This is a genomic window from Roseovarius sp. ZX-A-9, from assembly GCF_028369135.1.
Lineage (GTDB): Bacteria > Pseudomonadota > Alphaproteobacteria > Rhodobacterales > Rhodobacteraceae > Roseovarius.
Window position 1 is genome coordinate 340,188 of sequence record NZ_JAPWHW010000001.1, and the last position, 187,740, is coordinate 527,927.

The 187,740-nt window shown below is 61.8% G+C and carries 180 protein-coding genes, 1 tRNA gene, 11 pseudogenes and 1 riboswitch (1 of these 193 cut by a window edge); of the genes and pseudogenes, 97 read left to right on the forward strand and 95 right to left on the reverse strand.

Annotated features, from left to right (window positions below):
- The 6 genes from O3306_RS01535 to O3306_RS01560 all read left to right on the forward strand — a co-directional run.
- Positions 1-298 carry the 3' portion of an alginate O-acetyltransferase AlgX-related protein gene (locus tag O3306_RS01535; RefSeq protein ID WP_272002318.1) on the forward strand. It extends 956 nt beyond the left edge of the window, so only the last 298 of its 1,254 coding nucleotides appear in the window; the start codon falls outside the window, past its left edge; its stop codon occupies positions 296-298.
- Between the two features lie 510 nt (positions 299-808).
- Positions 809-1,558, forward strand: a complete 750-nt coding sequence (locus tag O3306_RS01540; protein WP_272002320.1) for an ABC transporter ATP-binding protein — start codon at positions 809-811, stop codon at positions 1,556-1,558.
- Positions 1,551-2,270, forward strand: coding sequence for an ABC transporter ATP-binding protein (locus O3306_RS01545; RefSeq protein WP_272002323.1), 720 nt, complete (start codon positions 1,551-1,553; stop codon positions 2,268-2,270). The genes O3306_RS01540 and O3306_RS01545 overlap by 8 nt, the downstream gene beginning before the upstream one ends.
- 48 nt (positions 2,271-2,318) lie before the next feature.
- Positions 2,319-3,518: an ABC transporter substrate-binding protein gene (locus tag O3306_RS01550; RefSeq protein WP_272002326.1), complete on the forward strand. Its 1,200-nt coding sequence runs from the start codon at positions 2,319-2,321 to the stop codon at positions 3,516-3,518.
- A 69-nt stretch (positions 3,519-3,587) separates the two neighbouring features.
- Positions 3,588-4,478: a branched-chain amino acid ABC transporter permease gene (locus O3306_RS01555; RefSeq protein ID WP_272002328.1), complete on the forward strand. Its 891-nt coding sequence runs from the start codon at positions 3,588-3,590 to the stop codon at positions 4,476-4,478.
- Positions 4,475-5,455: a branched-chain amino acid ABC transporter permease gene (locus O3306_RS01560; protein WP_442969961.1), complete on the forward strand. Its 981-nt coding sequence runs from the start codon at positions 4,475-4,477 to the stop codon at positions 5,453-5,455. Before O3306_RS01555 ends, O3306_RS01560 begins: the two co-directional genes overlap by 4 nt.
- A gap of 71 nt (positions 5,456-5,526) precedes the next feature.
- Here the strand turns inward: O3306_RS01560 and O3306_RS01565 are convergent, their stop codons facing one another.
- The 6 genes from O3306_RS01565 to O3306_RS01590 all read right to left on the reverse strand — a co-directional run bounded on the left by O3306_RS01565 (position 5,527) and on the right by O3306_RS01590 (position 11,812).
- A complete protein-coding gene (locus tag O3306_RS01565; RefSeq protein ID WP_272002330.1) occupies positions 5,527-6,666 on the reverse strand; it encodes a patatin-like phospholipase family protein in 1,140 nt (379 codons plus the stop codon).
- 65 nt (positions 6,667-6,731) lie between these two features.
- Positions 6,732-8,804 (reverse strand): 3-hydroxyacyl-CoA dehydrogenase NAD-binding domain-containing protein, encoded by a 2,073-nt coding sequence (locus O3306_RS01570; protein ID WP_272002333.1) that lies wholly within the window; start codon positions 8,802-8,804, stop codon positions 6,732-6,734.
- A complete protein-coding gene (locus tag O3306_RS01575) occupies positions 8,804-10,087 on the reverse strand; it encodes an acetyl-CoA C-acetyltransferase (RefSeq protein WP_272002336.1) in 1,284 nt (427 codons plus the stop codon). The genes O3306_RS01570 and O3306_RS01575 overlap by 1 nt, the downstream gene beginning before the upstream one ends.
- On the reverse strand, positions 10,084-10,317 hold the full coding sequence (locus tag O3306_RS01580) for a hypothetical protein (RefSeq protein ID WP_272002338.1): 234 nt from the start codon (positions 10,315-10,317) through the stop codon (positions 10,084-10,086). The genes O3306_RS01575 and O3306_RS01580 overlap by 4 nt, the downstream gene beginning before the upstream one ends.
- A 263-nt stretch (positions 10,318-10,580) precedes the next feature.
- Entirely contained in the window at positions 10,581-10,919 is a 339-nt protein-coding gene (locus O3306_RS01585) for a YidH family protein (RefSeq protein WP_272002341.1), read from the reverse strand.
- 227 nt (positions 10,920-11,146) lie between these two features.
- Positions 11,147-11,812, reverse strand: coding sequence for an FAD-binding oxidoreductase (locus tag O3306_RS01590; protein WP_272002344.1), 666 nt, complete (start codon positions 11,810-11,812; stop codon positions 11,147-11,149).
- Positions 11,813-11,918: 106 nt separating this feature from the next.
- On the opposite strand from O3306_RS01590, the gene O3306_RS01595 reads away from it, so the two are divergent.
- From O3306_RS01595 to O3306_RS01605, 3 genes are all read left to right on the forward strand, one after another.
- Positions 11,919-12,356 carry an RrF2 family transcriptional regulator gene (locus O3306_RS01595; RefSeq protein WP_272002347.1) on the forward strand — a complete coding sequence of 146 codons (438 nt, stop codon included), beginning with the start codon at positions 11,919-11,921 and terminating at the stop codon, positions 12,354-12,356.
- 170 nt (positions 12,357-12,526) lie between these two features.
- Positions 12,527-12,937, forward strand: a complete 411-nt coding sequence (locus O3306_RS01600) for a YbaN family protein (RefSeq protein WP_272002350.1) — start codon at positions 12,527-12,529, stop codon at positions 12,935-12,937.
- A 14-nt stretch (positions 12,938-12,951) separates the two neighbouring features.
- Positions 12,952-13,968: an NAD(P)H-dependent flavin oxidoreductase gene (locus tag O3306_RS01605; protein ID WP_272002352.1), complete on the forward strand. Its 1,017-nt coding sequence runs from the start codon at positions 12,952-12,954 to the stop codon at positions 13,966-13,968.
- On the opposite strand, the gene O3306_RS01610 is transcribed toward O3306_RS01605, so the two are convergent.
- The 23 genes from O3306_RS01610 to O3306_RS01720 form a co-directional block, all read right to left on the reverse strand.
- Positions 13,965-14,633, reverse strand: coding sequence for an NnrU family protein (locus O3306_RS01610; protein WP_272002355.1), 669 nt, complete (start codon positions 14,631-14,633; stop codon positions 13,965-13,967). The two genes, O3306_RS01605 and O3306_RS01610, sit on opposite strands and share 4 nt — an antisense overlap.
- Positions 14,630-15,835, reverse strand: a complete 1,206-nt coding sequence (locus tag O3306_RS01615) for an NnrS family protein (protein WP_272002358.1) — start codon at positions 15,833-15,835, stop codon at positions 14,630-14,632. Before O3306_RS01615 ends, O3306_RS01610 begins: the two co-directional genes overlap by 4 nt.
- A gap of 63 nt (positions 15,836-15,898) precedes the next feature.
- Positions 15,899-16,132 (reverse strand): hexameric tyrosine-coordinated heme protein, encoded by a 234-nt coding sequence (locus tag O3306_RS01620; protein WP_272002360.1) that lies wholly within the window; start codon positions 16,130-16,132, stop codon positions 15,899-15,901.
- Positions 16,092-16,292 carry a cbb3-type cytochrome oxidase assembly protein CcoS gene (gene ccoS, locus O3306_RS01625; RefSeq protein WP_272002362.1) on the reverse strand — a complete coding sequence of 67 codons (201 nt, stop codon included), beginning with the start codon at positions 16,290-16,292 and terminating at the stop codon, positions 16,092-16,094. The genes O3306_RS01620 and ccoS overlap by 41 nt, the downstream gene beginning before the upstream one ends.
- Positions 16,289-17,086, reverse strand: coding sequence for a DUF2189 domain-containing protein (locus O3306_RS01630; protein ID WP_272002365.1), 798 nt, complete (start codon positions 17,084-17,086; stop codon positions 16,289-16,291). Before O3306_RS01630 ends, ccoS begins: the two co-directional genes overlap by 4 nt.
- A gap of 10 nt (positions 17,087-17,096) precedes the next feature.
- Positions 17,097-17,255, reverse strand: coding sequence for a hypothetical protein (locus tag O3306_RS01635; RefSeq protein WP_272002367.1), 159 nt, complete (start codon positions 17,253-17,255; stop codon positions 17,097-17,099).
- Positions 17,252-18,133: a cytochrome-c oxidase, cbb3-type subunit III gene (ccoP, locus tag O3306_RS01640; RefSeq protein WP_272002370.1), complete on the reverse strand. Its 882-nt coding sequence runs from the start codon at positions 18,131-18,133 to the stop codon at positions 17,252-17,254. Before ccoP ends, O3306_RS01635 begins: the two co-directional genes overlap by 4 nt.
- Positions 18,130-18,297 (reverse strand): cbb3-type cytochrome oxidase subunit 3, encoded by a 168-nt coding sequence (locus tag O3306_RS01645; RefSeq protein ID WP_272002373.1) that lies wholly within the window; start codon positions 18,295-18,297, stop codon positions 18,130-18,132. Before O3306_RS01645 ends, ccoP begins: the two co-directional genes overlap by 4 nt.
- Positions 18,294-19,022, reverse strand: a complete 729-nt coding sequence (gene ccoO / locus O3306_RS01650) for a cytochrome-c oxidase, cbb3-type subunit II (RefSeq protein ID WP_272002376.1) — start codon at positions 19,020-19,022, stop codon at positions 18,294-18,296. The genes O3306_RS01645 and ccoO overlap by 4 nt, the downstream gene beginning before the upstream one ends.
- A gap of 3 nt (positions 19,023-19,025) precedes the next feature.
- A complete protein-coding gene (ccoN, locus tag O3306_RS01655; RefSeq protein ID WP_272002379.1) occupies positions 19,026-20,663 on the reverse strand; it encodes a cytochrome-c oxidase, cbb3-type subunit I in 1,638 nt (545 codons plus the stop codon).
- 4 nt (positions 20,664-20,667) lie between these two features.
- The gene (locus O3306_RS01660; protein WP_272002381.1) at positions 20,668-21,090 is read right to left on the reverse strand and encodes an RrF2 family transcriptional regulator; all 423 of its coding nucleotides are present in this window, start codon (positions 21,088-21,090) and stop codon (positions 20,668-20,670) included.
- 323 nt (positions 21,091-21,413) lie between these two features.
- Positions 21,414-21,770, reverse strand: a complete 357-nt coding sequence (locus O3306_RS01665; protein ID WP_272002383.1) for a cupin domain-containing protein — start codon at positions 21,768-21,770, stop codon at positions 21,414-21,416.
- An 18-nt stretch (positions 21,771-21,788) separates the two neighbouring features.
- Positions 21,789-23,177, reverse strand: coding sequence for an NAD(P)/FAD-dependent oxidoreductase (locus O3306_RS01670; RefSeq protein WP_272002386.1), 1,389 nt, complete (start codon positions 23,175-23,177; stop codon positions 21,789-21,791).
- Positions 23,174-23,929 carry an NTP transferase domain-containing protein gene (locus O3306_RS01675; RefSeq protein WP_272002389.1) on the reverse strand — a complete coding sequence of 252 codons (756 nt, stop codon included), beginning with the start codon at positions 23,927-23,929 and terminating at the stop codon, positions 23,174-23,176. Before O3306_RS01675 ends, O3306_RS01670 begins: the two co-directional genes overlap by 4 nt.
- A gap of 27 nt (positions 23,930-23,956) precedes the next feature.
- Positions 23,957-25,462, reverse strand: coding sequence for an aldehyde dehydrogenase family protein (locus O3306_RS01680; RefSeq protein ID WP_272002391.1), 1,506 nt, complete (start codon positions 25,460-25,462; stop codon positions 23,957-23,959).
- The gene (locus tag O3306_RS01685; protein WP_272002394.1) at positions 25,459-26,511 is read right to left on the reverse strand and encodes an aminoglycoside phosphotransferase family protein; all 1,053 of its coding nucleotides are present in this window, start codon (positions 26,509-26,511) and stop codon (positions 25,459-25,461) included. Before O3306_RS01685 ends, O3306_RS01680 begins: the two co-directional genes overlap by 4 nt.
- Positions 26,508-26,837, reverse strand: a complete 330-nt coding sequence (locus O3306_RS01690; RefSeq protein WP_272002396.1) for a cupin domain-containing protein — start codon at positions 26,835-26,837, stop codon at positions 26,508-26,510. The genes O3306_RS01685 and O3306_RS01690 overlap by 4 nt, the downstream gene beginning before the upstream one ends.
- A 29-nt stretch (positions 26,838-26,866) precedes the next feature.
- The gene (locus tag O3306_RS01695) at positions 26,867-27,229 is read right to left on the reverse strand and encodes a cupin domain-containing protein (RefSeq protein WP_272002399.1); all 363 of its coding nucleotides are present in this window, start codon (positions 27,227-27,229) and stop codon (positions 26,867-26,869) included.
- Positions 27,226-28,512: a glycosyltransferase gene (locus O3306_RS01700; protein ID WP_272002402.1), complete on the reverse strand. Its 1,287-nt coding sequence runs from the start codon at positions 28,510-28,512 to the stop codon at positions 27,226-27,228. Before O3306_RS01700 ends, O3306_RS01695 begins: the two co-directional genes overlap by 4 nt.
- A 54-nt stretch (positions 28,513-28,566) precedes the next feature.
- On the reverse strand, positions 28,567-29,625 hold the full coding sequence (locus O3306_RS01705) for an ABC transporter ATP-binding protein (RefSeq protein ID WP_272002403.1): 1,059 nt from the start codon (positions 29,623-29,625) through the stop codon (positions 28,567-28,569).
- Positions 29,622-30,413: an ABC transporter permease gene (locus O3306_RS01710; protein ID WP_272002404.1), complete on the reverse strand. Its 792-nt coding sequence runs from the start codon at positions 30,411-30,413 to the stop codon at positions 29,622-29,624. Before O3306_RS01710 ends, O3306_RS01705 begins: the two co-directional genes overlap by 4 nt.
- A gap of 2 nt (positions 30,414-30,415) precedes the next feature.
- Positions 30,416-31,267, reverse strand: a complete 852-nt coding sequence (locus O3306_RS01715) for an ABC transporter permease (RefSeq protein WP_272002406.1) — start codon at positions 31,265-31,267, stop codon at positions 30,416-30,418.
- Positions 31,268-31,382: 115 nt separating this feature from the next.
- On the reverse strand, positions 31,383-32,432 hold the full coding sequence (locus O3306_RS01720; protein WP_272002408.1) for a polyamine ABC transporter substrate-binding protein: 1,050 nt from the start codon (positions 32,430-32,432) through the stop codon (positions 31,383-31,385).
- 76 nt (positions 32,433-32,508) lie between these two features.
- Between O3306_RS01720 and O3306_RS01725 the strand changes: the two genes are divergently transcribed.
- Together O3306_RS01725 and O3306_RS01730 are read left to right on the forward strand one after the other, a co-directional pair.
- Positions 32,509-33,558: a GntR family transcriptional regulator gene (locus O3306_RS01725; RefSeq protein ID WP_272002411.1), complete on the forward strand. Its 1,050-nt coding sequence runs from the start codon at positions 32,509-32,511 to the stop codon at positions 33,556-33,558.
- Positions 33,555-34,871: a glycosyltransferase gene (locus O3306_RS01730; RefSeq protein WP_272002413.1), complete on the forward strand. Its 1,317-nt coding sequence runs from the start codon at positions 33,555-33,557 to the stop codon at positions 34,869-34,871. The genes O3306_RS01725 and O3306_RS01730 overlap by 4 nt, the downstream gene beginning before the upstream one ends.
- A 70-nt stretch (positions 34,872-34,941) precedes the next feature.
- Here O3306_RS01730 and O3306_RS01735 read toward each other — a convergent pair whose 3' ends face one another.
- Positions 34,942-35,145, reverse strand: coding sequence for a hypothetical protein (locus O3306_RS01735; RefSeq protein ID WP_272002415.1), 204 nt, complete (start codon positions 35,143-35,145; stop codon positions 34,942-34,944).
- 119 nt (positions 35,146-35,264) lie between these two features.
- Here O3306_RS01735 and O3306_RS01740 point away from each other — a divergent pair, with 119 nt between their 5' ends.
- On the forward strand, positions 35,265-36,506 hold the full coding sequence (locus tag O3306_RS01740; RefSeq protein ID WP_272002417.1) for an NAD(P)/FAD-dependent oxidoreductase: 1,242 nt from the start codon (positions 35,265-35,267) through the stop codon (positions 36,504-36,506).
- Between the two features lie 54 nt (positions 36,507-36,560).
- Here the strand turns inward: O3306_RS01740 and O3306_RS01745 are convergent, their stop codons facing one another.
- The 3 genes from O3306_RS01745 to xseA form a co-directional block, all read right to left on the reverse strand.
- Positions 36,561-37,097, reverse strand: a complete 537-nt coding sequence (locus O3306_RS01745) for an NADPH-dependent FMN reductase (RefSeq protein WP_272002419.1) — start codon at positions 37,095-37,097, stop codon at positions 36,561-36,563.
- Between the two features lie 191 nt (positions 37,098-37,288).
- Positions 37,289-38,194, reverse strand: a complete 906-nt coding sequence (locus tag O3306_RS01750; RefSeq protein ID WP_272002421.1) for a LysR family transcriptional regulator — start codon at positions 38,192-38,194, stop codon at positions 37,289-37,291.
- Between the two features lie 339 nt (positions 38,195-38,533).
- A complete protein-coding gene (gene xseA, locus O3306_RS01755) occupies positions 38,534-40,096 on the reverse strand; it encodes an exodeoxyribonuclease VII large subunit (protein ID WP_272002423.1) in 1,563 nt (520 codons plus the stop codon).
- Between the two features lie 140 nt (positions 40,097-40,236).
- On the opposite strand from xseA, the gene purD reads away from it, so the two are divergent.
- Both purD and O3306_RS01765 read left to right on the forward strand, forming a co-directional pair.
- A complete protein-coding gene (gene purD, locus O3306_RS01760; protein ID WP_272002426.1) occupies positions 40,237-41,499 on the forward strand; it encodes a phosphoribosylamine--glycine ligase in 1,263 nt (420 codons plus the stop codon).
- A gap of 39 nt (positions 41,500-41,538) precedes the next feature.
- Positions 41,539-42,135, forward strand: coding sequence for a hypothetical protein (locus O3306_RS01765; protein ID WP_272002429.1), 597 nt, complete (start codon positions 41,539-41,541; stop codon positions 42,133-42,135).
- Between the two features lie 9 nt (positions 42,136-42,144).
- Here the strand turns inward: O3306_RS01765 and O3306_RS01770 are convergent, their stop codons facing one another.
- Together O3306_RS01770 and O3306_RS01775 are read right to left on the reverse strand one after the other, a co-directional pair.
- Positions 42,145-42,897, reverse strand: coding sequence for a VCBS repeat-containing protein (locus O3306_RS01770; RefSeq protein ID WP_272002432.1), 753 nt, complete (start codon positions 42,895-42,897; stop codon positions 42,145-42,147).
- 1 nt (position 42,898) lies between these two features.
- Positions 42,899-43,222, reverse strand: a complete 324-nt coding sequence (locus tag O3306_RS01775; protein WP_272002434.1) for a 2Fe-2S iron-sulfur cluster-binding protein — start codon at positions 43,220-43,222, stop codon at positions 42,899-42,901.
- Between the two features lie 224 nt (positions 43,223-43,446).
- Between O3306_RS01775 and O3306_RS01780 the strand changes: the two genes are divergently transcribed.
- Complete coding sequence (locus tag O3306_RS01780) at positions 43,447-43,977, forward strand: peptidoglycan-binding domain-containing protein (protein WP_272002436.1); 531 nt, start codon at positions 43,447-43,449, stop codon at positions 43,975-43,977.
- On the opposite strand, the gene O3306_RS01785 is transcribed toward O3306_RS01780, so the two are convergent.
- Both O3306_RS01785 and O3306_RS01790 read right to left on the reverse strand, forming a co-directional pair.
- On the reverse strand, positions 43,974-44,666 hold the full coding sequence (locus O3306_RS01785) for an SGNH/GDSL hydrolase family protein (RefSeq protein ID WP_272002439.1): 693 nt from the start codon (positions 44,664-44,666) through the stop codon (positions 43,974-43,976). The genes O3306_RS01780 and O3306_RS01785 overlap by 4 nt on opposite strands.
- A 111-nt stretch (positions 44,667-44,777) precedes the next feature.
- Positions 44,778-45,875: an Mrp/NBP35 family ATP-binding protein gene (locus tag O3306_RS01790; protein WP_272002444.1), complete on the reverse strand. Its 1,098-nt coding sequence runs from the start codon at positions 45,873-45,875 to the stop codon at positions 44,778-44,780.
- Here O3306_RS01790 and O3306_RS01795 point away from each other — a divergent pair.
- The 3 genes and pseudogenes from O3306_RS01795 to O3306_RS01805 all read left to right on the forward strand — a co-directional run.
- Positions 45,874-46,083 (forward strand): hypothetical protein, encoded by a 210-nt coding sequence (locus O3306_RS01795; RefSeq protein WP_272002446.1) that lies wholly within the window; start codon positions 45,874-45,876, stop codon positions 46,081-46,083. The genes O3306_RS01790 and O3306_RS01795 overlap by 2 nt on opposite strands.
- A 174-nt stretch (positions 46,084-46,257) precedes the next feature.
- Entirely contained in the window at positions 46,258-46,485 is a 228-nt protein-coding gene (locus O3306_RS01800; protein WP_272002449.1) for a DUF1127 domain-containing protein, read from the forward strand.
- A 246-nt stretch (positions 46,486-46,731) separates the two neighbouring features.
- Positions 46,732-46,851: pseudogene (locus O3306_RS01805) on the forward strand (IS5/IS1182 family transposase); the annotation flags it as partial.
- Positions 46,852-46,914: 63 nt separating this feature from the next.
- Here O3306_RS01805 and O3306_RS01810 read toward each other — a convergent pair.
- From O3306_RS01810 to O3306_RS01840, 7 genes are all read right to left on the reverse strand, one after another.
- Positions 46,915-47,346 carry a GlcG/HbpS family heme-binding protein gene (locus O3306_RS01810; RefSeq protein WP_272002452.1) on the reverse strand — a complete coding sequence of 144 codons (432 nt, stop codon included), beginning with the start codon at positions 47,344-47,346 and terminating at the stop codon, positions 46,915-46,917.
- Between the two features lie 51 nt (positions 47,347-47,397).
- Positions 47,398-48,603, reverse strand: coding sequence for a CaiB/BaiF CoA transferase family protein (locus tag O3306_RS01815; RefSeq protein WP_272002455.1), 1,206 nt, complete (start codon positions 48,601-48,603; stop codon positions 47,398-47,400).
- Positions 48,600-49,385: an enoyl-CoA hydratase gene (locus O3306_RS01820; protein WP_272002458.1), complete on the reverse strand. Its 786-nt coding sequence runs from the start codon at positions 49,383-49,385 to the stop codon at positions 48,600-48,602. Before O3306_RS01820 ends, O3306_RS01815 begins: the two co-directional genes overlap by 4 nt.
- A complete protein-coding gene (locus tag O3306_RS01825; protein ID WP_272002461.1) occupies positions 49,382-50,662 on the reverse strand; it encodes a TRAP transporter large permease in 1,281 nt (426 codons plus the stop codon). Before O3306_RS01825 ends, O3306_RS01820 begins: the two co-directional genes overlap by 4 nt.
- Positions 50,662-51,228 (reverse strand): TRAP transporter small permease, encoded by a 567-nt coding sequence (locus O3306_RS01830; protein ID WP_272002464.1) that lies wholly within the window; start codon positions 51,226-51,228, stop codon positions 50,662-50,664. The genes O3306_RS01825 and O3306_RS01830 overlap by 1 nt, the downstream gene beginning before the upstream one ends.
- Positions 51,229-51,353: 125 nt before the next feature.
- Positions 51,354-52,334 (reverse strand): TRAP transporter substrate-binding protein, encoded by a 981-nt coding sequence (locus O3306_RS01835; RefSeq protein ID WP_272002467.1) that lies wholly within the window; start codon positions 52,332-52,334, stop codon positions 51,354-51,356.
- 30 nt (positions 52,335-52,364) lie between these two features.
- Positions 52,365-53,558: a pyridoxal-phosphate-dependent aminotransferase family protein gene (locus O3306_RS01840; protein ID WP_272002470.1), complete on the reverse strand. Its 1,194-nt coding sequence runs from the start codon at positions 53,556-53,558 to the stop codon at positions 52,365-52,367.
- Positions 53,559-53,705: 147 nt separating this feature from the next.
- Here O3306_RS01840 and O3306_RS01845 point away from each other — a divergent pair, with 147 nt between their 5' ends.
- The 3 genes from O3306_RS01845 to O3306_RS01855 all read left to right on the forward strand — a co-directional run bounded on the left by O3306_RS01845 (position 53,706) and on the right by O3306_RS01855 (position 58,049).
- Positions 53,706-56,603, forward strand: coding sequence for an FAD-binding and (Fe-S)-binding domain-containing protein (locus O3306_RS01845; protein WP_272002473.1), 2,898 nt, complete (start codon positions 53,706-53,708; stop codon positions 56,601-56,603).
- Positions 56,600-57,307, forward strand: coding sequence for a GntR family transcriptional regulator (locus tag O3306_RS01850; protein WP_272002476.1), 708 nt, complete (start codon positions 56,600-56,602; stop codon positions 57,305-57,307). Before O3306_RS01845 ends, O3306_RS01850 begins: the two co-directional genes overlap by 4 nt.
- Positions 57,308-57,506: 199 nt before the next feature.
- The gene (locus O3306_RS01855; RefSeq protein ID WP_272002479.1) at positions 57,507-58,049 is read left to right on the forward strand and encodes a hypothetical protein; all 543 of its coding nucleotides are present in this window, start codon (positions 57,507-57,509) and stop codon (positions 58,047-58,049) included.
- Positions 58,050-58,078: 29 nt separating this feature from the next.
- Here O3306_RS01855 and O3306_RS01860 read toward each other — a convergent pair whose 3' ends face one another.
- A complete protein-coding gene (locus O3306_RS01860) occupies positions 58,079-59,038 on the reverse strand; it encodes a KpsF/GutQ family sugar-phosphate isomerase (protein WP_272002482.1) in 960 nt (319 codons plus the stop codon).
- Positions 59,039-59,176: 138 nt separating this feature from the next.
- Here O3306_RS01860 and O3306_RS01865 point away from each other — a divergent pair, with 138 nt between their 5' ends.
- Positions 59,177-60,400: an MFS transporter gene (locus O3306_RS01865; protein ID WP_272002484.1), complete on the forward strand. Its 1,224-nt coding sequence runs from the start codon at positions 59,177-59,179 to the stop codon at positions 60,398-60,400.
- Positions 60,401-60,425: 25 nt separating this feature from the next.
- Here the strand turns inward: O3306_RS01865 and trhO are convergent, their stop codons facing one another.
- Positions 60,426-61,340, reverse strand: a complete 915-nt coding sequence (trhO, locus tag O3306_RS01870; protein WP_272002488.1) for an oxygen-dependent tRNA uridine(34) hydroxylase TrhO — start codon at positions 61,338-61,340, stop codon at positions 60,426-60,428.
- Between the two features lie 101 nt (positions 61,341-61,441).
- Here trhO and pncA point away from each other — a divergent pair, with 101 nt between their 5' ends.
- Positions 61,442-62,041: a bifunctional nicotinamidase/pyrazinamidase gene (gene pncA / locus O3306_RS01875; protein ID WP_272002490.1), complete on the forward strand. Its 600-nt coding sequence runs from the start codon at positions 61,442-61,444 to the stop codon at positions 62,039-62,041.
- Here the strand turns inward: pncA and O3306_RS01880 are convergent.
- Positions 62,025-62,402, reverse strand: a complete 378-nt coding sequence (locus tag O3306_RS01880; protein ID WP_272002493.1) for a VanZ family protein — start codon at positions 62,400-62,402, stop codon at positions 62,025-62,027. The two genes, pncA and O3306_RS01880, sit on opposite strands and share 17 nt — an antisense overlap.
- A 181-nt stretch (positions 62,403-62,583) precedes the next feature.
- Between O3306_RS01880 and glmM the strand changes: the two genes are divergently transcribed.
- On the forward strand, positions 62,584-63,933 hold the full coding sequence (gene glmM / locus O3306_RS01885) for a phosphoglucosamine mutase (protein WP_272002496.1): 1,350 nt from the start codon (positions 62,584-62,586) through the stop codon (positions 63,931-63,933).
- A gap of 115 nt (positions 63,934-64,048) precedes the next feature.
- Here glmM and O3306_RS01890 read toward each other — a convergent pair whose 3' ends face one another.
- Positions 64,049-64,870 carry an ABC transporter permease gene (locus O3306_RS01890; RefSeq protein WP_272002499.1) on the reverse strand — a complete coding sequence of 274 codons (822 nt, stop codon included), beginning with the start codon at positions 64,868-64,870 and terminating at the stop codon, positions 64,049-64,051.
- Positions 64,871-65,004: 134 nt separating this feature from the next.
- Between O3306_RS01890 and cysQ the strand changes: the two genes are divergently transcribed.
- The 8 genes from cysQ to O3306_RS01930 all read left to right on the forward strand — a co-directional run bounded on the left by cysQ (position 65,005) and on the right by O3306_RS01930 (position 74,276).
- Positions 65,005-65,808, forward strand: a complete 804-nt coding sequence (cysQ, locus tag O3306_RS01895; RefSeq protein ID WP_272002502.1) for a 3'(2'),5'-bisphosphate nucleotidase CysQ — start codon at positions 65,005-65,007, stop codon at positions 65,806-65,808.
- A gap of 4 nt (positions 65,809-65,812) precedes the next feature.
- The gene (locus tag O3306_RS01900) at positions 65,813-66,613 is read left to right on the forward strand and encodes a 3-deoxy-manno-octulosonate cytidylyltransferase (RefSeq protein ID WP_272002505.1); all 801 of its coding nucleotides are present in this window, start codon (positions 65,813-65,815) and stop codon (positions 66,611-66,613) included.
- 196 nt (positions 66,614-66,809) lie between these two features.
- Positions 66,810-67,703, forward strand: a complete 894-nt coding sequence (gene galU / locus O3306_RS01905; protein ID WP_272002507.1) for a UTP--glucose-1-phosphate uridylyltransferase GalU — start codon at positions 66,810-66,812, stop codon at positions 67,701-67,703.
- A 25-nt stretch (positions 67,704-67,728) separates the two neighbouring features.
- Positions 67,729-68,712: a UDP-glucose 4-epimerase GalE gene (gene galE / locus O3306_RS01910; RefSeq protein ID WP_272002510.1), complete on the forward strand. Its 984-nt coding sequence runs from the start codon at positions 67,729-67,731 to the stop codon at positions 68,710-68,712.
- Between the two features lie 192 nt (positions 68,713-68,904).
- A complete protein-coding gene (locus tag O3306_RS01915) occupies positions 68,905-69,948 on the forward strand; it encodes a glycosyltransferase family 2 protein (RefSeq protein ID WP_272002512.1) in 1,044 nt (347 codons plus the stop codon).
- Positions 69,949-70,132: 184 nt separating this feature from the next.
- Positions 70,133-71,119 (forward strand): glycosyltransferase family 2 protein, encoded by a 987-nt coding sequence (locus tag O3306_RS01920; protein WP_272002821.1) that lies wholly within the window; start codon positions 70,133-70,135, stop codon positions 71,117-71,119.
- A gap of 22 nt (positions 71,120-71,141) precedes the next feature.
- Complete coding sequence (locus tag O3306_RS01925) at positions 71,142-72,842, forward strand: DUF5927 domain-containing protein (protein ID WP_272002514.1); 1,701 nt, start codon at positions 71,142-71,144, stop codon at positions 72,840-72,842.
- 6 nt (positions 72,843-72,848) lie between these two features.
- A complete protein-coding gene (locus tag O3306_RS01930; protein ID WP_272002518.1) occupies positions 72,849-74,276 on the forward strand; it encodes a sulfotransferase family 2 domain-containing protein in 1,428 nt (475 codons plus the stop codon).
- Positions 74,277-74,325: 49 nt separating this feature from the next.
- On the opposite strand, the gene O3306_RS01935 is transcribed toward O3306_RS01930, so the two are convergent.
- The 12 genes from O3306_RS01935 to O3306_RS01990 form a co-directional block, all read right to left on the reverse strand.
- A complete protein-coding gene (locus tag O3306_RS01935; protein ID WP_272002520.1) occupies positions 74,326-74,790 on the reverse strand; it encodes a PTS sugar transporter subunit IIA in 465 nt (154 codons plus the stop codon).
- Between the two features lie 46 nt (positions 74,791-74,836).
- On the reverse strand, positions 74,837-75,400 hold the full coding sequence (hpf, locus tag O3306_RS01940) for a ribosome hibernation-promoting factor, HPF/YfiA family (RefSeq protein ID WP_272002523.1): 564 nt from the start codon (positions 75,398-75,400) through the stop codon (positions 74,837-74,839).
- Between the two features lie 40 nt (positions 75,401-75,440).
- Complete coding sequence (locus O3306_RS01945; protein WP_272002526.1) at positions 75,441-75,566, reverse strand: hypothetical protein; 126 nt, start codon at positions 75,564-75,566, stop codon at positions 75,441-75,443.
- A 75-nt stretch (positions 75,567-75,641) separates the two neighbouring features.
- Positions 75,642-76,412: an LPS export ABC transporter ATP-binding protein gene (gene lptB, locus O3306_RS01950; RefSeq protein ID WP_272002529.1), complete on the reverse strand. Its 771-nt coding sequence runs from the start codon at positions 76,410-76,412 to the stop codon at positions 75,642-75,644.
- Positions 76,409-76,873, reverse strand: coding sequence for an LptA/OstA family protein (locus tag O3306_RS01955; RefSeq protein ID WP_442969965.1), 465 nt, complete (start codon positions 76,871-76,873; stop codon positions 76,409-76,411). Before O3306_RS01955 ends, lptB begins: the two co-directional genes overlap by 4 nt.
- 26 nt (positions 76,874-76,899) lie before the next feature.
- Positions 76,900-77,514, reverse strand: a complete 615-nt coding sequence (lptC, locus tag O3306_RS01960) for an LPS export ABC transporter periplasmic protein LptC (protein WP_272002532.1) — start codon at positions 77,512-77,514, stop codon at positions 76,900-76,902.
- Positions 77,514-78,125, reverse strand: a complete 612-nt coding sequence (locus tag O3306_RS01965) for a ribonuclease D (protein ID WP_272002534.1) — start codon at positions 78,123-78,125, stop codon at positions 77,514-77,516. Before O3306_RS01965 ends, lptC begins: the two co-directional genes overlap by 1 nt.
- A gap of 130 nt (positions 78,126-78,255) precedes the next feature.
- Positions 78,256-78,678 carry an alternative ribosome rescue aminoacyl-tRNA hydrolase ArfB gene (arfB, locus tag O3306_RS01970; RefSeq protein ID WP_272002537.1) on the reverse strand — a complete coding sequence of 141 codons (423 nt, stop codon included), beginning with the start codon at positions 78,676-78,678 and terminating at the stop codon, positions 78,256-78,258.
- A gap of 302 nt (positions 78,679-78,980) precedes the next feature.
- On the reverse strand, positions 78,981-79,607 hold the full coding sequence (locus tag O3306_RS01975; protein ID WP_272002540.1) for a queuosine precursor transporter: 627 nt from the start codon (positions 79,605-79,607) through the stop codon (positions 78,981-78,983).
- A 160-nt stretch (positions 79,608-79,767) separates the two neighbouring features.
- Positions 79,768-80,661, reverse strand: a complete 894-nt coding sequence (mepA, locus tag O3306_RS01980) for a penicillin-insensitive murein endopeptidase (protein WP_272002544.1) — start codon at positions 80,659-80,661, stop codon at positions 79,768-79,770.
- Positions 80,662-80,679: 18 nt separating this feature from the next.
- Positions 80,680-82,011, reverse strand: coding sequence for an MFS transporter (locus O3306_RS01985; RefSeq protein ID WP_272002546.1), 1,332 nt, complete (start codon positions 82,009-82,011; stop codon positions 80,680-80,682).
- 59 nt (positions 82,012-82,070) lie between these two features.
- Positions 82,071-82,622, reverse strand: coding sequence for an acyl-CoA thioesterase (locus tag O3306_RS01990; RefSeq protein WP_272002548.1), 552 nt, complete (start codon positions 82,620-82,622; stop codon positions 82,071-82,073).
- 127 nt (positions 82,623-82,749) lie between these two features.
- Here O3306_RS01990 and O3306_RS01995 point away from each other — a divergent pair, with 127 nt between their 5' ends.
- The 3 genes from O3306_RS01995 (at position 82,750) to yaaA (ending at position 86,045) form a co-directional block, all read left to right on the forward strand.
- Positions 82,750-83,037 carry a YggT family protein gene (locus O3306_RS01995; RefSeq protein WP_272002551.1) on the forward strand — a complete coding sequence of 96 codons (288 nt, stop codon included), beginning with the start codon at positions 82,750-82,752 and terminating at the stop codon, positions 83,035-83,037.
- A 161-nt stretch (positions 83,038-83,198) separates the two neighbouring features.
- Entirely contained in the window at positions 83,199-85,238 is a 2,040-nt protein-coding gene (gene recQ / locus O3306_RS02000) for a DNA helicase RecQ (RefSeq protein WP_272002554.1), read from the forward strand.
- A 33-nt stretch (positions 85,239-85,271) separates the two neighbouring features.
- Positions 85,272-86,045, forward strand: coding sequence for a peroxide stress protein YaaA (gene yaaA, locus O3306_RS02005; RefSeq protein ID WP_272002557.1), 774 nt, complete (start codon positions 85,272-85,274; stop codon positions 86,043-86,045).
- Positions 86,046-86,056: 11 nt separating this feature from the next.
- Here the strand turns inward: yaaA and O3306_RS02010 are convergent.
- A pseudogene (locus O3306_RS02010) lies at positions 86,057-88,301 on the reverse strand (response regulator).
- A 227-nt stretch (positions 88,302-88,528) separates the two neighbouring features.
- On the opposite strand from O3306_RS02010, the gene O3306_RS02015 reads away from it, so the two are divergent.
- From O3306_RS02015 to O3306_RS02070, 12 genes are all read left to right on the forward strand, one after another.
- The gene (locus tag O3306_RS02015; protein ID WP_272002559.1) at positions 88,529-93,943 is read left to right on the forward strand and encodes an alpha-2-macroglobulin family protein; all 5,415 of its coding nucleotides are present in this window, start codon (positions 88,529-88,531) and stop codon (positions 93,941-93,943) included.
- 62 nt (positions 93,944-94,005) lie between these two features.
- Positions 94,006-96,072 (forward strand): penicillin-binding protein 1C, encoded by a 2,067-nt coding sequence (pbpC, locus tag O3306_RS02020; RefSeq protein WP_272002562.1) that lies wholly within the window; start codon positions 94,006-94,008, stop codon positions 96,070-96,072.
- 325 nt (positions 96,073-96,397) lie between these two features.
- Positions 96,398-97,885, forward strand: coding sequence for an aldehyde dehydrogenase family protein (locus O3306_RS02025; RefSeq protein WP_272002565.1), 1,488 nt, complete (start codon positions 96,398-96,400; stop codon positions 97,883-97,885).
- A gap of 39 nt (positions 97,886-97,924) precedes the next feature.
- On the forward strand, positions 97,925-98,806 hold the full coding sequence (locus tag O3306_RS02030) for an NAD(P)-dependent oxidoreductase (protein ID WP_272002825.1): 882 nt from the start codon (positions 97,925-97,927) through the stop codon (positions 98,804-98,806).
- 102 nt (positions 98,807-98,908) lie between these two features.
- Positions 98,909-99,889, forward strand: coding sequence for a TRAP transporter substrate-binding protein (locus tag O3306_RS02035; RefSeq protein WP_272002568.1), 981 nt, complete (start codon positions 98,909-98,911; stop codon positions 99,887-99,889).
- A 54-nt stretch (positions 99,890-99,943) separates the two neighbouring features.
- Complete coding sequence (locus O3306_RS02040) at positions 99,944-100,471, forward strand: TRAP transporter small permease (protein ID WP_272002571.1); 528 nt, start codon at positions 99,944-99,946, stop codon at positions 100,469-100,471.
- Positions 100,464-101,747 (forward strand): TRAP transporter large permease, encoded by a 1,284-nt coding sequence (locus tag O3306_RS02045; RefSeq protein WP_272002574.1) that lies wholly within the window; start codon positions 100,464-100,466, stop codon positions 101,745-101,747. The genes O3306_RS02040 and O3306_RS02045 overlap by 8 nt, the downstream gene beginning before the upstream one ends.
- Before the next feature lie 239 nt (positions 101,748-101,986).
- Positions 101,987-102,838, forward strand: a complete 852-nt coding sequence (locus O3306_RS02050; RefSeq protein ID WP_272002827.1) for an FAD binding domain-containing protein — start codon at positions 101,987-101,989, stop codon at positions 102,836-102,838.
- The gene (locus tag O3306_RS02055) at positions 102,835-105,534 is read left to right on the forward strand and encodes a molybdopterin-dependent oxidoreductase (protein ID WP_272002576.1); all 2,700 of its coding nucleotides are present in this window, start codon (positions 102,835-102,837) and stop codon (positions 105,532-105,534) included. The genes O3306_RS02050 and O3306_RS02055 overlap by 4 nt, the downstream gene beginning before the upstream one ends.
- Before the next feature lie 41 nt (positions 105,535-105,575).
- Complete coding sequence (locus O3306_RS02060) at positions 105,576-106,976, forward strand: 6-hydroxynicotinate reductase (RefSeq protein WP_272002829.1); 1,401 nt, start codon at positions 105,576-105,578, stop codon at positions 106,974-106,976.
- The gene (locus O3306_RS02065) at positions 106,973-107,812 is read left to right on the forward strand and encodes a UPF0280 family protein (RefSeq protein ID WP_272002579.1); all 840 of its coding nucleotides are present in this window, start codon (positions 106,973-106,975) and stop codon (positions 107,810-107,812) included. Before O3306_RS02060 ends, O3306_RS02065 begins: the two co-directional genes overlap by 4 nt.
- Entirely contained in the window at positions 107,805-108,386 is a 582-nt protein-coding gene (locus O3306_RS02070; protein WP_272002581.1) for an amino acid synthesis family protein, read from the forward strand. Before O3306_RS02065 ends, O3306_RS02070 begins: the two co-directional genes overlap by 8 nt.
- Here O3306_RS02070 and O3306_RS02075 read toward each other — a convergent pair.
- The 3 genes from O3306_RS02075 to O3306_RS02085 form a co-directional block, all read right to left on the reverse strand.
- Positions 108,361-109,257: a DMT family transporter gene (locus O3306_RS02075; RefSeq protein WP_272002584.1), complete on the reverse strand. Its 897-nt coding sequence runs from the start codon at positions 109,255-109,257 to the stop codon at positions 108,361-108,363. The two genes, O3306_RS02070 and O3306_RS02075, sit on opposite strands and share 26 nt — an antisense overlap.
- Before the next feature lie 80 nt (positions 109,258-109,337).
- A complete protein-coding gene (locus O3306_RS02080; RefSeq protein WP_272002587.1) occupies positions 109,338-109,625 on the reverse strand; it encodes an HU family DNA-binding protein in 288 nt (95 codons plus the stop codon).
- A gap of 141 nt (positions 109,626-109,766) precedes the next feature.
- Entirely contained in the window at positions 109,767-111,230 is a 1,464-nt protein-coding gene (locus O3306_RS02085) for an AMP nucleosidase (protein WP_442969962.1), read from the reverse strand.
- 105 nt (positions 111,231-111,335) lie between these two features.
- Between O3306_RS02085 and O3306_RS02090 the strand changes: the two genes are divergently transcribed.
- Positions 111,336-111,755 carry a VOC family protein gene (locus O3306_RS02090; RefSeq protein WP_272002591.1) on the forward strand — a complete coding sequence of 140 codons (420 nt, stop codon included), beginning with the start codon at positions 111,336-111,338 and terminating at the stop codon, positions 111,753-111,755.
- Positions 111,756-111,831: 76 nt separating this feature from the next.
- Positions 111,832-112,686: an SDR family oxidoreductase gene (locus O3306_RS02095; protein WP_272002594.1), complete on the forward strand. Its 855-nt coding sequence runs from the start codon at positions 111,832-111,834 to the stop codon at positions 112,684-112,686.
- Here the strand turns inward: O3306_RS02095 and O3306_RS02100 are convergent.
- Positions 112,625-112,894 (reverse strand): hypothetical protein, encoded by a 270-nt coding sequence (locus O3306_RS02100; RefSeq protein WP_272002597.1) that lies wholly within the window; start codon positions 112,892-112,894, stop codon positions 112,625-112,627. The genes O3306_RS02095 and O3306_RS02100 overlap by 62 nt on opposite strands.
- Positions 112,895-112,997: 103 nt before the next feature.
- On the opposite strand from O3306_RS02100, the pseudogene O3306_RS02105 reads away from it, so the two are divergent.
- The 5 genes and pseudogenes from O3306_RS02105 (at position 112,998) to rfbA (ending at position 117,272) form a co-directional block, all read left to right on the forward strand.
- A pseudogene (locus tag O3306_RS02105) lies at positions 112,998-113,690 on the forward strand (IS6 family transposase).
- Positions 113,691-113,934: 244 nt separating this feature from the next.
- A complete protein-coding gene (rfbC, locus tag O3306_RS02110) occupies positions 113,935-114,498 on the forward strand; it encodes a dTDP-4-dehydrorhamnose 3,5-epimerase (protein WP_272002600.1) in 564 nt (187 codons plus the stop codon).
- Positions 114,488-115,540: a dTDP-glucose 4,6-dehydratase gene (gene rfbB, locus O3306_RS02115; protein WP_272002603.1), complete on the forward strand. Its 1,053-nt coding sequence runs from the start codon at positions 114,488-114,490 to the stop codon at positions 115,538-115,540. The genes rfbC and rfbB overlap by 11 nt, the downstream gene beginning before the upstream one ends.
- The gene (gene rfbD, locus O3306_RS02120; RefSeq protein ID WP_272002606.1) at positions 115,537-116,403 is read left to right on the forward strand and encodes a dTDP-4-dehydrorhamnose reductase; all 867 of its coding nucleotides are present in this window, start codon (positions 115,537-115,539) and stop codon (positions 116,401-116,403) included. The genes rfbB and rfbD overlap by 4 nt, the downstream gene beginning before the upstream one ends.
- On the forward strand, positions 116,400-117,272 hold the full coding sequence (gene rfbA, locus O3306_RS02125) for a glucose-1-phosphate thymidylyltransferase RfbA (RefSeq protein WP_272002609.1): 873 nt from the start codon (positions 116,400-116,402) through the stop codon (positions 117,270-117,272). Before rfbD ends, rfbA begins: the two co-directional genes overlap by 4 nt.
- 12 nt (positions 117,273-117,284) lie before the next feature.
- Here the strand turns inward: rfbA and O3306_RS02130 are convergent, their stop codons facing one another.
- Positions 117,285-119,348, reverse strand: a complete 2,064-nt coding sequence (locus O3306_RS02130) for an oxidoreductase (RefSeq protein WP_272002611.1) — start codon at positions 119,346-119,348, stop codon at positions 117,285-117,287.
- A gap of 131 nt (positions 119,349-119,479) precedes the next feature.
- Between O3306_RS02130 and pncB the strand changes: the two genes are divergently transcribed.
- Positions 119,480-120,772, forward strand: coding sequence for a nicotinate phosphoribosyltransferase (pncB, locus tag O3306_RS02135; protein WP_272002614.1), 1,293 nt, complete (start codon positions 119,480-119,482; stop codon positions 120,770-120,772).
- Between the two features lie 171 nt (positions 120,773-120,943).
- Here the strand turns inward: pncB and ykgO are convergent, their stop codons facing one another.
- Both ykgO and O3306_RS02145 read right to left on the reverse strand, forming a co-directional pair.
- Entirely contained in the window at positions 120,944-121,069 is a 126-nt protein-coding gene (gene ykgO / locus O3306_RS02140) for a type B 50S ribosomal protein L36 (protein ID WP_005850168.1), read from the reverse strand.
- Positions 121,070-121,151: 82 nt separating this feature from the next.
- Positions 121,152-121,226 (reverse strand) — tRNA-Val (locus O3306_RS02145).
- A 164-nt stretch (positions 121,227-121,390) separates the two neighbouring features.
- On the opposite strand from O3306_RS02145, the gene O3306_RS02150 reads away from it, so the two are divergent.
- Positions 121,391-122,254, forward strand: a complete 864-nt coding sequence (locus tag O3306_RS02150; protein WP_272002648.1) for an N-formylglutamate amidohydrolase — start codon at positions 121,391-121,393, stop codon at positions 122,252-122,254.
- Positions 122,255-122,296: 42 nt separating this feature from the next.
- Here the strand turns inward: O3306_RS02150 and O3306_RS02155 are convergent, their stop codons facing one another.
- The 3 genes from O3306_RS02155 to O3306_RS02165 all read right to left on the reverse strand — a co-directional run bounded on the left by O3306_RS02155 (position 122,297) and on the right by O3306_RS02165 (position 124,781).
- A complete protein-coding gene (locus O3306_RS02155; protein ID WP_272002651.1) occupies positions 122,297-123,553 on the reverse strand; it encodes a DNA polymerase IV in 1,257 nt (418 codons plus the stop codon).
- An 81-nt stretch (positions 123,554-123,634) separates the two neighbouring features.
- On the reverse strand, positions 123,635-124,330 hold the full coding sequence (gene pyrF / locus O3306_RS02160; RefSeq protein ID WP_272002653.1) for an orotidine-5'-phosphate decarboxylase: 696 nt from the start codon (positions 124,328-124,330) through the stop codon (positions 123,635-123,637).
- Between the two features lie 148 nt (positions 124,331-124,478).
- A complete protein-coding gene (locus O3306_RS02165) occupies positions 124,479-124,781 on the reverse strand; it encodes a hypothetical protein (RefSeq protein ID WP_272002655.1) in 303 nt (100 codons plus the stop codon).
- 256 nt (positions 124,782-125,037) lie between these two features.
- On the opposite strand from O3306_RS02165, the gene clpB reads away from it, so the two are divergent.
- A complete protein-coding gene (gene clpB, locus O3306_RS02170) occupies positions 125,038-127,656 on the forward strand; it encodes an ATP-dependent chaperone ClpB (protein ID WP_272002657.1) in 2,619 nt (872 codons plus the stop codon).
- Between the two features lie 181 nt (positions 127,657-127,837).
- On the opposite strand, the gene O3306_RS02175 is transcribed toward clpB, so the two are convergent.
- Positions 127,838-130,210 (reverse strand): 1-deoxy-D-xylulose-5-phosphate synthase N-terminal domain-containing protein, encoded by a 2,373-nt coding sequence (locus O3306_RS02175; protein ID WP_272002660.1) that lies wholly within the window; start codon positions 130,208-130,210, stop codon positions 127,838-127,840.
- A gap of 131 nt (positions 130,211-130,341) precedes the next feature.
- On the opposite strand from O3306_RS02175, the gene O3306_RS02180 reads away from it, so the two are divergent.
- The 7 genes from O3306_RS02180 (at position 130,342) to O3306_RS02210 (ending at position 137,271) form a co-directional block, all read left to right on the forward strand.
- Positions 130,342-130,800, forward strand: a complete 459-nt coding sequence (locus O3306_RS02180) for an Lrp/AsnC family transcriptional regulator (RefSeq protein ID WP_272002662.1) — start codon at positions 130,342-130,344, stop codon at positions 130,798-130,800.
- Positions 130,801-131,017: 217 nt separating this feature from the next.
- Positions 131,018-133,078: a glycosyltransferase family 2 protein gene (locus O3306_RS02185; RefSeq protein ID WP_272002665.1), complete on the forward strand. Its 2,061-nt coding sequence runs from the start codon at positions 131,018-131,020 to the stop codon at positions 133,076-133,078.
- Between the two features lie 5 nt (positions 133,079-133,083).
- Positions 133,084-134,016: a hypothetical protein gene (locus O3306_RS02190; protein WP_272002667.1), complete on the forward strand. Its 933-nt coding sequence runs from the start codon at positions 133,084-133,086 to the stop codon at positions 134,014-134,016.
- A gap of 216 nt (positions 134,017-134,232) precedes the next feature.
- Positions 134,233-135,087: a hypothetical protein gene (locus tag O3306_RS02195; RefSeq protein ID WP_272002670.1), complete on the forward strand. Its 855-nt coding sequence runs from the start codon at positions 134,233-134,235 to the stop codon at positions 135,085-135,087.
- A gap of 121 nt (positions 135,088-135,208) precedes the next feature.
- Positions 135,209-136,066 carry a hypothetical protein gene (locus tag O3306_RS02200; protein ID WP_272002673.1) on the forward strand — a complete coding sequence of 286 codons (858 nt, stop codon included), beginning with the start codon at positions 135,209-135,211 and terminating at the stop codon, positions 136,064-136,066.
- A 14-nt stretch (positions 136,067-136,080) separates the two neighbouring features.
- Positions 136,081-136,788, forward strand: coding sequence for a hypothetical protein (locus O3306_RS02205; protein ID WP_272002676.1), 708 nt, complete (start codon positions 136,081-136,083; stop codon positions 136,786-136,788).
- 21 nt (positions 136,789-136,809) lie between these two features.
- Positions 136,810-137,271 (forward strand): hypothetical protein, encoded by a 462-nt coding sequence (locus tag O3306_RS02210; RefSeq protein WP_272002678.1) that lies wholly within the window; start codon positions 136,810-136,812, stop codon positions 137,269-137,271.
- Between the two features lie 113 nt (positions 137,272-137,384).
- Here O3306_RS02210 and O3306_RS02215 read toward each other — a convergent pair whose 3' ends face one another.
- The gene (locus tag O3306_RS02215; protein WP_272002681.1) at positions 137,385-138,677 is read right to left on the reverse strand and encodes an ABC transporter substrate-binding protein; all 1,293 of its coding nucleotides are present in this window, start codon (positions 138,675-138,677) and stop codon (positions 137,385-137,387) included.
- Between the two features lie 88 nt (positions 138,678-138,765).
- Complete coding sequence (locus tag O3306_RS02220) at positions 138,766-140,154, reverse strand: hypothetical protein (RefSeq protein WP_272002684.1); 1,389 nt, start codon at positions 140,152-140,154, stop codon at positions 138,766-138,768.
- A 217-nt stretch (positions 140,155-140,371) separates the two neighbouring features.
- Here O3306_RS02220 and O3306_RS02225 point away from each other — a divergent pair, with 217 nt between their 5' ends.
- Positions 140,372-142,426: a hydantoinase/oxoprolinase family protein gene (locus O3306_RS02225; protein ID WP_272002687.1), complete on the forward strand. Its 2,055-nt coding sequence runs from the start codon at positions 140,372-140,374 to the stop codon at positions 142,424-142,426.
- Positions 142,423-144,162 (forward strand): hydantoinase B/oxoprolinase family protein, encoded by a 1,740-nt coding sequence (locus O3306_RS02230; RefSeq protein WP_272002689.1) that lies wholly within the window; start codon positions 142,423-142,425, stop codon positions 144,160-144,162. Before O3306_RS02225 ends, O3306_RS02230 begins: the two co-directional genes overlap by 4 nt.
- Before the next feature lie 61 nt (positions 144,163-144,223).
- Here O3306_RS02230 and O3306_RS02235 read toward each other — a convergent pair whose 3' ends face one another.
- The gene (locus O3306_RS02235; RefSeq protein WP_272002691.1) at positions 144,224-144,550 is read right to left on the reverse strand and encodes a DUF3775 domain-containing protein; all 327 of its coding nucleotides are present in this window, start codon (positions 144,548-144,550) and stop codon (positions 144,224-144,226) included.
- A gap of 353 nt (positions 144,551-144,903) precedes the next feature.
- Between O3306_RS02235 and O3306_RS02240 the strand changes: the two genes are divergently transcribed.
- The 3 genes from O3306_RS02240 (at position 144,904) to O3306_RS02250 (ending at position 148,242) form a co-directional block, all read left to right on the forward strand.
- On the forward strand, positions 144,904-145,458 hold the full coding sequence (locus O3306_RS02240) for a sigma-70 family RNA polymerase sigma factor (RefSeq protein WP_272002694.1): 555 nt from the start codon (positions 144,904-144,906) through the stop codon (positions 145,456-145,458).
- 10 nt (positions 145,459-145,468) lie between these two features.
- Entirely contained in the window at positions 145,469-146,113 is a 645-nt protein-coding gene (locus tag O3306_RS02245) for a ChrR family anti-sigma-E factor (protein ID WP_272002696.1), read from the forward strand.
- Between the two features lie 101 nt (positions 146,114-146,214).
- The gene (locus tag O3306_RS02250) at positions 146,215-148,242 is read left to right on the forward strand and encodes an NADPH-dependent 2,4-dienoyl-CoA reductase (protein ID WP_272002699.1); all 2,028 of its coding nucleotides are present in this window, start codon (positions 146,215-146,217) and stop codon (positions 148,240-148,242) included.
- A 218-nt stretch (positions 148,243-148,460) separates the two neighbouring features.
- Here O3306_RS02250 and O3306_RS02255 read toward each other — a convergent pair whose 3' ends face one another.
- Positions 148,461-148,859, reverse strand: coding sequence for a hypothetical protein (locus tag O3306_RS02255; protein ID WP_272002831.1), 399 nt, complete (start codon positions 148,857-148,859; stop codon positions 148,461-148,463).
- A 60-nt stretch (positions 148,860-148,919) separates the two neighbouring features.
- Positions 148,920-149,936, reverse strand: coding sequence for an alkane 1-monooxygenase (locus O3306_RS02260; protein WP_272002701.1), 1,017 nt, complete (start codon positions 149,934-149,936; stop codon positions 148,920-148,922).
- Between the two features lie 190 nt (positions 149,937-150,126).
- Between O3306_RS02260 and O3306_RS02265 the strand changes: the two genes are divergently transcribed.
- The 3 genes from O3306_RS02265 to ftsY all read left to right on the forward strand — a co-directional run bounded on the left by O3306_RS02265 (position 150,127) and on the right by ftsY (position 154,005).
- Positions 150,127-151,812, forward strand: a complete 1,686-nt coding sequence (locus tag O3306_RS02265) for an NAD(P)H-dependent oxidoreductase subunit E (protein ID WP_272002704.1) — start codon at positions 150,127-150,129, stop codon at positions 151,810-151,812.
- Positions 151,813-151,979: 167 nt separating this feature from the next.
- Entirely contained in the window at positions 151,980-152,546 is a 567-nt protein-coding gene (locus O3306_RS02270) for a GNAT family N-acetyltransferase (RefSeq protein ID WP_272002705.1), read from the forward strand.
- Positions 152,547-152,628: 82 nt separating this feature from the next.
- Positions 152,629-154,005: a signal recognition particle-docking protein FtsY gene (gene ftsY, locus O3306_RS02275; protein WP_272002707.1), complete on the forward strand. Its 1,377-nt coding sequence runs from the start codon at positions 152,629-152,631 to the stop codon at positions 154,003-154,005.
- An 80-nt stretch (positions 154,006-154,085) separates the two neighbouring features.
- On the opposite strand, the gene O3306_RS02280 is transcribed toward ftsY, so the two are convergent.
- A complete protein-coding gene (locus tag O3306_RS02280; protein ID WP_272002710.1) occupies positions 154,086-154,253 on the reverse strand; it encodes a hypothetical protein in 168 nt (55 codons plus the stop codon).
- On the opposite strand from O3306_RS02280, the gene O3306_RS02285 reads away from it, so the two are divergent.
- Both O3306_RS02285 and O3306_RS02290 read left to right on the forward strand, forming a co-directional pair.
- The gene (locus tag O3306_RS02285; RefSeq protein ID WP_272002713.1) at positions 154,254-155,156 is read left to right on the forward strand and encodes an EamA family transporter; all 903 of its coding nucleotides are present in this window, start codon (positions 154,254-154,256) and stop codon (positions 155,154-155,156) included.
- A gap of 22 nt (positions 155,157-155,178) precedes the next feature.
- Positions 155,179-155,802, forward strand: coding sequence for an inner membrane-spanning protein YciB (locus tag O3306_RS02290; protein ID WP_272002715.1), 624 nt, complete (start codon positions 155,179-155,181; stop codon positions 155,800-155,802).
- A gap of 153 nt (positions 155,803-155,955) precedes the next feature.
- On the opposite strand, the gene O3306_RS02295 is transcribed toward O3306_RS02290, so the two are convergent.
- Together O3306_RS02295 and O3306_RS02300 are read right to left on the reverse strand one after the other, a co-directional pair.
- The gene (locus O3306_RS02295; RefSeq protein ID WP_272002718.1) at positions 155,956-156,357 is read right to left on the reverse strand and encodes a DDE-type integrase/transposase/recombinase; all 402 of its coding nucleotides are present in this window, start codon (positions 156,355-156,357) and stop codon (positions 155,956-155,958) included.
- 128 nt (positions 156,358-156,485) lie between these two features.
- Positions 156,486-157,763, reverse strand: coding sequence for an alpha/beta hydrolase (locus O3306_RS02300; protein WP_272002721.1), 1,278 nt, complete (start codon positions 157,761-157,763; stop codon positions 156,486-156,488).
- Positions 157,764-158,124: 361 nt separating this feature from the next.
- Here O3306_RS02300 and O3306_RS02305 point away from each other — a divergent pair, with 361 nt between their 5' ends.
- From O3306_RS02305 to O3306_RS02320, 4 genes are all read left to right on the forward strand, one after another.
- Positions 158,125-158,724, forward strand: coding sequence for an RNA polymerase sigma factor (locus O3306_RS02305; protein ID WP_272002724.1), 600 nt, complete (start codon positions 158,125-158,127; stop codon positions 158,722-158,724).
- Between the two features lie 109 nt (positions 158,725-158,833).
- On the forward strand, positions 158,834-159,085 hold the full coding sequence (locus O3306_RS02310) for a zf-HC2 domain-containing protein (protein WP_272002727.1): 252 nt from the start codon (positions 158,834-158,836) through the stop codon (positions 159,083-159,085).
- A 24-nt stretch (positions 159,086-159,109) separates the two neighbouring features.
- The gene (locus O3306_RS02315; protein ID WP_272002730.1) at positions 159,110-159,547 is read left to right on the forward strand and encodes a DUF6789 family protein; all 438 of its coding nucleotides are present in this window, start codon (positions 159,110-159,112) and stop codon (positions 159,545-159,547) included.
- 143 nt (positions 159,548-159,690) lie between these two features.
- Entirely contained in the window at positions 159,691-160,755 is a 1,065-nt protein-coding gene (locus O3306_RS02320) for a patatin-like phospholipase family protein (protein WP_272002733.1), read from the forward strand.
- A gap of 19 nt (positions 160,756-160,774) precedes the next feature.
- On the opposite strand, the gene O3306_RS02325 is transcribed toward O3306_RS02320, so the two are convergent.
- Positions 160,775-161,449 (reverse strand): hypothetical protein, encoded by a 675-nt coding sequence (locus O3306_RS02325; protein ID WP_272002735.1) that lies wholly within the window; start codon positions 161,447-161,449, stop codon positions 160,775-160,777.
- A 598-nt stretch (positions 161,450-162,047) separates the two neighbouring features.
- Here O3306_RS02325 and O3306_RS02330 point away from each other — a divergent pair.
- Both O3306_RS02330 and O3306_RS02335 read left to right on the forward strand, forming a co-directional pair.
- Complete coding sequence (locus tag O3306_RS02330) at positions 162,048-163,037, forward strand: YeeE/YedE thiosulfate transporter family protein (RefSeq protein ID WP_272002738.1); 990 nt, start codon at positions 162,048-162,050, stop codon at positions 163,035-163,037.
- A 60-nt stretch (positions 163,038-163,097) separates the two neighbouring features.
- Positions 163,098-163,931: a lipo-like protein gene (locus O3306_RS02335; protein WP_272002742.1), complete on the forward strand. Its 834-nt coding sequence runs from the start codon at positions 163,098-163,100 to the stop codon at positions 163,929-163,931.
- Here the strand turns inward: O3306_RS02335 and O3306_RS02340 are convergent.
- From O3306_RS02340 to O3306_RS02350, 3 genes and pseudogenes are all read right to left on the reverse strand, one after another.
- Positions 163,920-164,291, reverse strand: a complete 372-nt coding sequence (locus O3306_RS02340) for a hypothetical protein (protein WP_272002745.1) — start codon at positions 164,289-164,291, stop codon at positions 163,920-163,922. The genes O3306_RS02335 and O3306_RS02340 overlap by 12 nt on opposite strands.
- Before the next feature lie 210 nt (positions 164,292-164,501).
- Positions 164,502-165,680: a plasmid recombination protein gene (locus tag O3306_RS02345; RefSeq protein WP_334312337.1), complete on the reverse strand. Its 1,179-nt coding sequence runs from the start codon at positions 165,678-165,680 to the stop codon at positions 164,502-164,504.
- Positions 165,681-165,921: 241 nt separating this feature from the next.
- A pseudogene (locus tag O3306_RS02350) lies at positions 165,922-166,107 on the reverse strand (IS3 family transposase); the annotation flags it as partial.
- 184 nt (positions 166,108-166,291) lie between these two features.
- On the opposite strand from O3306_RS02350, the pseudogene O3306_RS02355 reads away from it, so the two are divergent.
- A pseudogene (locus O3306_RS02355) lies at positions 166,292-166,993 on the forward strand (IS6 family transposase); the annotation flags it as partial.
- Positions 166,994-167,165: 172 nt separating this feature from the next.
- Here the strand turns inward: O3306_RS02355 and O3306_RS02360 are convergent.
- Together O3306_RS02360 and O3306_RS02365 are read right to left on the reverse strand one after the other, a co-directional pair.
- The gene (locus O3306_RS02360; protein WP_272002747.1) at positions 167,166-167,669 is read right to left on the reverse strand and encodes a type II toxin-antitoxin system death-on-curing family toxin; all 504 of its coding nucleotides are present in this window, start codon (positions 167,667-167,669) and stop codon (positions 167,166-167,168) included.
- Positions 167,666-167,893: a type II toxin-antitoxin system Phd/YefM family antitoxin gene (locus O3306_RS02365; RefSeq protein ID WP_272002750.1), complete on the reverse strand. Its 228-nt coding sequence runs from the start codon at positions 167,891-167,893 to the stop codon at positions 167,666-167,668. The genes O3306_RS02360 and O3306_RS02365 overlap by 4 nt, the downstream gene beginning before the upstream one ends.
- A gap of 107 nt (positions 167,894-168,000) precedes the next feature.
- On the opposite strand from O3306_RS02365, the pseudogene O3306_RS02370 reads away from it, so the two are divergent.
- Positions 168,001-168,219: pseudogene (locus O3306_RS02370) on the forward strand (integrase); the annotation flags it as partial.
- 3 nt (positions 168,220-168,222) lie between these two features.
- Here O3306_RS02370 and O3306_RS02375 read toward each other — a convergent pair.
- Both O3306_RS02375 and O3306_RS02380 read right to left on the reverse strand, forming a co-directional pair.
- Positions 168,223-168,531 (reverse strand): type II toxin-antitoxin system RelE/ParE family toxin, encoded by a 309-nt coding sequence (locus O3306_RS02375; protein WP_272002753.1) that lies wholly within the window; start codon positions 168,529-168,531, stop codon positions 168,223-168,225.
- Between the two features lie 103 nt (positions 168,532-168,634).
- A complete protein-coding gene (locus tag O3306_RS02380) occupies positions 168,635-168,763 on the reverse strand; it encodes a ribbon-helix-helix domain-containing protein (protein WP_272002756.1) in 129 nt (42 codons plus the stop codon).
- A 120-nt stretch (positions 168,764-168,883) separates the two neighbouring features.
- Here O3306_RS02380 and O3306_RS02385 point away from each other — a divergent pair.
- The 3 pseudogenes from O3306_RS02385 to O3306_RS02395 all read left to right on the forward strand — a co-directional run.
- A pseudogene (locus tag O3306_RS02385) lies at positions 168,884-169,126 on the forward strand (recombinase family protein); the annotation flags it as partial.
- Between the two features lie 45 nt (positions 169,127-169,171).
- Positions 169,172-169,852 (forward strand): annotated as a pseudogene (locus O3306_RS02390) (IS6 family transposase).
- Positions 169,853-169,925: 73 nt separating this feature from the next.
- Positions 169,926-170,364 (forward strand): annotated as a pseudogene (locus tag O3306_RS02395) (IS6 family transposase); the annotation flags it as partial.
- Positions 170,365-170,427: 63 nt separating this feature from the next.
- Here O3306_RS02395 and O3306_RS02400 read toward each other — a convergent pair.
- The gene (locus O3306_RS02400; RefSeq protein ID WP_272002757.1) at positions 170,428-171,132 is read right to left on the reverse strand and encodes a glutathione S-transferase N-terminal domain-containing protein; all 705 of its coding nucleotides are present in this window, start codon (positions 171,130-171,132) and stop codon (positions 170,428-170,430) included.
- 104 nt (positions 171,133-171,236) lie between these two features.
- Positions 171,237-171,313: riboswitch (SAM riboswitch) on the forward strand.
- 56 nt (positions 171,314-171,369) lie between these two features.
- Between O3306_RS02400 and metZ the strand changes: the two genes are divergently transcribed.
- From metZ to O3306_RS02415, 3 genes are all read left to right on the forward strand, one after another.
- A complete protein-coding gene (gene metZ, locus O3306_RS02405) occupies positions 171,370-172,551 on the forward strand; it encodes an O-succinylhomoserine sulfhydrylase (RefSeq protein WP_272002760.1) in 1,182 nt (393 codons plus the stop codon).
- A gap of 110 nt (positions 172,552-172,661) precedes the next feature.
- Complete coding sequence (locus tag O3306_RS02410; RefSeq protein WP_272002763.1) at positions 172,662-173,390, forward strand: MmgE/PrpD family protein; 729 nt, start codon at positions 172,662-172,664, stop codon at positions 173,388-173,390.
- On the forward strand, positions 173,387-174,361 hold the full coding sequence (locus O3306_RS02415) for a D-2-hydroxyacid dehydrogenase (protein ID WP_272002765.1): 975 nt from the start codon (positions 173,387-173,389) through the stop codon (positions 174,359-174,361). Before O3306_RS02410 ends, O3306_RS02415 begins: the two co-directional genes overlap by 4 nt.
- 57 nt (positions 174,362-174,418) lie before the next feature.
- On the opposite strand, the gene O3306_RS02420 is transcribed toward O3306_RS02415, so the two are convergent.
- From O3306_RS02420 to O3306_RS02430, 3 genes are all read right to left on the reverse strand, one after another.
- Positions 174,419-174,598 (reverse strand): hypothetical protein, encoded by a 180-nt coding sequence (locus O3306_RS02420; protein ID WP_272002766.1) that lies wholly within the window; start codon positions 174,596-174,598, stop codon positions 174,419-174,421.
- Between the two features lie 208 nt (positions 174,599-174,806).
- A complete protein-coding gene (folE2, locus tag O3306_RS02425) occupies positions 174,807-175,907 on the reverse strand; it encodes a GTP cyclohydrolase FolE2 (RefSeq protein WP_272002769.1) in 1,101 nt (366 codons plus the stop codon).
- A gap of 358 nt (positions 175,908-176,265) precedes the next feature.
- On the reverse strand, positions 176,266-176,607 hold the full coding sequence (locus tag O3306_RS02430; protein ID WP_272002772.1) for a DUF2853 family protein: 342 nt from the start codon (positions 176,605-176,607) through the stop codon (positions 176,266-176,268).
- Between the two features lie 203 nt (positions 176,608-176,810).
- On the opposite strand from O3306_RS02430, the gene O3306_RS02435 reads away from it, so the two are divergent.
- Positions 176,811-178,277, forward strand: coding sequence for a hypothetical protein (locus O3306_RS02435; protein WP_272002774.1), 1,467 nt, complete (start codon positions 176,811-176,813; stop codon positions 178,275-178,277).
- A 171-nt stretch (positions 178,278-178,448) separates the two neighbouring features.
- On the opposite strand, the gene ahcY is transcribed toward O3306_RS02435, so the two are convergent.
- The gene (ahcY, locus tag O3306_RS02440) at positions 178,449-179,840 is read right to left on the reverse strand and encodes an adenosylhomocysteinase (RefSeq protein WP_272002776.1); all 1,392 of its coding nucleotides are present in this window, start codon (positions 179,838-179,840) and stop codon (positions 178,449-178,451) included.
- Positions 179,841-179,998: 158 nt separating this feature from the next.
- Between ahcY and O3306_RS02445 the strand changes: the two genes are divergently transcribed.
- Both O3306_RS02445 and O3306_RS02450 read left to right on the forward strand, forming a co-directional pair.
- On the forward strand, positions 179,999-180,934 hold the full coding sequence (locus tag O3306_RS02445) for an FkbM family methyltransferase (protein ID WP_272002778.1): 936 nt from the start codon (positions 179,999-180,001) through the stop codon (positions 180,932-180,934).
- A 21-nt stretch (positions 180,935-180,955) separates the two neighbouring features.
- On the forward strand, positions 180,956-181,549 hold the full coding sequence (locus tag O3306_RS02450) for an HD family hydrolase (RefSeq protein WP_272002781.1): 594 nt from the start codon (positions 180,956-180,958) through the stop codon (positions 181,547-181,549).
- A gap of 95 nt (positions 181,550-181,644) precedes the next feature.
- Here the strand turns inward: O3306_RS02450 and O3306_RS02455 are convergent, their stop codons facing one another.
- Together O3306_RS02455 and O3306_RS02460 are read right to left on the reverse strand one after the other, a co-directional pair.
- On the reverse strand, positions 181,645-182,196 hold the full coding sequence (locus tag O3306_RS02455) for an ActR/PrrA/RegA family redox response regulator transcription factor (protein ID WP_272002783.1): 552 nt from the start codon (positions 182,194-182,196) through the stop codon (positions 181,645-181,647).
- A gap of 87 nt (positions 182,197-182,283) precedes the next feature.
- Positions 182,284-182,913, reverse strand: coding sequence for an SCO family protein (locus O3306_RS02460; RefSeq protein WP_272002786.1), 630 nt, complete (start codon positions 182,911-182,913; stop codon positions 182,284-182,286).
- 91 nt (positions 182,914-183,004) lie between these two features.
- Here O3306_RS02460 and regB point away from each other — a divergent pair, with 91 nt between their 5' ends.
- From regB to O3306_RS02490, 6 genes and pseudogenes are all read left to right on the forward strand, one after another.
- Complete coding sequence (gene regB, locus O3306_RS02465; RefSeq protein ID WP_272002788.1) at positions 183,005-184,402, forward strand: sensor histidine kinase RegB; 1,398 nt, start codon at positions 183,005-183,007, stop codon at positions 184,400-184,402.
- A 152-nt stretch (positions 184,403-184,554) separates the two neighbouring features.
- Positions 184,555-185,268, forward strand: a pseudogene (locus O3306_RS02470) (IS6 family transposase).
- A 48-nt stretch (positions 185,269-185,316) separates the two neighbouring features.
- Positions 185,317-185,559: pseudogene (locus O3306_RS02475) on the forward strand (DDE-type integrase/transposase/recombinase); the annotation flags it as partial.
- Between the two features lie 205 nt (positions 185,560-185,764).
- Positions 185,765-186,055, forward strand: coding sequence for a helix-turn-helix domain-containing protein (locus O3306_RS02480; protein WP_272002793.1), 291 nt, complete (start codon positions 185,765-185,767; stop codon positions 186,053-186,055).
- Positions 186,052-187,359: a HipA domain-containing protein gene (locus O3306_RS02485; protein WP_272002796.1), complete on the forward strand. Its 1,308-nt coding sequence runs from the start codon at positions 186,052-186,054 to the stop codon at positions 187,357-187,359. The genes O3306_RS02480 and O3306_RS02485 overlap by 4 nt, the downstream gene beginning before the upstream one ends.
- A gap of 49 nt (positions 187,360-187,408) precedes the next feature.
- A partial coding sequence (locus O3306_RS02490) for an IS6 family transposase (protein WP_272002836.1) occupies positions 187,409-187,740 on the forward strand: 332 nt, incomplete at its 3' end.

Consider the following 187,740-nt stretch of genomic DNA (forward strand, 5'->3'; position numbering starts at 1 on the left):
CGCAGATTACGCGCTGGTCCTTGTGCCAACCAAATACCGCGTGCTGGAGCAGCAATGCGCCTTTCCGCCCGGCAGCCCGATTGCCGATCCCACCGCCAACCTCTCGGCGCTGCCCGCCGAGCTAAGCCGGTTCGCCGAGGCGGAGTCTGTCAGGTTCATCGACCTGACACCGCCGCTGATAGCGGCGGCGCAGCAGGGCAAGCTGCCTTGGTTCTGGGGCGACACGCACTGGAACAGCACCGGCCACGCGGTGGCCGGGAAACGGATCGCGGACTGGCTGTCAGATTGGGACGGATAAGGCGATATTTGGCCATCACGGCGGCGCGCAACGCGGTCATGCCGAAATGTGCCAGGAGATCATGGACCGTTTCGATGCCGCCATGCCCCGCGCGCGGGAGCTGCTGAAAGCCGGGAAGCCCGCCGCATGAGCGAGCGGATCGCGCCCAAATCGCTACTGGCCGTTCCCGGCGGCACCTACGCCATGAGCAAACACCGCCGGGGCATTTTACCCTAGCGGAACGGACAAAGATTGCGCGCGGACTGTCGCAGCATTTGCCGCCAGCCACAGGCAACGGAATGATCAAAAATCGTTTCGGGATGTGAGTATTCTTGCCGCCGGGATTGAGTGACGCGGTTCAGCCTCAGACATAAGGTGAATATCTCTGCATAAAATGTTAACGCCCTAAATTAGCGGATAAATTATTGCATTTACTTCTTGGCCCTACCCATTAGATTATTGCTCGGACAGTGCGCCAAACCCGTGCACGCGGGTTTGAGACTCAGAAAATGATCATAGGATGGGGCCGACATGAGTATTGCGTTGGAGGCACGCGGACTCACCAAAGAGTTTAAAGGCTTCGTTGCCGTCAAGGACGTCAACTTGTCGGTGGAGCAAGGCACGATTCACGCCCTGATCGGCCCCAACGGCGCTGGCAAGACAACGTGTTTCAACCTGCTGACAAAGTTTCTGCAACCCACACGCGGCTCGATCGTTTACGACGGCCGCGACATTACCGGAATGTCGCCAGCCGGGATCGCTCGACTGGGCATGGTGCGCTCTTTCCAGATCTCAGCGGTGTTTCCCGATCTCAGCGTATTGCAGAACGTGCGCGTGGCGCTACAGCGCAGGCGCGGTGACAGCTATGATTTCTGGCGTTCGGAAAAGACCCTGCGCCGCTTTGATGAAGATGCGCGCGCGCATATCGACGAGGTCGGATTGTCGGAATTCGTCGATCATCGCGCCGCAGAACTGTCCTATGGCCGCAAACGCGCGCTGGAGATTGCGGCGACGCTGGCGCTTGACCCCAAGATGCTGTTGCTGGATGAGCCGATGGCGGGCATGGCTCAGGAAGACGTCGAGCGGATTTCGGCATTGATCCTGAAGGTGGCCAAGGGCCGGACAATCCTGATGGTGGAACACAACCTTTCCGTTGTTGCCAACCTTTCCGACCGGATCACGGTTCTGGCACGAGGGGAAATCCTGGCCGAGGGGGATTATGAAACAGTTTCGAAGGCCCCGGAGGTGATCGAGGCGTATATCGGAGCCACAGATGAGTGATGTCGATAACAACAAGGCGTTGCTGCGCGTCGCGGATTTGCACGGCTGGTATGGCGAGAGCCATGTCCTGCACGGTGTCAATTTCCATGTGAATGAGGGCGAGGTCGTCACCTTGCTGGGGCGCAATGGCGCTGGCAAGACATCGACGCTGCTGGCGATCATGGGAATGCTGCCCAAGCGCCGCGGCTCCATCATCTTCAACGGCACCGACGTCATCGCGATGCAGTCGCGCCACATCGCGCGCCTGGGGATTGCGATCTGCCCCGAGGAACGCGGCATTTTCGCGTCTCTTAACGTGGATGAAAACCTGATGTTGCCGCCACGCATCCAGAAGGGCGGCATGGAGGTCGAGCGGATCTACGATCTGTTCCCCAACCTCAAGGAACGGCGGCGCAGCCAGGGCACGAAACTGTCGGGCGGTGAGCAGCAGATGCTGGCGATTGCGCGGATCTTGCGCACAGGTGCCAAGTTCCTGCTGCTCGATGAACCGACCGAGGGTTTGGCCCCTGTCATCGTTCAGCAGATTGGCCGCACGATCGGCGAGCTGAAAAAGGAAGGCTTCACGATCATTCTGGTCGAGCAGAATTTCCGCTTCGCGGCCTCTGTGGCGGATCGTCACTACGTCGTCGAACAGGGTCGGGTGATCGACATGATCCCTAACGCCGACCTGCAAGACAACATGGATAAACTGCACGGCTATCTGGGCGTGTAATGATCGGTAACCGGCGCAAACTGTGCCAATTTGAAGAGGAGAAGCGAAATGATGAAGAAACTTTCCATGGCGACTGCGCTGTGTGCGCTGACCGCCGGGGCAGGCTTTGCCCAAGGGATCGACGTCAAACTGGGCGTTCTCAATGACCGTTCGGGCACCTATGCTGACCTGTCCGGCGAGGGGTCTGCCGTGGCCACGCGCATGGCAGTCGAGGATTTCGGCGCTGCCGAAAAGGGAATAAACGTCGAAGTGATCTCGGCTGACCACCAGAACAAGCCCGATGTCGGATCGAACATCGCGCGCCAGTGGTATGACGTGGACGGGGTGAATGCCATCATCGACGTGCCGACCTCTTCGGTGGCACTGGCCGTGGCCGACATCACCGCAGAAGCCAATGGTGTGCTGTTGGATTCGGGCGCCGGATCGACCAGCCTGACTCGCGACCAATGCCAGCCGACGACCGTACACTGGACCTATGACACCGCCGCACTCGCCAATGGCACCGGCGGCGCGGTAACCAAGGCCGGCGGCAAGAAATGGTTCTTTCTGACTGCGGATTACGCCTTTGGCCACTCGCTGGAAGAAAACACGATGGCCGTGGTCAAGGATAACGGCGGCGAAGTCGTGGGCAATGTGCGCCACCCGTTCCCATCGCAGGATTTCTCGTCCTACCTGCTGCAGGCACAGGGCAGTGGCGCTGACGTCATCGGTCTGGCCAATGCTGGCGGCGACACCGTCAACGCGATCAAGCAGGCATCCGAGTTCGGCATCACCCAAGCGGGGCAATCATTGGCCGCGCTCCTGATGTTCGTCACCGATGTGCACTCGCTGGGTGCCGAAACGGCGCAGGGGCTGAACCTGACCGAAGCCTTCTACTGGGATCAGAACGACGCCACGCGCGAATGGTCGGCCCGGTTCGAGGAACAGATGGGCGCAAAACCCACCATGGTGCATGCCGGTGCCTATTCGGCCACGATGGCCTACCTGGCCGCAGTCGAAGCGCTGGGTAGCGCCGAGGATGGCCGCGCCATCGTCGCCAAGATGAAAGAGATGGAATTCGATGATCCGCTCTTTGGCAAAGTCACGGTGCGCGGTGACGGTCGTGCGATCCACGACATGTACCTGTTCGAAGTCAAGTCGCCCGACCAGTCGGAAGGCGAATGGGACCTCTACAACCAGATCTCCTCGATCAGTGGCGACGATGCGTTCCTGCCGATGCTGGAAGAGTGTGACTTCACCAAGAAGTAACAGCGAAAACGCCGCCGCTTCCCGGGCATTGCCCCGGGAAGCGGCACTTAAACTCAACGGGGCAGTATCATGTTCGAGCTTCTGGGAATTTCACCGCAGGTACTGATGGGCCAGCTCCTTTTGGGCCTCATCAACGGTGCATTCTATGCGATCCTTTCGCTGGGCCTGGCGGTGATCTTTGGCCTGCTCAACATCATCAACTTTGCCCATGGCGCGCTCTACATGGCGGGTGCCTTCGTGGCGTGGATGCTGTTGAACTATGTCGGCATAGGCTATTGGCCCGCGCTGATCCTGTCGCCTCTGATCGTGGGGGCCTTCGGCATCCTGCTTGAGCGTACAATGATGTCGCGCCTCTACAAGCTGGATCACCTCTACGGGCTCTTGCTGACATTTGGTCTGGCACTGATCATTCAGGGCCTGTTTCGCAATTACTACGGCATCTCGGGCCTGCCCTATCAGATTCCGTCGCAGCTTTCGGGCGGGCAGAACCTCGGCTTCATGTTCCTACCCAATTATCGCGGCTGGGTTGTCGTGGCTTCCGTCGTGGTCTGCTTTGGCACATGGTTCATGATCGAGAAGACCCGGCTGGGCGCCTATCTGCGCGCCGCCACCGAAAACCCCGCGCTTGTCGGGGCATTCGGGGTCAACGTGCCGCTGCTGATCACCCTGACCTACGGGTTCGGCGTCGGGCTGGCGGGATTTGCAGGCGTACTGGCCGCGCCGATCTACTCGGTCAACCCCAACATGGGGGCCGACCTTATCATCGTCGTCTTCGCTGTCGTGGTGATTGGCGGCATGGGGTCGATACTGGGGGCGATCGTCACCGGCTACATGCTTGGCATCGTCGAAGGGCTGACGCGGGTGTTCTACCCCGAAGGATCCGCCGTGGTGATTTTCGTGATCATGGCGATCGTGTTGCTAATCAAGCCTGAGGGATTGTTCGGAAAGGAAGCTCGATGAGTATGCAGCAAACCGAGATTGCGGCCGCCTCACCCGCCGTGAACGATGCGGGAATGTCGCCGTTGCACAAGATGATCTTTCTTGTCCTGCTCGCCTTTCTGCTGGTCCTGCCATTCGTGGTCTATCCCGTCTTCGCGATGAAGATCATGTGCTTTGCCCTGTTCGCGGCGGCGTTCAACCTGCTGCTGGGCTTCGGTGGCTTGCTGTCGTTCGGCCATGCTGCCTATTTCGGCGGAGCCAGCTATGTGGCCGCCCACGCCGCCAAGGTCTGGGGCCTGACGCCCGAGCTTTCGGTCCTTTGTGGTGCCGCCGCAGCAGCATTTCTGGGGCTGGTCATCGGGGCATTGTCGATCCGTCGGCAAGGCATCTATTTCGCGATGGTGACGCTGGCATTCGCCCAGATGGTCTATTTCTTTGCCTTGCAGGTTCCCTTTACCGGCGGCGAGGACGGCATCCAGTCGGTGCCGCGCGGCAAGCTGTTCGGTCTGATCTCGCTCGAGAACAACATATCGCTCTACTTCTTCGTTCTGGCGCTGACCTTCGCCGGCATCCTGTTTCTCTATCGTGTCGTGCATTCGCCTTTCGGCCAGGTGCTCAAGGCGATCCGAGAGAATGAACCGCGCGCAATCTCGCTTGGGTACAACGTCAATCGCTACAAGCTGATTGTCTTTGTCCTGTCCGCGACTTTTGCGGGCCTCGCCGGAGCGATCAAAAGCCAGGTGTTCCAACTGGCGTCGCTCACAGACGTGCACTGGGCCATGTCTGGTGAGGTCGTGCTGATGACCCTGCTTGGCGGGATGGGTACGGTTTTTGGCCCACTGCTGGGGGCCGCGATCATCGTGACGATGCAGAACTATCTTGCAACCTTCGGCGCGTGGGTGACCATCATCCAAGGGGTGATTTTCGTCATCGGCGTCCTGTTGTTCCGCGAAGGCATCATTGGTGTGATCTCCCGTTGGCTGAAGCGCCCTCTCTGAGGCGCGGCGCCGGGGGATCATGACTTGGCCGGCAATCCGTCAGGCTGAGGGCAGCGTGCAATGGGAGCCGGCTATTTCAACAGGAAATCCCGGACATCGTTTTCCTTTTCCATCGTGTCGGCATAGCCCAAGTCGATCAGCGCACTGATGTAGCTGGATTCGAACAGCAGGTAACTGATCAGGCGCCCGTCGCTGCCCCAAGACCCCAGCGTTCGCATCAGCAGGCGGATCGCAAACGGCATTTCACCCGCATATCGTCCGGCGATCCTGCGCAGATCCTTCGAGGGTGAGAGCATCACGGTATCGATCACCCGCAACGGCGTTTGCCTGCGCCGTTCCTCCGGCAGCAGTGACAGGGTTTGGTTAACCCTCGACATGCGTTCGTGATCGGCATCCAGATTGTCGTTGAACATGATATCGAGCGCATGGCCCGCCATCTCGCCGATGGACGGGCTTTTCGTTTGCTTGGGCATTTGCGGCTCGTCCGCGATGTTGTCGCGGGCGGCGATGACCAGAACCCGGTCCGCACCGGTACGAATGGCCGGGGACAGCGGCGCAGTCAGCCGCAGCGAGCCATCGCCGTAGAACTCGCCGTCAATCCGCACGGGTGCAAAGACGAAGGGCAGCGACGACGATGCCAACAGATGGTCGGGGCCGATCTCGGTGCGCACGCCCCGCCGCCGCGCGCGTGCCCAATTCGTGATGTCATCATGCCCCGTGACAAAGGTCACGGCCTTGCCTTCATCATAGCTTGATGCTGTGATGCAGAGCGCATGCAATGTCCCGGCGCTGATCGCGCGGCTGATATCCCGCTGGTCGAATTCGCGCTCCAGCAGCGCACCCAAAGGCGCGTTGTTCAGAAACGAACAGGGTGCCCCCACCCCGAAATGCCCGAACAACAGTGTCCAAGCCCAGCGCAAAGCAGTTGCGACCAGAGGCAATGTGCGCGTGTCATAAACCGAACTGCAACGCAGCGACCGCCAGAGGGTTTCCAGCTCGCGCATTCCACACTGGAAATCGCTGGACGCCGCGGCAAGCGGTGCCGCGTTGATCGCCCCGACAGATGCACCACACACGATCTGAAAGGGCGAGCGGCGGCAATTCGTGATCTCGGCAATCGCCTTGAGGACACCCACCTGGTAGGCACCGCGCGCGCCGCCGCCCTGTAGAACCAATGCAGTCTTTGATGCGGATGAGAGGGAACTAGGCATTCGGGCAGAACTTTATCCTTGAAAATTATACCCTAGGCCACCGCTGTCGAAGATCAACGCCTTCGTCATTCGAATGTCGACCATCCCTCATCCGGCTCGAACCGCGGGCCGTAGGTCTTGGCGAACGCGTCGAGACGAGCACATATATCCTTGGCGCCACGCGTGCGGGCATAGTGCATGGGTCCACCCCGGAACGGCGCAAAACCTGTGGCAAAAATCATCGCGGCGTCCACATCGTCGGCGTTACGCGCAACGCCCTCGCGCAGGCATACCACGCAGGCGTCCAGAATTGGCAGGATCAGCCGGTCGGTCATGTCATCGGGTCCGGGCTCGTCGGTATCAAGGCGCGGCTTGCCCTCCCACCAATCGTAAAATCCCTGTCCGGCTTTCTTGCCGGTCTCGCCCTTCTCAACCTTCTTGCGCAGCGCCTCCGAGATTTCCGCCATTGGTTTGTCGAGCGTGCCTTTCAGGCTTTCGGCGGTGTGCAGCGCGATATCGAGCCCTATCTGATCGGCGAGCGCTACCGGCCCCATTGGCATCCCGAAGCGGATCGCAGCGGAATCGATCACTTCCTTGTCGATCCCCTCATCCATCAGGACCATTGCTTCCATCAGATAGGGAGTGAGCGCGCGGTTGACGAGAAAACCGGGGTAGTCTGTGACCTGAACGGGCAGCTTGCCTATGGCGCCACAGAACGATGCAAGCCGCCGGATCACCTTTGCGTCCGTTGCCTCGTGGGCCACAACTTCGACCAACTCCATCTTTTCGACCGGGTTGAAAAAATGCAGGCCCGCGAACTTCCCAGGGTGTTTCACGCTTCCCACCAATTGCTTCAGTTGCAGGCTGGAGGTGTTGGTGGCCAGAATCGCGCCCGACTTCATCCGCTTGCCGAGATCGGCATAGATCTGTTCCTTCAGCTCTGCGTTTTCGGGAGCGGCTTCGATCACCAGATCGGCGCGGGCGATGCCGTAGCCTCTCGGGTCGGGCATCATCCGGTCGAGCGTGTCGCGCGTCTGGATTGCGCTCAGATGCGCCTGTTTGCAAATGCTTTCCGCCTGCGCCACTGCCTTGCCCAGCGCGTCGGTCGCGATGTCGCCAAGCGTCACAGTCTTGCCTTTCAGCGCAGCCCAGGCAGCGATGCTGCCACCCATTGCGCCCGCGCCCACGACGTGGACATGGGCGATTCCGTCCTCACCTTTTTCTGTGTCTTTCAGTGACTGGCGCAGGAAAAAGGCCCGCCGGAGATTCTTGGAGGTTTCGGTTTTCAGCAAGGCGGCAAAGGAGGCTATTTCAGCCTTTTGCATCGCCTCCGGGTCATCCCCATGCGTCTCCCACATGTCGATCAGGGCATAAGGGGCGGGGTAATGCTCTTTCAGGGCGTGTTTCGCTGCCTCACGGCGCATCTGACCTGCCGCCAAGCTGCGCGCCGGCTTGAGCAGCAGGACACCGGCCTTCACGCCGCCGCCTTCGCGCTCCTTGATCTTGCCCGTCGCGGCGGCAAGGACTGCGGCGGCGACATGGCGTTCCTGCACAACCACATCGGCGATGCCCAGAGATTTTGCCTCCGCCGTATGCGCCGTCTTGCCGGTCAGCATCAATGTCAGCGCCTCTGTCGCGTCGATCAGTGCGGGCAACCGGAATGTGCCGCCGAGGCCCGGATGCAGGCCCAGTTTCACCTCTGGAAAACCGAAACTGGCCCCCTCGACTGCGATCCTGATATCGCAGGCCAGCGCCAGTTCGAACCCAGCCCCCAGCGCCGCTCCATGCACGACGCAGATCGTGGGAAACGGCAGGGCGGCGATCCGATCCATCACCGCATGGCCCTGCTTCAACAGGTCAGCGGCGCCATTGTCGGTCATCGCGTCGAAACTGCCGATATCGGCCCCGGCAGCAAAGCCGCCGGGCTTTGCAGACCGGATCACCAGCGCCTTTGGCGGGTTCGCCTCTGCCTGCGCGATCAGGTCCGACAGCTCGCGGATCACATCCTGGGAAATGGTGTTGGTCCCAGTGCCGTCCCTATCGAGCACCAGCCACAGGATGCCATTTGTATCAGTCGTATACTGCCAGTTTCCCCGGCCGGGCGAGACCGGGCCAAGCTCCAGCTTCATGTCGCCGAGATGCTCAAGTACCTTGTCCATCAAACTGCCTCCAGCAACATCGCACCGCCAAGTCCGCCGCCGATACATTCGGTCGCGATGCCGGTCCTGACCTTCTTGCGTTTCATCGCATTGGCCAGATGCAGCACGATCCTGTTACCGCTGGTGCCTACCGGATGCCCCATCGAGATCGCGCCGCCGTCGATATTGAGCCTGTCACGATCGATCAGCCCGAAAGCCCTGTCGTAGCCCAGAACCTCGCGGCAGAATTCCTCGTCGTGCCATGCCGCAAGACAAGCCAGCACCTGCGCGGCAAAAGCTTCGTTCAGCTCCCACAGGTCCACATCATCAATGCCCAGCGCGTGGCGTTGCAAGATGGGCGTGGAGGCCATTACTGACCCCAGCCCCATGATCGACGGATCAAGGCCCGCCCATTCACTGTCAACGATCCGCGCCAACGGCTTCAGCTTGTGCGCCTTGACCGCCTGCTCGGAGGCAAGGATGACCCAGCTTGCGCCATCGGTGATCTGGCTGGAATTTCCCGGCGTGACACTGCCGTAAGGTTTCTCGAAGGCCGGGTTCAGCTTGGCCAGGCTTTGCATATCGCTGTCAGGGCGCACGCCGTCGTCGGCCTCATGCGCGTGACCTTGGCGGTCAAAGACGGGCAGCATTTCGTCCGAGAGGTAGCCTGCCTTCGTGGCCCGTGCCAGCCGGTGATGTGATTCCATTGCATAGGCGTCTGCCGCCTTGCGGTCGATGTTGAACCGATAGGCCAGCACCTCGGCGGTCTGGCCCATGTTCAGGTTTGTGATCGGGTCGGTCAGCCCCTGTTCGAGGCCGATGATTGGCTTGAAGAAATCGGGCCGCAGCCCGGTCATCTGCCTTGCCTGCGCCATCGGCCCCTTGGCACGGGCCATGCCAGCGTACCACTCCACCGCCTCCTGACGCAGAACCAATGGCGCGTGGCTGAGCGCCTCGGCCCCACCTGCAAGGATGATCTCGTGGCTGCCCTGCTGGATGTAGCGGTAGGCGGTGTCGATCGACTGCATCCCCGAACCACAGTTGATCTGGACGGAAAACCCGACCGTGCGCTCCGGCAACCCCAGCCTTAGGGCCGCTACGCGAGCTGGGTTCATTTCATCCGCGATGACATTGACGCAACCGAGGATCACCAGATCCACGGCCTCCTTGCCAAATGGCTGGCGCATCAACAGTGGCCGCCCACATTGCACGGCCAGATCAACCGGCGTGAACGGCCCCGGCCCACCACGGGCCTTCAGAAACGGGGTGCGCGCACCATCGACGATGTAAACTGCACGGCTCATTCAGCGGCCTCCCGGCGTTTCGGTTTCTGTTGCGGTGCTGCTGCGAGGAAATATCGCCCAAGCTCTTGGGGGCTGAAATCATCCACCGCGACGACCTGATCCACCAGCCCCTGCAAATCGGCAAGGCGGGCGTGCTCAGCGTCGCTGAGGTGTTCCGCCTCGCACGCCTTGTCAGGAGTGATCTTTATATCGCGCAGACATTTCATGACCGGCGCCATTTCGTTGATCATATCATGACAGGCATTCAGCACGCCAACACCGTCGCGGTCGCGCCTGCCGGCAGCGTGAGGAAGCGCAAGAGCCTCGCGGCCCGGCGGTGTATCGGCTTGGTCAGGTAGGTCTTGCGAAAGTCTTTCATGACATTCCCCTTTCACCCCCAACGCGGGTCAGGCCAGCCGGTTCCGCGCGGTCTGGCCCGCGACGGCCTTGGATACCGACCCTAGCGGGCCGCACAAATCATGCCAGCCGGATTCGACCGTGCAGGTCGTGACGCCTATCCGCCTGAACCGACCCAGCTGACATTGATCACAAAGCTTCCAAGCAGAATGAAGAGCGCGAGAATCAGCAACAGCAGGAACAGTTCGGCCGCTGTGGAATCATCGGGCAGGCGCTCGGGATTGTCGATCCGTCGTCGAACATGCCGCATACGAATCCACGCAAGAACGATGACGATCGCTCCGGCAGTGAACATCAGTATTTCGGACCAGAGCGGGGTCGGATGATCGCCCAGACGGGCCGCCGCCAGGCCGAACCCGACGATTGCCACTGCGGTGCGAACCCAGGCCAGAAAGGTCCGCTCGTTTGACGCGTGGTTCTGGAAATTGACGATCATGCTGCAATCCTGCTCCGGCCCTCTGCATCGCTTTCAGGACGATGCTGGGCTTCAATTGTAACTGGTGGCCTTGAGGCGCGGAAACAGACCATTGTTCTCCTGCTGGATGTGCTCGGTTGTCGCTTCTGGCCGGGCTTTCCGGCCTCGGAAACCGAATGCCCGCTGCACCTCGGCCAGATCGATATTGCGACGACTCGCGGCACCTGACAACCAGACTTGGCTCGTGCTCAGAATTCCTCCTCGACGATATGTGCATCCGTGACGCCCAGATCATGCAGCGCATCGCGAACTGCATCCATCATTGGCGGCGGGCCGCACAGATAGCAACGGCTGTCAGGTGTCACGAACCGGTTCAGATATTCGCGGTCGGGCCGCTGCTGCGGCACGCTGGCGCCCGCCTCGTCAACGATGAACGCGGTGGTCAGCCCCTCCATCGCTTCGAACTTGTCACGCCAGATGATGTCGCCTTCGGTCTTGTTGGCGAAAACCAATGTCGAGCCCGCCAGCGTCCCGTGATCCTTCAAGCGCTTGCGCAGTAGTGCGATCATCGGTGTAACGCCCGCGCCCCCGGCGATGAACACGCCCGACCCTTGATCAGAGATCGCGCCGAACGGCCCGTCCATCGTCATCTTGTCGCCGGGTTTCATCGCGGCGATCTGCTCGGTCACACCGTGGTGGGCAGGGTAGGTCTTGATGACAAAATCCAGCGTTGGTTCTTCTGGCAGCGTGACGGGGGTAAATGCCCGCCCCTTGTCGCCCCACCCATCCTTGAGCAAGGCCAGCTCCACCCCCTGACCCGCAGCAAAATCAAAGCCTTCGGGGCGGTCGAAAACCAGATGATATGTGTCATGCGTGACGCGCTCAATTTGCTTCAACGCCAGTTGATATTTCATCGGAAGCCTCTTTTGTTGTTCGAAGTCGTTGCAGATAATTGGTATTTGCAATGCCAATTATCTGGCGGTAAACTAGTTTTCGCCAATCCCAAGTCAAGGAACACGCATGCGTCTCGCTTCTTTCACAGATTACGGCCTGCGGGTTTTAATGCGGCTGGCTGGAACGCCCGAGGCCGCCTTTTCCACCGGCCAGATCGCCGACGAGTTCGAAATCTCGCGGCATCATCTGGCAAAGGTCGTGCAGGACTTGGGTCGCGGGGGCTTCGTCGGCAGTCAGCGCGGGCGGAATGGCGGGATACGGCTGGCGCGGCCTGCACATGCCATCACCCTGGGCGAAGTCGTGCGTCATCTCGAAAAGCGCTTCGCGATCGTCGAATGTTTCCGCCCCGATGGCGGCACTTGCACGCTCAAGCCGCAATGCCGCCTGAAACCCAGACTGGCCGCCGCAAGAGAAGCGTTCATGTCCGAGCTTGATCGAACAACGCTTGCGGACTGCGCGCTGCCAGATGACGGGCTACACGGGTCGGTGCCTGCTCTCGGATGAGGAACACAGCATGTCAGAAAACTCAGACATTCGGCCCAATCAGGGCATGTATTCTCAGCCGGGCGGCCCGCATCGGCCCGGGCCCGCAGATCTTATCTTCATTGCGCCGCGCCATGGATCACTGGTATCCGAGGTATTAGTCATGCCGGAATTCGTTTGGATTGCGTCAAATGCCCATATCGGATGAAAGCCCGGCCCTACGGAGCGGTCGGATTGCACGGCTCGGATGGCTGCTGGTTGGCTTTTCGGCACTGGTCTGTGGTGCGGTCGGGGTGGTGTTACCATTGCTGCCGACGACGCCTTTTGTCCTGCTCGCAGCTTTCGCCTTCGCCAGATCTTCTCCAACGCTCCGGCGCTGGCTGGTCGAGCATCGCACCTTTGGTCCGATGATTGCAGACTGGGAATTACACGGTGCGATCGCCCGCCGATACAAGGTGCTGGCCTGCGGCGTCATGCTTGCATCTCTGATTGGCAGCTTTCTGGCTTCGGTCTCGACATACATCTTTTTCATTCAACTGATCGTGATGGCCGGCGCGGCATCATTCGTGCTGACGCGCCCGGACGTGGCCAGGGATCCATGAGAGGAGCGTGGTAGATGCCCGCAGAAGAAGTACGCAAAATCCAGACACCGCTATGTTCATTACTTGGCTGCGATGTTCCGATCCTGCTGGCCGGAATGGGCGGCGTCGCGCATTGGGAACTGGCGGCAGCCGTCGCAGAGGCGGGTGGCTATCCGACATTGGGCATGGTCCGCGAAAGCCCCGAGCTGATCGCTTCCGAAGTCACGGCATTGCGGGCGGCGACGGATCGCCCCTTTGCGGTCAACCTGATACCCGCCGCGACCGATCCGGCATTGCTGGATGCACAGATCAGGCAATGCCTGACGCTGGGAGTCACTGCCTTTTCGTTCTTTTGGGATGTGCTGCCGGATGTGATCGGACGGGTCAAGGATGCAGGGGCGCAGGTATTGCATCAGGTTGGATCAACCGACCAGGCCCGCAAGGCCGAGAATGCCGGGGCCGACGTCATCATCGCGCAAGGGATCGAGGCCGGCGGGCATGTTCATGGCCGCACCGGATCGTTTGCCTTGGCCGAGGAAATCCTGCAGCAGACCTCGCTGCCTGTTGCTGTGTCGGGCGGCATCTCGACCGGCCGGGGATTGACGGCTGCCCTGTCCATCGGGGCGCAGGGGGTGCAATGCGGCACGGCCTTCTTGGCCACGGAGGAATCATTTGCGCACCCCTATCACAAGCAGCGCGTGGTCGAAGCCACCGGTGCCGATACCGTGCTGACAGATATTTTCGTGCTGAATTGGCCCAAGGGCGCGGCTGTGCGCGTGATCGGCAACAGCATCACGGATGCATTGCAAGGGGAACTGTTGGGGCATGATCCGGACGCGCTGCCACGAGATGCGATTGCCTGGGACGGTGAAGAGGAACGCTATCGCTTCAGCACGGATTCGCCGCTGCGGACGACTACCGGCGATCTGGAAGCGATGCCGATCTACGCCGGGCAAGGGGCCGGGCTGATCGGGGATGTTGTCCCGGTCGGTGCCCGCATCAAAGAGATGGTCAACGATGCCGTTGCTTGCCTTGATGGCAGACAGGCCTAAAGAAAGACCGGCAGACCGATCACGATCGGATGCAGGACGACCAGCAGGATATAGACGCCCCCGCCAATGCAGGCGCGGATGATGAAGCCCCGCGAGGGAAGGCTTAGTCTGCGCCCCTTTCGGGTCTTCGCCCAAAGCTGCGCCCAGTTTTCTGGCCCCAGAACACGCTTCTTGCGCTTGTCGACGATACGGTGCCCCATGATGGCGAAGAACGCCAATGTGCCGAACAGCAGCACATGCGCCAGATCACCGTTCATGACCATATGCAGGATCGCCCATAGCGCCATAGCGCTGAGGAGGGGGTGGCGCAGGTACGCAACCACACCCGGCGCGGAAGGGTCGAAAGCGTCATTGTTCGACCCGCCGAATGAGAACGGGTTCGGCCGACCGATAGCGACCGCGAAGATCACGCAGGCAGCAAACATGCCCAGCCAGATGACGGGCCGGTGCCACGGCGCCTCTGCCCAGAGCGAAACAAACGGCGCGCGCTGTGTTGCCCAGATCAGCAAGGCCAGCATCACAAGAGAGAGCAGGGCATAGGCCAGCGTAAATCCACGCGGCCCCAGATGTGCCACAAGGCGGCGTTTTACCGGCGGGCGCACGGGCACCGAATGGGTGACAAAGAACAGGGCAAAGACACAAGCGAATGCCAGCCATGACGTCATTGGCGTACCGGCTTCGGCTGCATCAGCGCCGGCCCGTAGAAGACTGCGAAGCCGACAAAGGCTCCAATCCACAGAGCGCCCGACAGGGCATAGAGCGTGGCTGCCTGCCCCTCCCAGATCGCGGGGGCCAACCGGGCAAGGACCGATGCAACCAGACAGACATAAATCGCCAGGCTGCCTGCGCCCGCGTGCAAGGTTTGGCCGGTATGCCCCAAAGTGGCGCGGGTCATCATCGCCAAGGTCATAAGCCCGAATGCCCCAGCCATCCAAAGGTGCTGCGCAGAGGCCGCAGGCAACAGATCGGGCCGCAGGATCGCCGCCCCCTCGACCAGCGCACCGAGCGGGATGAACGCATAGGCGAGGTGCAGAACCCAAAGGAGCGGTTCTGACAATGTCTGCCCTCCCTGCCAACGGAAAAGGCGGCCAAGATGCAGCAGCCCGATCACCAGAAGCGCCGCACCCGTCAACGCGTGCTCGGGCCTTGCGATCCAGAGCAAAAGGGCAAACACCGTCGCCAGAATTACAACCTTGTCAAAGCGTTGCATTGGCGGGACCGGCAGTTGCTCGGATTTCCTGCTGACCAGCCAATTGCGGGTAAACGACGGCACAACACGCCCACCGATGACAGCAATCAACAGGATCACGGCCGCGACGCCGATCCGCAGACCGACCCCTTGGGCGGCCAGATCTCCCCGCGCGGCTTCAATGTGAAACAGCAGGTTCGCCAGGGTGAAAACCGTCAGCAGTACCAGCACCACAAGGTTGCGCCAGTTTTTGCCCGCGATGATCTCGCGCAGGATGAAAGCGCCGAGAGCGACCAGGAAGGACAGATCGACCGCTTCTGCCACACCGACCGGCCACAGTTCGGAGGTTGCCACGGCAGCGCGCCCGCCAACCCATAGCCCGAACAACCCCGCCAGGTGCCAGCCGACGACCGGCAGGCGACCCGTCCAGTTCGGAACGGCAGTCAGCAGGAACCCCCCGATGATCGCCCCCAGATAGCCGAACAGGAACTCGTGAGCGTGCCATGAGACGGGATCGAGGCGCGTCGGCAACATGAAGCGCCCCGACAGCATCAGGATCCACACCAGCATTGCCAGCGCCGCCCAAACGGCCCCGAACAGGAAGAACGGGCGGAAGCCAAAGGAAAAGATCGCCGGTCCTTTCCATGCGCGGCTTTGCTCGGAAGTCGTTTTTTTCATGATCGGTGCCATTCTGTATCGCGGGGTCTCACAACATCTGCAATCGAGCAAAGCCCGGCTGCGTTATTCCGTATCGCGCCAATATCCATTGGCGGCAGCGACGGTTGCGAAATGGGTGGCAACCACTTGGCTTGACGCGATCAGCGCGTCAAAGTCATTGGCGTAGTCGGGGCGCAATTTCTTGCGGATCTCCGCGTCGGGTTGCGTCATGCCAACCGCGACACGGGCAAGCTTGACGGCCAACTCATAGCCTTCTTCAGGTGTGTTTGTCTGCAGTGTTGGAAGCCAGTCTTTCATGGGTTCGCCCTTTCATTGCGGGAGGTTTGTCATTCAGCAGAACACGCGACGCATTGCCTTTGGGATCGTCGAACTGGTCGTGGCGCAACGCCCAGATGAACGCCGCAAGGCCCAGCAGGCCCATGCCGATGGAAAGAGGGATGAGAACCACCAAGCTCATTCTGCGTCCCCCCGAAGGGCCTTGTACGCGTGCCATGTGCCGTGGCCGAGCACCGGAAACACGATGGCCAGTCCAACAAGGCCAGTCGCGACACTCAACGCGATGCCCCCGGCGACGATACCGCCCCAGACCAGTGCCACCGGCAGGTTCTGCATCGTCATGGCAAAGCTGATCCCCATCGCGGTCAGCGCGTCACGCCGCTCTGCCAGCATCATCGGGATCGAGAAGAGGCTGAGCGCGAATGCGAAACCTGCGAAAAGCGCGCCAACCGCGCAACCGACCAGGATCAAGGCCCAGCCCCGCGCGGTTGTCAGCACGTTGACAAACGCATCTTCTGCGCCCGGAAACGGGGTATGCCCGAAAAACAGCGCATACAGCAGATCAGCCGCCCGCAGCCAGAACAGCACCAACAGGCCGAGCAGCAACCCGGCATAGGCGAACTGCCCCAGCGAGGCGGGGCGCACCAACAACATGCGATGCAGCGAGACAGGCTCGCCCTGCTCCAATGCGCGGCTCTTCTCGTAGAGGCCCAACGCCAGAAAAGGACCCACGATCAGGAAACCCGCAATCGCAGGCAACGCAAGATAGAGCAGCCCGGCCTCTGCCAGAGCCCAAAGCGCGCCATAGGAAACGAGGACCAGAAAGACACCGTAGACCAGGCTTGGCCCCGGATTGGTGCGCAGGTCTTTCCAACCGGCGGCGAGCCATCCGAATGCCGCCCGCGCCGGCAATCCACGGGCAAAGGCAGGTGCCGGCTTTTCGGGTTTGCGGAGCGTTGGCAGGGGTTCGAGCATTTGAAACCTTTCAGCAGGCGGGCTTGGCGGCTGCGGCTGAGGCCACCAGCGTGCAATCAGGCTGCGACAGTACGGCGACGGTGATCAGATGCGCATTCGCGACGATGAACCCGCCGACAAGGACGACGGCCACTAAAATCGCCAATCTGCGCTGCGCGAGCCGGCTCATTTTCCCTCCTCCGCCGCGTTGCGGGACAATTCGGAAACATAGAGCGCCAGCAGGTTGATCTCGGCTTCGGTAAGCCGGGTGCCCCAGGCAGGCATGACGCCCTGCCGTCCATGGCGCAGCGTCTGCAGGATCGTGGCGCGGTCCTGTCCGTAAATCACCGAAGCATCGGTCAGTGATGGTGCGCCGTTCATCATCCCGCCGATGCCGCCGTCCCCATGGCAAGAGCTGCAATTGTCGGCAAATATCATGGCCCCGGCTGCGGTTTCATCCGCCTGACCGCCCGGCAGCGCCGCCACGTAGTCGGCAACCGCGAAGCGTTCGCTGCGTTCCATCCAGTCAAAGGCAGGCATTTGCGCCCACCGGGTATCATCATTGCCCGCGTTGATCCCGAATTGAAGCGTCTCGGCTATCGTCTCGGGGTCGCCGCCCCAGAACCAGTAATTGTCATTAAGTGCCGGAAAGCCGGGACCACCTGCACCGTCACTGCCGTGACAGGCCGCGCAGTTGTCCTGAAACAACCGCTCCGCCGCAGGCATGGCACGCGCCATCAGCGCGTCGTCACTCTGTAGTGATGCGAAATCCTCTGCCCCGAACCGCGCCAGCCACTCATCACGCTTGGCATCCATCGCGCGGAAATCCTCGACCGCCATCTCGCCCTGGTTCAACCCCAGAAGGCCGGGCACATAGGTGCGGCCCACCGGCCATGACGGCAGAAGCACCCATGCAATGACGGAATAGACAAAGGTGAGGATCAGCGCCCAGATAACGATCTTGGGAAACGGTGTATTGAGTTCGCGAATACCGTTCCAGTCATGGCCCGTCGTATCATAGCCAGTGATCGGATCGACCTCTGTGTGGTCGGAATGGGGATCGCTCATTTCGGATCCTCCGGCGCCTGCTCCTTCAGGATGGACCGGGCGGCCCTCTCATGGGCGGCGCGTCTCTTGGGGCTATATGCGCGGATGACGACGATCAGGAAGAATCCCATCATCCAGATCGGCCCAAATGTCTTGGCGAGAAAGGCGAGTGTTTCGTAGGTCATTCTGTTTCCCCCGCAAGCAGATCATAGGCCGCATCGGTCAGCGCGCCGAGAGATTGCAGATAGGCCACCACTGCATCCATCTCGGTCAACTGCGACGGGTCGCCATCAAAGGCGCGCACGGCAATGCCGTCACCGTAGCGGTCGCGCACCGCGTCACCGGCATCCGAGTCAGGCTGGCTCTGACCGCGCGCATCGGCCACCGCCGCCGCCACCATTTCCGGATCGTAAGGCACGCCCAGACGGGCCAGTGTCGCAAGCTCATCCGACAAAAGCCGGGTATCGAGCGGCCGCATGAGCCAGGGATAGGCCGGCATGATCGACGCGGGCACAACGCTGCGCGGATCGATCAGGTGCGCAACATGCCAGTCGTCGGAATACTTCCCGCCCAGCCGGGCGATATCCGGGCCTGTCCGTTTCGAGCCCCAAAGCATCGGATGGTCATAGGCACTCTCGGCGGCCAGGGAATACGGGCCGTAGCGGTCCAGCTCATCGGCCAGGCTGCGGATCATCTGACTGTGGCAGGCGTAACAGCCTTCGCGAATGTAGATTTCACGCCCAGCCAGCTCCAGCGGCGTATGAGGGCGCATGTCATCCGGCATCTCGATAGTTTCGTCGATCACGAACAATGGTGCGATCTCGACGATCCCGCCAATGGAGGCAGCAACGATGATCCCTGCCACCAGACCCATCGAAAGTTTTTCGAGGTTATAATGCAGCTTCAGCATGATTTACTCCGCCGGTTGCGGATTGAGAGGTCGGTCGCTGGCCTCGTGGAGTGGCGGCGTCGAGCGGAAGGTTGCCCGGCAATTGAGCGTGCAGATGATCGCACCGGAAAGGAACATCGCGCCGCCGATGGTGCGCAGCAGGTAATAAGGCGCCATCGCCTGCACCGATTCCACAAAGCTGTAGGACAGCGCACCATTCTCGTCATAGGCCCGCCACATCAGGCCCTGCGTGATGCCGGCGTTCCACAATGCGACGACGTAGATCAGCGTGCCACCCACAGCGAGCCAGAAGTGCCACTCGATCGCGCGCGGCCATGCCATCTCCTTGCAGCCCGAGATTTGCGGAACCAGCGTGTAGATCGCGCCAAAGATGATCATCGCGACCCACCCAAGCGTTCCGGAATGCACATGCCCGACGGTCCAGTCGGTATAGTGGCTGAGCGAATTGACCGGCCTGATGGCGAGGAACGATCCCTCGAATGTCGACAGCCCGTAGAACACCGCCGCGACAAACATGAACCGTAGCGTCGCATCATCGCGGACCTTGTGCCAGGCGCCGTTCAGGGTCGCGATCGCATTACCGGCAGAGGCCCAGGACGGCACCAGAAGCATCACCGAAAACGTCATGCCAAGCGTCTGAACCCAATAGGGCAAGGCGGTGTAATGCAGGTGGTGCGAGCCGACCCAGATGTAGAAGAAAACGATGCCCCAGAAGCTGACAATCGACAGCCGGTAAGACCAGATGGGGCGCCCTGACCGGACCGGCAGGAAATAGTAGAGCATCCCCAGAAAGCCCGCCGTCAGGAAAAACGCCACCGCATTGTGCCCATACCACCACTGGATCATGGCGTCCTGCACACCCGCCCAGATGGTAAAGCTCTTGGCCGCCCCAAAGCTGACCGGCAGCGCCAGGTTGTTGACGATATGTAGCATCGCCACGACCAGGATAAACGCCATGTAATACCAGTTGGCCACGTAGATATGCGGCTCGTGCCGGCGCGCCAACGTGCGGATATAAAGCGTGAAATAGACCAACCAGACCACGACCAGCCACAGATCGGCATACCATTCCGCTTCGGCATATTCCTTGGATTGGGTGCTGCCCATCACGTAGCCGGTCACCGCCCATGCGCAGAACAGGTTGAAGCCGATGAGTATGAACCAGGGGCTTATCGAATCCGCCAGCCGCGTGCGGGACGTGCGTTGCAACACATATAACGACGTCGCGATCAGCGCGTTGCCGCCAAAGCCGAATATCACGCCGGTCGTGTGCACCGGGCGCAATCGGCCAAAGCTGGTCCATGGCACAGCGGGCGTCGCTTCGGGCCAGTACAGCAGCGCGGCGACCCAGACACCGACACCCATGCCGATGATGGCCCAGATCAACGTCATCCAGATCCCGAAACGGGTCGGTGCATCGTAATACTGGTTGGCGCGATCCGGCGACGGTTCGGGCTCGTAGAATGCGCCGCCGATGCGAAAGACCAGGTACAGCCCCAACACCAGCGCCATCGCGCCATGGACAGCCATGACACCGTGCCGTGCCGCTGCCGCCATGATGAAACCAAGCAGCGCCAGCGCAAAAGCCAGGCCAAAACCGATCTGGCGTTCAGAACGACTGAGTGTTGCTGCTGCGGTCATTCGGTCAATCCTTCAGGTCTGCAAGCGGCCTCAGGGCAATATCCGCGAGGGTCGCGTCATCAAGATCGGCCAGAAACGCGGCTTCGGCCGATTTCAACCTTGCCTTCAGCCTGCACTGGCCATCGATCACACATTCCCCACCATCAGGGCGGAGGCATTCCACGAGTTGCTGACCGTCTTCCAGCAAGCGCACGATCTGCCCAATGCGAATGTCGCTTGCCGGGCGCGCCAGACTCGCCCCGCCACCGCTGCCGCGGCGGGTCGCGACGATGTTGCCTGCGGCCAGGCGCTGCATGATCTTGGACAGGTGGTTGCGCGAAAGACCGAACTCTTCCGCCAACTCTGCGGTTGAAAACGCGCGTTCCGGCGCGCTGGCCATCCGCATGAGCATCCGAAGCCCGTAGTCTGTAAAGGTGGTGAGCCGCATCTATGTCTTTTTCCGCTAATAGGTATTTTTAATACCTATTAGCAAATCTGCACAGAAATGCAAGCCTAAACCAGAGGGAAAGTAGCGCCGCTGCCACCTCGGTAAGGACTGGAGTCGTGCGCCTTGCGGCCATGACTTCATAGCATGAATACGCGCGAGTCGCTATCAATCCGCAGGGGTGGCAGACTGGTTGATGAAACAATCCAGACCAAGCCATTGTACTGGGTAGCGAGGGCGCCGATGTTGCTGGCCTCTTCACCGGGCGCCGGCCCCCAGCGGTCCGCGACAGCCAGCCGCCTGCCTGACGTGGGCTGACGCAGGGGTCAGGACAGGATGAAGAACACCTTGCGCACGTCGGTCAGGTTTTCCCATGTGCCGTCGAATCCCGCTGCCACGACGAAACTGTCGCCCGGGCCAAAGACCCGCGACTGGCCGTGGCTGTCTGTCAGGCGCACTTCGCCCTCCAGGATGTGGCACAGCTCGTCATAATCGCATTTGCAGCGTTCCTTGTGCGGCTCGGCCTGCCAAATGCCTGCGATGGCGCCCTTGTCGGAATTCTCGAAATGGCGCCAGCTGCGGCTTTTATAGGGGGTATCGACCACGGCAGGATCGTCGGTCAGCGTATCCCGCGGGGCAACGGCCGCAGCGTCGAAGCCGATGACATGTTCTGGGTTTTTCATTCTTATCTCCTTCGTGGGCTATGAACCAAACCCGATTCCGATCCGGTCCATCGTTCTGAGCAACAAGGACCGTCGGCCGGTCAGGTCTTCGCGCGCCAGATCGGCCTGCGCCCATTTCACCACCCAGCTGCGGATCGGTTCGGGCGGGAACGGCACGGCGGGGCTGCTCAGCATTTTCAGCCGCGTGCGCTCAGTCGTCTTGCCCTCCAGCAGATCGAGCATGGTCAGCCCCGCAAAGCGGCTGGCCGATACCCCCTGGCCAGTGAACCCCATCGCATAGGCCACGCGGCCACTCAGCGCGGTCCCGACAAAAGCAGTCAGTCGTGCGGATGTGTCGATGATCCCGCCCCAGCGATGAGTGAAACCGATGCCCTCCAACGCCGGAAACGCGTCAAAGAAATTTTGCTCGAGCCGCGCGTAAGAAGCCGCGCGGTCATGCAGATGGGCATCGCGGCGGCCACCGTAATGGTAGATGGCATCATAGCCGCCCCAGAGGATCCGGTTGTCGTCTGTCTTGCGGAAATAGTGAAACTGGTTGCCGCTGTCGGCGATGCCGTAGCGCCCCTGCCAGCCGATTGCCGCCATTTGGTCATCCGTCAGCGGCGCGCTGAGCAGGGTGTAATCCCAGATCGGAATGATCGCCGGGCGCAGCCGCCAGAGCAGCGGCACCGCCGCATTGGTGGCAAGGATCACTTGCTTGGCACACACCGTGCCCTGCGCGGTGGTCAGGCGGACACCATCGCCATCAGACCGCAGCGCGGTCACGCGGCTGTCCTGATAAATCTCCACGCCGCGCGCCATGGCGGCGCGGGCCAGCCCGTTGACCAGTTTCGCGGGATTCACCAGCGCATAATTGGGCTCAAAAAGGCCAGCAGTGTAGCGCGGCGAATTGAGCCGTGCATCCAGTGCCGCGCCTTCGAGAAGATCGGTCTCGATCCCAAAGCGCGCATAGCTGGCCTGCATCGCGCGCAGCCCGTCCACCTGCCACGGCGTCGCCGCCACGTTCAGCTTGCCTCTGCGCTCGAAGCCGCCGTCGATGGCGTATTCCGTCAGGTCCGCCTCGAAAGCATCAAGGTTTTCGCGCCCCAGGCGCACCAGCGTATCCGCCTCACCCGGCCAGCGGGCCACGGCGTTCGAGACGCCATGCGAAATGCTGGGCGCGCAGAACCCGCCATTGCGGCCACTGGCGGCATTCCCCAGCGTTTCGCCCTCCAACAGGGCGATGCGGGCACCAGCAAAGCGTTCCGTCGCCTTCAGCGCCGACCAAAGCCCGGTAAAGCCGCCACCGATGATCGCCAGATCGCAAGTGATATCGCCCTCCAGTACCGGCGGGGCGACCGGGGCCGCCACCGTTTCGGCCCAATAGGGGCGCGGCGTGGCCTCTGCATATCGGTGCGTCTGCATCATGTATGTGCCCGTGCGCCGGGCAGGCCATCCGCGGCGATCCGTTTGTTGATTTTTGCCAGTTCAGCCTGCGAGTTCACGCCGGTTACTTCAACCGGATCAGCCTCGAGCGTGGCCACATCCCAGCCCCGCTGCCGGGCCAGAGCGGCGATATCCGTCAGGTAATATTCACCCTTGGAATTGTCGTTCCCGACCTCCGCCAACAGATCGAACAGCACATCGTGGCGCACCGCCATGATGCCGGAATTGCAAAAGCGCACCGCGCGCGTCTCTTCATCGGCTTCGGCATGTTCGACGATCCGGATCAGGTTGCCCGCTGCATCCGTGACCAACCGCCCGTAGCTGAGCGTGTCCTCGGGGCGAAAGCCCAGAACAGCCAGCGCGGCATTGCCGCGCACCTTGGCGCAAAGCGCGCGCATCGTTTCCGGCTGCACCAGCGGCACGTCGCCATAAAGCACCAGAACCGTGCCCTCGAAACCCGCCAGCGCGGCCTGCGCCATTTTCACCGCATGGGCGGTGCCCAACTGCTGCTCCTGTACGGCGGTGGTTATATCCGGATAGGCGCGCAGGATCTGCTCCCGCCCGGCACCGACAACCACAACGCTGCGCGCGGCATCGAGCGCGGCGAGATTGTCCAGAACATGGCTCAGCATTGGCTTGCCCGCGACCTCGTGCAGCACCTTGTGCAGGTCCGAGCCCATACGAGAGCCCTGACCCGCAGCCAAAATCACGGCGGCGATATTCGTGTCGGTCATTGGCCTGCCTTCCGGGCCGGGGTGAGATCAGACATGCTTGCGCCCGCCCGCGTCGAGAAACCATTCATCGTCATAGGGATACCACCAGTCATGGCGCACCGGCTGATGATCCATGATCACCATCTTGGTGCGGCGGAACGTGTCCAGCCCCATGCGGCCCAATTCGCGCCCGATGCCCGAATTCTTCCACCCGCCAAAGGGCAATGCATCATTGTCGATCATCGGGTTGTTGACCCAGACCATACCGGCCTCCAACCGCTCGGTCGCTTCGTGCGCCTCGGCCAGATCGGTGGTGAAGATCGACGCACCAAGGCCGAATTCGCTGTCATTGGCCATGGCGATGGCGGTGTCGAAATCGGACACGCGAACGACGCTGACGACGGGGCCGAAAACCTCCTGCCGCTGGATCGCCATGTCGGGGGTACAATTGGTCAGGATCGTCGGCTCGTAGAACCAGCCCGTTTCCAGACCCTCGGGCACGCGTCCGCCGCATTCCACCTTGGCGCCAGCAGCCACGGCATCGTCGACCAGTTGCATCACCCGGGCGCGCGCCGCTTCACTGACCAGCGGGCCGATCTCGGATTTCTTCAAGCCGTTCCCGATGCGCAGGCGTTTGGTTTCCGCGACGAAAGCCTCGATGAAGGCATCATGCACCGAGTCCACGACATACATCCGCTCTGTCGATGTGCAGACCTGACCCGACATGTGAAACGCCCCCGTCACCGCGCCGGCCGCGGCGATGGCGATGGGCGCATGAGCCGAGATCACCATCGGGTCCGAACCACCCGCCTCGATCACCGCCGGTTTCAGACGGCGCGCTGCGGCCTCGGCCACGGCCTGTCCGGCCTTGACCGAACCGGTGAAGGCGACGGCGTGGGTTTTCGGGCTGTCGACCAGAGCCTTGCCCACCTCCACACCACCCGGCAGGCAGGCGATCAGATCGGCGGGCATGTCATCGAACACTTTCATGAATTCCAGCGTCGACAATGTTGTTGCCTCCGCCGGCTTGATGATCGCACCATTGCCCGCAGCCAATGACGCGGCAACGGTCCAGCACATCAGCAGGATGGGAAAGTTGAACGGCATGATATGCGCCGAGACGCCCAGCGGCTCGTAACGCGCGAATTGCAAAGAGCCGATTTGCGTCGTGCCGGCCACCTTGCCCGCCTCGTCGCGGGCCATTTCCGCATAATAGCGAAAGATCGGCGCGCAATTGGCGACCTCGCCGATGGCCTCGGGATAGGGCTTTCCCATCTCGCGGCTCATCAGGATGGCGCAGTCGGTCATGTCATGCGCCTCGATCCGGTTGGCCAGCCGGTGCAGCGTGGCGGCGCGCGTCTTGGCATCGGTTCTCGCCCATTTGCGCTGTGCCGCGTTCACGCGGTCTAGGACGCTGTCGCACTCGTCCGCAGTGACAGCCGCGCGCGCACCAACCGTTTCCAGCGTGGCGGGGTCGATGACGTCATGCGCAGCCCCCTGTGAGGCGTGAAAATCGGGGGCAAGATAGTAGCAGGGGCGAAGAATGTCGGTCATGCGGACACTCCTTTCAGGGGTTTGAGACGGGTATCAAGCGTGGCGGCCGTTGCCTGCCAGCCCGGCATGCGGGTATCGAGCAACGCCGAAATGTCAGTGAGCGCCGCGTCGACCAGCGCAGTCTGGAACTGGCGCAGCACTCGCGGCAGCCAATCGAGGTAACCCGGTTTGCCGTCGCGCAGGCAGAGCCGGACAAAAACGCCGAGGATGCGCGCATGGCGCTGCGCGGCCAGAAGGTGATAGCGGCGGCGGATCGCCTGCGCGCCGCCCAGATGCGCCGGCGCATTCTCCAGGTAGCGGGCCAACAGCGATGCCTCCAGCCCCGGCGACAGGTCGCGGCGCGCATCCTGCAACAGCGACATCAGATCGTATTCGCACGGCCCCAGCACACCATCCTGGAAATCCAGCAGACCACAGCGGGCCACGCCTTCGCGTCCGTCCAGCAACATCAGGTTATCGACATGGAAATCACGCATGATCAACGTGTCATAGTGCCCGTCGACCGGGGCCAGCGCGGCCTCCCACAGCGCGCGCCACTCTTGGGCGAACGCGGTGCGGTCCAGATCCGGCGCGACGGCGGGGGCGAACCATTCGGCAAAGACCTCCAGCTCGTCCAGCATCTTGCGCAGGTCATAGCGGGGCTGATCCACCTGTACGCCGCGCGGGTCGTGATGCAGATGCAAGAGGACATCCACCGCCAGTCGATACAGCGCGCCCTCATCCTCGCCCGCAGAGAGGCAGCGGGAATAGGTCGTGTCACCAAGATCCTCGATTAGCGCCACGCCTGCGGGCTTCGTCGCAGCGACAACGCGCGGCGCCGAAAGCCCCAGATCAGCCAGATGCGCCGACAGCCGCAGATAGGCATCGAACCCCACCGGATCGGTAGGGTCCTCCATCAGGATCAGCCCCTGCCCTTCCAGCCGGAAATACCGGCGTGGCGAGGCATCCGCGACAAAGGCCGTCAGGCGGGCGCCCTCGTGACCCCGTGATGCCAAGAGCGCGGCAGAAGCAGGCAGGATTTGCCCATGTGTCGGCGCGGTTCCGGTCATCGGATCATGTAGACCTTCTTGATGGTCTCGTGAACGGTGCAGACGCCTTTCCAGTCCTTGGGAAAGAACGCGGCGGTGTCGGGGGTGATCTCGATCACGTCGCCGGACTCGTGCACATAGGTGCAGCGGCCTTCAAGGAAATGGCAGAATTCGTCGCTGGTGACGTGGCAGTCCCACTTACCGGGGGTACAGATCCAGAGGCCGCATTCGCTTTGCCCGTCCGGACCCTTGTGCAGCACCTTGCCCGAGACGTGGCTTTCGCCCTCGATCATCGTCGGGATGATGCCCCAGTCATCGGTTTCGGTGACCTCGAGCGGTTTGTGCATTACGGGAGTTTTCAACTGTTTCATCCTTCTTAAACAAGCATGTAGATGTTGCGCAGGGTTTCGGTGATCTCGGCCGTGCCTTTCCAGCCCGCTGGAAACAGGACGCAGGTGCCGGGACCGGCCTCGATCACCTCTTGACCGTCGTCGCGGCGATAGCTGACGCGGCCGGCGACGAAATGGCAGAATTCGTCGCGCGGCACCGAGATTTTCCAGGTGCCGGGGGTGCAGACCCAGATGCCGGTTTCCGGAGAATTGTCCGGCCCCTTGTGCAAAAGACGCCCGGTGGAATGGGACTGCCCCTCGATCATGTCGGGCTGCGGGCCCCAATCGACCAGATCATCATATGTCGTCGCATTGTGGATATGCGGCGCGGAAGAAGCGAGATTGGTCATTTCTGCGCCTCGGCAAGGTTGACCAGCAGCTTCGCGGCCTTTTCCTGCCCGTTCTGGGACTGCATGTGGGCCGATGTCTTTTTCAGGCGTGCCGCGATGTCGCTATCGGTGAGGCAGGCCTCGATCTTTGCGATCAGTTCCTCGTCGGTCCAGTCGTAACGGTCCGAGCGGAAGCCGTGACCGGTTTCCTGCACGCGCATCGCGTTGTCATGCCCGTCCCAGACATAGGGCATGATGATCGCCGGCTTGCCGAAATAGAGGCACTCGGTAAACGAGTTGTTGCCGCCGTGATGGATCACGGCATCGACCTGTGGAATGACCGAAGGCTGCGGGAACCAGCTGCCGATGATCACATTGTCGGGCAGGTCGGAATATTCCGACTCGTAATCGCCCACATTGACCAGCGCCCGGTAGCGGGTGTTGCAGATCAGCTTGATCAGGCGTTTCAGCAGGTCGGTATCGCCTGCCCCGAGCGAGCCGAAAGAGACATAGAGCAGCGGGCCGTCGTTGTTTTTCTTGAAGGTCGGCACCTCATAATCTTTGTCCTGACGCACACAGCCTTCGAGATACTGGAACTGCTTGGGATCAAGCGGCAACTTGCGCTCGTATTTCACCTGCTCGGGGTAAAGCAGCAGGTTCAGATAGGGCGATGCCTCGAAGAATTCGCCCAGCTTGTACGGGTCTTCGCCGCATTCCTTCAGGAATTCGTTGAAATCGTCGTGGATCGGCTTGATCACTTCGCTGAACTTCTTGCGGAAGGCGGCGTGGCCTTCGGTGTCGTTGACCGACATGCCCGACAGGTGCGGCGGGATCGATTCATCCTCGATCTCGTTTTCCGAGCAAGAGATGATCCGCACCCACGGCACGCCATATTGCTTGATCGCCGGGAACAGGATCACGTTATCCACCGAGATGACGTCGGGCTTGATCTTGGCCAGCACCTGCGGCAGATCCTTTTGCGCCCATTTCGCGCTGTCCACGATCGCCTCCCAGCATTCCTTGACGTAGTTGTCGATTTGGTCGATCGGCGCCTTGCGGAAATTCGGGATGTGGGAGTTGATGAAATCCTCCCAGAACTTGGCCATCTGCTCGGGCGGCATCGGCTCAGACAGGGCGACGGGATGCGCCTCGAAGCCATAGCCTTCGTAAACCTCGACAAAACCGGGATCCGACAGGAACACGGCCTTGTGCCCCATGCGCTCTACCGCCTGGGCGATACCAACAGAGTTGAGTGCGGGGCCAAAGGCGGCCTCGGGGAAGAAGGCAAAGGTTTTCTGGGTCATTGGATCGTCTCCTTGATTTCTTGGGTAGGGCCGCGCGCGGCACGGCGATCGAATTCAGTGGGCGAAGGCCCGAGTGTCCCGGGCCGCCCAGTTGACGGTGACGGTGTCACCAACACTGATCGGGCGCGCCTCGGCGATGTCGGCGGTCAGGCGTATCAGCACCGGCTCGGGCGCAGCGGCCGTCTTCAGGTGCACCTGAAGATCCAGGCCGTGATAGGCGATGTCCGACACGGTGCCCGTCACGCTGTTTTCGCCTGCGTCACCGTTGAGATGCAGCCGTTCGGGCCGGACGGCGGCAACGCCTTCCTGACCGGCTTCCAACTTCTTGGCCGCGGCGATGACGCTGCCATCCTTTGCCACCAGCTTGCCACCCTGCTCGCGGACCGGAAAGAAGTTCATCACCCCAATAAAATCAGCGGCAAAGCGGCTTTGGGGATGCTCGTAAATCTCGTGCGGCGTGCCCGACTGCAACAGTTTACCATCCTTCAGGATGGCCACCCGGTCAGCCATGACCAGCGCCTCTTCCTGATCGTGGGTGACGATGATGAAGGTGATGCCGAACTCATGCTGGATGCGTTTCAGCTCCAGCTGCATGTCGCCGCGCAGCTTCTTGTCCAGAGCGCCGAGCGGCTCGTCCAGCAACAGCAGTCGCGGGCGTTTGACCAAGGCCCGGGCCAACGCGACGCGCTGGCGTTGCCCGCCCGAGAGCTGATCGGGCTTGCGCCGCGCCAGTTGCCCCAGCTGGATCACGTCGAGGATATCGTCCACCCGCGATTTGATCTGCGCCTTGGGCAGTTTTTCCATCTCCAGCCCATAGGCGATGTTCTGCGCGACGCTCATGTGCGGGAACAGCGCGTAGGACTGGAACATCAGGTTGACCGGCCGGTGGTTTGGCGGCACCTGGCTGACGTCCTTGCCATCAAGGATGATCTCGCCACCATCGGGCATTTCGAACCCCGCCAGCATGCGCAAGAGCGTGGTCTTGCCGCTGCCGGAGGCCCCCAGAAGCGCGAAAAATTCGTTCTCCTGCACATCCAGATCGATGCCGTCGATGGCTTTGACATTGCCAAAGCGTTTCTGCGCATTGCGGATAGTCAGCAAAGGCTGGGTCATTGTCCTGGGAGCCCTCCACGGTTCAGACGTTGCGACAGAGCCAGGATGACGACCGAGACGGTCATCACGATGGCAGCGAGCGCGTTGATTTCAGGGGTGACGCCGAAACGGATCATCGCAAAAATCTGCATCGGCAAGGTGATGGAATCGCGTCCGGCTCCGGCGGTGAAGAACGCGATGATGAATTCATCCAGCGACAGGGTAAACGCCAGCAGCGCCCCGGCAATCACGGCCGGCAGCATCACCGGCAGCACCACCCGCCAGAGCGTGATCGCCATGGGCGCACCCAGATCGGTCGAGGCTTCGACGATCGACCAGTCGAAAGTCTTGAGCCGCGCCCGCACAACAGAGCAGACAAAGGCAAGGTTGAAGACCACATGGCTCAGGATCACGGTATGCAGCCCCATCGTCACGTTCAGCAGCGAAAAGAAGCTGAGCAGCGCGATGGCCAGCACGATGTCAGGGATGATCATCGGCGCAAAGATGATGGTTTCAAGGAAGCGGCCATTGCGGCGGCGGATCTCGACCCCCACGGCCAGAAGCGTGCCAAGGATCGTCGCAAGGATGGTCGAGATCACCGCGACGATCAGGGTGTTCAGCGCAGCCCCCATGATATCGGCGTTGCGGAACAACTCGCCATACCACTTGACCGAGAACCCGGTCCAGGCCGTCGGCAACCCGCCCTCGTTGAAGGACAGTGCGAACAGCACCGAAATCGGGATGTAGAGAAAGGCAAACACCGCCGAGAGGATCATCAGCATCAGGCGGGGATTGGCAATGCTGCGCATGGTCAGTCCTCCCGCCGGGCGCCCGAGGCGCGTTCGGTTGCAAATGTCTGCAAGGTCAGCAAACCCATCATGATGGCGATCAGGAACATCGACAGCGCCGCGCCAAAGGGCCAATCATTCGCGGTCAGGAACTGCGCATAGACAAGGTTGCCGATCATCTGGAAATTCCCACCGCCCAGCAGCGCGGGCGTCACGAAATTGCCGATCGACAGCACGAAGACAAAGACGAACCCCGTCGCGATCCCCGGCACCGTCATCGGCAGGATCACCCGGCGGAACGTCGTCCAGGCGCTGGCCCCCAGATCGCGCGACGCTTCGGCGATCTCAGGGTTGAGGCGCGACAAGGGCGCATAGCAGGCCAGGATCACGAAAGGCAGGTAATTATAGACCAGCCCGATCACCACGGCGGTCTCGGTATAGAGCATCTTGGGCAACTCGCCGTCATAGCCCAACCAGGCCGCGATCCCCGCCACCAACCCTTCGCGGTTCAGCATGACGATCCAGGCATAGGTGCGCACGAGGTAGTTGGACCAGAACGGCAGCACCGCAAAGAACAGCAGCGTCGGCTGGCGCCGGGTGGGTGCGGCGGCGATGGCAAAGGCGGCGGTGTAGCCGATCACCACTGCAATCAGCGCCGACAGCCCCGCAATGGCCGCCGATTTCAGAAAGATGCTGGCATAGAGCGGATCGAACACCAGCGCGACATTTTCCAGCGTGAACGTGTATTCGATGCCGCCATAGATCCCGCGCCGGAAGAATCCGAGCGCCAGGATCAGCAGGCATGGCACAACCATGAAGGCCGTCAACCAGGCCAGAGCTGGTGTCATCAGGTAGAGCGGTTTGCGGTCGGTCATCAGGCACGCCCGGTTTGTTGCCAGTCCCGCGCACGGAAACGCGCACCGCTGGCTCGTGAATGTTCAGAGAAGACGCCCGGCGCATTACGCGCCGGGCGATCAGAGGCTCAAAGACTCAGTTGGCAGCCTTGATCTCGGAAACGATGCGCGAATAGGCCCGTTGCGCCTGCCCCACATCGCGAAGCTGCTCATAGCTCATCAGCTGTTCGGGTGAGATTCCCATGTTGGGGAACTGCGCAATGAAATCTTCCGAAAGGGCCTCCATCGCCGGTTTGTTCGGCACCTTGTAGAGGATGTTCTCGGCGGCCCAGCCGTGATTCTTGGGGTCGAGAATGAAATTCACGAAGTCGTAGGCGGCGTCCTTGTTCTCGGAGTTTTTCAGGATCACCATCGTATCGACCCACAGGTCGGAGCCCTCTTTGGGAATCGTGTATTTGATGTCGGCGTTTTCCGCGATGCCGTAGTTGCACCAGCCATCCCATGCATGCACCATCTCGGCCTCGCCCGAAACCAGCTTGGCGTAGAAGGTAGTGTCGTCATAGGCCAGCAGCGTCTTTTTGGTGGCGATCAGCTGGTCGCGCACTTCGGCCAGTTCGGCGTCATCGGTGGTGTTGACCGAATAGCCCTTGGCCAGCATCGCGGCCCCCAGCAGCCAGCGGTCGGTGGCCAGCATGGTCGTCTTGCCCGCCAGATCCTCGGATGGTTGCAGCAGATCCATCCAGCTGTCCGGCGTGCCTTCTACCAGGTCCGAGCGATAGCAGAGCCCGGTCGTGCCCCAGGCATAAGGCACCGAAAACACGTTGCCCTCGTCATGCTTGAGCTGGGTGGCTTCGGTATAGAGGTTGCTCAGGTTGGGGATCTTGTCGTGATCCAGCTCTTCCGCCAGGCCCAGATTGTGCAGAACCTCGGCAAAGGGCGAGGAGACAAAGACAACATCATAGCCCTTGCCCTTGGAGGCAATCAGCTTGCCCATGATCTCTTCGTTGGTCCCGTGCAGGACCAGTTCGGCCTCGTTGCCGGACGCCTCGCTAAAGGCGCTGATCGCATCGGGAGCCATGTAACCGTCCCAGTTGGACACGACCAGCTTGTCCGCTGACGCCATGCCGGCGCCCAATGCCAGGCTCGCGCCGATGGCGGCACCGCATATCTTGAATTGCATCGTCATTTCACTCCTCCACTTTCGTTGCCACTTCCCGCCGCCCTTGGTGGCTGCGCGTGGCGTTTGTTGAACGCACTCATTGATGGTCAGCCTCGGTTATAGTATTAACTTTGCGAAAAGTACGTCAAACTGTATTAGGTGTTCTTTTTGCCACCCGCCTGAGATTTCAAGGCTCGACAACAGACCAGGACTGCGCCAGATGCCCGAAATCCGCAGAAACATTCGCCAGAACCACCTGACGCTCGCGCAGCGGATCCTGAGTGTTGCCCTTGATCGCGGGATGCGGCGTGGCGACCACCTGCCCGAGCAGGTTTTCTCAGACGCCTGCGGTGTATCGCGCACCCCAATACGATCAGCATTCAAGCTATTGGAAGAACGTAATATTTTGGAATGGCGCGCCGAAGAGGGTTATTTCCTGGCACTCGGGTCCGCTGAAGAATTGAGCGCAACCATTCGAGACCTTGCAGAATCCGAACATTCCATCGCCCATCAGATCCTGTCTGATCGGGCCGAGCGACGGCTTGGCGAGGTACAATCGGTCAGCGCCCTGTCCCGGCGGTATAAAGCACCGCGAGCGGCTGTACTAAATGCGCTAAAAGTACTATCAAAGGATGGTTTGGTCCGGCAACTTCCGGGCCGGGCATGGGCCTTTCAACCGCTGATCGACTCGCCCGATGCCGCCGAGGACAGCTTCGATTTCCGCATTCTCATGGAGCGACAAGCGATCCTGGCACCCGATTTCGCGCTGGATACCCAGCGCGCGGGGCTGATGCGAGAGCAGATGGCCCGATTTGTCAGCGCCGAAGAAGGCAGCGTCACGGCAGCCGGTTTCCGACAGATCGACATCGCCTTTCACACGCTGATCGCCGAATGTTCGGGCAATCGGTTTCTGCGCGGCAGCCTGATCGCGCATCACCGTCTGCGGCAAGCCTCGCAAAAGATCGCACCCAGCCCCGAATTTCGCCTGCGGCAGGCGATGGAAGAGCATCTTGAAATCCTCGACAGCCTGGAGCACAGCCAGTTTCAACTGGCCGCCGACCAGATCGTCGTGCATCTGCGGCGCTCACGCATCCGCAAGCCGCAAGCTGCGAATCGTGGCATTCCCCCGCTGGCGAAAGGACCGCGCGCATGACCCGACCTCTCGAGATCGCCTTCTTTCCCGAGGCCAGCTTTGGCGCCGCGCTGAATTGTGTCGGCATCGCCCAGGAATTGCAGCGGCAAGGCGCCGTTCCGGTCTTTATCTGCCATCCGGGCTTTACCGGCGTCTTCGCCGAATACGGGTTCAAGGAATACCACCTGCCCGAAACTGCCGCCAGCAGTGCCGCCGCCATCGCGGATTACTGGCAGGAATTCACCAACACCCATGTGCCGCATTTCAACCTCGATCCGCTGGCGCAATTACCGACCTATGTCGCACCCACATGGAAGGCGATCGTCGAAACCGCGATGACGGTCGAGGACGATCTGGCGCGGCTTCTGGGCCAGATCCGCCCCGATGCCATCGTGCTGGACAACGTGATCATGTTTCCCGCCATCGCGCGCGCCGGATGCCCCTGGATCCGGATCGTGTCCTGCGCCGAGACGGAAATACCAGATCCCGCGGTGCCGCCCTATCTGTCGGGGCTGGCACCGGAGGATACGGCGGCAATCGACATTTTCAGCGCCGCCTACCAGGAAGCAACCGGCAGCGTGCACCGGCGCTACAATCGGTTTCGCAAGAAGCACGGGCTGCCCGCCCTGCCCGCACCGCTCTTTCTAGAGCCCTCGCCGACGCTGAACCTGATGTTGTCGCCGCGCGTCGTACGCTACGCTCGCGACATACCTCTGCCGCCAGACAGGTTCGTCTTTCTCGAGGGCTGCGTGCGCAAGGAAAGCCAGTTTGAGATGCCCCGCCTGCCCGTCAGCGACGGGCCGCTGGTCTATGTCAGCTTCGGTTCGCTCGGGGCGGTCGATACGCAACTGATCAAGCGGATGATCGCCGTGTTCGAAACGATTGAGGCGCGTTTTCTGGTGAATGTCGGCGCCATGATCGAGGCCTATGACCGCATTCCCGACAATGTGCATCTGGGTAGCTGGTTTCCCCAGCCCTCGGTGATCGGGCAGGCCGCGCTGGTCATCCATCATGGCGGCAACAACAGTTTCTGCGAAGCGCTCTATCACGGCGTTCCGTCGCTGGTGATGCCCTATTGCTGGGACGGGCATGACAACGCGCAGCGCGCCCAAGCCACCCAGGTTGGCCGCCGCATCGACCGCGCCCGCTGGGACGCGGAATCGCTGCGTGACGAGATCAACGCGCTTTTGCAGGATGACACGATGCGCAGCAAGCTGGCGGTCGTCTCGGACCGGATGCAGCGCAATCCCGGTACCAAGCGCGCCGCTGCCGAGATCCTCGGCGCGCTGACGTCCGAACCCGCGCCCCACCCGGCAGGCGCAGCCCCCGATTGATCCCCGCTCGACCCAGCTTGGCCAGATGACAAAGGCTGGCAGGATCAGGTGCAGCGTCTGGTCGCCAAGATCACCCGGCGCAAACCAACGCAAGGATAAAACCGATACGCTCGCTGAAGATCATCGTCACAGGCCGGTCCGAAAACACGTCGCCCCCCAGATCGCCGGTCAGCGCATTGCCGGAATAGATCAGGAATTGCTGCCAGATCGGCACGTCCAGATGCATCTTGGCGGCAAAGCGCGCAATCGTCTCTGGCGTGGCACGCGGCCCCAACGCGATGGTCTCGGTGATGGCAAATACGATCAGAAAATACCTGCATACTCCCGCTTGCCGTGTGCGCCAGTTGCTGCATAAAGTGACGCCACAATCCCCCCGCCTCAAGGATTCCTGCCATGCCATCTCGCAACATCATCGTCGTCGGCGCGGGTATCTGCGGGTTGTCCACGGCCATCTGGCTGCGCCGCGCGGGCCACACCGTGACGCTGATCGACCGCGATCATCCCGGCGCCGGCGCGTCCTTTGGCAATGCCGGGCTGCTGGCAGAATGGGCCGTGGTGCCGATGAACACGCCCGGCATCATGCGCGACGGGGCGAAATATCTGGCATCGCGTGACGGCCCGTTGTTCATGCAATGGGCCTACCTGCCGCGCCTGATCCCCTGGCTGGCAAAATTCGTGGCGAACGCCACCGATCCCCGCACCCGCGCCACCTCGGCCAGCCTTGTGCAACTGCTGCATGACAGCGTCGACCAGCACCGCGCCTTGACCAAGGGCACCCGCGCCGAAAAATGGATCGCCTCCAGCGATTTCGGTTATGCCTACCGCGACCGCGCCGCCTATGAGGCGGACGCATATGGTTGGGAGCTCAAACGCGCGGCGGGCTACATACCCGAACTGATCGAAGGCAACGCCGTGCAAGAGGCCGAACCGATGCTGGCCCGCTCACATAGCTGCCTCGCAATGCTGCGCGGGCACGGCCATATCCTCAATCCTGGGGCCTACATGACCGATCTGTGCAGCGTGCTGCAGGATGAGGGCGGCAGCTATCTTCGGGCCGAAATGCGCGATGTGACCCTGACAGACGGGCGCATTACCGAAGTGATCACCAACCAGGGTACCCTGCCCTGCGATGCGGCGGTTCTGGCGGCGGGCATATGGTCAAAACCGCTGATGGCCAAACTAGGCGTCAAGGTACACTTGGAGGCCGAACGTGGCTATCATCTGCACTTCAACGCCCCCAATGCCAAGGTGCGCGTGCCGTTGATGATCCAGTCGGGAAAATTCGCTGTAAACCCGATGGAACACGGGCTGCGTTGCGCCGGGCTGGTCGAGCTAGGCAGCAGCACCGCCCCCCCATCGCGCGCACCGTTTGACCAGTTGCGCCGCAAGGTGGCCGGGGTCTTTCCCGACCTGACCTATGACAGCGTCGAGGAATGGATGGGGTTCCGCCCCTCCACCCCCGACAGCCTGCCGCTGATCGGTGAAATAGGCGGCAGCGGTGTCTTTGCCGCGTTCGGGCATCAACACGTCGGCCTGACCGGCGGGCCAAAGACCGGGCGCTGGGTGGCCGATATGGTCAGCGGGCGGCGTATCAACGCCGACCTCGCCGCCTTCGATGCGAATCGTTTCGGCTAAGGGGCGCAGGCCCCGATCCGACTCAATTCGCGGGCTTGCAAATTCTCTTGCGCGTTACCCGAGCATGCCGCGCAGCCGCGCCATCCGGTCAGCGATCTGCCGCTTGAGGAAATCGTTTGTCAGCCGCCCGTCCTCGTCGAATTCCTTCTGCGCCTGCGCCACAAGGATCAACGGCCCGTGCACCACATTCACCTGCAACTGGTGCAGATTGCTCAGCGTCATGAAATGCGCGGTTTCGCCACCCGTGCGCCCTCCGGCTGCGGACATCACCACCGCGATCTTGTCCTTCAGCACCGATTCCTTCGCGCGGCTCAGCCAATCGGTCGCGTTCTTCAGAACGCCCGAGATCCCCTTGTTGTATTCCGGCGCACCGATCAGCAGCGCATCGGCACCACGCACCTGCTCCATCAATGTCGTGACCTTGGCGGGAATGCCCTCAGCCTCCACATCGCCATTGTAAAGCGGCAGGTCCAGATCGGCCTCGATCACCTCCGCCTCCCCAAAGGCGGCAGCGGCCTCGCGCAGCAGCATCTTGTTATAGGACGCCGCACGCAGCGAACCGGACATGAGCAGCAAGGTGGGTTTGGCCATGGAATTACCTTTCAAGATTGCTTGTTTTCAGTGCGACCACATCTGGCGACAGAGCGGCAAGATGACAATCTGATCTTACGCACACCCCTTGTGCACCCACCAATAGACGCGCCACAAAAAGAAAACCCCGGTTGCAGGCTATGCGGACCGGGGTTCAGTTGGCCCTGTTACGGGCAGGGAGGAAAGTCGTGTCACCAGTCGGTGGGGCCCTTGTCGACGAAGGCGTGGACCAGAAAATCAATGAATGCGCGCACCTTGGGCTGGGTAAACCGGCCAGGCGGGTAGACTGCGTAGATGCCTTGGGTTTCAACCGGCAGATCGGGGATCACATCCTCGACCAGCCCCTTTTCCATCGCGTCGGAATAGAGAAAGCTGGGCAGATAGGCGATGCCTAGGCCCGAAATCGCCGCGTTCAGCAGTGACTGCCCGTCATTGACCGAAAGGCCCCCGGCGGTCCGTACCTGACGCTTTTCGCCCGATGGCGCGGTCAGCTTCCACACCGATCCGCCCGACTGGCTGGAGTAATGCAGCAGCTTGTGTTCGTTCAGATCGTCGATCTTCTGGGGGCGCCCGAATTTCTGAAGATACCCCGGCGACGCGATCATGCGCTTGGTTGTCTCGGTCAGCTTGCGGGCGCGCAACGTGCTGTCTTCCAGCTCGCCAATGCGGATCGCCATGTCGAACCCTTCGGAGATCAACTCAACATAGCGGTTGTTCAGCACCATGTTGACCGTGATATCCGGGAACTCATCAAGGAATTGGCCCAGAACCGGGCTCAGATGATTGACGCCGAAATCGGTCGCCACCGAAATGCGCAACAGTCCCGAAGGATCGCTTTGCATCGAGCTGACCAATGCATCGGCCTCACCAGCGTCATTCAGAACCCGCAAGGCACGATCATAATAGGCCAGGCCAATCTCTGTCGGGCTGACGCGCCGCGTCGTGCGGTTCAGCAGGCGAGCGCCCAGGCGCGCCTCCAGCGATGAAACGTGCTTGGAAACGGCGGATTTCGAAATCCCCATCTTGCGCGCGGCATCTGTAAACCCACCCTGATCCACCACGGTGGCGAAGGCTTCCATTTCGGTCAGGCGATCCATCAACACATCCCTTTAATCAATCTCGTTGGCAGTAGGATATGACGCGACAATCAGGCGCAACTTGGGCAGGTAGCGGACAATATAGGGGTTTTGTCTTGGATCGTTCGTGCAAGCGAAACAGGGAAACAGCGGTTTCCGGCAGGCCATTTGGGCGTGCAGGCGCGGGCTTGGCGCATGTTACGCGTCTGGCTCAGGCCCCTTTTTCAAGGCCATGGCACGTCTCGAAGGCCGGGATGCAGCATGGTCCCCGACCCGTGACATCCCGGCCCAGCGCGGCAAAGACGCCGATAAGTCCCTCGAATGCAGGACAATTGTTCAGAAACGTTCAGACCGCCCGGATCAGAACAGTTTGCCCTGCTCCGGCTTTTCCGTCGGTGGTGTGGCCTTCTTCGTCGTTTTGGGTCTTGCCGCGCCGGGCCCCACGTCAAGCCACCCATCGGCAAACTCGATTTCCAGCGCCCCTGCCGTCGCCGCCGCCTCGCGCGTCGTGACCACCTCACCGTCGCCGCGCACCACCGCATAGCCCCGGCCCAGCGTCGCCTTGTAGCCCAACGTCTCGCGCAGCCGGTCCAGCGCCGCGATGCTGTCGCGCCAGTCACGGACCTGCCGTGTACCGACATCACTCAGCCGGGCGGCCACGCGGCCCAGTTCTTCGTGTTTACGGGTAATCTCGGCCCCCGGCGCAACCCTGACCAGCCGTGCCGCCAGCGTCTCGAGCCGCCGCCGGTCCGTCTGTGCCGCCCGCCCCAAAGCCGGACCAAGCCGCGCACCCAGCCCCATCAGGCGCCGCGCATCGCCCTGCACCGCCCGGCGCAGCACCCCCGGCCGCAGGCTGCCGCTGGTCTCCGACAGCTTGACCCGGCGCGCCTGCACGCCGCGGATCAGCGCGGCGGGCAATCGCTCGCCCCAGATATCCAGCCGCTGACGCGGGCTCTCCAACAGGCTGTCAGGCCACGGCAAGGCCCGCGACAGATCGCGCAGCCGTTGCCCACGTTGCCCCACCCCGCCGGTCAGCGCCCGTGTCAGGCGCGCATCCATCCCGTCAAGCCAGGCCATCAGCTCCAGCCGCACCGGCACCGCCAGTTCGGCGGCCGCCGTCGGTGTCGGCGCGCGCTGATCGGACGCGTAATCAATCAGCGTCGTGTCGGTCTCGTGGCCCACTGCGGAAATCAGCGGAATCTCCGACGCCGCCGCCGCGCGCACCACGATTTCCTCGTTGAACCCCCACAGATCCTCGATTGATCCACCACCGCGCGCCACGATGATCAGATCGGGCCGGGGCAGCGACCCACCGGGCGTCAGCGCATTGAACCCGCGAATCGCATTCGCCACTTCGGCCGCGCAGTTGGCACCCTGCACGGCCACCGGCCAGATCAGCACCTTGCGCGGGAACCGGTCGCGCAGCCGGTGCAGAATATCGCGAATCACCGCGCCCGAGGGCGAGGTCACGACGCCGATAATCTCGGGCAGGTAGGGCAGCCGCTGCTTGCGCTCGGGCGCAAACAGCCCCTCTGCCGCCAGTGCCGCCTTGCGTTTCTCCAGCATCGCCATCAGCGCGCCAGCCCCCGCAACGGCGACCTCTTCGACGTTCATGTTATATTTCGATTGCTGGCCGAATGCGGTCAGCCGTCCGGTGACGACCACCTCCATGCCTTCCTCGGGCACGACAGACAGCTTTGCCACCTGCCCTTTCCACGTGGTACAGGCCAGGACGTTCCGTTCGTCCTTGACGTCATAGTAGAGATGGCCAGAGCGCGCCTTGAACACGCGGCCCACCTCGCCACGCACGCGCAATCGCCCGAAGGTCCCTTCGAGCGTGCGCTTCACTTCGCCAGAGATCTCCGAGACAGAGTATTCGGGAATGTTCTGGCCCGGGGTCGGGTCATCTATGAGGTCAGACATATCCCATCAATGCCCCAAGCCCGCGCGGATGAAAAGGTTGCCCGGCTCAGATCCTGTTCGGACCTTCCCTGCCTTGCCTCACGGGTCAGGTGCGACTAATCAGACCGCAACCCTGACACCAGCCCCAGCGCGGAGTGCACATGAACATCCTTATTCTCGGCAGCGGCGGGCGTGAACACAGCCTTGCCTGGGCCGTCTTGCAAAACCCCAAATGCGACCGCCTGATGGTGGCCCCCGGCAATGCCGGTATTGCCGGCATCGCAGAATGTGCCGCACTCGACATCATGGACGGCAGCGCCGTAGTAGGCTTCGCCGAAGAAGAATCGATTGATCTTGTGATCGTCGGCCCCGAGGCGCCACTGGCCGCCGGCGTCGCCGACCGGCTGCGCGAGGCGGGCGTTCTGACATTCGGCCCCTCCGCCGCCGCCGCCCAGTTGGAAGCATCCAAACGCTTTACCAAAGAAATCTGCGCCGCTTCAGGCGCGCCCACCGCCAGCTATGGCCATTTCACCGATGCCGCAGCCGCCCACGCCCATGTTGACGCAACTGGCGTGCCAACGGTGATCAAGGCCGACGGTCTGGCCGCAGGCAAGGGCGTGATCATCGCAGAGACACTCGAACAGGCCCATGCCGCGATCGACGACATGTTCGGCGGTGCGTTTGGCGGCGCGGGCGCCGAGGTGGTGATCGAGGAATTCATGACCGGTGAAGAGGCCTCTCTCTTTGTCCTTTGCGACGGCAAGGACATCCTGTCCATCGGCACCGCGCAGGACCACAAGCGCGTCGGCGAGGGCGATACCGGCCCCAACACCGGCGGCATGGGCGCCTATTCGCCCGCCCCAGTCCTCAGCCCCGAAATCCAAGCGCGCGCGATGGACGAGATCATTCGTCCCACAATGGCCGAAATGGCCAAACGAGGCATGCCGTTTCAGGGCGTGCTCTACGCCGGCCTGATGATTGAGGACGGCGCCCCGCGTCTGGTCGAATACAATGTCCGCTTCGGCGATCCCGAATGCCAGGTGCTGATGATGCGCCTTGGCGCACAGGCGATGGACCTAATGCATGCCGCAGCCGACGGGCGGTTGGCAGAGTGCAAGGCGGAATGGGCCGACGACCACGCCCTGACCGTGGTGCTGGCGGCAAATGGCTATCCCGGCGACTACGTCAAGGGCAGCGTGATCCGCGGGTTGGAAACCTGCCCCGAGGACAGTTTCAACATGGTCTTTCACGCCGGGACCGCCCGCACCAACGGTGAGATCGTCGCCAATGGTGGCCGTGTCCTCAACGTGACCGCCCGTGGCGCCAGCTTGCAAGAAGCGCGCGACCGCGCCTATGCGATGGTCGACCAGATCGACTGGCCCGAGGGGTTCTGCCGCCGCGATATCGGCTGGCGCGCCTTGTGAGGACTGGGCGAGACAACAGGCCGGTCAGACGGTGATCCAATGGACCGCATCAGCCTGAAGCCCGCGCTTCTCGCGCGCCGCGTCACCTACGAGATTGCGCCGGGCCATGTGGCGCAGCTCGCCAGGGACGGCACGGAAAACTGGCGTGTGGCCTACCGCGACCTCACATCGCTGAACTTCGTGCTGCACAGCATAGGTGGCAACCGAATGCGCCGGCTCGATCTGATATTCGATCAGGGCCGCCACTCCATCGCGCTCAACCTTGGCATGCGCGTCGGCCGTGACGACCCCGACCGCATCGCGATCCGCCGTATTCACAGCGCGGTTGCCGACGCTGTCCACGCGGCGCGCCCGGATATCGAGGTCGCCATTGGCGAACAGGGCGGCAACCGGATCGCGATGTTTGCCCTTGGCGTCATCACGCTGCTTTTCGCTGTCGGAATGGCAATCGCGATTTATGCCACGGACGTGCCGATGGACCGCGCCGCCGGGGCCGTGGTGCCGATGGGATTCATGGTTCTGCTGGGTGGCTTCTTTGCCCACAAGCACGCGCCGTGGCGTGCGCCGATCACGCTACCGGTTCAGGCATTCGCGGTGATGATGGCGGCCGACGCCGCGCCTTCGCCCAAGACCTGAACCGCCCACTCAATCCCGGCAGGTCATCGCCCGCGCCAGACTGTCCTTGCCGGTATAGCGGGCAATTTCGCGCGCCTTCAGCCCTTGGGAACTCGAATAGGTGGTGGCCATCACCCGCGACCAATCGGCATTGGCGGTGATCATCTCGGGCTGCGCACCACAAGTCCGGATGCCGCCCGGAATGTCGGGCCAGCCGATGCGATGGTTGGTCAACCCGTCCAGATCGGCCAGATGGCGGAGCGCGCCGTCGCTAAATTGCCAAAGCCGCAAACGCTTAGCCAGATGTGGCCGGTCGATATAGGCGATCTCGACCCGGCCATCCTGATCGAGGTCCGCCGCGCCGATCGGCGCCAGCCAGCGGTGGCTCTGCCCGATATAGGGGGTCGCGTCGATCAGCCCGGCACCGCCGTAAATTGCCAGCCGCGCGCCCCGGTCGAGATCACTTTCCACCACGATGGCCGCGCGCCCCACTTGCCCGCCCAAGTCGACGACACGTGGCGCGATATCCTCGAAAACCCGTGTCACGGGCAGGCGAATGACGACGCTCCGCCGGGTGATCCGCGCGCAATCGGCGCAGGCGTCCAGCACCAACTCCAGCGCGCCCCATTCCACAGCGTCGCCCAGCACGCCGTGCTGGTACCGCGTGGTCGGCTCGCTGTAGCGGGCTGTCAGAACCTCGGTGCGCTGGCCGGAAGCGGCCGCGCCCCAGGCCCCCGGTGCCATCAGCACCAACAGGCCCAGGATCAGCGCGCCGAGGCGCATGTCAGATTTGCCGTTCAGGCATCTTGACGACAAGGCCGTCCAGCGCGTCGGTGACTTTCAGCTGGCAGGTCAGGCGCGAACGGGTCGGATCCGGCTCAAAGGCGAAATCGAGCATGTCCTCTTCCATGTCGTCCTTGGCGGGCAGTTTTTCCACCCAGTCTTCAGCGACATAGACATGGCAGGTCGAACAGGCGCAGGCGCCGCCGCAATCGGCCTCGATGCCGGGAATATTATTATCCCGCGCGCCTTCCATCACGGTCAGACCGTTGGCCACTTCGACCACATGCTCCGTACCGTTATGCTCGATATAGGTGATTTTCGCCATGATCGCAGGCTCCCTTTATTCCAATCCCGCCGCTTTCGTATCTGTCGGAGATAGGCCAGACCAGCCTCTTTTGCGACTCCGCGTCAACAGAGATGCGACAAAATCAGCTTTTTCTCGGTTTGTTCCCACCCACGCGACGCCGGGCACCCCCACCGCCGCCTTTCGCATCAAGGTAAAAGCCGCTAACCTGTCGTGAAAAATACGCTCCAGAGGCCCGAGCCCCCATGCGCCGAAACAACTTCTTGTTGCTGCTGATCGCGGTCGGTCTCGTGTCGGGATGCGACGCCCCGCTGCCCGGCAGCCCGGGCGAGCCTGCACTGGTCCAGACCCTCGCCGAAGCGCCGCCCGGCGCGGCCCCCGGCACCTGCTGGGGCAAGGTGGTGACGCCCGCAGTGATCGAAACCGTCACTGACCAGATCATCCTGCAACCGGCCGAAGTGCTGGCCGATGGCACCGTCATCACCCCCGCCATCTACAAGACCGAGACCCATCAGGTCATCGTGCAGGAACGCAAGGCGACATGGTTCGAAACCCTTTGCGCCGCTGATCTTACACACGAATTCGTGGCGTCACTGCAGCGCGCGCTCCTGGCGCGAAATCTCTATCGCGGGCAGATCAACGGCCAGATGGATGCCCGCACCCGCGCCGCAGTGCGCCGCTATCAAAAGCCCGAGGGGCTGGACAGCGGCATCCTGTCCTTGGCTGCGGCACGACGTCTGGGGCTGGTGGCAATACCGCGGTCCGAAACGCTTTAGCGCCCCGTCTCGACCGCTTTGATCGTCGCCGCCACACGTTGCCCGATGGCACGGCTACCCTTCAGCGACGGGTGGATCATGTCCACCGCGTGAAACGACACATCGCCATGCGGCACCATATCGGCAATCGAGACATAATAGAATCCGTCGACCAGTGCAGCGAGCCGCTTCAACCGACGCTCCAACTCGTCACCGTCATCGCGGCAATGCTCGATCGGCGAGCCCGCGCCGGGGCTGCGCAAGTAACCGACATAGGCCACCTTGGCTCCGGTACGACGCAGCTTGACAATCAGCTTGGCAATCTCGCCGGCGTTGCCCTTTTCGCTGATCAACTGGCTCATCCGCCGGTGGCAGCGGCTGCATCCACAGCCCAGCCATAGATCGTTGCCCCCACCGTTCAGCACGATCCAGTCCCAGTCCCCTTCGCGGTACTGGCGTCCGATATTCAGCCCCAGCGACCCGGTGATCGGCAACCGATAGATGATCCGCGCGCCCATCACCGACTGATCGGTGACCTTCGCCCGCAACGCGCGGGCAATCGCATGCGACACCGCCCGCCGCGACACCCGGTGCGAGGCCATCATCGAATCGCCCATCACCAGAATCCGCAGCGGCCCGTCCGCCCGCAACGGCGCGGCGTGAAATGTCATCAACAACGCGATGAAGCTGGCCAGGATAATGCGATGCATGCGTCGGAAATACTTTCTGAACTGCTCGGTTGGCAGGCCTCTGCAGGCCACGTTCGCAGGCAGATTACCCTTTCCGAACCGTGGCGCGCAACCGCAGACTGGCGGCCCGGTTCAGGCGATTCCGCCCTTGATCAACCGGTCAGCCAGTTGCGCATAGGCCTCGGCCATCGGGCCGCTTCCCGCCGCAATCGGCGTACCGCTGTCACCGGCCAGCCGCGTGTCCAGATCAATCGGCAAGGCCCCGAGGAACGGCAGACCCAGCTTTTCCGCCTCCTTTTCGACACCACCATGGCCGAAGATCTGCGCCTCATGCCCACAATTGGGACAGTGGAAGGTCGACATGTTCTCAATCAGCCCCAGAATCGGGGTCTTCAGCGTGTTGAACATGTCCATCGCCTTGCGCGCGTCCAGCAGCGCCACGTCCTGCGGCGTCGATACGACAATCGCGCCGGTCGGCTCTGCCTTCTGACACAGCGTCAGTTGCACATCGCCCGTTCCCGGCGGCAGATCGACGATCAGAACATCCAGATCGCCCCAGTTCACCTGCGAGATCATCTGCTGCAGCGCGCCCATCAGCATCGGCCCGCGCCACACCACGGCCTTGTCCGGGTCCAGCATCAGACCGATAGACATCATCGTGACGCCATGCGCGTGCAGCGGCTCGATGATCTTGCCATCGGGGCTGGCGGGGCGCTTGTTCACGCCCATCATGCGCGGCTGGCTGGGGCCGTAGATATCAGCATCCAGCAGACCGACCCGCCGCCCGGCCCGTGCCAGCGCCACCGCAAGGTTGGACGATACCGTGGATTTTCCCACGCCGCCCTTGCCTGACCCGACCGCGATGATCGAGGCCACGCTGGCAGGCTTCAAAGTGCCCTGCGTCTGCTTGGGATGGCCGCCGACCTTCAGGCTGGGTGGGGCTCCGCCCGGCCCGCCGGTGACTGGCGGGGCCTTGGCCGAAGGGCCATGCGCGGTCAGCGCCACGCTGACCTTGGTCACACCTTCCATCGCGGCGATCGCCCGTTCGGCTGCAGCGCGCAGCGGCTCCATCTGGCGGGCAATCTCGGGGGTGGGCGCTTCGATCACGAATCGCACCTCTGTGCCCTCGACACTCAGCGCGCGCACCATGTCGCGGCTGATCAGGGTCCCGCCATCCGGCAATTCCAACTCGGCCAGCCGGGCTTCTACTTCGGCGCGCTCTACACTCATGCCTGATCTCCTGTCGCTGCTGGTAAAATGGGCTTCTCGCGTTTTCCCTGCATCAGGAAAAGCGGAAAAAGCCGCGTCAGTTCTGGGATGTCGGTATTTTGCACCTGATCTGCAACGCCGGGCAGATGCAACGGCCTTTTGGTCGCAGGGCGTCGCGCAGTATCCACGCAGTTCCTTCGCTTGGTGCGAAAAATTTACAGATCGCTGATTTTCAAGGCAGCACTAACTATTTATAGGGCAGCATTACTTATGCAATTGCTGCATAGCGGCATTGAGAATTCGGTCATTGTGCATGTGCAGCATTTCACTATCTATTGCAGACAACATGAAAACGACGGTTCGCCCGAATGCGAGCCATGAAAACCGAAAGTAGGACCAAGCGATGATTATCGCAGCAAATGCCCTGATCCGCCGCTCCGGTCACAATCGTGGCCTTGGCAGCATCTGGAACGAGATGAAATTGGCCCGCGCCAAGCGCCGCGCCTACACAAAAACAATCAAGTCGCTCTCGAGCCTGAGCGACCGGGATCTCAAGGATCTCGGGATCGCCCGCTGCCAGATCGCCGGCAAGGCTTTCGACTGCGTCTACGAAACAAGCCGCCGAGCTTGACGAGATCGGATGTCCCGCTCCTCCTCCCTAGGGGCATCTGAGATGGCTGCGACCCCGCTCCTCCTCCCTAGGGGTCGCAGCCCAAACCACCCGGACCCCACGGGGTCCACCCTGATCTGCCGGTTCGCTCCTCCCCTGAGCCGGCGATAAAGAGAACGGCGGCACCCCCTCCTCCCTGGGTGCCGTCGTTTTTTGTTTTGGGCATAGGGGGAACCGGCCAACCGCGGCAGATACCCACAAAGCACCCGAATCGGGATCATATTCGGACGCCTCAAGGACTGGCGCCGCGTCGCGACACGATATGACCCTTGCCCCAAGGTCTGCCTGTCGGCCATCGCCCCCGCAGGGGCGGTCATCTATTTGTTATGCGGCCCGAGCCTGGAAGCTGCGCGCGGCCAACAAGGGCACCGCGTCGCCTCACAGGCCGGGTCAGCCGCCGTCGGCCTTCAGGCCAAGGCGCTCGATCGCGGCGATCGCGCAGGCTTCGTCATTGTCCGAGGTATCGCCAGTGATCCCGACCGCACCCAGGATCGGGCCCGCTTCGTCCTGCCGGATCAGCACACCGCCAGCGACGGGCACCAGCGACCCACCAGCCAGCCCATTCATCGCCTGGATGAAGAAGGGCTCGGTCTGCGCGCGCTTGAACAATGCGCGAGAGCCCAGCCCCATCGCCACCGCGCCGCGCGCCTTGCCCTGTGCGATATCGGGCCGCAGATTGCTGGTGCCATCCTCGCGCGCCAGCGCGATCAGGTAGCCGCCCTGGTCGAGCACGGCCACCGTCAGCGGCTTCAACCCGTTGGCCTTGCGCCATTCCAGGCAGTGGCCGATCAATTTCTGTGCGGTTTCAAGATCAAGTGACATGGGCAAATAGTCCTTCCAACAGGCATCGCCGGGGCAGAGCCCGACGCAAGGTCATGGCGCAATCACGGCCTGCGCGTCAATCAGGGAGTCGATCCGTTCGCTGTCATAGCCCATCTCGCCGAGAACCTCCCGGCTATGTTGCCCCAGCAGTGGCGCAGGGCGATTTATGCTGGCCTCGGTGCGGCTGAACTTGACCGGATGGCCGATGGTTTCGACCGGGCCGGCCTGCGGATGATCGACCGTCACGATCATCTCTCGGGCACGGGCCTGCGGATCGGCATGCATCTCAAGGATATCGTTGACGGGCCCCGCCGGCAGTTTCGCGGCCTCCATCCGGGCAAGCCAGTTCGCGGTTGTGTCCCTCGCCATGTAGCCATCAAGCACGCCAACCAGCGCCGGCAGGTTGCGGATGCGCTGCAGGTTCGACGAGAACCGCGGATCGTCGTTCAGTTCGGGCGCGCCGATCACATCGAGAAACCGCAGCCAGTTGCTTTGGTTCGCGGCACCGACATTGATCCAGCCATCGCTGGTCCGGAAGGATTGGTAGGGTGCGTTGAGCGGGTGGGCCGAGCCCAGCGGCTCGGGCTTTTCGCCGGTGGCAAAGGCAATGGCCGATTGCCAGTAGGTCTGCACGATCGCCGCCTCGAAGAGTGAGGTATCGACCTTCTGGCCACGTCCGGTCTTCAACCGTTCGGAATAGGCTGCAGAGATGCCCATGGCCGCAAGGATACCGGCATTGATATCCGAAATCGGCGCCGCGACCTTGACCGGCGGGCGCCCCGGCCCTTCGCCGGTGATCGACATCAGCCCCGACATGCCCTGCGCGATCAGGTCGAAACCACCGCGCTCGGCATAGGGGCCGGTCCGGCCAAAGCCCGAGATCTCGCAATAAATCAGGCGGGGGTTCAGTTCGGCAAGGCTTTCATAGCCGAGGCCCAGCCGCTCCATCGCCCCCTTGCGGTAATTCTCGATCACCACATCGGCATCCATCAGCAGCTTGTGCAAGACCTCGACCGCCGCCGGATCCTTGAGGTTGAGCGCAATGCCGCGCTTGTTGCGATTCATCATCATGTAGGCTGCGGATTCGCCGTTGATCTCGGGCGGGACAAAGCGCCGACTGTCATCACCGGTCGGCTTTTCCACCTTGATAACATCGGCACCCATATCGGCCAGCATGAGCCCGCAGACCGGGCCAGCCATGATATGGGCCAGTTCAATCACCCGCATACCGCTAAGCGGGCCGGTCGCGACGGTCATTTACCACTCCATTCTGGTTTCTGCTTGTTCAGGAACGCCTCCATTCCGGTGCGGAAATCGTCGCTCATGTAACAGCCAGCGATCAGGTCGGCATCGTCGACCTTGATCGCGGCGCGGGTGCGCCGCATCGCCTCTTTCGTGGCGCGCAGGGTCAGCGGTGCCATGGACCCCACCAGTTCGGCCAGTTCCGCCGCCCGCGCCAGCAGGTCCGGCTCTTCGGGCAGGATCTCGCTGACCAGCCCGGTGGCCAGCGCCTCCTCCGCGCCGATCAGCCTTGCGGTGAAAATCAGCTCGCGCACCCGACCGGCGCCGATCAGATCCGACAAGCGGGCGAGGTTCGCCGCCGCCAGGCAATTTCCCAGCGTCCGCGCGATGGGAAAGCCGAATTTCAGATTGCTCGCCGCGATGCGGATGTCGCAGGCCGCCGCAATGGCCGCGCCGCCCCCCGTGCAGGCGCCGTTGATCGCGGCGATGGTGGGAAGCGGGCAGCGTTCGACAGCCTCAAGCACGGCATTGACCCGGCTTTCATAATCCAACGCATCCTGCGCGGTTTCAAAGCTGCGAAACTGCTTCATGTCGGTGCCGGCCGCGAAGGCCTTGCCACCGGCGCCGTTGATCACCACCGCCCGCACGCTCCGGTCGGTCGGCACGTCACGACACAGCGAGGCGAGGCGCTCGTACATGCCAAAGGTCATCGCATTGCGTGTCTGCGGGCGGTTGAACGTGATCCAGAGCGTACCATCGAGCAGCGTGTCGATCACATCAGGTGTATCAGTTGTCATCTATAGAAATACTCCACGAGGAACATCGGAATGAACGGCACATAGGTGCAGAGCATCAGCACCAGAAGCAAGACACCGACGAACCAGATATTGACCTTGGACACCTCCCAAATGTTCGCCCTCGCGACCGAACAGGCGGTGATCAGCACCGAGGCAACCGGCGGCGTCTGCTGCCCGATCGCCAGGTTCAGCGTCACCACTAGACCGAAATGCACCGGGTCAATTCCCGCCGCAGTGATCAAGGGGATAACGATCGGGATCACCAGGATGATCGCGGCAGCAGAATGCAGGAAGAATCCGATGATCAGGAAAAAGAAGTTCAGGATCAGCAGGATCGCCCATTGCTGGGTGGTGATCGAAAGGATCCCTTCGGCCAGTTGCTGCGGGATCTGGGCGCGGGTGAGGAAGCCACCCATCAGCACCGATGCCGCGACCAGAAGCATGACCACGGCTGTCTGAATTCCCCCATCCAGCATCGCGCGGCGCAGATGCTTCAGATCGAGGTTGCGATACCAGGCCGACACGACCAGCGCGGCAAGCACCGCCAGACCGGCCGCTTCGGTCGCGGTGACATAACCACCAAAGATGCCGCCGAGGATGATCACCGGCAGGGTGAAGGCTGGCAGCGCGTCAACAAAGGTTTCGCGGACGCGAGGCAAGTTAAATGCCGCCTCGGTCGGGAAGTTGTAGCGCTTGGCAAATATGTAGGCGACGGTCATGAGCCCGGCCGCCCCCAACAAGCCCGGCACCACGCCGGCCACGAACAACTGCTCGACCGACGTGTTGGCCGATGCGGCATATAGGATCATCGGGATCGACGGTGGAATGATGATCGCCAGCGAGGCCGAGGACGAAGTGACCGCCGCCGAGAATTCCTTGCTGTAGCCACGCTTTTTCATCTGCGGGATCAGGATCGAGCCCATCGCGGCCACATCTGCCACCGCCGAGCCGGAAATCTCGGCAAAGAAGAGCGAAACGCCGATATTCACCATCGCCAACCCGCCGCGGATAAAGCCGATGAACGCGGTGACGAAATTGATCAGCCGGTCGGTGATGCCGCCGGCATTCATGATGGCGCCCGCCAGCACGAACATCGGGATAGCGATCAGGGAAAACTTGGTCGATCCGTCATACATGTCGAGCGCAATGGTCACGAGACTGTCGGCGCCCTCGGTAAAGAAGAGGCCCATCACCCCGCACATGGCCAATGCCACGGCAATGGGGACGTTGATGCAGATCATCAACATGAGAGCGACGAAGATTGCGGCAATCAGCATCAGATTCGATCCTTGTTCTTGTCGAGTTCCGCCTCGACCTCTTCTTCTATTTCAGCATGTTCCAGCGATATGCCCGCCGCGATCAGCTTGAAATAGGGCGGCAGGCTCAGGGCCTGACAGATGATGAAGAGAATTGCGCCGATGGGGATCACCGATTGCGTGAATTGCACGGGCACCCAGTTGAGCGAGATCAGCACTTCGCCCTCCAGCACCTCGAGCACTTGCAGCCCGGCGCGGGCCATCAGGACGAAGAAGAGCAGCACAATAAACTCGCCCAGCAACAGCCCGGCGATGCGCAACCGATGGGGCAGGGCAAGCAGCACCGTGTCGAAACCGATATGCCGGCGGTGCAGCGCGGCCAGCGCGGACCCGTAATAGGTGATCCAGGCCAGCATGATCGCCGCGACCTCATCATACCAAGAGAAGCTCTGCCCCATGAGGCGCGCGATGACAGCCATCGTGACGGTCAGCGTCAAAAGCACCATCAGCCCGATGGTGATATACTCGAGGATCGCACTCATGACGCGATTGATGCGCGTCAGAACGGGAAAGGCGTCATGGTTCATTGTAGACCTGTACTTGCGGCAAACACATGCCGAAGGCCGGCTTCTCCGGGGCGATCCAGATCAGCTGACTTCCCGCAAGGATGCGTGGAAATGGGCAGCGGGCCCTCCCGCTGCCCGGTGGCTATTCAGCCGGCATCGGCAAGTCCGAGAACGGTGTCAATCATCTCCTGACCGCCTTCCACTTCTTCCGCAAATTGCTTGTAGATCGGTGCCGAAGCCTCGATGAACGCCGCCTTGTCCGCGGTGTTAACCTCGACGCCAGCGTCCTCGATGATCTTCAGCAGGCTGGTTTCCAGCTCCGCCGCCTTTTCATAGGTGAAGTCCTGGGTTTGCGCTGCGCAATCGGTCAAGGCTGCCTGCACATCCTCGGGCAGTTTGCCGAAATGCTTCTTGGACGACAGGATATAGGCCGGGGTATAAACATGCCCGGTGATCGACAGGTATTTCTGCACTTCCTGGAACTTTGCCGAAGCGATCTGCGCATAGGGGTTTTCCTGGCCGTCGATCACGCCAGTCTGCAACGCGGTGAACACGTCCGAGAAAGCCATCGGCGTCGGGTTGGCGCCATATTCCTGGAACATCTTCAACCGCCAGACACCGTTCGGAGTACGCAGCTTGATGCCCTTCAGATCCGCCGGCAGGTTGATCGGCCGCACGTTGTTGGTGATGTGCCGGAAACCATTCTCGGCCAGACCGACAATGTGATAGCCCTTGGCCTGGGCGGCATTCTGAAACATGTCCATCATCTCGCCCTGCACCCGGCGCATATGGTCGCGGTCCGAGATGATGTAGGGCATCTCGAAGATGCCAAAGACATCATCCACCGAGGACATGACCGAAGAAGGCAGCGCGAAATCAACCTGGCCCAGCTTCAGCTTCTGCAACAGCTCCTTGTCCTTGCCCAACTGCGACGACCCGAAAGTCTGCACCTCGACCTTGCCCCCCAAGGCGTTGTTGGAACATTCGGCAAAATGGTTTGCGGTCGCCTCGAAAAGCGATCCCGGCGCGCCCACATGGCCGAATTTCAAAGTGGTTTCTGCCGCCGGCGCGGCTGTCGCCATCGCCAGAACTGCGCCTGCGGCCAGTAATGTTGCCTTCGTCTTCATCATTCTCTCCTCCCAGAGCTTGAATTTCTTTTACTTCGATGCAGCCACCACGTGCGGCTGCTCCATCTCGGCAAGCGTTTTCATCGCCGCGCCTACCCCGCCGGCGTTGTGTGGCACATTGGCCTTCGCCAGGCCCATCTCCACGCCCGACAAGGTTGCGACCAACATCAGATCGTTGAAATCCCCCAGGTGGCCGATGCGGAACACCTTGTCCGCCACCTTTGACAGGCCGCTGCCCAGGGAAATGTCGTAATGCTCCAGCGCGGTCGCGCGGAACGCGTCGGCGCTATGCCCCTCCGGCATCATCACCGTGGTCAGCACGTCGCTTTCCTGACCTTGGTTCGCGCAGAGCACCTCAAGCCCCCAGGCCCGGACGGCGGCCCGTGTCGCGGCGCCGTGGCGGGCGTGGCGCGCAAACACGTTGTCCAGCCCTTCCTCGTGCAGCATGTCGATCGCCTCGTTCAGCCCATAGAGCAGGTTGGTATTGGGCGTATAGGGAAAGTAACCCGTCTTGTTGGGGCCAACCATATCGGCCCAATCCCAATAGGACCGCTTCAATTTCGCGTGTTTGTTGGCGGCCATCGCCTTGGCGCTCACCGCGTTGAAGGACAGGCCGGGCGGCAGCATCAGCCCCTTCTGGGACCCCGACACCGTGACGTCCACGCCCCATGCATCATGTTCATAGTTGATCGCCGCCAGCCCCGAGATCGTATCGACCATCAACAGGGCCGGATGCCCGACATTGTCGATCGCCTTGCGCACCGCCGCCACCGGCGAGACCGAGCCGGTAGAGGTTTCGTTATGCACGATGCAAACCGCCTTGATCTCGTGGCCCTTGTCCTCGGCCAGATAGGCCTCGATCTGGTCTGGATCCGCGCCACCGCGCCAGTCGCCACTGATGAATTCGGGCCGCAGGCCCATCCGCTCGGCCAGTTTCTTCCACAGGGTCGCGAAATGGCCGGTCTCGAACATCAGCACCCGGTCGTCCGGCGACAAGACGTTGACCAGCGCCGCCTCCCACGCACCGGTGCCCGACGCAGGATAGATGAAAACCTGCTCATCGGTCTTGAAGATCGTCTTGATCCCGCTCAGCGCGCGCAGGCCCACCTTGCCGAATTCGGGGCCACGATGATCGATGGTCTGCTGCGAAATGGCGCGCAAGATCCTGTCGGGGACCGCACTGGGGCCGGGGATCTGCAGAAAATGACGACCAGCTTTTCTCATGAATTCCTGTCCTGATTCTAAGGGGGAACACGCGGGACCGGCAGAGATAGGCACCCGCCATATTCTTTAGGGTTGCCTCAATGTAATTTTGAATTCATAATTTAGTCAATAAGAATTTTCCGCCAAACAGCCACGGACCGGGCCACGATGTCACACCTCTCCAGCACCTTGGAAAAGCGGGTCGAGGGCGATGTCCTGTTCGACAGCTTCTCTCGGGGACGCTACGCAACGGACGCATCTTTCTACCAAATGATGCCCTTGGGCGTGCTGTCCCCCAAGGGCGAAGATGACATTCGCGCGGCAATCGACATTGCCGGCGAGCAGGGCATACCGATCCTGCCGCGCGGCGGCGGCACCTCGCAATGTGGCCAGACCGTCAATCAGGCGCTGGTGATCGACAACACCCAGTATTTCAACGACATCCTGGAGCTGGATGTCGAGAACCAGCGCTGTGTCGTGCGCCCCGGTATCGTTCTGGATGTCCTCAATCAGGCACTGAAACCGCACGGCTTGTGGTTCCCGGTGGATGTCTCCACCGCGTCGCGTGCCACCATCGGCGGCATGACCGGCAACAATTCCTGCGGCGGCAAATCGCTGCGCTACGGCATGATGCGCGACAATGTGCTTTCTATCGAAGCGCTGCTGGCCGATGGCAGCAAGCACCGCTTCGGCCCCGGTGGTGCGAACCAGAACCCGCAATACGCGGCCCTGTCGCGCGATCTGCTCGCGCTCGGCGCACGCGAGGCCGATGAGATTGCCGCGCGGTTCCCGAAGGTCATGCGCCGCGTCGGCGGCTACAATATCGACGCGCTGGTGCCCGCCGCCGCGCCCAACAACCTGGCCCATCTGCTGGTCGGCTCCGAAGGGACGCTGGCCTATTCCACCGCCATCGAGCTGAAGCTGTCGCCGCTGCTCACCGACAAGGTGCTGGGCGTCTGTCATTTCCCGACCTTCTATCAGGCGATGGATGCCGCCCAGCATCTGGTGACGCTGGACCCGCAGGGCGTCGAACTGGTGGATGCGACGATGATCGGGCTGGCGCGCGACATTCCGCTCTTTCGCCAAACCATCGAGGAATTCGTCACCGGCAGCCCCGAGGCTCTCCTGCTGGTCGAGTTTTCCGAACCCGACCCCACGCGCAACGTCCCGAAACTCCGCCAGCTGGAAGAGATGATGGGCGATCTCGGATTCTCGTGGTCCGGCAGCGGCAAGAACTGGGGGGGCGTCACAGCGGTGACTGATCCCCGGATGCAGACGAATATCGCCGAACTGCGCAAATCCGGCCTCAACATCATGATGTCGATGAAGGCCGAGGGCAAACCGGTCTCTTTCGTAGAGGATTGCGCGGTCGAGCTACCCGATCTGGCCGAATACACCGCCGGGCTGACGGAAATCTTTGAAAAGCACGGCACAAGGGGCACCTGGTACGCCCATGCCTCGGTCGGTTGCCTGCATGTCCGGCCCGTGCTCAACCTCAAGCTTGATCAGGACGTGCGCACCATGCGCTCGATCGCCGAGGAATGTTTCGATCTCGTCGCGCGCTACAAGGGCTCGCATTCCGGCGAGCATGGCGACGGGATCGTGCGCTCCGAATTCCACGGCAAGATGTTCGGGCCGCGCATGGTCGCCTCGTTCAGAACCGTCAAAGAACGGCTCGACCCCGAGGGCCGCTTCAACCCCGGCAAGATCGTCGATCCGCCGAAAATGGACGACCGGCGTCTCTTTCGCTTCGGGCCGGATTATACCGTGCCGGAATTCACGACCGGGCTGGACTGGTCAGCATGGCCCGGCAGCGGCGGCGGGTTTCAGGGCGCGGTCGAGATGTGCAACAACAACGGCGCCTGTCGCAAGCTGAAGGGCGGCGTGATGTGCCCATCCTTCCGCGTCACCCGCAAGGAACAGGACCTGACGCGCGGGCGCGCAAACACGCTCCGGCTGGCGATCTCGGGACAGCTTGGGCCGGATGCACTGACCTCCGATCACATGGCCGAGACGATGAAGCTCTGCGTCTCCTGCAAGGGATGCAAGCGTGAATGCCCCACCGGGGTGGACATGGCGCGCATGAAGATCGAGGTTCTGGCGGCCCGCGCCCGCAAGCACGGGATCGGGCTGCATGACAGGCTGGTGGCCTATCTGCCGCGCTACGCACCGATCGCCGCGCGGCTTTCATTCGTGATGAACCTGCGCAACAGGCTGCCCGGCGCGGCAAAACTGACCGAGCGGCTGACAGGCTTTACCGCCACGCGCGACCTGCCGACATGGAGCAACCGGCCCTTTACCGACCGCGAGGCGGCACCGCATGGACCGCCCGGCGCGGTGCTCTTTGCCGATTGCTTCAACCGCTATTTCGAGCCGGAAAACCTGCGCGCCACGCTCCAGGTGCTGAAGGCCGCCGATACGCCCGTACATGTGGCCGCCGCGCCAAAGGGCGAGCGCCCGCTTTGCTGCGGGCGGACCTTCCTCTCGGCCGGGCTGGTGGACGAGGCAAAGGCCGAGGCACAGCGACTGGTCGATGCCCTGATGCCGCATGTGGAACAGGGGCTTCCCATCATCGGGCTGGAGCCCAGTTGCCTGCTGACGCTGCGCGACGAAATTCCCGCGCTCCTCCCCGGCAAAGAGACCGCGCGGCTGGCACGCCACGCCCGTATGCTCGAAGAATACATCGCCGATCAGGCCGCCAACACACAGTTCCGCCTGCCGCTGAAATCGCCCGGCCGCAAGGTCCTGCTGCACGGTCACTGCCACCAAAAGGCGATGGGGGTGATGTCGAGCATCGAAAAAACACTTGCCCTGCTGCCCGACACCACGATCGAAACGGTCGAGACCAGCTGCTGCGGCATGGCGGGCGCCTTTGGCTACGGAATCGAAACGCACGAGATTTCGCGCAAGATGGGCGAGCTCAACCTGCTGCCTGCGGTCCGGGCCGCCGATGCCGATACGCTAATCGTAGCGGATGGAACTTCTTGCCGTCATCAGATATCAGACACCACCCAGCGGAAACCGATACATATTGCCCGGCTTCTCGAAATGGCCCTAGAACAATGACCCGAGGGACCGAAGTGACCGAAAAAGCGCTTATTCACGCCATCACACGCAAATCACTTCACGAGGAGCTGGTCGAACGTCTACAGCAACTGATCATCAGCGGCGATCTGGCCCCCGGAACGAAAGTGCCGGAAAAAGAGCTCTGCGAGCGGTTCGACGTGTCGCGGACCCCGATGCGCGAAGCGCTGAAGGTGCTGGCCTCTGACGGGCTGGTCCGGTTGGAGCCGAACCGCGGCGCCTGGGTCACTCGGATCACCGCCAGCGAGGTGGAAGAGATCTTCCCGGTTCTGGGCGCGCTCGAGGCACTGGCCGGAGAGCTGGCCTGCGCCCATATCAGCGACAAGGAAATCCGCGCCGTGCGCAGCGCGCATGACCAGATGATCGTCAGCTATGAAAGCGGCGATCTCGACGCCTATTTCCGCCTGAACCAACAAATTCATCGAATGATCCTGCTGGCGGCGCGCAACGATACGCTGACCACCGCCTGTCAGGCGCTGTCCATGCGCATGCAGCGCCCGCGCTATCTGGCCAACATGTCGGATCGCCGCTGGGCCAATGCCATGCGCGAGCACGAAGGGATCATCACGCTGCTCGAAGCCCGCGATGGCAAGAAACTGGGCGCTGCCCTGGCCGAGCATATCAAGGGCAAGCAGGCCTCGGTTCTGGATTTCCTCGCCGCCGAAACGGATGCGCAGGCGATGTGAACGCTGTTTCGAGACCTCGCTGACCACCCGCGGCGGCGCAGTCAGCCCCGCGGCCCGCATCGCCACCTTCTTTCGCCACTGTCCTACCGCCAGACCCGCGCCTTTGCGGCGGTCATCGTGCGAATCTGGAAATTATTGAAGCGGCGTGATACATTTTTTGCCCGCTTGCCTTTGCAAAAAGATCAGGAGGAGTAATGCAATGTTTCGCACCTACATAAGCGCCTTGATAATGTTCGTTGCCTCGGCAACCACGCTGAACGCAGCAACATATAATGTGTTCGGTTCCTTCAGTGGAGGCCAACTCGGAACCGTCAAATTTGACTTCAGTGTAACCGGTGATTTCTCTACCGACATCCCGGAAACCGATACGGGATTGATCATCAATTCCATCACCTCGACGGTGGTTGGCGGAGATCCGTTCCCAGTCGGGGGTGGTTACGGGTTTAGGTACTATTCAACCCAAGACATGCTCGTTTTCGGCGGCAGGGCGTCAGGAGTAGGTGGCATCTTTAGCCCGTACACAGATTTCGGTTTATTGATCGAAGACTTGTCAGCCAAACCGTGGATTTCAAAGGTCGTTGATTCGCTCGATTCCGAATCAGGTAACGCGTTCCCCAATATTGACACGGGTACCGTCACCCTGGCGCCGGTTCCCCTGCCAGCAGGCTTGCCGCTTCTGCTGAGCGGGCTCGTCGGGATGGCTGGCTTTCGGATGCGGAAGAGGAAAGTTACGAAGTCGTAAACCCACCGGCGCGCGGCCCCCGCGCGCCCTCAGGCCACGCCGGCCCGCAGTGCATCATGGATATGCACCAACCCCAAGAGCGCGCCGTCGTCGCCCACCACGAAGAGTGCCGAAATCTTGTTGGCGTTCATCACCCCCAGCGCCTCGGACAGCAGGGCATCGGGGCGGGTTGTGCGCGGCCCGCGCGTGGCGACCTCGCCAGCGTTGCGCTCCATCAGATGGGTCAGGTTACGCCGCAGGTCGCCGTCGGTGATCACGCCGGTCAGCATACCGCGCTCGACAACGGCGGCCACGCCAAACCCCTTGGCGGTCATTTCCAGTAGCGTCTCGCCCATGGCTGTATGTTCGTGCACCACGGGCAGCTTGTCGCCCGTATGCATCACCGCGCTGACCGTCAGCAACTGCGCGCCCAGCGTGCCACCGGGATGCAGCGCGCGAAAGCTCTCCTGCTCGAAGCCGCGCAGTTTCATCAGCGCCACCGCCAGCGCGTCGCCCAGCGCCATCGTGCAGGTCGTGCTGGTGGTCGGCGCCATGCCGATGCCGCAGGCCTCGGGCGCGTCGGGCAACAACAGCAGGTGATCGGCTTGCACCGCCAGCGTGCTGTGCGGGTTCTTGGTCATGGCGATCAGCGGGATCGAGAACCGCCGCGTATGGGCGATGATATCGGCCAGTTCGCGGGTCTCGCCCGAGTTCGAGATCAGGATCACCGCATCCTTGGACGTGATCATCCCCAGATCGCCATGGCTCGCCTCGCCGGGATGCACCGCCTGCGCGGGCGTGCCGGTGCTGGCCATGGTCGCCGCGATCTTGTGCGCCACATGGCCCGATTTGCCCATGCCGGACACGATCACGCGCCCGCCCACATCCAGCAGCACCTCGACCGCCGCATCGAAATCCGCCGGCATCGCGTCGCGCATCGACAAGATCGCCGCGCCTTCGACGGCCAGGACCTCGCGGGCGATCTCTGTCGGACTGGGCTCTTGGGTCATGCATGTCGCTCCGCTGTCGCTCTGGCAGGGTGATAGCGCGCCGCCCGCCCCGAGGGAAGCCCCGCCCGGTTTGTACCTCCGGCAGACGGGTACAATCCCGCCCTATACAGCCCCTGCGCGCGCGACTACCGTCCCGCCATGACCGATGCAGACATCCTCGACAGCCGCTATTCCTGGGCACGCCTGGCCATTTCGCTGGCAATTGCCACCGTGGGCAGCGTGGGCATGTGGGTGATCGTGCTGGTCATGCCCGGCGTGCAGGCCGAATTCGGCCTCGAACGCGCCGATGCGTCACTGCCCTACACGGTGTGCATGATCGCCTTTGCCATCGGCAATTTCGTTGTTGGCCGGGTGGTGGACCGGTTCGGCGTGACAAAGGCGCTTAGTGGCTCGGCCGTCCTCATCGGCGGCGCGATGGCGCTGGTGGCCATAGCCCCCTCGGCAACCGCGCTCACGGCGCTGCACGCGGTGATCGGGCTTGGCTCCGCCGTCACCTTTGGCCCGCTCATGGCGGATATATCCCTGTGGTTCGTGCGGCGGCGCGGCATCGCCGTGGCCATCACCGCCAGCGGCAATTACCTTGCCGGCGCGTTCTGGCCGCTGGTCCTCAGCGGGGTGCTGGCAACCTCAGGCTGGCGCGCGGTCTATGCCCTGTTGGCGATCCTCGTGCCCTGCCTGATGATTCCACTGGCACTGCTGCTGCGCCGCCGCGTGCCCGAAGGCGCGATCCGCCACTCCGACAGCCTGTCGGGGAAGCGCGCAGGATCGGCGGGCCTCAGCCCACGCCTGTTGCAATACATGCTGGCAGCAGCCGGCATCGGCTGTTGCGTGGCGATGGCCATGCCCCAGGTCCATATCGTCAGCCTCTGCGTCGATCTGGGGTTCGGCGCGGTGGCAGGCGGGCAGATGCTGTCGCTGATGCTGTTCGGCGGCGTTGTTTCGCGGATATTCTTCGGCATGGTGGCCGACCGGCTGGGCGGCGTGCGCACGGTGCTGATCAGTTCGGGCCTGCAATGCGCCGCGCTGTTTCTCTATCTGCCAGCGGGCGGGCTGGTGTCGCTTTATACCGTGTCGCTGGTCTTTGGCCTGTCGCAGGGCGGCATCGTGCCCAGCTATACGCTGGTCGTGCGCGAATACATGCCGTCGCGCGAGGCTGGCCGCCGCGTGGGATTCGTGATGATGTCGACCATCGGGGGCATGGCGATCGGCGGCTGGATGTCGGGCTGGATCTATGACCTAACCGGCAGCTACCAGGCGGCGTTTCTCAACGGGATCGCGTTCAACTTCGTCAATATCGCGATCATGGTCACGCTCTTGCTGCGCACCCGGACACCGAAAGAACCGCAAGCCGTGGCCGCGTAACGCGCCGCCAGACTGCCTTGGCGCCTTAATCCCCCGGCACGTTCAGCATGTGGCGCTCACCGCGCGCCGCTGCCAATGCGATCTGCTTTTGCCGCTCGCGAAAGCGCTCCTTGGCCTCGGCGCTGGTTTCGTCAATACATTGGTGGCACGACACGCCCTGCTCGAACTCAGGGCGCGCTGTGTCTTCGGGCAGGATCGGTCGACGGCAGGCATGGCACAGCTCATGCGGCCCCACGCGCAGCCCGTGCCCGACCGAAACGCGCCCGTCAAAAACAAAGCACTCGCCGCGCCACGTACTCTCGGCCTCGGGCACCTCTTCGAGGTATTTCAGGATACCGCCCTTGAGGTGATAGACCTCATCAACCCCCTGCCCCAGCAGGTAATTCGTGCTTTTCTCGCAACGGATGCCGCCGGTGCAGAACATCGCGATCCGCTTGTTGTGAAAGCGGTGCTTGTTCTTCTCCCACCATGCGGGAAAGTCGCGGAAGCTGTCAGTGGCCGGATCAACCGCACCCTCAAACGTCCCGATCGCCACTTCGTAGTCGTTGCGCGTGTCGATCACCGCCACGTCCGGGCTGGTGATCAACTCATTCCAGTCAGCAGGCTCGACGTAATGGCCGACCCCGGCCAGCGGATCGACATCCGGCTGGCCCATCGTGACGATTTCCTTTTTCAGCCGCACCTTGAGGCGGCCAAAGGGCTGCGTCTCGCTGAAGCTCTCCTTGTGCTCCAGACCTTCGCAGCCGGGCAGACCACGCAGATGCGCCAGCACCGCGTCGATACCCTTGCGCGACCCGGCGATGGTGCCATTCACCCCCTCGCCCGCCAGCAGCAAGATGCCGGTAATTCCCTCACGCTCGCACAGCGCCAGAAGCGGGGCGCGCAGCGCCTCGGGGTCGTCAAATCGGGTGAAATGATAGAGAGCAGCAATGGTATACATGGCCCGGGTCTCTACGCCTTCATGCTGCGCCGGGCAAGGGCACGCTTGACGCAGCGCCCGCCGCTCCCTACCCATATTCCACCCAGCTAGGAGAACCAGCCATGCCACGTGCCCTGATCGTGATCGACGTCCAGTACGATTTCTGTCCCGGTGGCGCACTGGGGGTGGCGGACGGCGACACCATCGTGCCCGGCATCAACAGGCGCATCGAGGATGCACCCGTCGTGATCCTGACCCAGGACTGGCACCCGGCGGGCCATTTGTCCTTCGCCTCGTCCCACCCGGGCAAGGCGCCGGCGGATATGATCGACATGCCCTACGGCCCTCAGGTGCTCTGGCCCGATCACTGCGTCCAGGGCAGCCATGGCGCCGCGTTTCATGAAGACCTGCTCACCGACCCTGCCGACATGATCATCCGCAAGGGCTACAACCCCGAGATCGACAGCTATTCGGCGTTCTTCGAGAACGATCGCGAAACGGCGACCGGCCTGCACGGTTACCTACAGTCGCGTGGAATATCACGGCTGATGCTCGTCGGCCTCGCGACCGATTTCTGCGTGGCTTACTCGGCAGAAGACGCCGCGCAGCTGGGCTATGACGTGCAGGTGGATATCTCGCTTTGTCGGGCGATCGACCTTGATGGCTCGATGGCCACCGCGAAAGCGCGGATGCTGGCCGCCGGTGTCACCTTGCTCGACTGATCCGTCCCGCGCCTTGCCACAGGCCCACGTAGCGGCCAACGATCCCCCCTGCCAGCGCCCCTGCCGCATCGGCCAGCACATCAAGCATCTCGGCTGAGCGTCCGACATGGGGCTGGATCACCTCGATCAGCCCGCCATAGGCCACTGCGGCGATGAAAACCCCAAGGAAATAGCGCGGATAGGCCAGGCTGAGGGGCAAGGCCAGCACCGCAAAGGCAACGAAATGCTGCAGCTTGTCGGAATGCGACATCGTCTGCATCTGCGGTATCGGTGTCAGCGTCACGAAGCCGATCAGCAGCACCAGCGCCGCGGTCAACCACCACGCCACCCTGCCCGAAATTATCCCGCGTCTCGCCTGCATCCGATTACCACTCCGGGGTCTGTGCCCATCTTTTCCTGCCGCAACGCGCCGGGCGGGACCAGCGTGGCATCCGCGCAAACCCGCGCGCGCGCCACCTCGCCACTCGCCAAATCGGCCCGTCGGGTATATGACAATCCGGGTTGCGCCCGGCAGGGTGACATATCGAAGAAAGAGAAGCCAGATGACGCGTAAGATTTTCGGCACCGACGGTATCCGGGGCACGGCAAACACCTATCCCATGACAGCAGACAACGCCCTGCGCATTGGCGCGGCGGCCGGGCGTCACTTCCGCCGCGACAAATCGAACGGGCACCGGGTGGTCATCGGCAAGGATACGCGCCGATCGGGCTACATGCTGGAAAACGCGTTGACCGCCGGGCTGACATCGACGGGCATGAACGTGCTGCTGCTGGGCCCGGTCCCGACACCGGCAGTCGGCCTGCTGACACGGTCCATGCGGGCCGATCTGGGCATCATGATCTCGGCCAGCCACAACCCGCATTACGATAACGGGATCAAGTTCTTCGGCCCTGACGGCTTCAAGCTCGACGATGAATCCGAGGCCGAGATCGAACAAATCCTCGCCGGTGACATTTCCCCGGTCCAGCCGTTGAACATCGGGCGCGCCAAGCGCATCGAGCATGGTCAGGGCCGCTACGTGGAATATGCCAAGACAACGATCCCGCGCGATGTGCGCCTCAGCGGGCTCAAGGTGGTCGTGGATTGCGCCAATGGTGCCGCGTACCGCGCCGCCCCCGACGTGCTGTGGGAGCTGGGCGCCGAAGTGGTGCCTATCGGCATTGCGCCCAACGGCTATAACATCAACCTCGATTGCGGCTCGACCAACCCGCAGGCCGCCGTGGCGGCCGTCCGCGAACATGGCGCCGATCTGGGAATCTGCCTTGATGGCGACGCGGACCGGATCATCATCATCGACGAGGCCGGGATTGTCGCCGATGGCGATCAGATCATGGCGCTCTTTGCCGCGGCCTGGGCCGATGCCGGGCTGTTGCGCGGCGGCACGCTGATCACCACCGTGATGTCGAACCTCGGTCTGGAGCGGTTCTGCAAGAACCGCGGCCTGGCGATGGAACGCACCAGCGTGGGCGACCGCCATGTGGTCGCGCGGATGCGCGAGGGCGGGTTCAACCTCGGCGGCGAACAGTCGGGGCATATCGTCATGACCGATTATGCCACCACCGGCGACGGGCTGATCGCAGGCATACAGTTCCTCGCGGCCATGGTCACATCCGGCAAACCCGCCAGCGAGCTTATCCGCAATTTCGAAGCGGTCCCGCAAAAGCTGGAGAACGTGAAATACAGCAGCGGCGCCGATCCGCTGGGCGCGGAAAGCGTGACCGCGCTGATCGCGGCACAGGAAAAACGGATCGAGGGCCAGGGCCGCCTGCTGATCCGCAAATCCGGGACCGAGCCGCTGATCCGCGTCATGGCAGAATGCGAGGACGAGGCCCTGCTGAATGATGTGGTGATGACCATCGCCGACGCAGTGCGCGAGGCAGGCAAACACTGAACCGGTATCGCCCGGAAAACCTGCAATTTCCGGCCCGCTTTCGGGGCGGAAAACGCGCGTGCGTGCCAACAAGGCGCTTCGCGGCTTTCCCGTTTCAGTTCAGATGCTTGTCGCTCTAGCGGCGCGCGTTCCAGCTGGCCGAGGCATGACGGCGGGTGTAAAATTCGCCCATCAACCCGATCACGATAAAGACCACCCCGACGATCACCGGGTATTCGATCGACGAATTGCGCGGAAAGTAATTGACGAAAACGAAGCCGCGCGACTGATCGATCAGGTGAAACAGCGGATTCCAGTCAAACATCGCCAGCATCGTCGGCGGCAGTGAATTGGCCACGAACATCTTGCCCGACGCGATCATGTTGGCGCGCTGGTAGACTGTCACGAAGGTCGATGTAAACGTGGGGAACCACGGCTTCATCGCCAACAGCACCAGCCCCAGTGCCACCGCCGTGAACCAGGCCAGCATCAACATCAGGAACGCCCAGAACGGCTGATCTATGGTGAACGGCTTGAAGCCCACATGATAGACGAAAAGGATCAGGAAAAGCGTCAGCAACTGGATATAAAGCGCCCCGAACGCCGCCGCGCAGATCGAAACCACCGTGTTCATCGGCGCGTGTTGCATCATCGGAGAGGATGGCCCCTCGGATCCGGCCACGGCGCTCAGCGTCTTTACATGGGACAGAAACAGGAAAATCCCCGACATGATATAAAGCAGGAAATCACCGCGCAATGCTGAACCGCGCAGGCCGAGGATCGAGAACATGATAAAAAATGACGCGATGAAAACAACCGCCTGCAACAGGTTCAGGCCCAGCGCCATCAACGCGTTGCCATGCGCCTTGCGCACGTCGCGCACCGTCGCGTGATAGATCAGCTCGGCGAGGGATATCGCCGACTGCAGCGTCGATTTTGGTTTGGCCTGCTGAAACATTATGTCGCGCCTATGCCTGCTCGGGCGGATTCTTGTACGGAATTCTTGCTGTCCCGTTACACGCACAGCATAAGAGGCCGGGCGCTTGCCCGCAACACTCACGTTTCGACGTGCCATCGATTCCAGACAGGAGCATGAATTTGGACCACACCCATTTGACCGCCACCATTCGACGTCTCGCGCTGGAGGCCGGCGATGTGATCCTGGAAGTCTACAATTCAGACGATTTCGACGTCCGGACCAAATCCGACTCGAGCCCGGTGACAGAGGCCGACGAGGCCGCCGATGCGCTGATCTCGGCAGGGCTGCGCGCCGCGTTCCCCGATATTGCCCTTGTGACCGAGGAACAGGCCGACAGCCATGCCGTGCGCGCCGATACGTTCCTGATTGTCGATCCGCTGGACGGCACCAAGGAATTCATCCACCGCCGGGGCGATTTCACCGTGAATATCGCCTATGTTGAAAACGGTGTGCCGATACGCGGCGTGGTCTATGCACCGGCCAAGGGCCGGATGTTCTTTACCATGCCGGATGGTCACGCGGTCGAGGAAACAGGGGATCTGGACAAAGATACCATTGGCCCCGTCCGCCCGATCCGCGTGTCGGACCCCGACAACGCCGCGCTGATGGTCGTTGCCTCCAAATCCCACCGCGATCAGGCAACCGACGACTATATCGCGAAATATTCCGTCAAGGACATGAAAAGCGCGGGATCGTCGCTCAAGTTCTGCCTCGTCGCCACGGGCGAAGCGGATCTGTATCCCCGCCTGGGGCGGACGATGGAATGGGACACCGCCGCAGGCCATGCGGTGCTGACCGGCGCGGGTGGGCGCGTCGTGCGCTTCGACGATCACACAGACCTGACCTATGGTAAGGACGGCTACGCCAACCCGTTCTTCATTGCCTGCGCCCCGTCCGTGAACCTGAAAAAGGGCTGACACCATGAGCGTTCTGATCGCCATCCCCGCGCGCTACGCCTCGAGCCGCTATTCCGGCAAGCCGCTGGCGACCCTCACCGGCGCCACCGGCGAGACGAAATCGCTGATCCAGCGCTCGTGGGAGGCCGCCTGCCAGGTCAAGGGCGCGGACCGGATCGTCGTCGCCACCGATGACGCGCGGATCCGCGACGCCGCGGCCGGGTTCGGCGCCGAGGTGGTGATGACCTCGCCCGACTGTGCCAACGGCACCGAACGCTGCGCCGAAGCGGCGCAGGCATTGGGCGGCGGTTTTGATATCGTGGTGAACCTGCAGGGCGATGCGCCGCTCACCCCGCATTGGTTCGTCGAGGATCTGGTGGCGGGCCTGCGCGACGACCCCGACGCCGAAGTCGCCACACCCGTGCTGCGCTGCGACGGGCGCGCGCTGAACGGGTTTCTCGAAGATCGCCGCAACGGTCGCGTCGGCGGCACCACCGCCGTCTTTGGCGCACGCAACCACGCGCTCTACTTCTCCAAGGAAGTGATCCCCTACACCCCCGGCACCTATGCCGACACAGACGCCACGCCCGTCTACCACCATGTCGGCGTCTATGCCTACCGCCCCGCGGCACTGGCCGCCTATTCCGGTTTCACCCCCGGTCCGCTCGAAGCGCTGGAAGGGCTGGAACAGCTGCGCTTCCTCGAACAGGGCCGCTCCATCCTTTGTGTCGAGGTCGACGCCCGTGGTCGGCAGTTCTGGGAGCTGAACAACCCAGAGGATGTTTCCAGGATCGAAACAATGATGGCCGAAATGAAAATGCCCTGATTTTTCAATCCCAGGTTGCAGTAGTCATTTTTTTTACTCTTCTTAAAGACTTGGCCGAAGCGCACCTGCCCGAAAAAATCGCAACTCTGTCCAATAATTGTCCAGTTTCCCCCTTATTGAACCACGATATTTAGTGTTTTTTATGATATGTGGGGAAACAATGGGGAACGACGTGGGGCACGAAAGTAAAATGAAGATGCGACGCAAGGTAACGAAAGCGATTTTTCCGGTTGCCGGAATGGGCACAAGATTTCTGCCCGCTACCAAATCCGTTCCGAAAGAAATCATGACGCTGGTGGACCGCCCGCTGGTGCAATACGCCATTGACGAGGCACGCCAGGCGGGGATCAAGGAATTCATCTTTGTCACCTCGCGCGGCAAGGGCGCGCTCGAGGACTACTTCGACAACGCCCCACAGCTCGAACAGGAGCTGCGCAAGAGGGGCAAGACCGAGCTGCTGGAAATCCTCAAGTCCACCAACATGGACTCGGGCGAAATCGCGTATCTGCGCCAGCACAAGCCGCTGGGCCTTGGTCACGCGGTCTGGTGCGCACGCCGGATGATCGGCAACGAACCCTTTGCCGTGATCCTTCCCGATGACGTGATCGCCGCCGAGAAACCCTGCCTGCAGCAGATGATCGAGGCATTCGAGGAAACGCCGGGCAACATCGTTGCCGCGATGGAGGTCCCCGACGACAAGGCATCCTCTTACGGGATTCTTGACATAAAGGAAGACATGGGCTCGATGGTCTCGACCAAGGGCATGGTGGAAAAACCCGCCCCCGGCACTGCACCGTCGAACCTCGCAGTGATCGGGCGCTACGTGCTGACCCCCACGGTTCTGAAGATGCTCAACAAGAAGAAGACCGGCGCAGGCGGCGAGATCCAGTTGACCGACGCCATCGACGATGCCCGCGACGAGGGCGAAGAGGTCTATGGTTTCCGTTTCCGCGGCCAGCGGTTCGATTGCGGCTCCAAGGCCGGGTTCCTGCAGGCGACCGTATCTTTCGCGCTGGATCGGCCCGAGTTGCGTGAGGATTTGCAAAACTTCCTTTACGAAATCGTCAACGCTGATAAGGCTGCTCAGTAAACCTTGAGCAGCCAGAGGCGGCAATGTGACGAATATCCTGGTAACGGGCGGCGCGGGCTATATCGGCAGCCACGCCTGCAAAACACTCAAGGCGGCGGGCTACACCCCCGTCGCCTATGACAATCTCAGCATCGGCTGGCGCGACGCGGTCAAGTTCGGCCCGTTCGAGGAAGGCGACATCACCGATCGCGAGCGCCTCGATCAGGTGTTTGCCGCCTATCAGCCCGCCGCCGTCATGCACTTTGCCGCGCTCAGCCAGGTGGGCGACAGCATTCGCAGCCCCGAAACCTACTGGCACAACAACGTCGCCGGGTCGCTGACGCTGTTGCAGGCGGCGGTGCACGCGGGCTGCACCAACATGGTCTTCAGCTCCACCTGCGCGACCTACGGCGATCAGGACAACGTGATCCTGAACGAGGATTGCGTCCAGCATCCGATCAACCCCTACGGCGCCTCCAAACGCGCGATCGAGGACATGCTGCACGGGTTCGAGACAGCCTATGGCCTGCGCCACGTCATCTTTCGCTATTTCAACGTCGCAGGCGCCGACCCCGAGGCCGAGATCGGTGAGTTTCACAAACCCGAAACACATCTCATCCCACTCATGCTCGACGCCATCGACGGCCGCCGCGACGCGCTCACGGTGTTCGGTACCGACTGGGATACGCCCGACGGCACCTGCATCCGCGATTACGTGCATGTGATGGACCTTGTGGATGCGCATGTGCTGGGCCTGAAATGGCTGGAGGACGGCAAGGACAGCCGCGTGTTCAACCTCGGCACCGGCCACGGCTTCTCGGTGCGCGAGGTGATCGACCAATCCCATGCCGTCACCGGCCGTGACGTGCCGGTGATCGACGGCCCGCGCCGCCCCGGCGATTGCACGCGGCTGGTCTCCGGCTCTACCCGCGCCGAGGCCGAGCTGGGCTGGCGGCCACAACGCTCGACCATGAAGCAGATGATCACCGACGCATGGCGCTGGCACCAGTCCGGTCATTACGACAAATAGGCCAGACAATTGCGCGGCTCGGGCTGACCCCGTTCCGCCACTCATTCCGGGCCAGATCCCGGCCCTCGCGCCACAAAGGCGCGGGAAAATGCGCATATCACCCCACCTTACCTGACATTTCCCCAAAACCCGGGATTCAGTTTTCGGCGAAACACTCTAGACTGCCCCCAAACGCGCAGGCCAAGAGAACAGATGCAGCAGCCCCAAGACATATCCCAACGGATCGGCACGGCGGCGATGGCCTACCGTCTGCGCTGGAAGCGCCGCCGCCTGCTGGCGCGTGCGCTGCGCAAGCGGCGCCAGCTTAGCGAAGTCCGAAACCGGACCGACCAGATCAAACCCGACGCAATCCTGTGCTTTGCCACCGTGCGCAACGAACGTGTGCGCCTGCCCTGGTTCCTCGATCACCACCGCAAACTGGGCGTCGATCATTTCCTATTCGTGGACAATGCATCCGATGACGGCACCGCTGAATACCTCCTCCAGCAGCCCGATACATCGCTCTGGCGCACGCCGCACAGCTACCGTCTGTCCCGGTTCGGGGTCGATTGGCTGACCTGGCTGCAGATCCGCTACGGCCACGGCCATTGGTGCCTGACACTCGATGCCGACGAGGTGTTCATCTACCCGTTTCACGACACGCGCCCCCTGCGCGCGCTCACCGAATGGCTCGACATGAAAGAGATCACATCCTTCGGCGCGCTCATGCTGGACATGTATCCCAAGGGCCCGCTGGACGCGCACCCTTACGAGGCCGGCACCGATCCGTTTGAAATCCTGTCATGGTTCGACGGCGGCAACCATATGATCCAAAAGCAGAAAAAACTGGAGAACCTGTGGATTCAGGGCGGCCCCCGCGCTCGGGTCTTCTTTGCCGAAAACCCCCGCCGCGCCCCAACGATGGGCAAGGTGCCCCTGGTCAAATGGGATCGCCGCTACGCCTATGTCAGCTCCACCCACTCTTTGCTGCCGCGCCATCTCAACCACGTCTATGACGATCAGGGCGGCGAAAAAACCAGCGGCATCCTGCTGCACACCAAGTTCCTGCACATGATCGCCGAGAAGTCCGCCGAGGAGAAACTGCGCGGCGAGCATTTCGCCAATTCCTCGCTCTACGCCGACTACTATGACAGCCTCACCCGCAACCCCGATCTTTGGTGCGAGTGTTCGACCCGGCTGATCTCCTGGCGCCAGCTCGAAGCAATGGGCCTGATGTCGCGCGGCACCTGGCTATGACCCGACATGAAATTGCCATTTACCCAAGATGCTCAATAGCTTATCCTTCGGCCAATCGGGACGGACCAGTGAATATGATGGGCAATCTTACCTTAAGATCAGTGGCCTATGCTGACTGGCAGCCACAGGTAGACCCCGCCCTACGGAAGGGACGAATGACGTGAGTATAGTTCAGTCCTACCGTATGCGCCTGCAGCGCAAACACGCCAAGGCGCGCGCCTTTCGCAAGCATTTTTCGCTGCGCCCCGTGGTCGATCGCACCGGGCACATCAAACCCGGCCAGATACTGCTGTTTTCCACGCTGCGCGACGAACATATCCGCCTGCCCTATTTCCTGAATTACTACCGCGACATGGGCGTGGATCATTTCCTGATCGTGGACAATGACAGCACGGATGGCAGTGGCGACTACCTCGCCGATCAGCCAGACGTGTCGCTCTGGCACACGCGCGCCAGCTACAAACGCGCGCGCTACGGTGTGGATTGGCTCAACTGGCTTCAGGCCAGTTACGGCCACGGGCACTGGACGCTTGTGGTCGATCCGGACGAATTGTTCGTCTACCCGTTCTGCGACACCCGCCCCATTCGCGCGCTGACCGACTGGCTGGATGGCTCGAACGTGCGCAGCTTTGGCGCGATGCTGCTCGACATGTACCCCAAGGGGCGGCTCGATGCGGTGCCCTATCGGCGCGGGCAGGACCCGATCGAAATCGCCTCGTGGTTCGATCCGGGCAACTACATGATCTCGAAGAACCGCAAATACGGCAACCTGTGGATTCAGGGCGGCCCCCGCGCGCGCGTCTTCTTTCCCGAAAGCCCAAAGAAGGCCCCCGCCTTGAACAAGATACCGCTGGTCAAGTGGAACCGCCGCAACACCTATATCAGCTCGACCCACATGCTGCTGCCGCGCGGTCTGAACCTAGTCTATGACGAATGGGGCGGCGAAACCGCCAGCGGCGTCCTGCTCCATGCCAAGTTTCTCGACACGTTCACCCACAAGGCCAAGGAAGAGATGCAGCGCAAGCAGCATTACCGCGCCTCGCTAGAATACAAGGCCTATGTGGAAAACCTCCGCGAAACACCAGATCTATGGTGCAAATGGTCGGAAAAGTATATAAACTGGCGCCAATTGGAGATCCTTGGCCTCATGTCCAAGGGCAACTGGGCATGAAGAGCAGGAAGGCACACGCGCCATGAGCGTCGGCATCGTCATGCTGGTTCACACGGCGCTCGGGCGCGCCGAACAGGTCGCGCGCCACTGGTCCGCGGCGGGCTGCCCGCTGGTGATCCACGCCGATGTCTCGGTCCCCCGGCAAACCTACAATGCCTTCGTCAAGGCGCTCTCGGATCTGCCCAATGTGCAGTTTTCCAAACGCCACCGCTGTGAATGGGGCACATGGGGTCTGGTCGCGGCGTCACAGGCCGCCTCGCAGTTGATGCTGGACAGCTTTCCCGACGTGCGCCACGTCTACCTCGCCTCCGGCTCCTGCCTGCCCCTGCGCCCTGTGGAAGAGCTGATAGATTACCTCGAAAACCGCCCGCATACCGATTTCATCGAAAGCGCGACCACCGCCGATGTGCCGTGGACGATCGGCGGGCTGGACAGCGAAAGATTCACGCTGCGCTTTCCGTTTTCGTGGCGCAAGCACCGCTATCTTTTTGACAAATACGTATCGATCCAGCGCGCCCTGGGGATGAAGCGCCGCATTCCCGGCGGCATCGTCCCGCATATGGGCAGCCAGTGGTGGTGCCTCACCCGCCAGACCCTGTCGGCGATCCTGAGCGACCCTGAACGCGCCACCTTTGACCGCTACTTCTCAAAGGTGTGGATCCCCGACGAAAGCTATTTCCAGACCCTCGCGCGGCAATACTCACGCCAGATCGAAAGCCGCTCACTGACGCTGAGCAAGTTCGACTACCAGGGCAAACCGCACATCTTCTACGATGACCACCTGCAACTGTTGCGCCGCTCCGATTGCTTTGTCGCGCGCAAGATCTGGCCGCACGCCAACCGGCTCTATGACGCCTTCCTGACCGACGCCGCGCACGCGATGAAAAAGACCGAGCCGAACCCCGGCAAGATCGACCGCATTTTCGCCAAGGCGGTCGAACGGCGCACACGCGGCCGCCCCGGCCTCTATATGCAGAGCCGCTTTCCCGTGGAAACCCGCGAAAACGGCCTGACCTCGGCACAGTATTCGGTGTTTCAGGGCTTTTCCGCCCTGTTCGAGAATTTCGAATCCTGGCTCGCGCGCGCCACCGGAACGCGGGTGCATGGCCACCTCTTCGCGCCCGAACGCGCCGAATTCTGCGATGGCCAGACGGTGATGAACGGCGCGCTGTCGGACAGCGCCGCGCTGCGCGACTACAACCCGCGCGCCTTTCTCGCCTCGCTTATCTGGAACACGCGCGGCGAACGGCAGTGCTTTCAATTCGGCCCGCGAGACAATCAGGCGGTAAACTGGGACATCGCCAAGGATCCGAACGCCCAGATTTCGGTGATCTCGGGCGCATGGGCCGTGCCGCTGTTCAAATCGAACCAGAATTTCTCGGACATCCGACGCGAGGCTGCCCGCCTGCAACAGATCGAGAGCAAGCATCTGGAAATCCTGCGCTCATCCTGGACCAAGGCGCGCGTGCGTATCTGGACGATGGCCGAGTTCATCGAGGCCCCGATGGAGCCGCTTCAGACCATTATCGACGAGATCGGCCCGCAGCAGAACATGCGTGGGCTGGCAGAGGTGCCAAAGATGGCCGACCTGACCGGTTTTGGCCAGTTCCTGCAAAACCTGAAAAATCAGGGCATGCACCCCTATCTCATGGGCAACTTCCCGGTCGCGCGCGACCCGATGGAACCACCCGGCAACAAACGCAAACCCTATCTGGTCCGGTAAATTCGCATGAATCCACGCTTTGATTATTTCGTGGTATTTGCAGAGATGCGTACCGGCAGCAACCTCTTGGAATCCAACATAAATGCCTTTGACAGCCTGCATTGCCATGGCGAGGCGTTCAATCCGCATTTCATCGGCTACCCGAACAAGACCGATATCCTCGGCATCACTCAGGCCATGCGCGAAGGCGATCCCGCCCGCCTGATCGACACGATCAAGGCCGAAGAGGGCCGGTTGGGCGGCTTTCGCTTCTTTCACGACCACGATCCGCGCGCGCTGGACATCGCGCTGGACGATCCGCGCTGCGCCAAGATCATCCTGACCCGCAACCCCGCCGAAAGCTATGTCAGCTGGAAAATCGCCCGTGAAACCGGCCAGTGGAAGCTGACCAACGTGAAACGCCGCCGCGATGCCAAGGCAACCTTTGACGCTGCCGAATTCGACGAGCACATCACCCGCCAGCAGGAATTCCAGATGCTGCTGCTGAACAGGCTTCAGCGTAGCGGGCAGACCGCATTCTACATCGCCTACGAAGATCTCCACGATCTCGAGGTAATCAACGGGCTGGCGAAGTTCCTGGGCACATCCGAAGTTCTGGAGGAACTCGACAGCAGCCTGAAGATCCAGAACCCCCAGGCGCTCGAGGACAAGGTTGCCAATTTCGATGACATGGTGGCCGCACTGGCAGGGCTGGACCGGTTCAACCTGACCCGCACCCCCAATTTCGAGCCGCGCCGCGGTGCCGCCGTGCCCAGCCATGTGGCCGCACTCAACGCGCCGCTGTGCTACATGCCCATCCGCTCTGGCCCCGAGGCCGAGATACGGCAATGGCTGGCAGCGCTGGATGGCACAACGCCCGAGGCCCTGCGCACCAAGATGAACCAGAAACTGCTGCGCCAGTGGATGCGCCAGCATCCCGGCCATCGCTGCTTTACCGTGCTGCGCCACCCGATCGCCCGCGCGCATGCCGCCTTTTGCCGGCGAATCCTCAATCGCGGCCCCGAGTGCCTGAACGAGATCCGCCGCACCCTGCGCAACTTTCACAAACTGCCGATTCCCGGCGCCGGCCCGGATGAAACCTATGACAGGCGCGCGCATCACACCGCCTTTGTCGCGTTTCTGGAGTTCCTGAAGGCCAATCTGCGCGGCCAGACCAGCGTGCGGGTCGATGCCAACTGGGCCAGCCAGGTTTCTGTCTTGCAGGGAATGGCGCAGTTTACCCTGCCCGATCTCATTCTGCGCGAGGACGAGATGATGCTGGGGCTGGGCGCGCTGGCCAAACAGGTCGGCTATCCGGGTGCCACGCCCGTCCCCGAGGTGGCAGCGGACGAACCCTTTGCGCTGGCCGATATCTACGACGCCCAAATCGAGGCGCTCGGCGCCGACATCTATCAGCGCGACTACATCATGTTCGGATTCGGCCCCTGGGGCTGACGGTCCGCGCGGCGGCCCCTACGGGGCCTTTACGCCGCGCGCCGGTGCATTACGCCGCCAGCGACGATTGCGCCTCGGTCACGATCGCATAAAGCGTTGCGGGATCACGGTTCGCGCGCAGCTTGGCGCATAGTGACGTGTCACGCAGTGTCCGCGACACCAATGCCAGCGCCTTGAGGTGTTCCACCCCCGCGTCACGCGGTGCGAACAGAGCAAAGGCCAGATCGACCGGCCGCCGGTCGACCGCATCGAAATCAATCGGCTTCTCCAGCACCACCAGAACGCCGACAACGCGGTTCACATCGTCAATCCGCGCATGGGGCAGCGCGACCCCGTGGCCCACACCTGTGGGCCCCAGGGCTTCGCGTTGCTGCAACGCCTCGATCGCCCGTTGGGCATCCACCCCATAGGCAGCGTGGGCGATATCACCCAACTCATGAATGAGACGCTTTTTGCTGGATGCTGCGGATAAAACGCGCACCGCCTCAGGCTTGAGGATCATTGAAACTTCCATTCCTGCTCCGAACATACGCTGCCGGTTACGGGCGTCGCCCTTGATATCAGGGATCAATCCAGCCGATATTGCCGTCATCTCGGCGATACACCACATTGATCCCGTTCTTTGCCTCGTTTCGGAAGACCAGAACTGGTGCGCCCGCTAACTCCATCTGCATCACCGCCTCGCCAACTGACAGCGACGGAATACGTGCCTCGATCTCGGCAATGATCACAGGCTGAAGGCTTTCGGGCTCCGATTCTTCTCCTTCGGCTTCTGACGCGAGGATATAGGAGGACCCGCCAAAAAGTTCAACAGGCTCCGTCCGGTCTTTGTAATGGTCCTTCAGACGGCGCTTGTAGCGGCGCAGCTGCTTTTCCATCTTCTCGCGGCATTGCTCGAAGGATTCATAGATCTCGTGGGCGCGTCCCTTGGCCTGCGCTGTCAGCCCGGTCGAAAGATGCACGGTCGCTTCGCAGACAAATTCATTCGCACTTTTCGAGAAAACCACCTGCGCATCTGTCGGGCGCTCGGCATATTTCGCCACGGCGGACCCCAGCTCGCCCTTCACGTGGGTTTGCAAGGCTTCGCCGATATCAATCTGCTTTCCAGTGATCTGATAGCGCATAGTGTCTCCTTCATGTGATCGCGCCGAAAGACGCGCCCGGCTACGCGTGTGCGCCGTGCATCGCCTCGTATTCGGCTACGGGAATTGGACATTTTTCGGGCTGCAAGCCGCTGATCTCAACCGACCGGTCCCCCTGCATGAACAGTTCGAAAACCTCAAATGTCATACCATAATTGAGGCGTCTTCCGGCCTGATTGTCAATCAAGATTGTGTGCCAACTGTGAAATACCGGTGACGCAAATCAGGAAATCTTGAAATTCTCGCCCAGATAGACACGGCGGACATTTTCGTTCTCCACCACCTCTCCGGGGCTGCCCGACATCAGCACACGGCCATCGTGCAGAATATAGGCACGGTCGACAATTTCCAGCGTTTCACGCACGTTATGATCGGTGATCAGCACACCGATGCCGCGCTTTTTCAGATCCGCGACCAGGTGGCGGATCTCGCCCACGCTGATGGGATCGACCCCGGCAAACGGCTCGTCCAGCAACAGGTAGCGCGGATCGGCCGCGAGGCAGCGCGCGATCTCGACCCGCCGCCGCTCGCCACCCGACAGGGCCAGTGCAGGCGCCCGCCGCAGGTGTTCAATCGAGAATTCCGATAGCAACTCCTCAAGCCGTTCGCGCCGCTTGTGCCGGTTGCTCTGCGAGATATCGAGAATCGCCATGATGTTGTCTTCGACAGACAGCCCGCGAAAGATCGACATTTCCTGCGGCAGATATCCGATCCCCAGCCTCGCGCGCCGATACATCGGCAAGGCGGTCACATCGCGCCCGTCGATCCGCACCGTACCGCCCTCGGGATAGATCAGCCCGGCGATGGAATAGAATGTCGTGGTCTTGCCCGATCCGTTGGGCCCCAGCAGCGCCGCCACTTCGCCCTGTCGCAGCCGGATCGACACGTCACGGATCACCACCCGTTTCTTATAGCTCTTGCGCAGATTCGTCACGCTCAGCCCCAGCGCGTCGTCGTCGCTTTCATGCGCGATATGCAGTGCCGGGCGGCTCATTGCTTTGCCTCAGGCTGCAGCACGGTCTTGACCCGGCCGTTCATCCGCGCGGTGCCCGCCACGGTATCGACGAACATCTTGTCGGCGGTCAGCGCGGTCGCCCCCTGCACCAGCAGAACATCGCCCGCCATCTCGATCATGCCGGTCTGCACGTTGTAATCGGCCTGTTGTGCCTCGGCGGCATCCTCGCCACTGACCAGCGTCACGCCGCCCTTGGCGCGCAGCCGCTCGATCCCCGACCGGTCCTCAAGGTAAACCACCAGAACCCATGGGGCCGACAGGCGCATCTGCCCCTGCCCGATCAGAACATTGCCGGTAAAGATCGCGGTGCCGTCATTCTGATCGACATCCAGCTTGTCGGCAGTCACTTCCACCGGCAGGCTGCTGTCCTGCTCCACGCCGCCAAAGGCGACCTGAATCCCCTGTGCCTGCGCCATGCCCGCAAACCCCAGGAGAACCATCACTTGTATGAGGCGAAACACGTGGTTCAGTCCTTTATCTTTGGAGGAGTGTATATCAGCTTGACGCCATCGGTGAACAGCAAATGTGCGGTGCCGTCTTCCTCTTCGGAAGTCAGCAACATGCGCCCCGCCTCCAGCGCCCCCAGCGGGCCGGTGCCCGTGACCGGGCCGGGGGTCTCGGCGCGCATCGTGTCGAACTGTGCGGTGATCCGGTCAGTGCGGACATCATAGCCGGTGGTGGTCGTGATCTTCACGTTGCCATCCAGCAGCGCCGAATACTCTATTTGATCGCTCTCGCCACGATCCGACGTGATGTGAACCACCGCCCCACCATTCAGCCGCAACTCCGCACGGACAACATCCGCCAGCACGCGCCCCTCGCGCGCCGGGTCGGGGCGCACCTTCTCAGCCTGGAACGATACATGCTCGCCACCCGTCGCGACCCCGGCAAACCTGGGATTGGTTGCCCCCTGGTCATGGGCGCGCTGCGTCAGGTCGATCTGGCTGAACGGGATCGTCTGATCAAGATCGACCTTGCGGCTGAACAGGAACACGGTCGACAGCAGACCCAGCGCCAGCAGTGGCAGGACGATCTTCATCCAGGCGACAAAGACCGAATGGAAATTGTCCCGCACAGCCATCAATGCGCAAAGATATCTTGCTCGGGCCAGCCCGCCAGATCGAGCTGCGCCCGAACGGGCAGAAAATCGAAACAGGCCTGCGCCATGTCCATCCGGCCTTCGCGGATCAGCCGCGCGTTCAATTCCTCGCGCAGGCGGTGCAGGTACAGAACATCGGACGCCGCATAGTCCAGTTGCGCCTCGGTCAGCACCTCGGCTCCCCAGTCAGAGCTTTGCTGCTGCTTGGAGATATCGACGCCCAGCAGCTCCTGCAGCAGGTATTTCAGCCCGTGCCGGTCGGTATAGGTGCGGATCAGCTTGCTGGCGATCTTGGTGCAATAGACCGGAGCCGTAACCACGCCGAAAGCATTCAGCATCGCCGCAATATCGAACCGGCCAAAGTGAAACAGCTTCAGCACGTCGGGGTTTTCCAGCATCGCGCAGAGGTTCGGCGCGGAACGCTGGCCCAGCGCCACCTGCACCAGATGCGCATTGCCATCGCCTCCCGACATCTGGATCACGCACAGCCGGTCGCGATGCGGGTTCAACCCCATCGTCTCGCAGTCGATCGCCACTACCGGCCCCAGGTCAAGCCCGTCCGGCAGATCGCCCTGATAGAGATGGTTTGCCATTGATTACCCTCCGCGCTGTTGCGCTTGGCTCTATATAGGATCGCGCGGCGCGACTACCAGAAATATCGGCGGCGGATTGCCACCCGCCCGACGCTCGCGGCAGAGCGGGCTTCGGTCCGGCCCGCCCGCATCACTCCTCCGGCGCGACATTCCCGCGCAGCGCCTTCACCTCGCCGCGTACCTTCTTGGCCTTCAGCCGCCGCTTCTTGGATCCCAGCGTTGGCCGCGTCGCAATCCGCGGTTTGGGCTTCTCCAGCGCGCGGGTGATCAGCTCTGCCAGCCGGTTGCGCGCGATGTCGCGATTGCGCGCCTGATGGCGGGTCTCGTCACATTGGATGACCAACGCGCCATCCTTGGTCCAGCGCCGCCCGGCCAGCCGCTTCAGCCGCCGCTTCACCGGGTCCGGCAGATTGGGCGACCGTTCGGCCTCGAACCGCAACTCGACCGCACTGGCGACCTTGTTCACGTTCTGGCCGCCCGGCCCGCTGGCCCGCACGAACTGCTCGGTCAGTTCCCAGTCCTCGATACTGATCCGGTCGTTGATCTTAAGCATGGTCGTCTTCTTTCGTCTGCACCGACAGTATACCGACGTCAGACCGACATGATACCGACGTTCCTTTTTTCGAAAATCAAAAGGGCCGCCCCACATGGGAACGGCCCTCTAGAAGTCTGCGGAGGTGGGCCGGTTAGGCGCACCAATTCTGGTCAGTCATCTCGCCAGGGGTTGCCCTAAGCGCTTGCCTCCAGAACTGTTCCGACACCTCGCTCCAATACCTCTATGGACACTGGACCACCTCCTTTCGCTTGTTGAACCTGACCTCAGCCTGCCACAGATCTGGCGTTTGTCAAAACATTTTAGCGCACATCTTGCGCCAGCCGCGCCACGATGAGGCGAAATGGCACCAGCGCCAGAAGGGCCACGCACAGCTTGACCGCCCAGTCGGCCATCGCCAGCGTCACCCAAAGCGGCACCTCCGGCCCGACCAACAGCAGCGGCGCAGCCTCCCACGCCCAGTTGACCGCAGCATCGGCATCCGCGCCGAAAATCGTGACAGAGGCCGAGAACGCGATGGTAAAAAACAGCACAGTATCCACCGTCGAACCAATCAGCGTCGATGCCAGCGGCGCCCGCCACCAAGCCCCACCGCGCAGCCGGTCGAACACCGCCACATCCAGCAATTGCGCCACCAGAAACCCGGTCGCCGATGCCACCGCGATCCGCAACGCCACTGCGGGCCCGTATTCCAGCATGATCTGCGAGCCTACGAGGCTGCACGCGATCCCTACCAGAAAGCCTGCAAAAACGACCCGCCTCGCCGCCGCAGCACCGTAGACGCGGTTCATCACGTCCGTCACCAGAAACGCCAGCGGATAGGTAAAAGCACCCCAGGTCAGCAACCCGTCCAGCAGCAGAAACTGCACCAGGATGTTCGAGGCCACAACAATGGCGGCCATGGCCAGAATGCCAGTCAGATGTCGCATGAGTTTTTTCCGTTTTCACAAGGTTGCGGAGACTTGGCCCCCGAATGCCGGGAACGGATGCGGTCTAGTCGCCGCACCCTGCACCGTCAACACGTCTGTCGCATCTTCCGGCCGAAAGTATCCCCGCCGGAGGCGTGAAAACTCTTAGCTGCGCCGCCGCTCACTTCGATTGCAGAACGCTCACGCATTGCGATGGCAGATCGGCGATCGTGTATTCGCGGCGCTTCTTGGGCGGTGCCGCGTTCGGATCGGGCGGGGGTGGATTCAGGATATCGTCCACCCATTTCTGCGCGTCCGCGCAGCCGTCACCCGCAGGTGGTGCCGCTTGATCCACACAGCCGCGCGCGCCCTTGGGGCAGCGCAGGCGCACGTGGAAATGATAATGGTGCCCCCACCAGGGACGTATCTTGCGCAACCAGGCGCGATTGCCCTTTTCGTCCTTGCACATCTGCACCTTGGCGCCGGGAAAGACGAAAATGCGCGCGGTGCGCGGGTCCATGGCGGCGGCCTTGATGATCTCGTGATGCGCGCGGGTCCATTTTGAATTGGTGAACGCGCCCTTGGCCCGGCGCAGCGATACCGACGACAGGTTTTCGCGCTCCGCGCGCGACAGATCCAGCCGCTTGGGCGCCAGCATCCATATATCGACGTCCAGCCCCAACTGATGCGACCGGTGCCCTGACAGCATCGGCCCGCCGCGCGGCTGGCTGATATCCCCGATATAGAGCCCGGCCCAGCCCGGCTGCCTGGCCGCTTTGGCCGATAATGTCTGAATGAAATCAATCGTCTCGGGATGGCCCCAGTTGCGGTTGCGGCTCAGCCGCATCGCCTGCCAGGTCGGGCCGGTCTCGGGCAGTTGCACCCCGCCCGCCATGCACCCTTTGGCATAACTGCCGAATGGCGCGGGTGCATGTCGCGAAGCACTCCTTTCCTTGCCAAAAAGCTGCTTTGCCTCCACGCCCTTCATCGAATTGGGAATGCTCTGCGCCGCAACCGGCACCGCCAGTACAGCCAGCCCGCAGACCACCGCAATCAGTTTCAGACCCTTGAACATTTCACATCACCCTGCACGTCATTCGTCGCCATCTGGTTTGACCAAGAGTAACAACAAGAACCCCATCGCGAAAAGGACTATCAGCGGAGTCACGCCAATCTGCTGACTGCCCGTCATGGCGGTAACGATCCCGATCGAGATCGGCGCGATAAAACTGGTTGCCTTGCCCGCCAGCCCATAGAGGCCGAAAGCCTCGACCATCTGACCGGGCCGTGCCTGAAAAACCATCATCGTCCGGCTGGCCGACTGGATGATCCCGCCCGCCGCGCCGATGAGCGCGCCGAAGATGTAGAATGTAACGTCCGGCAGCGTCGAGCGTGGCCCGACCGCGACGCCGTAAACACTTTCGCGCGAGACGAAAATGATCGAGACCGCGACAAACCCCAGCACGATGATGCACCCCATGATCACCGGTTTCGGCCCCATGCGCTGATCGACATACCCGCCCAGCCAGGCAAAAATCGCCCCAGAGATGATAGCGATGATCCCGAAAACGCCGACATCGACCACGGTCCACTCCAGCACGCCCGCCGCATAGATGCCGCCAAAGAAATACATGCCGTTCAGTGCATCGCGATAGAACATCGATGCCCCGAGATAGGAAAACAGCGACGGTGTATTCGGCAGCCGGGACAATGTGCCCCACACGCTCGCCAGCGCCCGCTTGACCGCGCCGGGGGTGCTGACAGCCGGCTTGGGGTCTTTGACCCACATGAAGAAAGGCGCCATGAACAGCAGATACCAGAATCCCGTCAGCGGCCCGACAAACCGCGTGCCCTCGCGGGTCCGCGCATCCAGTCCAAAGAGCGGATCTAGCCCGATCATCGTCTTGCCGGTGGTGCCACTCTCGGCAAAGAACGCGAGCATGATTATCAGCGCGCTCAGCCCCCCCAGATAGCCGAACGCCCAACCATTGCCGGAAATGCGCCCGATCTCTTCGCGGGTGCCCAGATCGGGCAACATCGAGTTGGTAAAGATCGTCGCGAACTCCATCCCGATCATGCCGATGACAAACAGGATTAGGATCGCGACCAGATCGAAATCATGCGGCATCGCCCACCAGAGTCCGAACGCGCCGATCACATACATCGCCGAAAACATCTTGATCCACGCCAGGCGGTTGCCGGAATGATCCGCCATCGCGCCCAGAACCGGGGCCAGCAGCGCGATGATCACACCGCCCGCGCCAATGCCGAACCCCCAGGCCGCCTGCGCCTGCACCCCGTCACCGATCAGCTCCTTGATATAGGGCGCGAAAATGAAGGTGATCAGCAACGTATTGTAGGGCTGGCTCGCCCAGTCGAAAAAAAACCAGCCCCAGAGGCGCTTGGCGTGTGAAACGGCCTTCATAATCTGTCCCTGCAAATGCTTTTGGCCGATTTAGACTACCAAGCCGTTGCGGGGGCAAGCTATTCCTGCGTTGGCTGATCGTTCATTGGTGGCCAGGGGCGCTGTTCCTCGGCCTGCTGCCAGGTGCGAACCCAATCGGGCAACGGTGGCGAAGCAACCTCCTGCCCCATCGCCGCCAGCGCTTCGGCGGGCGGCACGATCCCCTTGGCGCTTGTGATGGCAGAACGGTAGACGATGTGATTGGCGCATTCGCCGCTCTTCAACCACATGGATTGCTCAAGATACAGGAAGCGCGCGTCCCAACCTATCGCACGGCTGCGCATCTCGATCCGCTCAAAGGTGCGAATACGACGGCGATATCGCACGACGGCACCCGCCATCGTCAGGCCCCACCGCTTCTTGCGCAGCAAATTGACCAGCCCGACACGCCGCGCCAGCGGAATACGCCCCAGATCATAGAGGGTCAGCGTGCGCCCGTTGTTAAGCTCCATCCACAGGTCGATATCCCAGGGCAGACAATAATGGTGCGACACATGGCAGCCGGTCAGGGGCAAGGCAGGGTCTTTGCGGTGCTGGTAAAGCTGCCAGAGCATTCGGATAGCAGGGTACATGGGCAGGCTCCTTTGGGATGCTACTTTGTACCGAGTTACGTCAGCGTCAACCGTCACCCGGCGTAAGCCTTGCGCTTTGCCGCACAGCGCCTTACCTGTGAGGCGACTTTGCAGATTAGGCGCGCCAATGACATCGCTATTTCAGATCCTCATGCTGGTCCTGGACATCCTGTGGTTCGTGATCATCGCCCATGTGATCATGTCCTGGCTGATTAATTTCCAAGTACTCAACATGCGTCAGCCGCTGGTCGCACAAATCTGGGGCGGCCTCGACCGCCTGCTCGACCCGATCTATAGCCGCATCCGCCGCATCCTGCCGCCGATGTCCGGCATCGACCTCGCGCCACTGGCGGCGCTGATCGCGGTCTATGCGCTGCGGATCGTGCTGACGAACAACGCGGCTGCATTCTACTGAGACAAAAAGCCCGCGAGAGCCGGGGCGGCGGCGGCCTGCCGTATTGGTCTCTGGCCACCATTGGCACGCGAGCAAAGTAAAAGCACCGAGCCCTTGTTAGCCGATTCCTAGTATGAAAAACTGACTCGCAGAGCAGTTCAAAAAAATTGACAGGACCAGCAATGCCCGGCCCCGCCACGCTTTTGCGCGATATATTCGGATTCGATGCCTTCCGCCCCGGGCAAGAGGAGATCGTGACCGCCGTGGCAGATGGCCGGAACGTCCTTGCCATCATGCCCACCGGCGGCGGCAAATCGCTGTGCTTTCAACTGCCCGCATTGCTGCGCGATGGCGTCACCGTCGTCATCTCTCCGCTCATCGCGTTGATGCGTGATCAGGTCCGCGCCCTGCGTGCGGTCGGGGTAGAGGCGGGTGCGCTGACCTCGGGCAATACCGAAGAGGAAACCGACGAAGTCTGGCGTGCCCTTGATGCCGGCACGCTCAAGCTGCTCTATATCGCGCCCGAAAGATTGGCCGCCGGATCCTCACTGAACATGCTGCGCCGCATCGGCGTCAGCCTGATCGCCGTGGACGAGGCGCATTGCGTCAGCCAATGGGGCCATGATTTCCGCCCCGATTATCTGCGCATAGGCGAATTGCGCCGCGCGCTGGACGTGCCGCTGGCGGCCTTCACCGCCACCGCGGATGCCGAAACACAGGCCGAGATCGTCCAGAAGCTCTTTGATGGTGAGACACCCGCCACGTTCCTGCATGGCTTCGACCGGCCCAACATCCACCTTGCCTTTGCCGCCAAGGACGGGCCGCGCCGCCAGATCATGGAATTTGCCGCCGCCCGCAAGGGTCAGTCCGGCATCGTCTATTGCGGCACCCGCGCCAAGACCGAAACACTGGCGCAGGCGCTGGGGCAAGCCGGGCATTCGGCCTGCTGTTATCACGGCGGCATGGACGCCGACGCGCGCCGCCATGTGGAACACCGCTTCAACACCGAGGATGGTCTGATTGTCGTGGCCACCGTCGCCTTTGGCATGGGGGTGGACAAGCCCGATATCAGATGGGTTGCCCATGCCGACCTGCCCAAATCGATCGAGGCTTATTATCAGGAAATCGGTCGCTCGGGCCGCGACGGCGCACCGGCTGAAACGCTCACCCTCTACGGGCCAGACGATATCCGCCTGCGCCGCTCCCAGATCGACGAAGGGCTCGCCCCGCCAGAACGCCGCGCCGCCGACCATGCTCGGCTCAATGCGCTGCTGGGGCTTGCCGAGGCGCTGGAATGCCGCCGCGTGCAATTGCTGGGCTATTTCGGCGAAGAAACCACGCCTTGCGGCAATTGCGATCTGTGTGACAACCCGCCTGCCACGTTCGACGGAACAGAAGCCGTGCGCAAGGCGCTCTCGGCGATCCTGCGTACCGGCGAATATTTCGGCGCGGGCCACCTGATCGACATCCTCACCGGCAACGTGACCGAAAAGGTCACCGCGCGCGGCCATGACGACCTGCCCACCTTTGGCGTGGGCCGCGACATCTCACGCCCGATGTGGCAGGGGATTTTCCGGCAGATGATGGGCCACGACCTGATCCGCCCCGATCCCGAACGCCACGGCGCGTTGCGCATGACGGATCCCGCCGTTCCCATCCTCAAGGGCGAAGCGAAGATCACCCTGCGGCAGGACACGCTGACCGCCAAGTCTCGTGGCCCGGCGGTCAAGGCGCTGGTATCGGACGAGGACGCGCCGTTGTTGTCCGCGCTCAAGGCCAAACGCCGCGCCTTTGCCGAGGCGGCGCGTGTGCCCGCCTATGTGGTGTTCAACGACCGAACCCTGATCGAGATGGCCGAAACACGCCCCGCCAATCTGGACGAAATGGCCCGCATCGGGGGTGTTGGTGCCAAAAAGCTCGAGCAATATGGCGATGCCTTTCTTGCCGTGATCAACGGCGAAGCCGCCCAGATGCACCCCGCGCGGCGCAAGCTGGTTGGCCGCGACGCGGGCGATCTCTATGACCGGCTGGCCGAAGTCGGCTCGCAGCTTGCCCGGGGTGCGGATGGGCTGGACAAGCCGCTCACTTGCTCGGCGACACTGATCACCCGTGTGGCCGAAACCCGCCCACGCGATCCAGACCAGATGGCACGCATCCTCGGCGAAAAACGCGCCGAGCGCTTTGGCCACGCATTTCTGGACGTTCTGCACGGCACATCCTAAGTCAGAGGTAGCCACATCACGAAGGAACATCCCATGCTTGTTGTCGTCTCGCCCGCCAAGAAACTCGACATGGACCCGGCAGAGGGGGTTACCCCCACCACACCCGCGTTTCTGGACGAGGCCGCCGCACTGGTCGAACGCGCCCGCCAGCTCAGCGAGGCAGAGCTGCAAAAGCTGATGAAGATCAGCGCGCCACTGGCCAAACTGAACGCCGAGCGGTTCCGCGATTTCGGTACGATGGAGAGCAAAGCAGCGGCATTGGCCTTTGCCGGTGACACCTATCAAGGGCTTGAGGCGGACACGCTCAACGACGATGAAATGCGCTATGCTCAGGATCATTTGCGTATCCTGTCGGGGCTATACGGCCTGTTGCGCCCGCTCGATGCGATTCAGCCCTATCGGCTGGAAATGGGTAGCCGCCTCAAGACCCAGCGCGGTGCGTCGCTCTATGACTGGTGGGGCACGCAGATTTCAGAGGCGCTGAATGCCCAAGCCGCGCAGACGAAAAGCAACCTGTTGGTAAACTGCGCCAGCCAGGAATATTTTGGCGCGGTCGACACCGGCGCGCTGAGCCTGCGCGTGATCACACCGGTCTTCATGGAAGAACGCGCCGGCACGCCCAAGATCATCAGCTTTTTCGCCAAGAAGGCCCGAGGCGCCATGGCCCGCTACATCGTACAGAACCGCCTGCGCGACGCGCAGTCGCTTGAAGCGTTCGATGCGGGTGGCTATGCCTTCCAGCCCGACTTGTCAGACACCGACCGCCCGGTATTTGTCCGCAGCGAAGCCGCCGCCAAGGCTGCCTGAACGGCACCGGTTCAGCCGTCGGCCATTGTGGCCAACGGCGCACGCGCATCAGCGGGACATGCGTCGGTGATATGCGAGTGGATCAGCGCCTTGCGCAGCGGCTTGGTCATGTAGTGGTCAACGCCCGCCGCCAGAATCGCATCATCATCCCCATTCAGCGCATGTGCCGTCATCGCCACGATCGGAACATGACGCCCAGTCGCCTTTTCCAACTGCCGGATCGCCTGCGTCGCCTGTTTGCCGTCCATACCGGGCATCGAGATGTCCATGAACACGATATCGGGCGCGAAACTCTGATAGAGATCGACCGCCTCTTGCCCGTTCGCGGCAAATTCCAGCATGATGTCCAACGGCTTGACCATCTTGCCAAAGACAAGGCGATTGGTCCGGTTGTCCTCGGCGGCCAGCACGCGCATCGCCCGCCCCGGCCCTTGCTGCCATGCGCTTTGCCCGGCATGGGCCTCCGCCGGATGTGACGCCTGATCCGCCTCGTCCTGCGGCGCCGCGGGCGTACCCTGCCTGCGGCGCAGGGATTCCTCCAGCAGGCCCAGCGCCGCGAACAGCTCGCGCCGGGCCACCGGTTTTTACAAGACCGCCTGCAGCTCGGCCCGCGCCGGATCACGTTCGGCCTGCCCGATAGTGCCACTCAGCAAGATCACCGGCTGGCCGTGCCCCGCCGCGCGGATCGCCCCGGTCATGGCCAGACCGTCCATGTCAGGCAAGTTATGATCAGTCAGAACCAAATCAATTTGCCCATCAAGTTGCTCCAGCGCAGCCGTGGCGGTGGCACAGCACACAGTGTCCAGCCCAAGCTGCGCGAGCTGTTTTTGAATGATGGTCCGGTTTGTGTCGTGCCCGTCCACCACCATCACCCGCCGCAGCATACCCGACAGCGCCGGTTCATGCGGCTCGGCGGGGCCGGCGAGCGGCATGGTGATCTGAAACCCAAAGGTCGATCCGACACCCCCTTGCGACTCTGCCCAAATCTCTCCGCCCATCAGCCGGATCAGCTTTTGCGATATCGTCAGACCCAGCCCGGTGCCTTCGAACATGCGGTTGCGTTCGTCGTCGACCTGGTTGAACTCGCCAAAGACGTGATCGATCTTGTCCGCCGGAATGCCGATCCCGGTATCCTCGACCGCAAAATGCACCGCCACTTCGCCGGTCGCGGTGTCCGGCACGCCAGTTACCCGGATCACGACCTGCCCCGCCTTGGTGAACTTGATCGCATTGCCCATCAGGTTGGTCAGGACCTGTCGCAACCGGCCCGGATCGCCGATGAATTCGGTCGGCAGGAACAGGTCATAATCCAGCACTACCTCCAGCCCGTGTTCGCGCGCCTTGGGTTGCATCAGCATGATCAGCTCATGGATGCACCGCTCCAGATCAAAGGGCTCGCGGTGCATCCATCAGCTTCTCTGCCTCAAACTTGGAGTAATCGAGCACGTCGTTGATGATCACCAACAGCGCCTCGCCCGAGTTCTTGATCGTATTGACGTATAGCTGCTGCTCCTCGGTCAGCGCGGTGTCCTGCAACAACTCGGCCATGCCGACGACGCCATTCATCGGCGTGCGGATCTCATGGCTCATGTTGGCCAGGAACGACGATTTGGCCCGGTTGGCCGCCTCGGCCTTGCGCTGCGCCTCTTTCAGCTGTTGCTCGTAGCGGACGGTGTCCGAGATGTTCAGCGCCAGACTGACCACATCGCCGCCATGCCCGCGCTGGTCTATCAGCTTGATATAGGCCCCGCTCCACAACCGTATGATGGCCTGTTCCGGCTCCGCGCTCTGCCAGCGATCCAGCATCGCCTCGCGCCAGGCGGCGGGCGTGACATCCCCGATATCGACAATACCTTCCTCGGTCATAAATTGCAGGATCTCGGCATAGCTGACACCGGGGCGCACGGCCTCCAGACCATCGAACACCGCCATGTAGGCCGGGTTGGCAGCCACCATGCGGCTGTTGTCGTCGAAAAAGGCAAAGCCGTCCTGAATCGCCTCGATCGAATGCCACAGCCGCCGCTCGGCAATCTCGACCTTTTCGTTAGCCACCGTCAGATCGGATTTCACCCGCTGGTTTTCATCCAGCGCATTCTGCACCTTGGCGCGGGTGACGACGATTTCATCCGACAGCTTGCGCGCATGATGGCCCAGCTTGCGATTGGCCTCGTGAAGTTCGGCTTGTTTTTGCTCCAACAGGCGTTCTGCCGCCAGTCTTGCACGCCTTTCCTGTGCCATCTTGTTGGCAAGGCTCATCGCCGCCCTCCGCCGTGCCAGTTGTCACTCCGCACGACAATCTGCGATCAGCGTGAACAACCGTTTAATGGGTTTCATGAAGACCCCGTACAAGCGCACATCGAAAACCGCAGGAAGCCAGCGAATTACCTCAGGAATTAACAACTATTTAATAGTCGGACTGGAATCATTGCCAATAGGGCCGGGTGCGTGGCACGATGAGTCCATCTATTTCCAGGAGGGTGCACATGCTTCGCGCTTTGTTTTCCGTAGTTGCCTTGTTCTTTTTCGCCACACAGCTGGCAGCACAGTCCGGGTTTCCCGAGCGGCGCGCTGTGGTCACCAAGGATATCGACTATTACGGCGCTGATTTGCAGGCAATATTCGACACCAGCTACGTCACCTGCCGCAATGTTTGCCTGAACAACCCGTCGTGCAACGCGTTCACCTTCAATTCCAAATCCAAGGCCTGTTTCCCCAAAAGCAATGTCACCGAGGAAGTGGCCTATGAAGGTGCCTATTCCGCGCGCATCTTGTCCACCGATCAGGCCGTTCTGGCGCAAGTTGATGCACGCATCGCCGATCTGGGTTTCGCGGGCAGTTACACGATCGATAACGCCCACGAGCTGGCCCGTCGCATCGGCGGCATGCATCCCGCCGGACAATGGAGCGCCGAAGCCCTGCTGAAGGCAGCACAGGACCGGGCGGCCCAATTCGACTACCTCAACGCAATGCGCTGGACCGGCGCGGCCGTGTCCATCACAGACGCCGCCGACCAGTGGACCGAGTACGCCCGCCTGTCCCTGCTGATCAAGGAAAACAATAGCAATTACAGGCAGCAGGCACTTCAGGCCGCGATCAACGGCTATCTGCGCGCCCGGTCCGATGGCGCGCGGGTGAATGCGCTGATGGTCCTCGCTGACGGTCTCGAAGCCGTCCGGCGTGGGCGCGACATGGTACAGGCGTTGCGTCTGGCCAGCGAAATCCAGCCCCGCCAGGACGTGATGGCCGCATTGGACAGCGCCATCGCCAAATATGGCTTCCGCATCACTGAACATCGCGCCGATAACGAGGCTGCTGCCCCCCGCATCTGCGCCGAGTTTTCCGAAAAGCTGATAGAAGCGGGCACCGACTACACGCCCTTCGTGCAGTTGCCCGACGCCAATATGGTGGTGCAGCCCGACGAACGTCAGATTTGCATCGACGGCGTGCAGCACGGCGAACGCTATACCATCACCTTCCGCAAGGGGCTGCCCGCGGTGAATGGTGAAAAGCTGATCAAGGATGTCGAACTGTCGCTCTATATCCGCGACCGCTCGCCCAAGGTCAGCTTTCCGGGACGCGCCTATGTGCTGCCGCGTGCCGCCGACGCCGCCTTACCGATCGAGACGGTCAATCTGGACGAGGTCGAACTGGAGCTGCGCCGCGTCAGCGACCGCAATCTGCTGCGCGCCATGCAGGACGATTATTTCGGCCGCCCGATCAGTGACTATCAGTTCGACACGTTCGAAGAGGACATCTCGGAAGCGGTTTGGACCGGTGTCGGCGAGGTACAGAACAACCTGAACCAGAACATGACCACCCGGCTGCCGCTGGGCGAGGTTCTGGCCGATCAGCCGCCGGGCATCTACACGCTGGGCGCGCGAATCAAGGGCGTGCGGCGCTACGACGATCCCGGCGCGCTGCAATGGTTCGTGCTGACCGATCTTGGCCTGACCACGCTCAACGGCACCGACGGGTTGCATGTCTTTGCCCGTGGCCTTTCGAATGCAAATGCGCTCGAGGGTATCGAAATCTCGCTACTGTCGCGCGCCAACCGCGTGCTGGCCACCGCCACCACGGATGCGGCCGGGCACGTCCGCTTTGATCCCGGCCTGTCGCGCGGCACCGCCGGCGCTGCGCCTGCGCTGATCCTGGCTAAATCGGGCACGGAGGACATGGCGTTCCTGTCGCTGACCGACCCTGCGTTCGACCTCTCGGATCGCGGCGTTGAAGGCCGCCCGCCAGCCCCACCTGTCGATGTATTCCTCGCCACCGATCGCGGTGCCTACCGCGCGGGCGAGGTGATCCATGCCACCGCATTGGCACGTGACGATGTCGCCGCAGCAATCACCGGCCTGCCGCTCACGGCGATCCTGACCCGCCCTGACGGGGTGGAATATGCCCGCCACTTCTCTGCCGATGACATGGCGGGCGGGCACGTCTTTACCATGCCCATCGCCTCCACCGCGCCGCGCGGCACATGGCAGCTTGAAATCAAGGCCGATGTTGACGCCCCCGCCCTGGCAAGCCGGTCGCTGCTGGTCGAGGATTTCCTGCCCGAGCGGATCGATTTCGACCTGACACTGCCCGAGGGCCTCATGCAGGCCACCAACATGCCAGATCTTCAGGTCGCGGCGAAATACCTCTTTGGCGCGCCCGGTGTGGGGCTGAAATCCGAAGGCGAGCTGTTCCTGCGCCCCCGGCGCAGCCTGGCCGAATTCCCCGGCTATGTCTTTGGCCGCCATGACGCGCAGGCCTCCAGCCGTGCCAGCTACATGGACAGCCACACCACCGACGCGGCAGGCAGCCTGACGATCCCGTTGGAAATGCCCGAGATGGACGCCAATGACCGTCCCTACGAGGCCACCATCGCCCTGCGTCTGCGCGAAGGATCGGGCCGCCCGGTCGAGCGCCGGATCACGCGCATGGTCGCCCCCGAAGGATCGATGATCGGCATCAAGCCAGAGTTTGACGGCGTCGTTCCCGAAGGCTCCGAGGCCAGCTTCAGCATCATCGGCCTCGGCGCTGATCTGCTAGCGGAACCGATGCAGGTAAACTGGACCCTCAATCGCATCAGCACCCGCTATCAATGGTATCAGCAATGGGGCAACTGGGAGTGGGAGCCGGTCACCACGCGCACCCGCGTCGCCTCTGGCACCGGCGCGCTGGGCGACACACCGCTGACCGTCTCGGGCGATGTAGACTGGGGCCGCTACGAACTGGTCGTGGAACGCACCGATGGCGCTTATGTCGCCGCATCGGCGGATTTCTACGCCGGCTGGTTCGCCCCCGCCGACACCAGCCAGACACCCGATACGCTGGAACTGTCGCTTGATGCGACCGGCTACCGCTCGGGTGACACCGCACAGCTGCGCATCGTGCCGCGCTATGCGGGTACCGCGCTGATCACAGTGATGTCGAACCGCGTGATCGACATGCAGGCGGTCGAGGTCGTGGAGGGCGAAAACATCATTCCGCTCAACGTCACTGACGATTGGGGGGCTGGCGCCTATGTGACCGCGCAGGTGATCCGCCCGATGGACGTGGCCGCCGGGCAGAACCCGGCCCGCGCGCTGGGCCTCAGCTACGCCAAGATCGATCCCGGCACCAAAGCGCTGAGCGTCAGCATCGACGCCCCTGACACGATGGCACCGCGCGGCCCGATGACCGCTACCGTCAATGTCAGCGGCTTGGCAGAGGGCGCGACAGGCTACGTCACCCTGGCTGCCGTTGATCTGGGCATCCTCAACCTCACCGGCTTTGACAGCCCCGACCCGTCCGACCACTACTTTGGCCAGCGCCGTCTTGGCGTTGAGATACGTGATATCTATGGCCGCCTCATCGACGGCATGAACGGCGCGCAGGGACAGGTTCGCTCTGGAGGTGACGCAGGCGGCGGCATGCAGATGCAATCTCCTCCCCCGACCGAGGAACTGGTGGCCTATTTCACCGGCCCGATCGCGGTCGGTGCCGATGGCACCGCGCAGGCACTCTTTGACATGCCCGATTTCAACGGCACCGTGCGCCTGATGGCAATCGCCTGGTCCGACACCGCCGTGGGCGAGGCCGAGCGCGATGTGCTGGTGCGCGATCCTGTCGTCGTAACCGCCTCGCTGCCGCGCTTCCTCGCACCCGGCGACCAAAGCCGCCTGTTGTTGGAAATCGTGCACGCCACCGGCCCCACCGGCCGGATGGGCCTCGATGTCAGCGCACCGGGTGTGACGCTGGCGGGCAACATCCCCTCGGGCTTTGATCTGGGGGAAAACGCCAAGGCGACATTCAGCCTGCCGATCACCGCCGGTGACGAAGGCGATTATCACGTGCAGATCGCGCTCACCACGCCCGATGGCAAGCAACTGACCAAATCGCTGACGCTGCCGGTGCGCTCCAATGATCCGGCCACCTCGGAAACCCGCAGGTTCGAGCTGGCGGCAGGTGACACTTTCACGCTGGATGCCAATGTCTTTGCCGCGATGAAGCCAGGCAGTGGGCAGGCGGTCATTTCCGCCGGACCGCTGGCGCGCCTCAATGCGCCCGCGCTGTTGCAGGCGCTCGACCGCTACCCCTATGGCTGCACCGAGCAGGTCACATCGCGGGCGATGCCGCTCTTGTACTTCAACCAGGTGGCGCAAGCGCTCAACCTTGGCAATGACGCCCAGATCGCGCAGCGCATCGAACAAAGCATCGAACGCATCCTGACCCGCCAGACAAGCAACGGTGCCTTTGGCCTGTGGCGCGCGGATTCGGGTGATTTCTGGCTCGATTCCTATGTCGCTGACTTCCTCAGCCGTGCCCGCGCCGAAGGCCACGCCGTACCGGACCGTGCCTTCACCTTGGCGATGGACAACCTGCGCAACCGGCTGAACTACGCGCCTGATTTCGACAATGGTGGTGAGGATATCGCCTATGCGCTGATGGTGCTGGCCCGCGAGGGAGCGGCGCGCATGGGCGATCTGCGTTACTACGCGGACGTCAAGGCAGATGATTTCGCCACTCCGCTGGCAATGGCACAACTGGGTGCGGCGCTTACATCCTACGGCGATCAGACCCGGGCCGACCGGATGTTCCGCGCCGCCATCGCCCGCATGGACCGCGACACCGGCAAGGAAAGCCACGTCTGGCGCGCTGATTACGGCACCCGATACCGCGACCGTGCCGGTGTGCTGGCGCTGATCGTCGAGGCCGGCAGCCAGGCCGCTGATATCTCGCAACTGGCCGGCACGCTGGGCCGCACCGGTCCGCATATGTCGACGCAGGAACAGTCCTGGACCTTGCTCGCCGCGCGCGCGCTGATCGACGCCCCGTCGGCCAATGACCTGACCTTGAACGGTGCGCCCGTCTCCGGCCCCTTCGTACGTATGATCGAGGCCGAGACAGCAACACCGCAGGCGATCCGCAACACCGGGGCCAAAGCAACCGATATCACGCTGACCACCGTCGGCGTACCCCGTTTGCCCGGCCCCGCAGCGGGCTATGGTTACCGGATCGAGCGCAGCTACTACGACCTCGACGGCAACCCGGCGACGCTGAACGGTGTCACCAGCGGCGCGCGGCTCGTGGCCGTGCTCAAGGTGCTGCCCGCCGACGACGCTGAGGCGCGTCTGATCATCAACGACCCGCTGCCCGCGGGGCTTGAGATCGACAACCCGAACCTGCTGCGCTCGGGCGATGTGCGCGCACTCGACTGGCTCGAGACGGCTGATACAGAGCATACCGAGTTCCGCTCGGACCGCTTCATCGCCGCCGTCGACTGGCGCGACCGCGATCCGTTCACGCTGGCCTACATCGTGCGCGCCGTCTCACCGGGCAGCTATCACCACCCGGCCGCCACGGTAGAGGACATGTACCGCCCGCAATATCGCGCAAACACCGATACCGGCACCATGACCGTGACCGAGTAAGGCGTCAGGCCGCTATTGCGCCCTCTCCCCGACCGGGGTCCGCCAGAATGCGGACCCCGCAAATGACAAAGGCAGACAGCCCGATGCGGCTTGACCGGCTCCTACTTGTTCTGGCCCTGGCGCTGACCCTCGGCGGCTATAGCCGCGACCGGCTCGACCTCTGGGTAGACGCCACCCGACTGCCGACCCTACTGAGCGAGACATCGACCGAAGTGCGCGACCGGGAGGGCCGTCTGCTGCGGGTCTATACTGTTGCCGACGGACGCTGGCGGCTGGCGGTCACGCCGGACCAGGTCGATCCGGGTTATCTCGAAATGCTGATTGCCTACGAGGATAAACGCTTTCGCAGCCATGCCGGGATCGACCTGCGCGCCATGACCCGCGCCGCATTGCAGGCCGCGTGGAACGTCGGGATCGTCTCGGGCGGCTCCACACTGACGATGCAGGTCGCCCGCCTGTTGGAAGAGAGCGGCACCGGCCAATGGACGGGCAAGCTGCGCCAGATGCGCGTGGCCCTCGCCCTAGAACGCAAGCTGACCAAGGATCAGATCCTCACCCTCTACCTCACCCACGCCCCCTACGGCGGCAATATCGAGGGAATCCGCGCTGCAACGCTGGCCTGGTTCGGCAAGGAACCGCGCCGCCTGACCCCGGCCGAGGCCGCTCTGTTGGTGGCCCTGCCGCAATCGCCGGAGGCCCGCCGCCCTGACCGCGCCCACGCCGCCGCCCGCGCCGCCCGCGACCGGGTGCTGGAGCGTGTCGTACTGGCCGGCAGGCTGTCGCCCGAAGCCGCCGATGCCGCGCTGACCGAACCGGTGCCAACCGCGCGCCGACCATTCCCCGCCATCGCCCCGCATATGGCCGACCGCGCGCGCGCCGCCGCCCCCGGACAGACCCATCATCAGCTGACCCTTGATGCATCGCTTCAGGCCAAGCTCGAGACGCTGGCGCAAAAGGCCCTGCGCGGTCTGCCCGACAGCCTCTCGGTCGCCATCGTGCTGGCTGATCACCGCAGCGGCGAAATCCTCGGCTCGGTCGGCTCTGCAGGGCTGGCTAACGCAGACGCCCGGCAAGGCTTCATCGATATGACGCAGGCGTTGCGCTCGCCCGGCTCCACGCTCAAACCGCTGGTCTACGGGCTCGCCTTCGATCGCGGGATGGCGCACCCGCAAACCCTGATCGACGATCGCCCCGTTGCCTTTGGCCGCTACGCCCCACAGAATTTCGACGGCCGTTTTCGAGGTGAGCTGACAGTGACCGATGCCCTACGCCAGTCGCTCAACATACCCGTGGTCCTGCTGATGAACGAAATCGGCCCGGCACATCTGATGGATGCCCTGCGCCGCGCCGGGGCACAGGCTACCTTACCCGGGGATCGCGCCGGGCTGGCGGTGGCGCTGGGCGGCGTCGGGATCAGCCTGACCGATCTGGTGCAGGTGTATGCCGCCCTCGCCAATGGCGGCGAGTCGGTGCCGCTCTACTGGCGCGATCCTGCGCCAACCGGTGCACGCCAGCGCATTCTCAGCCCCTCGGCAGCCTGGCAGGTGGGCGATATCCTGGCCGGACTAGCGCCGCCACCCAACGCCCCGCGCCGCGCACTTGCCTACAAGACCGGCACTTCCTACGGCCACCGCGATGCCTGGGCCATAGGATATGACGGCGCGCATGTGGCCGGTGTCTGGATCGGGCGGCCCGACGGCACGCCGGTGCCCGGCGCCTTTGGTGGCGACCTGGCCGCACCAGTCCTCTTCGAGGCGTTTCAGCGGCTGAAAGAGGCGCGCGATCCGCTGCCCGCCCCGCCGCCCGAAACCCTGATCGTTTCGACAGCGGACCTGCCACAGCCCTTGCGCCGCTTCACTCCGCGCGACGCGGTCTTTAGCGCCGCGCCAGACGCGCCCAAGCTGATCTTCCCCCCCGACGGCGCACGCCTTGTCGCCGACGAACACGGGGTCCCGGTCAAAGTCCGCGACGGCAAACCACCCTTCACATGGATGGCCAACGGCACACCCCTGCTGACCGGCGTGCACACACGCCAAGCCCGGTTGATCGGCCTCGGCGCCGGTTTCTCACAACTCTCGGTGATCGACGCCGCGGGGCGCACGTCGCGGGTCACGATCCGGCTGGATTAACGCTTTTAGGTCTGATCTGAAGCGCAGATCAGTTGCTAAGCGCCCGCAACGCCCAAAAAGGCGCGCTCGGAATTGGATACGTCTCAGAAAAAATTTGACTGTCTTCTTGGACCCATCCAAGCCCAGTGCCCAAGGCGGTCAGCGCGCGCCTGCCTGCGTTATCGCCGGACGATCCACTTCGCGTCGCGCCCGCTCAAGGTCAGAGTCGGCTGGTCTTTCCAAAACGGGCTGGTGTAAGGAACGGCAGCGTCTGCTCCGACCGCCGTTCCGGCGTGCACTGCGAGTGGCGTCGACGCATAACACGAACATTCAAGGTGAAGACACGATGAAGGATTGGAGCTCGGCCGCGACCTCTCTTTATGACGGCGGGTTCCGCCGGATGTTTATCGACGGGCAATGGTGCGAAGCACGCTCGGGCGAGGTGATCGAGGCGCGCAACCCCGCAGATGGCAGCCTGCTGGCCACGGTACCCAAGGGGGGTACCGCCGATATCGACGCCGCCGTGAGCGCCGCTCGCAAAGCCTTCGAAGGTCCGTGGGCCAAATGGACCCCGTTCGAGCGTCAGGCGCTGCTGTTGCGCATCGCTGATCGGTTCGAGGCAGAATGGGAAGATCTCTGCCTGTCGGACACGCTCGACATGGGGATGCCGATCCAACGCACGTTGGCCAACAGCCGGCGCGTTCTGGGGATGCTGCGATTTTATGCCGGGCAAGCGGTGGCCATTCATGGCGCCACGATCCCGAATTCCTTTCCCGGTGAGATTTACTCCCAGACAGTGCGCGAACCCATCGGCGTGGTCGGGGCGATCATCCCGTGGAACGCGCCGATTGCCGGGTCGATCTGGAAGATCGCACCGGCCATCGCGACCGGCTGCACCGTTGTTTTGAAACCGTCCGAGGAAGCCTCGCTCACCGTTCTGATGATCGCCCGGATCATGCAGGAGGCGGGCCTTCCTGATGGCGTTCTGAATATCGTGACGGGCTTGGGCGCCGAGGCAGGCGCCGCGCTGGCCGAACACCAGGGCGTTGACAAGATTGTCTTCACCGGATCGACCGCGACGGGACAGGCGATTGCCCGCGCAGCCACCGGAAACCTGAAGCGGGTCTCGCTGGAACTTGGCGGGAAATCCCCCGTTATCGTCTGCCGCGATGCCGATATCGAGAAGGCCGTGCCGGTCGCGGCGATGGCGGTTTTCGCCAATTCCGGACAGATCTGCATCGCTGGCTCGCGCCTGTTCGTGGCTCGCGAAATCCACGATGAATTCGTGCGCCGGGTGGCCGATTACGCCGCTGCGTTGCGGATCGGGCACGGGATCAACGAAGACACGGATATCGGCCCGATCATTTCCGCGCGTCAGGCCGAGCGTATCGCAGGCTTCCTTTCGGTCGGCCCAAAGGAAGGCGCAGAGGTGCTGACCGGCGGCGCGCGCGCAGAAGGCCCCGGCCTTGAGGGCGGGCATTTCTTCCAACCCACGGTGCTTGGCGGCGTGACCGACCAGATGACCGTGGCGCGCGAGGAAATCTTCGGCCCCGTCATCTCGGCCCTGCCGTTCGACAGCATCGACGAGGTGGTCGCGCGTGCCAACGATACGCCCTATGGGCTGGCGGCGGGGGTGTTTTCGACCCACCTAGGCACCGCGCATAAGCTGGCGCATCGGCTCAAGGCCGGGTCGGTCTGGGTCAACATGTATCACGCGATTGATCCCGCCGTACCCTTCGGCGGCGTCAAGATGTCGGGCTATGGCCGCGAAGGCGGAACCGAGCATATGGAAGAATATCTGGACACCAAGGCGATCTGGATCAACGCGGATTAAGCGCCGCATCGAAGCATATAAAAAAGAGAGATCATGGAAATGCATGTCGGTATCATCGGCGTCGGCCTCATGGGGCACGGGATCGCCCGCAACGTTCTAAAGCGTGGCGGGTTCACGCTCAGCTTTCTTGACCATCCGGGCAACCAGCCCACGGATGAAATCCTGGGGCTTGGTGCACGGCCCTGTGCCACCCCGGCCGAGGTGGCGGCGGCATCTGATGTGGTGATCCTCTGCGTCACCGGCTCACCGCAAGTCGAAGCGATCATTGCGGGCGCGGATGGGGTCGCCTCGGCGATCCGGCCCGGCGCCGTGGTGGTGGATTGCTCGACCGCGTTGCCGGATTCGACCCTGCAGATGGGAGAGATCATCACGCAGGCGGGCGGCGCCTATATCGACGCGCCGATGACCCGAACGGCAAAACACGCCCATGAGGGCAAGCTGAACCTGTTGGTTGGCGGCCCGGCGGACGCGCTGGAAAAGGTGCGCCCTGTGCTGGCGTCCTTCACCGAGAAGGTCGATCACGTCGGCGCGCTTGGTCATGGTCACCGGCTCAAGCTTTTGCACAACTATGTTTCGGTCGGCTTCATGACCCTGCTGGCCGAGGCCGCGGCCCAGGCCGCGGATGCCGGGGTCGACCCGCAGGTTTTCGTCGACGTGCTGGCCGGGGGCGGCGGGGCCAGTGCCGCGCTTGATCGCCTTGCGCCCTACATCGTTTCGCAGGATCGCGACGGGCTGCCTTTCGCGGTCTCTAACGCGCAGAAGGACATCGATTACTATCGCGCCATGTCCGAGGCATCAGGCGCGCAGACAGTTGTTGCCGACGGGGTGTCGGCGGCTCTTGCAAAACCGGTCGAGGCGGGGCTCGGAGAGGCCTACGTGCCGGAACTGGTCAAGCTGTTCCGAAGGAGAGCGGACAGCTAATTCAACCGGGTGGTAAAGCCCCGCATCGCTGGTTTGTGTCGCGGGGTTGCTACTCACAAGCTCCTTGTGTAGCAAATCCAAACGTCAATTGGGAGGACGACCATGACATTCTTTACTCGCGGGCTGGTTTCAACCGGCCTTTTCATTGCAGCAAGCTTTCCTGCCTTCGCTCAGACCGAGGTGAAGATCGGTTACGCGCTTGCCCCCGACAGCCACTACGGCGTCGCGGCCAAAAAGTTCGAAGAAGTCGTGACAGCCGAAACCGGCGATGACTTTTCATTCAAGCATTTCCCGTCGTCCGGCCTGGGCGGCGAGCGTGAGGTGATCGAAGGGCTTCAGATCGGCACCATCGAGGCGACCATCGTTTCCTCGGGCACGCTGGCGAATTTCGTCCCGGAAACGGGCGTGTTCGACATTCCTTTCCTGTTTCGTGACCTCAGCCATGCGCGCGACGTGCTCGATGGGCCGGTCGGGCAGGATATCCTTGCCAAGTTCGACAGCGTCGGCCTGAAGGGCCTGGCATGGGGCGAGCAGGGCTTCCGCCACATCACCAACAACCGCAACCCGATCCACACTCCGGCGGATGTGGAAGGGCTGAAGATCCGCACCATGGAGAACCCGGTTCACCTTGCCGCGTTCAACGCGATGGGTGCCGCGCCGACCCCGATGGCATGGCCGGAAGTGATCTCTTCGCTGCAACAGGGCGTGATCGACGGGCAGGAAAACCCGCTGTCGGTGATCGTTTCGGTGAAGCTGAACGAAGTGCAGAAATACCTGACCCTCTCGGGCCACGTGTATTCGCCCGCGATGCTGCTGGTCTCGAAGCCGTTCTGGGACGGGCTGAACGACGAGCAGAAAGCCGCCTTCCAGAAGGCCGCGAACGAGGCTGTCGCCGAGATGCGCGGTTACGTCGATAATGTCGAGACAACCGGCGTCGAAACGCTGAAAGAGCGCGGCATGGAAATCAACGCGCTTTCGACCGAGGAAAAGGCTGCGTTCCAAGCCTCCATCGCGTCGGCCTATGAGGGCTATTACAAGACCTATGGCAAAGACCTTGTCGACTCGATCGTGAACTTCGAGTGATAAAAACGCGTCGGTGCCGCCCTTGGCGCCGACGCATTCCCCGGGGGGACGCCCTTGAAACGGCTCGAAAACCTTTTCGTCACGCTGAACGGCTGGGCGCTTGTTCTGATGCTGTCGGCGATGGCGATCATCGTCGGGGCCAATATCTCGTTGCGCTATCTGACCGGGCATTCGCTGCCATGGGCAGATGAGGCCGCGCGCTACCTCATGATCTGGCTCACCTTCACCAGTGCTGGTCTGATCCTGCGCACCGGCGGGCATGTCGCGATCACCAACCTGCAAGATGCCCTTTCCGAATCCAGACAAAAATTCATCAGGGCGTTTATCGTTCTCATCCTGCTGACCTTCTTTGCATTCATGGTTTACGTCGGCTGGCAATATGCCCAGCGGATGCAGTATCAGGTGACCCCGGCGCTGCGGTTGCCGTTCATCTATGTCTATGCTGCGATGCCCGTGGGCTTTGCGCTGCTCATCGTCCATCTGCTTTTGATCGCGCGCCCCTTTATTCAGGCGGGCGCGTACAAGTCGCTTCATTCCTTCGGCGTCGAAAACGATGCCCTGCCGGGCGGCGCCAATGGCTGAAATCCTCTTTCCCGCGCTGTTCCTGCTTCTGGCGCTTGGGTTGCCGGTGGCCTTTGCGATGGCGATTGCCGTTTTCGCCGCGATCACGCTCGCGTCGAACTATCCCGCCCTTGTGGTGGTAAAAGAGATGTTCTCGGGGCTCGATAGCTTTCCTTTGCTGGCAGTTCCGTTCTTTATCCTTGCCTCCGAGATCATGACCGGGGGCGCGGTGACCCATGCCATCCTGCGGCTGTCGCAGTCCCTCGTGGGGCATATGCGTGGCGGGCTGGGGCATGCTAATGTCATCAGCTCGGCCATGTTCGCCGGGATTTCCGGCAGCGCGCTGGCGGATGCCGCCGGTCCTGGAACTATGATGATCCGGATGATGGAAAAGGGTGGCTATGACCGCCCCTATGCCGGTGCGCTGACGATTGCCAGCGCCGTTGTCGGGCCGATCATTCCGCCCTCCATCACCATGATCATCTATGCCATGCAGGATCAGAACGTCTCTGTCGGCTCACTGTTCATGGCCGGGGTTCTGCCGGGCCTCCTGATCACAGCGATGGTGCTGATGGCCAATGCGCAGGTCAGCAAGCGCCGCAACTATTCTTCGGGGCAGGCCATGCCGCCCCTGGCCGAGATCGCGCGGATTGCCTTCTATGCGCTGCCGGCGCTGGTGCTGATCGTGCTGATCGTGGGCGGGATCCGTTTCGGGGTGTTCACTCCCACCGAGGCTTCGGTCATCGCGGTGTTCTACGCCTTGGTGGTCGGCATGTTCGTATACCGCTCGCTGCATCTGCGAGACCTGCCCGGCATCGTGTTGCGCGCGGCGATGACCTCGGGGGCGGTGCTGCTGATCCTGGGCGCAGCGCGCGCCTTTGCCTGGATCCTGATCATCGAGAGCGTGCCGCAGTTTCTGGCCGAGACCATCATCTCGTGGGACCTGTCGCCGATCGTATTCCTTCTGACGGTCAACCTGCTGCTGATCGCATTCGGCCTCTTCATGGACCCGCTGCCCGGGGTGATGATCCTGGTGCCGATCCTCGCGCCGATCAGCTATGCTCTTGGGATCGACCCGAACCATTTCGCCATCATCGTGATCGTCAACCTGACGCTCGGGCTGACGACGCCACCGGTCGGAAGCCTGATTTTCGTCGTCTCATCGACAGTCGGGCTGAAACCATCGACCCTGGTTCGCGAGATGCCACCGTTTTTCATCGCCCTCGCGGTCGCGCTTTTACTGATCACCTTCGTGCCGATCCTGTCGACATGGCTGCCCACTGTCAGCGGCTTCTGACGCGTCCGCATCGCCCAACGGACTCCAGCGCGACTTGTCAGTAGGCCAATCGAACCTACGGCGTACTCTCGATGTTAGTGTTGCTTGTCTCTGACAGGCTTCGAATGGGTTTGTCGTTGTACATCGGCAAAAGGTCTACCGGTGGAGGCGGCGCCGCAGGTGCGATATCGCACAATAGTTCGGTTGACAGCCCGCCGGTGCCGGGCGCACCATCCGGGCACGGAGCCGTGGGGGATTTTGTGCAAGCGAGCGGATATTACCGACCCGAGACAATGGCCGAGGCGCTGCGCGTACTTGCGGGCGGGCCGACGACAATTGCCGCAGGGTGTACCGATCTTTTGGCCGCCACGCAGCGGCGGGCGCTGGAAGGGCCGGTGCTGGATATCACCGGGGTAGGCGCACTACACGGTATCGAGATTACCGCGGACGGCGTACGCATTGGCGCCGCTACGACATGGAGCAATGTGGTGCGCACGGATCTGCCACCCGCTTTCAACATGCTGCGACAGGCCGCCGTCGAAGTCGGCTCGGTCCAGATCCAGAATGCCGCGACGGTGGCGGGCAATATCTGCAACGCGTCGCCTGCCGCTGACGGGGTGCCCTGCCTGCTGGCGTTGGACGCCGAGGTTGAACTGTCATCTCTGGCGGGGGTTCGCCGCGTGCCGCTGGGCGCATTCATCACCGGCGTGCGGCAGGTTGATCTGCAGGCAGGCGAAATGGTGACGGCGCTCTGGGTACCACCGTCGGGAATGGGCGGCACGTCGCGGTTTCTTAAACTGGGCGCGCGGCGGTACCTGGTGATTTCCATCGCAATGGTCGCCGCGCGGCTTGTCGTGGAAAAGGGATGCGTTGCGCAAATCGCCATCGCGGTAGGGGCTTGCAGTGCCGTGGCGACGCGGCTGACACAATTGGAAGAGGCGTTGATCGGGTTGCCTGCGAACGCCACATTGTGCCGAGCCGTGTCCGACGATCTGATTCTGCCCGCGCTGGCACCGATCGACGACATTCGTGCGGATGGGCAGTACCGCGCCCATGCTGCGGCAGAACTGGTGCGCCGGGCGCTGCGCGATCTGACTGGTGAGGCACTATGAACCGCTCGCTGACTACGCTGAACCTGCGGGTGAACGGCACCGCACATGCACTGCCAGTGGCACCGGGGCGGCGCCTGTCAGAGGTGCTGCGCGAGGATCTTGCCCTGCGCGGTACCAAGGTCGGCTGTGATGCGGGCGATTGCGGCGCGTGCACGGTGTTGTTGGACGGCGCACCGGTCTGCGCTTGCCTGACGCCGATCGCGCAGGTCGCCGGGCGCGACGTGACAACGGTAGAGGGGTTGGCGCGAGGCGCGTTGCAACAGACGTTTTTGCGGCACGGGGCAGCACAATGCGGGATATGTACGCCCGGCATGCTGATGGCGGCAACGGCGCTATTGGCACATACCCCGCAGCCCAGCCGCGCGCAGGCCGAGGCGGCACTTGGCGGCGTGCTCTGCCGGTGCACCGGCTATACCAAGATCATCGATGCGGTTTGCGATGTGCGCGATGGCGCAGCCGCACCCGATTTCACCGGGCAGTCGGTCGGCGCGCCGCTTCCCCGGCTCGACGGTGGGCCGAAGGTTGACGGCTCCGAGATCTACGGCGCCGATGCCTGCCCGGAGGGCACGTTGCTGGTACGCGCGGTGCGTGCGCCTTCGGCTCCGGCGCGCTTTCAATTCGGTGATCTGAAGGCGTGGCAAGCCGCGCAGGCCGGGCCGGTCGAGGTGTTCACCGCTGCCGACATTCCCGGCGAGAACCGCTTTGGCACCATTCCGCCCTTTGCCGACCAGCCCGCGCTGGCCGAGCGCCATGCGCGCCTGCGCGGCGAAGCGGTGGCGTTGGTGGCCGGCGAACCAGCGGTGATCGAAGCGCTGGACCTAGCCGCGTTTCCGATCACATGGGAAAAGACTGACGAGACGCTGGTGCATGCCAACCGGGCAGACAACCTGCTGATTACCGGGCGCGTGCGCTGCGGAGATGCGCAGGCGGCACTGGAGCGCGCGACCTACGTGGCCAGCGGCGACATGGCGACTCCCTATATCGAACATGCCTATATCGAGCCCGAAGCCGGTGTCGCGTGGATGGATGGCAACACGCTGGTGATACAGGCCTGCACGCAGGCGCCGGTCATGGACCGCGACGGAACGGCCACGGTTCTGGGCCTGCCGCCGGATAAGGTACGCATCATTCCCGCCGCAGCGGGCGGCGGGTTCGGCTCCAAGCTCGACCTGTCATTGCAGCCGCTGATCGGACTGGTGGCGCTGAAGACCGGGCGGCCCGCGCGGATGATCTATAGCCGGGCGGAATCGATGGCCTCCACGACCAAGCGACATCCGGCAGAGATGACCGCGCGGATCGGAGCGGATGCACGGGGGCGTATCTGTGGCATGGTATTCGACGGCGCCTTCAACACCGGTGCCTATGCCAGTTGGGGCCCGACCGTGGCAGGGCGTGTGCCGGTGCATGCCTCTGGCCCCTACTTCACGCCCGATTACCACGCCGAAGCACATGCACAGCACAGTTTCTCGGCCATTTCCGGCGCGTTTCGCGGCTTTGGCGTGCCGCAGGCCGCGATCCTGCAAGAGACGCTCTATGACGATCTGGCGTTGCAGGCAGGGATCGACCGGCTGCAATTCCGCCGGATCAATGCACTGCAAGACGGACAAAAGACGGTTTGCGGGCAGGCCTTGCAGGGCGTCGGGATTTCGGCCTGTCTGGAGGCGCTTGAAACGCCTTGGGCCGCTGCGCTGGAGCGTGCCGAGGCGGGCAATGCCGCGGCGGCGGCGGCGGGCAGTGCGCTGCGGCACGGTGTCGGTGTCGCGTCATGCTGGTATGGCTGTGGCAATACCGGGTTGCCGAACCCGTCAACGGTTCGGGTGGGGATCACGCCCGATGGCGCATTGCGGCTGCATCAGGGCGCCACGGATATCGGACAGGGCAGCAACACGGTGATCACCCAGATCTGCGCCGAGGCGCTGGGGCTGCCGGTAGCGCAATTCACCCTGATCGGGCCAGATACCGCGCTGACACCCGATTGCGGCAAAACATCAGCCTCGCGCCAGACCTACGTGACCGGCAAGGCCGCCTATCAGGCGGGTGCGGCGCTGCGCGCGGCCATCCTGAGCCTGGGAAATATGGGCCCGGAGGCGCAGATCACGCTGGAGAACGGGGTTCTGATCCTGCGCGACGGTGCAGGTGAGCGGCGGGTGAATCTGGGCGATATCGCGCCCGATGCCAACGGCTATGCCATCGCCGCCGAAGAGACCTATGACCCCCCCACCACCGGCCTTGATGCCGATGGGCAGGGCGCGCCCTATGCGGTCTATGGCTACGGCGCCCAGATCGCCGAGGTGACGGTGGATACTGTTCTGGGCACGGTCAAGGCGACGCGGATGACCGCCGCGCATGATCTGGGCCGGGTGATCAACCCGCAGCTAGCCGAGGGGCAAGTGCAGGGCGGCATCGCGCAAGGGCTGGGCATGGCGCTGATGGAGGAGTTCATCCCCGGTCGCACCGAGAACCTGCACGATTACCTGATCCCGACGACCGGCGACATGCCGCAGATCGACACGATCCTGCTGGAAGTGCCGGACCCCGAGGGGCCTCTGGGGGCCAAAGGGCTGGGCGAACATGTGCTGATCCCCACAGCGCCTGCGATCCTGAACGCCATCCGCCATGCCTGCGGCGCGCGGGTCACGTCGCTGCCCGCGCTGCCACATAGGGTGTTGGCCGCAATTCGCGAGGCCAAGGCGTGAGCACACGAGAGGAAAAGATACGCTGCGATGCCTGCCCGGTGATGTGCTACATCGCGCCGGGCAAGATCGGGGCCTGCGACCGGTACGGCAACGAGGACGGCAAGATTGTGCGTTGCGATCCGCTGACCATCCTCGACCGGCGCGTTGCCGCCGGGGAAGAGGTAAAGCCGTTTCTGACCGCCGACTGGGACGGGCAATGGTTGGGCGGTGATGATCTGTTCGTCAGTGGCGTCGGGTCGGGCACGACCTACCCTGACTACAAACCGGCCCCCTTCATCGTCAGCCGCGAGGTGGATGGCGCGGATTTCGTGACTGTCGTGACCGAGGCGATCTTTTCCTATTGCGGGGTCAAAGTGAAGATCGACACCGACCGACATCTTGGCGAAGAGCGCGCCATCGTGCGCGCCGGTGGCGAGGTCATCGGCCATGTTACCACCAGCGAATATGGCAGCCGGATGCTTTCGCTGGGCGGGGTCGAACATCTGACCGGCGGCTCCAAGCCAGAGGGACGCGTGACCTGCGATGCGCTATTGCGCCTGTGCAATGGCGAGGCGGTGGCACTGGACATCGACGGTGGTGCCAATATCGTCGTTCAGGCCGGGCAGCCCCCCATCGTGGACGGGCAGCGCGAGGCGCGCATGCGCGTCGGCTGTGGGTCCGCCACGATCGGGATGTTCGCGTCACAATGGCAGGGGCTGGTGGATGAGGTTGTCGTGGTGGACGACCACATCACCGGCGTCGTCAGCGAACATCAGGCGGGCAAGGTGCTGGGCTGGCCTGACACCGGCATCCGGATCAAGGGGCGGCGATCGACGCCCGGACGGTATTTTCAGGTCGCGGGCCCCGGACGGGGCTGGGGTGGGACGGATATCGAGGATCCGCTGGATATCCTGAACCCTTGGCTGGAAAAGAAAGGCGCGCGGCCGGGTCTGACATTGCTGATGGTCTCCACCACGGGTGAGCATCACGGATATTACATACTCGACGATGCGCTGGTGCCGCAGCCCGCGCCGCTGCCCGAACAGTTGAAGCCTTCGGTCGATCTGATTGCAGAGAATTGCGAGCCAGCCCTTTGCACGGTGATGTTTCAGGCCGGTGCGGGCGGCTCCTTGCGCTCTGGCGTGACGCGCAACCCGGTCAAACTGACCCATTCGGTGCAAAGCGGGCAATGCCGTGTGACCTGCGGCGGCGTACCTGCCTATGTCTGGCCCGGCGGTGGGATCACGATCATGGTCGATGTGCTGGACATGCCCGACGGCTCTTTCGGCTATGTTCCGACACCTGCGCTGGTCGCCCCGCTGGAATTCACGCTTTCCCGTGAGGACTATCGCGCGCTCGGCGGTCATGAAGCGTCAGTGCGTGGCGTAGCGGATATCATTGCAAGCGGCGGCGAGTACGGCAGCGCGGTGCGCAAAGTACAGCCAAAAGGGTCGCGAAAATGAGTGGGCCACAGGCGCATTGGATCTCTGGCGGGCGATTGCATCTGCATCACGGGCCGATTGACATGATCATTGGCGCAGCGGGCCCCGGTCGCGAGGCGGGCCTGGCCCGCGCAGTCGCGCGGTTTGACACGTTGCTGGAGGAGCTGGCCGCAGAGCTGCCCCGCCTGCGCGCCGTGCAAGGGCCGCCGCCGCGTGGCACTGTCGCGGCCGCAATGGTGGCTGCAACAGTGCCCTTTACCGAGTTCATCACACCCATGGCCGCCGTCGCAGGTGCCGGGGCTGATGCCGTGCTGGCGGCACTGGCCGCCGCAGGCGGCATCGACAAGGCCTATGTGAACAATGGCGGCGATGTCGCCTTTCACCTCGGCCCTGGTCATAGCATGACCGCCGCCATAGCCAGCACCACCGGCGGACAGGCAACTATCAACTACAAGGACGCCGCGCGCGGTGTTGCCACGTCGGGCTGGCGCGGGCGTAGCCATTCGTTAGGCATCGCCGATAGCGTCACTGTTCTGGCCCAAAACGCTGCTATGGCTGATGCTGCGGCCACCTTGATCACCAATGCGGTGGATTTGCCCGACCATTCTGCGATCATCCGCAAGCCGGCTTGCGACCTGTTTGATGACAGCGATCTGGGCACTCGGCCTGTGACCGTCGCCGTCGGACCGCTGACCGAGGAAGAGATCGCGCGCGCCCTGCACCGCGGCCTGCGACGGGCCGAACAATTTCGCGCGCGCGGGCTGATCTGTGCGGCCTCTCTCAGCCTTGGCGCACAGCAGGTTTTGACCCGCGATATGCATATTCTGACACCCGAACCGGAGCCGATTGATGCCTGAATTCACCTTGCGCAAAACCATGTTGTTCGTCGAAGACATTCACCACGATGGTGGCCCGGCGCCTGATCTGCCGCGCCGCCGCGCGGCCATAGCTACATTGGTGCGCAACCCGTTTGCCGGCAGCTATACCGAAGACCTGCAATCGGCGATGGACGATCTGAAGCCGCTGGGCCTGTCGATGACCGAACGGCTGATCGACGCGATGGGCGGTGTCGAGGGTATCGACGGCTATGGCAAGGCCGCCATGTGCGGCGAAGCCGGAGAGCTGGAACATACCGCACTGTGGCATGTACCGGGCGGCTATGCGATGCGCGCGCGGCTGGGCGAGGCACGCGCGATTGTACCGTCGGCGATGAAACAGGGCGGGCCGGGCAGCCGGATCGACGTGCCGCTGGGCCATATCAATGCCGCCTATGTGCGTAGCCATTTCGACGCGATGGAAGTGGGCCTGCCGGACGGGCCGCGCCGTGATGAACTGTTGTTCGTTCTGGCAATGTCGCGCGGCGGGCGGGTTCACGACCGGATGGGCGGGCTGACCGTGGCCGAGGTCAAGGGGGAGGACGGTTTGCGCTAACGGGGCGCGCCGGGCGCCGCGAGAGCTGCACCGCAAGGATGCCACCCATGATGACCACGACGCCGACCACGTCGTAGAACTGCAATGGCTCGTTCAGGATCAGCGCGGCGACGGCCACGCCCAGGAACGGGTTGAGAAAGTGGAACGTGGCGGCGCGTGTGGCCCCAATTCGCTCTACCAGCATGAACCACACCAGCGTCGCCCCGAGACCAGGCACAATCGTCGTATAGACAAAGGACGCCACCAGCAGCCAACTCCAATCGATCTCGAGCGTCTCGGTGGAAACTGCCACGACGCTGAGCACCGCACTGGCAATCAGCATCTGCAACCCGACAACCATCAGGAAATTACCACCCGACGTGGCCCCGCGCACCGCCAGGGTCGCCACCGCCAGCGCAATCACCCCGATAATGCAAAGCGTCAAGCCAAAGAGATCAACGCCACCGGACAGGCGATTGCCCATGATGATCGCGACGCCCACCATCCCCGCCACAAGACCGAGCACCGCCATCGGTGCCAGACGCTCGCGATAAACGACCCAGCCTGCCAGCGCCACCAACAGCGGCATGGTCGAGGCAATGATCGCGGCCAGGGACGCCTCGATTGTCTGCATCGCGACAAAATAGAGCCCAAGATAAAGCGCGTTCTGGCAGATACCAAAGACGAACGTTGCCCGCCATTGGGCGGGCGTCAGCCGCCAGCTCTGGCCCAGCATCCGCGCGATCAGGATGCCCAGCAGGCCCGAAATCAGAAACCGCAGTGCCAGTGAACTGACCGGCGGCGCCGCGGTGACAATGATGCGCGCAGAAGTGTAGGCGCTCGACCACATGAAGGCGAAGGCAAGGCCCATCAAGATTGCGCGTAAATCCATGTTTGACAAGTCCTGCCTGAAAACTGAAAAGGGCCGCTCGATATGAGCGACCCTTTCCGAAACTCTACGCTGATGCAAGCCTAGCCGTTAACGCTGTCTTTCAGCGCCTTGGCGATGGTCATCTTGACAACCTTGTCGGCCTCTTTCTTGATCTGCTCGCCCGTCGCGGGGTTGCGGACCATACGCTCGGGGCGCTCACGGCAGTAGATCTTGCCGACGCCGGGCAGCGTCACGGCACCGCCACCCGAAACTTCACGGGTGATCACAGCGATGATCGCGTCAAGCGCTGTGTTTGCGGATTTCTTGTCGCTGTCCATCTCATCGGCCAGTGCCGCAACGAGCTGGGTCTTGGTCATAGGTTTTGCCATTTAATGGTCTCCTTCAACTGCCCGTTCATTGGGCCTCATCCGCGCAATTTAACGCTATCTTGTGGGGTAACACAACGAGTAGTGGCGCTGATAAAAGCGAAAACATGCGTTTTTCCACAGATTTCGACAGGACGAAGAGCGTCAAAGGAACGCTGTTTCCTGAAAAGAGCGCAATTTGCGGCTGTGAATGCGCTCCAGCGGCATTTTGGACAGCATTTCCATCGCACGAATCCCGATCATCAGATGGCGCGCAACCTGGGTATTGTAGAATTCCGACGCCATTCCGGGCAGCTTCAACTCGCCATGCAGCGGCTTGTCGGACACGCATAACAGCGTCCCGTAGGGCACGCGAAAGCGAAACCCGTTGGCGGCGATCGTGGCGCTTTCCATATCCAGCGCGATGGCGCGGCTCTGGCTGAGGCGCTGCACCGGGCCAGACTGGTCACGCAATTCCCAGTTGCGATTGTCGAGGCTGGCGACGGTGCCGGTGCGCATGATCCGCTTGATGTCGTACCCGGTCAGACGGGCCTGCTCGGCCACCGCCTCTTGCAGGGCTATCTGGATTTCGGCAAGCGGCGGGATCGGCACCCAGATCGGGATGTCCGCATTCAGAACACCATCCTCGCGCAGATAGGCATGTGCCAGCACGAAATCCCCCAGATTCTGGGAATTGCGCAGCCCCGCACAGTGGCCGACCATGATCCAGGCATGCGAGCGCAGCACGGCGATATGATCGGTTGCGGTCTTGGCGTTGGACGGGCCGACGCCGATATTCACCAGCGTGATCCCCGCGCGGCCCGGACGCTTGAGGTGATAGGCTGGCATCTGCGGCAGTTTCAGCGGCACGTCCAGCGGCGCATCAGCCTCGGTGATCTCGACATTGTCGGTGCTGACGAAGCTGGTGTAACCGCTGTCCGGATCGGCCAGCGCGCGGCGGGCATAGGCCTCGAACTCAGCAACGTAGAACTGGTAATTGGTAAACAAGACGTGGTTCTGGAAATGCTCGGGCTCGGTCGCGGTGTAATGTGCGAGCCGCGCCAGCGAGTAGTCCACGCGCTGCGCAGTGAATGGCGCCAGCGGCTCTGTCCCGTCGGGGGCCGGGCGCGCGGTCCCGTTCACGATATTGTCGTTGGTTGTGCTGAGATCCGGCACATCAAATACATCGCGCAACGTGAACTTGGTAGCACCAGCATGGGGCACGGTCATTTCGGGGACTTGCGCCACCGCAAAATGCACCGGTATCGGCGTGTCCGACACACCAATGCTGACCGGAACACCGTGGTTGCTGATCAGCAGCTCGATCTGCTGAGTCAGGTAATCGCGAAAGAGGTCGGGCCGGGTGATCGTCGTGGCGTGGGTGCCCGGCGCGGACACGTGGCCAAAGCTGAGCCGGCTGTCGATCTTGGCGAATGACGTGGTGGTGATCCGGATCTCTGGGTAGAAGGCGCGGAAGCGACGGTTGGGCACGGGGCCTGCCATTGCCGCATCGAAGGACTGGCAAAGAAACTGCACCGCCATATCGTAGAGCGTGCAAAGGTGATCCACCGCGGCCTGCGCATCGGTGAATTCCGCGTGTGGCGGCGCAACGGGGGTGTCAATGCTCATGTCTGCCTGATGCATATGTGCCTGCCTTGCCTCTTTGACGGCCACGTTGACACGAGGGGGCGCGGGGATCAAGCTATGGTAGAGTAGGACAGAGCGGGTCGCCGAATGGATTACGAGACGATCAGCGCCGAGACGTTCGGAGCATCACTGACCGGGATCGGGCTGAATATCCTAGTGCGGGACGTAAAACGTCAGGTCGCCTTTCTGACCGAGGTTTTCGAGGTCGAGGCGCATCAGATCACGGATGATTTCGCGATCATCCGCTATCACGGCAGCATCATGCAACTGCACAGCGACGGCACTTATCATTCCCACCCCCTGCCAAGCCTCATCCCAGAGGCGGGTGTGCGTGGCGGCGGGGCCGAATTCCGTTTCTACCACACCGACCCCGACGCGGCACAAACGAGAGCCGAATCGATGGGCGCGCATGTGCTGCAAGCGGCGACGGACAAGCCGCACGGGCTGCGCGAAGTCTATATCCTGTGCGAAAACGGCTATGCTTGGGTCGCGTCGCGGCCACTGTGACAGGCGCGCGAGTGCCAGACCGCGGGATGGCGATCAAACGGTTGCGCATAGCACAGCGCCAGCGCATATCGTTGGCATGACCCAGACATTGCTCTCTTTCGGCCACGGCTATTCGGCCCGCGCCCTGACCCGCCAGCTACTGCCCCTTGGGTGGCGCGTGATCGGCACCACGCGCAGTGATGACAAGGTCCCGGCGCTGACTGCAACGGGAGCTGAGGTGGTGATCTTTCCCGGTGGCGATGTGGAGGCGGCGCTGGCGGATGCGACGCATCTGCTGATCTCGGCCGGGCCGGACGCAGATGGTGATCCGGTGCTGAATGCGCTGGGGGACGCCATCACGCGGATCGCACCGCGGCTGGAATGGGCAGGCTACCTGTCGACCACCGGTGTTTACGGCGATCACGCCGGCGGCTGGGTGGATGAGGCGACGCCGCTCGCCCCCAGCACCCGGCGCGGCCAGATGCGTGCCCGCGCCGAGGCCGCGTGGCAAGCGATCCCCGGACTGCCGCTGCATATCTTTCGCCTCGCAGGGATTTACGGGCCGGGGCGCGGCCCCTTTGCCAAGGTGCGGGCGGGCACGGCCCGCCGGATCATCAAGCCGAACCAGATTTTCAGCCGCATCCATGTCGAGGATATCGCGCAGGTCTTGCTGGCCTCGATCCGTGCGCCGCGACCGGGTGCGATCTACAACGTGTGCGATAACGATCCGGCCCCGCCCGAAGACGTGATTGCCCATGCAGCCGAATTGCTGGGCGTGCCGATCCCGCCGGCGATTCCCTTTGACGAGGCTGACATGACGCCCATGGCGCGCAGTTTCTATGCTGAATCCAAGCGCGTGCGTAACGCGCTGATCAAGGACGAACTGGGTGTCACGCTGCGCTATCCCAGTTACCGCGACGGGCTGGCCGCCCTGCTGGCTGCCGAAGGCTGACCGAACCTAGCAAGGGGCGGATCAACGTCAGGAACGCCGCCGCCTGATCGTCGAAAGACACGACCGGCACGGGGTCCTGCGGCACGATCCCGCGCGCCAGATGCGCCTCGGTTTGCGCGCGCAGGGGGGGGCCTGCCCCGATGGGGATCATGTCGGCCCCCTGTGCCGCGTCATGTTCGACCGTGCCGCCGGTATCGGTCTGGATCACGCGAACGCCGCGCGCCAAAGCCTCGCGGATAGCAAGGCCAAAGGCATTGTCACATTAACTCGGGTTTGTTGGAAGCGTTGGAAATTTTGCGTAGTTGCTGCGCATGAGCATGATCGTCAGCTACAAGCGCCACCGTTTTCCACCAGAGATCATCGCGCACGCGGTTTGGCTGTACGTCCGTTTCAACCTCTCCCTGCGCGAAGTCGAGGAAATGCTCCTGAAGCGTGGCATTGACGTTTCCTACGAAACGATCCGGCGTTGGGTGGCGAAATTCGCCCCGCAGATCGCCCGAAACTTGCGCCGGCGGCAGGCGCGTCCGGGGGATGTCTGACATCTCGACGAAGTTGCGGTGACGATCTCGGGGCGGAAATTCTGGCTCTGGCGCGCGGTTGACCAAGAGGGGATCGTTCTGGAAGAAATCCTGCAATCTAAGCGCGACAAGCGCGCTGCAAAGCGTCTTTTGAAAGCGCTGATCAAGCGGTTTGGCCTGCCCAAACGGACCGTCACGGACAAGCTGCGCTCCTACGGCGCAGCCAGACGCGAGATCGTGTCCGGCCTTGAACATCGCTCCCACAAAGGCCTGAACAATCGGGCCGAGAACAGCCATTTGCCGTTTCGAAAACGAGAGCGCTGCATTCAAGATTTCCGCTCTCCGGGCGGGTTGCAACGGTTTGTGACATGCCAGTCTGCCGCCCGAAACCGCTTCTCGATACCTGCCCGCCGCCGTTCCGCAAACGCAACACGCTATCACAGAATGGAGGCCTTCGACGCCTGGAAAGAGGCCGCAAGCATCTGACGCTCCAAGACCGGCCATCTCTTCGCGGCCGGCGAGTTAAGTTGACAACACCCTCTCACGTTCACTCGCTGCTGACCGTGCCGCATGGCGGTTAAGGGTTACCTTTGTAAATGCGGCCTAAATGGGAAGATTCAGGAGAATTTAACAGATTTCCGCGACAACGGGGTGCGCCCCTTGGGGCGTGACACGGCATGGCCCTGTTGGTATCAATCCCGCGGGGCAGGAATGGGCAGGAGTATCCGGGTTGGAAATAACCGAAACAGCGTTGCCGGGCGTACTGGTCCTTACCCCGCGCCGATTTGGCGATGCGCGCGGTTTTTTCAGCGAAAGCTGGAACCGGCGCACACTGGCCGAGGTCGGGATAGAGATCGATTTCGTGCAGGACAATCATTCGCTGTCGCACGGCATCAGCACGGTGCGCGGCCTGCATTTCCAGTCGCCGCCCCACGCCCAGGCCAAGCTGGTGCGCTGCGGTCGTGGCCGGTTGCTCGATGTGGCGGTAGATTTTCGCCGCGGCAGCCCGACCTTCGGACATTGGGTGGCCGAGGAACTGAGCTATGACAACGGTCGGCAGTTGCTGATCCCGGCAGGGTTCCTGCACGGCTTCGTCACGCGTGAGGCCGAAACCGAAGTGATTTACAAATGCTCGGACTACTACGCGCCCGAATGCGATGGCGCGATCCGGTTCGATGATCCCGATATAGGAATTGACTGGGGTCTGGGCGATACCGCGCCGATCCTGTCCGACAAAGACGCCGATGCCCCGCGCCTGCGCGATGTGATCTGCCCGTTTACACATGACGGATAAGGCGAAATGCATCCTTGTAACCGGCGGGGCCGGGTTCATCGGGTCCGCGGTGGTGCGGCAGGCGGTGGCGGCCGGGCACAGGGTGATCAACCTTGATGCACTGACCTACGCGGCCTGTCTCGACAATGTGGCCAGTGTCGCCGACAGCGACCTTTATGCCTTCGAACATGCCGATATCCGAGACCGTGCAACGCTGGGCCTGATCTTTGCCAAGCACCGGCCCGACGCGGTCTTGCATCTGGCCGCCGAAAGCCATGTGGACCGCTCCATCGACAGCCCCGGCGCGTTCATCGAGACTAACGTCACCGGCACCTACTACATGCTTGAGGCCGCGCGCGCCTATTGGTTGGAAAGCGGGCAACCCGAGGGGTTTCGCTTTCATCATGTCTCGACAGACGAGGTGTATGGCTCGCTCGGGCCCGAGGGGTTCTTTACCGAAGATACGCCCTATGACCCGCGCAGCCCCTATTCGGCCTCCAAGGCATCATCCGACCATCTGGTGCGCGCATGGTACGAAACGTACGGTCTGCCCGTCCTGTTGACCAATTGCTCGAACAATTACGGCCCCTACCATTTCCCTGAGAAGCTGATTCCGGTGGTGATCATCGCGGCGCTGGAGGGGCGCGAAATTCCGGTCTACGGTAAGGGCGAGAACGTGCGCGACTGGCTTTATGTCGAGGATCATGCCGATGCGTTGCTGACGGTGCTGACGCGCGGGCAGACCGGGCGCAGCTACAACATCGGCGGCAACGAGGAGCGGCGCAATATTGATCTGGTGCGGATGATCTGCGCCTTGCTGGACGAGTTGCGGCCCAAGGATACCCCCTATGCCGAGCAGATCGCCTTTGTCACCGACCGGCCCGGGCATGATCTGCGCTATGCCATCGACGCCAGCCGCATCCGGGACGAGCTGGGCTGGCAACCGTCGGTTACGCTTGAGCAAGGTCTGCGACGGACGGTGGAGTGGTATCTGGAGAACGAGCCGTGGTGGCGCGCGCTGCTGACACGCGACGGCGTGAGCACACGGCTTGGCACGGCATGAGGCTGCTGGTATTCGGCAAGACCGGGCAGGTCGCGCAGGAACTGGGACGTTTGGGCGCAGGACCGCACGAGATCACCTGTCTGGGGCGCGATGAGGCGGATTTCACCAATCCGCTGATGTGCCTTGCCGCGCTGAAGCAGCATGGGCCCGATGCGGTGATCAACGCTGCCGCCTATACGCGTGTGGACGACGCCGAAGAAGAAGAGCCGCTGGCGACCCAGATCAATGCCGACACGCCCGGCGTGCTGGCGACCGAATGCGCCGCGATGGGCATTCCGTTTCTTCAAATCTCGACCGATTACGTGTTTGATGGCAGCGGCCAGATGCCTTTTGCCCCTGATCATGCCACCGCGCCGCTGGGGGCCTACGGGCGTAGCAAACAGGCGGGTGAGGCGGCGGTACGGGCGGCGGGCGGCAATCACGTGATCCTGCGGACGTCATGGGTGTTTTCCGCGCATGGCAACAATTTCGTGAAAACCATGCTGCGCCTCGGGGCGGAGCGGGACCGGCTGACCGTTGTCGCAGATCAGATCGGCGGTCCGACCCCTGCCGCCGCCATCGCCACCGCGTGCCTGCACTGTGCCGAGCGGCTGGCAGCAGAGCCCGAACTGTCGGGCACCTATCACTTTACCGGCAGGCCCGATGTCAGCTGGGCAGAGTTTGCGCGCGCGATCTTTGCCATCGCCGGGCTGACGGTCGAGGTGGCGGATATCCCCAGTGCGGACTATCCGACACCGGCGCGCCGCCCGGCCAATTCGCGGCTTGATTGCAGCAGCCTGCATGCCGCGTTCGGAATCGAGCGGCCCGATTGGCAACGCGCGCTCGAACTCATCATCACCGCCCTCAGAGGAGCCACCCCATGACCCAGCGCAAAGGCATCATTCTGGCAGGCGGCACCGGCACCCGCCTGCACCCGATCACCATGGGCGTGTCCAAGCAGCTGTTGCCGATCTATGACAAGCCGATGGTGTATTACCCGCTCAGCGTGCTGATGCTGGCGGGCATCCGCGAGATTGCCGTGATCACCACGCCGCAGGATCAGGCGCAGTTTCAGCGCCTGATGGGCGACGGGTCGCAATGGGGGCTCACACTGACATGGATCGTACAGCCCTCGCCCGACGGGTTGGCGCAGGCCTATATCCTGGCCGAGGATTTTCTGGATGGCGCGCCCTCAGCCATGGTGCTGGGGGACAACATCTTTTTCGGCCACGGCCTGCCCGAGATGCTGGCCGAGGCAGATGCGCAGCGGGTAGGCGGAGCGGTCTTTGGCTATCACGTGGCCGATCCCGAACGCTACGGCGTCGTCACCTTTGACAAGCAGGACCGCGCGGTGTCGATCATCGAGAAGCCCGAAGTGCCCGGATCGCCCTATGCGGTGACCGGGCTCTATTTCCTGGACGGCAGCGCTCCAGAGCGGGCTCGCGCCGTCACCCCATCAGCGCGGGGGGAGTTGGAGATCACCACGCTGCTGCAAAGCTATCTTGACGACGGCACGCTAAAGGTGCGCCGCATGGGGCGCGGTTATGCGTGGCTTGATACCGGCACCCATGCCAGCCTGCTGGATGCCGGGAATTTTGTGCGCACATTGCAGGAACGGCAAGGGTTGCAGGCGGGCTGCCCCGAAGAGATCGCTTACGCCCAAGGCTGGATCGACGCCGATCAGCTGCGGGCGCGGGCGGAATTGTTCGCCAAAAACGCCTATGGGTCGTATTTGCTGCGGCTGCTGAAGTAAAATGGGCCTCTCTCAGACATTCACGTTCATATCCTCGCGCAGGACGGCATCACCGCCGTCCATCGCCGTGCGTGCATATTTGTACCCCCCATAGACCGCCGCTGCGATCAGGCCGGGGGCGTAGCAATCACCGATCCGCGTGACCTTGCGCAGGCCCGCATCCTGCCAGTCGTCCTGCCGCGCGTTAAGGTCATCCCAAAGCTGATCGTTGGGCAGGCGCGCGGTCACTAGTACTAACGTGGCGCAGTCAATCTGGCGCAGCTTGCCGGCATAGACACATTCCAGCGTGAGGCTGGCGCTGTCCATATCGGCCAGTTTGCTGTTCGCCACGATTTCCACGCCCAGGTCGATCAGGCGTTTCTGGATGCGGTGCTGTTCCAGTGTGAAGTCCGACCAGGGCGCGACCATGGATGTGGGTGTCACGAAAACCACCGCGCGCCCGGTGGCTACCGCGACCTCTGCCAGCACACTGCCGAGATAAAACCGGTCATCATCGAATATGATGATCGGCCCCGACGCGGCATCACGTTCCAGCCCGCCCTGCATGACATCATCCGGCGTCAGCACATTGCCCTTTTGCAAAAAGCCCAGCGGCTGGCGATGCGCCCGCCCCATTCCGTCCCTGCGCCAGTAGGACCCGGTGGCGATCGCCACATTGGCGATGCCGTATTCCAGCACATCCGCCGCACTCAGCGGGCTGCTCAGGTAAAGCTCGGCGTTTTGCACCTGCTGCAATTGCCACATGCGCCAGTCGCGGACCCGCGCCCATTCGGCAAGGCCGGGCAGCTGGCTTTCGGCGGTGACGCGCCCGCCCCAGTGATCGCTGGCTTCGGCGATTGTGACGTCATTGTCGGCCTTGACCAGAACCCGCGCCGCCTCCAGCCCGGCAGGACCACCGCCGATGATCAGATATGGCTCGGTTTGCTTGGGCCGGGTGATGATCTCGGGGTGCCAACCGCGCCGCCATTCCTCGGCCGCCGTCGGATTCTGCGTGCAGCGGAACGGCACGCAGGTGTTATCTCCCGACACGCAGATGTTGCAGCCGATGCATTCACGGATCTCTTCCAGCCTGCCCTCGTCGATCTTTCTGGGCAGATAGGGGTCGGCGATGGAGGGGCGGGCCGCGCCGATCATGTCCAGCTTGCCCTGTCTGATCAGGCGCACCATCGTATCGGGCGAGGTATGGCGCCCGACCCCGACCACCGGCTTGGTCGTGACGGATTTGACGAATTCTGTATAGGGCTCCTGATACGCTTCCTTGGCAAAGCGCGATGTCTGGCTGTCGTTTGACCAGTCCGACAGGTTGACGTCCCAGAGGTCCGGCTCTTCGGCCAATGCCTCGATCACTTCGCGCGCCTCGACATCGTGGCGGATGCCCTCTGGCCCCAGCAATTCTTCAACGGCAAAGCGCACGGCGATGGCGCAGGTATCGCCCACCGCATCGCGCGTGTCTGCGATCACCTCGCGAAAGAGCCGCACACGGTTCTGCAGTGATCCGCCATATTCGTCGGTACGGTGATTGTGCCGGTGCAACAGGAAATGCTGCAACAGCGTCATGTCGTGGCCCGCATAGACATAAACGATGTCGAACCCTGCCGTCTTGGCCCGACGGGCAGCGTCGACATGCCAGCCGCGGAATGCCTTGATATCGGCCTTGTCCATCGCCCGCGCATTCACCGGGTCGTTGCTGTCCACCACAACGGCGGACGGCGCCAGGGGGATGCGGCGCGAATAGCGGTTGGCCGAGTGCAGCCCGTTATGGGCCAGCTGGATCGCGGCCAGGCTGCCATGTTCGTGCACCGCTTCGGTCATCAGCCGCAGCGCCGGAATGTCGCGATCATCCCACAGCCGCGCCTCGTTCGACGAAGATAGATCAGAGGTGGGGTGAATCTCGGTTTCCTGCGTCGACACGACGCCCCAGCCACCGGCCGCCTTGACCCCGCGATGCGCCGCCTCGCTCCGGGGATAGCGATAGCCCATGCCGGTGCAGTGAGGCACCTGATAGAACCGGTTCGGCGCGGTAACAGGGCCCAGCTGGACGGGTTCGAACAGAATATCGTGGATCGGATTTCGCATGTTGGGCCTTTAGTCTGAGTTGGTCGTGCCCATTTTACACACCCTGCCCCGGCTGCCCAGCGCCCAGAGCGCCCTTGTCAGCCCTCACGCCCCCTGCTTTAACCACCCGGTACTCAGCCGGAGGCCGTGCAATGGTCGATATCGCTACCCGTGTCCATAATCACAAATGGAAGATCGACCCGATCATCCGTTCCTTGATCGACACGGATTTCTACAAGCTGCTGATGTGCCAGTCGGTTTTTCGCAACCGGCCGGACACGCAGGTGACCTTCAGCCTTATAAACCGGACCAAGCATATCCCGCTGGCGGACCTGGTGGACGAGGGCGAATTGCGCGAGCAACTGGATCATATCCGGTCGCTGTCTCTCAGCCGGGGCGAGAGCACATGGCTGCGCGGCAACATGTTCTACGGCAAGCGACAGATGTTCACACCAGAATTCATGGAATGGTTCGAAACGATGCGCCTGCCGCCCTATCACCTGGAACGGGTCGGCGATCAGTATGAGCTGACGTTTGAAGGCTCATGGCCCGAGGTGATGCTGTGGGAGGTGCCCGCGCTGGCCGTGTTGATGGAATTGCGCAGCCGCGCGGTGCTGCACGACATGGGCCGGTTCGAGCTGAAGGTGCTTTATGCCCGCGCGATGACCAAGCTGTGGGAGAAGGTCGAGCGGCTGCGCGATGTGCCCGACCTGCTTGTTGCGGATTTCGGCACGCGGCGACGGCACAGCTTTCTCTGGCAGGATTGGTGCGTGCAGGCGATGATGGAGGGGCTGGGCGAAAAATTCGTCGGTACCTCGAACTGCTTCATCGCCAAGAATCGCGAGGTTGAGGCGATCGGCACCAACGCGCATGAGTTGCCGATGGTCTACGCCGCGCTGGCCGATAGTGACGAAGAGCTGGCGCGCGCGCCTTACGACGTGCTCAGCGACTGGCACGAGGAACACGAGGGCAATCTGCGGATCATCCTGCCCGACACTTACGGCACTGAAGGTTTCTTGCGCAATGCGCCCGACTGGCTGGCGGGTTGGACCGGCATCCGCATTGATTCGGGTGATCCCGCCACTGGCGCGGAACGCGCGATTGAATGGTGGGCATCGCGCGGCGAGGACCCATCAGAGAAACTAATCATCTTCTCCGACGGGCTGGACGTGGAGAAGATCGCAACATTGCAGGCGCAGTTCGCCGGTCGCGTGCGGGTGTCGTTCGGCTGGGGCACCCTGCTAACCAACGATTTTCGCGGGCTGACGCCGGATGACGCGCTGGCACCGTTCTCACTGGTGTGCAAGGCGGTGTCGGCCAATGGGCGACCCACGGTCAAGCTTTCGGACAACCCGCTCAAGGCGATGGGGCCCGCATCCGAGATCGCGCGGTACAAGCGGGTGTTCGGGGTTGGAGAGCAGGACGCGTTGGAGGTTGTGGTTTAACTTACCCAACCGTTCTGGCGGTCGGCCCTTTTTCCGTGATCCCTGGATTTTCGCGGCCAGTGGCTATGACAAGGCTTACGGCGCGGTACTAGACCGGCCAAAGAAAAACCCCGCCTCGAAACCGAGACGGGGTTTTTTGATGTCCTGCCGCAAGTTGCGACGGGCGCAGGCTCAGCCCTGACGGGCTTTGAAGCGGCGCTGGGTCTTGTTGATCACGTAGACGCGGCCTTTGCGGCGCACGACGCGGCAATCACGGTGCCGGTTCTTGAGCGAGCGAAGTGAGTTGCGAACTTTCATCGTCGTCTCCTTTGTTGTCGCGGCGCGGGCCAGCGCCTAGCGGGTTGCGGGCGTCCCGGGAAAAGCCGGAACAGTGAATTCATGGTGGGCACTACAAGGTTCGAACTTGTGACCCCTTCGATGTCAACGAAGTGCTCTACCGCTGAGCTAAGCGCCCATGAATGCCGAACGTGCCCCTGCCCCCCAATAAATTGGGGCGCGGAAGCCCGCGCCGGTGGGCTGGTCTATAAAAGAACCGACGCCCGTGATCAAGGGCTTTTGGTTCTGGAAGAAAAAGGGCTATCATCCAGCCAATTAGCAACAGGGAACGCCCGCCACCACATGTCCAAGACCGCCTATCATCTGATCCATCCTGTGCGGCGCACCACCGCGCTTGTTTTTGCGTCGCCTCACAGCGGGCGGGACTACCCGGCGTGGTTCCTGCAACGCACTGTTCTGGATGCGCGGGCGGTGCGCAGTTCCGAAGATGCCTTTGTGGATCAACTCTTTGCCGCCGTGCCGCGTATGGGCGCGCCGTTCCTGCAGGCGGGCGCGCCGCGGGCGCTGATCGACCTGAACCGCGCCGAGACCGAGCTGGACCCTGCCCTGATCGAGGGCGTGCGCAAGAGCGGGCACAATCCGCGGGTGTCCTCGGGGCTGGGCGTGGTGCCCCGCGTGGTGGCCAATGGCCGCGCGATCTATGAGGGCAAGCTGAGCAGGGCCGAGGCAGATGCCCGGATCGAAACTTATTGGCGACCTTACCACGCGGCGCTGCGCAACGAGATGGAACAGGCACATGCGCTGTTTGGGCAGGCAATTCTAATTGATTGCCATTCTATGCCGCATGAAGCGATGGATCAGAACGCGCGCAAGGGCGCAGAACGGCCACAGGTGGTGCTGGGCGACCGATTCGGCGCCTCGGCGAGCGGTGCGATCGTCAAGCAGATCGAAGCGGCGTTTCGCGGCGCCGGGCTGAGCGTTGCGCGCAATACGCCATTTGCGGGCGCCTATGTGACCCAGCAATATGGCCATCCGTCGCGCGGGCATCATGCAGTGCAGATCGAGATCGACCGTGCGCTCTACATGGATGAGCGCCGAATCGAGCCGAATGAGAATTTCGATGCGTTCCGCGCGTTGCTGACCGGGGTGATCGCACAGATCGCCGAAATCGGTCGCCCGTCATCACGGCAGCTCGCCGCCGAATAGCCGCGCGGCCTCTTCCCCCATTCAGGCGATTTGCTGCGGTGTTCAGCGCAATGCGCGCCCCTTGCGAATCGCTTCCCTGCCGAATTTGCGCCGTATCGCGTCGGTCGCGCGTTCGGCCTTGCTGCGGCGGCGGGCCTCAGGGTCGAGCAGGTCACCCGACAGATCCGCGCCATCCTCGTTCAGCAGGTCCGACAGGCCGACGCCGATCAGGCGAAACGGTGCCTTGTTTGCGACCGGTTCCATCAGTGCGCGCGTGGTGCGGTAGATCACATCCGCCAACTGCGTTGGATCGCGCAGCGCCAGCCGACGGGTGAGCAGCGTGTGATCGGCGCGCTTGAGCTTGAGCGTTACCACGCGGCCTGCGAGCCCGCGCGCCTTGGCCCGATCCGAGACATTCTCGGAAAGCCGCCAGAGATGGCCATCAAGCAGATCCAGATCGCCGGTATCCTCATAAAACGTGGTTTCATTCGAGATTGACTTGACCGGGGCGCGGGCGTTGACGCGGCGATGGTCCTCGCCACGCGCCAGATGCCACAGCCGTTCGCCCATCGCGCCGAAACGGGCCACGAGATCGGTCCGCTCCCAGCGCAGCAAGTCGGCGAAGGTGCGGATGCCCGCCTTGTCGAGCGAGGCCTGCGCCGCCTGGCCGACACCCCAGATCAGGCGCACCGGCTTGTCACGCAGGAAACTGGCGGTCTCGGCCCGGCCAATCACCGAAAAGCCGCGCGGTTTGTCGAGGTCCGAAGCGACCTTGGCCAGAAACTTGTTATGGCTGAGCCCGATGGAGCCGGTAATTCCAAGCTCATCGGACATGCGCCGCACAAGCCGGGCCAGCATGATCGCGGGCGGAGCGCCGTGCAAACGCTGTGTGCCGCTGAGGTCGAGAAACGCTTCGTCGAGCGAGAGCGGCTCGATGTCCGGCGTCAGATCCTGCATCATCGCCCGGATCTGGCGTGAGACTTCGACATAGACATCCATGCGCGGCTTCACGATCACCGCATCCGGGCAGAGCTTCAGCGCCTGAAACATCGGCATGGCCGAGCGCACGCCGCGGATGCGCGCTACATAGCAGGCGGTCGAGACAACGCCGCGCCGCCCGCCGCCGATAATCACCGGTTTTCCCGCGAGACCGGGATCGTCACGTTTTTCGACACTGGCGTAAAAGGCGTCGCAATCCATATGCGCGATGCTGAGGTCGAAAAGTTCGGGATGTGACAACACGCGCGGGCGTCCGCAAGCGGCGCAGCGGCGCTGCCCCGAATCGGATATGGTCAGGCAATCGCGGCAGAAGGCGGGCATGGTTGTGGACCGGGACAAAGGTGTGGTCACCATATCCGAAACCCGAGGCGGGAATAAGGGGCCTTGGCGTGCAGGTCCGCCTCAGGCGATCTCTTCTAGTATTGCAGTGGCGGCGGCGGCGGGGTCGGCGGCGGCGCAGACGGGGCGGCCGACGACGATGTGATCGGCACCGTTCGCGATTGCGGCGGCGGGGGTCGCGACGCGCTTCTGATCGCCGAGCGCTGCGCCAGCCGGGCGCACACCCGGTGTGACGATCAGCCTGCCTGCGGCCTCGGGCAGGGCACGTATCTGTGCCGCTTCGCGCGGCGAGGTGATCACGCCATCAGCACCCGCCTCCAGCGCGCGGGCAGCGCGGGTTGTGGTGATCTCGGCCAGGTCGCCCGGCTGGGTCATACCGGCGTCCAGATCGGCACGATCCAGCGAGGTCAGGACCGTCACGGCGAGTATTTTCAGCGGAGTGCCCGCGGCGCCTTCACGGGCTGCACGCACAACATGCGGATCGCCATGTACGGTGAGAAAATCGAGATCGAACTGGGCCAGCCCACGCACGGCGCTTTCGATGGTGGCGCCGATATCAAACAGCTTCAGATCGAGAAAGATGCGCTTGCCGTGCTCTTGCTTCAATTCCTGCGCCAAAGCGAGCCCGCCGCCGGTCAACATGCCGAGGCCGATCTTGTAAAAATTGACCTGCGGGCCAATCCGCTGTGCCATCTCCAGCCCCGCAAGCGCGTTGGGCAGGTCAAGCGCCACGATCAGGCGGTCATCGGGTGTGGGCATGGCGCGCTCCGGCACGAGGGGAATTGCGCCTTTCTTGCGGTTCGGCCCCGGCCCGTCAAGCCAATTGGGGCGCTGCGCGGGTACCGAGCAGGCACATCGCGCAGCGATCCGTCATCTTCACGCAGTTAGGCTCTGCAATTCTTGCGGCTCAGGCGGCGCGATTGCCAAAGAGCCGGCCCAGTATCGATGTTTCGGAATGGCTTGAAGTGTCTGCCAAGGGCATCTGTGCCGCATGGGCCAGGCGCAGCTCCGGTTTTCCTTGGCGATGTGCGCGGCGGGCCGCTTCGGCCAGACCGCGGGAGACGATAGCATATTCGGCGTGCAGCGGGGCGGTGACGCGCGCCGGATAGGAATAGTCCTGCCCGTCTTCATGGACACGGACCAACGTTTCAAAGGCGCTGACTTCGGGGTTGTAACGGATGTCCTCGAACTGAATTTTCTCGATCTGCATGGCAACGCTCCTTCAATAGCGGGGCTTTCTGACCCGCGCGAGGCCTGTGTGTAACTCGGCCTCTCCTGTGGATAACTTAGGGAACGTTGGAAAAGTTCCATCGGGGAATAACAAAAATTTTACGTCACAGGCGGAATTTGGCTGGTTTGTCTTGATCCGTATCAAGGCGCTGCCCATCTAATCTGCGAGGTTTCCGAACGCGCATGCCTAATATTGGGTGCGCAAGCGGAATGACGCTTTAAAAAGGAGAATAGCGATGGACTTGAACAAGTTCACCGAACGGTCGCGCGGGTTCATTCAGGCAGCACAGACGATCGCCATGCGGGAAAGCCACCAGAAACTGGCCCCCGAACATTTGCTCAAAGCATTGATGGACGACAGCGAAGGGTTGGCGAGCAACCTGATCAAACGGGCTGGCGGCGCGCCGGAACGGGTGGTGCAGGCTCTGGATGTCGCGATGCGCAAGATCCCGCAAGTGAGCGGCGATGCCGGGCAGACCTATATGGACCAGCAGACCGCCAAGGTTCTGGACGAAGCCGAGAAATTGGCGACCAAGGCCAAGGACAGCTTTGTCCCCGTGGAGCGGATGCTGACGGCGTTGGCGATGGTGAAATCCCCCGCCAAGGAAGCACTGGAAGCAGGCGACGTCACCGCGCAGGCGCTGAACGAGGCGATCAACGATATCCGCAAGGGGCGCACCGCTGATTCTGCGAGTGCCGAGGATACCTATGAGGCGCTGGAGAAATACGCACGCGACCTGACAGCCGACGCCGCTGCGGGCCGAATCGACCCGATTATCGGTCGCGATGACGAGATTCGCCGCGCGATGCAGGTTCTGAGCCGTCGGACCAAGAACAACCCGGTCCTGATCGGTGAACCCGGCGTGGGTAAGACCGCGATTGCCGAGGGTCTGGCGCTGCGAATCGTCAACGGCGATGTGCCCGAGAGCCTTGCCAACAAGCGTTTGCTGAGCCTCGACATGGGATCGCTGATTGCGGGTGCGAAATACCGTGGCGAATTTGAAGAACGGCTCAAGGCGGTTCTGAATGAGGTCACGGGCGCCGCGGGTGAAATCATTCTGTTCATCGACGAAATGCACACGCTGATTGGCGCGGGCAAAGGCGATGGCGCGATGGATGCGGCGAACCTGATCAAGCCGGCTCTGGCACGGGGTGAATTGCATTGTATCGGTGCAACCACGCTGGATGAGTATCGCAAGCATGTGGAAAAGGATGCGGCGTTGGCCCGCCGGTTCCAACCGATCGTGATCGAAGAGCCGACCGTCGAGGATACGATCAGCATCCTGCGCGGGATCAAGGAAAAGTACGAGCTGCACCACGGTGTCCGGATTTCGGACGCGGCGCTGGTGACTGCCGCAACGCTGAGCCATCGGTACATCACCGACCGGTTCCTGCCGGACAAGGCCATCGACCTGATGGACGAAGCGGCGAGCCGTCTGCGTATGGAAGTGGACAGCAAACCCGAGGAGCTGGACGCGCTTGACCGCGAGATCATGCAAAAGCAGATCGAAGCAGAAGCGCTCAAGAAAGAGGACGATGCCGCATCCAAGGACCGGCTGGATACTCTGGAAAGAGAACTGGCCGAGTTGCAGGAACGCTCGAGTGAGATGACTGCGCAATGGCAGGCAGAGCGTGACAAGCTGGCTTCGGCCCGGGAGATCAAGGAGAAGCTGGATCGGGCGCGTATCGATCTGGATAACGCCAAGCGGGCAGGTGATTTGGCCAAGGCTGGTGAGCTGTCTTATGGCGTGATCCCGGGGCTGGAAAAGCAACTTGCCGCGGCCGAAGAGGCTGGCGATGACGGTGTCATGGTCGAAGAGGCCGTGCGTCCAGAGCAGATCGCCCAGGTGGTCGAGCGCTGGACGGGTATCCCGACTGCCAAGATGCTGGAAGGTGAGCGTGAAAAGCTGCTGGGCATGGAAGAAGGTCTGCACAAGCGGATCATCGGCCAGGACACTGCAGTCAAGGCAGTGGCGAGTGCCGTGCGTCGTGCACGCGCCGGCCTGAACGACGAGAACCGGCCGCTGGGCTCGTTCCTGTTCCTCGGGCCGACAGGCGTGGGTAAGACCGAGCTGACCAAGGCCGTGGCCGAGTTCCTCTTTGACGACGACAACGCGATGGTGCGTATCGACATGTCCGAGTTCATGGAGAAACACGCGGTCAGCCGTCTGATCGGTGCCCCTCCGGGCTATGTCGGTTACGACGAAGGCGGCGTTCTGACCGAGGCCGTGCGCAGGCGTCCTTACCAGGTGATCCTGTTCGACGAGGTCGAAAAGGCGCACCCGGACGTGTTCAACGTACTGTTGCAGGTGCTTGACGACGGCGTCCTGACCGATGGGCAGGGCCGCACGGTTGACTTCAAGCAGACGCTGATCGTGCTGACGTCGAACCTTGGCGCGCAGGCGCTGAGCCAGTTGCCCGATGGTGGCGACATGGCGCAGGCCAAGCGCGACGTGATGGACGCGGTTCGGGCACATTTCCGGCCCGAGTTCCTGAACCGTCTGGATGAAACGGTCATCTTCGACCGGCTCAGCCGCAAGGACATGGATGGGATCGTGGATATCCAGCTTGGGCTTCTGGCCAAACGTCTGGCGCGCCGCAAGATCACGCTGGAACTGGACGAGGCCGCGCATAAATGGCTGGCCGACGAAGGCTATGATCCGGTGTTCGGGGCTCGGCCGCTGAAGCGGGTGATCCAGCGGGCGCTACAGGATCCGCTGGCCGAAATGCTGCTGGCCGGAGATGTGCTGGACGGAGACACGATACCCGTCAGTGCAGGTGCGGAAGGGCTGATCATCGGCGACCGGATCGGCAGCACGAACAACCCCAAACCGGGGGATGCCGTGGTGCATTGATCGCCAAATTCCGGCGACCGTCAAAAATGGAGAGCGCGCGACTTGGGTCGCGCGCTCTTTTTCCTTTCATCACGTCTCCAAGCCCAACACCTCGCCGGGCACGTGTTTTTTGGTCAGTCTTCCAACCAGGAATCGTTCCGTCGGTGCGACGACCAAAAACTCACGCGTTGGGGCGCGCCACCTAGCCCGAACGGCGGAAATGCTTACCTTCCGTCAAAGCAGATACTGAGCGAACAATCGAATCTCTATCAATTCCGAAATAGCGGTAGACGTCGCCGATCGTGCCAGTCTGTCCGAAATGCTCGACCCCGTGCGAGATGGTTCGATGCCCGGCAACCGAGCCGAGCCAAGAGAGCGTCGCAGGATGGCCATCGATCACTGTCACGAGGCTGCAACCACGCGGCAAATCGCCGAGCAGCCTTTCGACATGGCTCTGCGCCTCGGATTGACCACGAGCGCGGGCGCGCTGCGCAGCGGTCCAGCCGGCGTTGAGCCGATCAGCGGAGGTGACGGCCAGCACACCGATGTCGCGGCGATGCTCTCCGGCGATGCCTGCGGCGGCGATAGCCTCATCCGCGACAGCACCCTGATAAGCAATCACGACAGAGGCATTGGGGCCGGGCTTGCGCAGCCAGTAGGCGCCGTCGACCGCTCCGGTGCGGAAGGCATCGTCGGCCCGCTTACCCGGCTGCTCCAGCGCCTTGGTGGTAAGCCGCAGATAGACTGAGCCGCCGGTTTCGTCCCGAAGCCAGGTGCGCTCGTCCGGGTCGCCGCTGCCGTCACGCTGCATATAGTCGAAGGCCCATTGCATGATAACGGCGAGTTCATCGGCAAAGGCGGGTTCAAAGCTGGCCAGCCCGTCCATCGCCATGCCGGTCAGCGGCGTGCCGATGGACTGGTGTGCGCCGCCCTCGGGCGCGAGGGTCACGCCAGAAGGGGTACCCACGATCATGAAGCGCGCGTCCTGATAGCAGGCGTAGTTCAGCGCATCGAGCCCGCGATGCACGAAGGGATCGTAGACCGTGCCGATGGGAATAATCCGCTTGCCGAATAGCTGATGCGACAGACCGGCCGCGCCAAGCAGGAGGAACAGGTTCATCTCGGCGATGCCGAGCTCCAAGTGCTGTCCATCCGGCGCGAAATCCCATTTCGCGGTAGAGGCAATGCGGTTTTCGCGGAACACATCGGGTTGTGCCTTGCGGGCAAACAGCTTGCGCCGGTTCACCCAGGGGCCAAGCGATGTGGTGCCGGTGACATCCGGCGAGGTGGTCATCAGACGGGCGGCAAAATCACTGTCGGTTTTTGCCAGATCGTCGAGGATCTTGCCAAAGGCCGCCTGCGTCGAGATCTCGCGGTCGGTGGCGATGTCGATAGCGGGGGCGACGAGCCTGGCATCGTCGAAGCGGCGCGTGCCGGTCGCAAAGAACGGCACCTTGCCCAGGAAGGATTTCAGACCAGGGACGTCATCGACCGTGGCGAAGGGCTCCCACTCCTGGCCCTCGGGCACGCCCATATGCGCCTGCCATTCTGCCATCTGGGCCTTGGTCATCAGTCCGCCGTGGTTGTCTTTGTGCCCGGCGATGGGGGTGCCCCAGCCCTTGACCGTATAGGCCAGAAAACAGGTCGGTCGGTCGTCTTTGATACTGGCGAAAGTATCGGCCATCGACTCGACACAGTTGCCGCCGAGGTTTTCCATCAATGCCGCCAGTTCGCGGTCGCTGCGCGCTTCGATCAGTGCAGTGACCGCGCCCTGATCGCCCAGATCGTCAAGCAGCCGTTTGCGCCAGACCGCGCCGCCCTGGTAGGTCAGCGCGGAATATTCGGCGTTGGGGCAGGCATCGATCCAGTCCCGCAGGCGCGCGCCGCCGGGTTCTTCGAAGGCGGCCCGTTGCAGGGCGCCATATTTGACGCGGATGACATTCCAGCCGAAGGCATCGAAGATTTTCTCGACCCGCTCGAACAGCCCCTCGCGCACGATTCCGTCGAGGGACTGGCGGTTGTAATCTATCACCCACCAGCAATTGCGCAGGTCGTTCTTCCAACCTTCCTGCAACGCTTCATAGATATTGCCCTCGTCCAGCTCGGCATCTCCGACAAGTGCAACCATGCGACCGAGTGGCAGATCGGCACCCCAGCTCTTGGCCGAAACGTAATCCTGCACAAGCGAGGCGAAAGAGGTGATGGCAACGCCCAGCCCGACGGAACCGGTCGAGAAATCCACATCGTCCACGTCCTTGGTGCGCGATGGGTAGCTTTGCACGCCGCCGAAGCCGCGGAACGCCTTCATTCTGTCCAGCGTCTGGTTGCCCATCAGGTATTGCATTGCATGGAAGACCGGGGAGGCATGCGGCTTGACCGCGACCCGATCCTCCGGGCGCAGCGCATGAAAGTAGAGCGCGGTCATGATCGAGACCATTGAGGCAGAACTTGCCTGGTGGCCGCCCACCTTGATGGAGTCGACCTTGGGACGGATATGGTTCGCGTTGTGGATCATCCAGTGCGACAGCCAAAGCAACCGCTGCTCGATGATCTTGAGTTCGGGGTATTTGGTCATTCGGTCCTCCTTCGGAGGAATGTAGTCTGTAATCCGCGCCGATCGCGCGCGAATTTTGTGGACTATTGAGGATTTATTGGTGATTATCGGCGCGAAATAGTTATTTGGCGCTGGAATGGTTCAATTTTTGAATGACACTTGATCAGATCGACTACCAGATTCTGGACGAATTGCAGAAGGACGCGCGCCAATCCCATCAGGAATTGAGCGAGAAGGTGGGATTGTCGCCGTCGCCATGCGCCCGCCGGATCCGCAAACTGGAGGCGAGCGGGTACGTTACAGGCTATGGCGCACGAATTGACGACGCGAAGATGGGATTCGGCTTCAGCGTGTTTGTGTCAGTCAAGCTGGACCAGCAGATCGATGGCAGGCTGGTGGATTTCGAACGCGAAGTCCGGCTGTGCCCCGAGATCGTAGAATGCTGGTTGATGACCGGAAGTTTTGACTATCTGCTGCGGCTTTCGGTCGCCGACCTGCATGATTTCGAAGCATTTTTGACGGGAAAGCTGACCAAGTTTCCGGGTGTGGCCTCGATCGAATCTTCGGTTCCGATCCGCCGCGTGAAGCATCAGCCGACGCGTATCCGCTAGGTCGTCAGGCCCATCGGATTGCTTTGGGATTGCCCCCTGAACAGCCACGCCACCCTGCGCACAAATATGTTTCGCTTTGGGAGTAAATAACCACAATTCCATTGATATGTTGCGAAATTTCGCCATCGCGTTCTATAGTAGACGCAAAATCAAGGGTGGGCCGTCCGGTGCGAACGGGCCGAGCACCGCCCGATCAGGCAGAGCAAAAGTGAATCACATGGCAGACAGCGTCTCTGAACCGTCCGAATCCCCGCTTTGGCTGCATGATCTGCGTCCCGGCGCCGAGGGCGAAGGGTTCTTTGAAAAGAACCTGCGGCATTCCCTGATGTTCGTGAAACGGCCCAGTGACCGGCTGCTGGTGACGTTCGACAACCTCTCCAACGTCAATGACGAAAGCGTTACGCGCGAGCCGTGGGCCTACAAGTTTGCGCAAGATAGCGGCCTGTCTCATCTGGGGATCATGGCGCATGTCAGCGACTGGTACCGCGATACCGACCTGATCAAGCGTTTCGAAGGGCTGGCGGCACAGGGATTCTTTGACGGCTACAAGCGCGTCGTCTTTGCGGGCGTATCGATGGGCGGCTACGCGGCGCTGGCATTTTCATCGCTTGTGCCGGGCGCGCATGTGGTGGCGGTCAATCCGCAGACAACGCTCGACCCTGATTTGGTGCCGTGGGAAACCCGGTATGAAAACGGCCGCCGTCAGGACTGGACCCTGCCGCTGGCGGATGGCGCGGCGCTGACGAAGGGTGCCGGGCGCGTGAACGTGTTTTACGATCCCTATCACGAGCTTGACCAGCAACATGTGGACCGGTTCAGCGGCGAAAATATCCGCATATTCAAATGCTGGTTCTCGGCGCACAAGACGGCCGTGTTTCTGCGCAAGATCGGTGTGCTCAAGGCGGTGATGCATCACGCGATCTTTGACGAGCTGACCGAGGCCGAGTTTTACCAGCTTTACCGCGCACGGCGAAACCTGCCGTGGTATCGCGGTTCTGTCTCGGGCTATTTCCGCGAGAAGGGTCGCGAGGATCTGGCGACGCATTTCGATCGAGCGTTCCGCCGCCGCCTGCGCAAGCGCAAGCGCCGTCTGGCCGAAGAGGCAGAGGCGTTGCAGCAGGTACAGCCGCAGGACGCCCCCGAGAGCGCCCCACAGACCCCAAGCCCCGAGGCCCTGGCCGACATCAAGGCGCAGCCCAAGATCAAATCGGCCAAGCCGCCGGTGGACGGCCCGATGGCGCGCATCGTCACCCCCAAGGGCGCGGGCGCCAAAGCGCCTGCCAAACAGGGCAAAGGCAGCCGGGTTATCGTGACAACGATGAAGAACGAAGGCCCGTTCATGCTGGAATGGGTGGCCTATAACCGGTCCATCGGATTCACCGATTTTCTGATTTACACCAATGACTGCGATGACGGCACCGACCTGATCGCCAAGCGGCTGGAGGCGATGGGGTTGGCCCAGCACCGCGAGAACCCGTTCAAGCCGGGCGGCAGCCCGCAGCGTTCGGCGCTGAAGGACGCAGGCAAGCAGGAGTTGGTGCAGACCGCCGATTGGCTGATCTGTGCCGATTGCGATGAGTTTCTGAATATCCGCGTCGGCTACGGGCGGCTGGATGATCTCTTTGCCGCCGTGGGCGAGGCCGATGCGATCTCGGTCTGTTGGAAGCTGTTCGGCAACAGCGGGCAACTGGCCTATCAGGACAAACCGGTGATCGAGCAGTTCGACCGCAGTTGTGGCGAGCATGAATACCCCAATTATCGCGCGCTGGGCATGAAGACGCTGGTGCGCAACAATGACCGACTGATTAAGCTGCGCATCCACCGGCCCGCGTTCCATCTGGATCGCGGCGACGTGGCCTGGGTCGATGGCGGCGGAAATCCGATGCCGGATCTTTACCTGCAACAAGGGTGGAAGGCGTACGAGGGGTTTAGTCACACCTATGCGCGGTTGCATCATTATGCGGTCCGCTCGGTCGACAGTTTCCTGGTCAAGCGTGACCGGGGCCGGACCAACCATGTGGGCGACGATCAGGGCATCGCCTACTGGTCAAACATGAACTACAATTCAGAGCGAGATACCACGATCCACGCGCGCCTGCCCGGCATGCGCAAGGAGATGGCGAAACTGCTGCAAGACCCGGAACTGGCCAAGCTGCACCGTGGAGCGATCGACTGGCATCGGGGCAAGATCGAGGCGCTGCGCCAGCGCGACGGCTGGGACGCGTTCCGCGAGCAGATCACCGCGATAAACGCCGCGCCCGAGTTGCAGACAGGCTAGGCAACATGTCCAAGGGCGAGCCCTATGTGGTGCTGCATGGCGGGGTGCATAAAACCGCCACAAGCCATATCCAGTCGATCCTGCAACGCAACGCGGGGCGGCTGCAGAAACGCGGGGTGTATTACGTGCATCATCGCGACACGCGCAAACAATACACCGTTCCCACGCAGCTGAACGGCTATGAAAAGCTGGGGCTGGATTACAAGACAAAGGTGCCGGACGACGTACTGGCCCGCAAGGCCAGGAACTTCTTTAACAAGATCGGCGCGGGCCCGGGCGACCGGATCGTGCTGTCGGACGAAAACATGCCGGGCCATAGCGGGCACTGTGTGCGGTCCGGGTTGCTCTATAACCGACGCGAGGTCTTGTTGCCGATATTCGCACAGAACATCCCCTATCCGGTGACAGAGGTGCATATCGCGCTGCGCAATTATGCGGATTTCTTTGCCTCAACTTTTGTCGAGTTCCTGCGCTCGGCCAAGGGCGAGAACGTCATTCCCGAAGCGCAGATGAAACGCGCGGTGCTGTCGAACCTGCCCAGTTGGACGGGTTTCATCGATCTGGTGCTCAGCTGTTTTCCCGAGGCGCAGATGACGGTCTGGCGACACGAGGATTTCGGTAGCCTGTCGGACCGAGTGATCGGCAATCTGATCGGCAGCGCGGTCGAGGTGAGCGATCTGGTCACGCCCAAACGCAAGCGCGGCCGGCCCTCGGCCAGTCACCGCGCGGTGCAGGAATTGCTGATGGAAATCGAGCGTTCCGGCGGTGAAGCGGCGCTGGCGCGTCGGGTCGAAATACAGGACGCCTATCCGCGCGGGCCGGAGTATCCGGGATATAACCCTTGGAACGAGGCCGAGCGCGCACATCTGGGCCGGATCTACGACAAGGACATCAAGGAAATCGCAATGCGCAAGCGGGTAACCCTACTGGAGGGGTAGCATATTGCCACGACCCGGCAGATGCGCGCGGCATTTGCGTCTCACAGGCCATTAATTCAGCATCCAGAATACCCGGGCAAACGCATTTGCCACAATTTTGCCTTTATTCGCCCTTTAGCTGAAAGGCGAGCAGAACGGCCGTCTGGCCGGAAAATCAGCGCGGTAAACACGCGTAGTTCTTGGAGCGTGCACGCAAAGGCGGGTTCGGAGGCAAAAATGAAACAAGAATACGAAATCGGCATGCTGTGGGTCGAGGGCCCGATGAGCTTTGTAGAGTTGCTATGCGCCAAATCCTTCGTGGATGCGGGTCATCACGTGAAGCTCTACCACTACGGCGAAATCCCCAATGCGCCGGATTATGTCGAGATGGTCGATGGCAACACGGTGCTCAATGCCGACGAGTTCATCACCCATAACCGAACCGGCAGTTTCGCGCTATTCTCGGACGTGTTCCGGTATCACCTGTTGCAACAGACCGACCGGCTGATCTGGGCCGATCTGGACGCCTATTGCGTCAAGCCATTCGAGAGCGAGACGGGCCATTTCTTTGGCTACGAGTCGCGCCGCTCGATCAATGGCGGCGTGCTGGGCCTGCCGTCGGACAGCGAGGCACTGGGCCAGTTGCTGGAGATGTCCGAGGATGAATACGGCATCCCCGAATGGTTCTCGGATGAGGAAAAACAACGCTTGCAGGCACTGAAGGATGCAGGCCAGCCCGAGCATGTCAGCCTGATGCCCTGGGGCGTCTGGGGGCCGCACGCCCTGACACATTACCTGAAGAAAACCGGCGAGGCGAAATATGCGCTACCGATCAAAGGATTGTACCCCGTCGGGTTCCGCCACCGCCGCCGCCTGATGAAACGCAAGATGCGCAAGGACATCGAGGCCAAGATCACCGACGACACCTATTCGGTGCATTTCTACGGGCGCCGGGTGCGCGAATTCCTGGCGATGAAGGGCGGACGGCCGCAAGGAGCAAGCTATATGGGGCAGTTGCTGGCCAAGCACGGCATCAATACCGAGGCGGCACCGGTCTGGGCACGCGAAGAGCGTGAGGCCGAAGCGGCCTGATTGCGTGCCAACCATGAACATTGCCGGGTGATCAAATTCCGAGTAATGTTCGTGTCATAACAATAACACGGTTGGCCGCCAGATGTGGACCGACCTGCGAGGCACAAAAGGCGGATCCGACGTGAGCGGACTATACCATATTGCAATGCTGTGGGTCGAAGGCCCGCTGAGCTATGTCGAGCAACTGTGCGTGCAATCCTTTCTGGATGCAGGGCACGAGGTGACGCTCTATCACTACGGGCCTGTCTCGAACGTGCCTGATGGCGCGAAGGTGGTGCATGGCGATGCCATCCTGAAACGCGATAATTTCATCCAGCACGGGCGCACCGGCAGTCTTGCGCTTTTCTCGGACGTGTTCCGCTATCACCTGCTGACGAAATCGACGCGGACGATCTGGGCCGACACGGACGCCTATTGTCTGAAACCGTTCGAGACCGAGACCGGGCATTACTTTGGCTGGGAGAGCGAGCATCACATCAATGGCGGCGTTCTGGGCCTGCCACCGGACAGCCCTGCGCTGGCCGGTCTGTTGGCAATGACCGAGGACGAGTACGGCATCCCCTTCTGGTACAGCGAAGGCGCCAAGGCCAAACTTCAGGCGCAGGCCGATGCCGGCACGCCGGTGCATGTCAGCGACCTGCCCTGGGGTGTCTGGGGGCCGCACGCGGTCACGGCCTGGGTGCAGCGGACGGGCGAGGACAAATATGCGTTTGCGCGCGAAGTGCTCTACCCCGTGCCGTTCGAGCTACGCCGCAAGATGGTCAAGGCCGGAGGCCGCAAGGCCGCCGAGCGGCATCTGACCGAGCGAAGCACATCCATCCATCTATACGGGCGTCGCATCCGCGAGTTTCTGGCCAGCCGCCCGAATGGATTGCCGGACGAAGGTGGGCTGATCGACGCGCTGCTGAAAAAGCACGGGATCGACCCGTTGGGCGCGCCAGTGTTCAGCAAGAAAGACAAAGCAGACGCAGCAGGATAAAAAGAGGCAAGCCCATGTTAGATGCAGGAACCGCCCGGATGACAGCCAAGAACGAGAACCTGACCGACCTGGCGGATCGCTATGGATCAGACAAGGGATCGACCAAGCATCGGTATACCGAACTTTACCACATGCTGTTTCACCCCTACCGACAGCGCAAGATCAACTTTCTGGAAATGGGCCTGCTGATCGGCGGGCCAGAGCACGGGATCGACAAGGATCGCAAGACCACGGATGTGCCGTCGATCCGCATGTGGCTGGAATATTTCCCCAAGGCGAATATCCATGGGCTGGATGTGTCGGATTTTTCCTGGTTTGAGCATGAGCGGTTCACGTTCCACCGCTGCGACATGGACAACCGCGCCGAGATTGCACAGGCGATGGAAAACATGGATGCCCCGGATATCGTGATCGACGATGCCAGCCATGCCAGCCATCACCAGCAGAATGCCTTTCTCGAGATTTTTCCCAAGCTGAAATCCGGCGGTCTCTATGTGATCGAGGACCTGCGCTGGCAGCCCGATCCTTACGAAGTTCCGGGTATCACCAAGACTGCGGCACTGCTGCGCTCCTATATCGACGACCGAACCTTCAGCCATACCGATCCGGCGGTTGCCGAGGCGTTCAATGCGCTGATCCCAGAGATTTCGGCCTGCATCGTACATCCGGTGCGTTACCAGAAAAAGCGCAAGGATCAGGTGGCGGTGATCCACAAGCGGTAGAGCCCAAAAGGACGTGAACGCATGATCTGGCTGGAGGCGCTGAGCTATGTGGTCACGATCCTCGGTTTTCCGACAGCCATTCTGGTGATCATCCGCGAAGAGCGCTTGCGCCGCGAGAACGAAGAAAACGAACTGCACCGCCAGTTATCGGAGGAATACGATAATTTCCTGCGGCTGGTGATGGACAATGCCGATCTGCTGCTGTTGAGCAAAAACAGCCTGCCCGAGCCGCTGAGCGATGAGCAGCGAGAGCGCACCGATATCATATTCCGCATTCTCATCTCGCTCTTCGAGAAAGCCTATATCATTCTTTACACGGACGGCATGGAAGGGCAGGCGCGGCGCCGCTGGCTGTCATGGGAGGATGACATGGTGGAATGGTGCGCGCGTGACGATTTCCGCACCGCCCTGCCATATCTGCTGGAGGGCGAGGATGACGCGTTTGGAAAACACATCCTGCAGCTGGCAAAACGTCATGCGTGAATGCGGGCCACGCCAGGTATCAATGATTCGATAAATTTCCGTGCCCGCCACCGCGGCACAAAAAACCGGCCCGCAATCCTGCGGACCGGCCATCGCCCGGAATTTCCCCCGGTTCAGAACGACTGTGTCGTATAATCCACTTCATCGGGATAAAGCGTGTCCTCGATCGACGTGGTGTGCACGCGCACCATTTTCCCGCCTTCGACCTTCGAGATATACTGGTGTCCAAACACCTGGTGCGTCTTGCCGTTGAACAGCTTCGCCCCCTGCGGATGTGCCTGGCTCTCGGGCAGGTCGGTCATCGCCTCAACCGCCTCGATCAGTGCGGCGCGATCATCCGGCCCAGTATAACCCGCGGCCTCCATCCCCGCCTTGATCACGTGCAGTGTCTCCCAGCAGCCGAACATGTGGGCGTAGGTCGATACGTCCGACGCATCGCTGACCGACGCGCCATTGGCATCAACGCCGACCGCCGCGCGATAGAACGTCTCGTGTTCGCTTTGATCGGCCTGGGCGTAGCGCGGCATGCCTTCCCAGAAATACGTGCCTTCGAGAAACTCCAGACCAGGGCTGGAGATATCGACCGCTTCAAGGCTGTCGATAAACCCGAAGAGCGCAGGACCGTTGGGGCCGAAAAACTCGCCCAGTTCCTTGACGAAGGTCAGCACGGCGGGGCCGACCATGACGTGATAAAGCACTTCGGTCTCGCGTGGAATCTTCGGGAAATACTTGGTAAACGAGGTCTCGGAGGGCGGGATCGCGATATGTTCCAGCACCTCGCCGCCCTGCGCCTCGATCGCGGCGGTAAAGAAATCGCGGTGATCATGGCCGAACGCGAAATCGGGAAAGACCATCGTGACCTTTTTGCCCAGGTTCTCGGCCACGTAGGGCGCCATCGCCTGCACCTGTGATTTCACATCGGTGATACCGGGCTGCAACGTGTAACGATTGAGCATGCCGCTGGCCACGTGATGCCCCTCGGAGACGACGAAATAGGGCAGCTTCAGCTCTCCCGCGCGGGGGGCGGAGCCGATCACGACGTGGCTGAACAAGGTGCCGAACCCGACATCGCAATTGTGCTGGGTCGCAAATTTCTCGACCACTTCGGCACCGCGCTTGGGGTCGGTCCCGTCATCCTCGGCCACGATCTCTACCATCCGGCCGTTGATGCCACCGCCATCGTTGATCACCTTGACAGCCGCATCGGTGGTGCGCCCATACCAGCGCCCATAGGCCGCGCCGATACCGGTGCGGTGGATCTGGAACCCGACCCTGATCGGTTCGGCGGTCTGCGCATGGGTATAGCGCGCCCAGAGAGGCAGACTTGCCGCCCCGGCGCCCGCGGCCAGCGTCTTGAGTGCGCCACGGCGCGAAAGGCTCTGCTTGGGTTTCGGCGTGCTGGTCATTGTCATGTCTCCTCGGATTGTGGCGGGGCAATTCCGCCTTTGCCGCAATCCTGCGAAGCAAATCGGCACTTGTCCAGTTATTTGCGTGTTACATCCCGCGCGGGCTGGCCAACAGCCAGAGCCCGAAACAGGTAAAAGCGACCATGAAGACAGCCAGTGGCAGCTGGCTCAGCACCGCCTGCCGGCGGTGCCGATAGAGGCGCAGCGCCAGCACATGCGCCAGCAATATCGCGATCACATGACCAATCACCACGGCGCCCGCCTGGGTCAGCCAGATCACCTTGACCGTCGCAGGGGTGTTGAGAAATCCGGTGCTGACGCTATAGGCCCCAAGACGCAAGATATCCCAGCCACGCCCCAGCGGATCGCTGAGCCACGCCAGCACATATTGCCCGTCCACCAGCAACGAAACCAGGTAGTGCGCAATGTGATAGCCCAGCGCGATCGGCAGGATCGCCGGCGCATAGGCGCGCAATGCCGTGATCAGGGACACACCGCCACCTGCCAAGCGCACCCCGACCCAGGTGCAGAGCACAAAGACACTGATCAGCGCCGCGTTCGCCCCCAGCAACCCGATCAGCGTCGGCGTGACCACTGCCGAACGGCCGGGAAATTCCAGCGGGTTGATGCCCAGCCTGGCCAGCCACCAGAATGTCTCGTTCAGCCCATCAAAGCTGCCACCGCCAAGCAACAAAAGTGCGAACAGACCCGCCCCCAGCGGCAGGCGCGGACCGCCCGCGATCTGCCAACCCGGCAGGCCCAGCGCCAGCCGCCCGCGACGGCGGCCCAGAACAGCCATGCGCCCATAAAGCCGCATCAGCATTGTCACCGCCTCGGCCCGGAGCAACCAACGCGGACCAAAAAGCGCCAGACCGCCCAGCATTAGCAGCCAATAGCCTCCGACGATCCCTGCCAGCCTTGCCGGATCCAATGGCGCAGGGTCCGCCAGCAGGAAGCCGCAAAACGCCAGAAATCCGACAATCCCCGGCGCATGGCCCAGCGCCGCCGGATAGCGCAACGGCGCCCGTTCGCCAGTAAGCCGCACCATCAGCGCTGCGGGTCCGGTCCAGGGATTGCTCCAGCGCCAGTGGTTCCAGACCAACCCCTGAACGGTGACCATTCCGATCCACCACACGATCCACACCGACAGGGGCAGCGGATTGCTCAGCGGATCGCGACGGCCGTAAATGCCTGCCAGGACCAGAGCGATCACGACGAGTGCAGAAAGGCAGCTGGTAACATGCGCTGGCGCGACGCGCCCCCTGCGCCAGAGCGCAAGCGGGGTAAACATCCGCTGCGCCAGTTCGCCGGGCACCAGCGCCAATACCAGAACCGTCAGCGCCACCGCCGCGACACCTGCAGTGATATAGACATCCGTCGGCAACAGCAGGACGAACCCCTGTTCGCTCGCATGCGCCTGCACCGCACCCGGTGTCATCCAGCAGATCGCCAAACCAAAGAGAACCACGCGTATCATAAGCTCATGATGACCACCTCCGCCCGTCAAGGAAAGCAAAACCCGCCCCTTTCACCATTCTGAAAATACCTTGGGGGTTTGGGGGCAAAGCCCCCAGTGAAAAGGCCAGAGCGCCGCAGGCGCTCATCGGGATCAGGTGGCCCTATCAGATGCGGTGCGTTGACTTTCGCGCGGCTCTCGCCAACTCTCGGCGCAAACGGTCCAAAGGGGACAGCAAGTGACGGACAAGGCACGGCTCGTGGCCGGGATCGACGTGGGCGGCACGTTCACCGATCTGGTACAGATCGATCAGGCCAGCGGCGCGGTACGGTTGGCCAAGGTTCCCAGCACGCCGGGCAATCAGGCCTTCGGCGTGATGGAAGCGCTGCGCCAGGCAGGCAGTGACCTCGGCGCGCTCGATCTCATCGTGCACGGAACCACGACCACAACCAATGCCGTGCTGGAACGCAAGCTCAGCCGCACCGGCCTGATCACCACGATGGGGTTCCGCGACGTGCTGGAGCTGGGCCGCCGCACCCGCCCGCAGGCTTACGGCATGACCGGGCAATTCACACCGCTGATTCCGCGTGACCTGCGGCTCGAAGTGCCCGAGCGGATGGATGCCAGCGGCCAGGTCGTCACGCCTCTGGACGAGGACGCCGTGCTGGCGGCGGGCCATGCTCTGCTGGCCGCGGGCTGCGAAGCGCTGGTGGTGCATTTCCTGCACGCCTATGCCAATCCCGCACATGAACGCCGGGCGGCCGCGCTTTTGCGCGATATCTGGCCCAATGCCCATATCACCATGGCCCATGCCATATTGTCCGAATCGCGCGAATACGAGCGTGGCGTCACGGCGGCAGTGAATGCCAGCGTGCAGCCGATTCTGGCGCGCTACCTCGACCGTCTGACCACGGATCTGGCGCAGGGCGGCTATCGTAACGACATGCTGGTGATGAATGGCAATGGCGGCATGGTATCGGCCCGGCTGGTGGCGCAGGAGGCGGCGAAAACCGTGATGTCCGGCCCGGCCTCTGGCGTGATGGCGGCGGCCTATACCGGGCGCGCGGCGGGGATGGAAAACCTCATCACCTACGACATGGGCGGCACTTCGACCGATGTGGCACTGATCCGCGATGCTGAACCGGCCGTGTCGAACGAGATCGAGATCGAATATGCCATGCCGATTCACGTGCCAATGGTCGATGTGCGCACTGTCGGTGCAGGCGGCGGATCCATCGCGCGCGTCACCGAGGCAGGATTGTTGCAGGTCGGCCCGCAAAGCGCCGGGTCCGATCCGGGCCCGATCTGTTACGGGCGCGGCGGCAGTGATCCGACAATTTCGGACGCTAACCTGCTGCTGGGGCGGCTCGACCCGGCCAAGCTCGCCGTGGCGGGCGGTGTCGCGCTCAGCGATGTCGCGGCCATATTCGACACTAAACTGGCCCAACCGCTCGGCCTGAGCGTGCCTGAAGCCGCAGAGGCGGTCATTCGCGTTGCCAATACGCGCATGGCGGGGGCAATCCGCATGGTGTCGATCTCGCTCGGGGCGGACCCGCGCGATTTTGCGCTCTTTGCCTTTGGCGGTGCGGGGCCGCTACATGCCGCCGCCCTGGCGCGCGAGCTGGGCGTGCCGCGTGTGCTGGTGCCCTGCCGCCCCGGCATCACCAACGCGCTGGGCTGCGTCGTGGCAGACCTGCGGCACGATTTCGTCACCACGCTCAACACGCCGCTCGATGCGCTCGATCCCGCCACGCTGGACGATGTGTTCGACGCGCAGATCGACCGGGGCGAGCGGATGATCGCAAAGGAGCACATCGACCTGACCGGCATTCGCCACATCTATAGCGTCGACATGCAGTTCGTCGGCCAGACCCATCTGCTGCGCGTGCCACTGGAGCAGCCGAACGTTGATCTGGCCACGTTGCAGGCGCTGTTCGAGGAGGCCTATTTCGCCCGCTTTCGGGTCAAACTGGACCGCATCCGTGCCAATCTGGTGAATGTGAACACATCGGTGATCGGCATGCGCGCGCCGCTGGATCTCAGCACCCTGATCGACCCCGCCGGGCGCAAGGAGACAGTCGCGCAGGCGCAGACCGGTACGCGCACCGTGCGGTTTGACGGAGCCATGCTGGACACGCCCGTCTACTGGCGCGATCACCTGCCGCTGGACGTCGAAATTTCCGGCCCGGCAATCATAGAGCAGATGGACTGCACCACGTTGATCGAACCCGGCGACCATGCCCGTGGCGATACGGGCGGCAATATCGTGATCGAGATAGGCGGTGCAGCATGAGCCTTGATCCCATCACTCTGTCGGTCATTCAGGCCGGGTTGCAACAGGTCTGCGACGAGATGGACCTGAGTTTTTCCCGCGCCGCGTTTTCGCCCGTCATTGCCGAGGCAAATGACCGCTCGGACGGTATCTATGACGCGCAGGACGGTGCATTGATTGCCCAAGGGGCGGGTGGTTTGCCGGTATTTGTCGGCACAATGCAATATTCCACCCGCACCCTGATCGAGATGATCGCGGACGGGTGCGTCGCAGCGCCACAGCCGGGTGACATCTACATCGTCAACGACCCCTACCTGGGCGGCACGCATCTGATGGATGTCCGCTTTGCGCTGCCTTTCTACCGAAATGGCGAGATTTATTGCTGGCTCAGCAATACCGGCCACTGGCCCGATACGGGCGGCGCGGTGCCCGGCGGCTTTTCCGCCTCTGCCACCGCGGTCGAGCAGGAAGGGCTGCGTCTGCCGCCTGTGCGCCTGTTCAAGCAGGGCGTGCTAGATACCGAGATTTACAGCATCATCTGCTCCAACATCCGCGTGGCGGATCAGCGGATTGGTGACGTGCGTGCGCAGGCCGCCGCGCTGGAGCTGGGGGCCGAGCGGCTGGGCCTCTTGCTGGACCGTTACGGCGACAGCGTCGTAACCGAGGCCATCGCCGAACTGCGCCGCCGCGCCGCCGAGCAGATGCGCGCCTTTATCGCCCAAATTCCCGAAGGTCCGCATGAGAGCACCGCATGGATCGACAGCGACGGGGTGGTGGACGTGCCGCTGGCGATCCGACTCAGTGTGCGACGCGAGGGCGATGGCCTGAGTTTCGATTTCTCCGGTTCCTCAGAGCCCTGCATGGGGCCGATGAATTCAGTGCGTGCGACGACGCTCAGCTCGGTTTACCTGGCGATGCGACACATCTTTCCCGAGGTGCCGATCAGCGCCGGGGCCTTCGAGCCACTTTATGTGACTGGCATCGACGGGACCTTCCTTGACGCGCAATATCCGCGCCCGGTATCGGGTTGCGCAGCAGAGGTCAGCCAGCGCATAGCAGAGGCGGTTTTCGCTGCATTAGTCTCTGTTTTGCCGAACCGCGTGACTGCCGCGCCCGCAGGCACGAGCGGCAATTTTGCGCTGGGCGGGCATGACCCAGACCGTGGGCGCGATTTCGTGATGTATCAGCTCTCGGGCGGCGGATACGGCGGCTATAGCGGGGGGGACGGGCTCAGCAATGGTTGCTCGACCATCGGCATCTCCAAGGCACCGCCGGTCGAGATCATGGAGCAAGCCTTTCCGGTGCTTTACCACCGCTATGCCCTGCGCGAAGGGTCGGGTGGTGCCGGCGCGCAGCGCGGCGGCTTTGGTCTGGATTACGAGGTGGAATTACGGCGCGGCAGTGCAACGGCGAGCTTCGTGATGGATCATGGCCGCACCGGGCCACTTGGGGCTCTGGGCGGCGCGGATGGCGCGGTCAACGAAGTCAACGTCTGGCAGAATGGTGCGCCCTACACGCCGCTGCATCTGTCCAAGGAGCAGAATATCCCGCTGCAACCGGGCGACCGGGTGCGCGTGAAAACTCCGGGTGGCGGCGGCTATGGTGATCCGTTCACTCGCGCGCCGGATCTGGTTGCCGAAGACGTGCGGCTGGGCCGGTACAGCACCGATCAGGCGCATGATCTGTTCGGCGTTGTGCTGGATGATCTGGGTGCAATCGACGTGACTGCCACGAACAAAGCGCGCGGAAAGGAATAGGCACCACCCTGTTTTCCGCGAAGAAAACAGCCCGGAAAATGCGAATTTTTCGGGACAGCGCTTAGCCGCCGCGCACCAGATCGTCCTCGTCGTCATAAGCTGACAGGCCCAGCGCCTCTAACCCATTTTCCAGATGGTCGGACAAATGCGGCGAGCCAAGCAGGTAGTCGGCGGTGGGCACCGTGGCCTCGGCCCGTGCGGTTTGGATCGCTTCGGCCAGATCATCGGCCTCAAAGCTTTCGCGCCCGATCCACATGACCGCCACGAGGCTGGCCTGTTCATCCTCGCTTAGCCGGTCAATGAATGCCCGCAATTCGCCCTCGGCCCGGTTCAGTTCGCGGGCCATCAAGACAACCTGTGCAATCTTGTGTGTGCTGATTTCGAGCATTCCTGCCCCCTTTCGCGCCATCGATTCGCATGCACGCTACCTGTTGGATGCTACGCTTACTTTGATCTTTCGCAAGGTGCCGGTTGCAAACTCCTGACACCGGCGCATCGCAAAGCCGAACAACATCGCTGCAAAGGGTGCCTATCCCGGAGGCGCCATCGGGGGTCACAGGTGCTGCGCAATGATAGTCCACGCCATGATTTTGTGATCCGAACGACCAGCCCACTCGTAACTGGCTCATGAACTGCGCAATTGACACCACTTGCCAAGCCTTGTCTTCTTCTGCGAGCGCTGTCCGGGCTTGCCGGGACGGTGAACATGCGGATGTGACCGGAGGACCGGAGCGCGCAGTCATGAAATCAGATCGGCATTTGGAGAACGAGCGCTGGGTCGCATGTATCGCACGTATCCGCGAGGATGCGGACGAAGGCGCCTTTGCCGAACTTTACGAACATTTCGCGCCCCGAGTGAAAGGCTTTTTGATGAAATCCGGCGCGCAGGCGACGCTGGCAGAGGAATGCACGCAGGATGTCATGGCAACGCTCTGGCAGAAATCGCATCTTTTCGATCCCGCCCGCGCCAGCGCCGCCACCTGGATTTTCACCATCGCACGCAACCGCCGCATCGACGCGCTGCGCAAATCGCAGCGCCCCGAACCCGAAGAAATCTCATGGGGCCCTGCCGAGCCGCCCGATCAAGCCGACGTGCTTGCCCTCCAGCAAGAGAGCGCCGCACTTGCCGAGGCCATCGGCGCGCTACCCGAGAAACAGAAAGCCCTGATCGAGGCCGCCTACTACGCCGATCTCAGCCATTCTGAAATCGCAGAACAGACCGGTCTGCCGCTGGGCACGATCAAATCCCGAATTCGGCTGGCGCTGGAGCGCCTGCGACATGCCATGAAAAGATGAAGTAACTTAGATGAAACCTGAAATCAGACATCACCTGACCGACGCGTTGCTGATGGCCTACGCGACAGGGGCGTTGCCCGAAGCATTCAACCTGGCGGTGGCTGCGCATATCTCGATGTGCGACGAATGCCGCGCGCAGCTCGGCGCCTTTGATGCCATCGGCGGCGCGTTGATCGAGGATGGTCAGGCGGCGGCTATGCCCGACAACAGCTTTGCCGCATGTCTGGCGCGCGCCAAGGCCCCCCCCCCGGCCGCCGCTCCGCCCCGCACGAACGGCGTGTTGCCCGCTCCGGTCCGCGCCTATGTCGGCGGCGATCTGGATGTCGTGAGATGGCGGCCCGTCGGCATGGGCGTGCGGCAGGCGATCCTGCCCACGGACCGGCGCGCGACAGCGCGGCTGATCCGAATACCCGCCGGAGTGGCGGTGCCTGATCACGGCCACCGCGGAACCGAGTTAACGCTGGTGCTGCAAGGCGCGTTTCTTGATGCGACGGACCGGTTCGGGTTGGGTGATATCGAAGTGGCGAACGAGGATCTGCAACACACGCCGATTGCCGATGTCGGGGTCGATTGCATCTGTCTGACTGCCACCGATGCGCCACTGCGATTCAGCAAGCTGGGGCACCGTATCGCGCAGCGTTTCCTACGCATCTGACGCCCGCAGCACACCGCACGGCCACTGCGTAACGCAGCGTTGCGGGGTGACAAAATGCAATCCCCGCGCCATGCTGGCCCCCACACTATCCGGAGGCCGCCATGACCCGTTACAGCCACCTTCTGACACCGCTCGATCTGGGCCATGTTACGTTGAAGAACCGCGTATTGATGGGCTCGATGCATACCGGTCTGGAGGAAACCAAGGACTGGCCGCGCGTGGCCGAATTTTATGCCGCGCGTGCCCGCGGCGGTGCGGCACTGATGGTCACCGGCGGCATGGCGCCCAACCGCGAGGGCGGGGTGTTTCCCGGTGCGGCCGGTCTGTTTACCGATCAGGACATCGCCAATCACCGGGTTGTGACGGACGCGGTGCACGCTGCCGGTGGTCTTATCGCGATGCAGGTCCTGCATGCGGGGCGCTATGCCTACGGGCCGGAATGTGTCAGTGCCTCGGCGATCAAATCGCCGATATCGCCCTTTCCGCCCAAGGCGCTGGACGAAGACGGCATCGAAAAGCAAATCGCTGATATCGTCACGGCCTGCGCGCGCGCCCGCGAGGCCGGGTATGACGGCGCCGAGATCATGGGCTCCGAGGGGTATTTCATCAACCAGTTCCTGGTGAAACACACCAACAAGCGCACCGACCGATGGGGCGGCAGCTATGAGAACCGCATGCGTCTGCCGGTCGAGATCGTGCGCCGCGCGCGCGCAGCCGTGGGCCCCGATTTCATCCTGATCTACCGGTTGTCGATGATTGATCTGGTGCCTGACGGATCGACCCATGAGGAAGTCGTGCAACTGGCCCATGCGGTCGAGGCAGCGGGCGCCACGATCATCAATACCGGCATCGGCTGGCACGAGGCGCGCATTCCGACCATCGCCACCTCGGTGCCGCGCGCGGCCTTTGCCTGGGTCACGAAAAAGCTGATGGGCAAGGTGGGCATCCCGGTCATCACGTCGAACCGGATCAACACCCCCGACGTGGCCGAGGACGTGCTGGCGACCGGCTGCGCCGACATGGTGTCGATGGCGCGGCCATTCCTGGCTGATCCTGATTTCGTGGCCAAGGCGGCGGCGGATCAGGCCGCCCTGATCGCGCCCTGCATCGCCTGCAACCAGGCCTGCCTTGACCACACATTTGCGGGCAAGATCAGCACATGCCTGGTGAACCCGCGCGCCTGTTACGAGACCGAACTGGTGATCAAACCGGCAGAGACACCCAAAACGGTGGCAATCGTCGGCGCGGGGCCGGCGGGCCTGTCCGCAGCGATCACAGCGGCCGAGCGCGGACATGCGGTAACGCTGTTTGATCGCGACTCAAGGATCGGCGGCCAATTGAGCATGGCGCGGGTCATTCCGGGCAAGGAAGAATTTCACGGGCTGGTTGACTGGTACTCTACAATGCTGAGCGCCACCGGCGTGACAATGCGGCTGAACACCGATGTGAGCGCAGACCAACTGGACGGGTTCGACGAGGTAATCATTGCCACCGGCGTTGTTCCGCGCGATCCCGGCATCCCCGGTCAGGACGGTCCCAACGTTCTGAGCTATATCGACGTGCTACGCGGGCACGCCGAGGTCGGAGCGCGTGTCGCGATCATCGGCGCCGGTGGCATCGGCTTTGACGTGGCCGAATTCCTGACGCAAGATGGCGACAGCCCGACCGAGAACTTGCCCGAATGGATGACGGAATGGGGCATCACCGATCCCGACAAAGCGCGCGGCGGGCTGGCCCCCGAAGGCCCGCAGCCCGAAGCGCCAGCACGTCAGGTCACGCTGTTGCAACGCAAGGCCGAGCGGCCCGGCAAGCGACTGGGCAAGACAACGGGATGGATTCACCGCGCCGCGCTGAAGATGAAGAAGGTCGCCATGGTGAGCGGCGTGAATTACGAGGCCATCGACGCCCGCGGGCTTCACGTCAGCTATGGTGAGGCGCGCGAGAACCCTGGCCTGATCGAAGTGGACACCATCGTGCTCTGCGCGGGTCAGCTGCCCGAACGCAGCCTGGCCGACGCGCTTCAGGCGGCGGGCCGGTCCGTGCATGTGATCGGCGGCGCGGATGTGGCGGCGGAACTGGATGCAAAACGGGCGATTGATCAAGGCACGCGGTTGGCGGCAGAACTCTGACGGTACATTCGAGTATTTTTAAAGCGTTTCGAGTTTAAGTTGGTACACAACTTGAGCTCGAAACGCGCGCAACCTTCATATGTCCGGGGCGTTTCGACATTTTGCCTTGGTTCGGCAATATGTCGAAACGCTTTGGCAAAATGAAGGGGTGGACGCGCTCTGGTTTTGCTGATGACTGAAAATGTCCCAGGGCGCCTTAAAAATTTCGACTTAGGAGATCAGACGCCAACCTCGGGGCCGAGGCACAAAAGCGGCTCGACGCTCTTTTCGACTTCGTAAAGTTCGGTGTTTTCGGGATTGTTCTCGAACCGTGCGATCAGGCCGCCACTGCCCTGCTGAAAGCTCCAGCATTGCGGATCTGGCTGGTTTTCGTACACGAAACAGATCAGCCCCGCCTCTTCATACCAGACGCCCTGCTGGCATTTTCCATCGAGGAAAGACCAGCGCACGCGGCGACCTTCGAGATATTCCTCGGCCCCGTAGGGCGAGCCAAGGCTGCCGTAATAAAAGGTTTTGCCGATAGTGTAGCGGTCAAATTCTTCCGCGCTCATCAGATCCTGCGCGGCGGCGGGCAGGGCCGAACATATCAGCACGAGAAAGAATGACAGGATGCGCATCATTCAATTCTGGCAGAGCGCATCGCCGGATTCCACATGTTTCGGCCCGGCTGCGCGGAATCAGGCCCAACGCGCCGCGCGTTTGTCCATGATCCGTCGCCAGAGGGGTGGAAAGAGCGCGATGGCGGCCATGACAGGTAGAGGCCGCGGCAGGATTGGCATGTCCTCGGATCGCAACTGCAACGCCGGATAGGGCCTGCTTGGCGTGACGTGGTGATCCGAATGGCGCGGCGCATTCAGCATGAGCGCCGACGAGTACCAGTGCGGTGCGTTCCAGGAATGTCGCGGACCGACCGGCTCCAACGAGCCATCGGCACACGTCTTGCGCCGCAGACCGTAATGCTGGACGTAGTCGGACAGGTAGATCTGCATCTGGGCGTAGAGACAGATCACCAGATAGATCACGACCCCGACCATGCCCAAGGCCAGATCCGTCAACAGTATACATCCCAGCCCGCCACCGACATAGAGCAGATAGGGGTGCCGCCAACCCGGCCTGCCGGCACGCGCCAGCATCGCCGTCTCGGCGGCATGGCCTGCGCGAAAGCTGCGCGGTGCCGCGCTGAGCGCGAAGCGGTAGAACCCCTGCCCCAGCGGCGGGCTGTTGGGATCGCGGTGACTGGCCACATGCACATGGTGCACGCGCAGATGGGCGCTGGCGTGATGGCCGATCAGCAGGCTGGTATATATCAGGCGCCCCATCAGACGCAGGGCGCGGGATGGTTTATGGATCAGCTCATGCGCGACAGGGTGGGATATCTGGCCAAAAACCAGCGCAGCGGCGCCACCGATCAGCGCCCGCTCTGCCAGTCCGAGCGCGCCGGGGCCTGCCACGGCCCAGACGGCGAGGGCCAGAAGTGCAAAATGCACGACCCCCAGCGTTGCCAGCAGCGCGGTACTGCCGGGAAATTCGGCCTCCGGATCGGCATTGACTGCCTCGCGCGCAACCAGTTGATCGAGCAGGGCAACAAATACAGTCATGTAAATCAGCCCCAGCGCGGTTGCGACGCCACCATAAGCCACCCCGAACGCAATGAGCGCGGCGGGCATCAGCGTGGCGATGGCAAATAGCAACACGTGGTTCGGCTCCGCTCGATGGGTACGATTGACGCCGAACATAGGGCAGGCGCAGTGGCATTCCAAAGCCTGAAAATCAACAATCCGACCACTTTCCCAACGCTTCTGAAGCGACGGGGGTCGCTTTTGGCCACGCTCGGGTGCCGACGCGGCGGTAAAGTTTGGTAAGATACATTTTTGAGGACCGGTTATGGCATTGGATGAACGCAAGGGCGTCTGGAAATCGGGCAAGGGCAAGGGCCGCCACACGCCGAAGGGGCGGCAACTGATGGATGGCCCTTGGGCCGAGGTAAAGGCGCTGCTGGGCGATACGCCGCGCCGCCGCGATCTGCTGATTGAATATCTGCACCTCATTCAGGACAGATACGGGCATCTGTCCGCCGCGCATCTGCGTGCGCTGGCCGAGGAAATGCGCATCTCGATGGCCGAAATCTATGAGGTCGCCACCTTCTACGCCCATTTCGATGTGGTCAAGGAAGGCGAGACACCGCCGCCCGCGCTGACAATCCGGGTGTGCGACTCGCTGTCATGCGAACTGGCCGGCGCGCAGGCGCTGAAATCTGCGTTGGAAGACGGTCTGGACGCAAGTCAGGTGCGCGTATTGCGCGCGCCCTGCATGGGGCGCTGTGACACGGCGCCGGTGCTGGAGCTGGGCCATAACCATATCGACCACGCCACGCCGGAAAAGGTGCAGGCGGCGATTGCTGCAAACGACACCCATGCGCATATCCCCGATTACGAGGGCTTCGAAGCCTACCGCGCCAATGGTGGCTATACCAAGCTGGCAGAATTGCGCGAGGGTGGTGATTTCGAGGCGGTGCAGACCGAATTGCTGAACGCAGGTCTGCGTGGCCTTGGCGGCGCGGGATTCCCGTCTGGCCGCAAATGGGGTTTCGTACGTGCCGAAGCCGGGCCGCGCTATCTGGCCGTGAATGGCGATGAGGGCGAGCCGGGCACGTTCAAGGACCGTTATTATCTGGAACGCGTGCCGCATCTGTTCCTGGAGGGCATGCTGATCGCCGCTTGGGCGATCGAGGCGGAAACCTGTTTCATCTACATGCGCGATGAATATCCCGCCGTGCTGCGTATCCTTGCCACCGAGATTGCCGCGCTGGAAGCGGCTGGCATCGTCAAGCCGGGCTATATCGAACTGCGGCGCGGTGCCGGTGCCTATATCTGCGGCGAAGAAAGCGCGATGATCGAGAGCATCGAAGGCAAGCGCGGCATGCCCCGTCATCGCCCGCCGTTCGTCGCACAGGTCGGTATCTTTAATCGTCCGACGCTGGTCAACAACGTCGAGACTCTGCACTGGGTTACGCGCATCCTGCGCGAGGGCGGCGCGATCCTGTCGGATGTCGAGAAAAACGGGCGCAAGGGGCTGCGGTCCTATTCGGTGTCCGGTCGGGTGAAGAACCCCGGCGTGCATCTTCTGCCCGCCGGATCGACCATCACCGATATCATCGCAGCCTGCGGCGGGATGCTTGATGGTCACAGCTTCAAGGCGTATCAGCCGGGCGGCCCGTCGTCAGGGCTTCTGCCTGCGTCGATGGATGATATCCCGCTGGATTTCGACACGCTGCAGCCGCATGGCACCTTCATCGGTTCTGCCGCTGTCGTCGTGCTGAGCGACAAGGACAGTGCCAAACAGGCGGCGCTCAACATGCTGCGGTTCTTCGAGGACGAGAGTTGCGGGCAATGCACACCCTGCCGGGTGGGCTGTGAAAAGGCGGTCAAGCTGATGAAGGCCGACCGCTGGGATCAGCCCCTGCTGACCGAGCTGTGCACCGCGATGGCCGATGCGTCGATCTGCGGCTTGGGTCAGGCCGCGCCGAACCCGATCCTGTCGACCCTCAAACATTTCCCGGATGAGGTCTAGGGCGCGAGGATCTCGCGCTCTTTGATGAAATTTCGGGCAGTTACCGGTCTTTTCTGTTTCTTCGAACGGTAACTGCCAATTTAGATGGATTACGCGGCGCCGCAGCATTATGGTCGCGGCGGGAGGACAAATCTGCGACGCGCCATGGCGCGATGGAGTTCCGTCCTGTGCTATCCGAAACAATCCTTGCCGATACAACCATCCGCAGGCTCTGGCGCAGTGATCTGTCCGATGTCGTCGACCATTTCCTGCGGCTCGACACGGAAACGCGCCGCTTGCGCTTTGGCGTGGCGCTAAAAGACTGCGCCCTGCGGCGCTATGCCGAGCGAGTGCTGGATTTCGACTCGGTCGTCTACGGGGCCTTTCCGGGTGGGCAACTTCGTGGCGTCGCCGAATTGCGCGGGTTTCTTGGCCAGTGGCCACCAAGCGCCGAGGCGGCCCTGTCGGTCGAGCGCGAGTGGCAGAATGCGGGACTCGGCGATGCCCTCTTCAGCCGTCTGATCGCAGCGGCGCAGAACCGCTCTATACGGACGCTGCACATGGTCTGCCTGCGCGAAAACGGACGGATGCAGCATCTGGCGCGCAAGCATGAGGCGGTGCTGCAATATACCGATGGCGATGTGGAGGCGACGATTGACCCACCGCGCGCGACCTTGTCGTCGTTGACCGAGGAAATCATCGGGGAATCGCGCGGTTTCGCCCGAACCCTGTTGCATCTGCCGTCCTCGGCGTAACTCCGATGCCCTTTGTGGGATGCCCCTTTTCAATCTTGGCCGACCCGACTACGTCATAGGAACCCAACCGAAAGGGCGCGACATGGCGTTTTTCAAGAAACTCAAGGACAAGCTCTTTAAATCGTCCTCGCGGATCGAGGACGGGCTGGATGCGATCATCGAAGACGGCGGCACAGCCGAGCCCGATCTGCCGGAGCCGCCACAACCGGATCCCGCCCCCGATACGACACCGGGGCCGATGCCCGCGACGATACCCGATCCCGGCCCGGACACCATACCGGACCCTGGTCCCGACACGATCCCCGATCCTGGACCATCCACCGTCCCTGATCCGAAACCCGACACGGTACCCGCCCCCAAGCCGGACATCGTGCCAGCACCCGATACCGCGCCCCGGCCCGATCCGGGTCCGCGCCCCGCGCCAGAGACCCCGACCGAGATTCCGGTAACGCCAAGGCAAACGCCGCCCGCCGCACCAGTAGAAGTGCCTGCACGTCCGGCCGATCCGATGCCGACGCAGTCACCGACGGAAATACCGCTCGACACATTGCCCAAGGGCACAGGGCAGGCAAAGCCGGGGTTGTTGGGGCGTCTGCTGGGCCGGGACGCTGCCAAGGCGCCGCTGCGCCGCGCGTTGGACGACGACATGCTGGAACAGCTCGAAGAGCTGCTGATCACCGCCGACATGGGGGTGGATACCGCGCTGCGTGTCACGGCGAACATGGCCGAGGGCCGCATGGGCAAGCGCCTGTCGACGGAAGAGATCAAGGAATTGCTGGCGCGTGAAATTGCCCGGATCATGGAGCCGGTTGCGCGCCCGCTGCCGCTTTATTCGAAAACCCCGCAGGTGGTGTTGGTGGTCGGCGTGAACGGATCGGGCAAAACGACCACGATCGGCAAGCTGGCCAGCCAGTTCCGCGCAGCAGGCAAAAAGGTGGTGATTGCCGCCGGTGACACCTTCCGCGCCGCGGCTGTGGAGCAATTGCAGATCTGGGGCGACCGGGCCGGTGTGCCGGTGCTGACCGCGCCCGAAGGGTCTGATCCGGCCAGCCTTGCCTTTGATGCGATGACCAAGGCCGAGGCAGACGGAGCGGACCTGTTGATGATCGACACGGCAGGACGGCTGCAAAACCGCGCCGACCTGATGGAGGAGCTGGCCAAGATCGTCCGCGTGATCCGCAAGAAAGACCCGAGCGCGCCGCACAACACATTGCTGGTGCTGGATGCGACCACAGGGCAGAACGCGCTCAGCCAGGTGGCAACGTTTCAAAAGCTGGCCGATGTGTCCGGATTGGTGATGACCAAGCTTGACGGGACCGCGAAGGGCGGCGTTCTGGTGGCGCTGGCGGACAAGTTCGGCCTGCCGATCCATGCCATCGGGGTGGGAGAGCAGATCGACGATCTGGCGCCCTTCGACCCCGAGGAATTCGCCGCTGCGCTGACCGGTCTGGAAAAATGATCTACGGCGACCTGATCACCCGGTTGGGTACCGTCGAAACAGTCGACGGTATCGCCAACAACTTCATCTTTCCGGTCTGATTAGGTGTCGTCGTGGGTGTCCATCCAACGCTCTGCCCCGCGCAGGACTGTTAGAACGACCACCACGATTCCCGTTGCCGGAAACGCGACGCCGGCGGTCACCGCCTTGATCGGGCGCAGGGGGTCGACGCTGATCCCGTCGCCGGTGCCAAAGGGCATGTTCGCCATATGAGTGACTGGCTGATCTCACTTGAAGGCACCGAAGCCGGGCATACACTTGCCCTTGGCCTGGCGCTGGCGGCCGCGCTTCTGCACGCGATCTTTGGCGCTCTGCAAAAGGGGCGGCATGATCCGTGGCTGACACGCGGGGCGGTCGATATATCTTACGCCATGATGGCGGCGCCTTTTGCGTTTTTTGTCGTGCCCTTTCCCGAACCGCATATGTGGGCCATCTTCGGCGTCGCATGGGCAATTCACACGGTCTACAAGATCCTGCAGGCGCAGGCCTATACCAAAGGTGCCTATACGGTGGTCTACCCGGTGGTGCGCGGCACAGGGCCGCTCTTTGCGGTCATCGGAGCCTATCTGATCTTTGGCGAAGTGTTCACGACGGTCCAGTGGCTGGGCGTTGGCGTCCTGCTGGCCGGGATTTTCGGGCTGGCGATCTACAACCTGATCTTTCTGGTGGCCGCGCGTGATACGCTGCACATGGCGCTGGGGCTGGCGGTCATTACTGGCCTGTTGGTCGCGCTCTATACCACCTATGACGCCTATGGCATCCGCGCGACGGCGAACCCGTTCACCTTCTTGGCGTGGTTCTTCTTTTTCGATGGCCTTGTGATGCCGGTCATTGCCTATCTACGATGGCGCGGAATGACGGCCCCACCCGCAATCGGCCCTCTGATGGTGCGCGGGGTCTTCGGCGGGGTGGTTGCGTTTGCCTCGTTCGGGTCGATCATGCTGGCCACGCGTCTGGACAAGGTCGGCGAGGCCGCCGTACTGCGCGAGACATCGACCGTCTTTGCCGCACTGATCGGCTGGCTGGTGCTGAAAGAAACCGTGGGTCCGCGACGCATTGCGCTGATGACCTTGATTGCACTCGGCGCGGTCATAGTTGAAATGGGTGGGTAGACCCCGAAAGGAAAGTACCGAAATGGCAGGCAAAGACATAAATGGCGGGCTGAAAACCGCACTGGAATTCGGCCCGATCCTGGGATTCTTCCTGGCCTATCTGTGGCTCAAGGGCCGGACCTTTGACATCGGCGGCACGGAATATGCAGGGTTTGTAGTGGTCACTGCCGGTTTCATCCCGGTCTTTCTGCTGTCCATCGCGGTCTTGTGGAAACTGACCGGGCATCTGTCGAAAATGCAGATCGTAACGGCTGTGCTCATCGTCGTCTTTGGTGGGCTCAGTGTATGGTTCAACGACCCGATGTTCTTCAAGATGAAGCCAACGATCATCTACCTGCTGTTCGGCGGCACGCTGGGCTTTGGACTGATGCGCGGGGAATCCTATCTGCAATCGCTGATGGAAGGGCTGATGCCGCTGACCGATGAAGGCTGGATGATCCTGACACGGCGGCTGATGTTCTTTTTCCTCGCGCTGGCGATCCTGAACGAAATCATCTGGCGCACCCAGTCAGAAGAAACATGGGTGTATTTCAAGACATTCGGGCTGACGGCGGCAATATTCGTGTTCTTCATCACCCAGGGCAAGCTGTTCAAAGAACACGGCACCGAAGAGGACGACGACAAGGAAACGCCGCCCCGCGCCTGATCAAGGGACTTGCCAAGGGTGGGCGGCCGAACGGGTAATGTCGCAAACTTTTTCGCTTCCAGCTTGATTGCCGATGTTGCAGAGCAGGGTCGGAAGAAACGGGTCCGTTGCATTAACTTGGTTCGACACGTTGAGAGCCGGGTCTGGTGTCTTTCACACGGTTTCTGGAAAGAGTTCGGCCACGAAGTCGATCTCGTTGGCCACGCCGATCTCGCAGTTTTCAAACTGTCCCTTGCGGATGGTGCGGAAAGTTTCGATGCCAGCGAGAGCCGCCTTGGCGCCGACCAGGGTTTGGAAGCCCCGCATAGGGCGAAGTCGCTGCTTTAGCGAGGCGTGGTCGCTTTTGATCCGGTTGTTGAGGTACTTGCGATCGACATGCCACTGCAACCTGCGCCAGGAACGGTGAGCGCCATAAGCCCACTCGCGAATCTCGGGGCCGAACTTGCGCACATAGCGATGGATAGTTGAGGCATCGGCGGTCACGCCACGCTCAGCCAGCAGGTTGCGCACATCCCTGCACGAAAGCGAGTAGCGACAGTACCAGCGCATTGCCATCAGGATGATCTCACGAGGAAACCGATGCCGTTAGAACGGATTATTGCGCTGTGCCATCGACCCCTCCACCATCACAAACAAGCCGAGCCTGCGACTTCCGCTGACTTAATGCAACGGTCCCGCAAGGCTTACCTGCCATCGATCGGCGAAAGCTCAGGCAGTCTCTCCAATGGATAATTCGGATGCAGGGTCCAGAAGTTTTGCTCGTCCAAGTCCAATGGCCGCAATGTACTGCCGGGAAAAGCACGGGTGCGCAGGGTCAACGCGATATCTGACATCACCCCAGGATTTTGACGAAAATACGAATGCCCGTACATGCCTCCAGCCGTCTCGACCTGAATGAAATACACCAGACCGATCCGCCCGAGGCTTTCCAGTTCTCCAGGTCTGAAATCCGCAGCTCTCGATGCCCCAAAACGTGGCACGCTGGTCAGCGTCGATGACAGGTGAAGAGCACTGTCGTTATCGTTGATATAGACGTTGATCTGCTCAAATGCTTCGGCAAAATGCTCGGCCATCAATCGTTGGCGCATAACACCTACATCCAGATCCGCAGCTGCCAGAATCAGCGTGCCGGTTTTCAAGGCCAGCTTTGGTTTTTTCCCTTTTGCCCGCTGCTCGATAATTAGTTCCCTTAGCGCCGAAGTCGCGATTTCGGTACCTCGCGAATGCGCAACAATGTCAATATCCTCCACTTCCGGAACGGCGGCCAGCATCCGCAGAAGTTCCTTGAGGTGGAAAATCGAAAACTCCCCCGCTTCACGATCTTTGAAATACCCGAAAACCCCATTGTTCCCTGCTGGCCAACTGAACGCGATTGGCAAGGATGCACGCCCGGTGAAATGCCACAGGTTCGCCAGCACCGTCAGAGAGTCATCAAAGTCGTTTTTCACCCCGTGCACATAGATCAGCATCCGGCCGTTCCCGGTACGTTTGATCTCTTCGCGGATGGCCGCCTGAAACAACCGGACCTGATGTTGATATTCAGCCTCTGGTCCCGGTAGGTTGTGAATACCTCCATCACGACGTTCAAACGGCAGCGGTGTTACCGGGAAACGTACAATTTCTTGGGCCGGTTGCGGGGTAAGTGTGGAAAATCTCTGGCCGGAATCCGAATGGGTTTGCCGCACAAGGTCCGCCCAATCCACGGCATCGCCAAATTGTACCTTGGCAGATCCGAAAACCATCGAATCCGACCGTGACGCGCTGTACCCGGCCAAAGCTCCGGCCTTTGTCACTGACGCTCTGTCGGTGACGAAGTACATCTGCGGCGCTACCGTTCTCAGGCTGTCGGGTACGTGCTCTGTCGGGTAGAATTTTCCCGTGCTGTACAAGTTTGGAGTCTTGGAAAGTTGGCCTGCAGAGTTGTCGCAGGCACTCAACACCGTGGCGAAAATCAGGGCCACTAGAAAGGTTCGCGTTATATAGATTTGCAATCCATGCCCCTATGTGTCCTGAAGGTTATGAAAAAATGGATAATTTTTAAATATCCATTCCCGCCCGATTTTCTCGACATATCTAACCCTTCTGACGACCTGGTCCGAGAGCGCCTTGACCTTGGGCGAATGAGATCTCGTGCCGGTCGCTGCGGATGGTTCAGTGCCCTGCCATTGCACCCTTCAGGCAGCGACCGACATTGAACACCTGCTGGGCTGACCTGCAAAAATCAAGACACAGCATTTCACGATCCCTTGTCCGGCAGCGCTCGCGACTAGACTTTCAGCACGTTTTTTCCGCTTAGTGGGCGGATCAACATGGGGGAGTGCGATGTCGACTGCTCGGGCGGAGGAAACGACGCTTGTTCAACTGCTTGCTGCCGGTGAGCGCACCGCATTCGAGCAGGTTTACCGCAAGCACAATTCATCACTGATCCGCGTCGCTGTAGGCATCGTTCGTAGCCGCGCGACGGCTGAAGAGGTGGCCCAGGAAACCTGGATCGCAGTTCTTAAAAACATCTGCGGCTTTGAAGGGCGGTCGTCGTTGGCAAGCTGGATATTCTCGATCCTGATCAACAAGGCCCGCAGCCGTGCCAAGCGCGACGGGCGCATGGTCTCGTTTGATGGCACGGGCGAGGACGACAATCTGGCTGCCGCCTTTGATGGTCGGGGTCGCTGGAAGGACATCCCCGAACTGTGGGAAGTCCTGACCCCCGAACGCATTTTGGAGGGGCGCAGCGTGATGGACCATGTGAATACCGCGATCGAAGCCCTGCCACCGGGCCAGCGATCGGTGATCATTCTGCGAGCCCAACAGGGGTTGGGTGCCGAAGAAGTCTGCGCCATCCTTGGCATCAGCGAAGGCAACATGCGGGTCTTGTTGCACCGGGCACGTCTGGGTGTTCGGGCCGCTCTCGACGGGCTGATGTGATGGGAGATCTTGCATGTCGCTGGACCTGTATTATTTTTTCGGACAGCTGTAACGCGGCAGCGTTCCGATTGTCCTGTTCATGTGAGGCACGTGAAAAGGACACCGCCAGATGTTGAGCTGCCAGGAAGTTGCAACCCGTGCAAGCGCCCTGATCGACGGGGAGTTGAGCACATGGGAAGGCCTCCAGATGCGTTTGCATCTTGCGATGTGCAAAGGCTGTGAACGGTTCATCGGCCAGGTGCGGACAACACGTGATCTGACCGAGAACCTGACTGCAGCCGATACGCATGAAGAGGCCGACGATGGCCGCATCAGCGAAATCCTTTCCAAGCTTCACGAAGAAAAGAAACAGGGCGGCTAAGGCCCCCGGAAAAGGAACCATAATATGAACAAGATCACAGCCGGCCTCGTCGCCGGGCTGATAGCGACCGTCGTTTTGTCGGTGATGATGTTGGCCAAGGGCATGATGGGCGTCATGCCGGAACTGGATGTCATCGCCATGCTCAGTGCCATGATGGGCGCGTCTGCTGCGATGGGGTGGCTGGGCCACTTCGTGATTGGCACGGTGGTTTGGGGTGGCGGGTTTGCACTTCTTTACGATCTGATTCCGGGCGGAACGGCCGTTGTCAAAGGCATCGTCTTTGGCGTGGCCGCGTGGCTTGGCATGATGATCATGGTCATGCCGATGGCCGGGGCCGGAATGTTCGGAATGGCCTTCGGGATCATGGCGCCGATGATGACTTTGGTGCTGCACATCGTCTACGGGGCCGTGCTGGGCATCGTGTTTCACATGCTCGTCGCGCCCAAGATGGCCACACACTGAGCACGACACTTTGAGTGCGGGCGGACACAGCTGCCGCCCGTGCCCAGAACCAGAGACATACTATATATGTGATAGTATCCGCTTTTCCGGCGCAAACGGTGCCACGCTGACGGCGGCTGGGCGGCACACTGATGGAGAACGGAATGAAGCATCCCCACAAATCTCCCGCTGCGAAGCCCAAGCGGATCAACCTGGCCCTGCAAGGTGGCGGTGCCCATGGCGCGTTCACCTGGGGCGTTCTGGATTATTTGCTGGAGGATGGAAGGTTGGAAATCGCAGCGATTTCCGGCACTTCCGCAGGGGCGATGAACGCCGTGGCCCTGGCCGATGGATACACTGCGGGCGGGGCCGATGGCGCGCGCGAAAAGTTGCATGGCTTCTGGCAGACCATGAGCGACGCCGCCAGAGGCAGCCCGATCAAACGCGCACCGATTGACGTGATGATGGGGTATTGGAGCCTTGATCGATCCTGGGGCTATCAGGTGATGGACGCGATGAGCCGGATGTTCTCGCCTTATCAGCTGAACCCGATGAACATGAACCCGTTGAAAGACGTGCTGGAATCCTGCGTGGATTTCGAGTGCGTGCGACACTGCGACAGCATCCAACTCTATATTTCCGCCACCAATGTGGAAACCGGCAAGGTCAAGGTTTTCGACAGCCGCCTGTTGACGGCGGATATGGTCATGGCCTCGGCCTGCCTGCCAAACGTCTTCCGGTCGGTGATCATTGATGGCGTGCCCTATTGGGACGGCGGCTATATTGGCAACCCGGCGTTGTTTCCGTTTCATAGCGGCTCTGACACCGCTGATATCGTCGTGGTGCAAATCAATCCGATCGAACGCAAAGGCGTGCCGCAAACCGCGCAGGAGATTCAGAACCGCGCCAACGAAATCAGCTTCAACTCCAGCCTTCTCAAGGAGCTGCGGGCCATCGATTTCGTGGCGCGGTTGATCGAAGAAGGCAAGCTGGACGAGGCCCAGTATCGGCTGGAACGTATCCACATCATTGAGAATGAAACGGCCCTGATGAAACTGGGGGCATCGTCAAAAATGAACGCGGAATGGGCCTTCCTGACACATCTGCGCGATCTGGGGCGCGAAACGGCCGCGTCCTGGCTGGATCGGAACTATACCGAAATTGGAACGCGTAGCACCGTGGATTTGCGCCGGATGTTTCAGGGGATCGGGCCGCAGCATCACGGCTAGTCGATGATCCGGAACGCCGTCATGGTATGATGTCGGCGCCGAAGGCCCAGACTGCCAGCGGAACGGGCATAACGGCCAGCGAAAGGGTCAGGGCCACGGCAACGGGCCTGAACAATCGACTGAGGCCCATAAGAAACACAATGCCACCGCCGCCGCCAATCACTGAATTGCCCGGCAGATTGATGGCGGCCGCCATGACCAGGTAGCGATAGCGGGTTATGAAGGGGCGAAGCCATCTCGGCGCGCGGCCGCGCATCAATATGACCCGCTCCGCGCGGCTGAGCGGTTGAATATGCTCCAGCAATGCGCAGGCCCGGCGCATGTGCAGGTCGGCCAGAATTCGGTGGAGGCGCACATAAGGCACCCATTCGCCAGCTGCATAGGCGATCAGAAGCCCCGAGACTGTGGCGAGGTAGAGCCAAGGGGCAATCCACGCGCCCTCGACGGCCAGCAGCGTCAAACCGATTTCGATCCCGGGCACGAACGGGACGGCAATCAGCAAAGCGTAGACCAATAGCAGCGCCACCAACATGCCGGCCTGAGCACCGGGATGGATGTTCGCAGTCCGCGCGGAGAACCAGGCGATCAACAGGTGAACGCCATAAGCCAGTATCAGCAAAAGGATCAGACGCTGCACGATGCGGAATATGCGCGTGGTCACGGTGCCTTGCGGGGCGTCGGGAAACTCAGCCATGCGGCCCCCTGCACAAACAGTCGGCAGTGGCGGTGGTCCATCGGTTGCCCGGATGTTCGCAGGGCGTGAATGTAGCCCTGCGCCAAGTGGTAAACCCTGCGCTGACTTCAGACGCGAGTGCCGCAAACGGCGGCAGTTCGACGGGCGTTAAACACTGGGCAGCGCGCGTCATGGTGATCAACCTTTCCGGAATCAACGTCTGCCAAGATGCAGGAAAGTCAAGGGAAAGGCCCCGGAAACCCAGCAATTCGAGCAGAGTTGGCATAGGCGTTTCGATGCAGCTGGATACTCACGAATTAGTGTAGCGCGGAAGTGAAACACTAGGGGCCCTCGCTTGTCACAAGTTCAAGACAAACGGAAGAAAAGTAAATGAAACGATTACTGATCGCCGCCGAGCTGCCGCTGGTTGCGGACGACGACAACGCGTTCACTTCTGACCACCTGGCCAACCAGAGCATTGCGAGAATATATTGAAACACACCTTGAGTTCGAAACGCGGGCAACATCCATGTACCGTGGTCGTTTCGACATATTGTCGTGTTTCAACTATTCATCAAAACGCTTTTGGCCGGACTGAGCCAGCCCGCGCCGAGATCCCATGTCATTGATCTTGCCCTTGTCCCTGCTCTTGGGCGCGATCTTGGGGGTCTCGGCGCATCGGGCCGGGTTATGCGCCGTCAAGGCCGTGGCAGAGGTGATGACCTCGGGCCGTGGCTGGATTCTCTGGTCATTTCTGAAGGCCTCATTGTGGGTGATCGGTCTGACCGCAATTGCGAGTATGCTGACGGACGGCATTGTCCTGCGTCACTGGCCGATAGGTTTGATTGGTGTGCTCGGCGGCCTGATCTTCGGTCTTGGGGCCGGGGCAAACGGGGCGTGCAGCTTTTCCACCTTGGTCCGATTGGCCGAAGGGCATGTCGTCATGCTGTTCACGCTGGCGGGCTGGCCGATTGGGATGGCCGGGGTCCACCTGCTATGGCGCGATTTGCACCAAACGCCGGTATTGGCGCAGAGCATCCCGGTCTGGTTCCTGTTCTTCCTCGGGCCTTGGATGCTGTGGGAGGTTCTGAATATCCTGCGGCGTCTTCGCGCCGAAGGATGGGGGCAATTGCGTGCGGCCCATTGGCCTTTGTCCCTTTCCATCGCTTTGCTGGCAATCGCAAATTTCGGAATTTTGTCGCTTGGAACGAAATGGTCTTTCACCTCGACAATGATCTGCGCGGTTCGGGCGGCGCCTTTGACGGGCTGTGCCAACGGCGCGGTTTTGTGGCTGATCTCGGCAGCGGCGATCCTCGGGATGGCCGGCTCTGCCGCGTTGCGGGGATCGTTCCGAATTCGCCGCGTCCGCGCCAAGGCCGCGTTGCGCCACGGGATGGCCGGGGTCGCCATGGGCGTAGGCGCCGCGCTGATCCCCGGCGGCAATGACGGGCTGATCCTGTTCGGGCTGCCCTCGCTGTCACCCCATGCCCTGCCGAGCTGGGGGGCGATCATCTTGGGCGTCACGCTCGCCTTGGTCCTGATGCGTGCGATGGGCCGCAAGATGCCTGCCATCCGCTGCGAATCCGACATCTGCCGTTCCAGCCTGTAACATAACGACGCCAATGGAGTCTCTTTAACAAGACCAGAGCACGTCAAACGGAGGATCCAGATGGCCGTCACTCTACGAGATTGCTGCGATTCACTCCTGAGCCGTATCGGGCGGCGCATGGCCAATCGGCTGAACCGCCCAAGCGCTGGATATACCCCCTTCACACCGTCGGATTTTGACACCCTGTGTCGCACGCTGCGGCCGGGTGACGTGCTTTTGGTCGAGGGGCAGGAGCAGATATCCAACGCTATTAAATATTTGACCCAATCCACATGGTCTCATGCCGCGATGTATGTGGGTGACAGCCTGCCTGCTACGCCGGGCGCGCAAGAGCGGCATCGCCTGATCGAGGTCAATCTGGGTGAAGGCTGCGTATCGGCGCCCGTGTCAAAATACGCGCATTTCAACACACGGATCTGCCGTCCCGTCGGTCTGTCGCCCGAGGAATGTCGCGCTGTGACCGATTTCATGGCCATGCGGCTGGGCCTGAAATACGATCTGCGCAACATCTTCGACCTTCTGCGCTACTTCTTTCCAACACCGCCTGTACCCGTGCGCTGGCGCAGGCGCATGTTGGCCTTTGGATCAGGCGATCCGACACGCGCGATCTGCTCGTCGTTGATCGCGCGGGCGTTTCAGTCGGTCCGCTATCCGATCCTGCCCGATGTGCGGGCGGTGAAGGCGCGGAACGAATGCAAATTTGCTAGACGTGAGATCATGCATATCCGCCACCATTCGCTGTTCACGCCACGCGATTTCGACCTGTCGCCGTATTTCCGGATCGTGAAGCCGCATCTGGACGACGGCTTTGATCATCATCTTCTGAAATGGTCCCCCGAACCTGCGCCAGAGCCGGAGCCGGAGCCGAAACTGGCAGACGGATCAGCGGCGTAGCGTGAGCGCCGTAAGGGCGCAAAGCGTCAAGCACAATGCGCCCATGACTGCGAACCAGCCAAAGAACCAGAACCGCCCGGCCAAGGTATTTTCAGAAAATGATACGATAAAAACGCTTTTGCCTTGCGTGGCTACGAACCCTGACGAGACCAGCGTCAGCCCACCCAAAATCGCAACAGGCCCGGATCGCATCCCAGCCCATCGCAAGCCGGCATAAGCCAGCAATCCTGCCCCGCTGCCGATCATTCCGGTTTTCACCGCCCACAACGGATGCGCGCCCAAGGTCTCGGTCAGGCCAAGCGCGCTGGCAGCCATCAAGATGGCGGTGATGACAATGGCGACGATGGCTTGGGTGTTCATTTCAGGGGTGAAGCCTTTCAGGGTAATGACAAGCCCGCCAGCGGCTAGGCATCGTCGGGATCATGTGTGACCATCAGTGTCGGAGCGGCGCGGGACTTTACATGGGCGAAGGTGAATGCGCGCATGTCATCGCGCGGCACTGTCAGGTTGCTGGAGCTTATATGGGTTCCGTCGCGATCTGATCGCGTTAAATCCGGCTTCTGTTTGCCTCTATGGCTCCATCCCGTCTAGGTAGTCCTTCCCATCCTCTACGATGTCGGGTGCCAGTTCATTGCGGCGGAATAGATCACGGAAGCGCTGTAGGCTGGTTGCCATTTCGGAGCGCATATCAGCTAGCGCCATGACAAGAGGGCCAAGGGGTCGCCACACAGGGCTTAGAAGAGCCGCGTGTGTGGCATCTGTTACCTTTGGTCGACCATCGTCCCCACGCGTAACTGTGCCCTCCATGATGGCCTCTGCGGCGGCCCTGAGGCCATCCAGTTGCGCTGTTGCCTCCTGCTCTCTGGCCTCGACCACTTCCTCACGCTTTTTGAGGACGGTTTCACGGGCGGCCTGTTCGGCTTGTTGATCCTGCAGAGCGCGGGCGCCCTCATCGAGGACACGCTGCTTCTCTTCCATCTGGACTATACTCTCGACTAACCGCCTTTCATAGGTGGCCAGCGTCCTAACATTTGTCGCTGTCCGTTCTTCTTCGTCGCGCATCTTCGTAATACGGCTTTGAAGCTTTTCAATCTGGGCCGCCTTTTCGCGGATCTCTTTGGGAAGGTCGCTGTGCAATTCCTGGACAGAACGGTGAACGGTTTTCGATCTGGGCTCTCCATCGGCTATTCTCTGGGCCTTGGGCTTACCTCTGACAATCTGTGGCGCAAATTCTGCGATAGCCTGGGCGGCGACGTCTTGCACTCGCTTTGCCATGCTGGGCGTGAGCACCTTCGATAGGGGCTGACCATCAGGGCGGACAGCCGGCATCTGCCCGTGACCATGCGGGGCGGTCTCGTCCCGGTGAGCGACAAGGCCGGTTACCTCTGATCCAAGAAGGGAGGCCACGGCCTCGGCTACGGCCTTATACGCGGCGTCCTGCTGGGCTTTGGATAGGGCTTCGAAGATTGGCTGTGCTGCTTTTCCGAAGGTGATGATGAAGCAACTGGCTACGGCCGCATCTTTCCTCATGGCGCGCTGTGTGGGACGGTTGGCACGGTGGGCTAAACAGACCCGGCGCAACGCCGAGGGCTGGGCAGGCTCGATGATCGTAGAGTTATCGGCCATCCGTGCTCGATCGACATAATCCGGAATGTGACCCGTGCGCAGATCGTGATAGCGCGCAGCCTTTGCGCGGCCCATTGCGCGGTGCTCGATCCTGACAGAAATGGCAAAGCTCTTTTCCTCCATCCTGCCAAGGTAGTCGGGGAAGGTGAAAATCGATTTAATAAATAAAGCCCCAGAGATTTCTTAAAAGATGAACGGGATAGCTTGCCTGCCGATCTCGTGCGCTCGGGAACCTACTAGCCATAACCTGTGGTTACGTCTCTCCGGCGACGGGCTGCACCGCCCCCTTTCGAAACCCCACGGCAGATTTCCTTTATCTTTTTCATTGGACCTGTCGCGCTTTCGTGCCGCCCCCGGTGCTCGTTTAGGCCACCTTCCGTTCGGAAGCGACTGGGCTTTTCCAACCCAGTGCTGAATGGCGGCGGCGCGGGTTGTAGAAGCCGTTGATGTATTCGAAGATTGCCATCTCGGCCTGCCGCCGTGTTTCCCATGACCGTCGCCAGATCAGCTCTGCCTTGATGGTTTTGAAGAACGTCTCGACGGGGGCATTGAAGCTCCTATATTCGTCAAGGAGCGATCTGAGCTGATTTGGACACGCAAAGCTGGCTGTAGATTTCGCGAACGATATAGCGTTTCAAACAGCGAATGATTTCACTTTTGCTCTTTCCGTCCTTTGTGCGTTTTTTGGGGATTGCCAAGTTGATCACGGCTTTGCGTCGGGATAGGCGATCATCATGAGAACTTCACCAACAATGCCGCGCCTGAAGGGCTTTCGTTTTCCCCGCGAGATCATCTCCTATGCCGTCTGGGCTTACCATCAGTTTGCACTCAGCACGGCCGATGTCGAGGATCTGCTTGCTGAGCGTGGCGTGGTCGTCAGCCGGGAGACCATTCGGCTATGGATAAACCGGTTCGGTCCCCATTTTGCCAACTGCATCCGAAGGGATCGGCCGACACCTGCAGACAAGTGGCATCTTGACGAGGTGGCGGTGCCGATCAATGGCGTGAAACACTGGCTTTGGCGGGCGGTCGACGCAGACGGAGCTGTGCTCGACATTTTCGTTCAGCGACAGCGAAACGCGAAAGCCGCGCGACGTTTCCTGAAGCGGCTTGTCACCCAATTTGGCCACCCGCGCGTTGTGATCACAGACAAGCTCCGCAGCTATTTCAAGCCAGTCCACGATTTTGCGCCGGGCGCAGATCATCGCGCGCATAAAGGCCTCAACAATCTGATCGAAGGGTCACACCGGCCGACGCGGCGACGGGAAAAGATCATGGGAAGGTTCAAATCACCGAGGCAGGCGCAAAGGTTCCTTGCTGCCCACGACCAGATCAGCATCATCTTCCGCCCCCGCCGCTATCGACTTTCCACCATCTCCTACCGTCATGCCAGAGCCGATGCCTTCGGCCTGTGGGACGATTATGCCGCCGAGATGACGCCTGATTGCGAGAAATCACCACTCCTGCAATCTACGTCAAATAACTTGGCAATGCCCTCTAGACCACTTCGAGCGGCAAGCCTTCTCATGCGGTGCGCTGACATTTCGAGATATGCCTGCTCGTCGTCGCTCACATGGATGGTCAGGGGATTGGGTCTATCGGTAATGCTCATCTTTCCCGATCCATGTCACGCTTTGGGGCGGGGGGCCTTTTCGAGGGTTTTGATTGTGCAGGCTTCTTCGACCAATCCTTCTTGGTTGGCTGCTCCGTCTGGCGTTCCTGCTCGATCTGGCGCGAGTGCTCCCTGAGATATGCAGCCGCTTGGTCGCGGGTGATTTTGCCCTGACCTAGCTGCTCCATCATCTCGACGTGCTCCAACCCCTTGGCTTCCTGTAGCTCATAGTCATTTTGGGACAGGAACATATCAGCACACAGAAGGGCTGTGCGCTTATTGCCTTGTTCGAAAGAGTGGTTGCGCGAAACGCCTTCCGCATAGCTTGCGGCAAGCTGAAAGGTGTCAGTTTCATCATAGGCATGAAGGTTTTTTGGGCGTCCAAGCGCCGACTCTAACAAGCCTCTATCTCTTACGAAATGCGGCTCGTTAGAGCGCTCCACCACCTTCATGTTGATGCGTATGACTTCCTCAGGGGTCAGCCAGTTCGGCTCACTCATCGCTTGGCAAGCTCAGCCAACGTATTGCTATGGCGATTCAGGCTGCGCTCTAGGCGATCTTCAAATTCTGGCGACACATCGCCAACCAAACGGCGATACTCATCTGCTGACAAAAGCACGAGGCGGTCACGCTGGTGGCTTGTGATAATCACAGGCTCGCTCATCGCTGCATCGCTAAAAGCGCCAATATTGTTCTTAAACTCTGTTGCTGTAACTCGTGTCATAGCGGCCTCCTTTGTTGACCACCATTATATGGCTAAAATGTCCATTTTGTCCACAGGAACGTATTCCTAACGACTTCTGTTGGAAAAACAATTTAACCCACATCGCCACCGTGCTGGCCGCTGGTATCCGCGCCGACTTACCGGAGAAGGGTCGCCTTGCCCTGTTTTCCGGCCATTCCTTGCGCACTGGCCTTGCCAGTGGCGCCGAGGTTGACGAACGCTATATCCAGAAGCAGCTCGGCCATGCCTCTGCCGAAATGACCCGGCGCTATCAGCGCCGCCGCGACCGGTTCCGCGTGAACCTCACCAAGGCCGCGGGATTGTGATGGTCAGCCCTCCATCAGATAGGCTGTCAGGTTCTGACGAGCATGCAATATGCGGATGATCTCAACCCGTTGCCCCGCTACTTGGTAGACTACCAGATGCTTGCCACTGGAATGAATCCGCACAGGCGGCGAGAACTCAGTCCTCTCTCGTGCCATCTCCGGAAATTCGGCAAGCAAGTCGAAAAGTGCAAACAGACCATCCGCATAACGATCCGCCTGATCTATGCCCCAAGTATCTGAACCGTATAACCAGATGTCGGACAGATCAGTCTCAGCGGCAGGCCGAACGGTCCACCCTCTATCTGCGGGCATATTTGGAACGCATTACGGATTTGAAGGCTTGCTGATCAAGCCGCTTCGCTGGTCCGCTGGCAAGGCCGCGGTCAATTTCCGCTTGCAGTTCCGAGATGGCTTCTTACCGAGCACGGTCGCGTCTTATCAGGTCGCGCACATAGTCGCTGGAATTGGCATACCGACCAGCCTTGGTCTGATCTTCAACCCAACTCTTCATCGGGTCGGGCAGCGATATGTTCATGGTTCCCATTCGTAGTCTCCTTTGAAAATACGCTATGGCAAAGTTTGCCATAAGGCAAGGGCCGCTCATGCAATCAGAGCTAAAGGGTCGTTCAGTAGCGAAATCTAAAATTGCAAACGGCCCGTTTTCATGCCCCTGATAGGCTATGCCCGCGTTTCCACAGACGGCCAGACCCCCCTGCCACAGTCTGAGGCCCTGCAAACTGTGGGATGCCTCGAGATTTTTGAAGAACACGCCTCAGGCGGCAATCGTGCGCGGCCAGTACTTGCCCGCGTGCTCGAACGCGTCCAGAGCGGCGACACGCTGGTCGTCGTGCGGATCGACCGGCTTGCGCGGTCTCTGTCGCACTTGCTGAAGGTGATCGAACGGCTTTGTCATGTTATTGACGCGCCCCGGCCGCCCGCATGGCCATCTGTCATGATCAGCAAAGCTTCACAGCCTTGCTTGCAGGGCTTCCGTTTCCCTCGGCCCGTCATTTACTATGCCGTCTAGGCGTACCATCGGTTTGCCCTGAGCCTGCGTGACGTGGAGGATCTGTTGGCCGAACGCAGCGTAATCGTCTTGTATGAAAGCATCCAGGTATGGTGCCAGCGGTTCGGAACACAGATAGCGGCCAAGATCCGTCGCGATCGCCCGGCTCCTGCCGACAAATGGCACCTCGACGAGGTCGTGATTTCAATTCGTGGGCGAAAACATTGGCTTTGGCGAGCGGTCGACGCCAACGGAGACGTACTGGAGATACTGTTGCAAAGTCGCAGAGATGCCCATGCTGCCAAGCGTTTCCTGAATAAGTTGATGAAACGATGGGGTGTGCCGCGTGTCCTTGTGACAAACAAACTGCGCAGCTATGGCGCGGCCGTCCGTGATCTTTGCCCAAGCGTAGATCATCGTTCCCACAAGGGGTTGAACAACCAATCCGAGGCGTCGCATCGACACACACGACGAAGAGAAAAGACCATGGGCCGTTTCAAATCCCCGCGCCAAGCGCAGAATTTCCTACCCGTCCACGATCAGACCACCAACATCTTTCGACCAAAGCGTCACAGCCTTTCCACAAAATCCTACCGCCAATCTCGGGCTGACGCGTTCAGCCTGTAGAACAACTATTTGGCCGAAGTGGGAGCCTGAACGGAGCGCGGATCTTTGTCACGTCGCTACAAAACAACCTGACAAAGCCAAGTGGACTTACCTTTATCGCGCGATCAATCTGGATGGCCAAACCCTTGTTTTCATGCTGTCAGAACGCCGTGACCTTGCCGCATCCCGCAGGTTTTTCAAGCAGGCGATCGGCACAAACGTGCGTGCCAGATCGGGTGGCCATCGACAAGAGCGGCGCAAACTTGACCGGCCTGACAGCAGTAAACGTGATCCTGAAATTCACCGGGAAGGGACTTCTTTTCACGATCCGGCAGATCAAGTATCTCAACAATATTCTGGAACAGGATCACCGTTTTATCAAGCGGATTACCGGCCCAACGCTGGGCTTCAAGGCCTTCCAATCAACTGCCGCAACCATCGCAGGGATCGAGGTCGCCCACATGATCCGCAAGAAACAATTTGCGGCTCAAGGCATAGCTGCATTCCGGCAATTCGCAGCGCTGGCGGCATAGTCATGTCCGCAGGGTAGCTTTCTAAAACACCTACAAAAATTTGCGACGGAACTGTCGAACGCGTCAGTCGCGCTTGAACAGAACCGAATGCGATGCCTTGTCTGCGCGCAGGTCAGTGCGCAGATCGGCATGAAGCGCGCGGCCCGCCAGCACCCCCGGACGCTTGCCGACCGTATCCAGCCAGCGCGCCATGTGCGGCTTGTCCTCCAGGCTTTGCTCCTGACCCTCCCAGAGCGACGCCCAGGGCCAGATTGCCATGTCGGCGATGGAATAGAAATCACCGGCAACGAATTCATGCTTACTCAGCTGGGCATCGAGTACCCGGTAAAGGCGGGCGGTTTCAGAGCGATACCGGTCCTTGGCATAAGGCAGGTCCTGCGGTGGCTCCATTGCCGGGGCGTATTTCAGAAAATGATGCGCCTGCCCGGCCATCGGGCCCAGCCCGCCCATCTGCCACATCAGCCATTGATCGACCGCAATCCTCTCTCGTTCGGTTGCACCGCAGAATTGCCCGGTCTTGCGCGCCAAGTATTGCAGGATCGCACCGCTCTCGAAAATGCTGATCGGCGCGCCGTCCGGACCATCGGGATCGGTGATCGCGGGCATCTTGTTGTTGGGCGAGATGGCCAGAAACGCCGGTTCAAACTGCGCGCCTTCCTTTATGTTGACCAGATGCACTGTGTAAGGCAGGCCCATCTCTTCCAGTGCGATGGCGGCTTTCCAACCGTTTGGCGTGGGCCAGAAATAGAGGTCGATGGGGCTGGTCATGGGCGCGCTCCGCTACAGGGTGTCTTGCCAAGATGATGCTTTTTACCCTGTTGGCAAGGTTATGCGCGTCACAGATTTGTTGACGCGCCGGGCCGCCGGCGCTAAACGGATCGCGTGGCGATTTGTTACCGGATTGCGGGCCACGTTAAATATTCCGCTAAAAGGTCAGGAGCGGGGACCCCCTGATGCTTGACCGGCACGGGGGTTTTTTTGTGGGCCACAGGCCCGGAGGTCAAAATGAAAAATGAATGGAATGCCCGCACCAAGATGGTGCATGGCGGCACGCAGCGCAGCCAATGGGGAGAGGTGAGCGAAGCAATCTTTCTCACCCAGGGGTTCGTCTATGAAAGCGCCGAGGCCGCCGAGGCTCGATTCATCGAAACCGGACCGGACGAATATATCTACGCCCGCTACGGCAATCCGACAGTGGCGATGTTCGAAAAGCGTATTGCCACGCTGGAAGGGGCCGAGGATGCTTTCGGCACCGCATCGGGCATGGCGGCGGTCAGTGCTGCACTGACATCGATGCTGCGCGCAGGCGATCACGTGGTCGCGGCGCGGGCGCTGTTCGGCTCGTGCCTCTACGTGCTTGAAGAGATCCTGACGCGGTTCGGTGTCGAGGTCACATTCGTTGACGGCACCGATCAGGCCCAGTGGGCAGAGGCGATCCGCGAGGGAACCAAGGCGGTATTTTTCGAGACGGTAGCCAATCCCACGCTCGACGTGATCGACATTCGCGCAGTGGCCAAATTGGCCCATGCGGTCGGTGCGACGGTGATCGTGGACAATGTTTTTGCAACGCCGGTCTTTTCGCGGGCAATCGAGCAGGGCGCCGATGTGGTGGTTTATTCGGCGACCAAGCATATTGACGGTCAGGGCCGCACGCTGGGCGGGGTGGTCCTTGGCAGCCGGCAGTTCATCCGCAAGACGCTGGAACCCTACATGAAACATACCGGCGGCTCGATGTCGCCGTTTACAGCCTGGGTCATGCTCAAAGGGCTGGAGACGATTGACCTGCGCGTGCGCGCCCAGGCCGACTCGGCGCTGGCGATGGCAAAGGCGTTGGAGGGGCATCCCAAGCTGCGCCGCGTCATCTACCCCGGACTCGACAGCCATCCTCAGGCGGCTCTCGTGCGCGAACAGATGGGTAAGGGCGGCACGGTCGTGTCCTTGGAAATTGCCGGCGGACAGGCAGAAGCGTTCCGGTTTCTCAACGCGCTCGAAATCGTGCTGATCTCGAACAATCTTGGCGATGCCAAATCCATCATCACCCATCCGGCCACGACCACGCACCAGCGGCTGAGTGACGAACAGCGCGCGGCGCTGGGGATCACGCCAGGGCTGGTCCGGTTCTCGCTGGGGATCGAGGATACCGATGATCTGATCGCAGATGTGATGCAGGCGCTCGACGCGGTGTGACGCCTGTTCTGACAGCGACAGGCCATGTCGTGTTTGACGTGGCAAGTGTCGCTGTCATGCCACAGGATCAACGGCAGACGCATCCGCGTCGCAGCCCGCGAGGTCCTGCCATGACAGAAACGCCCCAGATTCTGGCCAACCCTGACGCCGCGCAGTTCGGCGCGATCGCCGATTTCATCCTGTCACCCGATCTGACGGTACCCGATGACGCGCTGCGGCACTGTGCGACCTTGCTGATCGACACGCTGGGCGTGGCGGTCGGCGCGGCGCAGCTGGAAGCGGGCCGCATCGCCCGCGAGTTTGCCGTGGATTTTCATGCCGCCGGAAGCAACCATTACGCGGCAACCATGCTGTTCGACGATAGACGGGTCAGCATTCCCGGCGCTGGCTGGGCGCTGGCGACCCAGATCGACAATCTTGACGGGCATGACGGGTACAACCCGACCAAGGGGCATATCGGCTGCGCAGTGGTGCCAGCGCTGCTGGCCTTTGCCGAACACGCACCCGAGCTCAGCGGGCGCGACGCACTGACCGCCCTCGCGATGTCCTACGAGGTGGCGGCGCGGGCCGGGCAAGCCCTGCATGCCAGCGTGTCGGACTACCATACCTCGGGGGCGTGGAACGCGCTGGGGGTCGCTGCACTGGGATGCCGGCTGTCAGGCGACGGCGCGGATGTCTTGCGGCAGGCATTGGGCATCGCCGAGTATCACGGCATGGCCGCCGCGCTGGACGCACACCGCCGCCGCGCCATATGGTCAACGCGTGACCGAATACTGGAGCCGGGCGTGCGTTTTTCCGAACTCTCCAGCCTGCTCTACTCTGCACCGGAGACCTCATGACCCGTACAGCCCCGCGCATCCTGATCCACAACAACGAGGCCAACAGCATGATCGCGCGTCTGGCCGAGACTGCACCGGACGCCGTGGTTGCGACCTGCAACAGCTACGATGGGCTGCCCGCGATCATGAAGGATTTCAGGCCCGATATCGTCTATGGCATCTGTTTTCAGGGACGCGCCGGGTTCCCGCGCGAGGCCCTTTTCGGGCCGGACGGACCTGAATGGGTAGCCGTCGGTGGCTCGGGCGTCGATCACTTGCGCAGTTGGGATGTCAACAAAGTGACGGTCACGAATTCCTCCGGCGTTGCTGCGGCGATGATGGCGGAATATGTCTTTGGCACGCTTTTGCATTTCACCCTCGATGTTCCCGGTCTCATGACCGATCAAGCCGCACGTCGCTGGGACGGTGGCCGGCTGGTGAACCACATGCATGACAAGACGATGCTGATCGTCGGGCTGGGCCATACCGGACAGGCCGTAGCCGCGCGCGCCAAGGCCTTCGGAATGCATGTCATCGGCACCCGCGCGCGTCCCACCGAGATGGAGAATATTGACGAGGTGCATCCCAGCAACGCGTTGCCATCGCTGTGGGAACGGGCCGATTTCGTCACGATCTGCGTGCCGCTTCTGCCCGCAACACGCGGCATGATTGATGCGCAGGCCTTTGCCGCGATGAAACCGAGCGCGATCTTTGTCGATGTATCGCGTGGCGGCGTGGTGGACGGTGACGCGCTGATCAATGCGCTGCGTGGCGGATCAATCGCGGCAGCCGCGCTCGATGTATTCGCAACAGAACCATTGCCCGAGGATAGCCCGTTCTGGGGGCTGGATAATGTGATCGTGTCGCCGCATTGTTCGTCGGTCTACCAGGGATGGACCGACGCATCGTTCGAGATGTTCCTGAAAAATCTCGCGCGCTGGCGGAAAGGTGAGACATTGCACAACATCGTCAATCCCGAACGCGGTTATTAAAACCCGCTGAGTGTGCAACGGTACGCGGATGCCGTGCCAGATCACCGGCGCTGCGCTTTATTGAGGCGTCGCTTCCACCGTCGTGACCGCTGGTTTCGCGGCCTGCATGCGCAGCCGTGCGGGCAATGCGAACGGGTTCGATTTCAGAACCGCCGCAGACAGGACTTGCGCCACGCGCAATTGGTTCTCGATCAGGTAGCCAGCCAGTCGAATATTGGCGGCATATATAGGCGTCATCTGGTTATCCTCACTGTTCAGCGGTTGCTTGCCCCCTGAATCAGATGGCCGTCGGAGGGGGCGTGGGTCCGACAGGAAGATATCCTGCCGGATCGCGTGTGAGAGACCAAATTCATTCCTGTCGTGATGTTTAAAGTGACCAGACCCGCGCGGCAATCTGCCCGGCAAACGGGCAGATGCGCCAATTTTCAGTCAGATCATGTCGCCGTCAGCCAACGTGAAAGAGCGTGCTGAACAGCCGGGGGTCGATGCTCTGCGCGGCAAATGTATCGCCTTGAGTAAGGATGCTGACCGCATCGTGACTGTGCAGGCTTTCCTGATGGCTGGCCACCACCCGGAAATCGCCGATTCGCGCTTCGCTCAACAACCGTTGGCAAAAAAGACGCGCGGCGTCCTCGACAAAGATCGGGTTGGCGGCGTTCAGCTCGGCAAAGGCCTGTTCATCCTCGCGCTTGACCATCACCTGGGTTTCGGTGGGCACGGCATCGCGGGCGATGTCGATGAGATCCTCGAACCACAGGCAATCCTTGCAGGCCATCTCGACCGAGATTCGCGCGACCGACCGTTGCGAATGGGGCGTAGCCAGCTGGCCGCGCCTCTGGCGGGCATGCTCGGACAGCTCCAGCGAGCAGGGACAGGTGGATGAATACACGTAGTCCAGATGCATGAACTTGCGCCGCACGCCGTCTTTCTCGACCAGTTCCAGCGCGAAGTCGTAATACTGGAACCCAACCAGCCCCGAGCGCAGCGATTCCACCTTCATCGGGTAGGAAAACCGCATCTGAATGCGGGCATCCAGACTGTCCAGATCGCTGATGTAATCATCCAGCGCGGCCTCGATCACCTTGAAGCTGAATGTCTTTTCGGCGTGTTTGTAAAAGCTGCGCATGATCCGGGACATGTTGATGCCCTTCTTGCCCGCCTCCAGGCTGACCGTGCCAGTCACCGAGGTTTCCAGCGTCAGGTCGCCACCTTGGCGGGTGTGAAAGCGGATCGGCAGACGGAAATTGGAAATGCCGACATGCTGCAATTGCTGTCTTGCACCGCGGATCAGCGAAGTCGGCCCGTTCTGCAGGTCGGGCAGTGTGGCGCGATAAGCCTCGTCGGCATTGAACCCTTCGGGATAGTTGCGCGACAGTGCCGGGTAATTCGATACCGCACCGTTTGGCAGAAGCCGGGCAATGGCGGGATCAAGATCGGCGACCTCTTCTGGGCTGCTTTCGGCAGCCCAGCGACGCAGAAGTGCCAGCGCATCTTCGGCCTCTTGGCGGTCCGGTGCTGCATGCAAATCAGAATACAGGTAGTTCATGTCCGTTTATCCCCGGCAGCATCTCAAGCCACCTACATAATTGGTTGCGGCAATAATTGCTATGTACACCCAGTTTTACGTCCAAGATCCCGGTTCGGATCACACTGAAATTTTGCAGAGCCCATTGGCCTTGGTTCGAGAATCCTTTTCCTGTGATGGGTATGATAGATCGCACTGTTCGCTACAGGATGCATTGCGACACCGGATGCGCCGAAAACGGTGAAAATGCGGTTCCAGAGGTTTGATTTGATGCGACTGATCTGCGACCGGGCGGCAGCGCAGGCTGAAAATGGCCCTCCCGGAACGCATTGCGCCCGCCGGATCACGGCGGGCGTCTGCATGGTTCGTACAGGCGTGATCAGCCGTAGACCGATTCCTTGCCGAAATGCTTGGTCAGCATATAGTAGACGACCGCGCGGTATTTGTTGCGCTCCGAAAGACCGTAGGTCTCGAGCACCTGATTGATCGCATCCATCAACGCCGGGCTGTCGGCGAGCCCCAGTTTCTTGATCAGGAAGTTTTCCTTGACGGTTTCCAGTTCCTGCGGCTGGCTCGCAGCCACCGTCGCTGCGTCGGCATTGTAGATCGCCGGACCGCATCCGATTGTTACTTTGGTCAACAGATCCATATCGGGCTGCATTCCACATTTGTTGCGCAAATCGTCGGCATACTTGGCGATCAGCTCGTCACGTTTTCCCATTATTCCAGTCTCCCTAATGGCGGTTTCACCCGCAATTGTTAGTCTATAGCCCTCGTGGCTCGTGGCAAAGGTTACTGATTTGGCGAAGTTTGACAAAGAGAAAAGCCACGGCGAATTCCCCGCGCCGACGACGCAACAGATTTGACAGGGGCGCGCAGCTCTTTCTAGAGTTGGAGGATATTGTTTAAACAGGGAATTTCCCGATGGTATCGACTTTTTTCGGTCGCAGCCTGATTGCCATTTGCCTTGCCTTGCTAGGCAGCGGATTGCCGCATCATAGCCATGCGGCGGATGTGGCGCTGCATACTGATCCGGTGATGTCATGCTATCTGCGCCTTGAGGGACCGATTGACGCCGCCGATCCCGACCGCCTGAAACAGATGTTGAAGCGTTATAACGAAAGCACGAGCAGCCTCGATTTCCCATCATCCCCGCGCATCTGTCTGAACAGCCAGGGCGGCGATTATGCAGCGGCGCTTGCGATCATCGACCAGCTGGGCGGGCGGTTTTCCACCGCGATCGCTTCGGGGGATGCCTGCACCGGAGCCTGCGCACTGGTGTTCATGGCCGGACGCGAAGGCGATGGCGGCACCGTGGACAGCCGACAGGGCGGACGGATCGTGCATCCCAAGGCGACGCTCAGCTTCGGCGGGTCCGGTGTAACACCGCTCGCCACCGCGCAGATTGCGCAGGTGATCGGCCTGCAAACGACATACGATATCCACTCCGATATCATTTTGGCGATGCTTGACACATCCGCGGACGCCCGGACGCTTGCGACCGTTGCCGAAGCGTCGTTGTGGCAAATTCGGGTCGGGCCGACGGTGATGCCGGACAAGCTCAGCCCGTTGGCGGTGCTGATGGCCTGCAATCATGCCAGCGCGCCCCTGATAGATCGGCTGCGCTTTGCGGATGACGAATTGCACGATCCCGATTGGCCCGAGCGCGACACACCCCAGTTGCTAACGTACGGTTCAGGCGTTCAAACCGGACAACTGGCTCTGAAGATCAACGGGCGCGATGTGACATGCGAGGTCAGCTACTATGGTGCCCACAGCCTGCCCACCGGGCAGGTTGGTGTCGTCAGCCTGTCGATTGGTGGGGGCGATGGCGCAGAACTCTACCGGCCGCTCTACGGCCCGATGCTGTTCACCGACTCGACCCCCCTGCAGACGCTGGCGCGACAGTCGGATACCGTAGCTGAACCGGTCGCCATCACCAGCCGCAATGCGCCGGACAAAGCAGAAGATGACGGGCTTTGCGGGCTGATCGCGGACGGCAAGCTGATCAGACATTCTCGCTGTGTCCGTACCGAATACATCACCTCGGACACGGCGTTCAATGAATTGATCCGGACGACATTCGATAGCGGTAATGGCGCGTTGATCGTCGCAACGGCGACGGGTGAATATGGGCGCCGCTGGCCCCAGAATATGGAGCCGGAATATACTCTGGATGGCGTGCCTGCGGATGCGTGGAGCGACGGCATGCCGGATGAGGGGGAAGATGGGAACGATCCGGGTGCCGACACGGCCTGCCGCATCGTGACCAATGGGCAAAGCCAGTGGTGTCCAACCAGTTTTTGGCGACGTCAGGACACCGGGGAGGTGTTCCTGTTCATCGCTGATAGACATACCGAAGCGGGGTTGGAATATTCCGGCTGGGACTGAAGGCAACGGCACGCTTCGGCTTTGACAGTCTCAACCGTTGCAGCGGGCACGCCGATGGGTCAGCTACACCCCATTCCCGGATTACAGCCGACGGCTTCATCTGAAAGATGCGCAAAAAAACGCGCGCCGGAGAGGGCCCCGACGCGCGTTCTGTTTCTTGGTCAATACAGCTTAGTAGCGGTAATGCTCTGGCTTGAACGGACCATGCTGCGGCACGCCGATATAATCGGCCTGTTCCTTGGTCATCTCCGTCAGTTTCACGCCGATGCGGTCCAGATGCAGACGCGCGACCTTTTCATCCAGGTGTTTGGGCAGGATGAAGACACCGGGCTGATACTCGTCGCCCTTGGTCCACAATTCGATCTGTGCCAGCACCTGATTGGTGAACGACGCCGACATCACGAAGGACGGATGCCCGGTGGCGTTGCCGAGGTTCAGCAGGCGGCCTTCGGACAGCAGGATCAGACGATTGCCCGAAGGCATCTCGATCATGTCCACCTGGTCCTTGATGTTGGTCCATTTGTGGTTCTTCAGGCTGGCCACCTGAATCTCGTTGTCGAAGTGACCAATATTGCCGACGATCGCCATGTCCTTCATCTCGCGCATATGCTCGATGCGGATCACGTCCTTGTTGCCGGTGGTGGTGATGAAGATGTCGGCCGTTGCCAGCACATCCTCCAGCAGGACCACTTCGAACCCGTCCATCGCGGCCTGAAGCGCGCAGATAGGGTCCACTTCGGTGACTTTCACGCGTGCACCGGCACCGCGCAACGACGCGGCAGACCCTTTGCCAACATCACCGTAGCCCATGACCACGGCAACCTTGCCGGCCATCATCGTATCGGTAGCGCGGCGGATCCCGTCGACCAGCGATTCCTTGCAGCCATATTTGTTGTCGAATTTCGACTTGGTCACGGAATCGTTCACATTGATAGCAGGGAACGGCAGCTGACCTTTCTTGTGCAGGTCATAAAGGCGGTGAACACCTGTAGTGGTCTCCTCCGACACGCCTTTGATCGCATCGCGCGTCTTGGTAAACCAGCCGGGGCTCGCGGCCATGCGCTTCTTGATCTGGGCGAAGATCGCCTCTTCTTCCTCGGATGTGGGGGTTTCGATCAGGCTGGTTTCGCCAGCCTCTACCCGCGCGCCCAACAGGACATAAAGCGTCGCATCGCCGCCATCGTCGAGGATCAGGTTCGGGCCCTCGGGGAACATGAAAGACCGGTCCAGATAATCCCAATGTTCAACCAGCGTCTGACCCTTGACAGCAAACACCGGTGTGCCGCCCTCGGCAATCGCCGCAGCGGCGTGATCCTGGGTCGAAAAGATATTGCACGATGCCCAGCGGACATCCGCGCCCAGCGCATTCAGCGTCTCGATCAGGACAGCGGTCTGGATGGTCATGTGCAGGCTACCAACAATGCGCGCGCCCTTGAGCGGCTTGCTTTCACCGAATTCCTCTCGCAGGGCCATCAGGCCCGGCATTTCCGTCTCTGCGATATCCAGCTCCTTGCGGCCGAACGCCGCGAGGGAAATGTCTTTGACGACGTAATCTTTTGCCATGTGGCAGCTCCTTGAATGTCGGTTATTGGGGCAAATAGCATTCAGCCGCCTTTTCGGCAATGCAGGGATGGCTGCGCCCCGTAACATAAGCGTTTGCACTGCTCCCGTCCGGCGTCTAGGCAGACCGGATCGACCGAAAACCGTGATCAGGCCCACACATGTCCAACCATGACCAACTTCGCTATTCCGACCCGGTGGCCCGCGTTCAGTACGGGCTGCTCATGGTCCTGTTCCGGATAGTGCGGATGACGGGGTGGCGCGCGGGCTACGGGGCGCTGGCACGGGGCCTGGGCCGGATTTTCGGCCCCTATCGCGCCGTCTGGCAGACCCTACCGGGCGGTGCCCCTTACAAGATCTACCTCAACGACGGCTACTGGACGCGCTTTGCGCTCTTTCACACCCATTACGAACCCGAGGTTGCGGTGATCGTACATGCCGCGCGGGGGAATGTGCCGCTGTTTTGCGATCTCGGTGCCAATAGCGGCTACTGGACAGTTCGGGCGGCAGGGCATTTCCCCCAGGTGATCGCCGTCGAAGCATCGGCGAGGACATTTGCGCGGCTGGAGGAAAATGCTGGCGCGCTGCCCGGTGTCACGCTGCACCGTGCGGCAATTTACACGGTTTCCGGCCAGACCCTGACTTTTGTGAACACCCATAACAGCCATGCCTCGGCACGGCTGATGGAAGGGCAGCCACCCGGGGCGGCGGACCTTACCGAAAGCGTCGAGACGCTGGCGATTGACGATCTGGTACCGCCCGGCACGCCCGCACTGATCAAGCTCGATGTCGAAGGCGCCGAGATTGCCGCGCTTGCCGGTGCCGCGCGCGCCATCCGTGATGGTGCGGTGCTGATTTACGAAGATCACGGCAACGATCCGGATTGTGCGCCCAGTGCGCATTTGCTCGCCGATCCGGCGATGCGGCTGTTTGCGCTGGAGAATGGTTTCGAGGAGATCACGGATCTGGACAGCATCCGCGCCCTGAAAACCGACCGCTTCAAAGGATATAATTTCGTCGCGGCGCATCACGCCTCGCCACTTCTGGCCGCGCTCTGCCAGACTTTGCAATCGCCCGTTCGGACCGGTACGACCTGACCGATAGCGAAAGGAAAATGCATGCCCCAACCCCGCGCCTGGCAAAAGATGCTCTCGGGCCGCCGTCTGGACCTGCTTGATCCGACGCCGGTAGACATCGAGATCGAGGATATCGCGCACGGCCTGAGCTTTGTCGCACGCTGGAATGGGCAGACCTTGGGCGATTACGCCTATTCCGTCGCCGAACATTCGCTTCTGGTCGAGGATCTGTTTGCCCGGCTGACACCTCGGGCGCCCGCCAAATGGCGGCTGGCCGCACTGCTGCATGACGCGCCGGAATATGTGATCGGCGACATGATTTCGCCGGTCAAGGCGGCGGTCGGTCCCAGTTACGGAGAATTGGACGCGCGCCTGACGGCGGCGATCCATATCAGGTTTGGATTGCCTGCCACGCTTCCCGCCACGGTCAAAAAACAGATCAAGAAGGCCGACAAGATCAGTGCATGGATGGAGGCGACACAGATTGCCGGGTTCGACGAAAGCGAGGCAAACCGGTTCTTCGGTCGCCCCGATCCGGCGCTGATCCAGGGGTTGTCCCTGCTTCTGCGCCCACCCCTGGAAACCCGCGCCGCCTACACCGCCCGCACGGCTGCCCTGCTGGAAGAGATCGCGTAATCCGGGTGCGCCACGCCAACAGGCTGGAAACCCCTTATCTTACTGATTAATTGACTGAAATCATCGCGGACGCCAAAGGCGTTCCGCAGACTGCGCTATCGCGGCGACCGCTTTGCCAGGATCCGCTGCAAGGTCCGGCGGTGCATGTTCAGGCGCCGGGCGGTTTCACTGACATTGCGATCACATAGCTCGTAAACACGCTGGATATGCTCCCAGCGCACGCGGTCCGCACTCATCGGGTTTTCCGGTGGCGGAGGCAGCTCGTCGCCAGTAGCCAACAGCGCGTTGGTGATATCACGGGCATCTGCGGGCTTGGACAGGTAGTCGGTCGCGCCGATCTTGACCGCGGCGACAGCGGTCGCGATGGCGCCATAGCCGGTCAGCACCACCACCCGACTGTCAGGGCGCTTTTCGCGGATCACCTCGACCACGTCGAGGCCATTACCATCCTGCAGTCGCAAGTCGCAAACCGCGTAGGCAGGCGGGCGGGCGGTGGCGATCGCGCGGCCCGCCGCGACAGAGAGCGCGATTTCCACTTCGAACCCGCGCTTTTCCATAGCCTTGGCAAGGCGTCTCAGAAAGGGTTCGTCATCGTCGACCAGAAGCAGCGACTTGTCGTCCCCGATCTCTTGCACGCTATCTGCCATCCGCCCGTATCCCGATCTTTATTTCTTTTGTCATAAGACATTAGAACGCGTTGGCAGATGCGTCAAACGCTGCTGCGGCACTTCACGTCATTCGGCGGCATCGATAAAGCAGGCAACTTTGCTCGCCATTTCCTCGGGGCTGAGTTCGCGGCGGAAGAATTCGACAAATCCGATCTCGGGCAGCGAAAGGTAGGTGAGCGTGGTGTGATCGACCAGATAATAGTCTTCTTCACCCGCCGCAGGAACCTGCGCCTTGTAGTAGGTCCGGTACGCCTTGCTCGCCGCCTTGATCTGATCAGGGCTGCCGGTCAGGCCCAGCATCCGGGGATGCATCGCGTCGGTGTAATCGGCAACCACCTCGGGCGTGTCGCGTTGCGGATCGACGGTGATGAAGACTGGCTTGACGATCTTGCCCTGTTCCTCGAGCAGATCGACTGCTGCGGCATTGCGCGCCACGTCGAAGGGGCAAATATCGGGGCAGAACGTATAGCCGAAATAGATCAACGCCGGCTGATCGATCACCTGCGCCGAGGTCACGGTCTGGCCGGTTTCATCGACCAGCGTGAAATCACCGCCGATCGCGCCAGCGCCGCCCGCAATCTGCGAGGTGCGGCATTGGGCAAACCGGTCATCGCCGCGACCAATGGTCAGAAAATAGAAAATGCCCAGCAGGCTGATCACGGCCAACGCGGCAGCTATGGCAATATTGCGGGTCATGCGCATTTCCTTTCGGCAGTTTGGCAGGCTTGCCCTATCGCTGCACATCTAGCAGGCTGGTAATGACAGGCAACAGGGCGAAACCGCACAGATGACGAACATTTCATCGCCTCCGTTTCACGGCCGTGATAGCGGCAACTGGATTCGTCTGCGCACCCTCGTCTATCTGCGCTGGTGGGCGGTCTGCGGGCAGATCGCGGCACTGGTGGTGGCCAAACGTGTCTATGGGCTCGATTTCGAGATCGGGCTTTTCTACCTGGTGATCGGGGCATCGGTGATCACCAACCTTGTCGCCGCCTTCATCTTTCCCGCGACCAAGCGTCTGACCGAACCGGAAAACCTACTGGTTGTCCTGTTTGATATGCTCCAGTTGGGTTTGATGCTCTATCTCACCGGCGGGCTGAACAATCCGTTCGCGATGCTGATCATAGGGCCGGTGATCGTGTCGGCCTCGGCGTTATCGACGCGCTCTACCCTCTTTCTGGGCTGCACGGCGATTGCCATCGTGTCGGTGCTGATGTCTTTCTACCTGCCCCTGCGCACCGAGACGGGCCTAGTGATCCAGATGCCGGATCTTTTTCGCTTCGGCAACTGGATGGCCATCGTGATCGCGGTGATATTTCTGGGTGTCTATTCGCGCTGGGTCGTGTCGGAGATGGAGGCAATGTCGGACGCGGTGCAAGCTGCGCGAATGGCTCTGGCGCGCGAGCAGAAGCTGACCGATCTGGGCGGCGTCGTGGCCGCCGCCGCGCACGAACTGGGCACACCGCTGGCAACGATCAAGCTGACCTCCTCCGAACTGGCCGACGAGTTGCCCGAGGGCAGCGAAGCCCGCGAGGATGCGCTGCTGATTCGCCAACAGGCAGACAGATGTCGCGATATCCTGCGGTCCATGGGGCGCGCAGGAAAGGACGACCTGCACCTTCGTTCCGCGCCCCTGATGGCGGTAATCGAGGAAGCCGCGGAACCGCATCTCGAGCGTGGCAAGACTGTGCTTTTTGACCACGGTGCGGGCAGCCGCGCAGTGCTGGAAGACCAGCCAGTCATCCTGCGCCGCCCCGAGGTGATCCACGGGCTGCGCAACCTGATCCAGAATGCGGTCGATTTCTCGCGCGATACGGTCTGGATCGAAAGCGACTGGACCGACGATAGCGTGACCGTCCGCATCATGGATAATGGCGACGGCTATCCTCCGCATCTGTTGGGCCGGATCGGTGATCCGTTGATGCGCCGCCGGGGTCGCGGATTCGACCCGAACCGACCGGAATACGAGGGCATGGGGCTGGGTCTGTTCATCGCCAAGACGTTGTTGGAGCGATCCGGCGCCGATCTCAGCTTTGCCAACGGGGCCGAGTCGTTTCGTGGCGACGCGGCGCTGGCGGCACGCACCGGTGCCGTCGTCGAGGTGGTCTGGCCCCGCGCGCAACTGGAGGCAACGCCCGACACCGGTACGGCGCGCACCGGAGAGAACCTGCCGATCACATCCTGAATGGCCGCGCACCGGTGAAATACTGCCGGTTAACCTGCAATTAACCATCGTTGACCAAAGCTGCACCCACCGCAACAATGGTGAGAGGGGGTCCGTTGCATTAAGTCAGCGGAAGTCGCAGGCTCGGCTTGTTTGTGATGTTGGAGGGGTCGATGGCACAGCGCAAGAATCCGTTCTAACGGCATCGGTTTCCTCGTGAGATCATCCTGATGGCAGTGCGCTGGTACTGTCGCTACTCGCTTTCGTGCAGGGGTGCGCGCGACCTGCTGGCTGAGCGTAGTGTGACCGTCGATGCCTCGACTATCCATCGCTGGGTGCGCAAGTTCGGCCCCGAGATTCGCAAGCGGGCTTATGGCGCTCACCGTTCCTGGCGCGGGCTGCAGTGGCATGTTGACGAGACTTATGTTCGTGTTGGTGGTCGTTGGTGCGATCTTCGGCGCGCTGTCGACCAGTTCGGCCAATTGATCGATTTTCGACTGACGGCAAAGCGTGATGCCAAAGCAGCAAGGGCTTTACTGAAACAAGCGCGGGAAGCTGTCCGCTTGTATCACCCGCTGACGATCGTCACGGACAAGGCGCACACCTACGCGAAGGTAATTGGCGAAATCAACGCCCGGATCGGGCCGGAAGACGCGATCCGGCATGTCGATCGCAAGTACCTCAACAACCGGATCGAAAGCGACCACGCCTCGCTAAAGCAGCGACTTCGCCCTATGCGGGGCTTCCAAACCTTGGTCGGCGCCAAGGCGGCTCTCGCTGGCTTCGAAACTTTCCGCACCATCCGTAAGGGACAGTTTGAAAACTGCGAGATCGGCGTGGCCAACGAGATCGACTTCGTGGCTGAACTCTTTCCAGAAACCGCGTGAAAGACACCAGACCCGGCTCTCAACGTGTCGAACCAAGTTAATGCAACGGACCCCTTCGACAGCATTCGGCACATTGATCGAAAATGGCAAAACAATCTAATCGAATGCGACCATACGGCTCTGAAATGGCTGCTCGGATACCGCCAAAGCTTTCGATCCTTGCGAACAGCCAAAGCGACACTGAACGGTCTTGAAACGATGCGGACCATTAAACGCGGCCACATCCATCACACCCAGTCAGGTGTCCTTGCCGAGATCCATTTCATTGCGCAACTGTTCGAGAACGCGTGATCCGACGAAACACGACGGGACCAATCAGGCCACTATCAATTAATGCAACAGTCCCCCTCAGGGCATAGTTAGTTTAAATTATCCAATACAGTAAGTCGTGGCGGTGCGCAGCTTAAACTGAAGGATAATTACCTTTAACGATAAAATTACTTGAGATGTCTCGTCTTTTGGCCTATTCTTACTGCTAAAGGTAAGGAGGCACGCCGTGGCAACTGAAAATGAGCAAATGCTTCTTGCCAATGTCGGGCGACGCATCAGGGCGATGCGTGTTAAGCAGAGCCTCAATCTTGACCAGCTCGCGCGGCTCACTGGTATCAGTGCTCCGGCATTGTCACTGATCGAGACGGGGAAGCGCGATGCCAGGCTGACGACCGTGGCCAAGATCGCTGCGGCGCTGCGTGTACCTCTCTCGACCCTAATGGATGATACGCCTTCGGGCTCGGACGCTAGGACGAAAGACGCGGCGCAAGGCTATGACCTTGGGGATTACCAATGACCGCTTCGGTTCCGATCTGGTTTGATGCGCTTCAAGTGGGACATGTTGATGTTGCCACTGATGGCACGCTGTCTTTGCACTACGACGAGCGATGGCTGCAGACTTCGGGCGCGTTTCCGCTCTCGGTCACCATGCGATTGCGCGCTAAACCCTATCCGTCCGAGGTTATCTCGCCTTGGCTTGCGAACCTTCTTCCCGAAGAAGAACAGTTGCAGGTTCTGGCGCGTTCTCTGGGGCTGAATCAGGGAGATGTGCTAGCCGTGCTGACAGAAATTGGCGGCGACACTGCAGGGGCGCTGTCTTTCGGGGAGCCTGCGGATCCCAGCCGCTGGGCCTATACGACGCTGACGCAGTTTTACGGCACAGACGATGCGGCCGAAGCCCTTGAGCGCCACTTCGCTGATCTTGGCCGCAGACCATTTCTGGTCGGCGAAGAGGGGGTGCGCCAGTCCCTTGCCGGTGGCCAGAAGAAGTCGGCTTTGGCCGTTCTGGACCCGGACGGGGTGCCTGTGCTGCGCTTGCCCGGCCCGGATGACAGGCTTGCTATTCCCCTCAACGGTGCCCCGTCTACATTGATTGTGAAACCGGATAACCCCAATCTGCCCGGCATCACCGAGAACGAGGTCTGGTGTCTGCAGATAGCGCAGGCCATCGGCATCGAAGCTGCGCAGGCAACGATCCTCAAGGCATCTGGCCGCACGGCGATCGGCGTGTTGCGCTATGATCGCAGGCTTGGGCGGAACGGTCAGGTTCTGCGGCTTCACCAAGAGGATTTTGCGCAGGCCAATGGCATTCCTCCGGGGCGGAAATATGAACGTGGCACCCTGCGCGGGCTGAACCTCAAGACCTTGTTGGAGACCGGGCGGAACGTCAGCGCAAACGATGCCTTGGCCCTGCTTGATCAGGTTGTCTTCAACATTCTTGTGGCCAACACCGATGCCCATGCCAAGAACTATTCGCTGATCCTGCCGGTTGCGGCCGCGCCGCGGCTTGCGCCGCTTTACGACGTATCCTCTGTCCTGACTTGGCCCCACGTGGTGCAAAGTTACGCCCAGAACATTGCTGGCAAGAAGCGTACCCCGGACATGATCGCGGGGCGGCATTGGGAGAAAGTGGCCCGCGACATTGGCTATCGACCGACTGATGTCCGAAAGCGGATTCAGGAACTTGTCGACAAGTTGGTGGCATGCAGGGTGAAGGTCACAGCCGAGGTGGCAGCACTTCAGGGTGCGACAGCGGGCTATGTCACGCAAACTGCGGAAGCCGTCGAAGGTAATGCGATGCGCATGGCCGGAAGGCTGTAGATGGCATTGCCAACTTGTTTGGGCGTGGGCTTTCGCATAGTCAGCCGGGATAAAGATACCTTGCACGATGCCTCGCCTGAAAGGCTACCGCTTCCCTCGTGAAATCGTCGCCTATGCGGTCTGGGCGTATCATCGTTTTGCGCTCAGCACCGCAGATGTCGAGGATCTGCTTGCCGAACGCGGCGTGATAGTCAGCCGGGAAACCGTCCGGAACTGGGTGAACCGGTTTGGCCGTCATTTCGCCGATTGCATCAAGCGCGACAGACCTGGCACCAGTGACAAATGGCACTTGGATGAGGTTGTTGTTCCGATCAATGGTGTGAAGTTCTGGCTCTGGCGGGCCGTCGACGCGGATGGGAATGTGCTCGACATTCTCGTGCA

Bases quoted from the DNA above. Each gene is read 5' to 3' on its own strand.
- O3306_RS02025 (WP_272002565.1), top strand. From the start codon at position 96,398: ATGAAGGATTGGAGCTCGGCCGCGACCTCTCTTTATGACGGCGGGTTC.
- O3306_RS01795 (WP_272002446.1), top strand. From the start codon at position 45,874: ATGCCTGATCTCCTGTCGCTGCTGGTAAAATGGGCTTCTCGCGTTTTC.
- O3306_RS01660 (WP_272002381.1), bottom strand. From the start codon at position 21,090: ATGCGGCTCACCACCTTTACAGACTACGGGCTTCGGATGCTCATGCGG.
- yaaA (WP_272002557.1), top strand. From the start codon at position 85,272: ATGCTTGTTGTCGTCTCGCCCGCCAAGAAACTCGACATGGACCCGGCA.
- rfbA (WP_272002609.1), top strand. From the start codon at position 116,400: ATGACCCAGCGCAAAGGCATCATTCTGGCAGGCGGCACCGGCACCCGC.
- O3306_RS02015 (WP_272002559.1), top strand. From the start codon at position 88,529: ATGCTTCGCGCTTTGTTTTCCGTAGTTGCCTTGTTCTTTTTCGCCACA.
- glmM (WP_272002496.1), top strand. From the start codon at position 62,584: ATGACGCGTAAGATTTTCGGCACCGACGGTATCCGGGGCACGGCAAAC.
- O3306_RS01840 (WP_272002470.1), bottom strand. From the start codon at position 53,558: ATGAGAAAAGCTGGTCGTCATTTTCTGCAGATCCCCGGCCCCAGTGCG.
- O3306_RS01585 (WP_272002341.1), bottom strand. From the start codon at position 10,919: ATGATCGTCAATTTCCAGAACCACGCGTCAAACGAGCGGACCTTTCTG.
- O3306_RS01850 (WP_272002476.1), top strand. From the start codon at position 56,600: ATGACCCGAGGGACCGAAGTGACCGAAAAAGCGCTTATTCACGCCATC.
- O3306_RS02305 (WP_272002724.1), top strand. From the start codon at position 158,125: ATGTCGACTGCTCGGGCGGAGGAAACGACGCTTGTTCAACTGCTTGCT.
- O3306_RS01575 (WP_272002336.1), bottom strand. From the start codon at position 10,087: ATGAGCCGTGCAGTTTACATCGTCGATGGTGCGCGCACCCCGTTTCTG.
- lptB (WP_272002529.1), bottom strand. From the start codon at position 76,412: ATGAGCCGCCCGGCACTGCATATCGCGCATGAAAGCGACGACGACGCG.
- O3306_RS01705 (WP_272002403.1), bottom strand. From the start codon at position 29,625: ATGACCCAGCCTTTGCTGACTATCCGCAATGCGCAGAAACGCTTTGGC.
- O3306_RS02455 (WP_272002783.1), bottom strand. From the start codon at position 182,196: ATGGCAGATAGCGTGCAAGAGATCGGGGACGACAAGTCGCTGCTTCTG.
- O3306_RS01930 (WP_272002518.1), top strand. From the start codon at position 72,849: ATGAATCCACGCTTTGATTATTTCGTGGTATTTGCAGAGATGCGTACC.
- O3306_RS02360 (WP_272002747.1), bottom strand. From the start codon at position 167,669: ATGAGTGAGCCGAACTGGCTGACCCCTGAGGAAGTCATACGCATCAAC.
- O3306_RS02180 (WP_272002662.1), top strand. From the start codon at position 130,342: ATGACACTTGATCAGATCGACTACCAGATTCTGGACGAATTGCAGAAG.
- O3306_RS02185 (WP_272002665.1), top strand. From the start codon at position 131,018: ATGGCAGACAGCGTCTCTGAACCGTCCGAATCCCCGCTTTGGCTGCAT.
- O3306_RS01540 (WP_272002320.1), top strand. From the start codon at position 809: ATGAGTATTGCGTTGGAGGCACGCGGACTCACCAAAGAGTTTAAAGGC.
- O3306_RS01990 (WP_272002548.1), bottom strand. From the start codon at position 82,622: ATGTACCCTGCTATCCGAATGCTCTGGCAGCTTTACCAGCACCGCAAA.
- O3306_RS01595 (WP_272002347.1), top strand. From the start codon at position 11,919: ATGCGTCTCGCTTCTTTCACAGATTACGGCCTGCGGGTTTTAATGCGG.
- ccoO (WP_272002376.1), bottom strand. From the start codon at position 19,022: ATGCTGAAGCTGCATTATAACCTCGAAAAACTTTCGATGGGTCTGGTG.
- O3306_RS02065 (WP_272002579.1), top strand. From the start codon at position 106,973: ATGAGTGGGCCACAGGCGCATTGGATCTCTGGCGGGCGATTGCATCTG.
- O3306_RS01670 (WP_272002386.1), bottom strand. From the start codon at position 23,177: ATGATGCAGACGCACCGATATGCAGAGGCCACGCCGCGCCCCTATTGG.
- O3306_RS01825 (WP_272002461.1), bottom strand. From the start codon at position 50,662: ATGCTGATTGCCGCAATCTTCGTCGCTCTCATGTTGATGATCTGCATC.
- O3306_RS02030 (WP_272002825.1), top strand. From the start codon at position 97,925: ATGCATGTCGGTATCATCGGCGTCGGCCTCATGGGGCACGGGATCGCC.
- O3306_RS02235 (WP_272002691.1), bottom strand. From the start codon at position 144,550: ATGCTCGAAATCAGCACACACAAGATTGCACAGGTTGTCTTGATGGCC.
- O3306_RS02075 (WP_272002584.1), bottom strand. From the start codon at position 109,257: ATGGATTTACGCGCAATCTTGATGGGCCTTGCCTTCGCCTTCATGTGG.
- O3306_RS01800 (WP_272002449.1), top strand. From the start codon at position 46,258: ATGATTATCGCAGCAAATGCCCTGATCCGCCGCTCCGGTCACAATCGT.
- O3306_RS02130 (WP_272002611.1), bottom strand. From the start codon at position 119,348: ATGCGAAATCCGATCCACGATATTCTGTTCGAACCCGTCCAGCTGGGC.
- O3306_RS01605 (WP_272002352.1), top strand. From the start codon at position 12,952: ATGCCCGCAGAAGAAGTACGCAAAATCCAGACACCGCTATGTTCATTA.
- O3306_RS02420 (WP_272002766.1), bottom strand. From the start codon at position 174,598: ATGACGCCTATATATGCCGCCAATATTCGACTGGCTGGCTACCTGATC.
- O3306_RS01610 (WP_272002355.1), bottom strand. From the start codon at position 14,633: ATGACGTCATGGCTGGCATTCGCTTGTGTCTTTGCCCTGTTCTTTGTC.
- O3306_RS01695 (WP_272002399.1), bottom strand. From the start codon at position 27,229: ATGACCAATCTCGCTTCTTCCGCGCCGCATATCCACAATGCGACGACA.
- O3306_RS02315 (WP_272002730.1), top strand. From the start codon at position 159,110: ATGAACAAGATCACAGCCGGCCTCGTCGCCGGGCTGATAGCGACCGTC.
- O3306_RS02295 (WP_272002718.1), bottom strand. From the start codon at position 156,357: ATGGCAATGCGCTGGTACTGTCGCTACTCGCTTTCGTGCAGGGATGTG.
- O3306_RS01570 (WP_272002333.1), bottom strand. From the start codon at position 8,804: ATGGACAAGGTACTTGAGCATCTCGGCGACATGAAGCTGGAGCTTGGC.
- O3306_RS02080 (WP_272002587.1), bottom strand. From the start codon at position 109,625: ATGGCAAAACCTATGACCAAGACCCAGCTCGTTGCGGCACTGGCCGAT.
- O3306_RS02365 (WP_272002750.1), bottom strand. From the start codon at position 167,893: ATGACACGAGTTACAGCAACAGAGTTTAAGAACAATATTGGCGCTTTT.
- O3306_RS01710 (WP_272002404.1), bottom strand. From the start codon at position 30,413: ATGCGCAGCATTGCCAATCCCCGCCTGATGCTGATGATCCTCTCGGCG.
- O3306_RS02175 (WP_272002660.1), bottom strand. From the start codon at position 130,210: ATGACCAAATACCCCGAACTCAAGATCATCGAGCAGCGGTTGCTTTGG.
- O3306_RS01845 (WP_272002473.1), top strand. From the start codon at position 53,706: ATGTCACACCTCTCCAGCACCTTGGAAAAGCGGGTCGAGGGCGATGTC.
- O3306_RS02445 (WP_272002778.1), top strand. From the start codon at position 179,999: ATGTCCAACCATGACCAACTTCGCTATTCCGACCCGGTGGCCCGCGTT.
- O3306_RS01860 (WP_272002482.1), bottom strand. From the start codon at position 59,038: ATGACCCAAGAGCCCAGTCCGACAGAGATCGCCCGCGAGGTCCTGGCC.
- lptC (WP_272002532.1), bottom strand. From the start codon at position 77,514: ATGGCTGTGCGGGACAATTTCCATTCGGTCTTTGTCGCCTGGATGAAG.
- O3306_RS01690 (WP_272002396.1), bottom strand. From the start codon at position 26,837: ATGCACAAACCGCTCGAGGTCACCGAAACCGATGACTGGGGCATCATC.
- O3306_RS02205 (WP_272002676.1), top strand. From the start codon at position 136,081: ATGTTAGATGCAGGAACCGCCCGGATGACAGCCAAGAACGAGAACCTG.
- O3306_RS02240 (WP_272002694.1), top strand. From the start codon at position 144,904: ATGAAATCAGATCGGCATTTGGAGAACGAGCGCTGGGTCGCATGTATC.
- O3306_RS01785 (WP_272002439.1), bottom strand. From the start codon at position 44,666: ATGCATCGCATTATCCTGGCCAGCTTCATCGCGTTGTTGATGACATTT.
- pyrF (WP_272002653.1), bottom strand. From the start codon at position 124,330: ATGCCCACACCCGATGACCGCCTGATCGTGGCGCTTGACCTGCCCAAC.
- O3306_RS02345 (WP_334312337.1), bottom strand. From the start codon at position 165,680: ATGGAGGAAAAGAGCTTTGCCATTTCTGTCAGGATCGAGCACCGCGCA.
- O3306_RS02335 (WP_272002742.1), top strand. From the start codon at position 163,098: ATGGCCGTCACTCTACGAGATTGCTGCGATTCACTCCTGAGCCGTATC.
- O3306_RS01615 (WP_272002358.1), bottom strand. From the start codon at position 15,835: ATGAAAAAAACGACTTCCGAGCAAAGCCGCGCATGGAAAGGACCGGCG.
- O3306_RS01685 (WP_272002394.1), bottom strand. From the start codon at position 26,511: ATGACCGGAACCGCGCCGACACATGGGCAAATCCTGCCTGCTTCTGCC.
- O3306_RS01790 (WP_272002444.1), bottom strand. From the start codon at position 45,875: ATGAGTGTAGAGCGCGCCGAAGTAGAAGCCCGGCTGGCCGAGTTGGAA.
- O3306_RS02285 (WP_272002713.1), top strand. From the start codon at position 154,254: ATGAGTGACTGGCTGATCTCACTTGAAGGCACCGAAGCCGGGCATACA.
- O3306_RS02450 (WP_272002781.1), top strand. From the start codon at position 180,956: ATGCCCCAACCCCGCGCCTGGCAAAAGATGCTCTCGGGCCGCCGTCTG.
- O3306_RS02215 (WP_272002681.1), bottom strand. From the start codon at position 138,677: ATGACCAGCACGCCGAAACCCAAGCAGAGCCTTTCGCGCCGTGGCGCA.
- recQ (WP_272002554.1), top strand. From the start codon at position 83,199: ATGCCCGGCCCCGCCACGCTTTTGCGCGATATATTCGGATTCGATGCC.
- ccoN (WP_272002379.1), bottom strand. From the start codon at position 20,663: ATGACCGCAGCAGCAACACTCAGTCGTTCTGAACGCCAGATCGGTTTT.
- O3306_RS02210 (WP_272002678.1), top strand. From the start codon at position 136,810: ATGATCTGGCTGGAGGCGCTGAGCTATGTGGTCACGATCCTCGGTTTT.
- ftsY (WP_272002707.1), top strand. From the start codon at position 152,629: ATGGCGTTTTTCAAGAAACTCAAGGACAAGCTCTTTAAATCGTCCTCG.
- O3306_RS02460 (WP_272002786.1), bottom strand. From the start codon at position 182,913: ATGACCCGCAATATTGCCATAGCTGCCGCGTTGGCCGTGATCAGCCTG.
- O3306_RS02150 (WP_272002648.1), top strand. From the start codon at position 121,391: ATGTCCAAGACCGCCTATCATCTGATCCATCCTGTGCGGCGCACCACC.
- O3306_RS02195 (WP_272002670.1), top strand. From the start codon at position 134,233: ATGAAACAAGAATACGAAATCGGCATGCTGTGGGTCGAGGGCCCGATG.
- O3306_RS02070 (WP_272002581.1), top strand. From the start codon at position 107,805: ATGCCTGAATTCACCTTGCGCAAAACCATGTTGTTCGTCGAAGACATT.
- O3306_RS01815 (WP_272002455.1), bottom strand. From the start codon at position 48,603: ATGACCGTCGCGACCGGCCCGCTTAGCGGTATGCGGGTGATTGAACTG.
- O3306_RS02400 (WP_272002757.1), bottom strand. From the start codon at position 171,132: ATGACCAGCCCCATCGACCTCTATTTCTGGCCCACGCCAAACGGTTGG.
- metZ (WP_272002760.1), top strand. From the start codon at position 171,370: ATGAAAAATGAATGGAATGCCCGCACCAAGATGGTGCATGGCGGCACG.
- O3306_RS01925 (WP_272002514.1), top strand. From the start codon at position 71,142: ATGAGCGTCGGCATCGTCATGCTGGTTCACACGGCGCTCGGGCGCGCC.
- O3306_RS01545 (WP_272002323.1), top strand. From the start codon at position 1,551: ATGAGTGATGTCGATAACAACAAGGCGTTGCTGCGCGTCGCGGATTTG.
- O3306_RS01700 (WP_272002402.1), bottom strand. From the start codon at position 28,512: ATGACCCAGAAAACCTTTGCCTTCTTCCCCGAGGCCGCCTTTGGCCCC.
- O3306_RS02375 (WP_272002753.1), bottom strand. From the start codon at position 168,531: ATGCCCGCAGATAGAGGGTGGACCGTTCGGCCTGCCGCTGAGACTGAT.
- O3306_RS01915 (WP_272002512.1), top strand. From the start codon at position 68,905: ATGCAGCAGCCCCAAGACATATCCCAACGGATCGGCACGGCGGCGATG.
- O3306_RS01995 (WP_272002551.1), top strand. From the start codon at position 82,750: ATGACATCGCTATTTCAGATCCTCATGCTGGTCCTGGACATCCTGTGG.
- O3306_RS01775 (WP_272002434.1), bottom strand. From the start codon at position 43,222: ATGGCGAAAATCACCTATATCGAGCATAACGGTACGGAGCATGTGGTC.
- arfB (WP_272002537.1), bottom strand. From the start codon at position 78,678: ATGCTTAAGATCAACGACCGGATCAGTATCGAGGACTGGGAACTGACC.
- O3306_RS01715 (WP_272002406.1), bottom strand. From the start codon at position 31,267: ATGACCGACCGCAAACCGCTCTACCTGATGACACCAGCTCTGGCCTGG.
- O3306_RS01900 (WP_272002505.1), top strand. From the start codon at position 65,813: ATGAGCGTTCTGATCGCCATCCCCGCGCGCTACGCCTCGAGCCGCTAT.
- O3306_RS02085 (WP_442969962.1), bottom strand. From the start codon at position 111,230: ATGAGCATTGACACCCCCGTTGCGCCGCCACACGCGGAATTCACCGAT.
- O3306_RS01680 (WP_272002391.1), bottom strand. From the start codon at position 25,462: ATGACCGACATTCTTCGCCCCTGCTACTATCTTGCCCCCGATTTTCAC.
- folE2 (WP_272002769.1), bottom strand. From the start codon at position 175,907: ATGAACTACCTGTATTCTGATTTGCATGCAGCACCGGACCGCCAAGAG.
- O3306_RS01945 (WP_272002526.1), bottom strand. From the start codon at position 75,566: ATGACATTTGAGGTTTTCGAACTGTTCATGCAGGGGGACCGGTCGGTT.
- O3306_RS01665 (WP_272002383.1), bottom strand. From the start codon at position 21,770: ATGAAAAACCCAGAACATGTCATCGGCTTCGACGCTGCGGCCGTTGCC.
- O3306_RS01770 (WP_272002432.1), bottom strand. From the start codon at position 42,897: ATGCGCCTCGGCGCGCTGATCCTGGGCCTGTTGGTGCTGATGGCACCG.
- O3306_RS01975 (WP_272002540.1), bottom strand. From the start codon at position 79,607: ATGCGACATCTGACTGGCATTCTGGCCATGGCCGCCATTGTTGTGGCC.
- ccoS (WP_272002362.1), bottom strand. From the start codon at position 16,292: ATGAGCTTGGTGGTTCTCATCCCTCTTTCCATCGGCATGGGCCTGCTG.
- O3306_RS01560 (WP_442969961.1), top strand. From the start codon at position 4,475: ATGAGTATGCAGCAAACCGAGATTGCGGCCGCCTCACCCGCCGTGAAC.
- cysQ (WP_272002502.1), top strand. From the start codon at position 65,005: ATGAATTTGGACCACACCCATTTGACCGCCACCATTCGACGTCTCGCG.
- O3306_RS01780 (WP_272002436.1), top strand. From the start codon at position 43,447: ATGCGCCGAAACAACTTCTTGTTGCTGCTGATCGCGGTCGGTCTCGTG.
- O3306_RS01985 (WP_272002546.1), bottom strand. From the start codon at position 82,011: ATGAAGGCCGTTTCACACGCCAAGCGCCTCTGGGGCTGGTTTTTTTTC.
- O3306_RS02045 (WP_272002574.1), top strand. From the start codon at position 100,464: ATGGCTGAAATCCTCTTTCCCGCGCTGTTCCTGCTTCTGGCGCTTGGG.
- O3306_RS02340 (WP_272002745.1), bottom strand. From the start codon at position 164,291: ATGAACACCCAAGCCATCGTCGCCATTGTCATCACCGCCATCTTGATG.
- O3306_RS01550 (WP_272002326.1), top strand. From the start codon at position 2,319: ATGATGAAGAAACTTTCCATGGCGACTGCGCTGTGTGCGCTGACCGCC.
- O3306_RS02265 (WP_272002704.1), top strand. From the start codon at position 150,127: ATGGCATTGGATGAACGCAAGGGCGTCTGGAAATCGGGCAAGGGCAAG.
- O3306_RS02410 (WP_272002763.1), top strand. From the start codon at position 172,662: ATGACAGAAACGCCCCAGATTCTGGCCAACCCTGACGCCGCGCAGTTC.
- O3306_RS01565 (WP_272002330.1), bottom strand. From the start codon at position 6,666: ATGCCTAGTTCCCTCTCATCCGCATCAAAGACTGCATTGGTTCTACAG.
- O3306_RS01620 (WP_272002360.1), bottom strand. From the start codon at position 16,132: ATGAAAGACTGGCTTCCAACACTGCAGACAAACACACCTGAAGAAGGC.
- O3306_RS02325 (WP_272002735.1), bottom strand. From the start codon at position 161,449: ATGGCTGAGTTTCCCGACGCCCCGCAAGGCACCGTGACCACGCGCATA.
- rfbB (WP_272002603.1), top strand. From the start codon at position 114,488: ATGACGGATAAGGCGAAATGCATCCTTGTAACCGGCGGGGCCGGGTTC.
- O3306_RS02280 (WP_272002710.1), bottom strand. From the start codon at position 154,253: ATGGCGAACATGCCCTTTGGCACCGGCGACGGGATCAGCGTCGACCCC.
- mepA (WP_272002544.1), bottom strand. From the start codon at position 80,661: ATGTTCAAGGGTCTGAAACTGATTGCGGTGGTCTGCGGGCTGGCTGTA.
- O3306_RS01855 (WP_272002479.1), top strand. From the start codon at position 57,507: ATGTTTCGCACCTACATAAGCGCCTTGATAATGTTCGTTGCCTCGGCA.
- O3306_RS02155 (WP_272002651.1), bottom strand. From the start codon at position 123,553: ATGCCCGCCTTCTGCCGCGATTGCCTGACCATATCCGATTCGGGGCAG.
- O3306_RS01725 (WP_272002411.1), top strand. From the start codon at position 32,509: ATGGTCAGCCTCGGTTATAGTATTAACTTTGCGAAAAGTACGTCAAAC.
- O3306_RS01555 (WP_272002328.1), top strand. From the start codon at position 3,588: ATGTTCGAGCTTCTGGGAATTTCACCGCAGGTACTGATGGGCCAGCTC.
- O3306_RS02190 (WP_272002667.1), top strand. From the start codon at position 133,084: ATGTCCAAGGGCGAGCCCTATGTGGTGCTGCATGGCGGGGTGCATAAA.
- O3306_RS02095 (WP_272002594.1), top strand. From the start codon at position 111,832: ATGACCCAGACATTGCTCTCTTTCGGCCACGGCTATTCGGCCCGCGCC.
- O3306_RS02060 (WP_272002829.1), top strand. From the start codon at position 105,576: ATGTGCTACATCGCGCCGGGCAAGATCGGGGCCTGCGACCGGTACGGC.
- O3306_RS02055 (WP_272002576.1), top strand. From the start codon at position 102,835: ATGAACCGCTCGCTGACTACGCTGAACCTGCGGGTGAACGGCACCGCA.
- O3306_RS02380 (WP_272002756.1), bottom strand. From the start codon at position 168,763: ATGGGAACCATGAACATATCGCTGCCCGACCCGATGAAGAGTTGGGTT.
- O3306_RS02250 (WP_272002699.1), top strand. From the start codon at position 146,215: ATGACCCGTTACAGCCACCTTCTGACACCGCTCGATCTGGGCCATGTT.
- O3306_RS01590 (WP_272002344.1), bottom strand. From the start codon at position 11,812: ATGAAATATCAACTGGCGTTGAAGCAAATTGAGCGCGTCACGCATGAC.
- ahcY (WP_272002776.1), bottom strand. From the start codon at position 179,840: ATGGCAAAAGATTACGTCGTCAAAGACATTTCCCTCGCGGCGTTCGGC.
- O3306_RS02310 (WP_272002727.1), top strand. From the start codon at position 158,834: ATGTTGAGCTGCCAGGAAGTTGCAACCCGTGCAAGCGCCCTGATCGAC.
- ykgO (WP_005850168.1), bottom strand. From the start codon at position 121,069: ATGAAAGTTCGCAACTCACTTCGCTCGCTCAAGAACCGGCACCGTGAT.
- pncA (WP_272002490.1), top strand. From the start codon at position 61,442: ATGCCACGTGCCCTGATCGTGATCGACGTCCAGTACGATTTCTGTCCC.
- ccoP (WP_272002370.1), bottom strand. From the start codon at position 18,133: ATGAGCGATCCCCATTCCGACCACACAGAGGTCGATCCGATCACTGGC.
- O3306_RS02320 (WP_272002733.1), top strand. From the start codon at position 159,691: ATGAAGCATCCCCACAAATCTCCCGCTGCGAAGCCCAAGCGGATCAAC.
- O3306_RS01965 (WP_272002534.1), bottom strand. From the start codon at position 78,125: ATGGCAAACCATCTCTATCAGGGCGATCTGCCGGACGGGCTTGACCTG.
- O3306_RS02035 (WP_272002568.1), top strand. From the start codon at position 98,909: ATGACATTCTTTACTCGCGGGCTGGTTTCAACCGGCCTTTTCATTGCA.
- trhO (WP_272002488.1), bottom strand. From the start codon at position 61,340: ATGTATACCATTGCTGCTCTCTATCATTTCACCCGATTTGACGACCCC.
- O3306_RS01955 (WP_442969965.1), bottom strand. From the start codon at position 76,873: ATGGTTCTCCTGGGGTTTGCGGGCATGGCGCAGGCACAGGGGATTCAG.
- regB (WP_272002788.1), top strand. From the start codon at position 183,005: ATGACGAACATTTCATCGCCTCCGTTTCACGGCCGTGATAGCGGCAAC.
- xseA (WP_272002423.1), bottom strand. From the start codon at position 40,096: ATGTCTGACCTCATAGATGACCCGACCCCGGGCCAGAACATTCCCGAA.
- O3306_RS01600 (WP_272002350.1), top strand. From the start codon at position 12,527: ATGCCCATATCGGATGAAAGCCCGGCCCTACGGAGCGGTCGGATTGCA.
- O3306_RS01830 (WP_272002464.1), bottom strand. From the start codon at position 51,228: ATGAACCATGACGCCTTTCCCGTTCTGACGCGCATCAATCGCGTCATG.
- O3306_RS01720 (WP_272002408.1), bottom strand. From the start codon at position 32,432: ATGACGATGCAATTCAAGATATGCGGTGCCGCCATCGGCGCGAGCCTG.
- O3306_RS01750 (WP_272002421.1), bottom strand. From the start codon at position 38,194: ATGGATCGCCTGACCGAAATGGAAGCCTTCGCCACCGTGGTGGATCAG.
- O3306_RS01645 (WP_272002373.1), bottom strand. From the start codon at position 18,297: ATGACCTACGAAACACTCGCCTTTCTCGCCAAGACATTTGGGCCGATC.
- O3306_RS01740 (WP_272002417.1), top strand. From the start codon at position 35,265: ATGCCATCTCGCAACATCATCGTCGTCGGCGCGGGTATCTGCGGGTTG.
- O3306_RS01935 (WP_272002520.1), bottom strand. From the start codon at position 74,790: ATGGAAGTTTCAATGATCCTCAAGCCTGAGGCGGTGCGCGTTTTATCC.
- O3306_RS01765 (WP_272002429.1), top strand. From the start codon at position 41,539: ATGGACCGCATCAGCCTGAAGCCCGCGCTTCTCGCGCGCCGCGTCACC.
- pncB (WP_272002614.1), top strand. From the start codon at position 119,480: ATGGTCGATATCGCTACCCGTGTCCATAATCACAAATGGAAGATCGAC.
- O3306_RS01635 (WP_272002367.1), bottom strand. From the start codon at position 17,255: ATGAGCCGGCTCGCGCAGCGCAGATTGGCGATTTTAGTGGCCGTCGTC.
- O3306_RS02220 (WP_272002684.1), bottom strand. From the start codon at position 140,154: ATGATACGCGTGGTTCTCTTTGGTTTGGCGATCTGCTGGATGACACCG.
- O3306_RS02330 (WP_272002738.1), top strand. From the start codon at position 162,048: ATGTCATTGATCTTGCCCTTGTCCCTGCTCTTGGGCGCGATCTTGGGG.
- O3306_RS01580 (WP_272002338.1), bottom strand. From the start codon at position 10,317: ATGATCAACGAAATGGCGCCGGTCATGAAATGTCTGCGCGATATAAAG.
- O3306_RS02165 (WP_272002655.1), bottom strand. From the start codon at position 124,781: ATGCAGATCGAGAAAATTCAGTTCGAGGACATCCGTTACAACCCCGAA.
- O3306_RS02255 (WP_272002831.1), bottom strand. From the start codon at position 148,859: ATGCGCATCCTGTCATTCTTTCTCGTGCTGATATGTTCGGCCCTGCCC.
- O3306_RS02230 (WP_272002689.1), top strand. From the start codon at position 142,423: ATGAGCCTTGATCCCATCACTCTGTCGGTCATTCAGGCCGGGTTGCAA.
- O3306_RS01630 (WP_272002365.1), bottom strand. From the start codon at position 17,086: ATGCTCGAACCCCTGCCAACGCTCCGCAAACCCGAAAAGCCGGCACCT.
- pbpC (WP_272002562.1), top strand. From the start codon at position 94,006: ATGACAAAGGCAGACAGCCCGATGCGGCTTGACCGGCTCCTACTTGTT.
- O3306_RS02430 (WP_272002772.1), bottom strand. From the start codon at position 176,607: ATGGGAAAACGTGACGAGCTGATCGCCAAGTATGCCGACGATTTGCGC.
- galU (WP_272002507.1), top strand. From the start codon at position 66,810: ATGCGACGCAAGGTAACGAAAGCGATTTTTCCGGTTGCCGGAATGGGC.
- O3306_RS01890 (WP_272002499.1), bottom strand. From the start codon at position 64,870: ATGTTTCAGCAGGCCAAACCAAAATCGACGCTGCAGTCGGCGATATCC.
- O3306_RS01810 (WP_272002452.1), bottom strand. From the start codon at position 47,346: ATGTCACTTGATCTTGAAACCGCACAGAAATTGATCGGCCACTGCCTG.
- clpB (WP_272002657.1), top strand. From the start codon at position 125,038: ATGGACTTGAACAAGTTCACCGAACGGTCGCGCGGGTTCATTCAGGCA.
- O3306_RS02245 (WP_272002696.1), top strand. From the start codon at position 145,469: ATGAAACCTGAAATCAGACATCACCTGACCGACGCGTTGCTGATGGCC.
- O3306_RS01745 (WP_272002419.1), bottom strand. From the start codon at position 37,097: ATGGCCAAACCCACCTTGCTGCTCATGTCCGGTTCGCTGCGTGCGGCG.
- O3306_RS01835 (WP_272002467.1), bottom strand. From the start codon at position 52,334: ATGAAGACGAAGGCAACATTACTGGCCGCAGGCGCAGTTCTGGCGATG.
- O3306_RS01920 (WP_272002821.1), top strand. From the start codon at position 70,133: ATGCGCCTGCAGCGCAAACACGCCAAGGCGCGCGCCTTTCGCAAGCAT.
- O3306_RS02090 (WP_272002591.1), top strand. From the start codon at position 111,336: ATGGATTACGAGACGATCAGCGCCGAGACGTTCGGAGCATCACTGACC.
- O3306_RS01675 (WP_272002389.1), bottom strand. From the start codon at position 23,929: ATGACCGACACGAATATCGCCGCCGTGATTTTGGCTGCGGGTCAGGGC.
- O3306_RS01730 (WP_272002413.1), top strand. From the start codon at position 33,555: ATGACCCGACCTCTCGAGATCGCCTTCTTTCCCGAGGCCAGCTTTGGC.
- O3306_RS02415 (WP_272002765.1), top strand. From the start codon at position 173,387: ATGACCCGTACAGCCCCGCGCATCCTGATCCACAACAACGAGGCCAAC.
- O3306_RS02290 (WP_272002715.1), top strand. From the start codon at position 155,179: ATGGCAGGCAAAGACATAAATGGCGGGCTGAAAACCGCACTGGAATTC.
- O3306_RS02435 (WP_272002774.1), top strand. From the start codon at position 176,811: ATGGTATCGACTTTTTTCGGTCGCAGCCTGATTGCCATTTGCCTTGCC.
- O3306_RS01880 (WP_272002493.1), bottom strand. From the start codon at position 62,402: ATGCAGGCGAGACGCGGGATAATTTCGGGCAGGGTGGCGTGGTGGTTG.
- purD (WP_272002426.1), top strand. From the start codon at position 40,237: ATGAACATCCTTATTCTCGGCAGCGGCGGGCGTGAACACAGCCTTGCC.
- O3306_RS01820 (WP_272002458.1), bottom strand. From the start codon at position 49,385: ATGACAACTGATACACCTGATGTGATCGACACGCTGCTCGATGGTACG.
- O3306_RS01865 (WP_272002484.1), top strand. From the start codon at position 59,177: ATGACCGATGCAGACATCCTCGACAGCCGCTATTCCTGGGCACGCCTG.
- hpf (WP_272002523.1), bottom strand. From the start codon at position 75,400: ATGCGCTATCAGATCACTGGAAAGCAGATTGATATCGGCGAAGCCTTG.
- rfbD (WP_272002606.1), top strand. From the start codon at position 115,537: ATGAGGCTGCTGGTATTCGGCAAGACCGGGCAGGTCGCGCAGGAACTG.
- O3306_RS02485 (WP_272002796.1), top strand. From the start codon at position 186,052: ATGACCGCTTCGGTTCCGATCTGGTTTGATGCGCTTCAAGTGGGACAT.